This is a genomic window from Aeromonas sp. 604282 (assembly GCF_049170575.1).
Classification (GTDB): Bacteria; Pseudomonadota; Gammaproteobacteria; order Enterobacterales; family Aeromonadaceae; genus Aeromonas; species Aeromonas veronii_A.
Window position 1 is genome coordinate 57,672 of sequence record NZ_JAAKMV010000004.1, and the last position, 227,413, is coordinate 285,084.

A 227,413-nucleotide genomic window follows, 5' to 3' on the forward strand; every position below is an offset into this window, starting at 1 on the left:
GACAACGTCGCCCTGCGGGATCGGGAGAAGAACTACAACAAGCGCCCCGCCAGCGAACTGGCACGGCTCGCCCCCCACCTCGACTGGCAGGCCTATCTGAACGCCGCGGGCATTGCTGGTCAGCCGGATCTCATCATCGGCCAACCGACCTATCTGAGCGCGCTGGATCAGGTGATCGCCCAGACTCCCATCGCCGACTGGCAGGCCTACCTCAAGTGGCAACTGCTGACCGACTACGCCCCCTATCTCGACAGCGAGACCGACCGCGCCAACTTCGCCTTCTACGGCACCACATTGAGCGGCACGCCCAAGCAGCGCGCCAGCTGGGAGCGGGCGCTCGGGGTTCTGAACGATCATCTGGGTGAAGCGGTCGGCCAGCTCTATGTAGCCCGCTACTTCCCGCCTGCGGCCAAGGAGCGGATGGAGCAGCTGGTGGAGAACCTGCGCACCGCCTACGGCCAGAGCATCAAAGAGCTCGACTGGATGTCGCCCGAGACCAAGGCGCAGGCCCTCGAGAAGCTGGCCAAGTTCCGCCCCAAGATCGGCTACCCCGACAAGTGGAAGGATTACAGCGCCATCACCATCAAACCGGATGATCTGGTGGGCAACCTGCAACGCTCGCAAGCCTTTGAATACGCAGACAGTCTGGCGCGCCTCGGCAAGCCGGTCGACCGGGACGAGTGGCACATGTCGCCGCAAACGGTGAACGCCTACTACAACCCGAGCAACAACGAGATCGTCTTCCCGGCGGCCATTTTGCAGCCCCCCTTCTTCGACATGACGGCGGATGATGCGGTCAACTACGGCGCCATCGGCGGGGTCATTGGTCACGAGATGGGCCACGGTTTTGATGATCAGGGGGCCAAATCCGATGGTGACGGCATGATGCGCGACTGGTGGACACCGCAGGATCTCAAGGAGTTTCGCTTTCGCACCAGCCGGCTGGTGGCCCAGTACAACCGCTTCGAGCCCATCAACGGTCAGTTCGTCAACGGCCAGTTCACCCTGGGGGAGAACATCGGCGATCTGGGCGGCCTCACCATAGCCCACAAGGCCTACGAGCTGTCGCTGGATGGCAAGGAGGCGCCAGTGCTGGATGGCTTTACCGGCGAGCAGCGCTTCTTCCTCGGCTGGGCGCAGGTGTGGAAAGGGATGTATCGTCCCGAGCTGATGCAGATGCTGCTGCGCTCCGACCCCCACTCGCCGCCCGAGTACCGGGTCAACGGCGTGGTGCCGAACATTCCCGCCTTCTACGAGGCATTCAACATCCAGCCGGGGGACAAGCTCTATCTGCCACCCCAAAAACGGGTGAAGATCTGGTAATGCACGCCTCTTGTGAGGCATAACAGAGGGGCAGATGCCATGTGTCGGCACCGCCCCATCTCCATACGTTGACGTCAGTGAACGGCCATGCCGCTCACCGCAGTAACAAGAGTAACGCCTATGAAAACCTTGCTGATGACACTCGGTCTGCTCACTCTGCCCTTGACCGGCCAGGCAGCGGAGAGCTTCTTCAAACAGCTGACACTCCCCTCCGGTCAGGTGATCACGGTGGCCGAAGGACGCGGTGAACCCGCCTCCATCGGCAGCTACGATGTGCGCCTCTACTCCGGCGCCAATCCCCAGTTCCCGCTGGATCAGTTCATCGACGGCAAGGTGCTGCCGCGCGATGGCTCCATCAAGGAGCTGAAATTGCTGGATCTCAACGGTGACAAGCAGCCCGAGCTGGTGGTCATCATGGAGAGCGCCGGCAGCGGCAGCTACCTGAGCGCCGACGCTTTTACCATCAGTGCGCAGGAGGGACTCGACACCTTCAACCATGTCGAGGGACTCGGGCCCAAGGAGGATGTGATCGGGGCGCTCAAGGATCCCAAGGATTAAGGCGCAACTGCCCCACATCCTTCAGAAATAGAAAAAGCCCTGACCTGCAGGGCTTTTTTGTATCCAGAATCGGCGACGCCTCTACTCAAGGCGAGTGGCCTTTGTGCGCACCAGCGGCAGCGCCATCTCGTGCTGGGCCGCCACCAGTTGCAGCTCGTAGGCCCCCGCCAGCCAGGTCCGAGCCAATACCGCATCGACGCTGGCATTGGTGCGCTCGAACGCCGCCTCCGGGGTACAACCGGCCAGCAGATGGGCCAGCATGGTGGCGCTCAGCAGATCCCCCACCCCGATGGGGTGGCGGGCAAACGGGTAGAGCGGGCGGGAGAGGTGAAAGGTCCCCTCCTCACACACCAGCAGCATTTCGAAGCGGTCCATGGCAAAGCCGGCCTTGCCCAGATGCTTGACCATCACCAGCTTGACCCCTTGCGCGCGCAGCTGCTGGCACGCCTCGATGGCCTCCGGCACATTGCGGATATCGCGGCCGGTGAGCTGTTCCAGCTCCAGCAGATTGGGGGCCAGCATATCGGCGCAGGCCAGTGCCCGGTGTTTCAGAAAATCGGCGACGCCGGGTGCCACTATGCACCCCTTGTCGGGGTGACCCATCACGGGATCACAAAAGTAGAGGGCGGCCGGATTGAGCGCCTTGAGCCGGGCCACCGCCGCCAGGATCTCCTCCCCCTGTTCGGCCGAGCCGAGGTAGCCGCTCAAGATCGCATCGCACTCGGCCAGCACACCGATCTCCGCCAGGCCGTTTACCAGCTGACGGATATGACCGCCGGGCATCACCATCCCCTGCCACCCCTCACTGTACTGGGTGTGGTTGGAGAACTGCACCGTATTCATCGGCCACACCTCGATGCCGAGGCGACGCATGGGAAAGACGGCGGCACTGTTGCCGGCACAGCCAAAGACCACATGGGATTGAATGGAGAGCACTCGCTTCATGGTTGGCGACTCACGCAAGAAAAGAGAAATTCCGGAGGGAAAAACGGGCCTTGCGGCCCGTTGTTGTCACTTTCGACGGTTGTCACTGTCGATTAACGCAGCACCTTGACGGTGTAGCTGCCATCGGCCTGACGATAGAGGCCGTGGATGTCGGTCTCGAAGCCCGGGTAGTGGGCCCCGATCTCGCACAGCATCTCGAGGAACTCGAGCACCGGCAGAGAATCCTGGGTCACCATCTCGCCCGGCAGAACCAGCGGTACTCCCGGCGGGTACGGCAGGATCATGTTGGCACTGATGCGGTCAACCATGTCACGCAGCGGCACTTCCACCACGTTGCCGGCCAGCTCTTGCTGCCACGCGGCGTGCGGAGTCATCTTCATCTCCGGCAGTACGTCGAACGCCTTGAACATCAGCTCCGGCAGACGGTACTTGCTGGTCAGCTCGTGAATACGCTGCGCCAGCTCCTGAATGCGCATCCCTTCGTAGAAGCTCGGATCTTCACGATAGAGGCTCGGCAGTATGTTCTTGATGGTCAGGTTCAGGTCATAACCACGTTTGAACTCGGTCAGGGCGCGCAACAGCTGCATCGCCTTGGACTGATCGATACCGATGGAGAAGAGGAACAGCATGTTGTAAGGGCCGGTCTTCTCGACCACGATGCCGCGCTCGTCCAGGAACTTGGAGACCAGAGAGGCAGGGATGCCCTTCTCCAGCAGCTGGCCGTCACGACCCATACCCGGAGTCAGCAGAGTGACCTTGATCGGATCCAGGTACATGTGGTTGTCATCGATGTCCTTGAAGCCGTGCCAGTCATCTTTCGGATCCAGCTTCCAGCACTCGACGGTGTCGATGTTGTCCGGCTGCCATACGTCGAAGAACCAGCCTTCGCTCTGATCACGCAGACGCTTGATCTCTTTGCGGAAGGAGATGGCGCGATCGATGGAGTCCTTGATCAGACGCTTGCCGGTGTTGCCACGCATCATGGCAGCAGAGATCTCGGTAGAGGCCACGATGCCGTACTGCGGCGAGGTGGAGGTGTGCATCATGAAGGCTTCGTTGAAGGTCTCTTCCTCCACGTCACCCTTGATGTGGATCATCGAGGCCTGGGAGAAGGCCGCCAGCAGCTTGTGGGTGGACTGGGTTTCATAGAACACCTTGCCCGGCATCGCTTCGCCGCTCATGCCGCACTTGCCTTCATAGATCGGGCTGAAGTTGGTGTAAGGCACCCAGGCACTGTCGAAATGGATGTACGGAGTATCCAGCGCTTCCTTGATGAAGCCGGTGTTGTAGAGCAGGCCATCATAGGTGGAGTTGGTGACGACGGCGTAACGGGGAGCCTGGGCACCCGGTGTCGCGGCAACCTTGGCAGCGATGGTGTCGCGGCTGAATTCGCTCTGCGGGATACCGCCCAGAATGCCGTAGGCGTTGCGGGTCGGGCGGAAGTAGATCGGCGTCACGTCGTTCATCATCATCAGGTGAGTGAGCGACTTGTGGCAGTTGCGGTCAACCAGCACTGTGCTGCCGGCCGGCGCGGAGTACATGCCGACGATCTTGTTGGCAGTGGAGGTGCCGTTGGTAACGATATAGGAGCGATCGGCGTTGAAGGTACGGGCGATGTACTCTTCGGCTTCCTTGTGCGGACCTGAGTGATCCAGCAGGGAGCCCAGCTCCGGCATGGAGATGGAGACGTCAGCCTTGAACGCGTTCGGGCCGTAGAAGTCATAGAAGATGCTGCCGGCCGGGCTCATCTGGAAGGCGGTACCGCCCATGTGACCCGGAGTACAGAAGGTGTATTTACCCTCTTCCACGTACTTGAACAGTGCCTTGGTGAACGGCGGCAGGATGGCGTCCTGATACTCCTGAGTGGCCTGACCCATCTTGAGGGCGATGTCGTCAGCCATGCCGAGACGGTACTCGAAGAAGTGCACGTTCAGACGCAGGTCGGTCAGGTGAATGTCCAGAGTGGACTGGTCGTTGGCAAAGGCGAAGATCGGCAGCTTCTCGTTGCGATCGTGGATCTCCTTGCACAGACCCAGGGAGTATTTGTCCCAGTCGAAGATGGCGCCGCAAACGCGGGGGTTCTTCTCAATCAGTTTCAGCAGGTCAGCGACGTCGACCGGATAAACAACCTCGAAACCCTTGCGCTCGAGGGAGGCTTGCAGCTGGCGAATGGGTTCTTCTTTAAAGAAAACGCCGAGGTGGTTGAGGATGGCAATGATATTCATCGTAATGCTCCACACGTAAAGGGGCGCTCTCCATCAGGGATGGTGAGTGAAGAGCGCTCGGAAGATAAAAGGGGAAATCAGTTGCTGGGTTGTTCGTTCAGCAGGGCGTCGTGCTGACGCAGACCCTGTTTTTTGGCGTAGAACATCAGGATGATGAGCGACACCACGAAGGTAGCGGTAAGGTTGGAACCCTTGGCACCCATCAGGGCCACCAGACAGAAGACACAGGCCACACCGGAGAAGATCATGGCGCCGATGCTGCGGGAGGTCATGCCCTCGAATCGGATCAGGTTAATGCTGGAGTAGAAGTAGGGCAGCATGGTCAGCAGCACCGCATCTGTGGTCAGCACGTTGAAGAGATCGGCAGCGTGAGCGGACTGGGAAGTGAAGGCGGTCAGGCCAACCATCAGGGCAGTCATCTTGAGGGAGCCCAGGATCAGACCCTTCTTGGCTACGCCGTTCTTGTCCACTTCGCCGTAGATTTTCGGGAAGTTGCCGTCGTTGGCGGCACGCTTGCCCGCCTCGCCCACCAGCATCATCCAGGAGCCCAGCGAGGTGAAGCAGGCCAGGGCGGTGAAGGCAGAGACGAACGGCGCAGACCAGCTACCGAAGATGGCGGAAGAGGCCATGGCAAACGGGGCGCCGGAGGCAGCCACTTCACCGGCCGGGAACATGCCGCTGATCACCTGGGTAGAGAGGATGTAGATAACACCCGCGATACCGGTACCCAGCATGGTGGCGAGCGGTACGGTACGCTTGGGATTCTTCACCATGCCGGAAGAGACGGCGGCAGATTCAACACCGACGAAGGACCAGAGGCAGATCAGCACGGCGCTGATGACCGCATGCAGGTCGCTGCCGCTGGTGGTGTTCCAGTTCTGGCTGTAGACGGTGGCATCAAAATGACCCCAGCCCATCATCGCAGTACCGACAACCGGCAGCAGGATCAGCACCAGACCCAGGGTACAGAGTCGGCTCACCCAGCTACCGCCAAGCAGGTTGACGAAGGTGAAGATCCAGACGGCGGCGATGGTGGCTGCGGCGGCCGGAATTGGGCTGTTGAGAATGGGGAAGAAGACCGAGAGGTAGGAGACGCCGGTAATGGCGATGGCCAGGTTACCGATCCAGTTGGCGTGGTAATAAAGCACACCGGTCTGGAAACCGAACACCGGAGAGATCTCGCCAGCGTAAGCAATGGGGCCACCCTCTTGCGGGTTCTTGGTAGCAAGGCGGGCGAAGACAAAGGCGAGGCCCATGGCGCCTACCAGGCAGATTGCCCAGCTAAAGACAGAGATGGAGCCGATGGTGGCCAGTGCCGAAGGCAGCAGCGCGATGCCACTTCCCATCATGTTGCCGGCCACCACACCTGTACAGGCGATAAGGCCAATCTTCTTGCTCGTATCTAGGGACATAAGATCTCCGGTTCTATAAAAGGTCGGGTCGTCACATACACATTTGGCGGAACGCCCCGCCAAAGAATGGGCACAGACTAGGCCTCTCATCCCCGGAAAACATAAAGACCTGCTAACGGATAAAAATATGAGGCAACTTTTTTCGCCGCCTCATCGTTTTTGATAAAAACCATTTAAAAACAGCGAATTGGCATCAAGTCATACAGCTATCTTGATAAAACCTTGATATCCAGACATCCCATTTTGCCCCTTGATAACCCCCTTATCTCGCCGCCTTGATATTTTTTGCCAGATAAACACGGGATAAAGCAGCTCCCATTGCGCCCCCCTGCCCTTGCGGCCATTTGGAAGCCCTGCGGATCATCACCCTGAGTGGCCGCTCACCTCCTGTTCAGCCCTCCGCTCGGCTCATCACAATCCAGGTTCAGAGGTAAAGCGCAACGGCGATAACCGGTAAACAATGAAAAATGAGTAGTGACGGGCAGCTTATCCCGCCACCAACAATGAGCAGATGTCACAAGCTGCGCGCGGCGCAAAGCCGGGCAAACCCGAGTGCAGCGAATGCCGCGTGCAAGTCAAAAGCAAGTGGGGAGCTTCGGGGGATAAATCATGATTCACCAGAGCGACTATCCCCAATAGCAGGCAGCAGGATTGCAACAAGCAGAAACCGCACAGGCCGCCCGAAGGCAGCCTGTGGATAGGGTCGGCAACCGCGCCGGCCGAAGGAAAACCCAAACTGCGGTGTTAGAAGAGCTTCACCTTGCTCTGACCCAGCGCCTTGAACAGAGCCGGGGTGAGGCTCTCCATATTGCTGTAGAAACCGAGCTGCTGGCAGAGCAGATAGGTCTGCTCGGTCGCCTCCATCAGGAAGGCCTGACTGTAGGCATCCCCCGCCGCCTCGGGGCGACCGTCCAGCTCCGCCAGCTTGCCCAGCAGTATGTAATAGAGCACGGAGCGGCCGCGACTCGCCGCCTTCTCCAGCAGATAGTTGGCCTGCTGTTGCTGGCCGTTGAGGATCGCCTGCAGGGTCAACGCCTCCCACACCCGGGCTGGCAGGGCGCCGCTGTTTTGCACCACGCTGGCGAGATGGGTGCCAATCCCCTGCAGCCGTTCACTCTCGGATTTGCCCGCCAGGGTGGCCAGCGCCTCGCCAGCCAGATAGCGCTCCGCCAGCAGCAGCGGCTGATCCGGATGGGCAATCAGCGCCTGCTCCAGCAGATCGATACCCCGCTTGAGGGCGACCGGATCCCGGCTGTTGATGTAGTACTGCGCCTCCATCATCGCCATCAGGGAGGCATCATCGGTGGGCCAGCCCATTCCCGGCTCGGCATCGGGTTGGTCGAGGGCACGTAGCAGATCCTGGCTGCTGGCCTGCAACACGCCGTGCACACTGTGGCGACTGAGCTGGTACTGATGGCTGAACAGCACCCGGTTGGTGTTGATATTGCGATACTCCAGATCGAGATAGGTGCCACGGGGCTGGCGGGTGACCCGCACACTCAGCTCCTTGCCGGGCATGATGCCTCCCATCAGAGTGGTGGCGCCGTACTGCACCCGCAGCGGCGTAGCCACGGCCACTTCCCCCATCAGGGCGCGGGTAATGCCATCGGCGAGGCGCACGTTCTCGTTGTTGTCATCCATGCCGGAGTGAAAGCGGAACACCAGCAGGTTGGGATCCAGCATGGCGTGTACCTGGGGGCTGGTGTGCTGGTAGCTGAGCATGCTGACAATGGCGATCAGCACGATGGCAACGAAGATATCGAAACTCACCATCTTCCAGCGGCTGCGGGCATCCTTGGCATGGGTGGAGATGGCGCGGGTCAGGGGCCCGGCGGGAAAAGGGGCGACATTGGGCTGTTCATCATCATCCTGCTCAGCCGCAGGCGGGCTCAGATCGGATAAAGTCGGGTTGTCGGAGAGAGCGGTATTGACCGCGGGCTGCTCGTCCGCCATCACCACGGAAACCACCTGCAGCGGCCGCACCGGTGCCACCAGCTTGTAGCCGCGCTTGGGTACGGTGACGATATAGTCGGTCGCATCGGTGCGACCATCTTTGAGGATCTTGCGTAGTTCGAAGATGGACTGGGTCACCACCTGATCGGTCACCTCGGCGCCATCCCACACCTCATTGATCAGGGCATCGCGGCCAAACACGGTGCCGGCATTGTGGGCCAGAAACCGCAACAGATTGACCAGTCTGGGTTCGAGGTAGACCTCGCGGTCGGGGCGACACAACATGTTGTCGTCAACGCTCAGGGTCCAGTCGTGGATCTCAAAAACCGATTCGCTCATGATTCACTCGCTGCAGATGGAGACAATGCACGATGAGAGAGACGCAAAACCCGGACTGACTGAACGGAACAGGATGCTGTCACGAGGTGACAGATGAAAGAGAACCGAAGCAATAAAATCTCTGTGAGCCAGTCTGGCCAGGCCATCCTGCTAGCGTCTGAAGGGCATCCTTGCGGGCATTCCGACTAACGGGATCGGAAAAAGCACTTTAAGCAAAACGGGAGCTGGATCCCACTTTTTTTGGCTATAAATCGCCGTTGAGTTGATCCGACCCCGCATTTTTCAGCAAATAGCGTGCCAATTGGTGCTCATATGAACACCGCATATATCTGAATCAAAAAAGCCCTGAACATCAGGGCTTTCTCATTTTCCGGCTATCGGGGAGACCTCATTTCGCCACCGGGATCGCATCCTGCTGACGGCTACGGCGCAGATGACGCCGCCACAACGAGAAACAGCCGTAGCCAAGACTCAGTACCACCGCATAGAGCACCTGAGAGGCGAGCGCCACCAGCACCAGAGCGCAGAGCAGCACGCTCACTCCCGCCAGCCCCTTGCCCACCCCGCCAAGCAGGCGCCAGCCCGCCGCCATGCAGAGCAGGTAGACCAGCACAAAGTTGCCGTTGGCGTAGCGGATCAGCTCATCGAGGGGCAGTCGCAGCCAGATGATCAGGGTGATGCAGACCAGACAGATGGCGAGCACCAGAGTGAGCGCCCGCAGCGGCGCGCCGCGGGCGGTGAGGCGGGCCAGCGAGACCGGCAGCTTGCCTTCCCGCGCCATGCTCCAGATAAGCCTCGCAAACCCCTGCAGGTAGATATTGATGCTGGCAAAGCAGGAGAGGTAGCCGAGCACCGCCACCAACCACTTGGCAGTGGGGCCGAACAGCAGCGCCAGCAGAGAGGGGATGGCGGTGGCATTTTTCGCCTCATCACCGTAGAGGCCGTACTTGAGCACCACCAGCGAGTGTACCCAGTAGATAAGCCCCGCCAGCAGCACACCGCCGAGCAGGGCGATGGGGTAGTCCCGCTCCGGCCGCTTGAACTCCTCCCCCATATGGGCGAAGGCTTCCAGCCCGACGAAACACCAGAACATCACCGCCAGCGCGGTGGCCATGGCGGGCCACTCGTCCGCGCTCGGCAAGGGCCGCGCTGCATCGCGCCAGCTCACCTCCCCCTTGAACCAGATAAGCAGGGTGAGCCCCAAAATGGCGAGCGCAATCAGCAACTGCAGATTGCCGGAGGATCGCGCCCCGCGCAGCCCCAGCAGAAAGACCCCGAGCAGGGTCAGCAGCTGGATGGCCCAGAGGGTCCACTCCCCCATCTCGAACAGGGCGTGCCAGAAACCGGCGGCAATCATCAGAGCGGCGGGCAGGCCCACGGGTAACACAGCCAGAAAGAGGAAGGCAGAGAAGCGCTCGGCGCCGTTGCCAAAGGCGAGGCCAATCAGGTGCGGCGCACCGCCCGCATGGGGATAGCGACGGCCGAGGCGAGCGAAGGTAAAGGCGATGGGCAGCACCAGCGCAATCAGCAGCAACCAGGCCCAGAGCGAGGCCCCACCCGCCAGCGAGGCAGCGGTCGCCGGTACCACGAAGATCCCGGTGCCGAGCAGCGAGGTAGCGAGCAACCCCATCCCCTGCCAGAGCCCGAGATCCTTTTTCAACCCAGACATATCCTTTTGTCCTGACTAAAAAAACATCCCGCCATGTTAGGCCTGCCCCGCCCTTTTGTTAAGTACGATGGTTAAGCACTGTGGCGAGAATATGCAGCCTTTTATTCAGGCTCGCTCTCAGCTTGCAGGGATTCGGCCAGAAAATCCCCCAGCAGGGTGATCTTGAGCACCTGCCGCCGCGCTGCCGGATAGATGAAGTAGAGGGTCTTGGCCGGGCTCTGATAGTGGCCAAGCAGCGGCAGCAGACGCCCCGCAGCGATATGGTTACGCACCTGTTCGGCTGGTTGCAAGGTGATGCCGGCCCCCGCCAGTGCCGCCGTCAGTAGCGCTGGCCAGTGGTTGATGCGCAGGCGCGAGGCGACCCGCACCTCCTCACTCTGGCCATCCTCGCTAACAAATTGCCAGCGCTCGTGCTCCCCCCAGTTGCCGTGCAGGCACTGGTGGTGGGCGAGATCGGCCGGATGACGGGGCACACCGTGACGATTGAGGTAGTCGGGGGCCGCGCAGAGGCGGTAGTGCTGGGTCAGCAGCGGACGGGCGATCAGCGCCTCATCCTGCGGGCGCAGGGTGCGGATGGCGGCGTCGAACCCCTCCTCCACCAGATCGACCCAGCGGGGGGTAAGCTGCAGATCCACCTCCAGCTTGGGGTAGCGGTCGAGAAAAGCCGGCAGCAGCGGCACCAGTCGGTGGTGGCCAAAACTTAAGGGGGCGGCGATACGCAGCCGCCCGGCCGGCTCGGCCAGCAGGTTCTGGGTGAGCGACTCGGTCAGTGCCAGCTCCTCCAGCACCCGCTGACAACGGGCCAGAAAGAGCTGGCCCAGCTCGGTCAGGGTCTGCTGGCGAGTGGTCTTGTGAAACAGCTTGCCCCCCAGCCACTGCTCCAGCCCCAGCACATGCTTGCCCACCATCTGGGCGCTGATCCCCTCTTCGCTCGCCACCGCGCTGTAGGAGCCGAGATCCACTACCCGGGTGAAGATACGCATGCTGGTCAATCGGTCCACAACCCCTCCTTTTTGCCCGTTTCAAGGCCGTTTTGCCCACCACAAGGGCCCAGATTCACAACCAAGAGTTTAGTAATAAATTATTTTTAGCCAATTTATCGCACTTTTGGTTACCAATATAGTGGCCAGCAACGTCATCAAACAGGACATATCCCCATGAAAAGCACCTATCTGGCCGCCCTGCTGGTCGGTCTGCTGGCCACCGGCGTCAGCCAGGCTGCCGAGAGCAGCTTTATCAACACCCAGCAGAATGCCCCCGTCACCGCAACCCAGACCGCGACTCAAGCCCGGCCCGATATCTTTCGGGTCAGCCTGCTCGGCACCGGCACTCCGGTGCCCCAGATCAGCCGGGGCGGCTACAGCACCCTGGTCGAAGCGGGCAACCAGAAGCTGGTGTTCGATTTTGGCCGCAACTCCGCCACTCGCCTGTGGCAGTTGCATATCCCCATCGGCCGGGTCAACGCCTTCTTCCTCACCCACTTTCACTCAGACCACACCAACGGGCTGGCGGATCTCTGGCTGACCGGCTGGCTGCAACCGGCCTATGGCCAGCGCCACGCGCCGATGGAACTCTACGGCCCCAAAGGCACCACAGCTCTCGCCCGTGGCTTGCAGCAGGCCTACGCCACCGACATCGCCACCCGGGTCAAGGATGAGGGAACGCCGCTGGACGGGGTGGAGATCAACAGCCACGAGGTCACCGCCGGGGTGGTCTACAGCCATGACGGGGTCAAGGTGACTGCCTTTGACAACGACCACGGGGTCAACATCAAGCCGTCATTCGGCTATCGCATCGACTACCACGGCCACAGCGTGGTGCTCTCCGGCGATACCCGCTACAGCACGCAGGTGGTGAAAGAGGCCAAAGGGGCGGATCTGCTGGTGCACTGCGTCTCCATGACCTCGGCCGAGCAGATGAAGGCCAACCCGGGCTACAAGGCGATCGCCGGTCACCTCGCCTCCCCCGAGCAGGCCGCCCGCGTTCTCAACGAAGCCAGACCTGCCCTGACCGTGTTCAGCCACATCGGGCTCAACGGCAAGATCACGGTGAAAGATCTGGCGCAGGATCTGCGTGCCCGTTACACAGGCCCCTTCGTCATCGGCAATGACCTGATGCAGATTGACCTGCCCACCAAACCGTCCGGCAAGGGCTACGCCCTCTGGCAGGCGGAGAATATCGACAATGCCCAATCCTGAATCCCGGCCATAAAAAAGCCGCCTCTTGCGAGGCGGCTTCTTCATTCAACTTGGTAACCGGCGTTATCAGGCAATCAGCTTGTAGATGATACCGGACATGGCGATCAGGCCGATGATGGTCACGAAGCCGTTGCTGATGTTGCCAGCGTATTTGCGCATGGCCGGAACCTTGGTGATGGCGTACATCGGCATCAGGAACAGCAGCATTGCGATGATCGGGCCGCCCAGGTCTTCAATCATGCCGAGAATGCTCGGGTTGATGGTAGCGATGGCCCAGGTGGTCAGGATCATGAACACGGCAGTGACTTTGTTCAGTTGCTTGGTGTCAACGTTCTTGCCCTTCTCGCGCAGCGCCTTGGCCATCAGACCGTTCATGCCCTCTTGCGCACCCAGGTAGTGACCCAGGAAGGATTTGCTGATGGCAACCATGGCGATCAGCGGAGCCACAGTACCGATAACCGGGTTATCGAAGTGGTTGGCCAGGTAGGACAGGATGGAGATGTTCTGTTCTTTGGCTGCAGCCAGGTCAGCTGGGGAGAGGCTCAGTACGCAGCTGAATACGAAGAACATAACGGTCATCACCATCATGACGTGGGCGCCCAGCAGGATGTTGCTGCACTTCTTCTCGGCACCTTCACCGTAACGACCTTTGTTGTCCACCGCGAAGGAGGAGATGATCGGGGAGTGGTTGAAGGAGAACACCATTACCGGGATAGCCAGCCACAGGGTCTTGATGAAGTCACCGTTGAAGGCGTCGGACAGGGCCGGAGCTTCAGTGATGATGGCACCGTTCCAGTGCGGGATCAGGTAGAACGCCAGACCCATCAGGGTAAGCACGAACGGGAATACCAGCACGCTCATCGCTTTGACGATAACCTGGCCGCCCAGACGAACAACCGCCATCAGACCGAGGATCAGAGCCAGTGACAGAACGGCACGGGGAGGTGCAGACATGCCCAGCTGGTGAACAATCACGCTCTCGACGGTGTTGGTGATGGCGACTGAATACATCAGTACGATCGGGTAGATGGCAAAGAAGTAGAGCAGGGTGATGAATTTGCCTGCGGTCTTGCCGAAGTGCTCTTCTACTACTTCAGTGATGTCGCCATCACGGGTAGAGCCGGACAGCACGAAGCGGGTCAGACCACGGTGAGCAAAGAAAGTCAGCGGCAGCGCCAGGATCAACATGGCAACCAGCGGCCACAGGCCACCTACACCGGCGTTGATTGGCAGGAAGAGCACACCGGCACCGATCGCGGTACCGTACAGACCCAGCATCCAGACCACATCGGCTTTGTTGATGCCGCGGGAAGAGTTGCTGGCTAAACGACCATCAGCTGCAATATTCATGTCAGACATACGTTGTTCCTGTCATCAAGGAAAAATGGGATTCTTGTTCATTCGGGCCTTGGCCCGGTTCCATCTCCCTGGAACGCCTGCTGTCCGTCCTTGATATTAACCTCTCGCCCTCCGGCAACCAGGCCATCACTCCTTGTGACAACAAGATTGCAACAAACAACAGTGCGAGATTTTGACCCTGAGGGTCGGCGCCCGTCTCACTTAACAACCGATTAACGTGCACCACTTTTGATGGGCTGACTTTAATTAAATACCCCTATTAATCACAGCGTTTTTTTGAATTAATCAACCAAAGTTTGATTCCAGTCGCCTTTCGGACGACCAAGATCACACTAACAACGCCTTATTGTGAGTTTTTTTTAACAATTCAATTTAGTTTCACTGGAATCAATGGGCTACAGGATGATACAACTTTGCAACAACTCACCTATTTAGTGCGGATTGTGTGCAGCACGGCCTTGGCGTACCCTTGTGACTCACGCCTTTTTGTTGATTGATGATGACCATTACTCGTACCGATCTCGCCGAACTGGCGGTATTTGCCGCCGTTGCTCGTCACCGCAGTTTCAGCAAGGCCGCCCTCGAACTCGGGGTCTCCGCCTCCGCCCTCAGCCACAGTCTGAAGGGGCTGGAAGCCCGTCTGGGGGTGCGGCTGCTCAACCGCAGTACCCGCGCCGTGGTGCCGACCGAAGCGGGCCAGCGGCTGCTCAAGCAGCTGCTCCCCACCCTCAATACCCTGGAAGAGGCGCTTTGCGAGCTGGCCCGCAACAGCGACGAGCCGGTAGGGCGACTCAAGCTCTGCGCTCCGCGCGGCGCCATCGACAGCCTGCTGGCACCTGTGCTGATCGACTATCTGGCCCGCTATCCGCGGATGCAGGTGGAGGTGGTGGAGCAGGAGCTGATGCCCCGGCTGATTGAAGATGGTTACGATGCCGCGCTCTTTTATGGCGATCTGCTGCCCAAGGAGATGATCGGCATCCCCCTCGGCCCGCCCCAGCGTTATCTGGTGGTGGGCTCCCCGGCCTATCTGGCGGAGCACGGTACACCGGAGCACCCGAGCGAGCTGAGCCGCCACGCCTGCATCGGCTATCGCCTCACCCCGCACCATCACTATCGCTGGGCCTTTGCCGCCGATGGCACCATGCTGGAGATCGAAGTGACCGGGCCGCTCACCACCAGCACCCCGGCCCTCTATCTCGGTGCGGCCGAAGCTGGGCTGGGGCTCGCCTACTGTCTGGAAGAGGAGGTGAGCCAGAAGGTCGCGGAGGGGAAACTGCTCACCGTGCTGGAGCCCTGGTGCCCCACCTTTGCCGGCTTCTACCTCTTCTATCCCAGTCGGCATCAACTGGGCAGCGGGCTGCGTATCCTGATCGACATGCTCAAGGCGCACTACCAAAACCCCGGATTAGTGAGTAATACTCAGCAATTCATCAAGTGAAACCCTGATTATCACCAAATAAGTATTAATCTAGACTAGCTGTTCGATAATCGAACTCCCCGAGAGAACAGATATGTCTGCCTATTTAACACTGCGGCAACGGGCCATGACCCGTCGCTTCTGGGCTTACGCCCTCCCCTCCATTCTTGCCATGCTGGTCTCGGGGGCCTACTACCTCATCGACGGCATCTTCGTCGGCCACTATGTCGGCGCCGCTGGCCTCGCCGGGATCAACCTGGTCTATCCGGTCATCATGGTGCTGATCGGCCTGGCCGCCATGATCAGCATGGGGGCGGCCACCGCAATCTCCTTCCAGCAAGGGGCGAAAAACGACAAGCTGGCCCGTCAGGCGCTGGTCAACGCCCTCTGGCTGCTGGCCGGTCTCGGGGTAGTTGCGCCGATGCTGCTCTATTACACCCACACCGATATCCTGCTGGGACTGGGGATTGAACAGGGCACCGAGACCTGGAAACAGGCGAGCGACTACCTCACCTGGATTGGCAGCGGTACCCTGCTGCTGGCCAGCAATCTGGCGGTCCCCTATCTGCTGCGCAACGATGGTCGCCCGAAACTGGCCATGGTGCTGGTGAGCAGCGGCGCCGTGCTCAATATCATCCTCAACTACATCATGGTGGGTCTGCTGGGACTGGGATTAATCGGTACCGCGCAAGCCACCCTGATGGCAGAGGGTGCGGTGAGCCTGATCGGCCTTGGCTACTTCTTTACCCCCTGGGCGCGGCTGCGCCTCAGCTGGCGGGATCTGGTGCCCAACCTCCCCGCCATGCCGCACCTGCTCTTTACTGGTCTGCCAAGCCTGATTGCCCAGTTCAACCTCGGGCTGCTGTTGATGCTGCACAACAGCCAGCTGATGGTGTACGGCAATGTGAAGGATCTGGCGGGCTTTACCGTGGCCGGTTACACCGAAGCGGTCTTTATCGTCATTCTGCAGGGGCTCGCCTTCGGCATTCAGCCGCTTATCAGCAAGGCGGCGGGGGCCAAGCGCCATCGCAACCTTAAGTACCTGATGGAGATGGGGCTCAAGTTCACCTTTATCTACGGCATGCTGGTGTGGCTCACCATCCAGCTGCTGCCGGGACAGGTCGCCATGCTCTATACCGGCGACAAGGATCCCGAACTGCTGGCCGCCGCCATCAGCAGCCTGACCCTCAACCTCGGCGCCATTCCGCTGGAGGGGATCATCATGTTCGGCATAGTGCTGCTGCAATCCATGGCGCGTACCCGTCAGGCGCTGGTCATCTCCATCGCCAAAACCGTGTTGCTGCTGCCGCTCATCTTCCTGCTGCCGAAACTGTGGGGTCGTGATGGGGTGCTGATGGCCCAGCCCGCCACCGTGCTGCTGCTCACCCTGCCGCTCTGCTGGCTGCTGTGGCGCGAGTGGCTGCGCCTGAAGATGGCCTGCGCGCCAAAAAACAAGCGTCGCCCGCAACCGACCCGCGCACGCGCCGCCGTCCAGCTGGCCCGTTAAGGCCACCCATCCCGCGTAGCAATAAAAAACCGGCATCCATTGATGCCGGTTTTTGCTATATGGGCGGGTCTGCCTGCCCTTACACGAGGATTCAGGCCAGCACTGCTGCCCACACTATGCCAATACTTCTGGCCTGAGCTGGGCCATCAGCCCCGGGTTGTCGGAGTAATCCACCGGGATCGCCACCACAGCAGGCCCCTCCACCGCCAGTGCGGCCCGCAGGGTGGCGCGTAGCTCGTCGGCCGAGCGCACCGCAAACCCGGCCGCCCCGAACGATTCGGCATAGCGTTTGAAATCGATGGGGCCAAAAGAGACGCCGGAGGTGCGGCAATACTTCTGCTGCTCCTGCATCGCGACCATGTTGTAGCCGTTATCGACCCAGATGATGTGAACGATATTGCTCTTGAGCCGCACCGCCGTCTCCAGCTCCATGCTTGACTGCATAAAGCTGCCATCCCCCGATACCGAGATCACCTTCTCACCCGGCCGTACCAGCGCCGCGCCGATGGCCCACGGCAGTGCCACCCCCATGGTCTGCTGACCGTTGGAGATCAACACCTGACGGGCACGGAAGCTGTAGAGGTAGCGGGCAATCCAGATATGGAAGCTGCCCATGTCTACGCAGAGGGTCATGTCATCGCGCACCAGATCCTGCAGCTCGCGCACGATACGCAAGGGGTGAACCGGATTGCCGTGCAGATCGTCGGCCCGCATTGCCAGTCGCAGCCGCTGCTGGCGCACCCCTTGCAGCAGCCGATCCACCTCGGGGGGACGGATTTTCGGATTGCCCATGATGCGGGTCAGCTGCAACAGGTTGGCGCGGATCGACCCCACCAGCTCGGCGGTCGGGCAGTAGCTGCTGTCGATATCGGCAGGCAGCACATCGATATGGAGGATGCGCCGCTCCCGATCGCCATTCCACAGCACGGGGTCGTACTCGATGGGGCTGTAGCCGATGCAGATCACCAGATCGGCCCCTGCCAGCAGCTGATCCCCCGGCTGGTTGTTAAAGAGCCCCACCCGTCCGGCAAAGTCATCGAAGTGGCAGCTGTCCACCACCCCGGCGGCCTGATAGGTACCGGTCACCGGCAGCCGCGCCTTGTCGAGGAAGGCACGCACTGCCTCGGCATTTTCCGGCCGGCTCGCCATCAGGCCGAGCAGTACCACCGGATTCTCGGCGTTGCGCAGCAGGGTCAATGCCTGCTCCATATTCTGCTCATCGGCGCAGCCCGGCTCCGGCACTTCCCGAGGCACCAGCACATTGCCCTGCACCGGCTTGTTGATGATGTCCATCGGCAGGCTGACAAACGCCGCCCCCGGCCGTCCCAGCTCGGCGGCGCGAAAGGCGTTGGCCATCACTTCCGAGATCGCCGCCCCGCTGTTGACCTGGGCGCTGAACTTGGTGACCGGACGGCAGAGGTTGACCGTATCCATGCTCTGATGAGTGAGCTTGAGGCCATCGGCACGGCGCACCGCACCGCCCAGCGCCACCATGGGGTCCCCCTCCGAGGTGGCAGTCGCCAACCCGGTAATAAGGTTGGAGCAGCCGGGGCCCGAGGTGACCAGCGCCACCCCCGCCTTGCCGGTGAGACGCCCCACGGCGGCAGCCATAAAGGCGGCGTTCGCCTCGTGGCGCACCACTATGGTCTCGATGGGGGAGTCCTCCAGCGCATCGAACACCCGATCAATCTTGGCACCGGGAATACCGAACACCTGCTTGACCCCTTGCGCCTCCAGATGACGAACCACCAACTCGGCACCGCACTTCCACTGTCTGTTTTCCATGATATTGCTCCTTGTCTATCAGCCTTCGGCGGCCTGAATGGCGCGATCGAGATCGGCGGGGTTGAGGTCGGCCTGCCGGAAAGCGGGATCCGATGGCAGGGCCAGATTGAGGTGACGCACCACAGAAAGCCGCAGGGTACCGTGGGCCATGGTGTAGTCGAGCAGATGGCCACCCCCCTTCCGATCGGCGGTGATCATGTGCTCGTGAAAGCCCGCTACATTAACTCCCTGCACGAACGGCGGGCAGCGAAAGCCCACCAGGGTTCCCGCCACCGCGGCAAAGCGGAACAGCGGCTGCTGTTCGATTGCTTCCAGCATGGGGCGATAAGGGGGCTCCTGACGCGGCACGGTTCGTACCTTGGCTGTTTCAAACTGGCCGTCGAGGCGCAGGGCGACGAAGACGTTGTCGGAGCCCACCAGCCGATCCACCCACTGGTGGATCTCGTCACGGCTCAGGGGGTGAGCGAAGCGACGCTCCAGACAGGGACGAAAATGGGTCATCACCGCGAAGGGGGTCTTCTGATCGGCGCGGGCGGGCCGGGCCGAGCCATCGGAGCGCAACTGGTGGATCTGGCGCTCGAAGGCGATCAGCTCGCCATCTAGGTGATTGAAGGTACCGAGGCCAAAGTCGCCGTGGCGCAGCAGCTCGCTCATGGTGGTCTCCCCTTCGTAGACCCCCGCCAGCAGGGCGCTCATCAGGGAACTCTGGTAGATCTCGCCACCGTCATGCTGCCTGCGCCAGCGGGAAAACTGCTGGCTCACTTCGAGGGCACAGCTGCACCCGGCACTGTCAGATGTTGCAATATGTTCCATTCGGGTTTCACCTCCACCGTGAATCCTGTTAGCGTTCGGATCCAATGGTGACTTGGTTCACATTTCAACACCAATACGCTGATCCCATGACTTTGAGACTCAATCGATATGGAACTTCGTACGCTCCGCTACTTCATGGCCGTTGTTGAAAAGCAGAATTTCACCCGCGCAGCCGAATCACTCAACATGGCCCAACCGCCGCTGAGCCAGCAGATCCGCAAGCTGGAGGAGACCCTGGGCACCCCGCTGCTGCGCCGTTTGACCCGCAGTGTCGAGCTGACCGAAGCGGGCGAGAGCCTCTATCGGGATGCGGCGCAGATCCTGGCGCTGGCCGATGCGGCAAAACTGAAGGTAAAGCGGATTGCCCGGGGCGAGCAGGGGGCACTGCGGATCGGCTTTGCCGGTTCCACCGTGCTCCACCCCGCAGTGCTGACCCTGCTGCACGACTATCGGGAGCGCTACCCCGAGGTAGCCCTCAGCCCTCAGGAGGGCACCATGCCGGCACTGGTGGAGGCGCTGCGCAACGATCGGCTGGATGCCGCCATCTTGCGGCTCCCCTGCCGCGGTAGCGAGGGCTTTGCCCATCACCTTATCGAGCAGGAGCCGCTGCTGATCGCCCTGCCGACCAGCCATCCCAAGGCCAAGCCGGGCCCCTTGTCACTGGCCAGCCTGAAGGATGAGAGTTTTATTCTGTTTCCCCACGCCATCGGGCCCGGGCTCTATGACGGCATCGTGGGCCTCTGTCGGGAGGCGGGCTTCGAGCCGATACTGGGGCCCGAATGTCCGCAGGTGATCTCCACCGTCGGCATGGTGCAGGCGGGCTTTGGCGTGACCCTGGTGCCCAGCTCGGTGGCGGCGCTGCGCCCGCTCGGGGTCAGTTATCACCCCATTGAGGGCAATGGCATGATGACCAGCATCAGTCTGGCGACACGGCCACACCCAAGCAGTGCCGTGCTGCGGCACTTTATCGCCCAGATCCGTGCCGCCCAGATACGACAAGGCCTCCCGAAGGAGGCCCTGTTGAACAAGCTTGAACCGGTTTGATGACCAGCTTGCCTGATGCGACTGCTTATTTGACGGTACTGCTTATTTGACAGTCACGCGGGCAAACTTGCGCTTGCCGACCTGATAGACGGCGGTACCGGCACCGATGAGTGCCTTGCCATCTTCCAGCTTCTCGCCATCCACCTTGACCGCGCCCTGCTTGATCATCCGCAGCGCTTCGGAGGTGGTGGCCACCAGATCGGCCTCTTTCAGCAGGTTGGCAATGGCCAGACCTTCGCCTTCCAGAGCCAGCTCGACTTCCGGCATTTCGTCCGGAATGGCGTTCTTGGAGAAGCGCTGGGTGAAATCTTCGTGGGCCGCTTCGGCCGCCGCTTCGTCGTGATAACGGGCGATGATCTCTTTGGCCAGCCAGATCTTCACGTCGCGAGGGTTGAGAGTGCCGGCAGCGATGCCCGCCTTGAACTCTTCAATTTCAGCCAGCGGACGGAAGGAGAGCAGCTCGTAGTAGTTCCACATCAGATCGTCGGTGATGGACATGATCTTGCCGAACATCTCGCCCGGAGCGTCATGGACGCCGATGTAGTTGCCTGCGGACTTGGACATCTTCTTGACGCCGTCCAGACCTACCAAGAGCGGCATCATCAGCACGCACTGGGTCGCCATGCCGGCATCTTTTTGCAGCTCGCGGCCCATCAGCAGGTTGAACTTCTGGTCGGTACCGCCCAACTCAACGTCCGCCTTCAGCGCGACCGAGTCATAGCCTTGCAGCAGCGGATAGAGGAATTCGTGAATCGCGATGGACTGGCCGCCGGTGTAGCGCTTTTTGAAGTCGTCGCGCTCCATCATGCGGGCCACGGTCTGCTTGGCCGCCAGCTTGATCATGCCGGTCGCACCCAGCTCGCTCAGCCAGGTCGAGTTGTACTCGATGCGGGTCTTGGCCGGGTCGAGGATCTTGAACGCCTGCTCCGCATAGGTGAGGGCGTTGTGCTTGATGGCCTCTTCGGAGAGCGGCGGACGGGTGGCATTCTTGCCGGAGGGGTCACCCACCATGGCAGTGAAGTCACCGATCAGCAGGATCACTTCATGGCCCAGATCCTGGAAGGTCTTCAGCTTGTTGAGGATCACGGTATGACCCAGGTGAATGTCGGGGGCGGTCGGGTCCATGCCCAACTTGATGCGCAGCGGGCGCCCTTCCTTCAACTTGGCGACAAGTTCTTCTTCAACCAGAATTTCTTCCGCTCCGCGCTTGATCTCGGCTAGCGCCACCTCGAGCTGGGACATTTTTTGACTCTCCATCACGATTCCACAGGGCCAAACATATTACTGGAATGGCGGGCCAATTGGAAAGGCTGTAAAATCCGTCCATTCTGCCCGACTTCATCTGCTTCTCATGGTTATTTGGCACGCCTTCAACGCACTCCCCCACTGGCACCGCAAGATGGTGCTGATCTTGAGCATCATGATCATGATGCTGGCTGCCTGGCCAAGCGAACAGGCGGTGGCAACACGGGTCGATGAAAACGGCAACGAAATTGCCCTGCGGGAACCGGCTAACGACAACGCGCTGAACGACGAGCTGAACGACGAGCTGACGGCCGAAGCCGCCCAGCCCGTTACCCCGCCCAAGCCGCGCTACATCACCAAGCAGGTGAAAGTACGCCGTGGCGACAACATGGGAGTCATCTTCCAGCGCATTGGCCTGAGCACCACGGATCTGCACCTGATCGATCAGCTCGAGGGCAGCGATCCCCTGCGGATGCTGCAACCGGGGCAGGAGCTCACCTTCAAGCTCACCGAGAACGGCGAGCTGCACAGCCTCTATTACCCCCACAGTCTGGAGCAGGCGCTCAAGGTGAGCCGCAAGGAGGAGACCTTTGTCGCCCGCAACGTCAAGATCGCCCTCGACACCCGCGAACAGGTGAGCAAAGGGGAGATCCGCTCCAGCTTCTGGGGCGCCGCGGTGGATGCGGGGATGACCGAAGATCAGATCATGGACTTGGCTGCCATCTTCGGCTGGGACATCGACTTTGCCCAGGACTTGCAGCCGGGGGACAGCTTCCGGGTGGTCTATGAAGACAAGTTCCGCGACGACGAGCGGGTCGCCTCCGGCGATATTCTGGCGGCGGAGTTCGTCAACCAGGGCACTGCCTACCGCGCCGTGCTCAATGAAGATGGCAACTACTACACCCCGGAAGGCAAAGCGATGCGCAAGAGCTTCCTGCGCGCGCCGGTCAACTTCAAATACATCAGCTCCAACTTCAACCCGCGCCGCCTCCATCCGGTGACCGGCAAGATCCGCCCCCACAACGGCATCGACTATGTGGCGCCGGTGGGCACCCCCATCATGGCGGCGGGCTCAGGCAGCGTGGTGGCTGCCGGTTACAACCAGTTCAACGGCAACTACGTCTTTATCAAGCATGCCGGCAACTATGTGACCAAGTACCTGCACCTCTCCAAGCGCACCGTCAACAAGGGGCAGCGGGTGAAGCAGGGACAGACCATCGGCACTCTGGGTGGCACCGGCCGCGTCACCGGCCCGCACCTGCACTACGAATTCGTGGTGGGCGGCATTCACAAGAACCCGCGCACCCTCACCCTGCCGCAGGCAGAGACCCTGAGCGGACGCGAGCTGGCCAACTTCAAAAAGCTGGCGATGCCGCAACTGGCCAAGCTCGACAGCCCCGAGCTGCAGCTGGCCCAGAACAAGCGGGATAGCCGCGGCAACTAAGCCATCAGGGCTGGCGGGGTAGCAGCCCCGCCAGCCCTTTTTATTTTGCCTGCGCATGGCTCGGCGCCATGCTGCATCGGTGTCGGGAAGCGGACTATCCCGACCAGCGAGTGAGGAGAGCCAATGGCTGAACGCTATATCGGACTGATGTCAGGCACCAGCATGGACGGTATTGACGCCGTGCTGGTGGTGATCGACGGGGATCAACTGCGGGTCGAGGCGGCGCTTTGTCACCCCTGGCCGCAAGAGACCGCCCGCACGCTGCATGCCCTCTGCACCCCGGGCGACAACGAAATCGACCGCATGGGGGTGGCCGATAATCTGGTGGCGCGAGAGTTTGCCGCCGCCACCCACGCGCTGCTGGCCAAGGCGAAGCTTGAGCCCAAAGATATTCGCGCCATCGGCAGCCACGGCCAAACCATCCGCCACCGTCCCCAGCTCGGCTTTACCATGCAGATCGGCAATGCCGCCCTGCTGGCCGCCCAGACAGGCATCGACGTTATCGCCGATTTTCGCACCATGGATATGGCCCTCGGCGGTCAGGGGGCGCCGCTGGTGCCCGCCTTCCATCAGGCGCTGTTTGCCAAACCCGGCGCCCTGCGAGTGGTACTGAACCTCGGCGGCATCGCCAATATCTCGGTGCTGCCGGGCAATCCGGGCGGGGTATATGGTTTTGATACCGGCCCGGCCAACACCCTGCTCGATGGCTGGTATCGCCGCCATCACCCCAAGGGGGCCGGTTACGATGCCGGCGGCCAGTGGGCGGCCAGCGGCAAGCCAATCCCGGCCCTGCTGGAGAAGCTGCTGGCTCACCCCTATTTCGCCGCCCCCGCCCCCAAGAGCACCGGGCGGGAGATGTTCACCCTAGCGTGGCTCGATGGCGAGCTGGCTGGCCAACCCTATGCCGCGGCGGATGTGCAGCGCACTCTGCAGGCGCTCACCTGCCACAGCATCGCCCGCCAGCTGCCTGCCCCGAATGAGGCGCAAACCCGTCCCGAGCTGTTTGTCTGCGGCGGCGGCGCCCATAACGCCCCGCTGCTGAGCGAATTGGCCGGCCTGCTGCCCGGCTGGCGCATCGCCAGCACTGCCGAACTGGGCATTGCGCCCGACTGGATGGAAGGCGCAGCCTTTGCCTGGCTGGCGGAGCGCTTTATCAAGCACAAACCCGGCAACCTGCCCGCCGTCACCGGCGCCAGCCGTCCGGCTGTGTTGGGTGCTCTCTACCCCGCACCCTAGATATCCCCCAGATATGCAAATGACGACAGCACCGATATGGGGCTGTCGTCATGTCACATCATGAACAGTGGCACTTTGGCCAACACCCGTTGTTACATGGCATTGGTGGACTCAAAAATTTTGTCGGCGGACGCTTCGACAAAGCCCGGATAGAGCACGCCATCTGGCTGCGGGTAGCGCAGGGCGAACTCGTAGAAGCAGCTCGGGATGGTACGCACCCCATCGCTGAACGGCACCTCTGCTTTGTCAGCCATGGTGGAGGATTGCTCCAGCATCACCTGCGGATCCCCTTTCACCTCGCCACCCACGCTGTTGAGCACAAAACCCGCCGCCTTCAGCGCCGCATTGACCTGATGGATGGTGTCGAAATCCTTCAACTTGTTGATATTGACCGTGAAGTGGTTGGCACGATAACCCCAGGCTGCCATCCAGGCCGCATACTCGCTCTCCGCCAGCAGAGTCTGATAATCGGCATAGGAGACCTGCCAGGGGGCGCCGGTGTAGAGAAATGCCGGGGTATCGGTCAGATGATCAGGCACCTGATCGGCCAGCTTGTGGATGATGGCCTGGGCAGCCGAAGAGAGCTCTTCCACCTTCAGCTCACTGATAAACACCTTGGGAGCGTCCGGATCCTGATGCTCGAAGTGCTTGGCGTAGAGCTTCTTGGCCTTGAAGACGTACTCGCCCTTCTGCTCGTAACCGAGCGCGAGAAAGTGGGCGGCCAGCTTCTCCAGCCCCAGCTTGGGCAGGTTGTAGGTACGAAACGCCACGTGATCGTTGACGATGGGCTCGCCGCCACCCAGCAGGGTGTGCACCTTGAGGGCGCTCGGGGTCACCTTGATGTAGTTGTCCCACAGATGGCTGAACAGGGTGTCGATATCCTTTTGCATCTCTCTTTCCTTTGATTGCGGGTACAGATGGGGGCACCGCTGGATGCCCCGTGTCGTTATTAGAAGCGCAGGCCGGGCGACAGTTGATCCGGCATCGCGGCTTTGCTGTCTTCGACAGAGGCAACCGGATACGCACAGTAGTCAGCAGCGTAGTAGGCGCTTGCTCTGTGGTTGCCGGAGGCGCCGATGCCACCAAACGGCGCGGCACTGGAGGCGCCGGTGATGGGCTTGTTCCAGTTGACGATACCGGCGCGGATCCGCTTGAAGAAGTGGTGCCAGTCCGCCTCCTTGTCCCCCAGCAGACCGGCCGAGAGACCGTAGCGGGTGGCGTTGCCCTGATCGATGGCAGCATCGAAATCATCGTAACGAATGAGTTGCAGCAGCGGGCCGAAGTACTCTTCGTCAGGCAGCTCGCTGACTGAGGTCACGTCGATAATACCCGGGGAGACAAAGCCTGTGCCCGCTTCCAGGTGCTTGAGGGTAAGCAGGCTCTCGCCACCGAGGCGCTGCAGGTTGGCTTGCGCCTCGACCATGCCCAGTGCTGCCTTCTCGCTAATCATCGAGCCCATGAACGGCTGCTCGGCAGCGTCGTAGAGGCCGACCTTGATCTGGCTGACCACCTCGATCAGTCGATTGACCAGGGCATCGCCCCGCTCACCGCGCTCGACAAACAGACGGCGGGAACAGGTGCAACGTTGACCCGAGGTGATAAATGCCGACTGGACGATGGCATGGACGGCGCCGTCGATGTCGCTCACATCTTTCACGATCAGCGGGTTGTTACCGCCCATCTCCAGCGCCAGAATTTTGCCCGGCTGGCCGGCAAACTGTTGATGGAGGAAATGGCCGGTGCGGGAGGAGCCGGTAAAGAAGAGGCCGTCGATATCGGGATTGCCCGCCAGCGCCTTGCCGGTCTCGACCTCCCCTTGCACCAGATTGAGCACCCCCTTGGGCAATCCGGCCTGCTGCCACACCTTGACCATGGCCTCGGCCACCATGGGGGTCAGCTCGGAGGGTTTGAACACCACGGCGTTACCCGCGATCAGGGCCGGGACTATATGGCCGTTGGGCAGATGGCCCGGGAAGTTGTAGGGGCCGAACACAGCCACCACGCCGTGGGGCTTGTGACGGACAAACGCTTTGGCGCCTGGCATGGCATTTTCAACGGTGCCGGTGCGCTCGTCGTGGGCACGAATGGAGATGGCAATCTTGCCCTGCATGGCGGCTACTTCAGTGCGGGTCTCCCACAACGGTTTGCCGGTTTCGCGGGCGATGGTCAGGGCCAGCGCCTCTTTCTGCTCGCCGAGCAGGTCGGCATAACGGCGCACTATGGCCAGACGATCTTCAAGGCTCATATCCGCCCAGTGGTAGAAGGCGGCACGGGCGGCCTTGACGGCAGCATCCACTTGCGCCGCACTGGCGGCAGCCCCCTGCCAGATCACCTCGTTCTTGGCCGGATCGGTTGACTCGAACGGCTTGCCTTCACCGGCAAGCCACTGACCGTCGATAAATTGCACTAACTGGCTCATCCATTCACTCCCTGTCGCTGGCAGGCAGCCTCGGCTGCCTGCCTGATAATCGGTTTGCTTGTCCTGTTTGTCTCAGTCGAGGTCGACCACCCGCACCATGTCGCCATCCTGTACCTTGAGTGCCGCCGCCATCTTGGGCGGGATGATGGCTTCGTGCTTGTCGAGATCGACCCGGATATTGCCGTAGCAGGCGCGGTAATGCTCAAAACGGCTGTTGCAGATAAGGTGGGTCTTGCCACCGATGGGCTCGCCCACCAGCACCCGCAGTTTCTTGCTGCGACGCACGCTGCGGATATTCTTCACGTCGCACTCGACGGTGGGGCCCGCATCGAAAATATCGACGTAGCCACGGTTCACGAAGCCCTCGTCCTGCAGCATCTTGATGGCCGGGCGAGTCTTCTCGTGGGTCTGACCGATAACGGCCCGCGCCTCTTTGCTCAGCAAATTGACGTAGATGGGGTACTTGGGCATCAGTTCGGCGATAAAACGCTTCTTGCCGATGCCGGTCAGATAGTCGACGGTGGGAAAATCCATCGAGAAGAAGTGGGTTTGCAGCCACTCGTAGAAGGGGCTGTGACCGTTGGCATCGGAGACGCCGCGCATTTCGGCGAAGACGGTCTCGTCAAACAGCTCGGGGTGCTCGGCCATAAACAGAAAGCGGTGCTTGGAGAGCAGGCGGCCGTTGAGCCCTTCGCGGGCACATTCGCGCAAGAACAGGGTGCAGAGCTCGGAGTTGCCGGTGTAGTCGTTGGAGAGAGTCAGGGTTTCAACGACGTTGTAGATGCCGAGCTTGGGAGAAGAGTGCACCACTTTGCCGATGTGGTAGTTGTAAAACGGCTGGGAGAGGCCAACCGCGGCATCGATGGCACAGGTGCCGACCATCTCGCCGGTCTCCAGATCCTCAGCCACGAAGAAGTAGAGGCAGTCCCCCTTGCCGGCGGGCTTGTCGGAAAAAGTCTGGGTAGAAGCATCGATCTTGCGCTGCAGCAACTCATCGTTGACGGGCAACGAGGTCATGCCGGTGCCGGACTCGATGGCGCAGGTCTTGAGCCCGGCAAAATCTTTTTGCTCGATGGGACGGATAACCAACATAAATGACAACTCCCTTTCATTGACGACAGGTGGGGGCCCGGCTCCTGCCGGGAGAGCTCCCCACCTCAATTTGGAATCAGGCGTTGACCACCTGGGCAACCGCCTTCTCGAAGCGGGCCAACCCTTCCTTGATGTCCGCTTCCGGGATCACCAGTGAAGGGGCAAAACGAACCACGTTGGTACCGGCAACCAGTGCCATCAGCCCCTGATCGATAGAGGCCAGCAGGAAGTCGCGGGAACGCCCCTTGAAGTCCTCGCTCAGAGCGGCACCCAGCAGCAGCCCCTTGCCACGCACTTCGCTAAAGCAGTGGTATTTGGCGTTGATGGCTTCAAGCCCATCACGGAACAGCTGCTCGCGTTGCTTGATACCCGCCAACACCTCCGGGGTGTTGATCACATCGATCACTGCTTCCGCCACCGCACAGGCCAGCGGGTTGCCACCGTAAGTAGAGCCGTGAGTGCCCACTTTCAGGTAAGAGGCGATTTCGCTGGTAGTCAGCATGGCGCCGATGGGGAAACCGCCCCCCAGCGCCTTGGCGCTGGTGAGGATGTCCGGCGTGACGCCGAGCCCCATATAGGCATAGAGATCACCGGTCCGGCCGACCCCTGACTGCACTTCGTCATACACCAGCAGGGCATTGTGTTTGTCGCACAGCTCGCGCACCCCTTTGGCAAACTCGTCGGTAGGACGAATGATGCCACCCTCCCCTTGCAGCGGCTCCATCACCACGGCGCAGGTGTTGTCGGAGATCACCTCGGCTAGTGCCGCCAGATCGTTGTAGGGAACATGGGTAATGTCACCGGGCTTGGGACCGAAGCCATCGGAGTAGGCAGCCTGGCCACCGACGCTGACGGTAAAGAAGGTACGACCGTGGAAGCCCTGATTGAAGGCGATGATCTGGGTCTTCTGCTCGCCAAACTTCTCGATGGCGTAGCGGCGAGCCAACTTGAGGGCAGCTTCATTCGCTTCGGCGCCGGAGTTGCAAAAGTAGACCTTGTCGGCAAAGGTGGCCGCGACCAGCTTCTTGGCCAGACGCAGGGCCGGTTCGTTGGTCATTACGTTGGAGAGGTGCCACAACTTCTCGCCCTGGGTTTTCAGAGCCTCGACCAGCTTGGGATGACAGTGACCCAGGCCGTTAACGGCGATACCACCGGCGAAGTCGACATACTCGCGCCCCTCCTGATCCCAGACACGTGACCCTTCACCACGCACCGGGATGATCTTGGCTGGCGCATAGTTGGGAACCATCACTTCATCAAACACTTCACGTGTCACTGCCAACAACTCTGACATATAGCTCTCCTTCAGATTCGGCGACAGAATAATCCACCGCCTAAAAGTTAAATCCGTGTAAACGTGACGGGATTATCACAGAAATAAAGTAAAAAGTCTGTAACAAGACGACCTATGAGGAACAATGTTCGATTGACCTTGAGATTTTAGGCAACCGCATTGCATAACGACTCAGGGGGGCTTGGCAAGAGATAATTTGGGCTGGAAGGGGGCTGAATAAAGTGTCAGAGAAATATTTTTTACCTTCTTTCAAACTTGAGAAGGTGATCACAAATTTTTATGAACAGGACAGAAAATTGGCCAGCAGCAAATGGCCCTGTTCGCTCAAAATACTCTCCGGATGGAACTGAACACCCTCGACAGGAAGTGTCTTATGGCGTAATCCCATGATTTCGTCAAACGAGCCATCGGCATGCTCGCTCCAGGCGGTGACCTCGAAGCAGTCGGGCAGCGTGTCGCGCTCCACCACCAGTGAGTGATAACGGGTCACCCGCAAGGGATCCTTTAGACCGTAGAATACCCCTTCGCCGCGATGGCGAATCAGGGAGGTCTTGCCATGCATCACCTGACGCGCGCGAACCACGCGGGCACCAAACGCCTGCGCCAGCGACTGGTGGCCAAGGCAGACGCCAAGAATGGGTAGCTTGCCGGCGAAGTGGCTGATGGCATCGAGAGAGATCCCCGCCTCATTGGGTGTACAAGGACCGGGAGAGATCACCAGAAAACGGGGGGAGAGCTGCGCTATGGCATCAAGCGTCAGTTCATCATTGCGCTTGACCACAACCTCTTGTCCCAGGGCGCCGAAATATTGCACCAGATTCCAGGTAAAAGAGTCGTAGTTATCGATCAACAACAGCATGAGATAACCAACAGTGGAGAATTAACGATCGAGATAACGACCCTGTTCCATTTCCCGTTCACGCTGACACTCGGCCAGATAGATGGCTGCAGCGATGGCAGCAGTCTTGTGATGTTTATCGATGGCATTGGAGACCATCAATTGCAGGGTATTGAGGTTTTTCGCCTTGCGGAACTTGCGCAGCCAGTGACCTTTATCACTCAGCTCTTCAATCGAAATATTTGGTTGAACAGACATGCGTACTCTTGGGGATATAACCCGGGTTGAAATAAAGAATTAAACAAAATACAACGTGGGAAAATAAAGAAAGCCAGGCAAATACCCAGCTCTCTTCTACTACACCTTCCCAGTATGTCAGGCTCGAGGAACGAAGCCGACTACATCATATACGCTGGTCAGGGTTTTTTCAGCTCTTTCACGCGCCTTTTGTGCCCCTTCGGCAAGAATCGCAATCAGATGGGCCTCATCCTGACGCAACTCGTGGAAACGAGCCTGGATCGGTTCCAGCAGCGCAACCACGGCTTCGGCGGTCTCGGTCTTGAGGTGACCATACATCTTGCCTTCGAAGTGCTGCTCCAACTCGGGGATGGAGCGGCCGGTCACACCGGACATCAGGGTCAGCAGGTTGGAGACACCCGGTTTGTTTTCCGGGTCGAAACGCACCACCGCCGGCTCGTCGGAGTCGGTCACCGCACGCTTGATCTTCTTGACGATCTGCTTGGGATCTTCCAGCAGGCCGATGAAGTTGGCCTCGTTGTCATCAGACTTGGACATCTTCTTGGTCGGATCCTGCAGGCTCATCACCCGTGCCCCTTCGGTCGGAATGAAGGGTTCCGGCATGGTGAACACGTCACCATAGAGGTTGTTGAAACGGGTGCAGATGTCGCGGGTCAGCTCCAGATGCTGCTTCTGGTCGTTGCCGACCGGCACCTGATTGGCCTGATAGAGCAGAATATCAGCGGCCATCAGCACCGGATAACCGAACAGGCCGACGTTGACGTTGTTCTCGAAACGGGCTGACTTGTCCTTGAACTGGGTCATGCGCGACAGCTCACCCATCTGGGTATAGCAATTGAGGATCCAGCCCAGCTCGGCGTGCTGCGGCACGTGAGACTGGATGAAGACAGTGCTCTTCTTGGGATCGATACCGACCGCTAGATAGAGGGCAGCCGCGTCCAGACAAGCTTTGCGCAGGGCTGCCGGGTCCTGACGAGTGGTGATGGCATGCAGGTCGACGATGCAGTAGAGGCAGTCGAACTCATCCTGCATGTTGACCCACTGACGCAGGGCCCCCATGTAGTTGCCGATGGTCAGTTGACCGGAGGGTTGCGCTCCGCTCAATACGATTGGTTTAGTCATGAGAGTGTTAATCCTTGTTATTCAGCCAGCCCAGCTGCGCTATTAGACCAAAAGTGCATCGAGCTGGGCAAACTGCTCGAATACCCAGTCTGGATGGGAGTCGGCAATGGGGCGGCCATAGTTGTAACCGTAGGTCAGGCCCACCACCTTCATGCCGGCCGCCTTGGCCGCCAGCACGTCATTTTCGGAGTCGCCCACCATTAGAGTGCGAGCCGGGCTCACCCCCAACTCCTGGCAAGCGTGCAGCAATGGCTCCGGGCTCGGCTTCTTGACTGGCACGCAGTTGCCGCCAAGCCAAAGTTCGAAACAATCGCTGATGCCAAGGGCATCGAGGATGGGTGCCACGAAATCACTCGGCTTGTTGGTGACGATCGCCTGCTTGTAACCCAGGGTTTGCAGGCGACGCAGACTCTGTGCCACCCCTTCATACATCGCCAGCCCTTGCAGCAGGCAGGCGTTGTAGTGCTGGAAAAAGATCGGTCTGGCCTTGGCAAACAGCTCGGGGTCAGCCTCGCGATAGGCGAGCGCCCGCTGGATCAGCTTGTCGGCACCGTTGCCGACCCAGGTACGGATCACCGCTTCATCGGCCTGCGCCAAACCGAGGTCTGCCAGAGTCAGATTGACTGCCAGCGCCAACTGGGCGGCGCTGTCGATCAGGGTGCCGTCCAGATCGAACAGCACCAAATCAAATGCGCGCTCAGCGTGTGACATGAGCCAGCTCCGCACGCATCTTGTCGATCACCGCTTTGTAGTCAGGCTGACTGAAAATGGCAGAGCCGGCGACAAACATGTCGGCGCCCGCTTCGGCGATCTCGCGAATGTTGTCGACCTTCACCCCGCCATCAATCTCGAGGCGGATATCGCGACCGCTCTCGTCGATCAGACGACGCACCTGACGCAGCTTGTCGAGGGTACCGGGGATGAAGCTCTGACCACCGAAGCCCGGGTTGACCGACATCAGCAGGATCACGTCCAGCTTGTCCATCACATATTCGAGGCAGGAGAGCGAGGTAGCAGGATTCAGCACCAGACCCGCCTGGCAGCCCATCTCCTTGATGAGGCCCAAAGAGCGATCAACGTGATCGGACGCTTCCGGATGGAAGGTGATGAGGGAAGCACCGGCCTTGGCAAAATCGGGAATGATGCGATCCACCGGCTTGACCATCAGGTGCACGTCGATGGGGGCCTCGATACCGTAGTCACGCAGCGCCTGACAGACCATGGGGCCAATGGTCAGGTTGGGGACATAGTGGTTGTCCATCACGTCGAAGTGAACCACGTCGGCACCGGCAGCCAGTACCTTGGCTACATCGTCACCCAGACGGGCAAAATCGGCAGAGAGGATCGAGGGGGCAATCAGAAAGTCTTTCATCAGCATCATCCATTGGCAGCCAGGGAGAAAAAGCGGCGCAATTTTAACGTAAAAGGCGGGCGAAAACGACTCGAATGCGGGGTAAATGGGGCAATCGCCTCCCCTCCCCCAGCCACCCGGGTTTTGCGGCATCGGCACGGGCGCGGACTTGCCCATAAAAAACGGCGCCCCTGGGCGCCGCATGTTCTATTACGTCAGTGGCAGCAGTTCGCTGTCGCTGGGATAGTAGCCCTGCTCCGGTTCGATTCCTGGGGGATAGAGCGCCAACAATTCGGCCACCTTGTTGCGGGTGCCGCCGTTGCGACTGATGGTGCGCTTGACCAGGATTTCGTCGAGGCGGGCACCGCGATAAAGCTCACGAGTCAGCTCGATATCGTGGTTGCTGATCAGCACCGGCACCCCTTTGTGAGCGGCGGTGTGGCGGGCCAGTCGCGCCAGGATCGCCTGATCATCCAGGGTAAAACCGCCGGAGGCATAGGTGGTGAAGCTCGCCGTAGTGGAGAGCGGCGCATAGGGTGGATCACAATAGATAACCCAATCCTCTTCGGCACGCTTGATGGCATCGGCGTAGCTCTCGCAGATAAAGGTCGCCTTCTGCGCCTTTTCGGCAAAAGCCCACAGCTCTTTTTCCGGGAAATAGGGTTTCTTGTAGGAGCCGAACGGCACATTGAAGCCGCCCTTCTTGTTGTAGCGGCACAGTCCGTTGAAACCGTGACGGTTGAGAAACAGGAACAAGAGTGCCCGCTCGAAGGTGGTCTCGGTCTGATTGAACTGGGTACGCAGCCGGTAATAGGCCGCCTTGTGGTTGTGCTCTGCCACAAACAGCTTGCGTGCCTCGGCAATGAAACTGTCCGGCGTCAGCTTGAGGTGGTTGTACAGGCAGATCAGATCCGGATTGATGTCGTTGAGCACATACGCGTCGTAGTCGGTGTTGAGAAACACAGACCCGGCCCCGACGAAGGGCTCCAGCAACACACGCCCGGCCGGCAGGCGCTCGGCAATCTCTTCAACCAGGGAGTATTTTCCCCCGGCCCATTTTAAAAAAGCGCGTGTTTTTTTCATGGAAATCCGGTGTGTAAGAAGGCAAGACCCAAAAAGGGGGACGATTCTACCCCCTTATCCGGTATCAAGGCTATTGCTTCAGCTCTTTTTGTACCTGTGCAAACGACTTGGGCCAGGGCTGGCCTTTCAGCAAGGCTGGCGGAAGCTTGCGAATGGCACTCTTGGCCTGGGTCAGACCGGCATAATCCCCTTGCAGCACAACGTACCAGGGGCTGCCACGGAATTTGGTTTGATAGACCCATACCTTGCCCGCCAGACCATGCTCGGCGACAAACTGATCCACCGCCTTGGTGTTGCTAGCCCCCATCAGCTGAACGCTGTAGTGGTTGCGCGGCTTCTTGTTCAAGGTGGCGACCGGTGTCAGGGCCACCTTGGGTGCTGGCGCGGCAACCGGCTCGTTGCTGGCGGTTTTGGTGGTGGCCACAGGCGTTGCGGTTGTCACAGGATTCTGTGCCTTGGCGGTACTGGCCGGAGCTGTGGTTGCGATTGCACCACTGGGGGCTGTACCACTCGGGTTCTTGCCGGTCAGCTCGTCCACCACGTCAGTAGGCAGAGCGCCGCTCACCTTGGGTTCGGTCATCAGCTTTTGCACGACCTCGTCAGAGATCACCACCCGACGCCCTTCGTAATTGGTTGATTCGGTGGTCACAGTTTCGCTCTCCACCGATTTGGGCAGCACTTTCGCCTCCGGCTGCCAATCCTTCACTACCCCGTTGGGATTGCTGGCTGCATCGCTGTTTTGCGCGCCTTGTGAAGCGGTATCGGTATTCGAACCGCCTGCGGTGAGGGGATCGCCTCCCGTTACCGGGATCGGCAATGCCGTGTTCTGCGCAGGATCCTGCAGTGCCGGTTTGCTTTCATTGTCAAACAGCGCTGGCAGCAGGTAACTCAATGCCAGCAGGCCGCCAGCGACCAGCGCGATGGCGGTGGCAATCTTCTTGACAGGCAACTCCGCCTGACGCTTCTTGGGCCTTCTGTCGGTCATGATATCCTCCAGTAACTGCATGATGGTGGACGGATGTCCGTTCGCCGTTTTCAGGATCTCCTCCACTTGCGGCTTGGGCAAGAGGGTCGCCGGGATCTTGAGCTCTTTGGCTTTCTCATACAAGAAGATGCGCTGCTCGGGCGGGCTCAGTGGCGGCACTTCCAGCTCAAGGGCTGGCATGGCACGCCCTTTGAGCTGCGGCCGTTGGGTACGACACCAGACGTCACTGCCCGAGACGATAATGGCCAGCTGATGGGGCGCCGCCAGGGTATCGTTATGACGGATGATCGCCCACAACTCTCCCAGCAATTCGGCTGGCAACTGGTCGGCCCGCTCTATCAGCAGCAACAGGGTGGCTGGCTTGCTCCCCTCCAGCATGCGAAAGAAGCTCTCCGCCAGTGCATCCTGTGGATTGAACAGCGGGCGCGCCACCACCTGTGGCAGCAACAGCTGGCGCACATCCACCATCTTCATGGCAGGTGTACCAATCAGGCTTACCACCCGCACTTTTTCCGGCAACACGCCGAGCAGGGATTCGCACAGGGTACCGCGACCACAACCGGGTTTACCGGAGAGAAAAATGAAAGGGTGATTGAATTCAATCAGATGCAGCAGCCGGTCAACCAGCTGCCGCTGGGAAGGAAGTTTTAGCAGTTTATTCGTCACGACCAGACTCGATCACCGCCAGCAACTCGGCATCGGACACATCCCCCACCACCTGCGCATGGCCGATGCCAACCGGCAACACCAGACGCAGCTTGCCTTCCAGCACCTTCTTGTCACGGCGCATATGGCGAATAAAGGCGGCGAAATCCATCTCGGCAGGCGCATGAATGGGCAAATTGGCGGCCAGCAGCAGAGCGCGCACTCGCGCGACGTCCTCTTCGCTCATATCGCCACGGGCCTGCGCAGTCCAGGCTGCCAGCATGGTGCCGGCGGATACTGCTTCACCGTGCAGCCAGTTGCCATACCCCTGCTCGGCCTCGATAGCATGACCAAAGGTGTGACCCAGATTGAGCAGCGCACGGACGCCGTGCTCGGTCTCATCCTGACCGACCACATCGGCTTTGATCTCGCAGCAACGTTTGATGGCGTAGACCAGCGCGGCAGATTCCAGCTGTTGCAGACGCACCATGTTCTGCTCCAGCCAGCTGAAGAAATCAGCATCCCAAATGATGCCGTACTTGATCACCTCGGCCATCCCCGCGGCAAATTCGCGGGCTGGCAAGGTACTCAGACATTCGGTATCGATAACAACTTGTTTGGGCTGATAAAAAGCCCCAATCATGTTCTTGCCGAGGGGGTGGTTGACAGCGGTTTTACCGCCGACAGAGGAGTCAACCTGGGAGAGCAGGGTGGTCGGGATCTGGATAAAAGGAATGCCACGTTGATAGCTTGCTGCCGCAAAGCCCACCACATCCCCGATCACACCGCCCCCCAGAGCGATGAGGGTGGTATCACGCCCATGGTTGGTTTCAAGCAGAGCAGACATGATCCGCTCAAAGGTCGCCAGGTTCTTGTATGCCTCACCGTCAGGCAGGATCAGGGATTCAACCTGAAAACCGGACAGCAGTGCCATTACCCGTTCAAGATAGAGCGGGGCAACGACCGTGTTGGTCACTATCACCACCCGCCTGCCTTTGATGGTCGATCCCAGCGCCTCGGGGCGCTGCAACAACCCGGCAGCTATCTCGATAGCATAGCTGCGCTCACCCAGTTCAACCTTCAACCGTTCCATGGACGTCCTCTTGATTACATACCGATCAGCTTCACAATCTGATTGGCAACGATCTTTGCGCTTTGATCATCTGTCTGGATAACAAAGTCAGCCACTTCTTCATAAAGGGCGTTGCGCTCTTGTGCCAAACGCTCAAGCACCTCACGCGGCGGCTCTTCGGTCTGTAGCAGAGGACGGCGTTTGTCTCGCTGTGTGCGCGCCAACTGCTTTTCAATGGTGGTTTCGAGGTAGACCACGATGCCACGAGCAGACAACTTGTTGCGGGTTTCCCGGCTCTTGATGGCACCACCACCGGTTGCCAGCACGATACCCTGCTGCTCAGACAATTCGCTGATCACCTTCTCTTCGCGAATACGGAAACCCTCTTCGCCTTCAACATCAAACACCCAGCCGATATCGGCACCACTGCGGCGCTCAATCTCATGATCTGAGTCGAAAAACTCCATATGCAGTTGTTCTGCCAGATGTCTACCTATGGTGCTCTTGCCCGCACCCATGGGACCTATCAGGAAAATATTGCGTTTCTCAGCCATGTTTTTTCGTTAGTAATTACAAACTGTACGACCCCGATGAATACTGGATCGGGGTACCTATGAACCTTATCTTGCGATGGATCAGGAGGGGGATTATCTCAATAGATATCGGGACTGGCAACCGCAGCCCTTACGCCCCAACCTCATTGGGGCGTAAGGTTATATGTGTTTTACCTTCACATGTAAAGCCTTCAGAAGGCGTCGGTGACTATCTTGGGGGTCACGAAAATCAGCAATTCCCGCTTTTTGTTCTCGCTGGTGGTCTTGCGAAACAGGGCCCCCAATCCGGGTATATCGCCCAGCAAAGGCACCTTGGTCACATCACTTTTGATAGTCTGCTGATAGATGCCGCCGAGTACCAGAGTCTCACCATTGTTCACCAGCACCTGTGTCGTGATGGACTGAGCATTGATGGAAACCGCATCACCGGTACCGGTCGGTACGGTTTCGCCCTTGGTATCCTGGGTGACGGTCAGGTCGAGAATCACACGATTGTCAGGGGTGATCTGCGGTGTAACCTTCAGGCTCAGCACAGCCTTCTTGAAGGTGACCGAGGTTGCACCACTGGAAGAGGACTCCACATAGGGGATCTCGGTACCCTGTTCAATCAATGCCGGTTTCTGATTAGCCGTGGTCACCCTCGGACTGGCGATAATCTCTGCCTTGCTCTCTTTTTCCAGCGCCGACAACTCGAGATCCAGCAAGGTGCCATCAGCCAGACGGGCAACCTGGAATGCCAAAGTACCAGCAGCATTGGTCACCGGCAGGTTGACGTTCAACCGATCGTCAGCTGATGGCCGGGGATTGATAGCCGAACCGCCGTTGTTATTACCTGAGCCATCATTCCCCTCAATAGAGCCGGACGTGCTATTACCATGTCCATCATTCTTGGTCACCCCCCAACGCACGCCAAGCGCCTCATCAAAACCGTCGTCGATAGTCACCATGCGTGCTTCAATGACGACCTGCTTGACCGGAATATCCAGAATATCGAGCATCCGCTTGATGCTGCTGATCACTTCAGCCGTATCTTTGACCACCAACACGTTGGTGCGCTCATCCACACTCACCGCGCCACGTGGCGACAGCAACTTGGTACTCTCGGATGAGAGCAGAGCAGCTACTTCGGATGCTTTCGCATAGTTAATCTGCAAGTATTCGGTATATAACTGGGCCAAATCGGCCACCTGATTACGGCTCTCTAACTGCTGTTTCTCCCGTGCCGCAATCTCTTCAGCCGGAGCAACCAGCAGGATGTTGTTATCAAGCCGCTTATCCAGACCACGTACTTTCAAAATGATGTCGAGCGCCTGCTCCCAGGGCACACCATCCAGTCGTAATGTCAGATTGCCGGCTACAGAGTCGGTGGTCACCAGATTGAGGTTGTTGAAATCTGCGATAAGCTGCAGCACAGTACGGACTGGAATATCCTGGAAGTTCAATGAGATAGGCTTTCCTTGGTACTGCCTTGAGGACGCCGATGCCGCCTGACGTTTTTTCACCTCGATAATGAAAAGTTTATCGGCCTGATCGTAACGGTAATCAAATTGACCATTAACCGACAGTTCAAATAGAGTGTCACTGCCTTGTCGAGACACCTCAACCTGAGAGACCGGCGTTGCAAAATCCTGCACGTTGATCAGATTAAGCAAACCATCGGGCACCCTAGTGCCATGAAACTTGGCTAGTACGGTCTGGCCGCGGCTGCTCACATCGACGGCAGCCGAGCTGTTGTCCAGCGTGACCAGAAACTCCCCCTGGCCATCCTTGCCACGACGAAAATCCACCCCAGTCACCGAGTTGAAATAGGCTCCACTCCCACCGTTCTGATAGTTGCTGAGCAATGGTTTACTGGCGGTAGGAGTAGCAACAGGGGAGCTGACAGGTGTCACAGGTAGTGACTTGGCAACTACCTGAGAATTGAGTAGTGCCGAGGGTGCTGGTGTGGCCAGCATTGCAGAGGACGCTGTTACAGCAGGAGCAATCAGAGCACTATCACCATTATTCAGGGCAGATGAGGTCCCATCCCCCAGGGAAACCAGCAACTTGTTACCCTGCTGCTGAACCTGATAGGGAGCCAGCTGATCGAGCGCAATTTTGATGTCAAGGCCAGCCCCCTTCCCTTCCACCTTAATATTGTCTACCCCCTGACGCTGAATAGGCAGCGGATTTACCTTGAGCGCCCCCACGGCTCCAGGCACATGCAGCAGAAGCTGATTAGGTTGATAAGAGAGGCGATCGGTAAAGCCACTCACAGGCTCGCTGAAGCTGAGCTCCAATTGCAACTGATCTGCCAACAATGGATTAACTTTTATCTCTTGCAAGGTTGCCACTGCCCACGCCTGGCTGAAGGCACTGGCGCAAAACAGCAAAGCCACTTTTGTTAGACTGTCTATGGTTGTTCTCATTGCTGTTCGTCCCTGATTATTGTTTTTCTTGCATATTGGCCATCGCCAACTGGGTTTCTCTTGTTACCCAGCACCCCTTTCCATCCGGAATGGTTTCCAGCAAATCCACAGCCGTAGGAGTAATCTTGATGACTCGCCCCTGATCGAGCCCCATATACTGGTTGAGCCCGACCCGTATGGATTTTCCATCGGGTGTGCTGATCAGGGCCCACAACTGCCCGGCCTTGCCCAAAGAGCCATGCATTGACAAGCTGGCGAGGGAGTAGTTTTCCAGCACCTCTTTTTCTCTGTCCATCATAACCTGCGCGCAATCAGGTTTCACTTGGGAGGCATTCGCTCGTCCGACACTTGCTTCTGGTTGAGGCATCATGAAAGGGCTACGCAGGTCACGTTGTTGATAGTGCATGGGGGAAAACGGCTTCAACTGGGGTAACGGTTCAATCGGCACAGGAGGTCTTGCCTTGATTTGGGCAATATAGGAATCCATCTCCTCCTGACCACCACACGCCGCCAGCAAGAGAGCAGGTAACAAGCAGCAGATGCGTCTCATTGTTTCTGCTCCACTGTTTTACCATTGTACTTATATGTTTTGGCAAGCATCGACATAGAAATCAGGTCTCCTGGATCCTTGCTCTGACTCAAGGTAAAGGAGTCGAGAATAACGATACGAGGCAAGGCCGCCATATCTGCTGTAAATTTGCCTATCTGATGATAATCACCCACTACCTCGATCCTCATAGGCAGTTCGGTAGAAAATTCGTGCTTGACTTCTGGTTCCCAGTTGATGCGATTCAGTTTCAAGCCATTATCGGTGGCAATAAAGCTGATATCGTCAAGCAAGCCGGCAACCTCATGGGTATTTGGGAGTTGTTTAAGCTGAGTATCGACCAACTGCTCGAGCTGGATCATTTGTGCCTTGTAGGCTCCCAGGTTAGCTGCCAGCATCGCCTTGCTTTCAAACTGACTTTTCAGCTCTGTCTCTCTGGCACTCTCGTTAGTCAGATTGCCCAATGAATTGGCTATCACATAGTAATAAATAGCACCACCAGTCAATACACAGCACAGCAGGATAAAGACCGCTTTAGCCCATTTTGGCCAGCTCGCGATGTCATTCAGATCAAGCTCGTTGAGTTGCTGAAGATTCATTTGCTCTCCTTGGCCATATCCCCGGCAGCCGCGGCGTTACTGGCAATCAGGAACATCATCGAGAATTGGCTCAACGATACCGGTGCGACCTCTGACGCAAAAATTGTGCTGATTTTTGACTGCCCCAACCAACCGGAGCCATCGATTCGACGCATCATGCTGGCCACTCGGCCATAAGCTTCTGTCTTGCCATTGACATCGATAATGTTGTTTTGCAATGAGAGGGTATTAAGATAAACCCCATTGGGTACCAGAGAGGGGAGCTGGTTAAAGAGGCGAACAGGCACATTCCTCCGCATCTGCAGATGTTCGATAAGCTGCATCCTATCGATCAGCTCTTTGCGACGCTCCTTGAGCAAACGAATCTCACCTAATTGCGCATCGAGGATGGTCATCTCCTGAACCAACCGCTGATTGCGCTGCTGCTGGGCGGTAATCTGGCGCTCGACCAGCCAGTTGGCAAAGAGACTCAGTGCGACAGTGACCAACACGAAAAGCCCAAGCAGGGCTCCGAACTGTTTCTTTTGACGCTGAGCCCGGGCCTCGCGCCAAGGGAGAAGGTTTATATTTGACATGGTGTAAAACTCCTCAGAGCCAACCCGAATGCCGTCATATATTTAGCTCCATGTACCAGGTCTGCGTTCCCTTTCGGTTTTCCAAACAGGGTGAACAAATCCGGATGAAGTACCTCGCAATTGGCTTCTTCTTTTATTTGCACCAACAAGCCAGGTAGTAAACTACCACCCCCGGTCAGCACCAACTTGGCAATATCGCGGTAGCCTGACGAGCTGCAAAACAGCTGGATATTACGCCGCACCTGTTGTAGGAGCGAGTTGATATGTGGCATCAGCACGTCCAGCTCATGGTCAACAGGTAAAGTACCTTTGGTCTTGGCTTGTTCAGCCTCATCAAGGGTCATGCCATAAAAGGATGAGATGGCCTGGCTATATTGATCACCGCCGAAATTCTGCAATCGAGAGTAGATCACCTCCCCCTTAACCAAGGCGGCGAAAGTCATGGCACTGGCACCAATGTCGATCACTCCGATCGGTCGCTCACTCTCCTGCAACTCGGGCAAACAGGCCACTACGGCTCGTCCAAGTGCATGTGCCCCCACATCTACTACCTTGACGGCAATGCCTGCCTCAGCGAGGGCACTGACACGACCATTGACACTCTCTGTTCGAGCGGCACTCAGCAGAACATCCTGACGATCTTCACTGGCATTGGTGCCCAGCACCTCAAAATCGAGACTGACTTCATCAAGGGGGAAGGGAATGATCTGCTCGGCCTCCAGCTGCACCTGGCTCTCCAACTCCTTGTCACCGAGACGGGCATCAATCTGAATTACCTTGGTGATCACGTTGGAACCAGTCACTGCAGTCGCTGCATAATCGCTATGGCCAGAGATAAGACGCTTGAGGTTTTTCAAAGATGGGCTGACCCGCTCGATATCCTGCAGCTGGTAGTCAACCAGTGTTCCTTTCGGGGTGACAACCTCGGCTACAGATTCAATATGCAGCTTGCCGGGACGGCCACTGAGCGTAACGGCCTTGATGGTCTGGCTACCGAAATCAATGCCCGCCAGGGGGAGGAGGGATCCCTTATTAAATAGCCCAAACATATACACATCCATGCGTTATTGGGTTTTATACCTGAATTGAGTGTAGGACACTCTATCATATGAGAGCTTGACCCATCCTAAATGCTCTAACTATCAATGTCATAAAGTTTATACCGAAAAGTGACCCACCTCGCTTTCTTGAGATGAAGGCGGCACCTTGGTTATTGCTCAGCGTAGTGCTAACCTCTCGCATCCTGTCGATGGGTGACTTGCCACAGGAAAACCTCGAATTCCAGATGGCAAAAGGGCTATACTCTGCGCCCGTTGGCTAAATTTAAGACGATTGGTAGTTCTTCCATGCTGAAATGGCTCGTTCGCCTGTTTATTGTCATGATGCTGGGTGCTGTGCTGGGTGTTGCCAGCCTCATCGGTATCTACTTCTATATCAAACCCCAACTGCCCGATGTCACCGCACTGCGTGATGTCAAACTGGCAACCCCGATGAGGGTCTACAGCCGAGATGGGGAGTTGATCGCCCAATATGGCGAAATCCGTCGCATTCCGTTGCGCCTGGATGAAATCCCCCAACCAATGATCGATGCCGTACTGGCAACCGAAGATGCCCGCTTCTACGAGCACCCCGGCATTGACCCCATCGGCATCATTCGCGCCGCCTCCGTCTGGGCCGTATCAGGTCATGCCCGTCAGGGTGCCAGCACCATTACCCAGCAGGTTGCCCGCAACTTCTTCCTGAGCAATGAGAAAACCATCATCCGCAAGATCAAGGAGGTCTTCCTGGCCTGGCGGATCGAGCAGAATCTCTCAAAAGACGAGATCCTCGAACTGTACCTCAACAAGATTCCTCTCGGTTATCGCTCCTTCGGGATCGGTGCTGCGGCTCAGGTTTATTTTGGTAAAGAGGTCAAGGATCTGGGGCTGGACGAGATCGCCATCATTGCCGGTCTGCCCAAAGCCCCCTCCATGCTCAACCCCATCCGCTCCCCCGAACGCGCCTTTGCTCGCCGCAACGTTGTGCTGGGCCGGATGCTGGAGACCGGCAAGATCACCCAGGCCCAATTTGACGAAGCCTCCAAAATGCCGATCAAGGCCCGTTTTCACGGCGCCGAAGTGACCCTGCACGCCCCCTATCTGGGGGAAATGGTTCGCCAGAAGATGGTCGAGCAGTTCGGTGAAGATGCCTACACCATGGGCCTGCACGTCTACACAACCGTCTCTGCCGAACGCCAGCGGGCGGCCAGACAGGCGCTGCTGGATGGCGTCTTTGCCTACGATATGCGTCACGGCTATCGTGGCCCGACGGCTCAGTTGTGGAAGGCTGGTGAGTCAGCCTGGGATTACGAGCAGATCGTGGCCCACCTTGGCAAGCAGCCCACTTATGATCCGCTGATGGCGGCCGTAGTTACCAAGCTCGGTGACCGGAGCGCAACGCTGGTACTGAAAAATGGCAAGGAAGCAGAGCTCGGCTGGAACGGCATTAAATGGGCCCGCTCCTTTATTACCGACGACCGTCAGAGCTATGCCCCGAAATCGGCGCGCGATGTACTGAAAGTCGGCGCCCAGATCTGGGTGCGGGAAGAGGGCGAAGAGTTGCTGCTGTCCCAAATCCCGGACGTCAACGCCGCGCTGGTTGCCATGAACCCGAAAAATGGGGCACTGGAAGCACTGGTCGGGGGGTTCAGCTTTGAGCTCTCCAAATTCAACCGGGTCGATCAAGCTCGTCGCCAGATTGGTTCCAATATCAAGCCTTTCCTTTATGCGACCGCGCTGGAGCACGGCTATACCTTGGCGTCGCTCATCAACGATGCGCCGATCAACCAGTGGGATCCGTCAAAAGGGCCCATGTGGCAGCCCAAGAACTCCCCGGCCGTTTATGATGGTCCCACCCCGCTGCGTCTGGGTCTGGCCAAGTCCAAGAACGTGATGTCGGTTCGACTGATGCGCGCCATCGGTCTGGATACCTATATAGATGGTCTGACCCGCTTTGGCTTCCCTCGCGACTTCATCTCTCCCCATGAGTCGCTGGCACTGGGCGCTGCCGAATTCACCCCCCTCGAGGTGGTACGTGGTTACTCGGTACTGGCCAACGGTGGCTTCCTGGTGACACCATATTTCATCGACAAAGTGACCGACAGCCTGGAGAACACCCTCTATCAGGCCAATCCCGCCATCGCCTGCAGCAATTGCGAACAGCAGACGGCGTCCGAACAGAGCACACAGTCACAGCCAACTGTTGATGGCACAGCACAAGATGGCTCTCAGACTCCTCTCGCACCGCTCATAGCCCCGCATACCATAAGTGCCCAGAGCGCATTTCTGATCACCGACACCCTGAGCACAGCCATCTGGGGTGGCAACGGCTGGCGTGGTACCGGCTGGCGTGCAGCCCGCGACCTGAAGCGTCACGACATCTCCGGTAAAACCGGTACCACCAACGAATCGCGGGATGCCTGGTTCTCCGGCTACACCCCGGACATAGTCGCTACTTCCTGGATCGGTTTTGACAACCACCAACGTGGCCTTGGTCGTGCCGAATTTGGTGGTGGCGCCGCACAGCCTATCTGGATCGACTTCATGAAAGTCGCTCTCAAAAAGCTACCGGAGCACAAGATGCCGGTTCCCGAGGGGATCATGACGGTGAAGATTGACAGCGAAACAGGCCTGCTGGCGACCAGTGGTGGCACCGACGAATACTTCAAGGAAGGTACTGAGCCGACCCGTTACGCTGCGCCCAGCTCGGACGGCAATCAGGTCTACGGCGGCGACAACCCCGATATGGAAGGGCCTGTCTCTACCGACGATATCTTCTAGGTCGCTCTTGCGGCAGAAGCAGAACCGGCAGCCTTGGCTGCCGGTTTTTTATTGGGCCAACTGCTTGCGCATCAATGTAGCGATCGTGGCCGCCAACTCGTTGAAACAAGGGCGACGCACCGAGTAGTGGCGATAGAGCAGCGAGATAGTCCGCCCTGGCACCGGGTCGACCACGGGTCGATAACTGACTCCTCCCTCATCATGATCGGCAGGTACGGCCAGCTTTGGTACCAGAGTCATGCCGCTACCGGCAGCTACCATGTTGCGCAGGGTCTCGAGACTGGTACCCTTGAAGCGCGGATCTTCACCTATCCCACCAGCAAAACAGAATCCCATCGCCTGATCCCGCAAACAGTGGCCATCGGCCAGCATCAGCAATTTCTTGCCCCTGAGATTGCCGAGCGGCACCTGTCTGGCCTGTGCTTCGGGGTGATGGCAAGGCACCGCCAACCACATCGGCTCGTGGTAGAGCTGGATTGAACCAAACCCCTCCATCCCCGGCATCTCGGCCAGAATGACGCAATCCAGCTCCCCCTCTTCCAGCCGCTTGAGCAGGGTCTGGGTTTGCTCCTCATAGAGGTAGAACTCCAGCTGGGGGAAACGCTCACGCAGGGCCTGGATAATGCGGGGCAACAGATAAGGGCCCACAGTCGGAATAAAGCCGATATGGATCTCCCCGGACATCGGCTCGGAAAAATGCTGGCCGATGCTCTTGAGCTCACGCACCTCCTTGAGCACCCGACGCGCCTGATGAGCCATGGCATCGCCAGCAGGGGTAAACAGCACCTTGCGCGAGGTACGTTCGATCAGAATGACACCGAGTTCATCCTCCAGCTTGCGCAGCTGACCACTCAGGGTAGGTTGACTGACAAAGCAGCGTTCGGCGGCTTTGCGAAAATGTTTTTCCTCATCCAGCGCCACCAGATATTCGAGATCGCGAAGATTCATACAGCAAGAGTCCTGCCTGGAAAATGGGCCATCAGCATGCACAATATCACCCAGCGGAACAAGTCATCGGCTCGCTCTGGCCCTCGGAAATAACAAAGCCCGATCACCTCGCGGCAATCGGGCTGTTTGACTCGACAAGGGATTACACCCTGAAACGGCGCACCATATCCTGCAACTGGCTGGCCAAATGGTTCAACTCGTTGCAAGCTTGAGCCATCTGGGTGGCACCGGCCGCCACCTCTTCGGAGGCGTGGCTGATATTGACCACGTTGCGGTTGAGCTCCTCACTCACCGCCCCCTGCTCTTCGGTGGCTGTCGCAATCTGGATATTCATGTGGGAGATGCTGCTGACCGAGCCACTGATCTGGGAAATGGACTCTCCCGCCTCCCGAGCGGTAGCTACAGTGGTGTTCATCAGCTCCTGACTCTGTTGCATGGTACTGCCCGCCTGTTCGGCACGCTGCTGCAACTCGGCAATGATGGTATTGATCTGGGAGGTGGAGTCCTGAGTGCGCTTGGCCAGCGTACGCACCTCATCAGCCACCACCGCAAACCCCCGTCCCTGCTCACCGGCACGGGCCGCTTCAATGGCCGCGTTCAATGCCAGTAGGTTGGTCTGTTCGGCAATGCCGCGGATCACCTCCAGCACCATGCCGATATTGCGGCTATCATCGCCCAGTTGCCGGATCACCACTGCAGTGCTCTCGATGGCCCCTGCCACCCGCTCGATGCGCAAAATAGAGTCATTAACAGTCTTGGCACCAATCTCTGCGGTTTCGCTGGCCGAGGTGGCGGCACTGGCGGCATCGCTGGTGTTGCGAGAAACCTCCTGCACCGTGGCCTGCATCTCGTTCATCGCGGTTGCCAGCTGATTAAGTTCATGCTGCTGGGCACTCATGTTGGCCGCTGACTGCCTTGCTACCGAGCTCATCTCTTCGGTGGCCGAACTCAGTTGCACCACTGAGCCCGACACTTCACTGACCAGGGTGCGCAAATTGGTCTGCATCTCGCCAAACCCTTTGGCAAGGGTGCCCAGTTCATCATTGTTGAACTGCTGCATATCGATGCGGGATGTAAGATCGCCGGAGGAGACACGGCGGGTCTGCTCCAGAAGGGCCATCACCGGATTGCGGATCTGGGCGGTCAACAGCCAGGCAATCACCACCACAAAACCCAGCGTCACCAGGCTGACAATAATGCTCATGGTTCTGGCATTGCTATACATGGCCGCAATGTCTTTCACCATCTCATCGGCAATCTCGTTATTGATCTCCCGCAAACGATAAGACTTGGCACCAACCTCTTCCAATGCGGCACGAGTCTCGTTTTTGCGCAGACTTCTGACTTTATCCAGATCGCCAGCAGCAAAGGCATTTAGCAGCTGGTCATGCACCGAAAAATACTTGGCCCCCGCCGCAACCACCTGCTCATAAACCTGCTTCTCTTCACCAGTAGTGAAAGGTAAAGCACCATATTTTTGGGCTGCTTGCTCAAATTCCTGCTTAGCCTTATTGAAGGTCAGGGTGCGATCGCTTACCTCTTGCTCATCTTTGTTCAGGCCACCGATGACCTGGGCCAACTCTGAACGACGCGCATCCAGCACGGCGACATGCATCTGGCTCGCCAGACGAGTAGAAGGCAGCAAATTACCTGTTATGGTTTCGGTATCACCATAGAGCTTTGCCAGCTGGCTGATTGAAAACCAGGCCAAGCCCAGTACCAACAAGGCCAGGATGGCAAATCCGGCACTCAGTTTCTGGCCGATGGACATGTTTTTGAACATATAAGGGCTTCCTTGAAATGAGTCTTCACTCCCGCAACATCCACCGGGAATGGTCATATAGAGCATAGCCTGCACCCAGAAAGTAGAAGGATTTCATACCGTTTCTGTGCTTGTTTGCCTATCGGCCCTGGACTCCTTTCCTGAAGCGAACCAGTGTTCAAATAACAGCCATCATGTGATTAGCGCCAGCAGATGCGTGCGCAGAGCATCCGGCTCCCCCAGAAAATCGGCAACCCGTACAGGCGTGACCCGCCCCTTGTGCATCAGCCCAAGGGTGGGATAACCCTGACCCCCCAGCCGCTTCATCCAGCCCTGGCTATCTGCCAGATGTTGCAGCAAGGGGGCCTGCAGATAAGCTTGCTGGAATGCCTCGGCTGCAATCCCCTGCTCTACCGCCAGAGTGGCAAGAAACGCCAGCTCGCCAGTCCAGATCCCGTCTCGATAGTGGGATTGCTGGATCCGGTGCAACATGGCCAACCCATCGCCCCCCAATGCCGTGACAGCCAAGATCGCGCGGATCGGCGGCTCGGAGTCCAGCAGAGCCCCTTCCCGCAACAGCAGTTCGTTGAAATAGCGCTCGCCAAAATGCTGGCCGGTCAGCGCTTCGATCCGCTGATCATGGGGGCGCACATAATCACGCAATGCCTCGCCCATCGGCTGACGGCGGCTGCCCAGCCAGAGGCCACCCGCATGCAGCTCGATCTTGAGCCCGTCAAGGGTGGCTGCCGCCTGCAACAGGGGCGCGGCACCGTAGCACCAGCCACAGAGCGGGTCATAGACATAATGGAGGGTAGTTTGTTGTTCGCTCATCTTCATTCTCACTTCAATCTTGGATAAAAAACCGGGCCCTGAGGCCCGGTAAAAAAACACAGGGAAAGCAGGCTCAGTGGCTTACCACTTCATCTCGCCGGTATTGACCTTGGCACCGATGGCCAGACCATCGTCAACCGGCAGCGCCGGGTAGGCCTTCTTCAGAGCCTCGATCAGCTCGCCGGAATTTTTTGCCTTGGCCAGCTCCTGCTCGAAACGCTCTACATAGTCACGGGTAAAGGTCACAGCCGCAGTGCCTTTGGGAGCAGTCCCCAGGAAGTGGCCCGGAACCACGCGCTCGGGTTTCAGGGCCAGCAGGTTGTCCAGCGCCTTGACCCAGTTGCTGCGGGCTGCTTTGGTCTGGCTGTCTGCCATCCAGACATGCACCCCGTGATAAACCGGCACACCACCAAAAGCAGTCTTGATGGAAGGGGCCCAGAGGTAGGCATTCGGGGTATTCATCTCTTTGATCTCAATCTTCTCGCCATCCAATGTCAGGTGGCTGGCAGTCATCACTTGCGGCACGGTCAGGCTCTTCGGTGCGCCCTTGCCGAGGATCGGGCTCCAGTAACTCAGCTTGGCATCCTTGGTCTGGTTGATATGGTCAACCACATGCTGGTCAGCCAGCACTTTGACATCCGGGAACGCAGCCATGACGGGCTCCAGACCGAAGTAGAAGTCGGGGTCACCGGCACTGATATACACAGTGGTCAGCTTCTTGCCGCTCTTCTTGATCATGTCGACCAGCGCCTGACCACTTTGCACGTCGAACTGGGCATCGATCAGGATGGCCTCTTTGTCACCGGTCACCAGTGAGGAGGAGACCGGGAAGATCGCCTTCTCGCCAGGGTTGTAGACGGTCACGCTCAGAGGGGCGGCCAGTGCGGCGCCACTCAGCAGGGTGGTAGCCAGAGTCAGGTTGCGGATCAGGGTGTTGTTCATCATCTATTCCTCATTAAGTATTCGGGGGGTCATTTGATGGACACAGTGTATTAGATCGCATAAGGTGCAAATACAGCATAAAAAGCGCATCACTGTTGCACATATCGAACATATAGAGAGCCATACATGGATCGACTGACCGCATTGCAGGTCTTCGTCAGCGTAGTCGAACAAGGGAGCCTGAGCGGCGCAGGAGAGAAGCTGGATATGTCGCGCGCCATGGTGTCGCGCTATCTTGCCGAGCTGGAGAGCTGGATGGGCGCCCGCCTGCTGCACCGCACCACCCGTCGTCTGAGCCTGACCGGGCCGGGAGAGGAGGCACTGAACCGGGCCCGCGCCATGCTGGCGCTCGGCGAAGAGATGGAGCAGATCGCCGTGAAGGGGGATGACGCCCCCAAGGGACAACTGCGGATCACCAGCAGCTACTCTCTGTCAGAAGCGCTGCTGGTCGGTGCTGCCAACGACTATCTGGCGCAATACCCTGGGACGGCCATCGACATCCTGCTGCTCGACAGAACCGTCAATCTGGTAGAGGAGCGGATCGATCTGGCAGTGCGCATCACCAACGACCTCGACCCCAATCTGGTGGCACGCCGTCTCGGCACCTGCCACTCGGTGGTCTGTGCCAGCCCGGCCTATCTGGCCCGTCATCCGATGCCACACAAGGTGCAGGATTTGGCGCTGCACAACTGCCTCACCTACACCTACTTCGGCAAGAGCCTGTGGGAGTTCAATGGACCGGATGGCCCCGAGTCAGTGCCGGTCAGCGGTAACCTGAGCGCCAACATCTCCAACCTGCTGCTGGAAGCAACGCTGGAAGGCGCCGGGATCAGCCTGCAGCCCCGCTACTCGGCCCAACCCTATCTGGAGCGAGGAGAACTGGTCCCCCTGCTGACCGCCTGGCAGCCCAAGCGCCTCGGGGTCTACGGGGTGTATGCCACCCGTAAACAGATGTCGCCGCTGCTGCGCAGCTTCCTCGATTTTCTGCTGGCCCGCATGGCGGCTGATCCCATCTGGCAGGAGTAAGCACTCCTCACACCCAAGCAGCACGAACATAACGAAGGGGCCGCTGCAGGCCCCTTCTTCATTCTGATCCCTTGATCAGGCTTCAAATCCGAATGGTTCTGAGTGCGGCGCTTCCGGCTGCGCACTCTCGTCGAGGAAAATATCCCGATAAGCCACATAGATGGAGTAGTTGAGCGCCGGGATCACCACCAGCAGACCTACCAGCAACAACATAGCGCCAAACAGCAACAACATAGCTGAGAGCAGTCCCCACCAGAAGAAGGGCCACATATTGCGCCAGCAGCCGAAGAAGCTCAGACGCACCGCCTGGATGATGCCGATATCGTGGAAATAGATGAGCGCCGGGGCAAAGGTGACCCCCATCAGCACGGGAACAATGAGCAACATCCCCACTAGCAATACCAGCAGCAGTTGCTGCAACTGGCTCGCAGAGACCACCATGCTCTCGGGAGCCTGCGTCAGCAGCGGGAGCAGCCCCCACACGGAGAGCAGACCGAGACAGACGAGTCCAACCAGGCTGAACAGCAGCAACACCAGTAGACCACCGAGCATCAGCGGGGTCAGCTTGTGGCGAAAACCGGCGAAGAGATCGGCAAACTGCAGCTGCTCGCCCCGATAGCCCCGTGCGGCGACCGCCACCCAACCCGCACCCCACACCATGTAAAGCAGTTGGGAGATGAAGCCACCCGCCGGCAGTTGTTCCAGCAGCATCCCCACCAGAAACCAGACCAGCACCATGGCCACGCTGATCCCCATCCCCTTGTTGAAGATATCGAACCCGCTGCGAACCCAAAGCCAGCCACGACCTGTTGTGTACCGGGCCGGTGTGGTACGCAAAGGGGGTAATCCGTTCATATCGTCTCCTCGGAGTGTCGGTGGCATCAGTGCCGGAAGCCGATTCTAGAGCCAGGGCGGGGGCGACTCAATGGCGAAGCAACCCGAGCACGACATAAAACCTGACGCAGCGATGCACAAAAGGGGCATCAGCCACGCCCCGCCACTGGCTGCCCCGACCATAACGAGGCACAATCTGCCCCCTTCCCCAGCCGCGCCTGTCGTGGCCTACGTGTCGTGATCACCCTTTAGTGATCGATGAATACCGGACAGGGGGTTGTCATCCCGCCATCCCGGGCGCTTTAACATCGAGTGGTATCGTCATGAGAGTTGTGTGTTGTCTGTTGTTACTGGCCAGCCAGTCAGCCCTGGCCGAGGGTTTTATCAGTCGCCTGCTCAACCATCCGGTGCCGGGTGGCGTTGCGGTGATTCCTCTTGGCGCGTCACCCACTGCCCCCACGGCCCGCTATCACGATAACCCCGTGCTGGTGGTGCGCGAAGATAACCAGTGGATCGCCATCGTCGGCATCTCTCTCAAAAACCCGCTTGGGGCCCAGCAACTGACCACTGGTGATGGCCGCACTCTCGGCTTCACCGTCACCCCCAAGCACTACCGCGAGCAGCATATCAAGCTCAAAAACAGCCGTCAGGTCAATCCGCTTGCCGAGGATATGACCCGTATCAACCGCGAGCTGGCGGAGCAGACCCGGGCTTACCAGACCTTCAGCCCCAACCAGCCGAGCAACCTGCTGTTCGACAAGCCGGTCAACGGCCCCCTCTCCAGCCCGTTTGGCCTGCGTCGCTTCTTCAATGGCGAGGAGCGCAACCTCCACTCCGGCCTCGACTTCGCCGTGGGCGCCGGCACCCCGATCAAGTCCCCCGCCGCAGGCAAGGTGATCCTGATCGGCAACTACTTCTTCAATGGCAATACCGTCTTTGTCGACCACGGTCAGGGGCTCATCAGCATGTTCTGCCACATGTCGAAGATCGATGTGAAGCTCGGCCAGAGCCTGCCGCGTGGCGGCATCGTCGGGCGAGTCGGCTCGACCGGCCGCGCAACCGGCCCCCATATGCACTGGAACGTCAGCCTCAACGACACCCGGGTCGATCCCGCCATCTTTATCGGCGCCTTCAAGCCTTGACCTGATTACAAGAGAGGCAACCCATGGCTGCCTCTCTACTATCTGCACGTCGTACCTGATTGCCTATCCGGCCTGCGTGTGAGCACCGGATTCCCGATGCATTGCCCGCCACATCACCAGCACCAGCAACAAGCTGCAGCTAGGCAATGCCAGCCATACCCCGGGCACGCCCCACAGGGTCGAGAATCCCCACAAGAAACCGCCGATCAGCACCAGCTTGCCACCGGTGAGCAGGGAGGCGATGCGGGCCCGATTGATGGCCTGGAAATAGGTGGCCCCCACCAGCAGCAAGCCCTCCATCGGCAGCCCCCAGAAGTAGAGCCAGATCCCGAGGCTCGCCACCGGCAAGAGAGCCGCGTTGTCGCCGGCAAACAGATAAACAGCCGCCTCCGGCCAGAGGTAGAGCGGTACCATACCGCACAGCGCGATGGCCACCGTCACGGTCAGTGCCAGATTGCGTACCCGCAACACCCGCAGCCAGTTGCCTGCTCCCGCATTGAAGCTGGCGATAGGCTGAATGCCCATGGCGATCCCCTCAAAGATAAGATAGAAGAACGCCTCGGTATAACTGATCACCCCGTAGGCAGCCACATGCAGGGAGGTGCCTACGGCCAGCAGTGCCTTGTTGTGTAGTGCCAGCACCACCGAGAGGTACAGGTACATCAGAAAGCTCGACACTCCGAGACGCAGCGTCTCCCCCATCAGCCGCCAGTTTGGCATCAGGGTATCCCAACCAATCCGCAGCTTGCTGCGCAGGGTAAAGAAGTGCCACAGACAGAGCCCGCCGGTCACCGCCTGGGAGAGCATGGTTGCGATGGCGGCACCTGCCAGTCCCCACGGAATAACAGCCATCAGCAGATAGTCAAGCAGCACATTGAGCAGGCCGCCGCCGACCAGGATCCAGGTAGTGAGCCCCGGGCGCCCGTCATTGCGCAGCAGGGCGGTAAAGGCCATGGAGAGAATGGCAAAACCGCCGAGCCAGGCATACCAGTGCAGATAGGCCAGACCGGCGCTGAAAATCTCTCCTTCGGCCCCCATCCAGGCCAGCATGGTGTCGCCATGACGGATCCCGACGTAGGCAAGCAGCACCGCGGCCAGCAGCACCATCACCAGTGCATTGCCGACAATATGGCGGGCCTTCTGCTGCTCGCCGCGTCCCAGATGAAAGGAGACCAGGGCCGATGCGCCCATGCCTATCAGGGCGCCGACTGCATAGAGCACGGCACAAATCGGGTAAGCGAGCATCAGACCGGCCAGCCCGTCCTGACCCAGAATATGACCGACGAAGATGCCGTCTATGGTGACATAGATGCCGGTGACCAGCATGGCGGCCACAGTCGGCGTAACGTAACGCCAGAAAAGGCGAGATAGCGGGGCAGTGCCCAGATCAACGGCTGACATATGTGGCCCAGTGCAGAAAAAGCGCTAGGGATAATAGCGAAAGGACAGCATGACTTCCTGTTATTTGTGTTACGAATCATTAATATAGACTGCTTTACCCAGCGCCTGGCCCTGCTTTAGGCTAGGACCACCCTTTCTGAACGGAAACGAGCCTCATGTTGCAACGCCTGCTCACCTTTCTGCTGCTCTCTCTGCTCTTGCTTCCCGCGGCACAAGCTGATGATGCCATTGCCCAGACCGAAGCCTTGCTGCAGAGCGTGCCCAAAAGCGATACCCCGGAAAACCAGAAGCTGCGGGAGAGCTACCAGCAGGCGCTGCAATATGCCAGAGAAGCGCTACGTTACCGGGAACAGAGCAAAGCCTATCAGCAGATCCTTATCGACTACCCCAAGGAGTCGGCACGGCTCAAGGAGAGCCTGCACAACTATCAGCCCCTCTCTCGTCCACCGCTCGCCACACTCAAGGAGGAGGCCCTACGCCAGGCAATTGGCCTGAGCAGCAACCGTCAACTCAATCTGCGCAAAGAGCGACAGGGGGTGATGGATAGCCTCAATCAGCTGGAAAGCACAGGTCAGGAGTATCACCTGCGGGTAGATGATCTGCGCAAACAGCTGCAGCTGACCCGCAGCCAGCTGGAACGACTGAGCTTCAGCAGCGAATCGGATCGGTTGCAGGAGTCCCAGCAACTGGTGACCAGAATGAAGGAGCAAAGTCTCTCAGACCGGATCCAGATGCTGGAGCTGGAGCAGCTTTCCGCCCAGCAGCGCAACGATCTTGGCAAGCTGAAACTGCAACAGCTCAATCTGGCCATCGCCGATGAGGATGAGTGGCAAGCCAGCTTGCTGGCCCAGCAGAACCAGCTGCGACGGGAGAAAACCGAGCTGGCACTCAAAGAGAGCGAGCGGCTGCGCAAGCAACTGACCACAGACATGCCGCTGCTGCTGGAGCAGCAGCAAAAAAACCAGGCGCTCTCGATCCAGCTCGGCACGCTGGAGGATCAGATTGAGCGGGTGCAGGACGAACAGCGCACCATCGACAAGAATCTGTTTGAGCTAAACGATCTGGTCAACTCGGTACGAGAACAGCTGGAGTGGCTGCAGATCAGTACGGCTTATGGTGAAAACCTTCGCAGCAAACTTTCCGACCTGCCAGCCTATTTCCCCCTCGACAAACTGGAGTCGGAGATCGTCAATGCCCGCATGGCCAAGTACCAGTACGAGAGCGAGCAGGATGGACTGAAGGACACCAACCTGTTGCGCGAGAAGTTGCTGTCCGGGGAGGAAGTGACACTGGATCGCCCACAATTGTCGGTGCTCGACAACCTGCTCAAGGCCCGTCGTCAACTGCTGACCCGACTAAACGATGCATCAGACACCCTGATCCAGGAACAGACCAGGCTCAAACTGCTCTATAGTCGCCAAAACAGCAAGATCGACGAAATCCGCGAACTCAGCGCCAGCCACCTGTTCTGGCTGCCGGATGTGCGCCCCTTTACGCCGCAGGTGATGCTCGGTATTCCTGCCGCGCTGGCCCTGGCCTTTAACCCGAACAACTGGCTGCAACTGCCCTATGCCATCGCCGAGAACAGTCCTATCACTCTCACCCTGGCAAGCCTTGGTCTACTGGTGCTGACCTGGAGCTGGATCAAACTGGCCCGCCATTTGAGCCAGTTCTGCGACTACATAGCACCGCGTATCGGCAAGGTGACCCAGGATAAATTCAGTCTCACCAGCCGCCTGCTGCTGCGCTCCCTGATTGCATCTTTGCCGCTGCCCGCAATGGTATTGATGGTTCGCGGCCTGCTCGAAGGGGCCTGGCAATACCCGTTCGCCGTTGCGATCGGGCGTGGACTTGGGGAAATATGGTTTCTGCTGCTGGCACTGGTGATGGCCCGTCACCTGACGCTCGAGCGGGGGATCCTGATCCTTCACTTCCGCTGGCCAAAAGAGCGGGTCCAGCAGGTATGGAACCAGTTTCGAACCCTGCTGCTGGTGCTGATCCCTAGCTTCTTCGTGCAGGGGATGGCCAACAGCTATCAGGAGCACGCCTTCTACGACTCCCTCGGCCGGATGGCCTTCATGATCGGCGCGCTCTGGCTGCTGCTTTTCTTTGCCCGCCTCAACCGGGAGCGACTACCGCTCACCTGGGGCCAGAGTGACATGACCAAGCCCCACCTGCTGCATCATTTCATCTGGAACAGCCTGATGCTGGCACCATTGCTGGCGGTGATTGGCTCCCTGTTTGGCTACTTCTATACCTCGCGTACCCTGCTGCGCCAGCTGGAGCTGAGCCTGCTGATGGGGCTGGGCTGCCTGCTCATCTACTATCTGGCCAGACGCTGGATGCTGATCCAGCGCCGCCGCCTTGCCTTCGAGCGTGCCAAGAGCAAGCGGGCCGAGATGCTGGCCCAGCGCGGCCGTGACGACAATCAGGAGGAGCTAAGTTCGGAGATCCCCGATGTGGTGGAAGAGACTGAGCTGGACCTCGACACCATCAGCGCCCAGTCGCTGGGGCTGGTGCGCACCCTGCTGATGCTCGGCTTCACCATGCTGGTGGTAGTGCAATGGTCGGATCTCAACTCGGCGTTCAGCTTCCTCAGCAATATCGAGGTATGGCAGGTGAGCAGCAAGATTGGTGGCATCGAGCAGCTCTCCGCCATCACCCTGCAGGATCTGATGCTGACCGCCTTCGTCTTCATCCTGACCGTAGTGACCTCCCGCAACCTGCCGGGGCTGATGGAGCTGACCCTGCTTCAGCACCTCAGCCTCTCTCCCGGAACCGGCTTTGCACTCACCACGATCAGCAAGTATCTGGTGATCCTCGTTGGCGCCCTCACCGGTTTCTCCATGCTCGGTATCGACTGGTCGAAGACCCAGTGGCTGGTAGCCGCCCTCTCGGTAGGGCTGGGTTTCGGCCTGCAGGAGATCTTCGCCAACTTTGTTTCCGGCCTCATCATCCTGTTCGAGAAACCAATCCGGCTCGGTGACACTGTTACTATTCGCGATCTCACCGGCACCGTCACCAAGATCAAAACCCGGGCGACCACCATAGTGGATTGGGATCGCAAGGAGATCATCGTGCCCAACAAGGCCTTTATCACCGAGCAGTTCATCAACTGGTCGCTCTCCGATGCGATAACCCGGGTCAAACTGCGTATCCGGATCGGTCTGACCCGTGATCCGAAACTGGTGCAACGTATTCTTGAGGAGGCGATCCATGCCTCTACTTTGGTACTGGAGACCCCCAGTCCGGAAGTATTCCTGATCGAATTCACCGACTCGGCGCTGATCTACGAGATCCGCCTCTACGTCAACAACATGGATCACCGGATGCCCATCACTCACGAGGTTCACTCGCTGGTGCTGGAGAAGATGCAACAGCAGGGACTTACCCTGCCCCATCAACAGATCGACATTCACCTGAGCCGCGGCTGATCCGCGAGTTGAAAGGAGCAGAACATGCAGATTATTGCCCACCGTGGCGCCAGCGGCCTGGCCCCCGAAAACACTCTCAAGGCGATGGCCAAAGCGCTGGAGCTGGGAGCATCAGCCATCGAGATCGACGTGCAGACGGCCGATGGCGAGTTGTGGGTCTTCCACGACCGGCGGCTGGAGCGCTGCACCAATGGCAAGGGGGTGCTGACCGAGCAATCCCGCTCCTATCTGGAGCAGCTCGATGCCGGTGAGGGAGAGGTGCTCCCGACCCTGTGGCAGGTGATGGAGATCATCGCCGGACGCTGCGAGCTGCATATCGAGCTCAAGGGGGCCCATAGCGCCGATGCGGTGGCAGACCTGACCCGACGGGCAGAGGCCGAGCTGGGCTTTACTCCCGGCCAGTGGGTGGTCTCCTCCTTCCATCACCCGGAGCTGGCCCGATTTGCCGCCTTGCGGCCCGATATCCGGCTCGGTGCTCTGACCGCCAGCCTGCCGCTCAACCTGGCGCAGTTTGCCGACGAGCTGGGGGCCTGGTCCATCAATTGCGATGTTGATTTCATCGACGCCGCGCTGGTCGATGATGCACATCGCCGGGGGCTCAAAGTTCTGGTTTATACCGTTGATTATCCAGAAGATTATGAAACGCTCTCTAGCATGGGGATCGATGGAATCTTCACCAATCGACCAGATCGTTTTCTGACGCAGTGAGGGGGCGATACGCACATGGATAACCACTGATTTAGGCACTAACTTTAAATAGCTGACCGGGATACAAAGAGTTCAACTTCAGCCGATAAACAGAGGCTCATAACAATAACTAGATTCCACACACACTTCAGACTGACGCTCACAAGGATGTAACTATGAACTTATCCATTAAAAACAAGCTTGTCCTGGCTATCGGGGTCATCATTCTGGTGATCACTTGCCTGCAGGTCTGGTACAACACCTCGCAACTGCGCAGCGAGACCCAGCGACTGGTCTGGAACATCATCGACGAAAGCTCCATGGCCAACGTCAAGGGGATCTCCCGCTGGGTCGACTCCCGGATCAGCATGGTCAGCACCACCAAGGAAGCATTCGCCAAAGAAGACGAGCCCATCAGTCATCTGGCCCAGTCCATGAATGCCGGTGGCTTCGACCTGGTCTATGCCGGTACCGCAGACGGCAAGATGATCCAGAGCAAACCAACCGACTTGCCCGCCGGTTATGACCCACGTCAACGCCCCTGGTACAAGGACGCGGCCGCCGCAGGCAAGCTGGTCATTACAGCCCCCTATGCCGACATCTCCACCGGCCAGCTGATTGTCACCATTGCCGAGCCGTTCCAGCGCGGCAATACCCAGGGGGTCATCGCCGGTGACGTCTCCATCAGCTCACTGATCTCGGATATTCTGGCGGTCACCACCGAGGGTACCTACGCCATGCTGGTGGACAGCAATGGCACCATCATCGCGCACCCAGATGCCTCCCTGAGCCTGAAACCCGCCACTGCGTTAGCCCCTGAGTTGACCGCATCTTACATCAACCAGATAGCTCATGACGGTACGATCAACGAGCTGGTGATCAGCGGCAAGAAAGAGGTCTTTGACTTTAACGCCATCCCCAATACCAACTGGTATTACGGTATGATGGTGGATGAGGAAACCGCCTACCAGTCAGTCCGCAGCATGGTCACCTCTTCCCTTATCCAGGGGCTTATCACCATACTGATCGTGGCTGGTTTCTCCTATGTCGCCATCAACGGCTCGCTGGCGCCCCTGAAAACGCTGGGCGAAGCGATTGCCGATCTCTCACGCGGTAACGGCGACTTGACCCGTCGCATCAAGATTGAGCGTGAGGATGAGGTAGGCGCGGTTGCCAAACACGTCAACACCTTCATCGATCGGATCCATGTAATGGTGCAGGATATCTCCAACTCTTCCGGCCAACTCAACCAGCAAGCCAAGTCCTCCCACAGCATGGCGGAGAAGGCGAATCAGGGGCTGGCACGCCAGCAAAACGAGATCTCCCAGATCGCCACGGCTGTCCATGAGATGTCCGCCACTGCCGTTGAAGTGGCCAGCAACGCCGAACAGACCGCCGAAGCTGCCCGATCCTCTAGCAGCAGCTGCGAGCATGGCAAACTGGTGATTGCCCGCAACCAGCGCTCCATTACCGATCTGGCAACCCAGGTTGCCCAGGCATCGGACATTATTCAGGAGCTCGAGAAGAATGCTCAGGAGATCAACACCATTCTCTCCACCATTCAGGGCATCGCTGAACAGACCAACCTGCTGGCACTCAACGCAGCTATCGAAGCAGCCCGCGCTGGCGAACAGGGCCGGGGTTTCGCTGTGGTGGCTGACGAAGTGCGGGTGCTGTCACAGCGTACCCATAGCTCTACCGTCGAGATCCGCAATATGATCGAGACCCTGCAGCGCAATACCCAGGGTGCAGTCAGCACAATGCATGAAGGCCAGCTGCTTGCCCAGAACAGCGTGGATGACGCCAACAACGCCACCCAGGCGCTGGAACAGATTACCTCCTCCATCAATCAGATCTCCGACATGGCGACCCAGATCTCCAGCGCGGCGGAAGAGCAACGAGCGGTGACCGACGAGGTCAGCCGCAACATTCAGGCGGTGAAAGATGTCTCGGATGAACTGGCGGTAGATGCTGACAGCTCACGCCATCTCTCTGAACAACTTAAAAATATTTCGGGTGAATTGAGTAACCAGGTCGGTATGTTCCGCATTTGACGATGATAAGAAAGGGGCCGTACAGGCCCCTTTACTTTTTTAAATATCGCTTAATTATCAGTGAGTAATCTAACACCAGCGTCGTCTCCTCACCTTCCTGTTGCCCCCCGCAATGCAGTAGCTCCCATCGGATACACTACACTTTTTCAGTCGATAAAAGGATTAGTAATTTTTATGCATGCATTTAAATGCCAATAATTATCATTAAAAATTTTTAATAAAAAACTTAAAATTTTTTTCTGAAGTACCTAAAAAGAGAGGTGATTCGCATTTTGGTGAAAGAAAACTACGTACAATCCGGATGTTAAAGTATCTGTAGCATGGTGTTTGACTGCTCAGTAACACCGAAAAATGGCGATAATTACGACATTTTCGTCCAGGGAATTGGGTGTTTTACAAAAAAATCACTAATAAAAAGGGAATAAAACCTGGCAGTTTGACTTGCATCAAGCCTGAATTTTTTTCATAGAGCAAAATCGTGCCCAGCAAATCTATCCCTAAGGAGGCAGATGTGGATATTATCAAGACCGATGTGGCCATCATCGGTGCTGGCGGTACCGGCTTACGCGCCGCTATCGCTATAGCCGAATCACAGCCAGACCTGGACATCGCCCTGATTTCCAAGGTTTACCCGATGCGCAGCCACACGGTAGCTGCCGAAGGCGGCGCTGCCGGTGTCGTCCGTGATGACGACTCCCTCGAAAACCACTTCAACGACACCGTCTCCGGTGGTGACTGGCTGTGTGAGCAGGACGTTGTCGATTACTTCGTCAACAATGCGACCAAAGAGATGATCCAGCTGGAGCACTGGGGTTGCCCCTGGAGCCGCAAGCCGGATGGCAAAGCCAACGTGCGTCCTTTTGGTGGCATGAAGGTACCCCGTACCTGGTTCGCTGCTGACAAATCCGGTTTCCACATTCTGCACACCCTGTTCCAGACCTCCGTCAAATACCCGAGCATCAAGCGCTTCGACGAGCACTTCTGCCTCGATCTGATCGTGGAAGATGGTCGTGTTCAGGGCGTTCTGACCTTTGACATCCAGAACGGCATCACCCGCTTCATCCAGGCCAAATCCGTGATTCTGGCAACTGGTGGTGCTGGTCGTGTGTACCGTTACAACACCAACGGCGGCATCGTGACCGGTGACGGCATGGCGCTGGCCTATCGTCACGGCGTACCGCTGCGTGACATGGAATTCGTTCAGTATCACCCGACCGGTCTGCCGGGTACCGGCATCCTGATGACCGAAGGTTGTCGTGGTGAGGGTGGCGTCCTGCTCAACAAGGATGGCTACCGCTACCTGCAAGACTACGGCTTGGGCCCGGAAACTCCGATCGGCCAGCCGAAGAGCAAATACATGGAACTGGGTCCGCGCGACCGCGTTTCCCAGGCATTCTGGCAAGAGCAGCAGAAAGGCCGCGTGATCCAGGGCCCGATGGGCGATGTGGTTCACCTCGACCTGCGTCACCTCGGCGAGAAGTATCTGAAAGAGCGTCTGCCGTTCATCTGCGAACTGGCCAAAGCCTACGTCAACGTGGATCCGGCCAAAGAGCCCATCCCGGTACGTCCGACTGCCCACTACACCATGGGTGGTATCGAGACCGACAACAAGTGTGCCACCCGTCTGGCCGGCCTCTACGCCGCTGGCGAATGCGCCTCTGTTGGTTTGCACGGCGCCAACCGTCTGGGTTCCAACTCCCTGTCCGAGATCGTGGTATTCGGCAAGCTGGCTGGTGAACAGGCCGGTGAATTTGCCAAAACCCAGAAGCATGGCAACACCGAAGCACTGGCTGCCAAGGCTGAGGCGCTCATCAAGCAGCACCTCTCCCTGCTCGACATCGATGGCACCGAGAACCCGGCCGATATTCGCAACGAGTTGGGCATGTCCATGGAAGCCGGTGTCGGTATCTACCGTACCGAAGAGCTGATGCAGGGCACCATCGACAAGATCAACGAGCTGAAAGCCCGTTACAAAAAGGTCAAGATCAACGACAAGTCCTCTGTCTTCAACACCGACCTGCTGTACGCCATCGAACTGGGTTACATGCTGGACGTGGCAGAAGCCATGGCGCACTCCGCCATCAATCGTAAAGAGTCCCGCGGTTCCCACCAGCGTCTGGATGGTTACGAAGAGCGTGATGACGTGAACTTCCTCAAGCACACGCTCTCGTTCTACCAAAATGGCGAAACGCCCTCCATCGATTACTCCGATGTGAAGATCACTAAGTCCCAGCCGGCAAAACGCGTGTACGGCTCCGAGGGTGAGAAACAAGACGAGGCTAAGAAGAATGGCTGAGATGATTGAAATTGAAATCCTGCGCTATCGTCCTGAGCAGGATAACGAGCCCTGGATGCAGACCTTCCAGGTGCCCTACCAGAGAGAGATGTCTCTGCTGGATGCGCTGCAGTACATCAAGGATCACCTGGACTCTACCCTGAGCTTCCGCTGGTCCTGCCGGATGGCGATCTGCGGCTCCTGCGGCATGATGGTCAACGGTGTTCCCAAGCTGGGTTGCAAGGCATTCCTGCGCGACTATCTGCCGGGCAAGATGACCATCGAGCCGCTCAACAACTTCCCGATCGAGCGTGACCTGGTGGTCGACATGTCCGATTTCATCGAGAAGCTGGAGAGCATCAAGCCGTACATCATCCCGAGCGAGCCGCGCAACCTGTGCGATGGCGAGTACATCCAGACTCCGGCAGAGATGGCGAAGTACAAGCAGTTCTCCCAGTGCATCAACTGTGGTCTCTGCTACGCGGCCTGCCCGCAGTACGGCATCAACAAGAAGTTCACCGGTCCGGCGGCACTGGCTCTGGCCTATCGCTACAACGTCGACAACCGTGATGCCGGCGCCAAAGAGCGTATGCGCATCATCAGCCAGGACGAAGGCGTCTGGGGCTGTACCTTCGTGGGCTACTGCTCCGAAGTGTGCCCGAAGGGCGTCGATCCGGCAGCGGCCATCCAGCTTGGCAAGGTAGAGAGTGCCAAGGACTACATGATCGCCATGTTCAAGCCAGATTGAGAGCAGGATTGAGACCATGAACAACACTGAAAGCAAACGTAAACCTTACGTCCGCGAAATGAAGAAAGACTGGTGGCTGAAGAACGCCTTCTACACCGGTTACATGATCCGCGAAGGCACCAGTATCTTCGTCTCCATCTACGCTGTTGTGCTGATGTGGGGTCTGATGCGTCTGGTACAGGGTCAGGAAGCGTTCAACGGCTGGCTGGAATCCCTGCAAAGCCCGATCGCCATCCTGTTCCACGTGATTGCGCTGGCAGCCTGCCTGTTCCATGCCAAGACCTGGTTCGCTCTGGCTCCAAAAGCCATGCGTATCTTCCGTGGTGAAGACCTGGTGCCGGAGAAACCGATCGTCATCGCCCAGTATGTGGCGCTGGCTGTGGTATCCCTGCTTGTCCTGATCATCGTGGCCTGAGGAGAAAACAATGAGACGTTCTGACGAGCCAATTTACTGGGGTCTGTTTGGTGCGGGTGGCATGGTCGTTGCCATGCTGCTGCCGGTCATTGTCCTCATCACCGGTCTGCTGGTACCCATGGGTATCATGGACGTAGAGACCATGAGCTATGACCGCGTTCTGGCATTCGCCAGCTCCTGGTGGGGTGCCTGCATCCTGCTGGTGATCATCGCTCTGCCGATCTGGCACGGTATGCACCGTATCTACCACGGTCTGCATGATCTGGGGATCCACACCACCAAGCTGCACCACTATGTGTTCTATGGCTTTGCCTTCCTGGTATCTGCCATTACCGTCGGCCTGCTGATGGTACTGGTACTCCAGTAATCACATCTGACTGATAGACCAAACCGGGCACTCTGCCCGGTTTTTTTATCCTCCTGAACAGCTGAAAAGGGCCAGCAAGATTGCTCAGGCTGGCCCTTTTCAGCTGCATTTCCTGATGAGCACCTACTCCATCGGCGGCAAGAAACGGCGCATCACCTCGTCGGCATGCCCTCCTTCCTGAAACGCCACCAGAGCCTGATTGAGGTTGTTCACCAGCTCGTGAGCGCGGGGGGAGCCCTTGCTGACCAGCAGGTAAAACTGCTTTCGGCTGGGCAAGACGAGGTTGAGCAATCCACTCTCGCTCTGGTAAATCCCGAGACTGATGCCACTCACCAGTGGTTCAATTTCGCTTGGCAGAAAATCGCAGCGATCCCGCTCCAGCATATCGAGCGCCTGCTGTAACTGCCTCACCCTGCGTGGCTCCTGTGCCAAACCGTAGGGGGTGTAGTTATAGCCAATCACCCCGCACACACGTGAGCGATTGACCATCTGTAAATCTGGTGCGTCGGGGAAGCGACGCTTGAGATAGAAAAAGCCGAGGCGGGTGTAATAGAGAGGAACGCTGTAGAAAGCAAACTCGGCCCGCTCCGGTTTGTAACTGGCATCCCAGGTCAACTCACACAGACCATTCTGGCGATAGTCTGCCAGCTCCTGCTGGACCCGCGCCCAGGGAAGATAGCGGATCTGATATGACAATCCGCTCTTTTCCAATGCATCGAGCACGAGTGTGGTCGCCGAACCGGTCAGACGGCTGGTATCGGGCACCCCGTCCTTGCGCTCCCAGTAGGTAAAGGGAGCCCACTCGTTGCCCTCCCCCAAACAGATCCGTACCACAGGTCCTTGTGCCCATAGCACGGGGGAGAGGCTAGCCAGCACAAGCCCAGTCAACCATGTCACCGCTCGTTTCATCTCCCGCTCCCGAACTGTTTTCTCCTCTTGCAGCTTAGTCCAGAAGGGATAGCGCTCATTCGTTAATAACACTTTCATACCATAACGCCAGCAAATTGGCCGGAATGGCACCATAACGAAGCTGCGGGGTCTGGTGCCAATCAGCCAGCTTGTGCAGGGCTTTCACCAGATCCTGTGCAAGCGTGCGAGTCACTCTCACCCCGACTTCCAGATAGAGACTCTTGATCTCGAAGATCCCCTGCTGGCGATGGGCCTTGGCATCCATTCTGCCCACCAGCTTGCCGCGATGGAGCAAGGGCAACACAAAGTAGCCATACTGGCGCTTGGGGGCCGGGGTATAGCACTCGATGCGATAGTCGAAGTTGAACAGTTCACTGGCCCGTTTGCGATCCCACACCAGCGGGTCGAACGGCGACAAGGCCGTGGTATGGGTTGCCTTGAGACGGCCCTCCTTGACCTGCATCAGCTCATCGGCCAGAGATACGTGCACAAAGGCATCGTGCTGCCACCCCTCCACCCGAACCGGCAGCAGCTCACCTTCATCCGCCAGCAGATGGAGCAGGACATCATATTTGCCGCGCCGCAGCCGATAGTAGTCCGCAACCCAGCCGGTTTTGACCAGCCCCAGCGCACGGCAACTGGCACGTACCATATCCCGCTGCGCCTCTGCAACACTCGGCAGATGCAGCTGGTCGCTCCATTCGGGAATGACCCGCTCTGCCAAGTCATAGACCCGCTGAAAATTGCGCCGCTCCCGCACCATCAACTGACCGGTGGTAAACAACACCTCCAGATGGCGTTTCTCCGGCTTCCAGTCCCACCAGCCGCTCCCCTTGCCAGTTGTGTGCTCAAAGTCGATCGCCCGCACCGGACCATGGTCACGAATGCGCTCGATAAGCTGGTCAATCTCCTGCTGATGGGTTGCAAGCCAGTTGGCCGAAAACTTCCAGCCCATGGCCGCGGGGTCGAGCATCCGGTGGCGCAACAGCCGGTAATCCTCGCGGGGTACAAAACAGGCCTCGTGAGCCCAATATTCGAAGATCTCGCCGTCGGCCAGCAACTGCTCCAGCCAGTTCGGTTCGTACTGGCCAAGCCGGCTAAAGAGCACCAGATAGGGGCTGCGGGCAACCACCGAGATGGTATCAATCTGCAGCAACGCCATTCGGCGAATGGTGGCCAGCAGATTGGCCGGGGTCGCCTTGCTGCGACGGGGGACGAGCAGCCCCTGCGCCGCCAGCTGCAGATGACGGGCATCTTGCAGTGAGATGTGGGGTATGGACATGAAAACAGGGCATCCGTTCCAGAAGTCAGGCGATCAGCATGCCCAATCCATGATCAAATGAATACACCCAGTTCAAGGTTTGGTGATAACCGCCACATCGGTGTGGGGGAAGCTGAGCTCGGCCTGCCAGCTGGCGGCCTGCACCTGAAATGATGCCTCGGAAAAGAAGACGATGTGGGTCGGGTCGTGGCGATAGCGCCAGTTTTTAAACCGCTCGTCACCGAGTACCCGCTGGGTCTGAAGCACCAGCACACCGCCCGGCTTGAGGCAATCCCACAGTTTGTTCAGCACGGCACGCGGCTCGGCGATATGCTCGATCACCTCGGTACTGGTGATGAAGTCGTACTGGCGCGTCAGCAACTCGGGAAAATCGGCGTAGAACTTGTCATACCCCGCCATCTGGTAACCCGCCTCGCGCCCCATCGCCACCAGCGCTGGGCCTGGGCCACAGCCAAAATCGAGGCCGCAGGCAGGAGTCGGCACCCGGCTCAACACCTCGCCAAATGCCCGCATCAGAAAGGTGCGATAACGGGGATCATCCACCCGGTTGTCGTGACTGTCATAAACCGCCTTCTCGGCAGTCTCATCCAGATGATCCGCCTCATCCAGCCAGACCAGCTCGCACGCGAGGCAGCGATGATAGCGCTTGCCTGCCACCGGCAGGGGATAACTGCGATGACTGGCACACAGGGGGCAGCAGACGTTGGATGACATGACGGTTCCTCTTGGGTGCTTCCTGTTGGATAACAGCGGCGCAGATTGCCTGCCCGCTGCCTCGCTGACAACTTTTTTTGCTCCTTAAGGGTTTCTTAAGTTTGCCCTTTTACTCTCAAACCATCGCAAGAGAAGGAGTCACCCATGACCATTGAGATCCAAGCACCCTACCGGTTGATCCTGGCCGAGTCCCCGCAGCAGGTCATGGCGCTGCAAACCTATATCCAGGCCGCCTACACCCGTGAGTTCAATGCCCGTATTCCCCATTTTCTCCCCTGCCTGCTGGGTCTCTATCGGGCAGACGGGACGCTGGTCGGTGCCTGTGGTCTCAATCATGCCAGTGAGGGGACTCTCTATCTGGAACAGTATCTGGAGCAACCCATCGAGGCGGCCATCAACACCTGCCTCGGGGTCTATCCGGCACGCCACCGCATTATCGAAGTGGGCAATCTGGCCTGCAGCGAACCGGGCAATGCCCGCCTGATGTTTGCGGCCCTGTGTCGTCTGCTATGTGAAAACGCCCTCGACTACGTGGTCTTTACCGGCACCGCCAAGCTGCGCAACAGCTTTGCCCGCCTGCAACTCAACCCGGTGGAGCTGGCCCCCGCCCAGGCCCATCAGGTGGGGGCCGACGCCGATGCCTGGGGTGAGTACTACCGTTGCCAACCCAAGGTGATGGTGGGCGACATCAATCAGGGGCGCGAGGTGCTGGCCCAGAGCAGCCTGCTGCTCAATCTGCTGGCCCCCATGCCGACCCTGTTTGACGATACCAGCAAGAGTAATGACAACCTGACCAATCAAAAAAGGTGCGCCCAATGAGCCTGTTCGACGCCATCGCCAAACATGCCCACGAGGATCCTCAGTCGCCTGCACTAGTGAGCAGCCAGCAGCGTCTCGATTATCAGACCCTGTGGCAACAGATCCAGCGTCTGGCCAGCCAACTGCAACAGCTCGACATCAATCGTCTGGCTCTGCAGCTGGACAACGGCCTGCCCTGGGCGCTGCTGGATCTCGCCTGCACCCGTGCCGGTATCGTGGTCATCCCGGTGCCCCACTTCTTCAGTCAGGCCCAGCAGGCCTGGTTGCTGGAGAGCAGCGGCGCCGATGCGCTGGTGGGCCCACATCATCAGGGGTGGCATGCCGCCGAGCCGCTCTCGCTGATCACCGGAGAGCTGCCGCTCTGGCGCCACACACCAGCCAATCGACCGGCGCTGCCCAAAGGCACCGCCAAGATCACCTACACCTCCGGCACTACGGGCCAGCCCAAGGGCGTCTGCCTGTCACTGAGCCAGATGATGGCGGTGAGCCATGCGCTGGCTGAGCGGGTCGCGCTAGCCAAGGTGGAAAAACACCTGACCCTGCTGCCGCTGGCGACCCTGCTTGAGAACATCACCGGCCTCTATGTGCCGCTGCTGACCGGCGCTTGCAGTCGCATTCCGTCCCTCGGCGAACTCGGCTTCACCGGCTCCAGCTCGCTCAATCCAGCCATGCTGGGGGAGGCCCTGCTGCGCTGGCCGACCCACAGTCTGGTGCTGGTGCCCGAACTGCTGCGCTTGCTGCTGGCGCTCTGCACCAGCACCCCAGTGCTGGCCCAGCAGCTCAAGAGTCTGCGCTTTATTGCCGTCGGTGGCGGCAAGGTGGCTCCCGACCTGATCAAACACGCCCGCCAGCTCGGCCTGCCGGTGTATGAGGGATATGGCCTCTCGGAGTGCGGCTCCGTGGTGGCACTCAACAGTCCGGATGCTGACAAGCCCGGCAGCGTGGGGCGTCCACTGCCCCACTGTCAGGTCTCCATTGCCACCGATGGCGAAATTATGGTGAGCGGCAGCGCCATGCTGGGCTATCTCGGCAGCAACGAACTGACTCCCGAACAGATTGCCACTGGCGAACCTTCTGCCATGCAGATCGCCACAGGCGATCTGGGTCATCTGGATGATGAGGGCTACCTCCATATCACCGGGCGCAAGAAGAATGTCCAGATCACCGCCTTTGGCCGCAACTTCTCGCCAGAGTGGGTGGAAGCCGAGGCCCAGCTCTGCCCCGCCATCGCACGCATCGTGGTGTTTGGCGATGGTCAGCCTGCCAACGTGGCGCTAATCCAGCCCCTGCCGGGCAAAGAGGCGGATCTGCCACGCCAGATCGCCGGTCTGAACCAGCGGCTGCCCGATTATGCCCGGCTGCACCACTGGTTGCCGGTGGCACTCGACCAGCATCCCGGCCTGCTGACCGCCAACGGGCGCCCACGTCGCAACGAGATTTACCAACACTTTTCCCGGCAAATCAGCCAATGCCTTACAGGAGAATCGTCATGAGCTTCTATCAGACTCTGCAACAAGCAACTGCAAGTGAGCGTGAGCATCTGTTCAACGCCCCCATTATCGAAGCCTGCCGCCGTGGCGACATCAGCCGTGACACCTATCTCGCCTTTCTGGCGCAGGCCTACTACCACGTGCGCCACACGGTCCCGCTGCTGATGGCAACCGGCGGCAAGCTGGGTCAGGAGTACGAGTGGGTGCGCGGCGCCATTGCCGAATACATCGACGAGGAGTATGGCCATCAGGAGTGGATCCTCAATGACATCCGCGCCTGTGGCGGTGATGCCGAGGCAGTGCGCCACGGCCAACCGGGGCTGCCCATCGAGCTGATGGTGGCCTTTCTCTACGACCAGATCCAGCGCGGCAACCCCATGGGTTTCTTCGGCATGGTACAGGTGCTGGAAGGCACCAGCGTGGCCATCGCCCTCACCGTCGCCGACCAGCTGAAAAAGGGCCTCGGCCTGCCACCCCAGGCGATGAGCTACCTGAGCTCCCACGGCGCCCTGGATCAGGAGCACCTCAAGTTCTTTGAATCCCTGATGGATCGGGTCGAGAGCCCGGCGGATCAAGCCGCCATCATTCACGGGGCCAAGGTGGTTTATCGTCTCTATGGCGAGATGCTCTACAACCTCACCGCCACTGTATAAGTTGGCAGCAGACAGCAAAAAGGGAACCCACACCATGAACCTTGAAGGGAAACTCGTGCTGCTCACCGGCGCCAGCGGTGGCATAGGTGAAGAGCTCGCGCAGGAGTTGGCGGCCCAGGGGGCCCACCTGCTGCTGCATGGTCGCCGTGCTCCTGTGCTGGAACGGCTGTGCAAGTCACTGCCGCATCCCGAGCGCCATCAGGTGGTGCTCGCCGACCTCGGCTCTGCACAGGAGCGAGCCAAGCTGCTGCAACACCCGGCGCTGGAGAATGGACTCGACATCCTGATCAACAACGCTGGCTGCAACCAGTTTGCCTGGCTGGAAGATCAGAGCTTTGAGCAGGTGGAGCGCCAGCTGCTGCTCAATATCGAGGCGCCAATCCAGCTCACCCGCGCCCTGCTGCCCAGATTGCGCAAGCCGGGGATCATCATGAACATGGGGTCGAGCCTGGGCAGCATTGGCTACCCCGGTTACAGCGTCTACTGCGCCAGCAAATTTGCCCTGCGCGGCTTTAGCGAGGCGCTGGGACGGGAGCTGGAGGGGAGCGGCGTCAAGGTGCTGCACTTTGCTCCGCGCGCCACCCGCACCAAGCTCAATTCCGAGGCCGCCTACGAGATGAATGCAGCGCTCGGCACCCAGACTGACAGCCCGCAAGAGGTAGCCGAAGAGGCCATCATCGCCCTGTGCAACGAGACCCGCCGCAGCTGGCTCGGCTGGCCGGAAAAACTGTTCGTACGACTCAATGCCCTGCTGCCCGGCATCGTCGACAAGGCGTTGGCCAGACAGCTGCCGATCATCAAGCGTTATGCCCGACATCTTCAGCCAGGGACGACTGATGTATGCGCCAACAGTGCGCCGCAACCAGACTTTTCTCGCCCGATCCCGACCAAGAAGGAGCATTAATATGAACTTTGTCCGTCAATCAGTGACCGCTTGTGCCATCGCCATCCTGCTGGGCTCCACCTCGGTCATGGCCGCGGATGATGCTCTCGCGCCCATCCAGCAGCAGTGGGCAGTTTGCCAGTATCAACAGACCGGCAAAGCGAAAGAGAGTTGCCTCGAGACCCTGAGCACCCGGGCCGAAACGGCCAGCGCCAAGGAGCCTTTTCGCGCCGATCTGCTGATCTGGTCTGCCATCGTCAAGAGCACCTGGGCGGGGGCCAAAGGGGGGCTGGGGGCACTGGGACTGGTGAAAGAGGCCAAAGCCAAACTGGAGCTGGCGCTCAAGCAAGACCCCAAGGCGCTGGACGGCTCTGCCTACACCAGTCTGGGCTCTCTCTACTATCAGGTACCCGGCTGGCCGGTCGGCTTCGGTGATGACGAGAAGGCGGAACAACTGCTCAAGCAGGCGCTGGCCATCAATCCGGATGGCATCGACCCCAACTTCTTCTATGGCGACTTCCTGCTGGATCAGGGGCGCAAGGCCGAGGCCAAAACCTACCTCGACAAGGCGCTGGCCGCCCCGGCCCGCCCGGGCCGGGAAGTGGCCGACGAAGGGCGCAGAATGGAGATCCGTGAACGGCTGGCAAAGCTATAAACCCCTGATGGATCAAAGATCTATTTAAACTCTGCCCACCAGCTTGCATACTGGTGGGCAGCGTTCTTTATGCCACGGTCAACCTTGGCGACTGAACCACATCGCCACAGCCGACAAAAAAGGGAGAAAAGAATGCGGATCCTGCTGGTAGAAGATGATGTGATGCTGGGTGACGGTATGCAGGATGCCCTGCGCCATAGCGGCTACACGGTGGATTGGCTGCAACAGGGCTTGCCCGCTCTGGCTGCCCTCAAAAGTGACGAGTTCGCCGCCCTGATCCTCGATCTCAACCTGCCCGACATCGACGGCCTCAGCCTGCTGCGCAAACTGCGCCGGGAAGGCCACCAGCTGCCGGTGCTGATCCTCACCGCCCGCGATGCGCTGGATGATAGGGTGATCGGCCTTGATGCCGGCTCCGACGACTACATGGTCAAACCCTTCGCCCTGCAGGAACTCAACGCCCGTCTGCGCGCCCTGGTACGCCGAAGCAAGGGGCAGGCCCAGGCAGTACTGGAGTATGGCGATATTCTCATCTATCCCGAATCCCAGCAGGTCACCTATCAGGGGGAGGCGGTCAAACTCACCCCCCACGAATACAAGCTGCTGCAGGAGCTGATCAGCCAGAGCGGCCGGGTACTTAGTCGAGATCAGCTGCAACAGAGCCTCTATGGCTGGGATGAAGGTGCCGAGAGCAACGCGGTGGAGGTGCATATCCACCATCTGCGCAAGAAGTTCTACAGCGACCTCATCCGCAATATTCGTGGAGTCGGCTACATCATTCCCCAGCTCGAACAACCAAGCCGGACATCAGCACGATGAAACGTCCCCGCTCCATTCGCCGCTTTCTGCTCACCGGCATCCTGACGCTGGTGAGCCTGAGTCTCACCATCAGTGCCTTTATCGGCTACATGGAGGCGAGCCACGAGATGGAGGAGCTGTTTGATGCCCGCCTCGCCCAGTCAGCCCGTATCACCAACCAGCTGCTGGTCCGCTACCTGGCACAGCAGGGGCAACTGCCCGCCAACGGCACCGTCTATCAGGAGTGGGAGGCGCAAAATCCCGACGAGTGGCAAAAAGATCCCGGCCTCAACCTGACCGGCGAAGATCGGGAACTCACTCCCTACGGCCACGAGTTCGAACGTAACCTCTACTTCCAGCTCCTCGATGGAAAGGGCGGCCTGCTGCTGCGTGCCCCCAGCGCTCCGGCCCAGCCACTGGTTGAGCTGGCTCTCGGGTTCAACACGGTAGAGAAGGATGGACATCAGTGGCGCACCTTCACCCTCTACAACGAGCAGAAGCAGACCTGGCTGGTGGTGGCCGAGCGGGACGACGAGCGCAGCGAACTGGCCAGCAAGATGGCCACCCTTACCATGCTGCCGCTGCTGATCACCCTGCCGTTCCTGCTAGCCCTGCTCTGGTGGCTCATCACCCGCGGGCTGGCACCACTGCGCCAACTGGCACAGGCCATTAGCGAACGCCACCCCGCCAACCTGAGCCCACTCAGCCTCAAGATAAGCGCTCAGGAGTTGACCCCCCTCACCAACGAGATCAACCGCCTGATGCAGGCGCTGGCAGAGACCATAGAGCGGGAGAAGCAGTTCACCAACGAGGCGGCACACGAGCTACGCACCCCGCTGGCGGTGCTGCGGATCCACAGTGAAAATGCCCTGGCTGCCGAAGATGAAGAGAGCCGCCAGCAATCCTTGCACAAAATGCTGCAGGCACTCGACCGCAGCGATCGGCTGATCCGCCAACTGCTGACCCAGGCCCGTATCGACAACCAGCAGGGACTGGTACTGACCGAACTGGAGGTGGGACACCTGCTGCAAGGCACCCTCGCGACCCTGGCACCCATCGCTCTCAAGAAGGATCAGCAGCTGTCGCTGGAGTGTGAAGTGCCGCAGCTGGTGATGGGGCAGGCCACCCTGCTCGAGCTGCTGTTCAGCAACCTGATCGACAATGCGCTGCGCTATACCCAGCCGGAGGGCGAGATCAGGGTGCGAGTTCAGCGAGAGGGTAACCGGGTGAGGGTGGATGTAAGCGACAACGGCCCCGGCATCCCCACCAACGCCTTGAGCCGGCTGTGTGAACGCTTCTTTCGAGTCAATCCCCAGCAGGGGGATGGCGTGGGTCTCGGCATGGCCATCGTTTCACGTATCGCCCAGTTGCACGGCGCCGACCTCGATGTCCACAACCGACCGGAAGGAGGGCTGGAGGTGAGCGTGCTGCTCCCGCTGCCGCCGGCAAGATAAGCGATAAGTAAAGAGCCCGCGATGCGGGCTCTTTACTTTCAATGACAATCTGGCTGCACGGTAAAGGTTCGACTGGAGTCCACCGGGCCCAGCTCCGCCAGCAGACGTCGGCCCAGCAGCACCGGATAGATCATCTTGCTGCGATCCCGCAGGGTGAACCACTCCTCATACACCTTGTCCCCCAGACAGATGGACATGGTCACCGTTGGCCGCTGCTCCATGCCGCCCGCCCCACGCACCGTCACGCTGCGCTCGACCCGCCGTTCGAACTGTTGTTTGACCAGTTTGCCGCTGTCGGCATCGGTCACCACCAACATGAAGCGCACCCAGGGCTTGCCATCCCGTTTGAATCTGGTGATAGAGCGTGCATCGAGGGAAGAGGTGAGCGCCCCGGTGTCGAGTTTCATCTTCACCGCCACGCCGGTGGGCAAAATAAGTCCCTTCTCGATCCAGCCATAGCTGGTCGGGGTCTCTGCCAGCGCACTGCCACACAGTGCCAGCATCAGGGTGATCCCCACCATCATCTTGCCCATTTTACTGCCCTGCCTTGTCAATCCTGCGCCCAGATCTACCACAGTCCCATTGTGGGTCAATCCGATTTATTTCAGCTACTTGGATAATATCTGGCGGGTCAGGAGAGAGACGACAAAGAGTGGCCGAATGGCGGCCCAAGCGGGCGGGAATATCGTAGGAGAGCAAGGCACCGAACGGTGCTGGATGAAACTGGTGGTTAACCTCAGGTTGTGACGCCAAAGGCTACCACAACAATGAGCGAATTATCAGTCTTGTTCTGAAGGGATTTTTGCCTACACTGTTGTAAACCGGAGGGCCTGAAAACCACCGGTTTTTTTGCGCCTGCCGAAAATTTGCCACTGCAAAAGTGACTTTCAACAAGGCTCAATAAGGAATTTGTAATGCGTATCGAAGAAGACTTGAAGCTCGGTTTCAAGGATGTCCTGTTCCGCCCCAAGCGCTCTACTCTCAAGAGCCGTTCCCAAGTAAGCCTGACCCGTCAGTTCACCTTCAAACACACTCAGACCCAATGGCAAGGCGTACCCGTTATCGCCGCCAACATGGATACCGTCGGCAGCTTCGCCATGGCGCGCACGCTGGCCGGTTTCGAGATGATGACCGCGGTACACAAGCACTACAGCCTTGAGCAGTGGCAAGCTTTCGTCAACGAGACCGATCCGGCACTGCTGAGCCACGTGATGGTCTCCACCGGCACCTCGGCGGAAGATTTCGCCAAGACCCGCCAAATCCTCGCCATGTCCGAAGCGCTGCGCTTCATCTGTGTCGATGTGGCCAACGGCTACTCCGAACACTTCGTCGAATTCGTGCGCAAAATCCGTGAAGCCTGCCCCAACCACGTCATTCTAGCGGGCAACGTGGTGACCGGCGAGATGGTCGAAGAGCTGATCCTCTCTGGCGCCGACATCGTCAAGGTCGGCATCGGCCCGGGCTCCGTCTGCACCACTCGCGTCAAGACCGGTGTCGGTTACCCGCAGCTATCCGCCATCATCGAGTGTGCCGATGCGGCCCACGGCCTCGGCGGCCAGATCGTCGGTGACGGCGGCTGCACCTGCCCAGGCGACGTCGCCAAAGCGTTCGGCGGCGGCGCCGACTTCGTGATGCTGGGAGGCATGCTGGCAGCCCACGAGGAGTGCGGTGGCGAGATCGTCGATGTAGACGGCGAACCCTTCATGAAGTTCTACGGCATGAGCTCCTCCAGCGCCATGGACAAGCACGCCGGCGGCGTCGCGGAATACCGCGCCTCCGAGGGTAAAACCGTGCTGCTGCCCTACCGCGGCCCGGTCGAGAATGCCGTGCGCGACATTCTGGGTGGCGTGCGCTCCACCTGTACCTACGTGGGCGCCAGCCAGCTGAAAGAGCTCACCAAGCGCACCACCTTTATCCGGGTGCGTGAGCAAGAGAACAACGTCTACGGCAAGGAGTAACCTGCCACAGACCGCCGTCACACGCTGACGGTTAGAAGCCAGTCAACCGGTGTGCTACCCTGCGCACCGGTTTTTTTGCATCTGGGATCCCAAGCCATGACCACTCCCCTGCCCCCGTTTGACTGGGACATCTTCTGTTGCGTCGTCGACAACTTCGGTGACATCGGCGTCACCTGGCGACTTGCCCGCCAGTTAAAGCGGGAGGGGAATATTGCGGCACATGGCAATGAGGTTCAGGTGCGGCTTTGGGTGGACGATCTGGAAAGTTTCGCCCGCATCTGCCCCAAGCTCGACCCAGCGCAGGATGGCCAGTGGGTCGATGGCATCTATATCCAGCACTGGCATGAGACCCTGCCGACCGACATGACCCCGGCCAGAGTGGTGATCGAGGCTTTTGCCTGCGAGCTGCCCAACCTCTTCATAGAGCTGATGGCGAGCCAACCCAGCCCCCCATGCTGGATCAATCTGGAGTACCTCTCGGCGGAGAGCTGGGTAGAGGATTGCCACGGCCTCGCCTCGCCCCAGCGGGTTGGCAATAAAAGCCTCAACAAATACTTCTTCTTCCCAGGCTTTACCGCTAAAACCGGCGGCCTTTTGTGCGAGCACGACCTCATCGCCGAACAGGAGCGGTGGCAGCAAGATGATGCGGGACTTACCGCCTACTGGGCCAGCCTCGGTTTGCCGCCCAGACAAGAGAACGAGCTGCGGGTCAGCCTCTTTACCTACGAGAGCGATGCACTGCAAAGCCTGGTCGAGAGCTGGTGCCAGAGCACCACGCCCGTCACCCTGCTGCTGCCGCTGGGGCGCTCGCTGCAAGATGTGCTGCGCGGCGCGAGCCTTGAAGATACCATCACCACCGCCAGGGCGGGGGATCTGCTCCACTCGGGCAACCTCACCATCAAGCTGCTGCCGATGACCGATCAGGCCGGTTACGATCGACTGCTGTGGAGCTGCGATCTCAATCTGGTGCGCGGGGAGGACTCCTTCGTGCGGGCCCAGTGGGCAGCACGTCCTTTCCTCTGGCACATCTACCAACAGGAGGAGGAGGCCCATCTGGTCAAGCTGGAGCAGTTCCTTGACCACTACTTATCCGATCTACCCGCCGAGTGCGGCCAATGGCTACGCCGCTTTAATCTGGCTCTCAACCGTGGTGAAGATTGCCGCGAACTTTGGACCCAATGGCCACGATATAGCGCCATTTGGCAGCAACATGGGCGAAGCTGGTCACAGAAGTTGCTCCGGGATGGGGATCTCGTCACACGGTTGGTGAAATTTTTAGAAAGCCGTATATAATCTGGCAGTTTTTATCCGTCCGTTTCACGAACAGGAATTTTTTACATGAAAACCGCACAGGAAATCCGCGCTGGTAACGTAGTCATGATCGGCACCGAGCCGATGGTGGTTCAAAAGGCTGAATTCAACAAATCCGGCCGTAACTCCGCCGTGGTCAAAATGAAGCTGAAGGGCCTGCTGAACGGCAGCGCTACCGAGACCGTCTTCAAGGCCGACGACAAGCTGGACGTTGTTCAGCTGGAACGTAAAGAGTGCACCTACTCCTACTTCTCCGACCCCCTGTATGTCTTTATGGACACCGAGTACAACCAGTACGACGTAGAGAAAGACAACCTGGGTGACGTGCTGAACTACCTGGTAGACGGCATGGAAGACATCTGCGAAGTGACTTTCTACAACGAGAAAGCCATCTCCGTAGAACTGCCGACCACCATCGTGCGTGAAGTTGAGTACACCGAGCCGGCTGCCCGTGGCGACACCTCCGGTAAAGTGACCAAGCCTGCCCGTCTGAAAGGCACTACCTACGAGCTGGCTGTTGCCGCTTTCGTAGAGATCGGTGACAAGATCGAAATCGATACCCGCACCGGCGAATTCAAGCGTCGCGTCAACTAATTGACCGCTTTGAATTGATTACAAAAAAGCGAGCCACCGGCTCGCTTTTTTATTGCCTCCGAGTTGCCATCACACCGCCCGCCTTCAGAAAATCCCGCCGCCGCCGCTAACCCAGATAACCGGGGGAGCACACTATGGCCAGATTATCCTTATCACTGCTGTTATTGACCTTGCTGGCTGGCCATGGGGCAGAGGCGAGCGAGGTCGCCCCCCCCGTTGCCGAACCTATGCCCCTCGACCACTGGCAAGCCAGCGACTGGAAAGGGTTGCCCGATGCTACCCAGATCGACAAGCAGACGGTGCTGTTCGCCAAACACGACAGTGAAAACTATCTGGGGCTCGCCATTTTACTGCCCGACTGGCAGCGCAGCGGCCAACTCTGGCAACTGACTCGCGCCCTCAGCCGACTGGGCTTTGATACCCTGCTGCTGCTGCCCTCCCCCCAGCAGACCGAACTGGACCCAGCCGCCGAGAAAAAAGCGAAAAACAGCGATGAGTTTCGCAAGCAGTTTGCCGAGCGGATCAGCAAGCTGGCCGATGCCAAGCTGCAGGAGGGGGGCTTCAAGCTGATCCTGGCGCAAGGTACCGGCGCCGCCTGGACTGCCAACCTCATCGCCAGCGAACAGTTGCCCGCCCCCGACGCGCTGGTGCTGCTCGATGGCTTCTTCCCCAATCAGCAGAGCAACCAGACCCTGGCCAAACAGGTGGCTCAGGCGGCCATCCCCACCCTGGACCTCTATCAGGAGGATGGCGGCCGCTGGCCACTGCTGGCCGCCGAGGCCCGCAAAAGCGAGAGCCGGCGCAGCAACAAGCTCAACTATCGCCCCTACGCCCTGATGGAGCTGGAGGAGACCCCCACCCGCATTCAGGGCTGGCTCAACCATCTGGGCTGGCTCTAAACCGGCCGCTAGCGTGGCGCAATAAAGCGCGCAAGCTCACATCTGCCGGATAAAGCCCAGCCATGACACAGCGGCGAGCTGGCAATGACTGTATCCTGTTTGGCATCATGATCCCTCGACACCGGAAAAATGGCAGGAAGGACCATGCAGCAAATCGTATTTCTCGACAGCGATACCCTGGATGCGGGCATCACCCTGCGTCATCCCGACTTCCCCCACCACTGGCAGAGTTATCCCAGCACGGCCCCGGAACAGGTAGTCGAGCGGCTGAAAGATGCCAGTATTGCCATCATCAACAAAGTACGGATCGGCGCCGCCGAGCTGGCCCAGCTACCGGAGCTCAAACTCATAGCGCTCGCCGCCACCGGCAGCGACAACGTGGATCTGGAGGCGTGCCGCGCCGCCAACGTCGGGGTGTGCAATATCCGCAACTACTCGGGCCCCTCGGTGCCGGAACACGCCATGGCGCTGATGCTGGCCCTGTCGCGCAACCTCTTCTGCTGGCGCCAGTCGTTGCTGGAGGGGCGCTGGCAACAGAGCGGTCAGTTCTGCTTCTTCGACCACAACATCATGGATCTGCACGGCAAGCAGCTTGGCATCATCGGCAAGGGAACCCTCGGTCAGGCGCTCGGCGAGCGGGCCAAGGGAATGGGGATGACGGTGCGTTATGCACAGAGCCAGATCGGTGGCAGCCACGACGAAGATCGCCTGCCGCTCGACGAGCTGCTGCAAAGCTCGGATGTGATCAGCCTGCACTGCCCGCTCACCCCTTACACCCGCAACCTGATTGGCGAGCGGGAGCTGGGCTTGATGAAACCGGGCGCCCTGCTGATCAACGTCGGCCGTGGCGGTCTGGTGGATGAGGAGGCGCTGCTGCGGGCGCTGGCCAACGGCCGCCTCGGCGGTGCCGGTTTCGATGTGGCAAGCGTCGAACCGCCGCCCCCCGACCATCCCCTGATGAAGGCGCTGCAATACCCTCACTTCATTCTGACCCCCCATGTGGCCTGGGCCAGCGAAGAGTCGATGCAGCGACTGGCCGACCAGCTGATCGACAACATCAACGCCTTTGCCGCCGGTCGCCGCCAGCACCGGCTGGTGTGACTGCACGATCGAGTCACCACACAATGCACAACGGGGCCAACAGGCCCCGTTTTGCATCTTCCGCACTCACTCACTGCACACGCATCAATCGTCGTCATGCCATCTGTGCTTCTTATGCTTTTTGTACTTCTTGTGGTGCTTGTGATGGTGATGATCATCGTCATCATCGTAATAACGATCCTGGCTCTTGTGGCCATCGCCGGTCTTGGCACCGATGGCTGAACCGCTCGCCCCGCCGACCCCGGCGCCGATCAGCTGACCGGTATCGCCACCGACACTCTTGCCGATGGCAGCACCGCCCAGCGCCCCCACCGCGCCGCCAAGGGCCGCTTCATTCTTGTTGCCCTTGTTGGCCGTCGCCGCACCACCAGCTGCGCCGCCAATGGCCGCACCAACCAGCGCACCGGTATCGCCCCCCAACTCCTTGCCGATCATGGTGCCCGCCACCCCGCCTGCGCCGCCACCGAGAATGGTATTGAGGGTCTCGGAGGCGTGCACGGTCGTACTGCCAGCGAGCAAGGCGCCCAACAGGGCCAGTGCGCGAAGCGCGCGCGAATTCATCTCCATGGGTACTCCTGTCAAACCTGATTAATATTCAGCGGCACTATACAAAGCGCCACGGGGTTCGCCAGCCAGCAGAAATGAGGGATGCGACAGTCAATGGCCGCACGGCTACTGCCAAAAATGGAAGAGTAAAATCAAGCGATTGAATTTAAAGATTAAAATCACCAAAAAGCCAAACTATTACGGCTGGGTGACCCACAATCTGGTTGTCGTGTCCCGGCACAGGCCCGCCGCGCTGGGACAAAAGCTGTCAGTCAGCAGCCTCATCCGCCAAATGCCAGCAGTTCCGGCCAGCCTCCTTGCTGCGGTAGAGGGCAGCATCAGCCCGCTCGAAGATAGGGCCAGCGGCAGGAGAATGGCAGGCGCCGCCGGCACTCAGGGTGATCGGCCCATGGTGTTCACGCCACTGTTGCTGACGCACCAGTTCAAGCAGACAACCGAGTTTCTCCGCCAACTCATCCTGTGGCTGTTGCAGCAGAGCGGCAAATTCATCCCCACCTATCCGGTAAACCGTACTCACCCCCAGCACATCAGCAAGACAGTTGGCCACCCGACACAGCACCTGATCGCCGAAGGCATGGCCCTGGCTGTCGTTGACCCCCTTGAAGTGATCGACATCAAACAGCAGCAGCCAGAAGCACGCCCCCCTCTGCTCCAGTGCCGCCTTGTGCTGCTCGAAGGCTCGTCGGTTCATGATACCGGTCAGGGGATCCCGCAACAGCGCATCCTGCCCCTTGAGAAAACTGACCCTGACCTGATCGATCTCGTTCAGGCTGCGCCGCACGAACCAGGTCTTGGGCTCACTGACAGGCGCTGAACGCTCCAGATCGCGCACGATGCCGGTCAATGAGCCCGACACCAGCTCCTGCTCCTGGCGGAAGATCCGCACCAGCAGACTCAGGCTGCAACACCAGATGGCAAACAGAGAGAGCAGTGGAAAAACCACCATCTGCAACGCATCGTAGAGGCTGTCACGAAACAGTACTGGCGGCAGATAGATGTTGAGATCCCAACCAATATCCGCCAGCTCACGCTTGATATAAGTCCCATGCCACAGCACATCCAGGCCGAGCCACTGCTGACTCTGATGCTGCTTGATGGTGTTGGTCGCCAGCAGATCCATATTGCTGCCCACTACCAGCTGCTCAGTGTCACGCAAGGTCAGATAGAGTGCCGCCTGATTACTACCGACCGTGCGCTGCAGCGCCTGCTGCAGCGAGTCGAATGACATGTCAACCATCAGCAGACCCAGCAACTGCCCCTGCTCGTCCCTCACCCGTTTGATCAGGCTGAGAATCAGCTCCTGAGTATTGTATTCAGGGTAGGGGCCAAACCAGACGGGCTCGTCGCCCGGCATGGCGGTCACCTGATACCAGGGGCGCAGCGCTGCCTTATAACCTGGGGGCGCGAGCCACTCCGGGTAACTGTCGATGCGATCCGCTTTCAGGTTGTAAAAGTAGATATAGTGGTTGCCGGGCTTGATCTGATGGGCAATAGCCCAGATGGGAGAGTCGGCCGGCTCGCCGCGGGCTATCTTCTCCTTGTCTAGGGAGCCCTCCAGCACTGCCAGTTGCCGCTCATTGACCTTCACCATCTCGTGGATCAAGGACGCCTCAACGGAGGAAGCCATGTGACCGAAGCCGGATACCGTCATGTCGATATCCCGCAGATAGCTGGCAATGGCCATGATGATCGTCACGATCAGGATCAACAAGCCAAGCAGTGCGGAGAGGGGGGCCAGCACATAGTAACGCTTGTTGAGATACGAGCGGCTCACATGACATCCGAACAGGGGAAAACAGAGCGGGATTGTGCGAGAGAAAGGAGAGTGAATCATTGATTAATATCACTTCAACGCCCCTTTAATGACATTTCCAATACTAACAAAACATCAAGGTTCGCAAACGAATATCAACTGACAGGAAAAACGCTAGTTACCCCGGGTTAACCCCGCTCTGCATTGCGGGTGTTATAGTCTATACCTGACGCGGCCGGCGCTGGACACACCGTCCATCACCGGCTGCAACGCCAAGCAGAACAAGGAGATGTTATGAGCAGTCCGTTTATCGAACAGATCAAAGCACGTCGTACCATCTATGCCCTGGGCGACCAGGTGTCCCATACACCGGAGCAGCTGACAGCCCTGATCCAGGATGCCATCAGGCACAGCCCCTCCTCCTTCAACTCCCAGAGCTCCCGTGCCGTCATCCTGTTTGGCGCCCAGCATCACAAGCTGTGGGATATCGTCAAAGCCGAGCTGAAAAAGATTGTGCCGCCGGAAGCCTACGCCCAGAGTGAAGCCAAGGTAGATGGCAGCTTCCGCGCAGGCTTTGGTACCGTGCTGTTCTTCGAAGACACCGACGTCATCAAGGATCTGCAGCAAAAATTCACCCTCTACGCCGACAACTTCCCCATCTGGTCGGAACATGCCACCGGCATCGCCCAGTTTGCGGTCTGGACGACGCTGGCGCAGGAAAAAGTCGGCGCCTCCCTGCAGCACTACAACCCCCTCATCGACGAGGCGGTACGCAAGGAGTGGAACCTGCCCGCCAGCTGGCTGCTGCGTGCCCAGATGCCCTTTGGCAGTATCAAGCAACCGGCCGGCGACAAGACCTTTATCGACGACGCTACCCGTTTCCGCGTTTTCAAATAACGGTCAGATGGCAAAACGCCCCCGCAGATCGGGGGCGTTTTTATTGCGGCAGGCTGTGGCTGCAATGTGCTCTCTCCATCGCTCAAGCAGGCAACGTCACCAGCAGAGATGTCTCTCCGATCTCCACCTTCACCTCGCGCCAGTCGCGGATCACCGCCACCACCGCCGGATTGAGTGGCGCATCGCCCCCCACCTGTACCACGGCGCAGCCTGCGTTCAGGGCGCTCTCGATACCGGCCGAGGCATCCTCGAACACCAGACAACGAGCGGGTGAGACACCAAGCCGTTCAGCCCCCAGCAGATAGGGCTCGGGATCGGGTTTGCCATGGACCACAGCTTCGGCCCCCACCAGCAGGTTGGGCAGCGGCAAACCGGCACAATGCAGGCGGTGACGGGCAACCCGCTCACTGGCGGAGGTCACGATGGCCCAGCGCAGTGGTGGCAAGCGGCGCAGCAACTCGCCACATCCGGCGATGGCATCGCCGCCAGTGTGCAGCATCTCCAGCTCGTCGAGGCGCGCCGCCTCCCGCTCCACATCCAGTTGCGGGGCCAGCGCCCGGATCACCTCCCGCGAGCGCATGCCGTGGCACATCGCCAGCACCGGCTCGGGATCGAGCTGATGCTCACGACACCAGATCCGCCATACCAGCTCCACATCGTCGGTCGAGCAGACCAGAGTGCCATCCATATCGAGCAGCAGGGCGGCGACCGCCACGGTTTTTGTGGCGCCTGTACAAACGGCCGGTTCGCGACTCATGCCGGTAATCATGCCGATACTCCCGCAAGCTCAGGCTCAGCTCCCTGCAACGCATCGGCAAAAGCCTGCTGCTGGGCGGCACGTTCATAACAGGCGAGCGCCTGTTCGGCGCTGCCAGCCCACACCTGCAGCGGGCCGACCACAAACCCCTGTTGCAGCAGGCTGGCGAGCAGCTCCCCCGTTTCTGGCGCGGCCAGCGGTTGGGCCAGCACCAGGGTGCCTTTCATCAAAAAGAGATAGCGTTGGGTAGACATGATATGACTCCTTGTTCCAGACCGGAGGGGACTCGACTCCCCCTTTCAGCGCCATTAGAACAGGGCATTTAGATAATTTATAATGAGTAAATGACCACTTTCGATAATCAAACGGAATGAAATTCGACCTCAAACAACTGCAGGCGTTCGTGATGCTGGCCGAGACCGCCAACTACCGGGAAGCGGCCAATCGCCTCTTCATTACCCAGCCCGCCCTCACCAAGCAGATCCAGGGATTGGAGCAGACCCTCGGCAGCACCCTGTTCAATCGCGGTCGCCACGGCGCAGAACTGACCGCCGTCGGCGCCCAACTGTTGACCCAGGCAAGTGCGCTGGTCGAACACGGGCGGGAGTTCGAGAGCCATGCGCTGGCGGTGGCGAGCGGGGTAGCCGGTCGGCTCAAGATTGGTTTTGGTCTGTCGAGCTTTGCACTGGCCCCCTCGCTGGTCGCCCGCTTTAAACAGCAGGTGCCCGATGTGATGGTGCATCTGCAGGATATGCCCTCCGCCATCCAGCAGGAGCAACTGCTCTCCGGTCAACTCCAGCTTGGCTTTATGCGCCGCCCGCATCTGCCGCAGTTGCGCGAACACAGGTTGCTGATTGATCGGCTGGTGCTGGCGGTGCCAACCCGGATGACCCAGCCAGATCCGGCTGCGTTTGATCTCCAGCAGGCATTGACCAGCCAGCCGCTGCTGCAGATGGTGGGCCACCGCTGCCCCGGCCTCAGCCAGCAGATCGCCAGCTTTCTCGGCGCCAACCGGCTGACCGGGATGATCCAGGAGGCCGAAGATATCCAGACGCTGGTAGCGCTGGTCGCCGCCGGGATCGGCAACGCCATCCTGCCGCGCAGCGTCAGCTTTATCGCCGGCCCTGACGTTACCCTCTATCCTCTCTCTGGCCCCAATTCCGAGTGGGAGGTCAGTCTGGTATGGAATCCCCTCTTTGCCGACCCCATCCGCGACAGCTTCGTCAAGCTGGTGATCGCCGCGCACCCCACGCCGATCTCGGCCACGCCCGAGCGCTGATGGCTGCGACTATGGGTTGTTCAATACCCAACCAAAACAGTGCGCCCCCGGAAGGGGGCGCATGCAAAACCAGAGCGGCAATTCGGATCAACAGTTGACACAGTGGCTGCGGTTTTTGCCCGCCCCCTTGGCGCTATAGAGCGCCGCATCGGCGGCGGCCAGCAGATCCCCTTCACTGGCGAGCGGCAGATCGCTGTTGCGTGTGGCAATGCCAATGCTGGCGCTAAGGCGGATCTCCTCCTTCACCACTATGCCGAGCTCATTGATGGCCTCGCGGATCATCTCCCCCAGTGTCAGCGCAGCCTCTCTGTTGGTATTACCCAGGATCAGAGCAAACTCGTCACCACCAAAGCGACAGGGCAAATCCGCCGGGCGCTGGCAGAAGGCTTGCAGCAGACGGGAAATCAGCAGCAGGGAGCAGTCCCCTTGCTGATGGCCAAGGTAGTCATTGCACGCCTTGAAGTTATCGAGATCGAGCATGATGAGGGAGAGCGGGGTATGTTCGCGCACGCTGCGGCGCCACTCGTTGTGCAGGAAGCTGTTGAACAACCGCCGGTTGGCCAGTCCGGTCAGGGGATCATGCTGGGAGAGGTTGGCGACTTCCAGTTCAAGCCGTTTGCGCTCAGTGATATTGATATGAGCAATGGCATAAAATTCGTCATCGACGCCGATAACTGGCGCCACCCTCATCATAAACCAGCGCTGGGTATCAGGGCTGTGGCAAGGGTACTCCAGATAGAACTTCTCCTGAACACGACGCAGCACCCGGCGGATCCCCTCCACTGCGCTGCGCGCCAGCGGCTCGTCAGAGCTGTCACACACCCCGATGTAGTTAACCCCGAGCCAGTCATACCCTTGGGGCATGCCGTTTTGCTCGGCAAACAGATCCCAAGCGAGATTGGTGTAATGAATCACGCCATCCCGGTCTATCACCGATATCTGGTCTTCCAGCGAATCCAGCAGCGCAGCCAGATAATGAGCTCGCTCGGCGAAGTGACTTCGCGGCCTCTGTATATCATCCACCATGATGGCCATCCTGTGGCAAAAGTGGCGTATCGCCATCTATTAACTATTAAGTCAGCAGATAGAGTAAAGCACCCAATTTCCACTTGGCCAACTGAGACCAAATTTCATCATGCACACCATCCGGCAAGGTTTCAGGCCAATAACCCCGAACCAGATAGCAAAAGCACGTTATGAATGTATTTGACTGATAAGTAACATTTAATGCCCACACCACTGATCTTCACAGGGGATGCCATCGCCCTCTCCGTCCATTTTGGTGTTCGGGCAATGTTGCAAAAACCAGGTCGCCTCCTCGCAGGATGTCATCTGGGAACAATGCTGCCGGCCATCACACTGACGAATAAATGTGGTTGCCTGTGGCCTGCTGACCGTGGTGCTGGCCTCCTCCTGATTGAAAGAGGAGACCGGCAAGGGCGCAATCGACTCGGCCGAGAAGCGTGAGTAGATAGAAAAAAGGCCAGCGAGCACCAGCAGGGGAATAAGTTTGCCGCGCCAACTGCTCTTGCGGCGCCGATAGGGGTTACGTCGCTCTCTGGTCACGGTGGGTCGTGGCGGCTGACTTGCCGCCCGCCATGATGGAGTTGCCGATGGTGTTGCTGACCTTGCTGCTGATGATGCAGAAAATGACGCGGCCACTGGCCCGGCATCCGCCAACGTGAGCGGACGATCGGGGAAAAAAACCTGCAGCGCCCGCAGCTTGCCATCCTGGCCACTACCGATCAGATAGGTGACGCGCTCCCCCGGCTCGGGGGCAGGGCCATCTGATTGCAGCGCCGTGATATGCACAAAGAGCCCACCACGCACGCCATGAGATGCCTGCTCATCGCCATTTTGTTCCGGCGTAATAAATCCAAAGCCGCGCGCCTCGTTCCAGCTCGCGATCCGTCCCTGATAACGCATCTGTTCATCCCTGTTGTTATCCATGTGAGCACTCTCTTGCCCAATCATCATGTTGCCCAAAAGCACTGCGGCCCGACAGGGAGCAGCAAATTAAATCTCAAAACGGTGATCGGGCGCAGCCTGCGGTGGGCTTCAGGCCAGTTGGGCAACCTTGATGATCTCGGCGATGCGACCCAGCATCCGCAGCGAGGAGTGGTGTTCGGTGGCATCGGCGGCGGCGCAGGCATCCTCCAGAATGGTGATGGCGTAGTCCCTGTCATGGCCATCCCGTGCCGCCGCCTGAATGGCCCAGCTGGTGCTCACCCCGCATAGATAGAGGTGATTGATGTGGTTGGCCCGCAGCGCAGGCTCCAGCGCCGTGCCATAGAAGGGGCTCACTCTGGGCTTGACCAGTACCAGATCGCCGGGCTGCACATCCAGCTCCGGGTGAAAATCGGTGCCACTGTCAGCCAGGGAGAGCGCCCCCAGCTGGTTAGCTCGACCAAACATGGGAGACCCCTTGGGTTGCAGCTGATAGCCGCCGTCGAAGCCCACCTTGATCAGCACCACCAGCCAACCGTGGGCACGGGCATGGGCCAGCGCCTGATTGGCGTGGCCAATGGCATCCTGCTCCAGCACATGGGCCGCCGAGGCGGCGATGCGCCCGTCGGGATGGGCAATATCGTTGATAAAATCGATCACCAGCAGTGCCTTGTTCATCACCTTTGCTCCTTCGCAAATTCAGCCCGTGATATCTGGTTCCAACCGGTCAAACCAGCCCCAGCGCATAGCGTAGCGCCATCTCCTTGAGCGGGCCTGCCTTGTCCGCCAGATTGAGGGCCAGATTGCGGGCCAGCTTGAGAGGGCCAATCTCGTTGCTGAACACCCCATAGAAGAGATCCATCCCCGACTGCATCAACAGGTTGTCGGGACGACGGCGCCGCTCGTAACGCTCGGCCAGCGCCAGCTGATGCCAGTCAGCGCCAGCCCCTTGCAGCAGCTCGACCCAGCAGGCTACATCCTTGAAGCCGAGGTTGACCCCCTGCCCCGCCAGCGGGTTGATGGTGTGGGCGGCATCGCCGAGCAGCACCACCCGACCGGCGTGATAGTCGTTGGCGTGACGGCGCACCAGCGGGAAGCTCCCCTTGCCGGTGACGGTAAACCCGCCGAGCCGGCTCGGGAAGTGGCGGCACACCTCGGCGGCAAGCCCTTCGTTGCTCATGGCAACCAGCGCCCGGATACGGGCCGGGCTGTCATACCACACCAGAGAGCCGTGCTGGCCGGGCAGCGGCAGGAAGGCACGCGGACCACTCGGGGTGAACTGCTGCCAGGTGATATCTTCCTGCGCGAAGTCGGTGTCGATATTGATCAGCATGCAGTGCTGGCGATACTCGAAGCGCGATACGCCAATACCCGCCAGCTTGCGGGTATGGGATTCGGCACCGTCGCAAGCCAGCACCCAGCGGGCGGCCAGCTCGGTGCCATCATCCAGAGTCAACACAGCTTCATCCGCACCCTGGCGCAGGCTGGTCACCGCCGCCGGAGTGTGGGTCTGGATGGTGGGAAAATCCTCCATCCGCTTGAGCAGGGCGAGCTGTACCAGCCGGTTTTCGATGATGTAGCCAAGCTGGGGCAGGCCAAGGTCGGCGGAATTGAAGCGGGTGGCAAAACCGTCCAGCTCCCAGGTCTCCAGCCGGCGATAGGGGCAGAGCCGCATCTGCTGCAGATGGTGCCAGGCGCCAGCCTGCTCCAGCAGCGCCACCGAAGCCTGACTGATGGCGGAAACCCGCAGATCCAGCGGCTGCTCTGGCGCGTATTGCTCTGGCAGTTGCGTCTCGATGACCCGCACAGAGAGGCCTTGGGCCGCCAGCAGGCTGGCGGTAGCTGCGCCCACCATACCGGCGCCGACGATGGCGATATCACACTGTTCCATAGATTGATTCCTGAAAGGGTGCGTCCGGCGACAGCGCCCGGACGTGAACCGGATGGCTGCATGATAGCGCAAGGGAGCGGGATAAACAGTGAAGGGATTTGAGAATTGCTGCGTCAAATCAAGGAGAAAGCCGATTTTCCCCGCATGCAATCACCCCTCTGGGAAAAGGGGGCAAATTGGATATTCGCTAGGCAGTCTCACGATTGCGGAGTAAAATGCGCGGTCCTTTGACCATGCCGCATTCAAAACAAGTCAAGAGAAGCAATGAGCAAAAAACTTCACATTAAAACCTGGGGTTGCCAGATGAACGAGTACGACTCGTCCAAAATGGCCGACCTGTTGGATGCCAGCAATGGCTACACGCTTACCGAAGAGCCCGAAGAGGCAGACGTTTTGCTGCTCAATACCTGCTCCATCCGCGAAAAAGCGCAGGAGAAGGTGTTTCACCAGCTGGGTCGCTGGAAAAAGCTCAAGGCAAACAAACCCGGTCTGGTGATCGGCGTGGGCGGCTGCGTCGCCTCCCAGGAGGGGGACAACATCCGCACTCGTGCCCCCTATGTGGACATCGTGTTCGGCCCGCAAACCCTGCATCGCCTGCCCACCATGATCAAGCAGGTACAGGAAGGGCGCGGCGCCCAGGTTGACGTCGCCTTCCCCGAAATCGAGAAGTTTGACAGCCTGCCCGAGCCGCGCGCCGAAGGGGCGACCGCCTTCGTTTCCATCATGGAAGGCTGTTCCAAATACTGCTCCTTCTGCGTGGTGCCCTACACCCGCGGCGAGGAGGTAAGCCGACCGCTGGACGACGTGCTCTATGAGATCGCCCAGCTCGCCCAACAGGGCGTACGCGAAGTAAACCTGCTCGGCCAGAACGTCAACGCCTACCGGGGCTCGACCTTCGACGGTGGCATCTGCACCTTCGCCGAGCTTCTGCGGCTGGTGGCCGCCATCGACGGCATCGATCGCATTCGCTACACCACCAGTCACCCCATCGAGTTCACCGACGACATCATCGAGGTCTACAAGGACACCCCGGAAGTGGTCAGCTTCCTTCACCTGCCGGTGCAGAGCGGCTCCGACCGCATTCTTACCATGATGAAGCGCCCGCACACCGTGCTGGAGTACAAGTCCAAGATCCGTCGCCTGCGCGCCGCCCGTCCCGACATCACCATCAGTTCGGACTTCATCGTCGGCTTCCCGAACGAGACGGATGAGGATTTCGAGGCAACCATGAAACTCATCGAAGAGATCAACTTCGACATGAGCTTCAGCTTCATCTATAGCCCACGCCCCGGAACCCCTGCCGCCGACCTGCCCGATGACGTCGACATGGAGGTGAAGAAAGCCCGTCTGAGCCGCCTGCAGCACGTCATCAACAACCAGGCGATGCAGATTGGCCGCGCTATGCTGGGCACTACCCAGCGTATTCTGGTGGAAGGGCCCTCCAAGCTCGACCCGATGCAGTTGTGCGGCCGCACCGAGAACAACCGGGTGGTCAACTTCGAAGGTCCGCACACCCTGATCGGCGGCTTTGCCGACGTGGAGATCACCGAAGTACGTCCCAACTCCCTGCGCGGCAAATTCATCCGCGGCGAGAACGAGATGAACCTGCGCATCGCCACCGCCCCGAGCGAGATCCTGGCCCGTCGCCCAGACAATGTGCCGGACGAGCTGGGTGTAGCTGCCTTCACTCCCCATTAATTTTCCCTCCCTATCCGCTTGGCGGATGGGGAGCGCCCCGATACGAGGATATTGTGAGCCGACACATCTCGACCCTGAATCTGCATCTGGATCCTGCCGACAACCAGCGTCTCGCCAGTCTGTGCGGTCCGTTCGATGACAACATCAAGCAGCTGGAGCGCCGCCTCGGCGTCGAGATCAGCTACCGTGACAACCACTTCCAGCTGGTGGGCAAACCAGCCCAACTGGATGCCGCTGCCGTTATCCTCAAGCACCTCTATGTGGAAACCCAGCCCCTCAAAGGCGGCAAGGTGACCGACATCACCCCCGACATGGTCCATCTGGCCATTCAGGAGTCTCGGGTGCTGGAACAGGATGAGGAACCGGCGCCGAGCATCCCCTATGGCAAAGAGGTGACAGTCAAGACCAAGCGCGGTCTCATCAAGCCACGCAGCCCCAATCAGGCCCAGTACATCGCCAACATCGTGCGCCACGATATCTGTTTCGGCATAGGCCCTGCAGGAACAGGCAAGACCTATCTGGCGGTGGCGGCGGCAGTGGATGCACTGGAGCGTCAGGAAATTCGCCGCATTCTGCTGACCCGTCCAGCGGTGGAAGCGGGCGAGAAGCTTGGTTTCCTGCCCGGCGATCTCTCCCAAAAGGTCGACCCTTACCTGCGCCCGCTATACGACGCCCTGTTTGAAATGCTGGGCTTTGAGCGGGTCGAGAAACTGATGGAGCGCAACATCATCGAAGTGGCACCGCTCGCCTATATGCGCGGAAGAACCCTCAATGACGCCTTTATCATTCTCGATGAGGCCCAGAACACCACCACCGAGCAGATGAAGATGTTCCTCACCCGCATCGGCTTCAACTCCAAGGCGGTGGTCACCGGTGACATCACCCAGGTAGACCTGCCGCGCAATGCCAAATCCGGCCTGCGCCATGCGCTGGAAGTACTGCCAGGGGTCGATGGTCTGTCGTTCAACTTCTTCGAGTCCAAAGACGTGGTTCGCCACCCGGTGGTGGCCCGTATCGTGCAGGCTTACGAGGCATTCGATGCCAAACAGGCAGCGGAAAAAGCAGCCCCCATTTTTGGGAAAGAGAGCATCGGCAAAGAGAGCGAGCAATGAGCGTAACCCTGGATCTGCAACTGGCCAGTGCCAGCACCGAAGGCCTGCCAAGCGAGGCCCAGCTGCAAGGCTGGCTCGACGGCACCATTCTCGGCTTCCAGCAAGAGGCTGAAGTGACGGTGCGCATCGTCGACGAGGCGGAGAGCAACGAGCTCAACCTCACCTATCGCGGCAAGGACAAGCCCACCAACGTGCTCTCCTTCCCGTTCGAGGCGCCACCCGGTCTGGAGCTGCCGCTGCTGGGCGATCTGGTGATCTGCCGTCAGGTGGTGGAGCGTGAGGCCCAAGAGCAGGGCAAGCCCGTCATGGCCCACTGGGCCCACATGGTTGTGCACGGCAGTCTGCATCTGCTAGGTTATGACCATATCGAGGATGAGGAAGCCGAAGAGATGGAAGCGCTTGAGCGCGACATCATGCAGGAGCTCGGTTTTGCCGATCCCTATCTGAACGACGAAGAGTAAAACGCCGGATGGTCATCGACTTGAAACAGCAGATGGCCATCCTTATATAACCCGAACAATTTCAAGTGTGTTTAAGCGAGTAACCAAGAGAGAAAATGACCGACGATCACCCTAGTACCGGCTCGCCGAAGAAAACCTGGCTCGACAAACTCAGCCAACTCTTCCAGGGCGAGCCAAAAGACCGCAACGATTTGGTAGACGTGATAGCCGATGCCGAGGAGCGCGACCTCATCGATCAGGACACCAAGGACATGATCGAGGGGGTGCTGGAGATCGCCGATCTTCGCGTGCGAGACATCATGATCCCCCGCTCCCAGATGGTGACCATCGAGAAGTCCCAACCGGTGGATGCGATTCTGCCGGTGATCATCGAGTCCGGTCACTCCCGCTTCCCGGTGATCAACGAAGACAAGGATCATGTGGAGGGCATTCTGCTCGCCAAGGATCTGCTTCCCTTCGGGTTTGGCGGCCATCACGCCAGCGAGCCGCTGCAGCTCGAGAAAATCTTGCGCCCCACGGTGATCGTGCCCGAGAGCAAACGGGTTGACCGTCTGCTCAAGGAGTTCCGTGAAGAGCGCTACCACATGGCCATCGTGGTCGACGAATTTGGTGGCGTCTCCGGTCTGGTGACCATTGAAGACATTCTCGAGCTTATCGTCGGCGAGATAGATGACGAATTCGATGACATCGAGGATGAGCCGGACGAGATCCGCCGCATCAGCAAACGGGTCTTCTCGGTCAGTGCCCTTACCGAGATCGAGGATTTCAACGACTTCTTCGGCACCCAGTTCAGCGATGAAGAGGTGGATACTGTGGGTGGTCTGGTGATGCACGCCTTCAGTCATCTGCCCAAAAAGGGCGAGGAGATTGAGCTGGATGGCTACCTGTTCAAGGTGATGCATGCCGACCGGCGTCGTCTGCAGCAGTTGCAGGTGAAGATCCCGGAGAACCATGTCGTGGCACAATCTGAACCCCAGTAAACTGCCAGCGATCTTTTGACAACGCCCCGCCTGCGGGGCGTTGTGCTATCCGGATGGCGCGAGGCTCGCCGTTAACCGCCGTACGGGGTAAGATACCGGCCATTCGACCCCAGTTGCACACCAAGACGAGCACCATCGCCCGTGAGATTATCCCCTGTTACTTCCAAAATTCTGTTAAGCCTCAGTGCATTGGCCTCTGGCGCCATCGCCGTGCTGGCCTTCTCCCCCTTCGGCTACTGGCCGCTGGTGCTCCCCTCCCTGCTTGGCCTCTATGCCCTGCTGGACAAAGCCACGCCAAAGCAGGCCGCCTGGCGCGGTTTTGGCTATGCCATGGGGCTCTTTTTACCAGGCCTGTGGTGGATCCACGTCAGCATGACCGAATTTGGCGGCATCCCGCTGCCGGTCGCTTTTATACTGCTGGCCGGTCTATCCGCCTATCTGGCGCTCTACCCGACGCTCGCCTGCTGGGTTTTCGCCCGCTTCTTTGGCAGCCGTCACTGGAGCCGCTGGCTGCTCGCCTTTCCGGCACTCTGGCTGCTGGCGGACTGGCTGCGTGGCTGGGTGATGACAGGCTTCCCCTGGCTCTGGTTTGGCTACAGCCAGATCGACGGCCCGCTCAGGGGCTTTGCTCCCATTTTCGGGGTGCAGGGCATCACCCTCGCCCTGTTGCTCTCTGCCTCCGCCATCTGGCTGGTGTGGAAATCCCGCTCCCCGCTCTGGCTGGCAGTGCCCGCTCTGCTGGTAGCCGGTGCCCACGGTCTGATGCAGCTCAGTTGGGTCACCCGTGGCGAGCCGGTCAAGGTAGCACTGGTGCAAGGCAATATCGCCCAGTCCCTCAAGTGGGATCCGGAGGCGCTGGTGCCGACGGTGCGCAAATATCAGGATCTCAGCCGCGAGAATCAGGATGCCGATATCATCGTCTGGCCGGAGTCGGCCATCCCGGCCATCGAGAAGGAGATGGGCCCCTATCTGGAGAGCCTCGACAAAGCGATGAAGGTGAACAACACCGGTCTGCTGGCGGGGATCATTCACTATGATTTCGAGCAACGACGCTTCTTCAATACCGTGCTCGGCATGGGGGTACAGGATGCGGATGGCAAGGAGTCCTACTTCTACGGGCACCCCAACCGTTACAACAAGTACCACCTGCTGCCCATCGGCGAGTTCGTGCCGTTTGAAGATCTGCTGCGTCCCATCGCCCCCTTCTTCAATCTGCCGATGTCCTCTTTCAGCCGGGGCGATGAAGTGCAGCCAAATCTGATCGCCAAGGGGCTCAAGTTCGCCGCCGCCATCTGCTACGAGATCATCTTCCCGGAGGAGGTGCGCCGCAACGTCAATGCCGATACTGACTTCCTGCTGACCGTCTCCAACGATGCCTGGTTCGGCACCAGCATCGGCCCCTGGCAACATATGGAGATCGCCCGGATGCGCGCGCTGGAGCTGGCTCGTCCGCTGCTGCGCGACACCAACACCGGCATCACTATTGTTACCGAGATTGACGGCAGCATCATCGGCCAGATCCCGCAGTTTGAAGCGGGTGTGCTGCGCAGCGAGGTGCGTCCCGCCCACGGCGAGACTCCCTACATGCGCTTTGGCACCTGGCCCCTCTACGGCCTGACCGTGCTGCTGCTGGGTCTGGCGCTGGCGCTGCGCCCCAAGGCACACCCCTGGGCCCGCGAGCTGTAACGACCACCCGCAATCTCCGATAAACAGCGAGGCGCCCACAGGCGCCTCGTTTTTTCATCTCCTCATCAGATCGATATGCCGGAGAAGGACATAAAGCCAAGGGACATCAGCCCCGCCACGATAAAAGTGATACCAATGCCCCGCAGCCCCTCGGGCACATCGGCGTACTTCAGCTTCTGGCGCAGCCCGGCCATGGCGACAATGGCCAGCAGCCAGCCAAGTCCGGAGCCTGCGCTGTAGACTAGCGACTCGATGAAACCATAATCCCGCTGCGCCATAAACATCACCCCTCCGAAGATGGCACAGTGCACCGTCAACAGCGGCAGATAGATGCCGAGCGCCTGATAGAGCGCCGGAACGTACTTGTCGAGCACCATTTCCATCACCTGCACCAGCGCCGCCAGCACCCCGATGTAAATGATGTAATCGAGAAAGCCCAGATCGAATTCACCGAAAAAGGTACTGCCTGCCCGCAAGATATGGCGGTAAATCAAGTTATTGAGGGGAATGGCGATAACCATCACCACCAGGATCGTCATGCCAAGGCCAAAGGCGGTGTTGATGTTCTTCGAGACGGCCAGAAAGGTACACATCCCCAGAAAGAAGGCCAGGGCGAGGTTTTCGACAAAGATTGAGTGAATAAACAGGTTGAGGTAGTAGTCCATAGGTGTGCTCACCAGGTGTTTGCGCAAAGAGAAAGTCTGCCTCTGGCCAATGGCCAGCAGCATGGACGAAGCAACAGGAAGCGCGGACGCAACACCGGACGATATAGCGCAGGCAACAGGTGCAAGCCTGCCCGTCAGTCAATCAGGAGCGTTACAAACCGAGTGAAAAGGTGGATGGGCGCCCGCCAGCAGGGTGAGCTAGTCGCCGTGACAGAAACGATATTGCAGGTGGCGACAGCGCAGTAGCCGTCGGTGCAGATAACCGAAGTAGCCGGGGAGCTGCCTGACATAGAGAAGAGGGAGAACCAGTAGCAGACCGCAGAGCAGGCCGAGGATATCGTGCTGGAACCAGGCCAGCACCATCTGATAGCGCTCGGGATGAGTGGCCCCTTCGAGCCGCCGCCCCAGCTCGAAGCCGAGTCGCCATTGGGAGGTTGGGGGGAGGCCGACACTGTTGACCAATCCCGGATCGGATTGCTCATGCAACTGCATCGAGACCTTCTGCCTGACCGACGCCTGATGAGGTGTTGCAGTGACCCCTACCGCAGCGAAAGCGGCAAACCACAGCAGGCTGGCGATAGCGAGGGCAATCGTCCAGGTCGACAGTCGACCAGAAGGCAGCAAAGAGTCAGTCCCGTTCAAACAACAAAATGATGCAGGGATGAATGTATCACAACACCTCTTTTTCTTGAATTTTTAACCGCATTGAATGACGTAAAGCGATACAAAAAAACCATCTCACTCAGAAAGCCAGCAATTAAATACCAACATAACAAAGCGGTAGAGTCCCCCTGGCCCACAGTAAAACGGCCACCCGAGGGTGGCCGTTGTCAGCGATGTCAGCGACAAAGCAGCAATGCTCCCGGCTCAGAGGCCGACCGCCTCCAGATGCTCCACCAGCAGCTGCACGCTGCGGTTGCCGCGCCACTCGTTGACATCGAGCCGGTAGACCAGCCGCACCCGCTTGACCGAGGCATCGGGCCAGCGCTTGAGATCGACGCCAAAGGCGATGGCATCCACCGCATGGCCAGAATCGGTAGTCAGCATCATCTTGAGGTGCTTCTCCCCCACCAGCCGCTGCTGCACCAGCACGAATTCGCCGTCAAACAGTGGCTCGGGGAAGGCCTGCCCCCAGGGACCGGAGGCACGAATCAACTCCGCCAGCTCGAGGTTTAGCTCGTCCGGCAGCAGCTCGCCGTCGGTGAGCAGCACCCCGGTCAAGAGCTCGGGGGTAACCAGCTCGCCGATGACCGCCTCAAAGGCGCGGCTAAAAGCCTCGATATTGGCCTTGGGCAGGGTCAGCCCCGCCGCCATGGCGTGGCCGCCAAACTTGCCCATCAGGCCCGGATGGCGGGTATCGAGCAGTTCCAGCGCATCGCGCAGGTGCACCCCGGGAATGGAGCGGCCGGAGCCCTTCAGTTCGGTCTCGCTGCTCTCGGCAAAGGCGATGACCGGGCGGTAGTACTTCTCCTTCACCTTGGAGGCCACCAGCCCCACCACCCCCTGATGCCACTCGTCCCGGTGCAGCACTATGCCAGAGGGCACCTCGCCATCGCGAAACCGGATCTGCTCCAGGGTGGCAAGCGCCTCCTGCTGCATCCCCTGCTCGATCTCCTTGCGCTCCTGATTGAGGCTATCCATCTCGGCCGCAAGCTGGCGCGCCAGATTGAGATCATCGCAGAGCAGACAGGCGACCCCGAGGGACATGTCATCGAGGCGTCCCACCGCGTTGAGGCGCGGCCCCAGCGCAAAACCGAGGTCGGCGGCGGTGAGGCGGCGACCATCGCGGCCCGACACATCCACCAGCGCCTGAATGCCGGGGCGACAGCGCCCAGCCCGGATCCGCTGCAAGCCCTGATGGACCAGAATGCGGTTGTTGCCATCGAGCGCCACCACATCGGCGACCGTGCCGAGGGCCACCAGATCGAGGTAATCCGCCACATTGGGGGCGCGTAACCCTTGCCGTTCGTACCAGCCGAGCTGACGCAGATGGGTATTGAGGGCCGCCATCAGGTAGAAGGCCACCCCCACCCCGGCCAGCGACTTGGAGGGAAAATCGCAACCGCGCTGGTTAGGGTTGACGATGGCATCGGCATCAGGCAGCTCCTGACCCGGCAAATGGTGATCGGTAACCAGTACCTGCATACCAACCGCCTTGGCAGCCGCCACCCCGGCGATGCTGGAGATGCCGTTATCCACCGTGATCAGGAACTCGGCGCCGCGGGCCACCGCCAGCTCGACAATCTCGGGGGTGAGGCCGTAGCCAAACTCGAAGCGGTTGGGCACCAGAAAATCGATGTGGCGACCGCCCATGGCGCGCAGGGCCAGCACACACAGGGCCGAACTGGTGGCACCATCGCAGTCGAAGTCGCCGACAATCAGGATCCGTTTCTGGGCGGTCAGGGCATCCGCCAGCAGCGGCACCGCCTGCTCCATGCCATAGAGGCGCTGGGGCGGCAACAGCTGGCTGGCGCTGCGCTCAAGCAAGGCGGGATCCTCTACGCCACGGCTGGCGAAGATTTGGCGAAGCAGGGGATGCAGGGTGGCAGGCAGATGGGAATCATCAACTCGCGGACGACGACGGATTTGCAGGGACATCAATATGATCCAGTATCTTGAGCAGTTGTTCGGGGCTCTGGTAGCCACGTACCAGATCTCCATCAGAGGAGACCCAGGCAGGCAGTACCTTGACCCCCAACCACTGGCTCAGGCCAATATTCTCGATAAGGGTCTCACTACATTCCTTTTGAGGCAAATAGGCTTTGAAGGGATCATTCTGCAGCAGGGGATCCTTGCACCAGTGGGAAGCCTGTCCGGCATGTTCAATCACAGGGTAGAGCTCGACGCTCACACCGGATGTTTGCAGATGTTGCAACGTGCCAGACAGTTGACGACGAGCGGCATCCTGTTCACCGAAAAAGAGCGCAACCCGATGGCGCTCATTCCTGGCCTTGAGCACGACAGGTGGATGGGTCACCTGGGACAAGCCCAACCGACGCTGCTCGCGCATACCCGAGACGGTAAGGTTCTTCATGTTATGAGTCATATCCAGCATGACCCCCTGCACAACATAGTTCCCCTTGGCATCGCTGTAGAGCACTCCTTGCGAAGTGCCCAACATATAGAGCCCGGGAATGGGGGTCTGTTCCACCAGATAAACAGAGACCCCAAGACGGGCGGTAATGGTCTGTTTCAAGACTTTGGGATCCATCCCTGCTCTGGCAGAAAATGTGCATATAAGCATCACAACCAGTAGTAAATACTTCATTTTATTGCTCATGCGGCATGAATGAATGGATTCAAGACGGTACAGCAGCCAAGTTCATTACTCAACTCGCTATTTACAACAAAATCAATATCAGTGAAGAGGAGGAGAAAAAATGTCTCCCCCGATTGCCAAGGGGGCATAACCCCAGCAAGCTAGTCAGGACGACAGGAATAACGCGGCTTAGCCTCTGTTTTTCCTGACAAGAGTTCGCCCTTTGGCAAGGGTTATCAACGCGCTATCTTGTTTAATTTCGGAGGAAATAATGAGTCTGATTCAAGAGTTCAAAGCCTTTGCCGCCCGCGGCAACGTCATCGACATGGCCGTCGGTATCATCATCGGTGCCGCCTTCGGCAAAATTGTCTCCTCCTTCGTCGGTGACGTGATCATGCCGCCTATCGGCCTGATCCTGGGCGGCGTGGACTTCAGCGACCTGGCGGTCACCCTGAAGGCTGCAGAAGGGACAACACCCGCCGTGGTCATCGCCTATGGCAAGTTCATCCAGACCATCATCGACTTTCTGATCATCTCTTTTGCCATCTTCATGGGACTGAAGGCCATCAACACCCTCAAGAAGAAACAAGAAGAGGAAGCCGCCGCCCCGGCAGGCCCGACCAAGGATCAGGAGCTGCTGACCGAGATCCGTGATCTGCTGAAATCCCAGCAAGGGAAATAAGCGCCATCTCCTGTCGTGTAGAGATAAAAAAACCGCCTGCTGGCGGTTTTTTGTTTTTGGGAGGACAGCACTCAGGCTCTGGGGTGGTGCTCACCGTGCAGCGCCTTGAGCCGCTCGTTGGCCACATGGGTGTAGATCTGGGTAGTGGAGAGATCCGCGTGGCCCAGCAGCATCTGCACCACCCGCAGGTCGGCGCCGTGGTTGAGCAGATGGGTGGCAAAAGCGTGGCGCAAGGTATGGGGGGAGAGCTCGCCCTGAATGCTGGCACGCTGGGCATAGAGCTTGATGCGATGCCAGAAGGTCTGGCGGGTCATCATGCGCGCCTGCTTGGAGGGAAAGACCACGTCCGAGCTGGTGCCCCCCAGCAGCAGGGTACGGGCCTCGCGGTAGTAACGCTCCAGCCAGTGCATCGCCTCCTCGCCCATTGGCACCAACCGCTCCTTGTTGCCCTTGCCCACCACCCGCACCAAGCCCTGACGCAGGCTGACATGCTCGGCGGTGAGCCCCACCAGCTCGGAAACCCGCAGCCCGGTGGCGTAGAGCAGCTCCAGCATCGCCTTGTCCCGCAACTCCAGCGGGTCATCCACCAGCGGCGCACTCAGCAACGCATCCACCTCCGTTTCGCTTAAATCGGAGGGAAGTTTTTTCGGCAGCTTGGGCCCCTCCAGCAGCACGGTCGGATCATCGCTGCGCAGCTTCTCGCGGTTGAGATACTGATAAAAGCGACGCAGGGCCGACAGAAAGCGGGCGGTGCTGCTGGCCGCAAACTGGTGATCAACCCGCCAGGCGAGGTAGTGCTGGATCTCGTCCATCCCCGCCAGCAGCAGCGAGCTCCCCTGCTCGTCGAGCCAGAGGGAGAACTTCTCCAGATCGCTGCGATAGGAGCTGACCGTGTTGTCAGACAATCCCCGCTCCAGCCAGAGGGCGTCCAGAAAGGGTTCAATCAGGGGGTGGGGGTCGGGTTTGCTCATGGTGCGCTGCAATCAGGGGATCGATGGCCCATTGTAACGCGCCAACTCCTTGGAAAGACAAGGCACTTTCATTGGAAAGATAAGGCTCGTTTGCCACGCCCTTGCCGGGCGGTGAAGGTCGAATGGCAATCTGCTAGACTGGCGCCCTCCCCTTACGTTACCCATCGTGTTGCCAACATGGCGCAGCCCACACGAGCATGCGAGAACGCGCCAAAAGCAAGCGAGAAAGCGCCAACAGAGAGAAGAGCGATGAAGATTGGTCTGTTTTACGGTTCCACCACCTGCTACACCGAGATGGCTGCCGAGAAGATCCGCGCCCTCATCGGCCCCGAGCTGGTGGATATTCACAATATCAAGGATGTCTCCCTGCGCCGGATGGAGGATTACGAGATCCTGATCCTCGGCATCTCCACCTGGGATTTTGGCGAACTGCAGGAGGACTGGGAGTCCCGCTGGGAAGATATCTCCGATCTCCACCTGGAGGGACGCATCGTTGCCCTGTTTGGCCTCGGCGATCAGCTCGGTTATGGCGAATGGTTCCAGGACGCCCTCGGTATGCTGCACGATCAGCTGGTGCCAAAAGGGGTCAAGCTGGTGGGCTACTGGCCCAACGAAGGGTACGAATTCGATGCCTCCAAGGCGCTGATCGACGATGGTCGTCACTTCGTCGGGCTGGCCCTCGATGATGCCAACCAATATGACCAGACCGATCCGCGCATCGAGCAGTGGGTCGAACAGATCCTGAGCGAAATCCACGCCCTGCTCTGATCTTTCCTACGTTTTGGCAAAACGACCCTGAGCGCCTGGCCCTGGCCGCCGGGCGCAGTTATCGCACCGATTTTCTCAATCGGTATCATCGCATGACGCTATAGCGACTTTTTTGTGCTGGTCTGCAACAATGGACTCGACATCCCATAACAATCAGAACCGGATGTCGGAAGCAAACGGACAGACCAGAAAAGGATATTCTATGACTCCATTCTCCCTGTTGGCCCCCGCCATTGCCCGTGACGTGCTCGATCACGCGCTGGCGCTGGGTGCCGATTTTGCCGAGCTGTTTGTCGAGCGAAAGCGCCGCAGCCAGCTCAGCCTGCTCTCCAGCCAGATAGAGAACATCAGCGGCGGCCTCGATTTCGGTATCGGCGTGCGCCTCTGTTACGGCCACAAGGTGCTCTACGGCTACACCAATCTGGCCAGCCGCGACGAACTGCTGCGCATCGTCACCCTGCTGGCGGCCAAAGACCGCCGCGACCCGGTGGTGACCGCCACCGCCTTCGATTTCACCCGCCTGACCGACCGCAACCCGGTCGCTCTGCCCCTGTCGGCAGACAAGCTGCTGGAGCAGAAGATCGCCTATCTGCACGCCATGGATGCGGTGGCCCGTGCCGAGAGCAGCAAGGTGAGCCAGTTCTCCGGCAACGTGCTGGGCTGGGAGCAGGAGGTGGAGATCTTCAACAGCGAAGGAGTGCAAGTGGCCGATCGCCGCCACTACAACCGCATCATGGCCCAGACCATCGCCATGGAAGGGAGCGAGCAGAGCGTCGGTTACGAGGCCCCCGGCGCCCTGATGGGCTGGGAGCATGCCGATCGCATCGATCCGCGCGAGCTGGCCCTCACCGCCACCCGTCAGGCACTGGTGAAACTGGGCGCGGCTCCCTGCCCGAGCGGCACCCTGCCGGTCATCATGGAGAACGGCTTTGGCGGCGTCATCTTCCACGAGGCGTGCGGCCACCTGCTGGAGACCACCTCGGTAGCCAAGAAGGCCTCTGTATTCCATGACAAGATGGGCCAGCTCATCGCCAATCCGGCAGTCAGCGCTGTGGATGAAGGCTTGCAGAGCAACGCCTGGGGCTCCATCAACGTCGATGACGAGGGGATGGCGACCCAGCACACCCAGCTCATCAAGGACGGCGTACTGACCGGTTTTCTGGTGGACAGAATGGGCGCCCTCAAGACGGGCTACGCCCGCACCGGCTCGGGTCGGCGCGAATCGTACAAGTACGCCCCCACCTCGCGTATGCGCAACACCTATATCGAACCGGGCAACCACAGCCTCGACGATATGCTGGCCACGGTGGAGCACGGCATCTACGCCAAGAAGATGGGGGGCGGCTCGGTACAGCCCGGCACCGGCGAGTTCAACTTCAATGTGCAGGAGGCATACCTCATCGAGCACGGCAAAATCACCAAGCCGCTCAAGTCGGCCACCCTTATCGGCACCGGCCCGCAGGTGCTGAAAGAGATCTCCATGGTGGGCAGCAATCTGGCACTGGCCGCCGGCATGTGCGGCTCGATCTCGGGCTCGGTTCCCACCTCGGTGGGCCAGCCGGCGCTGAAAGTGGACAATATTCTGGTGGGAGGGAACGCCTGATGAGCCAGCTCGACATGAACCAACTGCTCACCCGCCTGCTAGGCAAGGTGGCCGACCTCGGCGCCGAGGCAGACATCATCGCCAATCAGGAGAAGGCCTTCTCCCTCAAGGCAGACAAGGGCGAGCTGGGTGAATACAAGGTCACCAGCAGCCAGCAGCTCGGCATTCGCCTGATCAAAGAGGGTCGGGTCGGCATCGCCTACTCGGAATCCCTCGATGAGTCAGCGCTGGATGCCATGCTGCAAGATGCCCTCGATGCCAGTCGCTTTGCCAAGGTGGATGCGGATCAGCGCATCTCGGTGGCCAATAGCCGGATCACCACAGATTGCGCCGAGATCAACCAGCCCGATACCACGCCGGTTGAGGAGAAGATCGCCCTGGCCCTGCGCCTCGAATCTGACATGCTGGCCATGCCCGATGTGAGCGGCGCCCCCTACAACAGCTTCTTTGAAGGGGAGAGCCAGCTCTGGCTCGCCAACAGTCAGGGTACCCTCTGCCAGCACGGCGAGTTCAGCGTCGGCTGCTACACCTCGGCACTGGTCGAGCGGGATGGCCGCCAGTCGATGCACTCGCAGGGGCAGTATGGCCGTCGCTTTGACGAGCTGGATAGCCAGCGGCTCATCGAGCAGATCTACGCCATCGCCGATGGCCTGCTGCCCGGTGAAGCGGTGCCGAGTGGTCGCTACAGCGTCATCTTCAGCACCAACTGCTTCGCCAGCCTGTTTGGCTGCTTTCAGGGCGTGCTGTCGGGCAAGTGGGCCCAGCAGGGGATCAACCCCTGGCGCAGCAAGGTCGGCCAAAGCGTGGCGTCACGCTGGCTCACTCTGGAGAGCCGGGTCTACATGCCGGGAGGCATGAACATCAAGGCATTTGATGGCGAGGGGGCGGCCAGCTCGGATCTGCTGCTGATTGGCGAAGGGGAGCTGAAAACACTGCTCCACAACAGCGCCACCGCCCGCCACTTTGGCGTCGCCAGCAACGGCTCGGCCGCTCGTGGAGCACGCAGTGCCCTTGATGTGACCGCTCGCCATCTGGTGTTTGGCGCAGGCCCCCATAGCGAAGCGGAGGTGCAGAGCGGCGACTATCTGGAGCTGGTCAAGCTGGATGGCCTGCATTCGGGTGCCGATGCGGTGAGCGGCGACTTCTCCTTTGGCGCATCAGGATTCCTCTGCCGCGACGGGGTTCGCCTGCAGCCGGTACGCGGCATCACGGTGGCGGGCAACTTCTACCGCCTGCTGGGTGAGCTGGAGGCGGTCGGCGATATCTTGCACCACAACGATGGCAAGGGCTTCTACGCTCCGCTGATCCGTTTTGGTGGACTCTCCGTCGCGGGCAAGTAATCAAGCCCATCAATAGAGAGAGGCGCCTGAGGGCGCCTCTCTTATTGGCAAGCTGGGTATGGATACCTCTGGCCAAATGGACGATTACGCTTCGCTAATCGTCCCTACAGGTCGGTACATGAAAATGATAATACGTCGATTCAGGGCGAAAGCGGCTCGCGATGATACTCGGCGCAGCCGCATTCGGGGCAGGTATCGAGCTGCTCGGGATGAAGCACCGTATGGCGCCAACCACACTGGTCGCACACCATAACTCCGAGCCCCACCCAGTCGCCCGCCTCATAGACACCTTTGTGCTCCAGCTCGTCGGCCAGCTCCCGCCACTCCACCTGGGCGCGGTCGGTCACATCCGCCAGCCAGGACCAGGCGGTGTCTTTCAGGGCCAGCATAAAGGCAGACTCTTCCACCTGCGCACTATCGTCATGGCGCCCCTCGTCATAGTTGCCCAGATCCCGCTTCACGTACTCGGCGATGAGCGCCAGTTCGTCCTGAGTCAGGTCACTGGCAGCCTCCAGATAGGCCTGCACCTTGGCAATCATCCGGTTGAGGCGCTCCCCCTGGAACTCTTCAGTCTCTTGCCACTGTTTTTGCAACTCAGCAATGAAGGCTTCGTACCCTTTTTGACGTTTGTCCATGGCTCTAACTCCTCTACTAAACCCTGATCTGGCCCGGCTTAAGGCCCAAGGGACGCTGGCGGTTGTTGCCGCCGCAGGATATGGGTATTCTATTGCGATTTCCCAGCTGATTTATCTATTCATTTCACAGATCCGGATGTCACCAATGCAAGAGCAATACGTTCCCCAATCAATCGAACCAGCAGTGCAAAAGCACTGGGATGCCAAGAAAACCTTCAAGGCCGTGGAGAAGGTAGACAAGGAGAAGTTCTACTGCCTGTCCATGTTCCCCTATCCGTCTGGTCGACTACACATGGGGCACGTTCGTAACTACACCATAGGTGATGTGATCTCCCGTTATCAACGCCTCAATGGCAAGAACGTGCTGCAACCCATAGGTTGGGATGCATTCGGTCTGCCGGCCGAGAACGCCGCGATCAAAAACAATACCGCACCGGCGCCCTGGACCTACGAAAACATCGAATACATGAAGAACCAGCTGAAGATGCTGGGTCTGGGTTATGACTGGGATCGTGAAGTCGCCACCTGCAAGCCGGATTACTACCGCTGGGAGCAGTGGTTCTTCACCAAGCTCTACGAGAAGGGTCTGGTCTACAAGAAGACCTCCTCCGTCAACTGGTGCCCGAACGACATGACCGTCCTGGCCAACGAGCAGGTGGTCGACAACTGCTGCTGGCGCTGTGACACCCCGGTGGAGCAGAAAGAGATCCCCCAGTGGTTCATCAAGATCACCGACTACGCCGAAGAGCTGCTCAACGACATCGACAATCTGGAAGGCTGGCCAGAGATGGTCAAGACCATGCAGCGCAACTGGATTGGCCGTTCCGAAGGGGTCAACATCAGCTTCAATATCGAGGGTCAGGCTGAGCAGCTGGAGGTCTACACCACCCGTCCGGACACCTTCATGGGCGTGACTTATGTCGGTATCGCTGCCGGTCACCCGCTGGCGCTGCAAGCAGCCCAGAACAATCCGGAGCTGGCCGCCTTTATCGAAGAGTGCAAGAACACCAAGGTAGCCGAAGCAGAACTGGCCACCATGGAGAAGAAGGGCATGGCCACCGGCCTCTATGCCATTCACCCACTGGATGGCCGCAAGGTGCCGGTCTGGGTCGCCAACTTCGTGCTGATGAACTACGGCACCGGCGCCGTCATGGCAGTACCAGCCCACGATCAGCGTGACTTCGAATTCGCCACCAAATATGGCCTCGACATCAAGGCGGTGATCAAGCCAGTTGATGGCGACGTCGACGTGAGCGAAGCCGCTTATACCGAGAAGGGCGTGCTGTTCAACTCCGGCGAGTTTGACGGTCTCGACTTCCAGGGCGCCTTCGATGCCATCGCCAGCAAGCTGGAAGGGCTCGGCAAGGGCAAGCGCACCGTCAACTACCGTCTGCGTGACTGGGGTGTCTCCCGTCAGCGTTACTGGGGCGCCCCCATCCCGATGCTGACCCTGGCTGACGGTACCGTAGTGCCGACACCGGAAGATCAGCTGCCGGTACTGTTGCCGGAAGATGTAGTGATGGATGGTATCCAGAGCCCGATCAAGGCCGACGCCGAGTGGGCCAAGACCACTTACAACGGTCAGGAAGCGTTCCGCGAGACCGATACCTTCGACACCTTTATGGAGTCCTCCTGGTACTACGCGCGCTACTGCTCCCCGGACTACGACAAGGGCATGCTGGATCCGGCTGCTGCCAACCACTGGCTGCCGGTGGATCAGTACATCGGCGGTATCGAACACGCCTGTATGCACCTGCTCTACGCCCGCTTCTTCCACAAGCTGCTGCGTGACGCGGGTCTGGTCAACAGCGACGAGCCGTTCAAGCGCCTGCTCTGCCAGGGCATGGTGCTGGCTGACGCCTTCTACTACAAAGACGAGAAGGGCGGCAACGTCTGGGTCAGCCCGACCGACGTCAAGGTAGAGCGTGACGAGAAGGGTCGCATCACCAAGGCCATCGACAACGAAGGCCGTGAGGTAATGCACTCCGGTATGACCAAGATGTCCAAGTCCAAGAACAACGGCATCGACCCGCAGCTGATGGTCGAGCGTTACGGCGCCGATACCGTCCGTCTGTTCATGATGTTCGCCTCTCCGGCCGAGATGACCCTGGAGTGGTCCGACTCCGGCGTAGAGGGAGCCCAGCGCTTCCTGCGTCGCCTGTGGCGCGTCACCTTCGAACACGTCTCCGGTGGCACCGTTGCCGCACTGGATGTAGCGGCTCTCACCAACGAGCAGAAAGCGGTACGCCGTGAACTGCACAAGACCATCGCCAAGGTAAGCGATGACGTGGGTCGCCGTCAGACCTTCAACACCGCCATCGCCGCCATCATGGAACTGATGAACAATCTCTCCAAGCTGGGCAACGACGAGCAGGACCGCGCCCTGATGCAGGAAGCGCTGGAAGCTGTGGTAGTCATGCTCTACCCCATCACTCCGCACATCGGCTTCGAGCTGTGGAAGATGCTGGGCAAGGGCGACGACATCGATCACGCAGCCTGGCCGGTGGCCGATGAAGCGGCCATGGTCGAGACCGAGAAGCTGGTGGTGGTACAGATCAACGGCAAGATGCGCGGCAAGCTGACCGTGCCGGCCGAGATCAGCCAGGCCGACGTCGAGAAGCTGGCAATGGCCGATGCCTCCGTACAGAAGTTCACCGACGGGCTGACCGTGCGCAAGGTGATCTATGTACCTGGCAAGCTGCTCAACATTGTCGCTAACTAATTGGCTGCCAGCTGATCATTGTCAATCTGTGACAGCAAACGGATGATAACGGCGGGCCCTGCGCCCGCCGCTTTCCCTTAATGCAAAGAGGATTTTCTATGGGCACCATCTTCACCCGCTGGATGGCCATCGTGCTGGCGGGTCTGCTGATGCAAGGCTGCGGCTTTCACATGCGCGGCACCGGCATCCCGGCCGAGCTGATGACCATGAAGGTCGTGGGCGACAACAAGAGCGACTTCTACCGGCTGGTGACCACCCGCCTGAAGGCCTCTGGCGTAACCCTGGCTGACAAGGAGGGCATTCCCGTGCTCACTCTGGGCATCATTCGCAGCTCCAGCCAGGTCGCCTCGGTCAACGCGCTGGGGACGGACACCGAATATGTGCTGGGCTTCACGACCCAGTTCACCATCTCGGCCCCGGGCAAGCCGACCCAGGTCTTCCCCATCAACTTCAACCGCAGCTTCCTCAACAAGCCGGATGCAGCTCTCGCCTCCTCTCGTGAACAGGAGCAGCTCAATCGCGAGATGCAGGAGCAGGCGGCCAATCAGGTGATCCGGCAGTTGAGCCAGGTCAGCTTCTGATGCGAGTATTTTGATGAGAGTCTACCCGGAACAATTTGGTGACCACCTCAAAGCAGGGCTTCGGCCCTGCTATCTCGTTTTTGGCGACGAGCCTCTGTTACGGCTGGAAGCCATCGACGCCATCCGTCAGATCGCCCGCAAACAGGGATTCGATGAGCGCCACACCTTTGTGGTCGAAGCCGGTCTGGACTGGAATCAGGTCTATGACGCCTGTCAGGCCATGAGCCTCTTCTCAGCCCGCCAGATCATCGAGCTGGAGCTGCCCGCCAAGGTCGACAAGGATCTGGCCGCCCGTATCAGCGAAATCGGCAAGCAGCTCCATCCAGACCTGCTGCTGGTGCTGAGCGGCGGTCGCCTCAACCAGACCCAGATGAAGGCAGCCTGGTTCGATAAGCTCTACCAGATTGGCACCTATGTGCCGGTCAACCATCCGGAACCCAAATTCTTCCCGCGCTGGATGAGCGCCCGTTTTGCGCGTTTTGGCCTCAAGGCGCTGCCGGATGCCATCAACTTCATGTGCCACTCCTACGAGGGCAACCTGCTGGCGGCGAGTCAGGAGATCGAGAAGCTGACCCTGCTCTCGCCGCCACAGCCCATCAGCGTTACCTATCTGCAGGAAACCATCATCCGTCACGCCCACTTCACCCCGTTCCAGCTGGTCGATACCCTGCTGGAGGGGAAGGTGAACCGGGCCCAGCGGATCCTGGCCGCCCTGCGGGCAGAAGGCACCGAGCCGGGGATGCTGGCATGGACCCTCTGCCGCGAGCTGGAGCAGCTGACAGAACTGTCGCTGGCGATGCGCAACGGCCAGCCGCTGGGGGAGCACTTCAGCCGCTTGCGCATCTGGCAAAGCCGCCAGCAACTCATTCAACAGGCGCTGACTCGCCTCCCCTTCGCCAAGCTGCAGCAACTGTGGCTGCTGATGGCCCAGCTGGATGACGCCCAGCGCCGCTTTGATACCGAGCAAGCCTGGCTGATGCTGCAGACCATCGCCCTTGGCTTTCGTGATGGCACCCCACTGCCGCTGGTCATGGAGAGCAGCCCATGCTGAAGCGTTCTGGCAGCTCGCTGCAGGCACCTGTCGGCTTGCTTGGCGGTACCTTCGACCCCGTTCATATCGGCCATCTGCGCCCCGCCATCGAGGCCCGCGATGCCATTGGTCTGGCCGAAGTGCGGCTGATCCCGAACCATATCCCGCCCCACCGCGCCAACCCGTTCTGCTCCAGCGAACAGCGCCTCGCCATGGTCAAACTGGCGGCGGCGGAGAACCACCACTTTGTGGTGGATGAGCGGGAGCTGCGACGGGACAAGCCCTCTTACACCATCGATACCCTGATCGAGCTGCGTCAGGAGCTGCCCGATACGCCGCTATGTTTTCTGATGGGGATGGATTCCCTGCTGAGCCTGCCAGGCTGGCACCGCTGGCAGGAGCTGCTCGACTATGCCCATCTGGTGGTGAGCACCCGCCCCGGCTGGCAACCCGATTATCCGGCCGAGGTGGCGCAGCTGCTAGCCAGTCATCAGGTCAAAGAGGTCGAAGCCCTGCGTCGGCAACGGGCTGGCTATATCTGGCTGGCCAGCAACCAGCCCATTGAATTGTCTGCCACCTGGCTGCGCCAACTGCTGGCGGCGGGAGAAGATCCCCGCTACCTCTTGCCCGAGCCGGTTGCGCACTATATTGATCAACAGGGGCTCTACCGCGCCATTTGCCGGTAAGACTTCCCGGCGGCTCCGTTCCGATAGGAAACGGGAGTGACCATGATATAATCCGCCGCCCTGACGCAAACGCTGCGCGCCGGAATACAGGAGAGACTCATTGCAAGGCCAAGAATTGCATGCCTTTATCATCGACAAGATCGATGACATGAAAGGCCGCGACATCATCACCCTCGATGTACGCGGCAAATCCAGCATTACTGACACCATGATCATCTGTTCCGGCAACTCCAGTCGTCACGTCAGCGCCATTGCCCACCATCTGGCCAGCGAGGCCCGCCACGCGGGTCTGGATCTACTGAGCGTGGAAGGGCAACTGAGCGGTGAATGGGTGCTGGTAGATATGGGCTCGGTGATCGTGCATGTGATGCAGGATGAACACCGTGACTTCTACCAACTGGAAAAGCTGTGGAGCGGTGCCGCTCAAATGAATACGCAATAAGAGCACAAGTGTAACGACCATGAAGATCCAGTTGATTGCGGTGGGCACCAAGATGCCCGCCTGGGTAGAGCATGGCTTCGAAGAGTATCGTCGCCGCTTCCCCAAAGATATGCCGTTCGAGCTGGTGGAGATTGGCGCCGGCAAACGGGGCAAAAATGCCGATATTCCCCGCATTCTGCAAAAAGAGGGGGAGGCCATGCTGACGGCAGCGGGGCGCTCGCGCATCGTCACTCTCGATATTCCGGGCAAGCCCTGGACCACGGAGCAGTTGGCTACCCAGCTGGAGGCGTGGAAACTCGATGGCCGCGATGTCGCGCTGCTGGTAGGCGGGCCGGAAGGCTTGTCCCCCGAGTGCAAGGCTGCAGCCGAACAGAGCTGGTCACTGTCACCGCTCACCCTGCCCCATCCGCTGGTGCGGGTGCTGGTGGCAGAGAGCCTCTACCGTGCCTGGAGCATAACGACCAATCACCCTTATCACAGAGAGTGAACCATGCCGCTCCTGCTGTTATTGCCCCCCACAAACCCGAGGTAAAGGCATGCTGAAACAACGCATCGAGATGCGCGATCACAGTGCCGAGGGCAATCTGTTCTTCCGGCGCACCCTGGTAGCCTACATCGGCATCGTCGTGCTGATGCTGGTGCTGCTGGGCAATCTCTATTATCTGCAGGTCGAGTCCTACGACACCTACCAGACGCGTTCCAACTCCAACCGCATCCGGGTAGTGCCGGTGGCGCCACCCCGGGGTCTCATCTACGACACCAACGGCGTGCTGCTGGCGGAGAACCGCCCTGTCTACAGTCTGGAAATCGTCCCGGAAGAGACCAGGGATCTTGAAAAAACTGCCGACCAGCTGATCGCCCTGCTGGGGCTGCCGGAAGGCACCAAAGAGAAGTTTCTGACCGAAGTAAAACGCCAGCGTCGCTTCAAGCCGGTCCCTCTCTACGAAAAGCTGACCGAATATCAGGTGGCGCTCTTCTCGGTCAACCAGCACAACTATCCGGGTGCCAGCATCGAGGCCTACCTCAAGCGCTACTACCCGTTTGGCGACACCCTGACCCATGCGCTGGGTTATGTGGCCAAGATCAATACCCGCGACGTGGAACGTCTCGAAAAAGAGGACAAACTCGCCAACTATGCCGCCACCAAGGATATCGGCAAGCAGGGGGTGGAGAAGTATTACGAGGATGAGCTGCACGGGGTGGCGGGTTATCAGGAGGTCGAGGTCAACAACCGCGGCCGGATTGTCCGCACCCTCAAGTTCCAGCCTCCGGTTCCGGGCAAGGATATCTACCTCAATATCGACGTCCGGATGCAGCTCAAGGCCCAGCAACTGCTGGCTGGCCAGCGCGGTGCCATCGTGATGATGGACCCGAAAACCGGCGCCATCCTGGCCCTGGAGTCGAGCCCCAGCTACGACCCCAACCTGTTCGTGACAGGCATATCCAGCGCCAACTACTCGGCACTGCTCAACGATCCGGCACGGCCGCTGGTGAACCGTACCACTCAGGGGATCTATGCCCCCGCCTCCACCGTCAAACCCATGATGTCCATCATGGGTCTCAACGAGGGGGCCATCACCCCGGGCTACCGCTATTTCGGCGGCCCGAGCTTCTCCATTCCCGGTACCACCAAGAAGTTTCGCGACTGGCGCCGCTGGGGTCATGGCTGGCTCGATGTCTATCGCGCCATCGAGGTCTCGGCAGATACCTACTTCTACGATCTCGCCTATCGGGTCGGCATCGACAAGATCCACAGCTACATGACCAAGTTTGGCTTCGGTCAGTACACCGGGGTCGATCTCTATGAAGAGACCAAGGGCGTCATGCCGTCCCGTGACTGGAAGATGGCCCGCTGGCGCCAGCCCTGGTATCAGGGTGACACCATCTCTGTCGGTATCGGTCAGGGCTACTGGAGCGCGACACCGCTCCAGCTGGCCAAGGCGATCAGTATCCTGACCCAAAACGGCCACGACGTCACCCCGCACCTGCTCAAGAGCACCGCTTCCCAGGCGGGGGTGGTCGATGCCCCTATCAACCCCAATATCGCCCTCAAGCTCAAGAACGACAGCTTCTGGAAAGTGGCGCAGGATGGGATGTGGCGAGTCAACCATGGCAGTGAAGGCAGTGGCCGTCACTCGTTTGCCAAGGCGCCTTACTCCTCAGGCGGTAAATCGGGCACAGCCCAGGTAGTCGGTTTGAAGGAAAATCAGGTTTACAACATCAAGACTGTCAAGGCGGAGCATCGCGATAACGCTTTGTTCGTTGCTTATGCCCCCTTCGAGGCACCCAAAGCGGTGGTAGCTCTGGTACTGGAAAACTCCATCGGAGGTGGCGGTGGTCGAGCTGCATCGCCCATTGCACGCCAGATGCTGGATGCCTATCTGCTGCCCCCTGATCCGCAACTGCCACCGGCACCGGAAAAGCCGTCCCAACCGAGTGAGGTCGCTCCCAATGAGTAATTCTGCCCGCCAGCAGAGCATCTGGTACAAGCTGCATATCGACTTGCCCCTGCTGCTCGGTCTGCTGGCCGTGATGACCCTCTCCATGGTGGTGCTCTACTCCGCCTCCGGTCAGGATATGGACTCCATCGTGCGCCAGCTGGTGCGCGGCGGCCTCGCCTTTGCCCTGATGATCGGCCTGGCCCAGCTGCCCCCCTCCCTCTACGCCCGCTGGTCGGTGCCGCTGTTCGCCGTGGTGGTGCTGATGCTGATTGCTGTGGACGTGTTCGGCCACATCGGCAAGGGGGCCCAGCGCTGGCTCGATCTGGGCTTTATGAAGTTCCAGCCCTCCGAGGTGATGAAGCTCTCCATGCCGATCATGGTGGCTGCTTGGCTCAGTCGCCACTCGCTGCCACCCAAGTTCAGCCATGTGGTGATCGCCCTCATCATGGTGCTGCTGCCCACCCTGCTGATCGCCGCCCAGCCTGACCTTGGCACCTCCATTCTGGTGGCCGCCTCCGGCTTCTTCGTCATCTTCCTGGCGGGGCTCAGCTGGTGGCTGATCGGCTTGGCGGTCCTGCTGATGCTGGCCTTTATGCCGGTGCTCTGGTTCTTCCTGATGCACGACTACCAGCGCCAGCGGGTGCTGATGCTGCTCGACCCGGAGAAAGACCCGCTCGGCCGAGGCTACCACATCATCCAGTCCAAGATTGCTATCGGCTCCGGCGGCGTCTTTGGCAAGGGGTGGCTGCAAGGGACCCAGTCCCAGCTGGAGTTCCTGCCCGAGCGCCATACCGACTTCATCTTCGCAGTATTCAGCGAGGAGTTCGGTCTGGTAGGGGTTGCCCTGCTGCTGGTGCTCTACCTCTACGTCATCAGCCGCTGCCTGTTTATCTCGATGCAGGCCCAGAACAGCTTCGAGCGACTGCTGGGCGGCGCCATCACCCTCACCTTCTTCGTCTATGTGTTCGTCAACATGGGCATGGTGAGTGGCATCCTGCCGGTGGTGGGGGTTCCCCTGCCGCTGGTGAGCTATGGCGGCACCTCCATGGTGACCCTGATGGCCGGCTTTGGCATACTGATGTCCATCCAGACTCATAGAAGGCTGCTGGCATGATGAGATGGATCTATTTGCCGGCGGTGGGTGTTCCCCTGCTGCTGAAGATCGATGGCTGCACCTCCATGGTGACCTTGATGGCCGGATTCGGTATCCTGATGTCAATTCAGACTCATAGAGGGCTGCTTGCCTGATGAAACGGGTTGGATTGTTGCTCTCTCTCGCCGCCTCGATGGCAACCGCTGCCGTGGCGCCGGATCGCTTGGCCCTGCTCGCCGAACAGCAGCAAGTGCCGCTGGCGGAGCTGCAGGCTGCCGTCGCCCGCGCTCAGTTACGGCAGGAGGTGCTCGACACCATCAGCAAGCCGTGGGAGGCCAAACCCTGGCATCGCTACCGGCCGCTGTTTGTTACCCCGGATCGCATCCGTGACGGCCAGCAGTTCTGGCAGCAACATGCCGAGACGCTGGCCCGCGCGGAACAGCTCTATCGGGTGCCGGCCTCGCTCATCGTGGCCATCATAGGGATCGAGACCTTCTACGGTCGCCAGATGGGCCGTCATCCGGTGCTCGATAGCCTCTACACCCTGGGGTTCCACTACCCGGAGCGCAGCGACTTCTTTGCCAAGGAGTTTGCCCAGCTGGTGTTGCTGGCAAGGGAAGAGGGGTGGTCGCTGGAGCACCTCAAGGGCTCCTATGCTGGCGCCATGGGGATGGGGCAGTTCATGCCCTCCAGCTACCGCCACTACGCCGTCGATTTTGACGGGGATGGCAAGCGGGATCTGTTTGCCAACCCGGTCGATGCCATCGGCAGCGTGGCCAACTATTTAGCCAGCCACCAGTGGCGCTGGGGCGAATCCGTGGTGGAACCTGCCCAGATCGGGCTGATGGCGGTCGAACCTTTGCTGAGATCTGAGCCCGAGCTCACACAACAGTGGTCAGAACTGGCGGCGGCAGGGATTGAGCTCGCCACGCCGCTGGCCCCGCAGACGCCGGTCAAGTTGCTGGCGCTTGCCCAAGCCGATGGACCGGAATACTGGGTCGCACGGCATAACTTTTACGTGATCACCCGCTACAATCGCAGCCCACTCTACGCGATGGCGGTGTATCAACTTAGCCAAGCCATTCAGGAAGCGTATGCATCTTCGTCACAAACTCCTCCCGCTCAGTCTGAGCTTGTTGCTGGCCGCCTGTAGCAGCCAGCCGGAACAGAGCGCCCCTGTCGAGCCGCCTGCACCGGTCAGCAAGCCACCCGTTATCGAGATCCCGCAAGCCACCGGCGCCATCCCACGCCCGGAGCCCCTGAGCGCGAGCGGCAACCGGGACTACTGGATTGGCAAACAGAAAAACGAGGTGTGGCGCGATATCAAGCACTATAGCGAAGAGGGCTCCGCCAGCTGGCTGTCACCGGATCTGGATGGCCAGAAGACCGCCAACGGCGATGTGCTGGACAGCAAGCTGTTCAGCGCCGCCCATCGCAACCTGCCCATCCCGAGCTATGTGCGGGTCACCAATCTGGACAACGGGCTGGAGACCATAGTGCGGGTCAACGATCGCGGCCCTTTCAACAGCCCTCACCTGATCGACCTCTCCTATGCGGCAGCCAAGCAGCTGGAGATGGTCGATAGCGGCACAGCTCGCGTTCGACTGGAGCTGATCAACGACACCCCGGACCAGATGGTGATCATGGAACCGATGAAGCCCATCGAGATGACCCCGACCACCCCGCCAGCAACGGCATCCAACACAGTGGCGCAAGATGGCTTCCTGGGTGAACCGACCGCACTGGCGATGGCCACTCCCGCTGCTGCCCCTGCTCCCGTCAAGGCGCCAGCGGCCAAGCCTGCCAAAGCGGCACCTGTCAAGCAGGCTCCGGCCAAGGCTGCAGCGCCCGCCAGCAGCGGTGATGGCAAGATGATCCAGGTACTGGCCAGCGGCTCCCGGGATCGGGCCGAGGCGATGGGCAAGGTGATGACCCAGCGCCATGGTGTGCCCTACCGGATTGAAGCCCATGGCGCCATCTTCCGGGTCTTGATCGGCCCGGTGGAGGCGGATAAACAAGCCGCACTGCTGGAAAAAGTACGGCAAGGGGGACTGGAACAGGCCTTTATCGTGCCCTGATCCCTCCTCTGACAGCGGCGGTGACCAATCTCCTGGCCCCGCCATCACGTCGCTTTATGGCGTGATGGCAGGGATTGATGGATAAAAAACCAGTCATGATCGCCATGTCGGACTATAACCTGCGGGCGCATCTGGTATAGTTAGGCCCGCATTTTATCCCCATCTGGCTCGCAGGAATTTCAAGATGTCCAAATTTGCCCGTTCAGTTCTTCTGGCCTCACTGATCAGCGTAACCGCTCAGGCCAATACGCCGGTGCCGACACCCACGCCGAACGCCAACCCAGTGGTGGTTCCCGCCGCGCCGGAGATCTCCGCCAAGGCCCATATCCTGATCGACTACTACTCCGGTCAGGTGCTGGCCGAGCAGAACGCCGACGAGCGTCTGCCCCCTGCCAGCCTGACCAAGATGATGACCTCCTACATCGTTGGCGACGAGCTGCACAAGGGGAACATCAAGGGCACCGACATGGTGACCATCAGCCAGAACGCCTGGTCCAAGAACTACTCAGACTCCTCCAAGATGTTTATCGAGGTGGGCAAGCAGGTCTCTGTCGATGACCTGAACAAGGGCATCATCATCCAGTCCGGCAACGATGCCTGCGTCGCCATGGCCGAACATCTGGCCGGCAGTACCGACTCCTTCGCCAGCCTGATGAATGCCTGGGCCGCCAAGCTCGGCATGAAGGACACCCAGTTCAAGAACCCCCACGGTCTGGATGAAGAGGGTCACTACAGTACAGCCCGTGATATGGCCCGCCTGGGTCAGGCACTGATCCATGATCAGCCGGAGGAGTACAAGATCTACTCCCAGAAATCCTTCGTCTTCAACGGTATCACCCAGCACAACCGCAACCGCCTGCTGTGGGATCAATCCCTGCAAGTGGATGGCATCAAGACCGGCCACGTCAGCCAGGTCGGCTATAACCTGGTCTCCTCTGCCACCAACAACGAAGGCATGCGCCTGATCGCCGTGGTACTGGGCGCCAGCAGCGAAGCCTCCCGCGCCGCCGAGAGCAAGAAACTGCTCACCTACGGCTTCCGCTTCTTCCAGAGCCTGACTCCATACAAGGCAGGCACCGAGCTGGTCACCCAGAAGATCTGGATGGGCGACAAGTCTGAAGTGAAACTGGGCGTCGACAAAGATGTCTCCGTGCTGGTCACTCGCGGTCAGGGCAACAACCTCAAGGCAGACTTCCAGCTCGACAGCGAGCTGAAAGCCCCGTTGGCCAAGGGTCAGCGCGTTGGTACCGTGTTCCTGAAGCAGGGTGACAAAGAGATCAAGCAGGTACCACTGGTCGCCCTGGAAGAGGTGCAAGAAGGTGGCTTGATGAGCCGTCTGTGGGACTACCTGGTACTGCTGGTCACCAGCTGGTTCAAGTAATCCGACGCACAATCCTCACCGAACAGCGGCGCCAACAGGCGCCGCTGCTGTCTGCGCCGGGCAAAGGCAGTGAATAACCCTGTAAACTGCAGGTTCCGCCTTACCCTGATTTGTGGTAAAAAGCAGCACTTCCATCCTTGTCTGACCGCTCCCGGCCTTGATCCCGGAGTGTACGGCGCCCATATAGGGTTTAGCCGCACCCATGCAGACTTGAAATGGCGGCCTCCACGGGCCATCGGCCACTAGCCATCCAAGATGAAGTCATCATGCTGATGACGAAAAAGGTGAGTAAATGAATACCAAGTTTGATGAACTGCTGGAGTTTCCCTGCAAATTCCCGTTCAAGGTACTCGGCATCGCGGATCCTGCGTTGCCGGATATGGTGGTTGAAGTGCTGCAGCAGCACGCCCCCGGCACCTACAGCCCGACCGTCCAGCCCAGCTCCAAGGGCAACTATCACTCGGTTCGCGTGACCGTGACTGCCCAGAGCAAAGAGCACATCGAAGCGATGTACACTGCGCTGGGCAAGATCGAGCTGGTGAAATACGTACTGTAATTTCTCTCTCGCCCCGTTCTGCGGGGCGACTGTTTTTGGCCGCAGCACGCCACGAGGACACCATGTCATCCCAGATCCCCGCTCAGCACAGCCTGATAGTCAGGCAGCTGGGTCGCCGCCCCTACCAGCCGGTATGGGACGCCATGAAAGCCTTCACCGACAACCGCACCAGCGACACCCCGGACGAGTTCTGGGTGGTCGAACATGACCCCGTCTACACCCAGGGCCAGGCCGGCAAGGCCGAACACCTGCTCAATCCGGGCAATATCCCGGTGGTGCAGAGCGATCGCGGCGGTCAGGTGACCTATCACGGCCCGGGCCAGCTGGTGCTCTACGTACTGGTGGATGTGCGCCGCTGCAAATTCTCGGTGCGCGAGCTGGTGACCGCGCTGGAGACAGCCATCATAAACACCCTCGCCAAAAGCGATATCCAGGCTTATGCCAAGGCCGATGCTCCCGGGGTCTATGTGAAAAATGACCTTGGCATGGAGGCAAAACTGGCCTCGCTGGGTCTGCGCATCCGCAAGGGGTGCTCGTTCCACGGGCTGGCCCTCAATATCAACATGGACATGACCCCTTTCCTGCACATCAATCCGTGCGGCTATGCGGGCATGGCCATGACCCAGACCAGCGCCCTGGGCGGCCCGCAAAGCGTGGCCGAGGCGCAATCCATTCTGGTGGCCGAACTGGCCCGCCTGATTGGCTATCAAACAATAACAAACACCGAGAGTGAATCATGAGCAAACCCGTTCGTATGGAGCCGGGCGTCAAGCTGCGCGATGGCGACAAGATGGCCCTGATCCCGGTGAAATTCATGCCGGATCCCAACGAAGAACTCCTTCGCAAGCCGGACTGGATGCGGATCAAGCTGCCCCCCTCCAGCCAGAAGATCGAACACATCAAGAGCACCTTGCGCAAGAACAAGCTGCACTCGGTGTGTGAAGAGGCCTCCTGCCCCAACCTGGCGGAGTGTTTCAACCACGGCACCGCCACCTTCATGATCATGGGCGCCATCTGCACCCGTCGCTGCCCCTTCTGCGACGTGGCCCACGGCCGCCCGCTGGCGCTCGATCCGGAAGAGCCGAAGAAGCTGGCGCTGACCATCAAGGAGATGAACCTCAAGTATGTGGTGATCACCTCGGTGGACCGCGACGATCTGCGCGACGGCGGTGCCCAGCACTTCGCCGACTGCATCCGCGAGATCCGCGAGCACAGCCCGCAGACCCGCATCGAGATCCTGACTCCGGATTTCCGTGGCCGGATGGAGCAGGCGCTGGAGGTGTTCCGCGAGACCCCGCCAGACGTCTTCAACCACAACCTGGAAACCGCGCCGCGCATGTATCGCGTCGCCCGCCCGGGCGCCGACTACAAGTGGTCGCTGGAGCTGCTGCGCCGCATCAAGGAGATGCACCCTCACGTGCCGACCAAGTCCGGCCTGATGATGGGCCTTGGCGAGACCAACGAAGAGATCGTCGAGGTGCTCAAGGATCTGCGCGCCCACGGCGTCAACATGCTGACCTTGGGTCAGTATCTGCAGCCGAGCCGCCACCACCTGCCGGTCAAGCGCTACGTGCCGCCAGCAGAGTTTGACGAGCTGAAAGATGTCGCCATGGAGCTGGGCTTTACCCACGCCGCCTGCGGTCCTTTCGTGCGCTCCTCCTATCACGCGGATCTGCAAGCCAAGGGCGAAGAGGTCAAGTAACCTCGCACGATAGAGCGGCCAGTAACCGCCACCCTCGCAATGAAAAAGAGCGCCTATTGGCGCTCTTTTTGTTGGTATCACTGACCGTCGCGGCTTGATCTACTTCAGTAGCCGTGGTCGAAGATCCCCTGTTGATGCCAGCGTTGCAGCTGGGCCAGCACCCGGGTCTCTCGCGCCGTCCACTGGGGACAGGGCCCCGCCAGCTGGGTCTTGTTGGTCTGCAGCGCTTCGTCGAGGCCAAACCAGCCGGGCACGAAGCCAAGGCGGATCTCGTAGGGCTGTGGCTGTGGCTCCACCAGTTGATCACCAATCCGGCACAAGTAGTAGAGCGAGCGGATGCAGTAGGCATCGAACCCCGGCTCGCGGGCGGCGCGGTATTCCCGGGTCTCGCCAAGCAGGGTCCCTACTTCCAGCAACTCGGCACCGCACTCCTCCTTCAGCTCGCGGGCCAGCGCCACATGGTGGTTTTCCCCCGCTTCAACGCCGCCGCCAGGAAACATCAGATCACCGTTGACCCGGGAGTGGACCAGCAGCAACTCGTCGCCACGGAGTACTACGGCACGTACCGTAAGGCGTTCCAGGGTATGGCCATCGGTGATCACCTCGCCATGGACAAACGAGAGGGAAAAAGGTGCGGGCCAGCAGCTGGCCGGGGAGAACATCGTCATCACTGCCTCAGGGCCGGTAGTTGCCATGCTTGAGCTGCTCGACAATTTCGGCAGCCCGCACATCGTAGCCATCCTGATCTGTTTTGCTCAGGGTGTGATAAATACCAAAACGCCTGGCAGAGACCTCTGGCGCATCCTGAAAAGACTCACTCACCTTGCCCCACAGATAGGCCAGCCCGTACTGCTTCTGGCCCATATAGAGGGTGCTGAGGGAGGTGAGCAGGCGGCTGTTTATCTTGTCACCTTCCCGATAGAGGGAGAGACCGTGATGCATGATGGAAATAGCTTTCTCGGGGTCGCTCTTGGCGTAGGCTCCGCCAAGGGCCAGCTGAAGTTCCGGTTCGTCGAGCACCTTGTTACCTTCCAGCGCCATAAACTGCTGACGGGCCAGCTCGTTGGTGTTGTTGGTCCAGTGCCAGAGCAGCAAGTAGGGATCCTGCGAGTTGCGGGTGGCCACATCGAGCTGGGCCAGCTGTTCGCCAGCCGCCAGCATCCCCTCCACCCGTGGGCTCTTCTGCTCACGGGCATTCTTATACTCGATGTTGGTAGAGCGCTCGGCACACTTAAGATAGCGCTCAAGGTTGCGCATCAGCTCGTACTTGCGCCGATCCGTTCCCTCCTCCTTGAGATAGAAGCGGCTGCGGATCACATCGGTACGCTCGTAGCGACACCAGCCATCGTCCACCAGATCCTGACAGAGCTCGGCATGGTTGCTGCAGATATTGTGGATCCGATCGTCATTGCAGCCAGCTACGGCAAGGCCGACTGAAAGCATGATGAAGGTCTGTCGCAGGGGGAAATTGGCCATGATTCACATCTTGTTGGTAACGCGGGTTGGTAACAACTGAAGCCTCTGTCGGCCACCACCGGCTAGCAAACCGGTTACATATCCATTACAATGCGCGCGCCATATAAGGCCGCGATTGCAGAATAATATAACGAAATATAGACCCCTACACTGATCTGCATTCGACGAATTTTCTATTTACACCAACAACGTGAAATAAAGGATCTGGTCAATGACCCACGAGCACTACTTGCAAGCGTGGCAGGAGAGCCAGGAGCTCGCCGAAGCCATGCAACCCTTGATTGGTCGCCTCTACCGACAACAAGGGGTCGAGATCACCCTCTACGGCCGCCCGCTGCAAAACGCCTCCACCATCGATATCCTAAAGGCCCACCGGGTCGTCCGCCGCCACCAGGGCGCTCCCCTTCCAATCCAGCAAAGCTTCCCCCTGCTTCAGGCCATCGTTGCCCTCAAACCCACCGCTGCCGAGGTAGACCTTGGCAAGCTGGCAGTCGGCTACTGGCAGGATCATCAGGATGAGGCGGGGATCGAGGACTATCTGCAAGCGCGACTGGCACCTGCCCTTGGCCGCAGCCAGATGCCGCAGCCGACCGACGTGGTGCTCTACGGCTTTGGCCGTATCGGTCGCCTGCTGGCCCGCCTGCTGATCGAGCGTACCGGCGCCGCCAATCCGCTGCGCCTGCGCGCCATCGTGGTGCGTGGCGGTCGCGACGGGGATCTGGAGAAACGTGCCAGCCTGCTGCGCCGCGACTCGGTGCACGGTCCCTTCAACGGCTCCATCGAGGTGGATGTGGAGCGCAGCGCCATCATCGCCAACGGCACCTTCATTCAGGTGATCTACGCCAATAGCCCGGCCGACATCGACTACACCGCCTACGGCATTCACGATGCGCTGATCGTCGACAACACCGGCGTCTGGCGTGACGAAGCAGGCCTCTCCGAGCACCTGAAAGCGCGCGGTGCCGGCAAGGTGCTGCTGACAGCTCCCGGCAAGGGGGAGATGAAAAACGTGGTGTTCGGGGTCAACCATGAGGTGATAGGCCCGGGTGACAGGATCATCTCCTCCGCCTCCTGCACCACCAACGCTATCACCCCGGTGCTCAAGGTGATGCAGGACAAGTACGGCATCCGCCACGGCCACGTGGAGACGGTCCACTCCTACACCAACGATCAGAACCTCATCGACAACTACCACAAAGGCGAGCGCCGCGGTCGCAGCGCGGCCCTCAATATGGTGATGACCAGCACCGGCGCCGCCAAGGCGGTGGCCAAGGCGCTGCCCGAACTCAAGGGCAAGCTGACCGGCAACGCCATCCGGGTACCGACTCCCAACGTGTCGCTGGCCATCATCAATCTGTCGCTGGAGCAAGCCACCGATCGGGAGAGCCTCAACGCTTATCTGCAGCAGATGGCGCTAAGCTCGGCCCTCCATCGCCAGATCGACTTCAGTGCCAGCACCGAGCTGGTCTCCTCCGACATGGTGGGTTCCCGTTATGCGGGCATCGTCGACTCCCAGGCGACCATCGCCGAGGGGGATCACTGCGTGCTCTACGTATGGTATGACAACGAGTTCGGGTACAGTTGTCAGGTAGTGCGGGTGATGGAACAGATGGCTGGCGTAGTCCGCCAGGATCTGCCTGCATAGCCCGTCAGGATCTGCCCGTCAGATCCCGCAGCTTATAGCTCAATAGTTCAAGGAGAGGCCGGATGTCGTTTCAACAGGGTGAGTTTTTGCAAGCAATCAGGCAGATGCCACAAGAGGTGTACGAGCGGCTCAAAACCGCAGTCGAGCTGGGCAAGTGGCCCGATGGCAAGCCCCTCACCGACGAGCAGAAGGCCACCTCCCTGCAAGCCGTGATAGCCTGGCAGGCGATGCATCTCGACAATCCGGAGCACATGAATATCGGTCGTGATGGCGAGATCGTGATGAAGAGCAAGAGCGAGCTCAAGCGTCAGTATCGCGATGAGGAAGAGATAGTGCGGGTCGACCTTAACCATTGAACCTGACCCGGTAGGCCGCTCGCAGCGGCCACAACAGAGAGGGGAGCCATAATGGCTCCCCTCTTTTTCCACTCTCCCCATGGTGGGGAGGTCAGAAGCTGTTCACGACCTGTAGCGAGAAGACGTCAGCAAGGTGAAGAGCAGCGCAGGAAGCGGAGCGTATAGATATACGTGAGCCTCTGGTTCACAAACACGCGAGCAGCACATGAGCCTTGATCGCGGCTTCGCAGTAAGATCGTGGACAGTTTCTCAGGGAGTCAGCTCCCCACGCAGGGACTGCTGCATCAACTCGCGAATGCGGTGGGAAGGCAAGTTCTGGCTCAGCAGGAAGTGCAGCTTGGTGAGCGCCGCTTCGGCGGTCATATCAAAGCCCGAGATAACCCCGGCCCGCGACAGGGCGTTGCCGGTAGCATACCCCCCCATATTGACCTTGCCGTGCAGGCACTGGCTCAAGTTGACGATGATGACGCCGCGGGCCGAGGCCTCGGAGAGCAGTGCCAGCATGGCCGGATTCTGCGGCGCATTGCCCACTCCGAACGACAGCAGGATCAGCGCCTTCACCGGCTGTTGCAGGATATTGGCGATCACCTCGCTGGAGATCCCCGGATAGAGGGTCACCACACCAATGGGCTGAGGGGTGATGTCGTGCAGTACCAGCGGCCGCTCGGACGGCACACCCAGTTCGCCCGCCTCCAGCGAGATGGCGATCCCGGCATTGAGCAGCGGCGGATAGTTGGGGGAGTCGAAGGCGTGGAAGCCGTCGGCGTGCACCTTCTTGCTGCGGTTGCCGCGATAGAGCTGGTTGTTAAAGAACAGCGTCACCTCGTGGATCGGGTAGTTGGCCGCAATATAGAGGGCGTTGAGCAGGTTCTGCTGACCGTCGGATCGCAGCTCGGCGAGCGGGATCTGGGAGCCGGTAATGATGACCGGTTTGTGCAGATCTTCGAGCATGAAGGAGAGCGCCGAGGCGGTGAACGACATGGTGTCGGTGCCGTGCAGGATCACAAAGCCATCGTACTTGTCGTAGTTGTCGCGAATATCTTCAGCGATACGCTGCCAGTCCGCCGGGGTCATGTCGGAAGAGTCAATGAGGGGCGCATATTCGTGGATATGGTAATCCGGCATCTCGGGGCGGTGGAACTCGGGCATCCGCGCCAGACAGTCTTCCATAAAGCCAGCCATCGGCACGTAGCCGTGCTCGGAACGCTGCATCCCAATGGTGCCGCCTGTGTAGGCGATATAGATGGACTTCTTCTTCACACCCTCTCCTCTTGATGAAGTGAACACCGCCGGCACAGGAGCCATATCGGGGTGAACCACAATGTCAACACCCGCCAGCTCCTCTGCGCGCAGCGGAAACCGGCGAATTATAGAGACTGACACCCTAAATGACAGCCGTTCCCTACCCTCTTTTTGGCTTTTTCACTCACTACCACTATGGTATTAAATTTCACAATAAGGCACCCAGGCGAACATTAATACGACAAAGTTGGCACCAAACGACGTTTTTTGCTACTATTCGCCCGATTTTTCGTAAATATCATCTGGATGCCTGAATATTTCAGGCCCGCACTGGCCCTATTTTCATGGGGCGGGGAGCACTCTCCCCTTCTTAAAGTTGGCCTATAAGCCACACTGTTTTTATCCCGGCTGAATCTGTGAGTCTTCACCAACAGAAGGCACAGCCAATCAACATGGGAGTACTGAATGATACAACTTGATTCCTACGCAACACTGGTCGCTGCCACTCTGGTATTACTGCTTGGCCGAGTGCTAGTCACTCGTGTCGGGCTGCTGCGAACCTTCAACATCCCTAAACCGGTTGCCGGTGGTCTGGTGGTCGCGCTGGTGCTACTGCTGCTACGCTCCACCCTGCAGATGGAGCTGCAATTCGATACCAGCCTGCAGACACCGCTGATGCTGGCGTTTTTTGCCTCCATTGGTCTCTCTGCCGATCTCGCCAGCCTCAAGCGCGGCGGCAAAGCGGTACTCACCTTTCTGCTGGTAGTTACCGGTCTGCTGCTGGTACAGAACAGCCTGGGCGTGGGTCTGGCGACTCTGCTTGGCCTGGATCCCCACATGGGGCTGCTGGCCGGTTCCATCACCCTCTCCGGCGGTCACGGTACCGGGGCGGCCTGGGGCGCCACCTTCACCGAGAAGTACGGTGTGCAATCCGCCGCCGAACTGGCCATCGCCTGTGCCACCTTCGGCCTGGTACTGGGGGGGTTGATCGGCGGCCCGGTGGCCCGCTATCTGGTGAAAAAGGTGCAGGTGCCCGGTGAGGAGCACAACCGGGATGGCGCACCTCAAGGCTTCGAGATGCCGGACATGGAGCGGCCCCTCACCACCTTCAGCGTCATCGAGACGCTGGCGCTGATTGCCATCAGTCTCAAGGGAGGCGAGATACTCTCCGCCTACCTGAAAGGTGGCGCTTTCGAACTACCAGTGTTCGTCTGCGTGCTGTTCGTCGGCGTACTGCTGCGCAATGTGCTGACCCTGCTGAACTGGCACGAGGTGAGCGACCGCGAGGTCTCCCTGCTCGGCAACGTCAGCCTGTCACTATTCCTCGCCATGGCCTTGATGAGTCTGCGATTGTGGGATCTGGCCAACCTGGCGCTCCCCATCTTTATCCTGCTGGCCGCCCAGACCGTAGCGATGGCACTCTACGCCATCTTCGTTACGTTCAGGGTGATGGGCAGCAACTATGATGCGGCCGTACTGGCAGCGGGCCACTGCGGCTTCGGTCTGGGAGCAACCCCGACAGCCATTGCCAATATGCAGGCCATCACCCAGCGCTTTGGTCCCTCCCATCTGGCGTTTCTGGTGGTGCCCATGGTGGGCGCCTTCTTTATCGACATCATTAACGCCATGGTGATCAAGCTATTCCTGGCACTGCCCTTCTTGTAATTCCCTGTAGTCAGACGTAAATACAAATGCGCCCACCAATCGGTGGGCGCTTTTTGTTTACTGGACTCGTCATCTTGTTTACTGGCTAAGTCTTCCGTCTGTGGCCTCTTTGCTGGGCAATGGCACCACACAGGCATGAAGGTACCAACCAAACCAACCAAACCAACCAAACCAACCAAACCAACCAAACCAACCAAACCAACCATACAGACAGGCTCCATCATATTCCGGGTAACAACAAGCCCCGCACTCGGCCGAGTGCGGGGCTTGTTGATGACTGCCTAAAACCGGACTTTACAGAATAAAGGTCGACACCTGCTGGTTCAGGTCAGTAGCTCGCCCCTTGAGGCTCTGGGCCTGATCCAGATCACGCATGGCGGCGGCGGTGATCTCGTCACTCACATCCTTGATGGCGGTGGTGTTCTGGGTGATCTCTCCGGTCACCTGGGTCTGCTCCTCAGCCGCCGTAGCGATCTGGCCTGCCATGTCGGAGATGAGCGACACTGCCTGGGTGATCTCCTCCAGCGCGGCAGCGGCGGCATCGGCATCCTGCACACTGTTATCTGCCAAACTCTGACTAGTCTGCATCAGGCTCACCGCACGGGCGGTGGTCTGCTGCAGGGTCTCGATGGTGGACTGGATCTGCTGGGTGGAGTCCTGGGTACGGCGCGACAGCACCCGCACCTCGTCAGCCACCACCGCAAAACCACGGCCCTGCTCACCGGCACGAGCCGCTTCGATGGCCGCGTTCAGTGCCAGCAGGTTGGTCTGCTCGGCAATCCCCTGAATGGTGGAGAGGATGCTGGTGATGGCCTGCGCGTGGCGGCTCAGCTCGCCGATCACTTCGGTCGCCTGTCCCACTTCTTCAGCCAGACCATTGATGGACTGGCGGGTCTTGTTGACCAGCATCTTGCCCTGTTCACTGCTCTGGGCAGATTGCTGGGCAGCGGCGGCGGTATTCTCGGCATTGCCAGCGATCTCCATGGTGGCGCTCGCCATCTCGGTGACCGCAGTGGCGACCATGGTCACCTCCTGCTGCTGACGCTGCAGCTCGTCCACGGCGGCCTGGTTGGTCACCAGACTGCGCTCGGCATCAGCGTTCAACTCGTTGGCCAGCTGGCGGATATTGGCGATCAGCTGGTGCTGGCTGCCGACGAAGCGGTTGAAGCTGTTGGCCAGCTGGCCCACTTCGTCGTTGGCATCGATCTTGATGCGCTGGGTCAGATCGCCGTTACCATCGGCTATGCGGGCCAGGGCCTGGGAGACCTTGCTGAGCGGGCCAAGCAGCATGCTGACCAACCAGGAGATGGCGAGAATACTGCCCACCAGCACCAGCAGCGCCATCCCCAGCTGGGTCATCAGCAAGGAGGAGAGCGGCGCTTCCAGTGCGGCCTTGTCCAGCACCAGCACCAGTTCCCAATCCGTGTCGGGGATATCGGCCGCCCACAGCAGCTTGTCACGCCCTTCGCTGTCGAAGTAGGCCGGAACCAGCTCCTTGCTCGACTTGCTCTGCTCGATCAGCGTGTTGGTCAGATCGTTGTCGATCTCGATCGCCGGTTTCATCGCCTTGGCCGCATCCTTGTAGGCGATGATGGTGCCATCCTTGTGCATCATGATGGCAAAACCGTCGGCAGGCAGTTGCATCTTGGTCACGTCTTCCACCAGCGAGGCGATGGAGAGGTCACCACCTACTACCCCGCCGGATACCGGCTGGGCCAGAGTGACCACCATGATGTTGTAGGCCACATCGAGATAGGGCTTGGTGACAATCAGGCCGCCCTTGCCCATCGCTTCCTGATACCAGCCACGGGAGCGCGGGTCGTAGCCATCGCGGTTGATGGAGGGATCGGAGTCATTCATCTTGCCGCTGCTCTCACCGAAATAGGTAAGCTGGAAACGGCCGGAAACTTGTGCCTGTTGCAAGGCATTGAGGGGGTCGGCACCTGCCTTGTTGCCGAGCGCCTGAATGACGTCGCGACGGGCTGCGAGCCAGTCGCTGACACGCTCGGCCTGCTGGGTGCCTAACCGCTGCAACTGCTCCTGACTGCCTTGCAGCAACAGACTCTTCTGGCTGCTATAGCTCTGCCAGGAGAGCAACGAGATCACCAGCGAAAGGGCGATCACCACTGACAACAGTATCTTCTGCTTGAGTGACAGGTTTTTCATCATGCGTTCTTCTTATTGAGGTGAGGAGCGGGTTTTTCCCTAAAAGTGCACAACACTACGTAGTCATTAGCGGCCCGAATGGCCAAAACTGAAGCCGAAAATGGGTCGGCAGGCGATATTTTCTGCCGAGGTGGAGAAAAGTACACCAGAAATTGACGGCATGAGCCGCACAAGCCAAGGCAACCCTGTTTATTCCTTCCACAATTGGCTAGAATATCCCATTTTTAAATCACATCGACCCTGAGAGTTTTCACGATGTTCGAAGTTAATCCCGTATTAAATAAACTTAAGGAGCTGTCTGAGCGGACCGAGCTTCTTAGGGGGTACCTTTGACTATGACGCCAAGAAAGAGCGTCTAGAAGAGGTCAACGCCGAGCTGGAACAGCCGGACGTATGGAATGAACCCGAGCGCGCACAGGCGCTGGGCAAAGAGCGCGTAGCGCTGGAAAACGTGGTCGGCACCATCGACACCCTGACCCAGGGCGTGGATGACGTCGAGATGCTGGTGAGCCTGGCCGTGGAAGGGGAAGACGAAGAGACCTTCAACGAAGCCATCGCCGAATCCGAACAGCTGGAAGCCAAGCTGGTGGATCTCGAGTTCCGCCGCATGTTCTCCGGTCAGCACGACGGCTCTGACTGCTATATCGATATTCAATCCGGCTCCGGTGGTACCGAAGCACAGGATTGGGCCAACATGGTACTGCGCATGTACCTGCGCTGGGGCGATGCCCACGGCTACAAGCCCGAGCTGATTGAATGCTCCGAAGGCGACGTGGCCGGTATCAAATCCGCCACCATCAAGTTCACCGGCGAATATGCGTTCGGCTGGCTGCGTACCGAAACCGGCGTTCACCGTCTGGTTCGCAAGTCCCCGTTCGATTCCGGTGGCCGCCGTCACACCTCCTTCTGTTCTGTGTTCGTCTACCCCGAGATCGACGACGATATCGATATCGAAATCAACCCGGCGGATCTGCGGATCGACGTCTACCGCGCCTCCGGTGCCGGTGGTCAGCACGTTAACCGAACCGAATCCGCGGTGCGTATTACCCACGTTCCGACCGGTGTCGTGGTACAGTGCCAGAACGACCGTTCCCAGCACAAAAACAAAGACCAGTGTATGAAGCAGCTGAAAGCCAAGCTCTACGAGCTGGAAATTCAGAAGCAGAACGCTGAGAAACAAGCCCTGGAAGAGACCAAGTCTGATATCGGTTGGGGCAGCCAGATCCGTTCCTATGTGCTGGATGACTCCCGTATCAAGGATCTGCGCACCGGCGTCGAAACCCGTAATACCCAATCGGTGCTCGACGGTGACTTGGACAAGTTTATCGAAGCCAGCCTGAAATCAGGTCTGTAAACAAGCAGGAATCACCATGTCTGAACAAACCATCACTCCGGAAGTCGACCACACTCTCGAACTCAACAACGAGATGACCGAGCGTCGTTCCAAGCTGGCCGCCCTGCGTGCCCAGGGTAATCCTTTCCCCAACGACTTCCGTCGCGACAGCCTCTCTGGCGATCTGCACGCAGAGTTCGACGACAAGAGCGCCGAGGAGCTGACGAGCCTGGGTAAACGGGTGAAGATTGCCGGTCGCATCATGACCCGCCGGATCATGGGCAAGGCTTCTTTCGCCACCCTGCAGGACATGGCCGGCAAGATCCAGGTCTACGTCACCCGTGACGACCTGCCGGAAGGTTTCTACAACGAGCAGTTCAAGAAGTGGGATCTGGGCGACATCGTGGGTGTCGAAGGGACCCTGTTCAAGACCCAGACCGGTGAGCTCTCCGTTCACGTTTCCGATATCCGCCTGCTGACCAAGGCGCTGCGTCCGCTGCCCGAGAAGCACAAAGGCCTGACCGACCAGGAAGCCCGCTGCCGCCAGCGCTACCTGGATCTGATCGCCAACGAAGAGTCCCGCAAGACCTTCATGATCCGCACCCAGGTGGTTGCCGGTATCCGTAAATTCTTCAATGAAAAGCGCTTCATGGAAGTGGAAACCCCGATGATGCAAGTCATCCCGGGTGGTGCTTCCGCGCGTCCGTTCGTCACTCACCACAATGCGCTGGACATCGACATGTACCTGCGTATCGCTCCGGAGCTCTACCTGAAGCGTCTGGTGGTTGGTGGCTTCGAGCGTGTCTACGAGATCAACCGCAACTTCCGTAACGAAGGTATCTCGGTTCGTCACAACCCCGAGTTCACCATGATCGAGTTCTACATGGCCTACGCCGACTACATCGATCTGATGGACCTGACCGAAGAGCTGCTGCGCACTCTGGCGCAGGACATTCTGGGCGACACCAAGATCCGTTACGCCAAAGAGGGCGAAGAGGGTCTGACCATCGATTTCGGTCAGCCGTTCCAGCGTCTCACCATGGTCGAGTCCATCCTGAAGTTCAACCCGGATGTAACTCTGGACGATCTGGCGACCCTCGAGAGCGCCAAGGCCGTTGCCAAGCGTCTGCACATCGAGCTGATGAAGGGCTGGGAGCTGGGCCACGTGATCACCGCGATCTTCGAAGAGACCGTGGAGCACATGCTGCTGCAACCGACCTTCATCACCGAGTACCCGGCAGCCGTTTCTCCGCTGGCTCGCCGCAACGACGTGAACCCGGATGTAACCGACCGCTTCGAATTCTTCATCGGTGGCCGCGAGCTGGCCAACGGCTTCTCCGAGCTGAACGATGCTGAAGATCAGGCCAAGCGCTTTCAGGATCAGGTTGATCAGAAAGAAGCTGGCGACGACGAAGCCATGTTCTACGACGCCGACTTCGTCACCGCGCTGGAACACGGCCTGCCGCCGACTGCCGGTCAGGGTATCGGTATCGACCGTCTGGTCATGCTGTTTACCAACAGCCACACCATCCGTGACGTCATTCTGTTCCCGGCCCTGCGTCCGCAGAAGTAAGGTTCATGCCCGCCGGGATCCATCCCGAGCGCGATAGCTTGAAAACGCCCCGCAACAGCGGGGCGTTTTTCTATCTCCTTTACCGCAAAATCACTTTCAAAATTCAATAATGGAATAAAGAAGATATTTTTATTCTTTGTTGTTAGCCAACACGCCCTTTAATCTGGCCAAAAATCAGACCATGGAAGACGCGTGTGATGCAATTGAAGGATTCCCCATTCAACCTCTCCCCCCTCTCTGACGAGCAGCAACGTCAGCTGGGTCAGGTACTCTCGACCCTCAATACCCAGCAACTGGCCTGGGTGAGCGGATATCTCTACGGCCTCTCCCAGGTGGGCATCCAGCCCGTTGCGACCGCAGGCGCAGAAGTCGTGGCTCCCAGCGGTAGCCTAACTATTCTCTACGGCTCCCAGACCGGCAACGCCAAAGGTGTCGCTACTGCCATCAAGGCGCAGGCCGAAGCCCGTGGTCTACCGGCCACCCTCGCGTCGATGGCCGACTACAAACCCAAGCAGCTCAAGAAAGAGAGCCATCTGCTGGTGGTAGTGAGCACTTACGGGGAGGGTGAACCGCCGGAGAGCGCCGTCGATCTGTTCGAGCAGCTTAAAAAAGGCAAGATCGGCAAGCTGGACGGCCTCAAGTTCGCGGTGCTGGGGCTGGGTGACAGCTCCTACGAATTTTTCTGCCAGACCGGCAAAGATTTTGACAACTTCCTCGCCAGCGCAGGGGCCGAGCGCATTTATGAACTCGCCAGCCTCGATGTGGATTATCAGGATGCCGCCAAGGCGTGGGGCGAACAGGCACTCAACGCCATTGCCGCGACCCTCTCTACCGGAGCGGCCAGCAGCAGCGTAGCCAGCGCGGTGCAGCAGGCGGTTGGCCACAGCCAGTACAGCAAGGAGAACCCCTTCCCTGCCCGCCTGTCGGTCAATCAGAAGATCACCGGCCGGGATTCCACCAAGGATATCCGCCATATCGAGATCAATCTGGCCGACTCCGGCATCACCTATCAACCGGGTGATGCCCTCGGCGTCTGGTTCGACAACGACGCCGACCTGGTGGGGGAAGTGCTGGCCCTGACCGGCCTCTCTGGCGATGAAGCCACGGCCCACGGCACCTTGCGCGCCGCCCTGACCGGTCACTTCGAACTGACCCGGCTGCACGGCGGCTTTATCACAGGGCTCGCTGATATATCGGACAACGCGGCGCTGAAAGACTTGGCCGGTGACAAGGCCCAGGTAAATACACTGGTCGCCTCCGCTCAGGTGGTGGATGTGCTGAAACGCTTCCCGACCGCGCTCACGGCCGAGCAGCTGGTTGGCCTGCTGCGCCCCCTCACCCCGCGCCTCTACTCAATCGCCTCCGCACAGAGCGAAGTCGAAGAGGAGGTGCACCTGACCGTCGGCGTGGTGCGCTACCCGCAGGAAGATGGCACAGTGCGCTCTGGCGCCGCCTCCTCCTATCTGGCGGATCGGCTGATTGAGGATGGCGAGGTGCGGGTATTCATCGAGCACAACGACAACTTCCGCCTGCCCGCCAATCCCGACACACCCGTCATCATGGTGGGCCCGGGCACCGGCATCGCCCCGTTCCGCGCCTTTATGCAGGAGCGGGAAGCTCAGGGCGCGGAAGGCAAGAACTGGCTCTTCTTCGGCAACCCCCACTTTACCCAGGATTTCCTCTATCAGGTGGAGTGGCAGCGTTATGTGAAATCGGGGTTGCTGTCGAAGATCTCCCTGGCCTTCAGCCGGGATCAGGCCAACAAGATCTATGTGCAGGACCGTCTGCGCGAGGCAGGGCTTGAGCTCTACCAGTGGCTGGAAGCAGGCGCTCACTTCTATGTGTGTGGCGACGCCAACAAGATGGCCAAGGATGTACAGGAGACCCTGCTGGATGTAATTGCCGAACACGGTCACAAGAGCCGTGAGGAAGCAGAAGAGTATTTGAGCGAATTGCGTCGTGCCAAACGTTATCAAAGGGATGTCTATTGATGAGCAAACAACCTCTTTCTCACCCAAAAGCGGGACCGGTCGAAGGGCCGCTGGCCGACAACGAGCGCCTCAAGCGCGAGAGCAACTTTCTGCGCGGCACCATAGAGCAAGATCTGCAGGACCCGCTCACCGGCGGCTTCAACGGCGACAACTTCCAGCTGATCCGCTTTCACGGCATGTACCAGCAGGATGACCGCGACATCCGCCCGGAGCGCGCCGCCCAGAAGCTGGAGCCGCTGCACAACGTCATGCTGCGTGCCCGCCTGCCGGGTGGGATCATCACCCCGGCCCAGTGGCAGATCATCGACAAGTTCGCCGAAGAGCACAGCCTCTACGGCAGCATCCGCCTTACCACCCGACAGACCTTCCAGTTCCACGGGGTATTGAAGCGCGACATCAAGCTGATGCACCAGACCCTCAACAGCACCGGCATCGATTCCATCGCCACCGCCGGCGACGTGAACCGCAACGTGCTCTGCACCAGCAACCCGGTGGAGTCCGAACTGCATCAGGAGGCCTACGAGTGGGCCAAGAAGATCTCCGAGCATCTGCTGCCCAAGACACGCGCCTACGTGGAGATCTGGCTGGACGGCGAGAAGCTGGGGGGTGACGAAGAGCCGATCCTGGGTTCCAACTACCTGCCGCGCAAATTCAAGACCACTGTGGTGATCCCGCCCCACAACGACGTGGATATCCACGCCAACGATCTCAACTTCGTGGCGATCGCCGAGCATGGCAAGCTGGTGGGCTTCAACGTGCTGGTGGGCGGTGGCCTCGCCATGACCCACGGCGACACCAGCACCTACCCGCGCAAGGCGAGCGACTTTGGCTTTATTCCGCTCTCTCACGTGCTGGAGGTGGCGGCCGCCGTGGTCAGCACCCAGCGCGACTGGGGCAACCGGGTCAACCGCAAGAACGCCAAGACTAAGTACACCCTTGAGCGCGTCGGCGTCGAAGCATTCAAGGCCGAGGTGGAGAGCCGCGCTGGCATCCAGTTCGGGCCAGTTCGCCCCTATGAGTTCACCAGCCGTGGCGATCGCTTCGGTTGGGTCGAGGGGATCGACGGCAAGCATCACCTCACCCTGTTTATCGAGAATGGCCGCCTGCTGGACTTCCCGGGCAAGCCGCTCAAAACCGGCATGCTGGAGATCGCCAAGGTGCATCAGGGGGATTTTCGCCTGACAGCCAACCAGAACCTGATCATCGCAGGGGTGCCTGCCAGCGAGAAAGCCCGCATCGAAGGGCTGGCGCGCCAGTACGGCCTGCTGGATGACGGCGTGAGCGAGCAGCGCAAGCAGTCCATGGCTTGTGTGGCACTGCCTACCTGCCCGCTAGCGATGGCCGAGGCGGAGCGCATGCTGCCAGCGTTTGTCACCGACATCGAGGGCTTGCTCACCAAACATGGGCTGACGGATGACGCCATCATCTTCCGGGTCACCGGTTGCCCCAACGGCTGCGGCCGCGCCATGCTGGCGGAAGTGGGTCTGGTGGGCAAGGCGCCGGGCCGCTACAACCTGCATCTGGGGGGCAACCTGGAAGGCACCCGCATTCCGCGCCTCTATCAGGAGAACATCACCGAACCGCAGATTTTGGCCGAACTCGACGCGTTGATCGGCCGCTGGGCCACCGAGCGAAATCAGGGTGAGTGCTTCGGCGACTTCGTGATCCGGGTTGGGGTGATTGCCCCCGTTATCGACTCTGCGAGGGACTTTTATGCCGCTTAATCTGCCGCTTAATGTCACCGAAGATGGCCGCCTTGACCTGCAGGCACTGCTGGCCCTCGGCCGTGAAGAGCAGACCGAGGCGCTGGCGCCCCTCAACCGCGAGCTGGATACCATGAGCGCCCCAGAACGGGTGCGCTGGGCCCTGGCCAATCTGCCGGGGGAGCATGTGCTCTCATCCAGTTTCGGCATTCAGGCGGCGCTGATGCTCCATCTGGTAAGCGGCGAGCAGGCCGATGTGCCGGTGGTGCTGACCGATACCGGTTATCTCTTCCCCGAGACCTACCGCTTCATCGACGAGCTGACCGAGCGGCTCGCCCTCAACCTCAAAATCTACCGGGCCGAGCTCAGTCCGGCCTGGCAGGAGGCCCGCTTCGGCCTTCTGTGGGAACAGGGAGTAGAGGGGATCACCCGCTACAACCAGCTCAACAAGGTAGAGCCGATGGACCGCGCCCTGAACGAGCTGGATGCCCGCACCTGGTTCTCCGGCCTGCGCCGGGAGCAGTCCGGCAGCCGGGGCAAGCTGCCGGTGCTGGCCATCCAGCGCGGCCGCTTCAAGTTCCTGCCGGTGATCGACTGGAGCAACAAGGACGTCTTCTACTACTTCAAGGAGTTCGACCTGCCCTACCACCCGCTGTGGGAGCAGGGCTACCTGTCGGTGGGCGACGTGCACACCACCACCAAGTGGGAGCCCGGTATGAGCGAGGAGCAGACCCGCTTCTTCGGCCTCAAGCGCGAATGCGGCCTGCACGAGGAGAACGGCGAGAACGACGGCTCCGGCATCTGAGGCAGAGGGCCCGCCCGCACGGCCTCCATAAAAAACGCCCGGCAAGCAACTGCCGGGCGTTTTTATTTGCGCAAAGAGCGAGCTACCGCCCCTCATTACTTGGCGACGGCGCGTGCCTGGGTCAGCCAGTCGTTCACCAGCGCCTCGTGGCCCTTGAGCCAGGCGTCGGCGTGATGCTCCACGTCCGCCGGCTTGTTCTGCCCCTTGTTCATCAGGCCGTTCTGCACGTTGATGTCATTAAGCGGCAGCTTGACGATGGAGAACAGCCTAGCGGCTGCCGGGTTGGCCTCGGCGAACTGCTTGTTGGCGACGATGTGCATGGTGTTGACCGGGAAGCCATAGTTCTTGCCGTTCGGCAGCCGGGTCTTGGCCGCATCAGGGCCATCGGCGGGCACCTCCAGCCACACCACGTCCTTGCCCGGCACCAGCTCGCTGCTGAGCCAGTAGGGGGTCCAGGTGTAGTAGAGCACCGGCTTGCCGGCCTGGTAACGGGCACGGGTATCGGCGATCAGCGCCGCGTAATTGCCCTGCTTGTGGGTGACGGTCGGGGTCAGGCCAAAGCCGGCCAGATGACGGTTGATCGCCTCTTCGCAGCCCCAGCCCGGGTTGCAGCCCACCAGATCGGCCTTGCCGTCGCCATCGCCGTCAAACAGCGCCGCCAGCTTGGGATCCTTGAGCTGACCCAGGTTAGTGATGCCGTACTGGGTCGCGGTCTGCTTGTCGATGAGATAGCCCTGGGCGGCCCCGGCCACATAGGTGCCCTCACGGAAGAACACCTTGTCACCTCCCGCCTGCTCATACTTGTTGTTTTGCAGCGGTATCCAGTTGAAGGCGAGGAAGGTGCCATCCCCCTGCGCCACCGAGGCGTAGGCCACGTTGTAATCCACCTCCTGAGCCGGCTGGACGTCATAGCCGAGGCGCGCCATCAGCTTGCTCACCAGCAGGGTCTGAAAGCTCTCCTCCGGCAACGAGCTCTGCAGGGGCTGGACGCGCACGCCCTCCCCCGGCAGCTCGGTGCTGGCCATGGCGAGCGGACCGAGCAGTTGGGAGCTCAACAGCAGGGAACCCAGGGTCAGCGTCTTGGTGATGAGTCTCATGCATTTACTCCTTTGTAATCGATTGACTTGTCGCGGCCGAGCAGGCGCAGCAGCAGGGCGGCGGGGCCGCGCTGATACCAGCGGCCGCTACGGCTGCGATCCGGCTGTCCCATCGCCTGGGTCAGGCGGTCGAGCACGATGGCCAGCAGCACGATGCCGAGGCCGCCGATGGAGGCGAGCCCCATGTCGAGCCGGCCGATGCCGCGCAGCACCATCTGGCCTAGGCCCCCCACCGCGATCATGGAGGCGATCACCACCATGGAGAGTGCCAGCATCAGGGTCTGGTTGACCCCGGCCATGATGGTGGGCATGGCGAGCGGCAGTTGTACCTTGAACAGCAGCTGGGAGGGGCTGGCACCGAACGAGTGGGCCGCCTCCACCAGATCCGCAGGCACCTGGCGAATGCCCAGCATGGTCAGCCGGATCATCGGCGGCAGCGCGAAGATGACGGTCACCACCACCCCGGGCACGTTGCCGATGCCAAACAGCATGACGATGGGGATGAGGTAGACGAAGGCCGGGGTAGTCTGCATCGCATCCAGCAGCGGCCGGGTCCAGCGCGACAGCCGCTCGCTCCTCGCCAGCAGGATGCCGACCGGCAGCCCGATCAGCACGCAGAAGAACAGCGAGGTCAGCACCAGCGACAGGGTCACCATGGCATCGGACCAGGCGCCGATCAGCCCCACCACCACCAGTGAGAACAGGGTTCCCAGCGCCATGCGACCGTTCACCAGTTGCCAGGCGATCAGGGTCAGCAGGCCGATCATCAGGGTGGAGGGCATCGTCTGCAGCAGATGGGTCATGCCGCCCAGCGCCAGCTCCACCGGCGCGCGGATCAGCTGAAACACGGGACGCAGGTTGTCCACCAGCCAGCCGATACCGCCCTCGACCCAGCTATCCAGCGGCACCAGCGCCTGCTGGAAGGGATCCAGCCAGTCAACGGCGGCAGCGGTATCGACCGCCTCGATCTGGTTCTGCCAGTCGGTAGCCTCAGTGTCGGTACTGCCCCAGGGATCGGCCACCTCGGTAGCCGCCGCACTGGCCCCCCAGGGGTCGACTGCCGCCTCGTCGGCACGCAGGGAGGGGCTCGCCAGCAGTACCAGGGCCAGCAGCCCGCTCAGTAAAAAATGGGGATTCATCCGCTTCATGCCGGGGTACTCCTGTCCAGGGTGTTCAGCAGGTTGGCCTTGGAGATGAGGCCCAGATAAGTGCCATCCTCCTCGACCACGGGCACCTGACAGGGGGCGGCCGCCACCTGGCTGATCAGTTCGTTGAGGGCGGTGTCCGCCAGAATGGGCTGGATGTCCGCCAGCAGCGCCTGCTCCAGGCTGCCTTTGGCCCTGACCGCCTGACCGAGCGACTCCACCGATACGACCCCTATGAAGCGACGCCGGCGATCCACCACGTAACCGAACTCCCGCTCCTGCTCCTTGAGCTGGCGCAGGGCGTTGCCTAGCCCGTCGGTGGTGTGCTTCTTGATGAGCGGCATCTGCTTGCGGCTGGCCACGTCGCGGGCGCTGAACACGTTGGCCAGATCCACCCCGCGAAAGAAGGCGCGCACATAGTCGTTGGCGGGCTGGTTGAGGATCTCGTCCGGGGTGCCGACCTGCACCAGCTGGCCGTCCTGCATGATGGCGATGCGATCGCCGATGCGCATCGCCTCGTCCAGATCGTGGGAGATGAAGACGATGGTGCGCTGCTGGCTGGCCTGCAGCTTGAGCAGCTCATCCTGCATCTCGGTGCGGATCAGCGGATCCAGCGCGGAGAAAGCCTCGTCCATCAGCAGGATGTCGGGGTCGTTGGCGAGTGCGCGGGCCAGGCCGACCCGCTGCTTCATGCCGCCGGAGAGGGCATCGGGGAAGGCATCAGTCCACTGACCCAAACCCACCTGATGGAGCGCCTGACGGGCGCTCTGCTGGCGCTCCGCCAGCGGTACTCCGGCCAGCTCCAGCCCGAAGGCGGTGTTTTCCAGCACGCTCAGGTGCGGCATCAGGGCGAAGGACTGGAATACCATGCTGATCTTCTTGCGTCGCACCTGACGCAGCTCGCTGTCGGAAATGGCGGCGATGTCCTCGCCATCGATCAACACCTGACCGCGGGTCGGCTCGATCAGCCGGTTGAAGAGACGCACCAGGGTAGATTTGCCCGAGCCGGAGAGGCCCATCACCACGAAGATCTCCCCTTCGTCGATGGCCAGATTGACATCCTGGACCCCCAGGGTCTGCCCGGTTTTTTGCAGGATGCTGGCGCGGTCATGCCCTTTCGCCAGCAATTTGAACGCTTTTTCCGGCTGATCGCCGAAGATTTTGTAGAGTGATTTAACCTCGAGTTTGACTGTCATATTGTCCTTTTTTCATGGTCGACATCTTGGTGATTAACCTGCCGAACGCGAACCAATTGTTTTTACACTAAGCAATTAACAACCAAAAAAAAGAACCAATAGAGTCCCCAAAAACAAACCACAAAATAAACCACAAAATAAACCACAAAATAAACCACAAAATAAACCATTGATTTTAAAAAGTTATTTTTATCAATAAAAACCGAACAAAGCCTGGCTTTATCCATAAAATTTTCCATATAAAACGAAGATGTACTGGGAGAAGTCATTCAAAAACAATCAAAAAAGCGCAATAAAATGCAGGTTAATGACGGTAACTGTGTAACGCGCCATCCAGATAATCGACAACGACCAAATGATTACATATCTAACTATTTATTGATCGCAATGAGGACAGATTGGGGGACAAGAAAAGGAGCTGAGGAGGGAGGCTAAAGGAGAATTCACCCGCCACGATGAGATCGCCGCAGCCACCTCTGGACTATCGGCCTGCTGGCACGGAACTTCTGGCAAATAGCCCGTGCGAAAAAAGCCCCTTGTGCAACACAAGGGGCTTTTTCGTGGCTATCGGTTAGCACATGCCATGATTCAGCGGCGCTGCCAGGTCTCGAATCGGTAGGGGTGCGGGTTCTTTTCATCGGCAGGGTGGCTCTCACAATCAACGCGTTGCCACTGACCATCGTCAAAAGCAGGGAAGCGGGTATCCCCCTCCACCGCCAGATCGATTTGCGTCAGATAGAGGCAATCCGCGCTCGGCAACATCTCGGCATAGAGATGACCGCCACCAATCACCATCAACTCCTCCACCGAGCTGCCTGCCAACAGCGCTAGCGCCGCCTCGACGGAGCCCACCACCTCAATGCCCTCGGCCTGATAACCGGGATTGCGGCTGATCACCAGATTGCGCCGTCCGGGCAGCGGCCGACCAATGGATTCGAAGGTTTTGCGCCCCATCAATACCGGTTTACCGAGGGTGACACGCTTGAAGTGAGCCAGATCGGCAGGCAGATGCCAGGGCATCTGGTTGTCCTTGCCGATCACCCTGTCGTGGGCCATGGCGGCAATCATGGAAATCTTCATTGGGCCTCTCACCGTCTGTCAGATTATGGGGCGGTTACGGTACACGACCAGAGAGGGGATCGCCAAACCGAAACTGAGGGCACCGACGATAAAGAGCGCCTTGAGGCCGTTCTCCACCGCACTCTGGATTAACTCCATGGTCACGCCGTTGATGTTGAGCTCTACCACCGCAATCATGGTTTTGAACGCATAACTGCCCGGGATCATCGGAATAATCGAGGCAACGCTGAACACCGGACGCGGCGCCAGCAGACGGCGAGACCAGTAGACGCAGACAAAGCCGACCGTGGTCGCCGCCGCCAGCGTCGCCCACTCAATGGGCATGCCGTAGTGGATCAGCAGGGTACGCAAGCTGTGGGCCAGCGCGCCGCCCATGGCGCAATACTTCAGCATCCGTGGCGGCACGTTGAACAGCATGGCAAACCCCACCGCCGGAATGGAGGACCAGAAGGCATCCTTGGCCAGTAGCCAGAGCAAATCCATCATACTTTCCACCCCCAGATCCCCGTGACCGACATGGCCAAAATGATACCTATGGCGGCGCTGATGGTCAGCAGGGTCGCAGTCCCCCAGCGGGCCAAGCCCATGTTGAAGTAGCCCTTCACCATGTCGGAGACCGCATTGATCAGCGGAAAGCCCGGCACCAGCAGCAGCACGCTGGCCGCCATGGCGAGATAGGGCTGGTCACCCCAGTTAAAAAAGGTGGCGCTGGAGGAGAGCAAGGTGGCAATAAAGCCGGTGGCGGCAAAGTTGATGAGCGGGCTATGGTGATGGCGGGCCATCAGTTGGCGCACCCGCATCGCCACGGCAGACGAGAAACAGGTCACCAGGAAAATGGGCCAGTCACCGCCAAACAGCAGGCTAAAGGCACCACAGGAGAGCCCCACCATGGGGACCACCAGCCAAGGGTGATAGTGAAAGGGGACGATGGCCTCGAGGCGCTGGCGCACTTCACGGGCACCGATCAGCTCTTTCTCCGCCATGATGCAGATCCGCTGGATCTCGCACACCACCTGCATATTGATGCCATGTTCGCGCACCCGCCGGGTAGTAGTAACACAGCCCCCCTGATAGAGACTGGTGAGCACGATGGCACTGGAAGAGATGGCCATTTCGACGCTCTCCAGCCCCAGCGCCATCCCCAGCCGCACCGTGGTCTGCTCGATGATCCGGCTCTCCGCCCCGAACTGGGCCAACATCTGACCCACCTTGACGATAATGCGGGTGATCTCTGTCTGTTGCTCCCGCGACAACACCCGTCTTGGTGTGATACTTCTCATAATCCCTTCGAGTCGTAGCAATAAAAATTTCGGCCATATTAGCCTAACTTTTACCGTTATTCATCCACCCCTATCACAACCTGACTAATTAGTTATTACAAGAAAGAGAAAAGAAATTACATCACAAATACATTACGACTAACATTAAAAACCATAACAATCAGGTCGCCAGCAATTCCCTTTATCATGGCTTCACCGATTTGGCTGAAATATCAACCAAGGGGGGTTATTGCAGATTATTTGCGACGTCGATAGTCCGCCAGATGGATTATTTTACCACTGCCATCGCTTTCAGGCGGAGGGTCCCCCTCTTCCCTGAACTGGCTCATTTCGCTGCGCATCAAATAAAAAGATTCCCGCATCATGTTGGTAATCCGGATACAGCTATCAAGATTGTTTTTCGCCAGCCGGCGCTGACCATCAATCTTGAACTGCAACCCGCGCAGACGGCGCTGCTGATCGGGGCTCGCACGGGCCATCAACTGGTCGATCTGCTGCTCCAGAATCGCATCCAGCCGGGAGGGCTCACTCGCAGCCAACTCCTTCAGGGTGTCAAAATCAGGCAACTCCATATGCCCTCCTTGGCGACTATTGCTGGCAACACACTGCGGTACCACACCATCACGTCCCAGCCATATAAATCTGTATATACGACGCGGCTAAAAAGGGTTCAATCCATCCACTGGCGACTAAACCGGACAATGGTCACTACGAGGGTGTCTATCTATTTTAATTGTGTTTGGAAACAAGCGATTGTTTTTAATTCATGCGAGATAAAACACTTATACATTTTAGGTTGTGATTTTCTGTTTTTTATTGCAAATAAAAATCCAGGTGGCCTTATTTTTGCTTCATTCGACACTTTATTCTTTCCTCACCGACCCGCGTCATCTCCTGACGGTTTAACATATCTCACTGATTATGTTATTTTAATTGCCACTTTTATCGGACATTCAAGAGCAGACCATGAGCAAGGCAAAAATCGGTATCGTCACCGTCAGCGATCGCGCCAGCGCGGGCATCTATGAAGACCTCTCCGGCAAGGCCATCATCGACACCCTGAACGCCTATCTGACCTCGGAGTGGGAACCTGTCTATCAGGTGATCCCCGATGAGCAGGAGCAGATTGAAGCGACCCTGATCCGGCTGGCGGATGAGGAACAGTGTTGCCTCATCGTCACCACAGGCGGCACCGGCCCGGCCAAGCGGGATGTCACGCCGGAAGCGACCGAAGCGGTATGTGATCGCATGATGCCGGGCTTTGGCGAGCTGATGCGGGCCGAATCCCTCAAGTTTGTGCCGACCGCCATTCTGTCACGCCAGACTGCCGGACTGCGCGACGATACCCTGATCGTCAATCTGCCGGGCAAACCCAAATCAATCCGCGAATGTCTGGATGCCGTCTTTCCCGCCATCCCCTACTGCATCGATTTGATGGAAGGACCGTATCTCGAGTGCGATGAAACCGTCATCAAGCCATTTCGGCCGAAAAAATAGCAAACCCGACCATAAAAAATAATGGCGAGCCACGGCTCGCCATTATTTTTAACTCATCTGTTTGCGCAGAAAAACCGCATCACTTATTTGCGGCCGAATACTTTTACGCCCGCTTTGCTGCGCTCTGAATTACCGTACACTTCGATTTTTTTCACACAACGGCGCGAGCCCAGTGATTTCCACTCGGTCTCTTTATCACTGCTCATTTCCCGATCGAAACGAATGGTCTTGGTACGATCACCACCATAGGTCACCACCACCCGATCCAGGGTCAAATCACGCTCCGCCTTCACCTTGATATATTTGGTCTGACGGCAAACCACCAAAGGAATTGTCGCACCATGATCACCGGCTCCCAGTAAAATAGTCCGCCCCAGCGTGAACTGATCGTCACCGGCATGGCTGGCTGACGCCACCACCAGCAAGGCACCACCCAGCAAGCTGCGTGCAGAAAAACGGGAATTCCAGCTAGACATCAAGGACATAACACCTCCAATAAAAAATGGAATGTGATGATAAGGGTTAAACCATAACGGAAGCTGTATCACGGCTGAATTTGCTGCGAATGTGCGGGGATAAACAGAGAAAACAGCGCGACTTTTCGGCAAAAAGAGAAGAGCCGCAGACAGCGGCCCTTGCGGCAAGAGAGCGCTTAGCGCTCCATGATTTGGGTCACGTCATCTTTCTTGATCATTACCTCGCGCCCTTCATGATCGTAATAGCGATACATGCCGGTACTCTCATCCAGCTTGGGTTTGCTCTCTGTGGTGATCATCTTGCCATCCTTGGTGCTCATGATGTATTGGGAGCTGCATGCCACCAGCCCCAGGGCGCACACCAGGATCATCATCAGTTTTTTCATTGCGGCCTCTTCTGCGATCATCCTCACCACGAGGATGTTTCTTGAAGCCTAGTTCAATCGCACGGCACGGGATGGCAGGATGAGCAAAGCGGGATCGCCGTCAATAATCAGCGACTTAGCCTCGCTATCTGGCCGGGTGGCGAGCGCAATGAAAAAGGCCGGACATCTCTGTCCGGCCTCTTCTTTCAAGCGCAATAACGCAATCATGACTTGGCAGGCTGACGCTCACCGGTCACGGTCGGGTTCTTGGGATCGGAACTCCACTCGTACCAACCGCCGTCGTAGACGCTGATCTGTTTCCAGTCCATCAGCCAAGCGTAGAAGAAAGCCTCGGAGGCGCGCCAGCCGGTACCGCAGTAGAACGCGGCCTGCTGAGTTGGCTCGATGTTCCACTGCTCCCACATGGCGAGGATCTCGCGGGCCGGCTTCATGGTGCCGTCCGGGTTGTGGAAGTCGCTCATGCTGTTGGCATCCACCCCGCCGTGACCCCACTTGGCCCCCGGGATATCACCCTTCGGCTTGATGTAGCTGTAACCTGAGGTGTTGCCGACAAACTCGTCCCAGGTACGCACGCTGACCAGTGCGCTATCGGGCTGCTTGAGCAACTCTTTCGCCTGACTTAACGTGGTGTAGTACTCAGGGTGAGCGGGAATGGCCACGCCAAACTCCTTCACCGGCTCATATTTGTTGGGCAGACCCGTTTCGGTACGCAGGTGCTGGATAAACCAGGCATCCAGACCACCGTCCAGCAGGCGTACATCTTTCACCCCCGCATACATCATCAGGTGCGCGGCACGGGCAGCCGCCATGGTGTTGCGACCATAGAGGATGACGGTGGTGTCGTGACGGATGCCGTTATCCAGCAGCAGCTTCTTGAGCGCTTCGTCAGAGACCTTGTTCCACAGCGGCTCCTCTTCGAGGCTGTTGGTATCGATATATCCGGCCCCCGGGATGTGGCTGATGAGGTAGGCCTTGGGTGAACCCCAATCCACTTCAAACAGCTTCCAGTCACCCTTGGGCGCAGCGGCAACCGGCTTGCCCTCTTGCAGATCCGCCAACCAGCGCGGATAGACCAGCTGCTGCCAGCGTGCCAGCGACTCGCGCGGTGCGGCTTGCCACCCTTGCAGCTCAAACAGCTGCTTGATCCCCTGCTTGCGCAGCAGACGGGCCACCTCGGCCACTTCGCGGGACGCGCCGTAGAGGGCAACCGGACGATCGGCCTTCAGCCCCTTGATCTCGAGCGCCTTTGGCCACTCTTCATCGCTGTATTTCCACTCGGCAGAGAGGTTCTCGGCGCCCGCCACATGGCCGCCCTGCTTCTCCCCTTCCATCGGCCACCCCTGATAGAAGTAGCTGGCGCGGGTATCCAGGATGACAGCCTGTTTGGCCTTGGCATCGGCCAGCGAGAGCGGTGGCAACTCCCCTGCCACGGCGGGCAGGGCACACCAGAGCAGTAAGGTCGCCAGCGCGGCCTGCAGGAAGCGAAGATGTCGTTTCATGGTGATTTCTCGATTCATAGTGAACAAGGTTAAAAAATGGAGCGACCCAGCCGCTCGGCCAGCAGCTCCAGCGCCGCCGTGCCCGCCAGCGAGTTACCGGCTTTGTTGAGCTCCGGCGACCAGACACAGACGCAGAGCTCGCCCGGGATCAGGGCGATGATACCGCCGCCGACACCCGATTTGCCCGGCATGCCGACACGATAGGCAAAATCGCCCGCCTCATCATAGAGACCGCAGGTGGCGAGCAAGGCGTTGACCTGTTTGGTGGTGCGGGCGGGCAGCAGCGGCACGCTCTCACCCAGTGGCACACCACGGTTGGCCAGATAGATGAATGCCCGCGCCAGATCGACGCAGCTCATGCGAATGGCACAGGCATTGAAGTAGCTTTGCAGCACCTTGTCCACTTCGTTTTCGAAGTTGCCATAGGCCTTCATCAGATAGGCGATGGCGGCGTTGCGGGCAGAGTGCTGATATTCGGAGCGGGCGACCACCTGATCCGCCATGATGGCCGGATTGCCGGAAAGACGGCGCACCAGCTCGAGGGTACGCTGACGCGGCGCAGTGAGGCGGGTCTCCAGCAGATCGCTCACCACCAGCGCCCCGGCATTGATAAAGGGGTTGCGGGGGATCCCCTGCTCGAACTCGAGCTGCACCAGCGAGTTGAAGGGCTGGCCGGAGGGCTCCTTGCCAACCCGGGCCCAGATCTCCTCCTCCTGATAGAGAGTGAGTGCCAGGGTCAGGCTCAGGGCCTTGGAGATACTCTGGATGGAGAAGGGTTCAAAAGCGTCACCGGCGGTGAACAGCTCCCCCTCGACGGTACAGACTGCGATACCAAGCCGATCGGCCGGTACCTGAGCCAGTGCCGGAATGTAGTCGGCCACCTTGCCTTGTCCCAGCAACGGGCGCACCTCTTCGAGGATGCTGGCCAGTAATTCGGATGACAACACCATAAGCAATAAGCGATTCCATGACTAAAACAGCGGTGGAGATCCCATCCCCACTGACAAAAATCCCGCCAGCGGCGGGATTTTTCAGTTACCCACAACAAGGCGCCAGATGCGGCAGCCTTGTATCAGGCCGGTTCACCGTACCAGAGGTCGAACAGCTCGGTAACGACCACAGCTTCCATCCCCTTGCCTTCCAGCCAGGATTTGACGGCAGCGCGGTCTTCTTCGGTACACTTGCCCAGTTGCTGGGTGCAGATCATCCCTTCCCAGGCCAGGTGACCGGAGCCGGCAAAAGCCAGTTTACGGGGTTCAACAACCTCATCGATCATCGCATCGACTACCGCATCGATGGTCTCTTCGGCAGTGCCGACCGGGAAGTTGAAACTGATGTCGAAACCCATTTCCTGGAAATCATCGACGCGCAGTTTCTTGCGCAGGCGGCGGCTACGATTGGCCATGATAGCTCCTCAAGTTAGTTGATACGCTAGGTGTGTTGACGTGCCAGCTTAGCTGACACGCTTGAAAATCAGATCCCAAACCCCGTGGCCGAGACGGTGGCCACGTTGTTCAAATTTGGTCAGCGGACGCCAGTCAGGGCGCGGCACCCAGTTACCGGAGGCAGAGGTGTTCTCGTAACCCTCGGCGGCGCTCATCACTTCCAGCATGTGCTCTGCATAGTTTTCCCAGTCGGTCGCCATGTGGAACACGCCACCGATGGCCAGCTTCTGGCGAATATCCTGGGCAAACGCAGGCTGTACGATGCGACGCTTGTGGTGACGGCTCTTGTGCCAGGGATCCGGGAAGAAGAGCTGCAGGCAGGAGAGTGAACCGTTCGGGATCATGTGCTCCAGCACTTCGACTGCGTCGTGACAAATGACCTTGAGATTGGTGACGCCCGCTTCCTGCGCGCTGCCCAGACAGGCCCCCACGCCCGGGGTGTGCACTTCAATACCGATGAAGTTCTTCTCGGGGGCATTCCTGGCCATCTCGACCAAAGAGGCGCCCATGCCAAAACCGATCTCCAGCACCACAGGAGCTTCACGGCCAAACAGCGCGACCAGATCGAGCTGCTTTGGCTCGAAATCGATGCCCATGACCGGCCAGAGCTCTTCCAGGGCCTTCTCCTGCCCTTTGGTCAGGCGGCCTTCGCGACGGACAAAGCTGCGGATCTTGCGCATGAACTTGCCGTCTTCGTTAAATACATCTTGGGTCACAGGCATAATGGTCTCGTTATTTCATCAATCCGGGTAATACATCTTGTGTCCGATCCCGAGCGGGACCGCTCGCGGCTCGGCATTTCATCGACCCGCGAAAACAGGGGAGCGAATTATCCCAAGATAGGCCCAAGGCGCAAGTGTTTCACGAAACAAATCCCTCATCTCTCACCAATTCATCTATAACGGTTGACAAATGCCGACCCGTTCACAGAATCGGTCACGCGTCGAGTGCATGCTGCCTGCGCAAATAAAACCATACACAACAAAGGATTGCAGTATGAAATACACAGCATTGGCGTTTGCCATCACCGCTTTGCTTGCGGGGTGCAACACATCAACAAATGACTCGCAAGCTCCTGCCGCCGCCGAGCAAGCCTATGAGTATCTGGTGCAGTTGAGTTCAACCGCAGAAGGGATTGGCGCACGCCCCACGGGGACAGAGGCAGAAACTCGTGCCGCGGCCTGGATCCAGGACCATCTGACCGGTTGGGGCTACGATGTGCAACGCCAGCCCTTCACCTACACCAAAAATGGCGCCAGTAAAAACTCCCAAAACCTGATCGCAGAGCTCAAGGGTAAGAGTGACAAGGTGATCCTGATCGGCGCCCACTACGACAGCACAGGTGACAAGAAAGGCTCTGAAGGGGCCACCGACAACGGCGCTGGCGTCGCGGCCCTGCTGGCAGTGGCGGAGGAGCTTAAAGGACAAACCTTGCCCTACACGGTTCGCTTTGCATTCTTCGGCGCGGAGGAGAACGGTCTCAACGGTTCCAAAGCCTATGCCGCCAGCCTCGACAGCACCGCCGTCGCCAAGCTGCTGGCGATGGTGAACTACGACACCATCGCCGGGGGCGACATCGTCTACGTCCACTCAGCCCACTCGGACGTCGCCGAATACAACTGCGCCGATCCGAGCCGCTACAGCTTCGATCCCAAGGTGCGGGATCGCCTCCTCACCCTCTCCAAACAGACAGCGACCCCATTTGCCATTCATCCCAGCTACAGCGGTTATCCGGAAGGGGAGACCGGCAGCTGGTCAGATCACGCCCCCTTTGCCTGCCTGGGGGTGCCGATCGCCTACGTTGAAGCGACCAACTTCACCATCAACGGTGCAGATGGCTACGACGGCTACTCCCAAAGTACCAATCCCGCACTATGGGATTGCTACGACGATGCCACCAAGAGCGCCTGCGATCGTGACAGCGAAACCCAGTGGGGAAAAATCTGGCACACCCAGTATGACCGCCTCGACAAGATGGCGGAACTATTCCCAGGCAGAGTAGAAAGCCAACTTGGCGCCAACACCGACCTGATGATCCGCTTCCTCAAGGAACCGGGTTTGTAAGGTCAGTTGCTTTTCAACAAAACAAGATCGCCCCAACTCAATGCATTGTCGCCACACAGACAGGTAAAATTCGGGCAGGTGCCAAACCTGCCCTTTTTGGGCGATTTTTGTGACAATCATTGCCTCATTTCTGAAATCTGATACAAACGGATAACCTGGCGGTCGAATGGAGCGACCGCCCACATGCCGAGAGAATTGTCTATGCAGCCGTTTTTTGCCCAGCGCTTCGAGAAAGTCGAACCTTCCTTTATCCGTGAAATCCTCAAAGTTGCCGCCAATCCGGAGATCATCTCCTTCGCCGGTGGCCTGCCCAACCCCCATCTGTTTCCGGTCAAGGCGATCGATCAGGCCTGTCAGGATGTACTGCGCGAGCAAGGGGCTGCCGCCCTGCAATATGCGGCGACAGAGGGCTTCGCTCCACTGCGCCAGTATATTGCCGACCGCTATCTGGCCCGCCACGGCATGCAGGTCAATCCGGACAACATCCTCATTACCAGCGGATCCCAGCAGGCGCTGGATCTGCTGGGCAAGGTACTGATCGACGAGGGACAGGATCTCATTATTGAAGAGCCGGGTTACCTTGGCGCCATCCAGGCCTTCTCTGTCTACCAACCCACCTTCAAGCCAATTACCCTCGGCGAAGCTGGACTGGATCTGGCGGCGCTGGATGCGTTGCTGGCAAACGGCTCAAATGCCAAGCTGCTCTACGGCGTGCCCAATTTCCAGAACCCGAGCGGCGTCTCCTACAGCCGTGCCAATCGCGAGGCGCTAGCCGAACGACTGGTCAACCACGAGCTGTTGATGGTGGAAGATGACCCCTACGGCGAGCTGCGTTTCGAAGGGGAACATCTGCCCCCGATTGCCAAGCTGGCGCCACACAATACCGTGCTGCTCGGCTCCTTCTCGAAAACCGTGGTGCCCGCCTTCCGTCTGGGCTGGATGCTGGTGCCGGAGTGGCTGCGCAAGAAGGTGACTATCGCCAAACAGGCCACCGACCTGCACAGCAACGCCTTCAGCCAGCAGGTGCTGCACCGCTTCCTGACCGACAATTCACTGGATGCCCATCTGGAGAAGATCAAGGAGGTCTATGGTCGCCAGCGTGCCGCCATGGAAGCCGCGCTTGCCCGTCACTGCCCGCCCGGCGTCAGCTACACCAGACCCGAAGGGGGCATGTTCCTCTGGCTGACCCTGCCTGACCACATCAGTGCCATGGCGCTGTTTGACGAGGCGATCAAGGAGAAGGTGGCCTTCGTACCCGGCGCCCCCTTCTACGTGCGCCCAGAGATCAAGAACACCTTGCGTCTGAGCTTCTCCTGCGTCGCTGAAGCGACCATCGAGGAGGGGGTCAAACGCTTGGCCCGCGCCCTCCAGCGCATGCTCTGATCGCCCAAGCCAAACCGTATCAACAAAAAACCAGCGATCATCGCTGGTTTTTTTATGTCCTCAACGCAACCCATCAGCCAAACAGGGTCTTGCAAAACTGCTTCATCGGGATGGGACGGCCATAGAGATACCCTTGCAAATAATCAACATGGCGAGTCCGCAGGTAGTCCGACTGCACCTCAGTCTCCACCCCTTCCGCAACCAGCTTCAAACCCAGCCGGGTTGCAAGATCGATCACATTCTCGACGATATGGCTGGAAAGGGCATCAGACCCGATCATTCCGACAAAGCTCTGATCGATCTTGAGCGCATCTACCTGGAACTGCTGCAGATAAGTCAGGCTGGAGTGGCCGGTACCAAAGTCATCGATGGCGATCATGACTCCCAACTGACGCAATTCAGCAAACAGCTTGTCGGTCGTCTCGTCCGCAACAATCAGCTCCCGTTCGGTCAGCTCCAGCACCAACTTGACGGGGTTATCCTTGAAGGCGTTGATAAAATCCCTGCAGTCGGTCACCAAGCTCAAATCCTTGCAGTGACTGGCACAAATGTTGAAACCGAAATGAAATCCGGCTGGCAACTTGCGGGCATCAGGGGAGAAATAGTCGCGCACCTGAGTCATCAGCAGGCTGGTCATGGGCACGATCAACCCGCTATCTTCCGCCAGCGGAATAAAGCGATCCGGCGAGATCATCCCCTGCTTGGGATGTTGCCAGCGCATCAGCACCTCACAGCCATGCCATCGCTCATCCTCACCGGAAACCACCGGCTGCAGGTAGGGGATAAACTCCTCCTCGATCAACGCCCGCTTGAGCTCCTCTGATGGTGAGCGGCTACGCCCCATCAGCCTGAAGGAACCGATCCCGACCAGCAAGGCCAGCAGAGGATAGAGCACGATACTGCCTGCGGAGTGGCGCCAAGCGTGGATCAGATAATCATGGTTAGTGACCTGAGTGGCTACCTGGTAAGGGAAACTGGCTGACCGATAGGATAGATACCCCTCTTCCGTAGCAGAAGGGGCGGGCCCCATCTGGCCCGAACCAAACAGCGCCGTATTTCCCACCACCAGGGCAATCCGTGAATTCTTGCTGGAGATATCCAGGGTATTGCGCAGGTAGTACCCATCTACCACGATCAATACACTCCCCTTGTCTGTCTGGTGACGCAGCACGATCAACGGACGATCCGGTGTGACCTCATTACCCGGTAGCAGTTGTAGCCTGCCTTCCACATAGATGTCCGGATTGAAGAGACCATCGTAGTCACCATAGAGCGAGGTGCAGTAGATGTGGCTACCAATAGCCAGATTGGCGGAACGCACATCGGGTACCGTAGTCACCTGCTCGCGCAACCGCTGTGCCGCCTCCTGGCAGGGGTGACCCAGCATCCCCTCCAAATTGATGGCTGCTTGCCGAGCATGATTGAAGGTCCTGTCGAACATCTCCATAGCCCGCTGCAAACGAGACTCCGCATCCCGCTCTATCTCCGAAACAGTTTGCCAGATGATGGCAGCCCCCCCCAGCAGCAGGATCCCCACCCCAATCAACAGCGACACCAGAAGCCGCTTGTAGAGCTGACGAAGTTTCAATCGACGAAATGGCATACGGCCTCTTTATTGTGCAAGTCGGGGGACAGCCCGGATGGAAGGCGACAAGGATCGCAATGACTTCGATGGAGCAAAATAACCACCCGACAGAAATCAATCAGTTAACGCTATTATTCCACACCTGGCGGCAAATCAGCGGCACGGTTAACACAGTTGAGTTGCTCATCACATACTCTGCGACCCTGCTTGTTGATCCAGAATCAGCCAATTAGAGTAGAGCAAAAGGGAGCAGGAGTGTGCAGCATGAAAATTCTGATTACCGGCGGAACAGGCTTTATCGGCCGCAAGCTGGTTGCCCATCTCAAGGTCAATCACGAGGTCGTGGTATTGAGCAGGCAGGGGAGCCGCGCATACTCCCTGCTGGGTCACGATATCAAGGTATTGGATAACCTAGACCGACTCGATGACCTCAATGACGTGGACGCCGTGATCAATCTGGCGGGTGAACCCATTGCCGCCGGGCGCTGGAGCGAGTCGCGCAAACAACTGCTCTGCGATAGCCGCTGGCTGCTGACCGAGCAGCTGGTGGATCTCATCAAACTCTCCAGCACACCGCCCAAGGTGCTGATCAACGCCTCCGCCATCGGCTGGTATGGCAAACAGGGTACCGAAACCCTCGACGAGCAGTGCAGCTCTCCCCACGACGAGTTTACCCACCAGCTCTGCCAGCAATGGGAAACCCTGGCGCAGGAGGCCCAGAGCAGCCAGACCCGAGTCTGTATCGTACGAATCGGACTGGTACTCGGCATGGAGGGAGGCGCGCTACCCAAAATGCTCCCCCCCTACCGACTCGGCCTCGGCGGCCCCATGGGCTCGGGCAAACAGATAATGAGCTGGATCCATGTGCAGGATCTGGTACGCGCCATGCTGTTCTTGCTGGAGCACGAAGAGTGCGGCGGCATCTTCAACGGAACGGCGCCCCATCCGGTCAGCAATCGGGAGTTCAGCGAGACGCTGGCCGCTACCCTGCACCGACCGCACCTCTTCTTCGTTCCCGCCCCCCTGTTGCGACTGGCCATGGGCGAAGCGGCAGACCTGCTGCTGACCGGGCAAAAAGTGCTACCAGCCCGGCTGCAACAGGCCGGTTTTCACTTCAGCTATCCCGAACTGCCTAGTGCCCTCGCCAATCTGCTGCGCGAGCCCCGTTAACCGATGCCAGCTCTCTGATCCTGTTCATCAATACCTCGCATAGCAAGCAGCCCGACCAATGGCCGGGCTGCTTGCTTATTGTTTGCACCTTGTGTGCATCGGCTCACGCTGGCGGGATTACAACAATCCCTGACCCAGACCCCGCAGCCGATCGCTCAGGGTGCCAGCCAGCAGCTGGCGCTGCATTCCCTGCCCCGCCAGCGTCACCAGCAGCGCCCCCAGCGTCGGCAGACCAAGCCAGATGGCCCAGTGGAACTGCCACTGCCCCTCGAACCACCACCACTGCAGGCCAAAGGAGCAGAGCTCCACCACCATGGCGGCACAGAGCCCCGCCAGCGCACCACTGGCCACCAGCTCCCAGCGCAGCATCTTCCTGAGCAGATCGCTGCTGGCACCCAGAGTGCGCATCAGCAACAGCTCGCGCCGACGCTGAGCCATGCTGGCCTGTGTCTGGGTCAGCAGCACCAGCAGAGCCGCCACCGTCACCAGCCCCAGCATCAACGCCAGTGCCCGGCTCACCTGCTCAGATACCTGCGTAAGCCGCGCAATCAGGTCATCCACATCGATAAGGCTCACCGTGGGGTGGCGGCGAATAAGCTCCACCTCGGCAGTACGCCCAGCCTCGGGCAACCGGTAGCTGCCAAGCCAGGTGCGGGAGAAGGGTGCCAGCAGATCCCCGGAGAAGATCATGTAGAAGTTGGGGCGCATATTGTCCCACTTGATGCTGCGCAGACTGGTAACCCTGGCGCCGAAACTGCGACCCTCGATGGTAAAGGCGAGCATGTCCCCCAGCTTGATATCGAGTCGCTTGGCCAACTCGCTATCCACCGACACCTCGCCGGGCCCGGCGAGCCATTTCCCGGCCACTAGCTTGTTGTCGATTGGCAGGGTGGCGGTGGTAGTGAAGTTGAGCTCCCGATCGACCCCCTCGCGGCCACTGCTGGCCCCCTCGCCCACCGCCTCACCGGCGATATGGGTCAGCCTGCCGCGCACCATGGGGTAGAAGTCGGAGGTGGTGACCCCGGCTGCCGCCAGCTCGCTCAGGATCCCCTCCCGCTCATTCTCGGCCACATTGACCAGAAAACGGTTGGGTGCATCGACGGGAAGACGAGCCGAAAACTCATCCAGCAGATCGACCTTTGCCGCCCAGAGCAAGCCAAACAGCATCAATGCCAGCGCAAAGCCCGCCAGCTGGAACAGGCCGCTGCTGCGCTCGCGCGACAGGTGGGCCAGCGCCAACCGCAAGGCATGAGGCCCGTTCACGTTTGCTCCCAGCCGCAACATCAGCGCCGCCAGCAGGGCCAGCAGCCCCATCAGCAAGCCCATGCCACCCACCAGACCCAGCGCCAGCCGCACATCGGCGGTAAAGCCCCAAACCAGCGCAAACAGCCCGAGCAACCCGACCGGCAGGGCCAGCCAGGGGGGAATGCCCGCCTCCAGCTCCCGACGCAATACCCGCAGCGGCGGCACTTTCAGCAGCCGCAAGAAGGGCACAAAAGCGAGCAGCAGGGTGATAAAGAGCGCCACCGCTACTCCCAGGGCAAAGGGGCGCCAAGAGGGAGGCGGCAGATCCGGCGGCAGCAGGTCCCCCAGCAGTTGCAAGGTGATCCACTGCATGGCCGTACCCGCGACCAGACCCAGCAACGCGCCGATCAGCGTCAACGACAGCAGCAGGGTTCCCATCAGTTGCCAGAGCGAGCGACGGGATGCCCCCAGGGTTTTGAGCAGCGCCACCATATTGGTCTGGCGCTCGGCAAAGTGGCGCACCGCGATCCCCATCGCCAACGCCCCCAGCAATACCCCGCTTAGGGAAGCAAGCCGGAAGAAACGCTCGGCATTGGCCAGCGAGCGGCCCACTTGGGATTCGCTGTCATCCGGTTTGATCCACTTCTGTCCGGCCTGCAATTGTGGCAACAACCATTGCTCGTAACGGGCCAGCGATTCCCGCGGCCCCTTGAACAGATAGCGCCACTGCTGGCGGCTGCCGGGTAGCAGGGCACCGGTCGCCTCGATATCGGCACTGTGGATCAGCGCCCGCGGCGCCAGCAGGAAGGGGCTGAAGCCCTGATCCGGCTCCTCGCCAAGCAGGCCTGCCACCTTGAGCACCGTATTGCCCACCTCCAGCTCATCCCCCGTTTTGGCCTTAAGCAGCTGCATCACCCGGGCGGAGAGCCAGATCTCGCCGGGGGCCGGGGCACGGGCCGGTTCCAGCTCCAGCTTGCCGTAAAAGGGGAAACCGTCGGGCACCGCCCGAATGGAGGCGAGCTGCAACACATCACCGTGAAACAGCATGCTGTTGAAGCTGACGGTGGTCTGCACCATCAGACCATCCTGTTTCGCCCGTTCCAGCCAACCATCCGGCAGAGCAGCGGCAGTACGCAACACCCGATCCGCCCCGATAAAGTCGCGGCCCGATGCCTTGAGTCCGGCATCGAGCCGATCCGCTACCAGCGCCACACTCAAGACGCACGCCACGCTCAGGGCCAGCGCCAGCACAAACCAGCGCAGCTCGCCGCTGAAACCTTCCCGGCGAAGCAGCCGCCATCCCAATCGCCACTGCATCATCCCTTGCATCTCCCGCCTGATCCGCAGCTCAACCCGTTACACCACATCATGGGCCACCTCACGATCCAGTCTGCCCGCCGTCATGACCAGTTGCCGCTGGCAACGCTCGGCCAGCTGATGATCATGGGTCACTACCACCAAGGTGGTGCCGTGCTTGCGATTGAGTTCAAACAGCAGCTCGATCACCTTCTCGCCGGTCTTGCTGTCGAGGTTGCCGGTCGGCTCATCCGCCAGCAGCAGGCTGGGACGGGTCATAAAGGCGCGAGCGATGGCCACCCGCTGCTGCTCGCCGCCGGAGAGCCGTGGCGGCAGATGGTGCAACCGCTCGCCAAGCCCGACTGCAGCCAACAGCTCGCGGGCCCTCGGCTCGCAGTGGCGTTCGCCACGCAGCTCGGCAGGCAGCATCACATTCTCCAGCGCCGTCATGGTCGGGAGCAGCAGGAACGACTGGAACACAAACCCGATCTGTTCGGCGCGCAATCGGGCCCGCCCCTCCTCATCCAGCTCACCAAGGGATTTGCCGAGGATTTCGATACTCCCCTGACTCGGCAGATCGAGCCCGGCCAGCAGCCCCAGCAGGGTCGACTTGCCGGAGCCGGAGGCGCCAACCAGCGCCACCGTCTCGCCGCTATTGACTTGCAGATCGATCCCTTCAAGGATGGTGAGGCTTTCCTGGCCGAGGCGAACCGATTTGCCGAGGCCCTTGACGACAATAATGGGGGTTGAACTCATGCTCTGTATCCTTTGTTCCAATCCCTTGATGACAATCCATAGCGGGAGTTGAATTGATGGTGCGTATTCTGTTTGCCTTGTTCGTTGGCCTCGGCAGCCTGCTCTCGTCGGCTCAGGCCCAGACCCTGCTGGTACTGGGAGACAGCCTGAGCGCCGGCTATCAGATGCAGGTTGAGCAGAGCTGGCCCGCCCTGCTCAACCAGAAATGGCAGGCAGAGGGGGGCAAACACACCCTGCTCAATGCCAGCATCAGCGGTGAAACGACACAAGGGGCTCTGGCCCGTCTGCCCGCCCTGCTGAAGGAGCACAAGCCGGACTGGCTGCTGATCGAACTGGGGGGCAACGATGGCCTGCGCGGCTTCGCACCGACCATTACCCGCCAGAATCTGGCCAGTATGATCGCGCTCGCCAAGGAACAGCAGACCCGTGTGGTGTTGACCCAAATCCAGCTTCCCCGCAACTACGGTGCCCGCTATCTGCGCCAGTTTGAACAGATCTTTCCCGAGTTGGCCCAGGCTAACGATCTGCCCCTGCTGCCCTTCTTCATGGATGATATTGCGCTGCGCCCTGAACTTATGATGAACGATGGTATTCATCCCACCCCGGCGGCCCAGCCCAAAATCCGCGACAAGGTAGCCGCTTTTATTGAGCTTCTTATGGAGCCATAAGCAACATCCCCCTGTTTACCTCAGCAGCAGGCTGTTCATCAGGGCCCGCAGTTTGAGCGGTTTGACCGGCTTGCTGATGTAGCCATACCCTCGCTCACGGATCTGCACCTGCAACTCGCTCTTGCGATCGGCGCTGATGACGATGCCCCCCAACTCGTCACCACACACCTGTTGCAGCGCAGCCAGCGCCTCCAGCCCGGTCTTGCCATCGTCGAGGTGATAGTCGGAGAGCACCAATCTCGGCACAAACCCGTCTGCCACCAGCGCTTCGGCTTCGGCCAGATCGACGGCGCAACGCACCTCGCAGCCCCAACGGCTGAGCAAAGTGCTCATGGCGGTCAGAATATCCCGCTCATTGTCGATGCAGAGCACAGCTACGCCTTCCAGCTGGCTATCGCGTACTACAGGCGCCACCAACTGTTGAGGGACAACCGGTCGGGTGGCCAGATTGAGGGTCACCGCAAAGACCGATCCCTTGCCCGGCCAGCTTTGCAGGGTGAGCTGATGGCCAAGCACCTGCGAGATGCCGCGGGCGATGGCGAGCCCCAGACCCAGCCCCTGCTCCTTGGCGGTACGGGAGTGATCGAGACGGGAGAACTCGTCAAAAATAGCCTCCTGCTTGTCCTGCGGGATACCGGGGCCGTTGTCCCACACCTCGATGCGGATCTTGCTTCCTGACCTGCGACAACCGAGCAGCACCCGCCCCCCCGGATTGTAGCGAAACGCATTGGTCAGGAAATTCTGCAACACCCGGCGCAGCAGCCGCACATCGCTATGCACCGCATGCTTGCTCTCCACCACCGAGAAGTGGATCCCCCCCGCCTGTGCCAATACCCCAAATTCCGCCTTGAGGTTGTCGAACAAGTCATGCAGGGCGAAGTCGAGTTTCCTGGCTTTGAATTTGCCCGCTTCAAGCCGCGAGATATCGAGCAGATCGCTAATGAGATCCTCGGTCGCCCCCAGCGCATCGTCGATATGGTGGGCGATACGTGCCGGTTCCCCCTCGGCGGGCAACATCTCCAGCAGGGAGGAGGTAAACAGCTTGGCCGCATTGAGGGGCTGGGTCAGATCGTGGCTGACCGCCGCCAGAAAGCGACTCTTGGAGTGGTTGGCCCGCTCCACCTGCTGGTTCACCAGCAATAGTTGACGGTTGAGCTCGGAGAGCTCACGGGTGCGCTCGGCCACCCGTGCCTCCAGATGTTCGTTCGCTTCGCGCAGCACCCGTTCGGCATCGCGAAACGGGGTGATGTCAGTAAAGGTCATGACAAAACCACCGGCGGGCATGGGGTTGCCCTGCATCTCGATCACCCGCCCGTCCGGGCGCTCCCGCGCCGAGATATGGGCGCTGCCGCGTTTCATAAAGGCGACGCGCCGCGCCACGTGATCCTCGATATCGCCGGGGCCGCAAAGCCCCTGCTGCGCGTTGTAGCGGATGATCTCTTCAATGGGGCGCCCAGCCTGAATAAGCCCCGGCGGATAGTGGAACAGCTCGATGTAGCGGCGGTTCCAGGCCACCAGCCGAAGCTCCCTATCCACCACCGAGATCCCCTGCCCGATATGCTCGATCGCCCCCTGCAACAAGCCTCTGTTGAAGCGAAACACGTCGGAGGCCTCATCGACTATGGTGGCGATCTCCTCGAGCTGCATGTTGCGCCCCTGCAGGGCAGAGGCAAGCACCAGCCGTGCCGACGAGGTGCCAAACACCCCCGCCAGCAGCCGTTCGGTGTGGGCAATCAGCTCGGCCGAGGCCTGCATCTGGGGCGCCAGGGTGCCGCCCCGCTCACCGGCGAAGCGACCAAAAGCGCGCTTGACCCGGCTTGAGCCGACAAAACGAGCCGCCAGCATCTCCAGCTCCTTGACCGAGACCCGCGCCTGATAGAGGGCGGCGGTATCGCGGCTCGGCTTGCCGACAAAGTTGGCCGCCTGCAGCCGCTCGCTCACCGCAGGGCGCGACAGAAGCGAGCCTGCCACATAGCCGAGCAGGTTGAAGAGCAGGCTCAGGAAGATGCACCAGGCCCCGAGACTCAGCTCGCGAAACGCGGGCCAGTCCGGCGGTGCCAGCAGTTCGGCCAGCGGTGAACCGGCCAGCAGCCCGCTCTCCACCAGCAGGGTGACGAACCAGAGGCTCACCCCGAGGCTCAACCCAAGATAGACCCCCTTGCGATTGCCGTGACGCCAGTAGAGACCGAGCAGCAGGGCTGGCGCAAACTGGGCCACCGCGCCAAAAGAGAGATAGCCGATGCGCGACAAGCTGGTGAGATCGCCGAGCCAAAGGTAGAGCCCCCAGGCCGCCAGCAAGATCAGCAGGATGGCGCCACGGCGCACCTGCAACAGCAGCCGTACCAGCCGCTCGTCACGCCCCTGCCGCCAGAAGCGGCGCAGCAGCACCGGCAGCACCAGATCATTGCTCACCATGATCGCCAACGCGATGGTGCAGACGATCACCATGCCGGTGGCCGCCGAGGTGCCGCCGAGAAACGCCAGCATCGCCATGCCATCGAACCCGAGTGCCATCGGCAAACTGATCACATAGGTGTCGGAGGCCATGTCGGCACCCACCCACTGCTTGCCCGCCAGCGCCAGCGGCCAGATAAAGAGCCCCATCACGAACAGGTAGAGCGGGAAGATCCAGCGCGCCCAGTGCAGATCCTGCCCCTGATTGTTCTCCACCACAGTCACATGAAACTGGCGCGGCAGGCAGATGACGGCGCACATCGCCAGCACCGTATAGATGGCGAGCTCCAGCAGGTTGCCGGGGCTCACCGCCATCACCTGCGCAAAGAAGTCGCGGGTCACCTGTTCGTGAGCCTCGCCCGGTTTGCTCAGGATCAGCCAGAGGGCGAAGCCCCCCACCGCGATAAAGGCCAGCAATTTGACCACCGACTCGAAGGCGATGGCCACCACCATCCCCCTGTGGTGCTCGGTGGCATCGAGATGGCGAGTACCGAACAGGATGCTGAACAGCGCCAGCAGCAGAGTGACCCCGAGCGCCAACTCGCTGGTATTGCTGGTCGGGCTGATGCCGCCGCTGTTGACCATCAGCAGATCCAGCCCGGTGACGATGGCTTTGAGCTGCAACACCAGATAGGGGAGGATCCCCATGATGGCGATGAGGGCGATCACCATGGCGAGCCGCTGGGATTTGCCGTAACGAGCGGCGATAAAGTCGGCGATGGAAGTGATGTGTTCCCGTTTGGCTACCAGAATAAGGCGGGCCAGCAGCCGCCAGCCAAACAGAAAGACCAGCATGGGGCCAAGGTAGATGGGCACCGGCGACCAGGGCGATTCACTCGCCTGCCCCACGGTGCCGAAGAAGGTCCAGGAGGTGCAGTAGACCGCCAGCGACAGGCTGTAGAGCAGCGGTTGTCCCTTGAGACGGTGCCGTTTGTGCTTGTCTGCCACGAAGGCGATCAGAAACAGCAGCCCCAGATAGGTGAGCGACAATCCGATCAGCAGCCATCCCTGGTGCATCGATAACTCCTTGTCCATGTTGAGTTTTTGTATACAACCTCGCCAGTCTAGAGAGGCTGCAGCCAAAAGTCATCCCCTTCGGACAGATTGAAATTATCGTTTTTCAATAAGTTTAGCCTTGACTCTATATCGCAAAACGATAAACACTAGCGTCTGTTTATTGATAAACAATAATTTCATGCGCGCACGCTCCATCTTTTTTCTCTTTCAAGCAAGAGGTGAAACGATGAAACACCATACGCTCGGACACATCAGCGACCTTATCGAATGGTGCCTGCTGCTGACCCTGCTGGCAGCACCGTTCATGGCCCTAATCTTTCTGTCACATTCCATCTGGAGATAAACGATGAAACACAACAAGCTCGAACGAATGAGCGGCCTAATCGAGTGGGTTCTGCTATTTGCACTGGTGGCCACCCCACTTATGACCGTCATGGGAGCCTGGTCACACCTGTTGGGTGGCAACGACTATCTGCATCAGGAGCTGGTCGATGCCCTGGCAGTGAATGACGGTTCCACACTCAGTAATGTCCCACTGAACATGCCCTCACCAGTAGTGACCACTACGGCCCCCTCGATTGCCGACTACCCCCTCAATATGGGTACCCGCCTGCTGGCGACCTTGGTCATACTGCTGCCTGATGTAGTTTTCATGCTCATCCTGTGGCAACTGCTCCAGCTGTTTCGTGGCTATCGATGCGCCATGCTGTTCACCTTCGACCAGATCCGTCGTTACAAAATGATCGGACTGCTGCTGTGTGCCAGTTTCATCGCCGAGATCATCACCACGCCACTGCTGGATATAGCGCTCACTCTGCAAGGCCCTGAACTGCACGGCACCATCAATATCAGCTCCTCAAACTTTCAGTTGCTGCTGGCCGGATTGATCGTCTCGGCGCTGGCACTGGTCATGCGCGAGGCCAAACTGCTGGCCGATGAACAGCAACTGACGGTGTGAGGATCCTATGCCCATTATCATCCGCCTCGATGCCCTGCTGGCCGAGCGCAAAATGACCGCCCGCGAGCTGGCCCAGCGCATCGACATCACCGAGGCCAACCTCTCGATCCTCAAGAATGGCCACGCCAAGGCGGTGCGCTTCTCCACTCTGGAGGCCATCTGCCGTGAACTCAATTGCCAGCCCGGCGATCTGCTGGGCTACGAGCAGGAGCACTAACCCCTTATGAGTCGTCATATCACCCTGTTTGCCCTGTGGCTGCTGCCGCTGTGGGCCTGCGCTGGCAATGACGCGAGCGGCCCCCGCTATCTTATCGAGCGGGGCGCCAGCGCCAATGTGCTGCAAGTGCGCCTCACCATGCAGGGCAAGCCCCCTTTTACCCTGCTCCCCGCTCGTCAGTTGCCGGGCAGTGCCACGCCGGTTTCCCCCGCGCTGGCCTGCCTTGCAGACAACCAGCCGGTTGCCCTCAACCAGCCCTTCTCCTGCAAAGAGGTTGGCTGGCAGATCACGCTCACACCGGCTCCGGCAGAGGGTGCTGATGCCTCGGCCCAACAGTCGCTGCTGTTTGCCCCTGACCAGTGGCTATTGACCGAGTGGGGTAACTTTGTGCGCCAGATGGGGAGTCGCCAAGGAAAGGTTTGTCTGCCGGATGGCAGCTGCCAACCACTGCCGGATGTCAACCAGCCGCCGCTGATCCTGCCATTTGGTCTGGACACTGTGCCCGTCACCAAGCCGGATCCGCGGCTGGTGCTGAGCCATGACGAGACCGCCAACCAGCTCGATCTGCCAGCCTTGCAGCAGCAACTGAATGAGATCATCGACTATCTGGCCTTCCAGCTCGATGTGGATCCACCCACTCATCCATGGCAACTGGTGTGGCTGGGGCGGGATGTGGCGACCCGCTCCCTTGGCGGCGCCGCCGGGGATCAGGTGTTTGTCGCCAACTACCCCACCGAGGCTGGCAAACCGACGCCACAGGCCCCCTTGCGCCTGCTGCGCACCTCGGCCCACGAGGCGGTGCATATCCTCAGCGCTCGCCACTCTGCTCCACAACCCACCTGGGTCAACGAGAGCCTCGCCGAGTACCTCGCCATCAAGGCGCTGCGCCGCTTTCGGCTGCATCAAGTCACGGCGGTCAACGAGCTGGCCGAGCGGGGCAAACTGCTACCCCATAGCGAGAGCGGCCTCTATCGGGCAGCTCGCGAGGTGCTGGCGGGCGATCGCTCCTACTACCCGCTCTTTTACGTCAAGGGGAGCGCCTTCTGGGAAGCGCTGGAGCGGGAGTTGCAACACAATGACGTGACGCTGGCGCAACTGCTGCCCCAACTGGGCTGGCTGCCGGATGGCCGCTTTGATGCTGCATCCAATGAGCTGCTTGCCGGCACCATCGGCTCGGACACCTGGCGCCGCCTCAGCCGCCTCTATCTTGGCGAGCAACAGTAACGCCGCAAACCACAGCAACAAAAAAGGGAGAGCCGTGGCTCTCCCTTTTGTTAGGTGATGATTCAAATAGACAAATATCAGGCTGGAGCACTCTCCTGCCCAGACGGCGCAAAGGGGCGCAGCCGCAGGAAGAACACCGGCAAGACCACCAGCACCATCAGGAAGAAGATGCCGCCGCCGAGAGGCTCGAACAGCACGCCGCAAAGTGCCATCAGGGCCGCCACCGTCATGCCGAGGCCAAAGGCCGCATAGAGCGCCTGAGTCGGGATCAACTGCTCGGCCGGTAGCTGACGGGTCATAAAGCGCACCGCCCCCAGATGGCTCATACCGAACGTCACCGAGTGGAGCAATTGCCCCAGCACCAGCACCCACAACTCGGTCGAAGCCCCCAGCAATACCCAGCGCACCACACAACCGATGGCACCGGCGATAAAGAGACTCTGGGCGCCAAAGCGCTGCAAGAAACGCTTGTCGGCGGCAAACATACAGATCTCCGCCACCACCCCGAGCGCCCACAGATAGCCGATGATGGTGCCGCTATATCCTTGCTCCTTCCAGTAGATGGCGCTGAAACCGTAATAAGCGGCGTGGCTCCCCTGCAGCAGAGCGGTCAGCAGCAGGAAACGGCGCACCGGTGCGCTGCGCAGGGTTGCCAGCAAGGACGCCTTGGCGCGCTCGTCCTGACTATCCTGTGGCGCCGGATAGAGCGGCAGCCAGCTGAGCAGCAGCATCAGCACCAGCCCCGCCACCATGGTGTGCAAAATCCAGTCACTACCGAAGTTGCCCACCAGCGCCCCTACCAGGGTAGAGGCGACGATAAAGGCAAAAGAGCCGCACAGCCGCACCTTGCCGTAGTCGATATGCGCCTGCACCACCATGCGGGTTGCCAGCGCCTCACCTACCGGCATCAGGGTCGGGTAGATAAAGTTGGCAATCAGAGTGAGACCGACCAACCACCAGAGGTGATGGCTGAGATAGAAGCCAAGGAAGGCGAACAGACTGAGCAGAGATAACAATCGGGTAACCGGCAGCAGATGACCCGCCCCCTTGATCTGCCCCATCACCATCAGGTTGCCGGCAAAGCGGATCGCCATCCCCGCCCCCAGCAGGAGACCAATCATCTCGGCGCTGACGCCCACCCCCTCCAGCCAGAGCGACCAGAACGGCAAGTAAGCGCCGTAGACAAAATAGAAGGCGCCGAAAAAGAGCGCTAACCAGGAGAACGCGGGCATAGATCCTCTGCAACCAGATGACGGGAGCAGAATGATAACTCATCCGCCCCCACAGATCCCGATGGAAACCCCGCTAAGAAAACGGAAAAACTTCAACAAAATTGAACTATTACCGAAGGTACAGGGTCTACTTGGTAACACCTCCTCCTGGTTAGTGTTGCAATCCTTCCACCCGCCTATGGCGGGTTTCTTTTTTGTCCCCTAATCACTTTGCTTCATCATCAGGATCTGCATCTCGGATTCAAATTTAAATCCATCCTCACAACGAAAAATCATCTGGATACAACAAATCTTCGAGCTATCCTGCACCAAAACTATTTGTAGCGATAAAAAAACACCGGCGTTAAGCCGGTGTCAGGTGATAACTAGATCTGAACATATTGTCCCGGCTTAGTAAAACAATGAATTTAAAAACTTAACTCTCTCATTTGTTTTTTTTAATAGACAACTCTTATATATAGTGGCGTAGCCAGAGCCAGTCATTGACTCGTATGTTTCCAAATCACAGTCAGTATCTCGCATTTTTATCCATGCCTGCTGATTTTTCTTAAGAAAAAATGACACGGGTTTGATGTCTACACCCTCACCATGAATATTTATGGAGTCTAATTCCACCATCTTCTTTTTGTAAACAGAGTTTAATTCCGCATCTGATTTTTCATAAAGCGCAGAGATACACTGATACATTTCAGTCTCTGTTTTTTTGTCAGAGCATTCTTGAGAAAAAGCAGAAAATGAAATGCCTATTGATAATAAAAAAATTAATTTACCCATGATGACCTCGCATTGAATCTTTCTCGGGGGACTCTAAACACATCAATCCAAACACTTCTGTCACTCATCAAATATTTAAAAGCACTATAGTCACCAGACTCTAACCCCTCAACCAAAGTTGGAATAATAGAGTCTCTTGATTTCGAATGGTTATCACCTCTAAATGTTAAATCCACTAAGACTTCCTTTACATCTGTAGGTAATTGATCCCATATGATTTTACCTGGTGGTGCAAGAACATGACGAGAGCCTCGAGCCGCCTCTATTGTACGTTTTGTTGTACTTTCACGATCACCATATACAGATAAAAATAAAAAGTGTTGTTGCTTCCTGGTTAGTATTTGCTCATCCATAGGAACAGAATCATTAATCAAAGCAAGGTGATCTTTAGCAAGATCGCGTTTTTTACCGGAGCCAACAATTAGCCAAGAAGACATTTTATCAGATAATGGCCTTGCATTTTCACTGATCGCCGACAACAAGTTTGAAACAAACGGTTGTGTTTGCTGACCAATATCTAAACCTCGTCCATAAGTGATTCCTGATTGACCAATGACAGTACCATCTCTTTGCATTGGTATATGTGGCTTTCTCGAGAAGTATATGCTCGTGTCAACATCGTTTCCTTCAGCATCAAATGTGAGCTGCCCTTTGGGTACTGTGAGCCATTTTTCATCCATCTCATCATCAGAGATAGGCTCAGCCACCAACCCCATCATCCCTGCCGGATGAATAAACCAAGGCTTGGTATCACCTAATATCGCGCTGGCATCTTCCATCCACGCCATATTGTTGTGTACCTGCATCGCATACTCATAGAGCTTCGGCTGCTCGGCTAACTCCTGCTTTAGACGCGGCCAATCGCCAGGCTTTACCCATTCGCTTTTGTGCTTGATAAACAACATGCGCAACTTGCCCGCCAACTCCTCATCGGCCAGCGCGGCCTTGATATCATCGCCGCTCAGGGTGCCATCGTTGTCCCTGTCTGTCACCAGCTTGTCATAGAGGGTACTGAAAAATTTGCTCGCCTCTTTCTGTTGCGGATCTTCACTCTCGGTATCAGCCTTGTCCAAAAATCCATCGTCATCGCTGCTGCCATCGACCAGCTTGACGCCCAGCTTGTGCCAGTCGTGCTGACTGATGACTTCAACATCACCGCCCTGCAATATGAACTCGCCAGCCAACTCCCCGTCCGCAGCAGTCCGCTCACGTACCTTCACAAAGTTGTTGGCACCGTGAGTGACAATATCAGACTCTTTCACCGCCAACGGTAAGACCAGCGGCCCAAAATTGGCAACCTCGTGAAAACCATGCTTGCTATCGCTGGTGAGACGATAGGTAGTGACCTTTTTCTTTACCAGCAGGTAGCCTTGGCCACCGGTGACCCGCGCCTTGTTATTGATGCAATCTTCAAGCACCTGTTTGTCGCTTTCTGCCACAAACACCTCAAAGTGCACGGCTTTGCTGTCTGCGTCTTTCTCGAAACCGCTGGCTCCGGCAGTGGCTAGCTCATGCTCACCCCAATGACCGATGATCTCTCCGGCCTGCACCGGTATCGGGTTTGCGCTGCGGTCAACGACCGCATCGTCTTTGAATTCGACAGGGATACTCGGTTCTGCGGTTAGTCCGGCCCCCATCTTGCTTTTTGCCAGCCAGCCAACGGCACCTTTGCTGGCATTGGTCATCACCTGATTGGCACTGTCTTTGACAGTGCCGCTGCCCACCTTGAAAACCTGTACTTTACGAAACTCAGTCGTGCCGCCATTGATGCTTATCATTTGTGCCGGCTCACCAGATATCACGACCTCACTACCTGCAGGCAAGCCCAAGCTCTCAGCTGTGGTGTCAGCGCTTTTACGTAGCCATGTATTACCAGGGATCTTACAGCGAGCTGGTTTGCCTTCTGGTGGTGTCATCCACTTCGGCTTTTGTGGAAACTCCTGCTGTAATTGGCTTGCCGCAATATGGAACAGGCTGTCCGGGTCATTAACGTAGTGCACCAGATAGTAATCGTGGGGCTCATCTTTGTGGTTAAGCAGGCTCTTCACTTCCTGGCCGACCAACTTCACTTCAGCCCCCCTTTTCGCATAGACAGGTTTATCGCCAGACAGCCGACGTGTCAGCTTGGGAGGATGTCCCTCGACCACCGGTTCATAGGTGGACACACCTGTCCCCTTGACCATTACTCGCGCAGCCTCGGAACTGTTGTAGCTGTTCTCACAGGCGATGTGCATGTAGAGGCTGTAGAAAGTCAGACGATTCTTGTTCTGCTCACCGGCTTCGTAGCGATGACGTACCAGACAAAACGAAGGGGAGGTATACAAGTCAATCTTTCCCTCTGGCTTGCCCTCTTCGGTGCTACGGGTCGCCTTGGCTGGTTTGGTCGCCAGTCGGTAGGCCACAATCTCCCCGTCAGCAATCGCGCGCACTGCGCCGCTCGGGTGCCAGCCTCCGCTTTTACTGAAGTGGATACCACCGTGCCAGATACGGTTGCGGCCTATCGGGAAGGTACCGCTCTTGAGGCCGTTGATCTTCTTGATAAATTCATCGAGAGATGCAATCTCGCTGGAGCCGTTCTCACCCGCCAGTTGCATGGGATAGACGATTTTCATCTTTGTCATTCAATCCTAAGTTGTTCGTCGAACATCAAGCGGAGGGCTGATAATCGCTATCGGGCTCCAGCGCCTTGAGCAACGCCTCCATCGCCTTCTCGGTGGCAATCGCCTTGACCAGTTCAACCAGTTCCGGAGCTTTGACCACCTCAACCCCTTTGGGAATAACGGGAGCCTGACCAGCCCAGCCAGAGCCAGCTCCCGGGCTGCCTCCGGCATTGAGTTTGATGGCGGGGCCGACCAGCTTGATGCCGCTCGGGTCAACTTTGACAAAGCTGCCACCCCCCTTGAGGGTGATCTCTGAGCCCGCCTCCAGCACCAACTTGTCACCCACCTTGATATGCACCTCTTCACCCGCTTCCACCAACAGGGATTGACCCAGTTTCTGGTGCAGGGAGGTATCCACCGTCAGCGAATAGTCCGCCTTGATCTGTTCACGCTTTTCACCCTCCACCGTCAGGTGGTCGTTGGCCTTGATGCGAGTCACCCGATCAAAGTCGATGTCGGTGTGTTGGTCATGCTTGATGTGCCAGGCGGCATCGTTCTCTATCAGCACGTTCAGGTCTTTCTGACCGTGGATATAAATCTCTTCCTGTCCCGCCTGGTCTTCAAAGCGCAGCTCGTTAAAGCCCTCGCCCTTGTGAGTTTCGGTGCGCAGCACGGTGCGAGTCTTGTTGGCAGGCAGCTCATACGGCGGCCGGTTGGTGGCGTGGTAGGTGCGCCCCGTCACGATGGGCTGGTCGGGGTCGCCCTCTAGGAAGCTAACAATGACCTCGTGGCCGATACGCGGGATGGCCATCATGCCATATTGACCACCGGCCCAGCCTTGGCTCACTCGCACCCAGCAGGAGCTCTGGTCGTTGGAGCTGCCGTAGCGGTCCCACGGGAATTGCAGTTTGACCCGGCCATGTTCGTCGCAGTAAATCTCTTCCCCTTCAGGGCCCACCACCATGGCGATTTGCGGGCCATCCACCATCGGCTTATGGGGTGCCTCGGGGCTGCCGATACGGGCGCGCCAGGTGGTGCTCGCCTTCACTACGCCAAATTCGTTGTGGTAGACGGTCGGGCCACTGCCGCCCTCTTCCTCCAGCGCCTGCGGTTGCTCACCGGTGTGGCAAATATGGACGATTTGCCAGTCGGTGTTAAGGCTGCCATTGGGGTGTTCGGTGAGTGAGAAGTGCTGGCCCGGCAGCAACGCGGCGCTGTTGGATTTGCCGCTGCCTGCTACCGCGTCATTGCGCAGCGCATCGAGCCGGTGCTGGGCAAACGCCTTGCCGCTCGGGTCCTGCTTGTAGCGGCCCGGGTAGTCGAAGTGCTGATAAGTATCCCGTTGATGCTCAAGCTCTGCTCCCTGCTTTTTGTGGGAGAGGCCATAGGCCGGCGTCTTGAAGCTGTAGTCTTTCAGCTCCACATCCGAGGGGCGCACCGCCTCGCGGTAGTGGAACTGGCGCACATAGGGCCCTTGTTCCAGCGAGCGGTTGCCGAGGTTGAAGAAAAGCTCGGGGCCTTGAGTCAATGCCGCCGCGTCGTCGGCAAACACAATGCGGTGCTTGCCCGCTTCAAATTCGTGGAAGTAGAACAAGCCCTCTTCGGCAGCAAGGCGATTCACGAAATCGAGGTCGGTCTCCCGATACTGCACACAGTATTCCCGCTGGGCGTGCTCGTTCTTGAGCGCAAAGGCGTAATCGGTGATGCCATGTTCTTGCAGCAGGATACTGAGGATTTCATCGGGCTTTTGCGCCTGGAAGATGCGGGAGTTCTGGCGCAGCCCCAGCCGCCACAGGGCGGGTTTGACCTCAAGGCTATAGCGGGTACGGCGAAAGCCGCTGTCCCCTTGGGCAAACTCGCTCACTACCCCGCACACCTGGCGTTGCAGCTCGCCGTTGTACCACACCATGAGCTCGCAGGGTTGGTCCAGCACGGCGCCAAAGTCGACATCGGGCTGGCTGCTGGCCAGCTCAAGGCGCAGGTTGAACGGCCGATTCAGTCCCTCGTCCAGCTGGAAACTCGCCACCACGAAGGTGCTCTCGGGCAGCGCCCCCACCTTGACGGTAAATTGCAATCCGGTTTGATTAGCCATGGCTCTCCCCTCTTGTCACGGCCACGCGATGTCTGCGCCCCTCTTCAAGACCCCAACCGCCAAACCACGCTACCGCCCTCTCCTGTGCCACAACGGGCAACCAAGATAGCGGCGAACACGGGTTACGGGCGGATTGGGTCTGCATCACAGGACACCCTTTAGTGCTTTGCCATCCCTCCGCGCTCACTCGCAGGGCATCAAACCCCGGCTGGGGGATGGCAAAACAGAAAAGCTCCAGCCAACCCGTTGGCCAGGCTGGAGAAAATGCACAGTACAAGAAGCCGGTTGAACAACCGGCTCAAAGACACATTACTACTTACAAGGAATACCAAAGTACCGAAGCAAGGCTTACGCCTCGATGGGGGCGCGCCAGTCGTCCGCACCGGAAGTGCCGGCAACGGTGTGCTCCCAGTCAATCTTGCGGTAAGCCATGGAGACCTGGATAAGCTGGGTAAAGTCAGACTTCGCCGGGTCCTGGCAGTGGGGCATCTGGCAGTCGATGTCAACGATAGTGGCATCGGTCAGCACGGTAGAGAAGAAGTGCTCCTGCTTGCCCTCAACGGAGGTGCGATACCACTTCAGGGTCACTTTCGGCAGCATTTCGCCGGAAGCCAGCGCGTTGTACATCAGCGGCACGGCTTTGTTCAGGGCGACGGTGAACTTGAACGGCTTGTGGACACGCTGACCGGCAGGCTGACCGGATTGCGGGTCGGTCGGGACGGTGACAACGTGCTGGAACTCTTGTACCAGCATCTCGTCTTCGTGGCCTTGCACGAAGATGTTGCCGACTGAGTCAGAGGTGAAGGCCCCGGCGGTGATATTGCCCTGGGTTTTACCTTCGATGCTGATATAACATGGAGTTGGCATGTGTATGCTCCTAAATAAGTTGGTTAAACGAGATAGCACTCGACCAACCTTTAGCAGCGACCATGCCACTTTTTTATTCTTTATTTATCAGTCAATTACCTTCCATCTGTTCTCTCTCTACGCGCATAGATGCAATAACTTGCGCAATATCATCACACCCACTGGCAAAACTGACATTTTTAGTAATTTAATCTACGTAATGAGCAATTTTTTGCGTTAGGCAGCATCATGCACTGTCATCATCCACATTTTCAATCTGTGCCGTGTCAATGTTCAGTCTGACAATACCCTGCATCAGCGCCCATGATATCGCCTGATTTTTGCAGCTCGCACCCAGCTTCTCCGCTATCCGTTCAAGATGGAAAGTGACGGTTCTGGGCTTGATCCCCAGGATCTGGGCAATATCACTCACTTGCTTGCCTTCGGCAGCCCACTGGCACACTTCCTGCTCCCGTAACGTCAGCTCTTCCTGAGGCTGCCTCACACAGAGACAAACACGGGCTACCGCTTCAAAGACATGCACAGCCAGCCAGCTTAAAAAAGGAGTGGCACTCAACCATTGATGCTCGGTTCGTGGGGCGCGAGTGATCAATGACAGCAAGCCAACATGGCCATTAGCCCCATGCCAGGGAATTGTGATCCCGTCGCGCAGCCCCATCTCATATGCCTGCCGCATCACCTCCAGCCCCACCATATCTTGCCGCTCACAACACTCGGTGATCAGGCTGCCCCAGAGGATGGGGGTGCTCTGCTTCATCCCTTTTCTCACAACGGGATCCACCGTAAAGAAACGTTGTTTGTCGTAGCTCTGCACCCACTCGGCAGGGCATCCGTTAAAAATCCTCACATCAGGACGCTGAATCGAACTGGGAAAGATGAATCCCAGCCGGAAGTGGTCAAAACCCATCTGCTGGCTAAGGGTACGCAGCAGGGCCACTATGGTCTGCTCGTCAGAGGCCTCATTGAAGCGGGTAATCAGCTCAAGAGCGTCGGCGGTGTCGAGGAAAAAGTTCGATGTCGAAGTCAAAAGCTAGGCACACCCATTGTAAAGAATTACTAAATATCATTAACAATGAATCAAATAGCATAATATCTCGCCAACACAAAGAAAAAGGCGAAGCCAATGAATAACATGGTGTGAGCGGGTCACCTCACACCTGGCTACATGTATAAAAAATCCCCGCCTGTCAGGGCGGGGATCCGGTGCGGGCAACAGCCCTCGATCACTGCGTGTGTTGTCTTTTTAGAATACGTATTTGACCCGTGCACTCAGGTTGCGGCCCGGTTCGGTCATCATGCTGTTATCGGAGCCCTGGGCACGACCGGCGATGCGCTCGTAGCTGGTGTACTCCTTGTCAAACAGGTTGAAGACCCCGACGTTGAGCTGCAGATCGGTCATCGGGTTGAACTGGGCGTACATATCCACAACACCCCAACCGGCGCTCTTCACGTAATCCTTGCCTTTGCTGTCTTTACGGACTTTGTCCATGTCGTCCGCAAAGCGCAGCGCGGTGTTGAAGTTCCATTGGGACTGTTCCAGACGCACACCGACCGAGCCGTTGAGCGGGCTCAGGCTGTTGATGTAGTTGCCATCCCCATCCTTGCCTTCGATGTAGGCGAGGTTGCCCCAGACATTGACGATATTGTTGAGCCAGTAATCCGCCTTGGCTTCGACCCCTTTGGTGGTCGCCTTGCTCAGGTTCTGGTACTGGTAGACGGCGGTGCGTCCCTGCTGACCCACTTCCACCATCTCGATGAAATCGTCGAACTTGTTGTAGAAGCTGGCCAATTCATAGCTAAAGCCGTGGCTGTTGCCACGCACGCCGAGATCGATGCCGTCGCTGCTCTCCGGATTGAGGTTCGGGTTGGGCTCGATGCGATAGCCGTACGCCTGATGGTTCAGGGTGGAGAAGGCGCTGTCATACATGGGGGCCTTGAAACCGTGGCTGTACTGGGCGAACAGGTTGGCCGCCTCGTGGGCCTTGAACACCAGACCCAGCTTGGGTGACAACTCCCCTTCCGAGAACTTGTGCAGCTTGTCGCCTGTGTAGGCCGGATCGTTGTCCGGAGTCATCCGGTAGTAGTCATAACGGGCACCCGGGGTCAGCACCCAGCGCTCGCCAAACTTGATCTCGTCAAAGGCCCACAGGGCGCTGCGCTCGCTGGTGGTAGCCGGGAAACTCAGCTCGTTGTAGCCGACAAAATCACCGGGGGTCGTCGGCCCCTTGTAACGGGTACGTTCGTTGTCGGTATGCTCGTATTCAGCCCCCCAGGCCAGGCGGTGGTTGGCGACCGCCTTGTGGAACTGCAGCTGGGCGCCGATGTTCTTCTGATCGAACACGTTGTGATCCAGCGAGTTTTTGGTCACATAGGGGTTGCCGGGGCTGACCGGATACTTGGATGAGGCGTATTGATCCAGCGTCTGCTTGGTGCGGGCGAAGTAGACCTTGCTATCCATCCGATCGGCCCAACCTTGATTCAGCGCGATGCCGTGATCCAGCACCACAGAGAGGTTGTCGGTCTGCTTGTCGGTGATGGGCTGATCGAACACGCGGGCGGTGCCGGTACCGACCTTGTTGAGCTTGACCGCATCCGGCTCCTCGCCATCGGTCAGGTAGTCGACGGTCAGCTTGAGGAACTGTTCATCGGAGAGATTCCACTTGCTCTTGAGCAGCAGGGCGTGGGTACCGATATCGAAGTCGTTCTTGGTGGAGTCGAAATTCTGGGTCACACCGCCATCGCGCCAGGTGTAGCGCAGCAGGTTCTCCACTTCGCCGGTGCGCAAGGCGCCGGTAAAGCCCGCCATCTTCTGGTGGCTGCTGGAGGCGTAACCGCTGGTCACATCCAGATAACTATCCTTGCCCTTGAGGAAGTCGCTGGCATCCTTGGTGGTGATGGCAATCACGCCACCCAGCGCATCGGAGCCGTAGGCGGCAGACGCCGGCCCTTTTGCCACTTCTACCTGCTTGATCATGTCGGTATCGAAGTAGCTCTGGCCAACACCGCCCTTGCTGTAGGCATCGTTCTGGCGCACACCGTCGCGCACCACCTTGACCCGGTTTTCTCCCATGCCGCGGATGATGAAGGTCTGCGCATCACCCTGACCGCCGAGCACGGTCACACCGGGTTCGTAGCGGAACAGGTCGGCGACGTTGGTGACGACCTGCTCTTCAATCTGCTTGGCGGTGATCACCGAGATGGGGCCGGAGACATCTTCCAGTTTTTGCTCCATCCGTGAGCCGCTGACGACCACGACTTCATCCGCCTTCTGGGTGGCAGCAAAGACCTGGGAGGAGAGACCGGCAGCCACGGCGAGGGCAACCAGAGAGAGTGCGTTATGATGGGTCACAGCGAATCCTTATTGAGAACTGTTATCAAACAGGCCGCATATTACCCGGCTCTCGACAAAGATCAACAAGAAACGAAATCATTCTCATTTGTTTTGAACCAAATTGGTTTTACACTGTCGCCCTGTGTTGCCCTTATTCTCTATTAGCCCCCCGAGATGCACCGGCATCCGGGCATATCAGCCGTGAGATCCCATGATTAGACGACTTCCCCTGCTCGCCCTGCCGCTGCTACTGGCAGCCTGTGCCACCCCAACCCAGCCAACCGTGTCATCACAGTTGCAGACGCTCTATGACTACCGGCTAAGTAGCGAGGGAGATGCAGACCTGACGCTGGAGCAGGCAATCGCGCGAATTGCCGACGCCGACATCATTCTGGTGGGCGAGCTGCACAGCCATCCCGCCGTGCATCTGTTGCAATCGAGCCTGCTGAGCGGGCTCTACACCGCAGGTCAGCAGCACGGTCGGCCATTGGTCCTCTCCATGGAGCAGTTCAGCCGCGCCGATCAGAAGACGCTGGATGCCTATCTGGCGAACCAGATTGGTGAAGCGGCCTTGATCCGCGAAGGCAACGCCTGGCCCAACTATCCGAGCGACTATCGCCCGCTGGTGGAGTTTGCCAAAGCGCACCAGATGCCGGTGATCGCCGCCAACGCCCCCAAGCCGCTGGTGAGCTGTGTCGGTCAGGAGGGGGCTGAGTGGCTCGACAAACTGCCCGCCACACGTCGCAGCCAGCTGGCCCGCCAGCTGACGCTGGGGGATGATCCCTATCGCCAGAAATTTATGGCCTCCATGCACCACGGCGATGCCGACAGCAACGCCCGCCGCTTCGCCGCCCAGACCAGTTGGGATGACACCATGGCCGAGAGCATGGTGGATTATCTCGCCAAGCACCCGGGCCAGCAGATCATGCATATCGCCGGCAATTTCCACGTCGAGGGGGGGCTTGGGCTCGCCAGTCGCATCGCCAGCCGCAATCCGGCCCTCAAGGTAGCGCTGGTCGTCCCCCGTACAGATGAGACCTCTGTTGCAGATCCCGCAGCCGATGTGCAGGTAACCATCATGCCGCTGCCTAAGCGCTGGCAAAACAGTGACGAGATGAAGCAAGATATGGGCTCGCTGCATCAATCCCGCAGTCGTGACTGCAGCCAGTGGCTGCAACCCTAATCTTCAAGGAAACGGCGGGTAAAATATGGATGTGTTACTGATCATCGATGTGCAGCAAGGCTTGTTCAACGAGCCCCGTTACCGCCAGGAGCAGGTGCTGGCCAATATCAATCGGGCTGCGGCCCATGTCAGGCAGCAACAGGGACGGGTCATCTATATCCAGCATGACTCGCCCCCCGGTACCGAACTGGAACCGGGCACCCTGGGTTGGCAGTTGCACAGTGCGCTGCAACCGGCCAAAGGAGATAGCCGGGTGCGCAAGACAGCCTGTGACAGCTTTCTCGATACCGAGCTTGCCTTCCTGCTGGCCGAGCAGCCGGTCGATCGACTCATTCTCTGTGGCTGTGCCACCGATTTTTGCGTCGATACCACGGTGCGCAGTGCCGCCTCCCATGGGTACGAGGTGCTGGTGTTGAGCGATGGTCACACCACCGCCGATCGCCCCCACCTGAGCGCGGCCCAGATCACCGAGCACCATCACTGGATGTGGCGCCACCTCAGCCTGCCGGAGGGGCGCAGTGTGACCCTGCTCACCACCGACGAGCTGCTGGCAGTAACACCCGCCCTGCAGCCGTGCTAATCTGCGAGCCTCGCCTCGTTTCTCACTGGAGTCTGTCGTGCGCCTGTTGTCTGCCACCCTGTTGTTGATTGTTCCCCTGCTGTCGGCCTGCTCCAGCTTGCCCGGCCAGAAGTATGACGGGCCGGACCCCCTGTTTCTGACCCACATCAACGAGGAGGGGAGCAAGCGGTTCACCTTTGAAGCCGCACCCAACGACACCTTGCCGCGCGGCCTCTCGGCGGCCCAGAGTCAACGGCTGCTGGAACAGCGGGAAGCCTTGCAGGAGAACCTGCTGACCGAGACCCTGGCGACCAAGCAGTATTGCCGCCAGGGCTACATAGTGCTGAGCCAGACCTACTGGAAGGTACGGGGCGAGTGCAACGAAACGGCCACCGACGCCGATCGTCGCGCTTTTCCCAACAAGGCCAGCTGGCAGGATTGAACAGGCCGGATGAGATAACGCAATAAAAACGGGCAGCCCAGTGGCTGCCCGTTTTGTTATGACGGCTGTCGTGGTCGACAGGGATCGTCAGACCGGCGCATCGGCCGGGCTGGTGAGCTCGGCACCGTTGTCGATGCGCTTGTGCCCTTCCACCAGATGGACGAAATCCACCAGCTCGTCACCGGAGACCGCGAACGCCTGGCCGAAGCCCTTGACGAACAGCCCCTGTTCCGGCTTGAGGCGGAACAGTTTGAAATCCTTGAGGTTGGAGAGACCCTTGATGATCTCGCCAAAACGACCTTCCAGCGCTGCGACCGCCTTGCTCCAGCGGGCGTCGTCACGGGCCACCACTTCAGCAACCGCATCGAAGGTCAAGCGCTTGCGGGCAAACAGCTCGCGGGCACCGCTCTCATCCTCGATCAGCATCAGGGATACCCGCGGCACCTGTTGCAGGTTGCGGGCGTGGCGGGCGATCTCGGAGATCAGCACATAGTAGCCATCTTCCTGCAGCACAAACGGGGCATAGCTGGCGTTGGGATTGCCTTCGCCATCGACGGTGGCGAGCTGCAGGGTACGGCAGCTGTCGCGAAACTCGCGGATCTCCGGTTGCAGGCGGTTCTGCAGACGCTCCTGACGTTCACTCATGCTTTGACTTCCTCTTGAGAGTTGTGGCGCAGCGCCATAAAACGGGTGACCTGATCGGCCAGCAGCTGGCGTTTCTCGTCGCGACCCAGATAGACCTTGAAAATGCAGCGGCCGGAGTGACCGAAGAACTGGAAGGAGTGCCCCTCCTTGCCCATGAACAGCTTGCTGACCAGCGCAATCCCCGCCACGTTGTCGAGCTTGAGGTGACCATGCAGCTCACCGTCGCGGCCCATCAGGTTGTAGTAACCGCGTGCGTCCTTGCCTTTCGGGAAGGAGGCTTTTACCTCGAAGATGGAACCTTCTGATTCGACGATGGTGGTCACCGGGCCCCAGTCGGCCAGATCTTCCAGCAGACCTTGGGCGCGATCGGCGGGCAGCAGGGTCACCAGCTCGGCGGGCAGATGGCGAACCACCTCCCATTCGCTGATGGCGAGCTGGGCCGCCAGGGTGGACGGATGAGCGCCGGGATCCTGCTCCAGCAGCGCGTGAATGCGTTGTGCAATGCTCATGTTTTCTCCCTTTGCGGGACCAGATCGTCCCGCTGTTTATCATGGCGGCTACTCTAATAAAGCACCGGAATCAATGCAATTGATAATTGCTATCATTATCAGTGCATTTTTTCCAAAGCCTTGATATTCTCGGCGGCACACCCGTTTTATTCACCCCTTCGGAGGTTAGCATGGGCCGTCGTCTTGCCCTCGCCATCACCCTGCTCTGCAGTTTACTGTCCCCCTTCTCTGCCGTTGCCGCCGACGGACAGAAAGAGCGTATCGTCAGTATCGGCCCCGCCACCACAGAACTCATTCTGGCCCTTGGCGGTGAATCGAGCCTGATCGCCACCGATGTCAGCAGCCCCTTGCCAAAAGGGTTGCCCAAGGTGGGTTATCACCGGGCGCTGGCCGCCGAAGGGATCCTGAGCCTCTCCCCCACCCGACTGGTGGGCAGCGACGAGATGGGCCCGGCCCCGACCCTGGATCAGCTGCGTCGTGCCGGGGTCAAGGTGGAGGTGCTGGATACCGCGCCGACCCTCGCCAACCTTAACCAGCGTATCGACACCCTCGCCAACCTGCTGGGCGATAAAGCAGCTGGCGATCGCCTGAAGGCAGAGATCCAGGCCCAGACCGATCAGCTGGCGGCGCAAGCCAAACAGAACAAACCGCTCAAGGTCGCCTTCCTGCTGCTGCACAAGGGGCAACCCACTAGCATCGCCGGGGGGGACACCACCGCCAGCGCGCTGATTTCGCTGGCAGGCGGCATCAATCCGGTCGCCGAGTTGCGCAACTACAAGCCGGTATCCGCCGAATCCCTCATCGAGATGCAGCCCGATCTGGTGCTGGTCAGCGGTCGTGACTGGCAGCAATATGCCGACCCGGCCAAGGTGCTGGCAGAAGTGCCCGCCCTGGCCGCCACCCCGGCTGGCAAGCGCAACGCCATTCACGCCATCGACGGCCACGCCCTGCAAGGGGGCCTGAGCCTCAACTCCCTGCAACAGGCGAACCAGATCGCCCAGTGGATCAAGCAGGGGTCATGATGCGGTTACCCCTCTCCTGGCTGCTGGCCTTCACCACGGCCGCACTGGCGCTGTTGCTGCTCGGTTCGCTGGCAACCGGCCCCATGACCCTCACCCTGGGCGAGAGTCTGCGGGCGCTGTTTGCCGGACAGGAGAGCGGGATAGAGTCGCACAAGCTGCTGATCGTGCAGGAAATTCGCCTGCCTCGTACCCTGCTCTGCATCGCAGTGGGGGGGATTCTCGGGCTCTGTGGCGCCGTGATGCAGGGGCTGTTTCGCAACCCTCTGGCTGACCCCGGCATCATAGGTGTCTCCGGCGGTGCGGCGCTCGGCGCGGCGCTCGCCATCGTGCTGCTGGCCCCCCTCGGCCAGCAGCTGCAAGCCACCATCGGGGTTGGTCTGCTGCCGCTGCTCGCCTTTCTCGGCGGCGCGCTCACCACCACCCTGGTCTATCTGCTCGGCACCCGTGAGGGGGGCACCTCGGTCACCGTCATGCTGCTGGCCGGGGTCGCCATCACGGCGCTCTCCGGTGCAGTGATCGGCCTGCTCACCTATCTGGCGGACGATCAGATGCTGCGCAACCTGAGCCTGTGGCAGATGGGGACGCTGGCGGCAGGCAAACCGGCCGATGTGGCGCTGGCCCTGCTCACCCTGGCGGCCCTGCTGTGGCTCTTTATGCGCGATGCCAATCCCCTCAACGCCCTGCTGCTGGGTGAAGGAGAGGCCCGTCATCTTGGGGTCAATGTGCAATCCCTCAAGCGTCGCCTGATTCTGCTCACCGCGGCAGGCGTCGGGGTGGCGGTAGCGGTATCGGGGATGATCGGCTTCGTCGGGCTGGTGGTGCCCCATCTGGTGCGCCTGCTGGCAGGCCCCAACCATGTCAGGTTGCTGCCGCTCTCGGCCCTGCTTGGCGCCGCCCTGCTGCTGGCAGCCGATATGCTGGCACGCACCCTGCTGGCCCCGGCCGAGCTGCCGGTTGGCATCATCACCGCCCTGCTCGGCGCCCCCTTCTTCATCTGGCTGCTGGTAAAAGGCCGCCGCGCCCTGTGATACGGACTGTTATGCAACCACTCTCATCCTCACTCTCCGCCCCCCTGTTAAACTGCACCCGACTCAGCCTGCGCCGTGGCCAGCGCCAGATCCTGGATGGGCTCGATCTTAGTCTCGAGAGAGGTACCCTCACCGCGCTGCTCGGCCCCAACGGGGCGGGCAAGAGCTCGCTGCTCAAGTGCCTGACCGGCGAGCTGGAATATGAGGGTTCCATCACCCTGTTTGGCGCAGATCGCCAACAGTGGGACAGCAGCCAGCTGGCCCACCGACTCGGGGTATTGCCGCAAAGCTCCTCCCTCAACTTCCCCTTTCTCTGCGAGGAAGTGGTCGCCATGGGGCGCTTGCCCCACAGTGAACCGGCGGTGCGGCGTGACGAGATTGTGGCGGCGGCCATGACCCATGCCGGGGTCGAGCATCTGGCCAAACGGCTCTATCCCGGGCTCTCTGGCGGCGAGCGGCAGCGGGTGCAGTTTGCCCGGGTGCTGGCGCAGATTTGGCAGGCCCCCTCCCCGACCGAGCAAGCCGAGCAACCCCGCCTGCTGCTGCTCGACGAACCCACCTCGGCGCTGGATCTGAAATACCAGCACCAGCTGCTCACCATGGCGCGCGCCCTGGCCAACCGCAATACTGCAGTGCTGGTGGTGCTGCACGACCTCAATCTGGCGGCGCGCTATGCCGATCGGCTGGTGATGCTGGAGCGGGGCAAGCTGATGGCCGATGGCACGCCTGCCGAGGTGCTGACCCCTGAGCTCATCGCCCGTCTCTATGACTATCCGGCACAGGTGATCCACCACCCCGAGAGCGGCCTGCCGATGGTGGTGTGACAAATTCAGAGTGCGGTAACGGCAGGAAGTGCGCCATTCATCCCGGAAACTGCAGCGTATAAACCGGTTTTTCACACCCCATATCGCCCTGCTAACATTCATCATCGCCAGCTATGTGGTGTGAATATCCTCACACTTTGCTCAGGCAAAATCCCCGCAGCATCGCCGTCTACTTATAATGGCGCCGCCTCACAGAAGGCATAACTCATTGATGCTACGGAATAATTACAATGAAAAATATCAACAAGACCCTACTGGCTGCAGCCATTTCCCTCGGGATGCTGGCTGGCTGCAACAGCGACAACGACTCAAAGGCAGCTGATCCCATGGTTCGTTTTGCCACCTTCAACCTCTCTTTTGATCGCACTGCCGCCGGTATGCTGACCGGTGAGCTGGCGCTGACCCGCACCGAGCAGGATGCCCTGCTGGCCCGCCTCGCCGAAGGGAGCCTGAGCGGCGCCACGGAAACCAAAGCCAAGAACGTGCAGCAGATCCGCAACGTGGCGGAGATCATCCAGCGCACCCGCCCGGATGTGTTCCTGCTCAACGAGTTCGACAACGACGGCAAAGGCGAGAGCACCGCCGATCTGAAAGCCTTCAACGACAACTATCTGGCCCACGCCCAGCACGCCGAAGTGACCGCCATCAGCTATCCGGTGATGCAGAATTTCGCCACCAACACCGGCCTGATGAGCGGTTATGACCTCAATCTGGATGGCAAAGTCAACAGCGGCCCCGACGATGCCTGGGGCTTTGGCAACTACCACGGCCAGTATGCCTTTGCGGTGATGTCCAAATACCCCATCGACACCAAGCAGATCCGCACCTTCCAGAACTTCAAGTGGAAGGATATGCCGGGCGAGCAGAACCCCATCATCGATGACTGCAACAATCCCAAGGTCAAGATCCCGGCCAGCCGCCAGTGTGGTGATGCCTGGTATTCAGACGCAGCCTGGCAGCAGTACCCGCTCTCCTCCAAGAACCACGCCGATGTGCCGGTACGCATCAAGACCGAGAAGGGTGAAGAGGTGATCCACTTCCTGATCTCCCACCCGACTCCGCCAATCTTTGCCAATGCGGCACGCCACACCGTCAAGCACAACCGCGCCGAGATCGCCTTCTGGAACGACTACGTCAAGGGTCTCAACTACATGACCGATGACAAGGGCACCAAGGGTGGGCTGGCCAAAAACGCCAAGTTTGTCATCGCCGGGGATCTCAACGCCGATCCGCTCACCGGTGACGGCGACCTGACCGCCATTCAGGATCTCCTTAACAACCCGCTGATGAATCAGGCCATCACCAATGGCACCCTGATCCCGGTCAGCGAAGGGGGTCCGGAGTGTGTCAGCAAAGGGGCCGACTGCAAACGTAACCTCAATCGCCCCAACCCGGAACGGATCACCAACTCCAGCGTGCTACAGCTGGATCACGTCATCCCCTCCGCCAACCTCAACGCGGTCAAGAGCGGCGTCTTCTGGCCGGCCAGCTTCGAGGCCGGTTATCACCTGGTCTATGATGCGAAACTCGGCATCGCCAAGGGAGTCAGTTCGGATCACCGCATGGTGTGGGTCGATCTCAAACTCGACTAACTCTGCCATGACCCCGCTGCGGCGGGGTCTTTTATTGGCGATGGCAGCGAGCGGAGCGCTGCTTATTAATCCACCAGCTGGCATTGAGTTATCCATCCATAACTCCTCCATAGCCGTTGAATGGGCCTCGCGATCACAGAACCGCCGCGCCAATGGTGGTAGCATGCCTCCTCTTGCCATCCGGCCGCACGGCGGCTCCGGTGGCCCTCCCTCCTCCGCTTTCACTTTTTGAGGACATATCTGATGGAACTGCTTCTGCTAAGCAACGGTAAAGCCAACGAATTTCCGGGTCTGCTCGGCTGGGCCCGAGATCGGGTTCAAAGCCTGCTGGCTCGCAAACAGGTCAAGCGCATTCTGCTCATCCCCTATGCGGTGATCCGCAGCGACTGGGATGCCCGTGCCAACGAACTTACCGAGAGCCTCGGGATCGAGACCATCAGCATTCACCACTTTGATGATCCGGTCGCGACCGTCAATCAGGCCGACGCCATCTTTATCAGTGGCGGCAACACCTGGCGCCTCAACCAGATGCTGCATGAAAACGGCCTGATCGTACCGATCCAGCGTGCCGTGCGCGAACGAGGCATCCCCTATGTGGGCTGGAGCGCCGGTTGCAACGTGGCGACTCCGAGCATCCGCACCACCAACGACATGCCGGTTTGCAACGCCGCCGTGCTGCCCGCGCTGGGCCTGTTCCCGCTGCAAATCAACCCGCACTATCTGGATGCCAGCATCAGCGGACACATGGGCGAGACCCGCGACGAGCGTCTGGCTGAGTTCTGCGCCATCAACCCGAGCGAATATGTGGTGGCCCTGCGTGAAGCGAGTCTGCTGCAAATCACCGGAGAAAACGGCAGCGAGCGTCTGGAGTACTGGAGCGCCCGCGAGCAGGACTTCAAGATCTTCAAACACGGCCAGGAGCCGCAAGCCTTTATGGACGCCGCCCCGCTGGCCGAGCTGACCCCCTTCAAGGTCGGCTGAGCCACGCAGAGCGCTTCACTACTGGCAAGCAGATAGCTCGCGAAATCGTAAAAACAAAAGAGGGATGGCTCGGCGCCATCCCTCTTTTTTATCGTCATCTTTCAGCTGGTTGCAGCCTGATTACTCACCCTGCAGGGTCACCAGCACCTTGCGGGCACCGCCATCGACGCGATGTTCGCCAAGCCAGATCCCCTGCCAGGTGCCAAGTGCCAGCTGACCGTCACGGATCGGCAGTAGCAGGCTCACCCCGAGCAGGGAGGATTTGATATGGGCGGGCATGTCATCCGGCCCCTCATAAGTGTGACGATAGTAGGGGGCATCTTCCGGCGCCAGCCGGTGCAGATGAGCCTCCATATCGCTGCGCACGCTGGGGTCGCAGTTCTCATTGAGAGTGAGCGAGGCGGAGGTATGTTGCAGCAGCAGGTGCGCCATGCCGATCCGGTAATCCGCCAGCATCGGCAGTTTGGCCACCAGCTCGTCCGTCACCAGATGAAAGCCCCGCGAACGGGGCTTCAACGTCAGCAGGCACTGCTGCCACATCAGACGTACTCCATAAAGACGCGGGAGGTGAGCTTGGTGATGAGCTCGTAGGGGATGGTGCCAATCTCGTCGGCCACCCGCTCTACCGGTAGCCCCTCGCCCCACAGCACCGCCTCGTCCCCGGCCTTGTCGGTGGCGCCGGGCCCAAGATCCACCGTGCTCATATCCATGGAGACACGCCCCACCAGCGGCACGATGCGGCCGTTGATCAGCACGGATGTGCCATTGGGCGCCATGCGCGGATAACCGTCACCGTAGCCGATGGCGATCACCCCGAGCCGGGTATCGCGATCTGACACCCAGTTGGCGCCATAGCCCACCGGCTCGCCCGCCTTGTGATCCCGCACCGCAATCAGCTGGGTCTTCAAGGTCATCACCGGCTGCAGGCCATAATCGGCCGCTACCGTGTTGGGGAAGGGCGACACGCCATAGAGGATGACACCGGGGCGAACCCAGTCGCAGTGGGAGTCTGGCCAGGCCAGAATGCCCGCCGAGTTGGCCATGGCCCGCTCGCCCGCCAACGGTGCGGTCAACTTGCTGAACAAGTCGATCTGCTCGCGGGTAGTGGGCTGCTCCAGCTCATCGGAACGGCTGAAGTGGGTCATGATGTTGAACGGCTGCACCACGTTCTTGCACTTGCCGAGTCGTTCGATAAAAGCGGGCATCTCGTCGGCCCGCACCCCGAGGCGATGCATGCCGGTGTCGAGCTTGAGCCAGGCCACCACGGGGGCTGGCAGCTCGGCCTGCTCCAGCGCTTCGAGCTGCTCCCAGGTGTGAACCGCCGTCTGCAGATTGTTGGCCGCCAGCACCGGCAGGTCGTCGGCGGAGAAGAAGCCCTCCAGCAGCACGATGGGCTTGACCACGGCGCAGGAGCGCAGCATCAGCGCCTCTTCGATACGGGCCACCGCATAGGCATCCGCATCCACCAGGGTGCGGGCGACCGGCAGCAGTCCGTGGCCATAGGCGTTGGCCTTGACCACAGCGATGATCTTGCAAGCGGGAGCGTGGCGCTTGACCACGGCGAGGTTGTGGCGCAAGGCCGCAGTGTTGATTTGGGCAGTAGCCGCTTTCATGGTTTTCCCTTACGAGGGCACAAATGGTCTCCCCCTCATCGGGCAGAAGACCGCCACTCACTTATCGTCGTCGAAGGCCGGACCGGCATAATTGTCGAACCGGGAAAACAGGCCCTGAGCGGCAGCCAATAACTGGCTATCGGTCAGGGTAGTTGTGGTAATGGCAAAACCACCATCACCTTGGGTTTACATCAATAATCGTCATCAAACGCCGGGCCGGCGTAGTTGTCGAACCGGGAGAACTGCCCCTGGAAGGTGAGACGCACCCGGCCGATGGGGCCGTTACGCTGCTTGCCGATAATGATCTCGGCAATCCCCTTGTCCGGGCTGTCATCGTGATAAACCTCATCACGATAGATAAACATGATCAAATCCGCATCCTGCTCGATGGAGCCCGATTCACGAAGGTCCGAGTTGACCGGGCGCTTGTCGGCCCGCTGTTCCAGGCTTCGGTTCAGCTGGGAGAGCGCCACCACCGGGCACTGCAGCTCTTTCGCCAGCGCCTTGAGGGAGCGGGATATCTCGCCGATCTCCAGGGTACGGTTATCGGAGAGCGCCGGCACCCGCATCAGCTGCAGGTAATCCACCATGATCATGGATAGGCCACCGTGCTCGCGTGCCACCCGACGGGCACGGGAGCGCACATCGGTCGGAGTGAGGCCGGAGGCGTCATCGATATACATCTTGCCCTTCTCCAGCAGCAATCCCATGGTGGAGGAGAGGCGCGCCCAATCCTCGTCATCGAGCTGACCGGTACGTACCTTGGTCTGATCGATGCGACCGACCGAGGCGAGCATACGCATGATGATCTGCTCGGAGGGCATCTCCAGCGAGAAGATAAGCACCGGCTTGTCGGCAGTGAGGGCCGCATGCTCGCACAGATTCATGGCAAAGGTGGTCTTGCCCATGGAGGGACGGGCCGCCACGATGATCAAGTCCGAACGCTGCAAACCGGCGGTCATCTTGTCGAGATCGTTGTAACCGCTCGATACCCCGGTCACCCCGTTGTGGGGGGTCTTGAACAGCTCTTCAATCTTGTCGACAGTCTGCTCGAGGATCAGCTTCAGGGGCTGAGGCCCCTCGTTGGCGCTGGTGCGCTGCTCGGCAATTTTGAATACCTTGCTCTCGGCCAGGTCGAGCAGATCGCCGGAGGTGCGGCCCTGTGGCTCATAGCCCGCTTCGACTATCTCGTTGGCGACCGAGATCATCTCCCGCACCACCGCCCGCTCGCGCACGATTTCGGCGTAGGCGTTGATGTTGGCGGCACTCGGGGTGTTCTTGGCGATCTCCACCAGATAGGCGAAGCCACCCGCCTCTTCCAACTGTTCGGAGCGTTCCAGCTCCTCCTGCAGGGTGATGAGGTCAATGGGGTTGCCCGCGTTGGAGAGGCGGGTCATGGCCTGGAAGATCAACCGGTGCGGACGGCTGTAGAAATCCTGATCGATCACCCGTTCGGCAACCCGATCCCAGGCATCGTTATCCAGCATCAGGCCGCCCAGTACGGACTGTTCGGCCTCAAAAGAGTGGGGAGGAACTTTCAGCTGTTGTGTCTTGGCGTCTTTTTTCGCCGTCACTTGCTCTGCCATGCACATAAAAACCGCAGCGGGAAGGGGACGGGAATTTTACAAAAGAAAGCCAACTACGGCGAGCCCTATCTGGCGGCTCATACCATCATAAAGGGCCAAACCAGAGTCTGCTCTACCTTGACCATTTTGATTTTGCTTCGCATTTTGCGCTCCTTGCGACTCAATCTTCTGCTTTTCATCCGGTTTACTCCTCTTGTTTGACGCCGCATCGCGACAACCTCGTTCATGAATAATTCATGCCAGAGGTGATATTGATGAATACAAGCTGCGACACAATTAGGGACAGGCAGCCTGCCATGCGCCTTGCTGAGCTTGCCAAAGCGGAGCATGCCCCACCCACAGACGAGAGTGAAAAGAGTCAAAATGAAAAAGATGCTGACCCTGTTTGCCGTGATCCTGGCCATTGGCCTGGGGGCACCTCACGCCGAAGCCAAGAAGTTTGGCGGCGGCAAATCCTTTGGTAAAAGTTACAAAACTGCGCCGGCCCAGCCTGCGGCCAAACCGGTCGACAACAAGAATCCGACACTGAATGCCCAGACTCCGCCGAAAAAGAGCGGCATGATGGGCGGCCTGCTGGGCGGCCTGCTGGCCGGTGGCCTGTTTGCCTACCTGCTGGGCAGCGGTGCCTTTGAAGGTCTGCAAGGAATGGACTTCCTGCTGATCGCCCTGCTGGCGCTGGGTGCCGTCTTCCTGATCCGTACCCTGCGCAAGGGCAAGGTCGCGACGCCACAGCCACAACAGGCGGCCTATGCGGGCTATCAGCCGCCGCAATCTGCTGCCCCGCAGCAGTTTGAGCAGAGCAACAGCGCACCGCAAGCCACCGGCTTTGCCGACAGCGACGTGCCGTTCCGCCTGCCGCCGGGCTTTGACATGAACAGCTTCCTGGCCGGTGCCCGCGATCACTATCGCACCCTGCAAGAGGCGTGGAACAAGAACGATCTGGAAAAGGTGCGCGAGTACGTCAGCCCCGAGCTGTTTGAGCAGCTCAAAGCCGAGCGCGCCGAACTGACTGGCGACCAGCACACAGAAGTGATGTACGTCGATACCCAGCTGGTACGTGCTGACTATGGCAGCGACTGGGCCCAGGTGAGCGTGCGCTTCAGCGGCCGCTACATGGACCGTCAGGAGCAGGTCGAAGAAGACATCAAAGAGGTGTGGCACCTCGAACGCGATCTGGCCAAGAACAATGCCCCTTGGCATATCGTCGGGATCGAGCAGCTGTAAGGTTTAGATTGTCACTACGCAAGAGGCGGCCCACGGGCTGCCTCTTTTCATTTCATCCCCTCACCTGACCTCATACAGGCGGTGGCTATCGTCATTGATGATTGAAGAGTTGTAACCGCCACCCAAACAACGACAAAGGGCAGCCACCGGCTGCCCTTTCGGATCACATCTGGGGCTATGCGCCCCGCTGACGAATCAGTTACACCCTTCGGTAGACGTTGAGTTCAGATAGCTCACCTCATTGCCTGGCTGATAATCGGCCACGTTGATGGTCTTCTTGATTTCGATGAACTCTTTCAGCACGGCAGCATCGACCAACCCGGCATTGATGGTATCGATCTTCGGATAGCCGTCACCACCGGAGGCGCTGAAGCTCGGGATCGCGAAGCTGTAGGTTGCTGCCGGATCAAACGCCTTGCCACCGATACTGGTGATATTGACGCTCTTGGCTTGGCAATCCACCGCCATGTTGATACCGCCAAACTGGGCATAACCACCGGTATTGCGGGTCTTGGTTGCCACCTGGCCCAGATAGGTCGCCAGATCACTCCCCTTCATGGCCGCCTTGTTGACCGTGTTGCCAAACGGGTGCACCAGCAGCACGCTGCGGTAGGTGATATCACCGGCCGGGATGCTGTCACGCACACCACCTGAATTGACGATACCAAAGTCGACCCCCAGCTTGCTGCTGGTCGCCGTGGTGATGAGACGACCCAGGTTGGTCTGCTTGTTGCGAACCGAGTTGCGATCACCAACCAGCAAGCCATCTGCCGAGCCAATGACGACATTCAGCTCTTGCTGACCTTTCTCCTGATAACCCAGCAGGGTGTTATACAGCTCGGGGTCCTTGGTGATCTCATCCTGGATCAACACCATGTTGGCCGGGTCCTTGGTCACGGCACCGTTGGCATCGATCGCCTCGCCCTTGGCGTTGCGCTTGATCAGGTTGACCGGGATCAGGTCATAGCTGGTCAGGGTCAGCTTGCCATTCTGGTAGTCAAACTGGGCGCGGCCCACATACTTGCCCCACTCGTGAGCCTGCATGATCCAGGTACCGTTTTGCTGATCTGGCTGGCAGTTATCACCCGGTTTGAAATTGGCGTACTTGTTGGTGGTGCCCGGTTCCATACAGACCGGATTCTGGGAGTGGCCACCAATGATGGCATCCAGAGTCCCTGCCGGCAGCGCACGAGCCATCTCTACATCGCCCGGCGCGTTGCTACCGTGCTGACCATCGGCATAGTGGCCCATGTGGGTGATGGCAAAGACCAGATTGGCCTCCTTGTTGTCACGGATCTGTTTGCCCAGCTTGGCCGCCTCGCTGGTCGGATCACGGAACTCCAGGGTCTGCACGTTGTTGGGATCCACCAGCTGGGCGGTATCCTCGGTAGTCAGGCCCAGCACGGCGACCTTGAGGCCGCTCTCCAGCTTGAACACCTTGTAGGGGTCAAAGTAGTGTTTACCGCTGGCCTTGTCATAGATGTTGGCCGAGAGCATGGGGAACTGAGCCCACTTACGCTGCTTTTCCAGCACGCTGAGGGGGTTGTCGAATTCATGGTTGCCCACCGCCATCGCATCGTAGCGAATGCTGTTCATGCCGACGAAGTCAGGCTCGGCATCCTGCAGATCGGACTCCGGCACCCCGGTATTCACGTCACCACCGGAGAGCACCAACACCTCGCTGCCAGCAGCCTTGGCCTCGCTACGCAGCTGCTCGACCAGAGTCTTCTGGGCAGCCATACCATACTCATTTTCGGCGTTGTGCCAGAAACGGCCGTGGGTATCGTTGGTGTGCAGGATGGTCAGTTTGCAGACATTTTCGGTGCAGGGTGCAACGGTGTCATTGCTCGAGGTATTACAGCCAGTCAGTGCAGCAAGCACGGCCAGTGCCACGCCGCCTTTGATGAAGTTATTATTCATATCCATATCACCTTGATTGTTTTGTTATTTAATGACCTTATCCAGCCGGTCGGGCGCCAATATAACAAACAACAGATGACCGTTTTTCATCGATGACTCACAAATTCCGTTAATTGTGATCTTCACCCCAACATAGAGCTTCTTATTGATTTCTAGAGTTTTTCGTTGAGATGTCACTCACTTGCAACGCCTTGTTATCAAGGTGGCGCCACGTATACGCCCCTTTATGGCATACTCCCCAGCCAACCATGCCCGAGGAGAGAGTTGATGGCCAAGTACGACAAGATTTCCCCCGAGACCCAGCAGGAGGCGATGAAAATTGCCCGTGCCAACCAGAAGCCGGGGCAGACCAAAGAGCAGACCCAGCTTATTGCGCAAGGGATCCAGAAAGGCATCGACGAATACAAGAAGCAGATGAAGGCGCGGGCCCGCGAAGCGAGCCGCCAGAAAAAAATGCAGGCCAAAGCCAGGCAACCACAGGACGCGCCACAAACCGAAGAGCAAGACGATCAGCTTGAACTGGTTGAAGTAAGCCATCAGCATCCCCTTCCCTGGATCTTGCTGGTGCTGAGCTGGTTGGGATTTGCAGCAGCCTGGTTCTGGTTGCACTAAGACGTGCTAGCAAACCTTTATCCGGGATCCTCTTCACAGCCCGGGCCCGGGCTGCTGGTGATTACCTGCGAAGAGTGGTTAAATCCCGCGCCTCTTGCACCGGACAACCGGTTTTTTGACGATCAGTTTTCAGGAAAGATGTTATGAACCCCGCTCCGCTCTATCTGCTGGCCCCTTTTGTTCTGTTTCTTGTGACCATGCTGCTCTATCGCATTTCGCCGCTGCGGGCGGTCGCCGCCGGTGGGGTACGCTGGTTTATCCTGCCGGCCTTCACCCTGTTTATTTTGCTGATCATCATCAATGGAGCCGCCGATCCCGCCCTGCGCGATCCGGCATTCCACTGGTTGATGCCGGGCCTTGGCTTTGCCCTGAGCCTGTTTCCGGCCCTGCCCAAGGCGCTGGTGCCACGGCTCGCCATCAAGGAGGGGGCCTTTGCCGCCCTCGGTCTGATGCTGATGAGCCTGGCCATGGTCTACTGACCAACTGGCCACAGCCGTTAACATGACTCAAGGGGCGCTCTGTGACGGGCGCCCCTTGTACAAATAATGGCCGGCAGGCATCTTGGTGACAGGATAACCAGCAAGGAGGCCAGATGGACAATCCGCCCGATTTCATGGCGCTGTGGGATTATCAGGATCCCGCCGCCAGCGCCCTGCGTTTTCATACCCTTCTTCCCGAAGCGCGCGCCGCCGCCGACCTGCAACTCGAACTGGAGTTGCTGACCCAAATTGCCCGTACCCATTCGCTGCAGCGCCAGTTTGCCGAAGCCCACCAGCAACTCGACGAGATAGAGCCTCGCCTCACCGATCAAACCCCCAGAGCACGGATCCGGGCCCTGCTGGAGCGAGGCCGCACCTTTAACTCGGCGGGCGACAAAGCCAGTGCCAAACCGCTGTTTGAACAAGCTTGGCAATGGGGGCTCAAGGAGAAGGAGACCTATCTTGCTATCGACGCCGCCCACATGATCGCCATCGCCGCACCGCTGGAAGAGCAGAGCCGCTGGCATCAACTGGCGATGGAGCTGGCGGAACGCAGCAGTGACGAGAAGGTGCGCGGCTGGCTGGCCCCCCTTTACAACAATCAGGGCTGGACCCTGTTCGAACTGGGCCGCTTCGAGGAGGCGAAAATCCAGCAACAGAAGTGCCTGGCCTGGCATCTGCAACATAACCAGCCGGCCAAGGTGTTTATCGCCCGCTGGAGTCTGGCTCGCCTGACTCGGGCCCAGGGTCAGCACCAGCAGGCGCTGGCAGAGCTGCACCAGCTCAAGGCCGATATGGCCGAGGCTGGCGAACCTGAGGATGGTTATCTGTTCGAGGAGCTGGGGGAGAATGCCTTGGTGCTGGACGATCCGCTGGCCGCGGAATACTTCTCCCGCGCCTGGTTTCTGCTGTCACAGGACCGCTGGTTCAGCGCCAACGAGGGGGAGCGACTGGCCCGCCTCAAGCGCCTCGCCAAACTCTGATCCCCAAAATAGCAAGGGCGGCACGCTAGCCGCCCTTTCTGCTGGCAAGATGGTTCAGGCCCGATTGGACTCCTCCCACCCCTGCTTTTTACGGTAAATGGTAGAGGGGCTGATCTCGAGCAGGGCCGCCGCCTTGGGAATGTTGCCGTCACAGCTGGCGATGGCCTGTTCGATCACCTCTTTCTCCACCAACCAGAGCGGACGAATTGGCCCGTTGGCCACGCCGGTGGCTGCCGGAGCCGATGCCACCGCTGCCGCAATCGCAGCCGGTAGTTGGGGGCGCACCCCATTGAGCGGTGGCGGCAGAATATCCGGGCTCACCAGCTCCTTGTCATTGAGCACCACGATATTGCGCACCACGTTTTGCAGCTCGCGTACGTTGCCAGGCCAGGGGTAGTCAAGCAGCACTCGCGCCGCCTCGACATCGAAATCCTTGAAGCGTTTGTTCTCCTCCTTGGCGTAGCTTTGCAGCAGGGTGCGCGCCAGCAGCAGGATATCCTCACCCCGCTCCCGCAGTGGCGGCAGGGTAAGCGGAATTACGTGGAGCCGATAGTAGAGATCCTCGCGAAAACGACCCGCTTTCACCTCCACCAGCGGATCCCGGTTGGTGGCGCAGATAAAGCGCACATCCACCGTCTCGAGCTTGCCGCTGCCGACCCGCTGCACTGTGCCGGTCTGGATGAAGCGCAGCAACTTGCTCTGCAGATCCAGGTCCATCTCGCAGATCTCGTCGAGAAACAGGGTACCGCCATCAGCCAGACTGGCTGCCCCCTTGCGATCCCCCTGGGCGCCGGTAAAAGAGCCCTTCACATGACCGAAGATCTCGCTCTCCATCAAATCGTGGGGAATGGCGGCGCAGTTGAGGGCAATAAAGGGCTGCTCGCTGCGGGGACTGCACTGGTGAATCGCCTCGGCACACACCTCTTTGCCGGTGCCGCTCTCGCCAGTGATAAAGACGGTCGCCTTGCTGGGCGCCGCGCTCTCGATGATGCGATAGACCGCCTGCATCGCCATGGAGGCACCGATAAAACCGAAGAAGGAGCTGCGCTCGAAGTTCTCCCGATAGTGGGCAACCAGCGAGCTCAACTGCTGGTGTTTCAGGGCATTGCGGACGGTGGCGCAGAGCCGCTTGCTGTCAAACGGCTTGGTCAGAAAATCGAAGGCACCGAGGCGCATCGCCTCCACCGCCACATCCACCGAGCCGTGGGCGGTGATCACCACCACCGAGCAGGGCAATTGCTGTTCGGTGATCATTTGCAGAATATCCATACCGGACATATCCGGCAGCTCCAGATCCAGCAGCACCACGGGGGGAGGACTTGCCAGCAACTGCGCCAACGCTTGTTGACCACAATCGGCCAGCACCACCTCATACCCCTCCTGGCGCAGGTACTGTTCATAGACCACCGCCAGACTACGGGTATCTTCCACCAGTAGGACACGCGATTTATTTTCAGCCACTGGACTCATCCTTGTATTTGATTCTGCGATCTATTTTGCCTTATTTTCGCGCGCAAACCCAACGCCAAGACAACTCTGTTATCCCGCGATTGCAGGGAATACACAAGTAAAAACGGCTCCTTAAGGAGCCGTTTTTAACTACAAGAAGGGATTACTTCTTGGCGTCATCAGCAGTCGGCTTCTCGATAGCCAGCAGCTCAACGTCAAACACCAGCACGGCGTTCGCCGGGATGGAGCCTGCACCGTGCTCGCCATAGGCCAGCTTGGACGGCAGGAAGAACTTGAACTTGGAGCCAACCGGCATCAGCTGTACGCCTTCAGTCCAACCCGGGATAACCTGGTTGAGCGGGAAGGTAGCCGGCTCGCCGCGATCGACGGAGCTGTCGAACTTGGTGCCGTCGGTCAGGGTACCGGTGTAGTGCACCTTGACGATGTCGGTAGATTTCGGCTTGGCACCAGTGCCCATCTTCTCGACCACGTATTGCAGGCCGGATTCAGTGCTCTTCACACCCTCTTTCTTGGCGTTTGCAGCCAGGAACTCTTCACCCTTCTTCAGATTCTCAACGGCGTCTTTCTCGGCCTTGGCCTTGGTCAGCTCGTTGATCTTGGCATCGTAATCCTGCAGTACCTTCTGGATCTCTTCATCAGTCATCTTGGCTTCTTTGCCCAGACCGTCGGTCACCCCTTTCAGGATCACGGCGTTGTCCAGTTTGATGCCCAGTTCCTGCTGACGCTCCAGGGTATTGGCGATGTAACGACCCATGGAGAGGCCAATTGCGTAGCCAGATTGCTCTTCAAAGCTCTTGGCTTCGGCCTTGGTCGCCTCTGCCGGCTTGCTGGCTTCTGCCTTCACTTCGGCGGTATTGGCCGCAGCAGGCTTCTCGTCTTTTTGGCAAGCAGTCAGACCGACGGCAACCGCCGCCGCCAACAGGGACACCTTCAGAAATTTGTTCATCAGTTTCTCCAAACTCCAAATACCGCTCTCGGTTCCATCGTGAAATGAGAGGTTTATCGTGATAAGCGCCTTATACTAACGCCGTGATCGCAGGTAACAAAAGCGTGAGACCGCAAAAATGATAAAAAGTGCCATTTATCTGGTGAGCCTCTGTTTAATGCTCACCGGTTGCGAGCAGAGCTCCCAACCCAACCAGCAAATGACCCTCGCCAGCACGGGTCTGCTGACCGCAGATCTCTCCAGTGATGGCAAGCAGGCCATCGTCTCCAGCATCAGCCAGGGCATCATCGTCTGGGATCTGGAACAGAACCGTCAACGCTGGCGCTGGAAGCAATCCGACTCGGCGGATGATCTGGTATTCATTACCCGTTTTTCCGAAGGCAACAGCCATGCCGTCACCGCCACCCCCGATACCTTTGCAACCTGGCGGCTGAGCGACGGGCAATCACAAGGCTACTACTCACTTCCTGAATCCAGGCTGAGGGACATCGCGCTCTCTGCCGACGGTCGTTATGTGCTGATCGGGCGGGAAGATGGCAAAGCTGAGTGGCTCGATACCCGAAGCGGTCGTCGCCTGCAGTTTCTGGGACACACCGAGCAGGTCAATACGGTGGATCTCTCCGCTAACGGTCGCTATGCCCTGACCGGCGGCAACGACTATAGCGCCTATCTGTGGGATACCCGTAGCGGGCAGGTGATCTGGCGCTTCAACCATGGTGGCCGGGTGATCATGGCCAGACTGGAGCCGAGCGGCCGCTACGCCTTCACCGCCGACAGCAGCCGGGCCAGCATCTGGGATCTGAAAACCGGCAAGGAGGTGAGTCAGCTGCAATATGATCACCGCTTCGAGGTTTACACCAGCGCCCGCTTTGCCAACGATGGCAAGTGGCTCATTACCGGCGCCCCTTCCCGTCAGCTCTCCCTGTGGCAAGTGAGCGATGGTGCCCTGCTGCAGAGCTGGCGCGTCTCGCCGCAACCCAAGGTGAAACCGCCCAGCGCAGTAGTCTACGGCGTCGCTTTGCGCGACAATAGCCACCTTGTCAGTGCCAGCTCCAGTGGTCTGGCCGAAATCTGGACAATCAAGTAAGGACCCGAAGGCCCATGAGTCAGCAACTTAACGATCGCATCGAAACCCTGGAAACCCGTCTCGCCTATGCGGAGTACACCATAGAGCAGCTCAACGACGAGGTAACCACCCAGGGCCGTGAACTCGATCGACTCAAATACCAGATCCAGCTGCTGATCGACAAACTGCAAAGCGTACAACCCAGCCAGATTGCCAGCATGGCCGAAGAGACCCCTCCGCCGCACTACTGAACCGGCGCTATCTCTGGTCTGGCGACATGGCTTGGCACCACTGTCAGCCAATAAAAAACCCGCGATTATCGCGGGTTTTTTATCATCGGCCTGGCCGTGATCAGTGGTGATGACCCTTGCCACCACAACCGCCACCACCGCAGCAACCGCCGTGACCATGGTCATCACCGTGGTCGTGGCCATGATCGTGACCGTGGCCAGCACCGCCGCAGCAACCGCCCTGGCCGTGATCCTCATCATGGTCGTGACCATGACCACCACAGCAGCCGCCGTGATCGTGGTCATGACCGTGATCGTGACCGCAACCACCGGCACCGTGAACGTGGCCGTGAGCCAGCTCTTCGGCAGTGGCAGCACGCACGTCCTTGATCTCGACCTTGAAGCCCAGAGTCACACCAGCCAGCGGATGGTTGCCATCCACTTTGACGAACTCTTCGGACACTTCAACCACGGTCACCGGACGGTGGCCATCGTCGGTTTCAGCCACAAAAGTATCCCCTTCGGAGACTTCCATGCCATCGAACAGCTCGCCCGGTACTTCTTGTACCAGTGTCTCGTCATATTCGCCGTAGGCCTGGCTCGGTGCCAGAGTCACTTCGAAGGCTTCACCTACCGCGCGACCTTCCAGCTCGGCTTCCAGGCCTGAGACCAGGTAACGGGTGCCGTGCAGATAGACCAGCGGCTCTTTGCCGACAGTGCTGTCGATGACTTCACCGTGCTCGTCGGTGACTGTGTATTCCAGCGTAACCACGCTCAGAGGAGCTACTTTCATGTCAGGATCCTGCGGATAGAAAAAAACGGGCTCAGAATACCCTAAAAAGCGGGCCGCGCATATGCCGTGCGGCGCCACTGAGTGACGAAAAAAACGGCAACAGCGTCAGCAAGGAGACCCTCATTCCACCCGCCGTTCCCTTATCAGGGGCGAAACACCCCGATCACCTCTTCCGCCTCGCGAGTCTGCTTGTCGACCTCGGCAGGCGTTTGTACCTGGGTATCGCCACAGGCGACGCAGGTCACCTTCTCGACTCCATGCTCCAGATACAGCATCATGTTGTCCAACTTGCCGCACGCCGGGCAGACTGCACCGGCAATGAAGCGTTTTTTACGTCTGGTTTCCATATTTGTTACCTCCAGGCAGCATCATATCAGGGTTTTTACATGCATCACGCCATCGAGTATCACCATTTTTCCTGCCAGGGCCTGCACGCCGGCAACCGCAAACGAACTCCGGTCGGGCAGCTGTTGCGGATCACCCGGGGCGCCGCGCTGCTGAGACTGGGCCAACATGAGCTATTGCTGCCGGCAGGCAGCAGCTTCTGGCTCTGCGCCGATGCCCTCGCCGCCTTCAGCCCCCTCAGCGGTTGCGAGTACGATCAGCTGAATGTCTCTTTGCGCGTGGCTCAGCCGCAGCAGGCAGGCTGGCTGCAGACGACCCCGCTGCTCGATGCCCTGCTCGACTCGCTAGCCCGGTGGCAACGTCCGAAAGAGTGGCAAGGGGCCTACGGTCAGCGACTGCAGGTGATCCTGGATGAGCTGCAACAGTGCGCCATCAGCCAGCAGGGTTATGGTGAGCTGCAAGCTTGCTGGCAAGCGCTGGCCAATGGCCAGCCGGAGTCTCTGCAACAGTGGGCACAACAAGCCGATGCGCCGATGGAAGGGAGTAAATTGCAACAACAGTGGCAACTTCTACAGGCGCTCAGATTGCTCAAGGGCGGCAGCAAACCCGCGCAGGTGGCCAGCAAGCTGGGTTATGCCGATGAGGCCTCATTGCAAGCAGCCTGCCAGCAGTGGGGAGTTGGCGAAGATGGTGATCAATAACCGGATGCCGGTGTGAATGCGCCAACTAAATTGGCTGAACGAGTCCAGTTTTTTGCCAGATGGTCGTTAACAAGGAAGGGCCATCCCCACCGTAATCCTTTATGCTAGAGACCTGAAGTGACTGCCAACGTTTCGACCAACAGGACATCTGCCATGACGAGCAAAGCCAATCAATCCCAAGGCATGTTGCTGTTTCACCTTTCGGCCCAGCAATCCTTTGCCATCGGTACTCTCAAGGTGAAGGAGATAGTCCCTTACACCCAGCTGACCGCCATGCCACACTCGCATCCGACCGTGTTGGGGGCCGCCAACATGCGCGGTTCCACCATTCCGGTGATCGACATGGCAATGGCGGTGGGTTATCGCCCCATCAGCAAGGAGGAGATGCCCCATTGCTTCATCATCATCACCGACTGCCGCCGTACCCTGGTGGGCTTTCTGGTACGGGGTATCGACAAGATCACCGAGTGCAACTGGCGCGATATCGAATCACCTCCCGCCGCCCTCGGCCACAATGTCTTCGTAACCGGTGTAACCCGGGTCAATGACCAGCTGATCCAGTTGCTGGACGTGGAGCTGATCCTCTCCCGGGTCTATCCGGACGATCCGAGCCACCTCTATCCGGTACTGACCGATGTGCAGCGGGAGCGGATCAAGCCGATGCGGATCCTGCTGGTTGATGACTCCTCGGTTGCCCGCCGTCAGCTGATGGCAGCGCTGGACTACATCAATATTCCTTATGAGGTCTGTACCAATGGCAAGGATGCACTGACCCTGATGCAGCAACGGGCCAGCCAGAAGACCCCTATCGACATTCTGGTGAGCGATATCGAGATGCCGGGGCTTGATGGCTACGAGCTGGCATTCGAGGTACAGAGCGACAGCAAACTGGCGGGAGCCTACATCATCCTCCACACCTCGCTCTCCAGCGAGATCAGTGTGGAGCGTGCCCATCAGGTGGGGGCTCATGAGGCGCTGACCAAGTTCGAGGCCAACGAGCTGATCCAGGCCATGCTGCGCGGCGCCGAACATCACGATCGCCTGCTGAAATAAACCAATGACTGGCGGGAGGTCACTCCTCCCGTCCTCCTTATCTTCGACACTGACCGGCTGACCCCATGCTGACCGAGAGCCACTTCCACGCCCCCTGGTGGGCCCGCAATCCTCATCTGCAGACCATATTGCCCAAATGGCTGCGCCGCCCCCCTGCCCGTTTTGTGGCGGAGCGTTTTGAACTGCAGGACGGGGACTTTGTCGACCTCGCCTGGAGCGGGGAAGTCAGCCTTGATGAACGGCCGCTGGTAGTGGTGTTTCACGGGCTGGAGGGGAGCATTCACTCCCACTATGCCAAGGGATTGTTCGCCCACCTGCAGCAAGAAGGCAGAGAGGCTGTGCTGATGCACTTTCGCGGTTGCAGTGGCGAGCCCAATCGCCACCTGCAAGCCTATCACTCCGGCGCCATCGGTGATGCGCAGGAGCTGATTGCCGAGCTGAGCCAGCGCTTCCCGGGCAAACCGCTGATCGCCATCGGCTTTTCACTGGGTGGCAATATGCTGGTCAATCTGCTGGCACGGGCCTGTCCTGCGGCATTGAAAGCGGCGGTGGTGGTCTCGGCCCCGCTGCAACTGGCGAGCTGCGCCGAGCGGGTCAATCAGGGCTTCTCGAAGGTCTACCAGAACTATCTGCTGCGTACCATGCGCCGCAATCTGCTCAACAAAATCAGCCAGCAGCAGAAAGCGAGTGAACGCTGGCAACCCCGGCAAGTGGAGCAGATTGCCACCCTGCGTGATTTTGACGAGCTGGTCACCGCGCCACTGCACGGCTTTCACAGTGCAACCCACTACTACCAGAGCTGCTCCGGCCTTCCCCTGCTGCGCCAGATCCCGATCCCGACCCTGGTCATCCACGCCGCCGACGACCCTTTTATGTCACACGCAGTCATTCCACGGCCGGAGCAACTCTCGCCCGCGGTGCGCTATGAGCTGAGCCAGCGCGGCGGCCATGTCGGCTTTCTGCACGGCACGCCCTGGCGGCCACGGTTTTGGCTGGATGAGCGGATCAGCCGCTGGATTGCCGAACAGAGTCACTCTGCAACACAGAACTGATTGCGTCCCAACTCCTTGGCCCGATAGAGCGCCTGATCGGCCCGCTCCAGTAGCTGCTCGCCACTCTCCCCGTTTCCCAGTGCTGCGATCCCCTGACTGATAGTCACCTGACCGGCGACGTCGGATGCCAGATGCTCAAGCTGCACTTCAGCCAGCCCATCCTGCAACCGCTGCGCTACCTTAGCTGCGCCCTGACTATCGGCATCGGGTAGCAGCAACACAAACTCCTCACCGCCGTAACGGGCAGCCAGCTCCGCCTCACTGCGCACCACACGCATCATCAACTGCGCCACTTCCCGCAGGCAGACATCTCCCGCCTGATGGCCATAGTGATCGTTAAAGCGCTTGAAGTAGTCCACATCAATGAGGATAAGGGCAAGCGGAGTGCCGCTCGACTGACTATGGGCTCTGCAACGTTCGAGTTCCTGACTGAAGTGGCGCCGGTTGGCAAGACCGGTCAGTGGATCCTGCTTGGCCAGTGCATCGAGGCGCCGCAACAGAGCCAGATTGTCATGCTCGCGAATTACGGCCAACTCAAACCAGCGATGCAGCATCCGGCGGCCAACCTCCAGCGCCATGATGGTACATACCACTTCAAGCAGATAAAGCTGGGGAAAATCCACCTCCAGCCACCACAAGCGCGCAACGCCAAATAGCAACGGTACACTGAGATAGGCATATAGCACGCGTCGGTCGGGATAGAACGCGATCAGCGCGGCCAGTAAATTGAGGCGCATGATCCCGTTGGCATAGCTTGCACCTCCCCGCAGCTCAACTTCACCAATGGTGAAGATATGCAGCGTCCAGACGCCCCCCCAGACCAACATTACGACCAGTGCGCACCATAGCCAGACTCGATCCTGCATATGGTTGCAGAGCAGGGCTGCAACCGGCAGTAGCAGTAGCACTACCATGACAAAACCCAACTCACTCTGAAAACGCCATGGTAGAGCACCATCACTGGCCAGGCCCGCCTGACTGTAGACCTGGTAGCGTATCGCAAGAAACAGCACCACCAGCCAGTTCAACAGCCAGAACCAGACCATGCCGCGACTGATAGCCTGCCGGCGAGCAAGATCCATGTGAGCCGACATCGTTGAGGGGGCCCGGCGTTGCTCTTCAGACAACATGTCTCACACTCCACGAAACGCGTAAAAAGAGGTTGCACTCATTTTATTGCGCACAACAATAGCTGACAGTTATACCCTTTTGCATCGAGATCCCTTCATGATAATCCCCTGGCAAGCATTGGATGCCGATACCCTGACCAACCTGATCGAGCACTTTGTGCTGCAGGAAGGCACCGAATATGGCGAGCATGATGTGCCGCTTGAGGCTAAGGTCGCTATGGTAAGGACTCAATTACAGCAAGGCATCGCCGTGATCGTCTATAGCGAGTTGCATGAATCGGTCAATATTGTGCCGCGTGATCGTTTCAACGAGCCGTCTTGACCATCTCGGGTTCACGCCCGTATAACGAAACTCCCAAGGAAGAGAGCATTCTATGTCGGCCAAGCATCCCATTATCGCCGTCACCGGGTCGTCCGGTGCCGGTACGTCTACCTCCACCATTGCCTTTAGATCTATGTTCCACCAGCTGGGTTATCAGGCGGCCGTGGTAGAAGGTGACAGTTTTCACCGCTATACCCGCCCCGAGATGGACGTGGCAATCCGCAAGGCGCGCGAGCAGGGACGCCACATCAGCTATTTTGGCCCCGAGGCCAATGACTTCGGCTTGCTGGAGAGCTTCTTCCAGGGCTATGGCCAGGATGGCACCGGTCAATATCGCCGCTATCTGCACAGCTTTGACGAGGCGGTCCCCTTCAACCAGATGCCCGGCACCTTTACCCCCTGGCAGCATTTGCCGAACGATACCGACCTGTTGTTCTACGAAGGGTTACACGGCGGTGTGGTCACCGAGGATCACAATGTGGCCCGCCACGTTGACTTTCTCATCGGCGTGGTACCCATCGTCAACCTGGAATGGATCCAGAAGCTCATTCGCGATACCTCGGAGCGTGGCCACTCCCGTGAGGCAGTGACCGACTCCATCGTCCGTTCCATGGATGATTACATCAACTTCATTACCCCGCAGTTCTCCCGTACCCATATAAACTTTCAGCGAGTACCGACGGTGGATACCTCCAACCCCTTCAGCGCCAAGGTGATCCCGAGTCTGGACGAGAGTATGCTGGTGATCCGGTTTCGTGGCATAAAACAGGTTGATTTTCCCTACCTGTTGTCAATGATCGATGGATCATTCATGTCGCGGATCAATACCATCGTCGTGCCGGGCGGCAAGATGGGGTTTGCCATGGAGCTGATCCTCAAGCCACTGATCCAGCAACTGCTCGAAACGGGCAAAATCACCTGATACAAAGGAGCTTATGATGCGCTTTGCCTCTCTCTCTGTGGTGCTACTTGCCCTGCTGGGTGGCTGCAGTAGCGGGCCGTCAGCACCAACGTTTGAGCCCGGAACCATGGTGGCTCGCTCGCTCGGTGACTGGACCTTCGGCGCCACTCCGCGCTACGCACTGGCTGAACAATATCAGTTTGCCGGCGATCAGGCCGAAGGATGGCTGGAACCCATCCAGAATGCGGTCAGTAAAGAACTCAATGGCAAGGGGTGGCAGAGCGTTCCTCTTGATGAAGCGGATCTCTGGGTCGCTATCGGTGTAGCGGGTAACAAGGATATCAGCGATGGACAGATTTTTTCCCGCCTTGGCATGACGCCCGGGGTGCAGGCCACACCGGATCAGCGCAAGGGCACCCTGGCCATCGTGCTACTCGACCGCAAAACCCAGAAAGCCGTCTGGAGTAGCGCCATCTCGCTGGCCAGCGATGTCGCCATTGCCGATAACCAGCGCCAGGCTCTCAGCCAACAGCTCGCGGCCAAACTGCTGGCACCAGTACCAACCCACTGACGTCCTCATCATTTTTGTTGATGCTTTTAATAAGAAGAGCGGCTTGTCGAATGACAAGCCGCTCTTCTTGCGGGAACACACCGGGATTACTTCAGCGTACAGGTCAGCAGCGTCACCCCTTTCTGGGTAAGGAGAGCTTGTTTTTCCTGATTCCAGAAGGTGGTCAGGCCGTCAGAATATTTGGCGCCAGACTCTGACTCCACACGCGCCAGCTTGTGGTAAACACCGGCATAGGGGAACTGCACCATATCAGCCTGGGCATCATAGGTAACGGCCAGCATCTCTTCGCCACACTGGTATTGGCTGTATTGATACTGGGTAGGTTGCGGGCTGCTGCACGCCGCCAGGCCCAAAAGGGGAAGCAGAGCGATCAATTTTTTCATTGCACTTTCCTTATGTAATGGCTTTATGTCATGGCCTTGTGCAGTGGCCTTACGTAACGGCCTTATGCCAGGGTACCAACGAAACTATCGTTATCAAGCTTCAACAATTTGATAACTATGGGTAATTTGTACCGCTTTTTCCAACATCAGGGAAACAGAACAGTATTTTTCCATCGACAGATCGACCGCTCTGGCCACCTGTTTCTCTGCCAATCCCTTGCCTGTCACCACGAAGTGCAGATTAATCTTCTCGAAAACCCGGGGCACGCTATCGACCCGTTCGCCACTGACATCAACATGACATGCGCTCACCGACTGGCGCGCTTTTTCGAGGATGGAGACCACATCAATGGAGCTGCAGCCACCGACCGCCAGCAGGATCATCTCCATCGGGCTGGCCCCCTCACCGGGGTTGGCACCATCCAGGATCACCTTGTGACCGGATTCACTCTCACCCACAAACTTCATCCCTTCCACCCAGCTGACCTTGGCTTTCATCTCGCACTCTCTCCTGTTAATCATGATGATGGATCCCTAGCATAACCCAGTCGCTTATCTCTGCCGAACAGGGGGAGTTGGGATGGAAATAGATCAAAATCAACATCTCCGACCTCTATCTTCCCTAGAATGGCCGAAGCGGCGCAGCAGGCATTACTCAAAGGGCTCTGTCAAAAGCCCGCAAAGCCTTGTCAGCACAGGCAAAGGCTCTTATCCTACTGCGACCAATACAAGGAATGGCAAGATTGGCAGCTTGCCCGGACGCACAAGTCCATAAAAAGACACTACAGAGGAATTCTCATGGTCATTGGCAAACCGCAAAGCGATCCCACCCTGGAATGGTTCTTGTCGCACTGCCACATTCATAAGTATCCCGCCAAGAGCACCCTGATCCATGCGGGTGAAAAAGCGGAGACCCTCTACTACATCGTCAAGGGCACTGTGGCCGTCTTGATCAAGGACGATGAGGGCAAAGAGATGATCCTCTCCTATCTGAACCAGGGCGATTTCCTGGGCGAGATGGGGATGTTCGAGGAGAACGAGAATCCCGAGCGCTCCGCCTGGGTTCGCGCCAAAGGCTCTTGCGAAGTGGCAGAGATCTCCTACAAGAAGTTCCGCCAGCTGATCCAGGTCAACCCGGACATTCTGATGCGTCTCTCTGGCCAGATGGCCAAGCGCCTGCAACACACCAGCCAGAAAGTGGGTAACCTCGCCTTCCTGGATGTGACTGGCCGGATCGCCCAGACCCTGCTCAACCTGGCCAAACAGCCGGATGCCATGACCCACCCGGATGGCATGCAGATCAAGATCACCCGTCAGGAGATCGGCCAGATCGTCGGCTGCTCCCGTGAAACCGTGGGCCGCATCCTGAAGATGCTGGAAGAGCAGGAGCTCATCTCTGCTCACGGCAAGACCATTGTGGTATTTGGCACTCGCTGATGACCCGTCCGCAGGCCTGGCTGAGGCCTTGGGATAAAAAAGGCTGCTACGGCAGCCTTTTTCGATCCTCTCCCCTATAATCCCGAACGCCTTTCACTGTTCCGGCATTCGCCCAGAGAGTTACTATGCACCTTCAATGTCCCCGTTGCCGCAGCCCGCTCCATCTTCATGAAGCCTCCCAGGGGCGCTATTGCGGCAACAAACATCACTTCGATCCGGCACCGGAAGGTTATCTGGATCTCATTCCCGGCAAGAAAAACCCCAAAGACAGCGACAGCCGCGCCCTGATGCGCGCCAAGCACCATTTCCTGGAAGCCGGACACCAACTGCCGCTGGTTGAAGCAATGGCCTCCCTGCTCTCTCCGCTGGCCCCGCAAGAGTTGATCCATCTCGGGTGCGGTGAAGGCTACTACTGCCGTGCTCTGGCAGAGCGCCTGCCCGGCTGGCAGTTTGCCGGGATTGATATCGCCAAAAACACCATCTTTGCTGCAAAAAAAGCGCAGCCGGACGGTCAATTTGTCATTGCCGATCCCGCCCGTGCGCCGCTGCAACCAGGCTCGGTTCAGGTGTTGCTGGTCAACGATCTCAAGGTCAAGACCGAACAACTGGTCAGCTGGCTGGCCCCCGGCGGCTATCTGCTCTATCTGCAGCCTGGCCCGCGTCATCAGTGGCAACTGCGGGTCAGCCTCAATCCGGTGAGTATGGAACACCCCCTCAGCTGGCCAACCCTCGACGGCCTCAATTTGATGACTCAACAGCGCTGCCAGTTCAGCTTCACCATGGATCAGGCCATGCGCAGCTTTATTCTGGAGACCAGCCGTCTCGGCTGGCGGGCAACCGGTGAGCAGCGTCACGCTTTCGCTCAACAGGGTCCGGATGAACTGGAACAGGATCTGCTGCTGACCCTGTGGCAAAAAGCAAGTTGACTACCTGGCAAGACACTCAAAGGGGCTGGGTTTCCAGGATAGCGTCGTCATCAGTGCGGGTACACAGGGAGGTGTAACAAACTGAAGCGCTGTCACGCACCCCTGGCGTTGGCTTATTTTGGCGCAATTCCTCACTGTTGCAGCAGATATAAACAAGGTATTGTTCATCAGATAACGTGCAATGTTTCCAGTATTACAGCCTGAATATGGCTGACCTTATACATGGAGCACCGATGGGACGAGGAGTGAGACTCACCGATTTTTAAACTGCCCTTTATCGGATAGAGCAAAACTGGTGAGTTGATATGCTGGCAGACGCCGACGCGTTATGGCTGTCAGGGTAAACTAGCCCATTCTTATATGGTTACGTGCAGGAAACACGGGATGGACCTGCTAGCTCCTTGACAGCAAGTACCTTAAGCAATCTGCGGAGTACTAGGTGGGTATACGTGCTGTATCCAAAACTGGGTATCGCAAGCCAGACTACCTACAGCATCAGCGCTGGGCATATCACATAGGCAACCACCATTCTCACCACTTCAACCGCCCTTTCAACCAGCTCAAGAGTGGCACGAGCAGGTCATGTTAGTGAACTCATCAGCACTCCGGATCTCCAATCTAACTATTTGTCAGCAAAAAACGGATGGAGAACCTGAGCATTATGGCGCAATACATGCTCATGCAAGATAGCAGACAACCAGGTTCACAAAGTGCTACAGGTTGTGTGCCGTCTGCTATCCAGAAAAGCGTTGGCACTATCAGCTGTGACACAGCTCACAACTTGCTTTATCGGCTTGGTTGATGAGGAATGTCGAAATACATAAAAATTAAAATGATAATAACACATTGAATTTAATTGCTTTTCACCTACTTCAAAAATGTCTTTTCTGATATTTCCAGCCCCCTTCCCCGCTCAATTAAACGGCGACAGATTCAGGCCCAGTCAAGGTTCAGGCGCCTACCGTGTGGTTATCGGACCCTTTCCGATTTCCATAGAGCCGATCACAGGTTCGGAAGTGTTTACATCAGAGGAAACATGGATATGAAAAAATCTGCACTGACTATGGCCATCACCAGCTTAGTACTGGCCAGCGGCGCTCAAGCAGCCACTGTTATTAATCAAAATGGTACTAAGCTGGATATTGGTGGCCGAGTAAACGGTGAATATTATGCCTCCGGTAACAAAGATCTCCGTGGTGATTCAAGCTATTTTCGCCTGCATGTTAACGGTGAAACGGCTATCAATAATGAGCTAAATGCTTTTGGTTTCGCTGAGTATAACTTGCCAACCTCTGGCTCTGACAACGATGAACTGCGTTATGCCTATGCAGGTATGAAGCATGATACTTTCGGAACGTTAGTCTATGGTCGTCAAGATGGTTTGTTCGATAAAGCAGTAAAGAACACCACTGATATCATGCCAGAATTTGGTGGTGATGGCCTTGGTAAAGTAAACGATCTATTTGGTACTGGACGTAGCAACGGTCTGCTTCAGTACATCTATACATACGATGGCCTCTCCTTGGGTGCTCAGTTTACCGGTGAAGGTAAAGCTCAAAATAATGACCGTTTTACCAATTCTGGTAATCATTTGATGGGGACTGGTAACGGTTTCGCCACATCAGCTACTTACAACTTTGATAATGGTCTCGGTTTGGGTGTTGCTTATAACCAAGCCAAGAAAACTAACGATCAAAGAAACTATTCATCGTTTGGTGGCGACCATGATGCCAAACTTGTTGGTGGCGCAATTAGCTATACCAATAGCGGTTTCTACATGGCAGTCAACTACTCTCATGGTGAATATCAGTCTATCGTAAACAATGGTTTTGCTGCAGAGAGCAATGGTTATGAAGCCGTAGCAAAATATCGTGCTGGCGACTTTGAACCCATCGCAGCTTACATTAGAGAAGATGTAAAAGACACCTCTAACAATATTAGCGGCCGCCTTAACGAATATGTTGACCTGTCCGTAAGATATTACTTCACCGAGAATTTCACTACCTTTGTAGATTATAAAATGAATCTGCTGGATGATGGTTCCATGAGTGGCTATAGCAAATATGGTCAGCCGACAGATGATATCGTAGCTATCTCCATGGAATATAACTTCTAATTACAGATAGCATTAAAATAAAAAATGCCGGTCATCCGGCATTTTTTTTTGCTTTTTCTTTTTGTCTTTAAAAACAATCATCAATTAATTGCTGACACAATTTGCTACAGATAAACACATTCATAACACATATCTTGGTTACACTTTAATAATTAATGAGCATACTTGATTTTGTAAATTAATACAGAATATATCTATCAAGTATTAAATATCGCCAAGGATGATTTCTGCTGTTCACTTACAGTCATAAGGTTATATCTTCTTGCCACCCATATTTTTATCAGCCAGGTAATAAATGCATGTATAGAAAACATACTCTATTGTTATCCTTTGTTATTTTTAGCTGCTCAGCACTACTCAGTGGATGCAATAGAAATACTAACACGCCATCTATAAGTACCTTACCTACTGAGGTTAGTTATATTAACTTAGTTAATGAAAACATCCCTGTCATTACAAGTTTAGTTGGTAGAGTTGAAGCAGAGCGTGTCTCTGAAGTAAGGCCCAGAGTTGATGGAATAATTTTAAAGCGTTTCTTTGAAGAAGGTGCTGATATAAAAAAAGGACAAATACTGTATCAGATTGATCCAACACCATATGAGGCAACAGTCAAAAAACTCAAAGCTGAATTAGCAAAAGAACAGGCTAATGAAGAGATGCTGAGACTGCAAGATGAACGATTTAAATATATTTTAAGCAAACATCTTATAAGTAAACAAGATTATGATAAGAATCACTCAGCTTGGCAACAGGCAAAAGCTGCCGTCATGGCTGCTAAAGCAGCACTAGATGAAGCTGAAATAAATCTTGGTTATACAAATGTACGAGCCCCTATCAGCGGAAAAATCGGTCGCTCGAATATCACTGAGGGCGCGCTGGTCACCGCCAACCAAACGGCAGCGCTTGCATCTATACAACAACTTGATCATGTCTATATTAACGTGAATCAGTCATCTACTGACCTCATCAATCTAGAAAACGCCGTAAGCAAAGGAAAAATCACTAACCTTAGCTCAACAGGAAATAATGTAAAAATATCATTAATGAATGATACCGATTACCCTCATCTTGGCAGTATAAAATTTTCTGACATTAGTGTTGACCAAGATACAGGTATGGTATTGGTTCGTGTAACAGTGCCGAATCCGGAACACAAATTACTACCGGGCATGTTTGTCAAAGCTTCAATAAAAGAGGGTTCATTAAAGGACAGCTTTTTAATACCCCAGAAAGCAATACAGAGGGCTCCTCGCGGAGAAGCATTTGTAATGACACTAACCAAAGATAATCATGTTGCAATAAAAAATGTGTCGCTAGGTAAAATGACTGGTTCTAATTGGACTGTTACATCTGGTTTGTCAAGCATTGATAAAGTTATTGTTGAAGGGATTCAAAAAATCAATCCTGGTGATTTAGTAAAACCATACCTTTATAACTAAGGCCGGAGTATCTATCACATGGCTCGTTTTTTTATAGATCGCCCTATTTTTGCTTGGGTTTTAGCCATAATAATAATGCTCTCAGGCATATTATCCATTATCTTTATGCCTATAGAGCAATACCCTGATATCGCCCCCCCAGTAGTTCGAATTACTACAAGTTACCCCGGTGCGTCAGCTGAAACTGTAGAGAATACAGTAACTCAGAATATTGAGCGGAAAATGCTTGGTATCGATAATCTGATGTATATAAAGTCAACGAGTGATTCGAATGGTAATGGTGTCACTCAACTAACCTTTGAACCAGGAACCGATCCTGATATTGCTCAGGTGCAGGTACAAAATCAGTTAAAAACTGTTGAGGCTCATTTACCTGATGCAGTAAGACAACAGGGTGTCATGGTTAAAAAAACATCCGACTCTTTTTTAATGATTGCATCAATTACCTCCAGCAATCCAAAAGTCAGCCGGGCAGACCTTTCAGACTACTTATTAAATAATATTTATGAACCACTAGGCCGGGTCAACGGTGTTGGAGAGCTACAAGTATTCGGTAGCCAATATGCCATGCGTATCTGGCTTGATCCTAATAAATTGGCACAGCTTAACTTATCTGTTGCTGATATTAAAAAAGCTATTAAATCCCAAAATTCTCAAGTATCCTTTGGTCAGCTCGGTGGAGCACCAGCCACATCAGCTCAAGACTTCAGTGCAACGATTGTTGGTCGCGGTCGTTTGAATACCAGCGAGCAATTTGAGAACATTGTAGTTTTGGCAAAAACTGATGGTAAAAATGTAAAATTGAAAGATATTGCAAGAGTAGAATTAAATAGCGAATCTTTTGACACATCTTCATTATTAAACGGCCAAGCTACGGCAGCAGTAGGTATAAAACTGGCATCTGGTGCGAACGAGATGCTTACATCAAAGCTGGTACGTGAAAAACTGGATGAATTGTCTCAACAATTCCCAATGGATTATAAATTGGAGTATCCTAACGACACGACGCCATTTGTAAAGTTATCAATTGAAGAGGTTGTAGAAACACTATTTGAAGCTGTCATCCTTGTGTTTTTTATCATGTATCTGTTTTTGCAAAATTTTCGTGCAACCTTGATTCCAACCCTCACAGTTCCAGTAGTACTATTAGGTACATTCGGGATTATGTCGGTTATGGGGTTCAGTATTAACACCCTTAGCATGTTTGGATTAGTACTGGCTATCGGTTTGCTGGTCGATGATGCAATTGTCGTCGTAGAAAATGTCGAGCGTTTAATGACGGAGGAGTCACTTTCTCCTATTGAGGCGACTCGCAAATCCATGGATCAAATCACAGGTGCACTAGTTGGTATCTCACTAGTATTAAGCGCTGTCTTTATTCCTATGGCTTTCTTTGGTGGTTCAACTGGTGTTATATATCGTCAATTTTCACTTACTATCGTTGCAGCCATGGGGCTATCTGTAATTACATCTATGGTTTTTACGCCAGCCCTCTGTGCAACCTTATTAAAAACGACACATAACAGCTCGACAAGAAATAAATTTTTTGAGACTTTCAACATATATTTTGAGAGAATGACAATCAACTACGAAACTGGCCTGGTACAAATACTTAAAAGAGGAGGAACGTTTACTCTCATCTATGTTTTACTGCTATGCGTAATGCTTGGTTTATTTAAGGTACTACCATCATCGTTCTTGCCTACGGAAGACCAGGGTTCATTTTTTGTATCGATTCAGCTTCCTGATGGAGCCAATCTAAAACAGACTCAGGCTACCTTGGAAAAAGTAAACCATTACTTTTCCAGCGAAGAAAAAAATAATGTACAGATGATGCTGGCTGTACATGGATTTAACTTCTCTGGTCGCGGGCAGAATATGGGAATGGCATTTATAAAACTACAACCATGGGACCTTCGTAAAAATGAAGACGATCAGGTTGACAGCATAATAAAACGAGCCAACAAATATTTCTCCTCAATAAAGGAAGCCAATGTAATGGCTTTCAATCAACCAGCTATTCGTGGCTTGGGAACATCTTCTGGTTTTGACTTCTTTTTGCAAGATCGTGCAAATCTGGGGCACAATGAACTAATGAATCTAGAAAAAACATTTCTGGATAATGCCAACAAGGATCCTCGACTAGCAAATGTAAGAGCTAATGGGATGAAAGATAGCCCTCAGTTTATTATCGATATTGATTATGAAAAAGCAATCGCACAAGGTGTCAGTATTGATGATATTAATGAAACTCTATCAACAGGTTGGGGTAGTAGTTATATCGATGATTTCATTGACCGTGGCCGCCAAAAACAAGTAATTATGCAAGCGGAGCCAAATTATCGAATGACTCCCGATGATCTTAACCTATGGTATATTCGTAACAGTAAAGGAGATATGGTGCCTTTCTCTTCCTTTGCGTCCACCCGTTGGAAGGTGGCATCGCCGAGGTTAGAACGTTATGATGGCTACTCTGCAGTCGAAATCGTTGGTGAGGCAGCCCCTGGCTATAGTACCGGTGACGCCATGAAGGCCGTTGAAGAAATAGCCGAAAAATTGCCCAATGGTATTACCGTCTCTTGGACAGGATTGTCCCTGGAAGAGCAAAAGTCGGGATCACAAGCACCGTATCTTTATGCTATTTCCATACTCTTTGTTTTTCTGTGCCTTGCAGCACTTTATGAAAGTTGGACAATTCCTACTTCTGTTATATTAGTAGTACCATTAGGCGTGATTGGTGCATTAGTTGCAACATATATGCGCGGGCTTGAAAATGATGTCTATTTTCAAGTTGGTCTATTAACGACAATTGGCCTGTCAGCTAAGAACGCAATCTTAATAGTTGAGTTTGCAAAAGACCTTTATGCACAAGGTGCTAATTTACAATCAGCAGTTATTGAAGCTGCTCGACAGCGTCTACGGCCAATTCTCATGACATCTTTGGCTTTCTTGCTGGGTGTTTTGCCATTAGCAATCAGTTCAGGTGCTGGAGCCAACAGTCGCCATGCTATTGGTACAGGTGTCATCGGTGGCATGATCACAGCAACTATTCTAGCTATTTTTTTCGTGCCTCTGTTCTTTGATATAGTAATGAAAAAGTTTCCACCAAAAATGTCGGAACAACTATCGGTCATACCAGAAAGTGGGAACTAGAAGAATATCGATGCTGGTTACGCCGAGTACGTATCTACCGCTGTATGATTCGGCTTAAGCTCGGATTGAAAACTGAACCAGCTCGATTCAGTTGGTGGCTATGCCACCAACTATCTGAGCAATAACAGCGATAACACTGTTGCTGCTGTTGCTCTGCACTACAGCTTCCAAGTGATTGGAAGTCAGTTATACCCTGTAATATCTATGTCTACTATTTTATTTTCTTCCGGCCGCTCTGCGGCCGTTTTTTTATTGCGCGTTTTCATGGTCTTGCATATAACTATCGAGCGGATAGCTGTAATTTCAGCCCGTTTGACAGGCAAGGATGCGCAAAGAGGGGATCAAGGATGACAGAGTTACTCGGAAAACGGTGGAGGCCACTATGGTCAGTGTTACTGTTGCTGGTGAGCATTGGCTGGAGCGGGAATAGCGCCGCCAGTAGTGAGCGCCATCTCTACCAGCAGCTTGGGCTTGCCGGTAAACTCGACAGACAAACCTTTCAAAAAGCCCTTGTCAGCTATCAAAGCGTACGCAGCAAGCAAAAAACCATCCTGACCATCATTGATTACAGCAAGCCTTCGACTCAACGCAGGCTGTTCGTCATCGACATGAAACGCCACAAACTGCTTTATCACACCTGGGTCAGTCATGGCCGAAACTCCGGCGAACTGGCCGCGGAACGCTTCTCCAATCAGCTCAACTCCCGGCAAAGCTCTCTCGGAGTATACCGCACAGCAGAGACCTATCTAGGCAAACATGGCTATTCACTTCGACTTGATGGCTTGTCACCAGGCAAAAATTGCAATGCCCGCAAACGCGCAATCGTAGTACACGGCGCCGCCTATGCCAGCCCAAACCATCTGCGTAAACATGACAGACTGGGCCGCAGCTGGGGCTGCCCAGCCCTGCCAAAGGAGCAGGCCAGGGCCATCATAGATACCATAAAAGGGGGAAGTGTCATCTACGCTCACGGCTAGCAGTAACACAATAAAAAACAAGGCCAGCAAGAGCTGGCCTTGTTTTTTATTGTGTTGCTATACAGTGAATCATTGGCGCACCACCAGTACCGGACACGGAGCATGACGCACCACGGACTCGGCAACGCTGCCTACCAGCAGATGACTGATACCGGAACGACCGTGGCTGCCCATGACGATAAGTTCAACCTCGTCTTCCTTGGCCTGAATAATGATTTCATCCGCCGCTCGGCCAAAACGAATGTCAAACGTAGCCGGGATAGGGAGGGTTGCAATCAGTTCCTTGAGTTGGGTTCTGGCCTGACGCTCCATTTCGTGAGTGATCTCAACAGCGGTCATATGAAGAATTTTGTAACTGTCAAAGCCGTGTAGTTGGTCAACGACATGGATCAGCTTGAGCTGGGCCTGATGGCTCTGCGCCATGAATACGGCATAGTCGAGTACAGTCCGGGACATTTGGGAAAAATCGACAGGACAAAGCAGAGTTTTGATCGATGGCATAACGCAGTCTCCTCTACTGATTGGGGTGCTATTGAATCTTGAGACCATCATAACCATCAGATTGAAAATAACCCTCGACCCTGTCGCAAAATGAACATCATGGATTTTTTCTGTACGCCGTCACCATCAATGCCATGGTATAAAGTAGGTCATGAGTGTTTTTCCTCTACCCCAGTGAGGCCAGCTCTGACCATGCTACGCATCTGTCTGTTGCTCTGTTGTCTGTGTACTGCGGTTAATTGCCGGGCAGAGTCTATTGACGTTTATTGCGATGATTGGCCCGGTTTTTGTCAAAAGGATGGCAAAGGCCTTTATCTTGATCTGGTGCGAGCCATCTACCAGCCTCACGGTTACCAGGTCATCCCCCATATTGTGCCCTATAAACGTGCCCTCGCGATTATTGCTAAAAAAGGAGGAGATATCGCCATGGGGGTATATCGCGATGAAGTCTCCGGCGTACAACAGCCTCGCTATGCGGCATCAGCCGATGACCTGACCGTATTCATGCTCAAAAAATGGCAGCCCCAGTGGCAGGGAGAGCAAAGTCTGGAAGGGCAAACCGTGATATGGCGACGAGGCTGGACATTCGACAAATACATTACGGTCAACATGCTGTGGCATGAAATTGATAGCGATGAGCTGGCTCTGCAACTGCTCGGTAAAGAGCGTTATCGTTATTACCTGACTGCCGGCGTGCTCTATGTGGATGAGGCTATCCCTCCCGAGCTGCATCGTGTCTTCCTGCGCTGGATCCCGACCTATCCCATCTTTGCCAATACCCAGCAAGGCAACCGGATGTTGCAGCTCTGGGATAAGGAGATGGTTCAGTTGATCCGCAGCGGGGCTTTGGCAGAGATCTATAAGCACTATCAGCTCTATGACTACTATCAGGGTTTTATCAAAGAGCTGGAGCAGAAAGTGGCGACCAGCCCTGCAACTGAGTGATAGCGTTGCGCTAATTACTCTCCCCTCATTCCCTTGGCCAACCGATCATAGAGGATCACATTGACCGAGGCAGCCAGATTCATGCAACCCCGGGTCGGCACATAAACCACATCTTTCACCGCCCCGTAGAGTGCGGGATCGAGTGTGCCATCCTCCGGTCCGAAGATATAGAAGGCACGCTCCGGATGAACGTAGTCCGGGAGCGGCGTGGCTCCGTCGATCAGATCGACCACCACGGGCACACAACCTTGCGGGATAAACGCCATCAGGTCATCCACCCCGAGCAGCGGGATCTTCTCCACCATCTGCTTGGTATCAGTGGCAAAGCGGCGTGCCAGCTCAAATCGGTTGCCGGTGTAGTAGACCTCATCCACTCCGTAGCAACCCGCAGCCCGCATCACCGAGCCGACATTTTCCGGGGACTTGGGATTGACCAGCCCCACACAGCAGAATGCACTCTTTTCCATTATCTCTCCTCATCTTGCTGCGGCCATTATAAGCCGCAATGGAACGTCAACCCGGTGAAAAATACTTCGGCCGGCTTACCCGTTCACCAACCAACCCACATGACGTTTTTTTGTGCGCGAACCGACAAATTTTGTATAACCCGATAGCTAGAAAACGTTTATCAGCAATAATAGACAAACGTTTTTAAATGGATATTTGTCTATGACCGAGCGTGAACAAGAGATCCTCGCCCTGTTGCGTCAGGATCCCATGATTGCCCAGCAGGATCTGGCCGACAACCTCGGCATTAGCCGCTCTGCGCTGGCCAGCCATATCTCCAGCCTGATCCGGCAGGGATATGTGCAGGGCAGAGGCTATGTACTGCGAGAGGGGCCCTATGTAGTCGTGATCGGCGGTGCCAATATGGATATATGCGGTACCAGCCACGACAACCTGCTGCTCGGTGACTCCAACCCGGGCAAAGTGCGCACTTCAGCCGGTGGTGTCGGCCGCAATATCGCCGAGAATCTGGCGCGATTAGGGAGCGATACCCGGTTGCTGACTGCCGTCGGCAACGACCAGTATGGTCACCATCTGCTAGAGGTGAGTCAACGAGCCGGCGTCGATGTACGCCAGACCCTGGTGCTCGATGGTCACGCGACCTCCTGCTACCTCAGCATTCACGATGGGAGCGGTGAAATGAGCTGCGCCATTAACGACATGGCTATCATAGAGCAGCTCACCCCTGCCCGCCTGACCCCCCTTGGCGGCTTTCTCGGGGGTGCCAAGCTCTGGGTGCTCGACACCAATCTGGCCATCCACACCCTCGACTGGCTGTTCGAACGACAGGGGGATCACGCCATCTTTGTCGATACCGTCTCGGTGGCCAAGGTGGAGAAGATCCGCCCCTGGCTCGGCAAGATCCACACCCTCAAACCCAATCGCAGCGAAGCCGAACAGTTGTGTGGCATGACCATCGCCGGGCCAGACTCTTGGCCCATGGTAGCCGCCTGGTTCCACCGCGCCGGAGTCAAGCGATTGTTCCTCAGTCTGGGTGAGCAGGGGATCTTCTATAGCGACGGCGAGCAGCAGGGCCACCTGCCGATACTGGGCAGCCCGGTGCTCAACGTCACCGGTGGCGGGGATGCCTTTATGGCCGGCCTCGCCCACGCCTGGCTGCAAGATCTCGATATCACACAGACCACCCGTTTTGCCCTGGGCTGTGCCGCCCTCACCGTCAATTGTTCCGATACCGTTTTTTCCGGTCTCTGCAAAACCGCCGTTGACCGCATACTGGAGGAGTACCCATGCTGAATACTTACCTCGATATTCAACCGGAAGTTGCTGCCGCGCTGGCCGCTGGCAAACCAGTCGTTGCCCTCGAATCCACCATTATCTCCCACGGCATGCCCTATCCGCAGAACGTGGAGACGGCCCGTCAGGTAGAGCAAGTGGTACGCGATAACGGCGCTATTCCAGCCACTATCGCCATCCTCGACGGCCGCCTCAAGGTGGGTCTCGATGCGGGGGCGCTGGAAGCGCTGGGCCGGGCAGGCCACGACGTAACCAAGTGCAGCCGCCGGGATATTCCGTTCGTGCTGGCACGCAAGGGAATGGGCGCTACTACCGTCGCATCCACCATGATCATCGCCGCCATGGCGGGGATCCGGGTCTTTGCCACCGGCGGTATTGGCGGGGTACATCGCGGTGCGCAGGAGACCTTCGATATCTCAGCCGACCTGCAGGAGCTGGCACAAACGCCGGTGGCTGTGGTCTGCGCCGGTGCCAAGTCGATCCTCGATATCGGCCTGACGCTGGAGTATCTGGAGACCCAGGGCGTGCCGGTGATCGGCTATCAAACGGGCGAGCTGCCCGCCTTCTACACCCGCGAGAGCGGCTTCAAGGTTGACTATCGCCTCGATACCCCGGCAGCCATCGCCGAGGCGCTGCGCCTCAAGTGGGAGCTGGGACTGGCGGGCGGCGCCGTAGTGGCCAACCCCATCCCGACCGCACACGCCATGCCGAAAGCCGATATCGACGCGGCCATCGCCCGAGCGCTCCATGAAGCGGACGAGCAGGGGATCAAGGGCAAGGCGTCAACCCCCTTCCTGCTGGCCCGCGTCTGCGAACTGACCGGCGGCAACTCGCTGGCAGCCAACATCCAGCTGGTACTGAACAACGCGGCCCTCGGCGCCCGCATCGCTGCTAGCCTGTAATCGCACACCGATACCTCGCCATGTAAAAGAGGGCCTGACGGCCCTCTTGTTGTTTTTGCTATCTACTGTGCTATTGCAACGCTGTGTTATTGCAGGACCACGCGCCCATTGAGCGGTTGAACCGGCCGGTTGTTGGGGTGGTGCATCACCGCCTTGAAGGCGTCGGTCTGGGCCTGACTAACCTCAACCGGCTGCTTCATCACCAGCCAGCGCACTCCTTCCGAGCAGGGAGGCGTCGTAAGGGAGCCGCTGAAGCGATAGTAGTCACGATTCTCGGGCAGTAGTTGCTCAGCAGAGAGCGGTGCCTTGAGGGTGTGGATCTCCCCCACCTTGGCCGGTAGTTCACCCCAGGCTGACGCCAGTGCCGGATTGGCCTTACCAGCCTCGAACATCACCGCCACCACGGCGATCTCTCCCTTGTCACTGACGTGTACCAAATGCCCTTCCAGCGGATAGGATTTGCCCTCGATGAGGTTCTCACTCGGGGCGTGGAAGTGGAACTGCTTTAGTTCAAACGTGGTGCCATCGAGTTGCAAGGTGCTGCCCGGGGCATAACCGACCTGCACGGTATGACCGTTGTTGACCACTGTGTTGCCACCCGCCTGATAGTGGAGTACCAGCGGGGCCAGTTTGGCCTCGACCAATCCGCTCAGGTCAACCGGCGACTGATTGCTGCCCGCACACTGACCAAACTCAGGGGTCAGCTTGGCCCAGTGGGCAGGCCCCGCCTCACCGCTATATTCCCAATGGGGGGCGGCAGCAAACACGACAGGGCACAGCAACAGGGAGCAGGCCAACAGAGACTTTCTCATCATACATCCTTATCTTGATTGAAAAGCACAACCATCCCATCCCCCTGATAGTGGGGCATGCAGAGATGGCATATCTGATACGCGGGATACAGAGCGGTAGAGCGACTTTCTAATGGTAACGAGCAAGGGCTGGTCAATCGATTTGACTGCCGCTCAATTCAGAGTCGTTTGGCAAGTATATGGTGAGGGATCGGCAGATACAGTGAAAGAGGGGGAAATTAATCAGCCAGCAATCCACTCATCGTCTGGCGGATACGAGTCAAGGTTCAGGGAGTCACGCTTTCATAACAACCATCCATCACAACCATCGCGGGAGTCCGGGCTCCCGCGATGGTTGCCGATAACGGCAATTAACGGTCGCGATTCAACGCGATCAGGCGATCAAGAATCGCCTCACCATCGGCACGCAAACCGTTGTGCTCATACTCATTGGTGATCCAGGCGCGACTGTTGCCAAGACCACGCAGAGTTTCGCGACTGTAGTCAAACTCCACATACATATCCTCGGCATAAACGGCGCATGCTACCGGCACCTTGTTGCGGGCCAGTTGGGCCGGATTATAGAGCGCCCCCCAGTCCGCCTTGTTGGCCAGCAGATGAGCCGCCTCTTTCAGGGGCTGCAACTCGCGGAACTGCTCGAACATCCAGGGGTAAACCATCTCTCCGGTGAAGGTGAAATCCTTGCCGGGCACCCAGTTCACCGCAGGAAACTCCCCTCTGACCCGGTCCGCCGCCCAGCGAGTCGCCTCCCCCTCGGCGTAGATAGCCTCGTGCAGGATGGCAAACAGCGGGTTGGTATTGAATGGCTGCATGCTCTGCACCTGATAGAGAAAGGCCGGGCTCAGCTTGTCGCCGATAAAGGCCTCTTCCAGCAGGTAATAAAGCTCCTCAAAGGCACCAGTAGCACCGAGATCCAGCCCTTGCTGCTGGAACTGCTCCACCGTCAGGCGCTGACCGTTGGGCAGCCGCACATCATGCTGGTGCAGATGGTTGGCCAACCGGTTGGCAATCCCCTGAACGTGGGGGAAACGGGCGAAGAAGGCACGGTTCTTGTCAGCCACCCTCTGGTAGGTGGCGCGGTAAACCTCCTCGGCGCTGCGGCCAATCGGCGCGATGCCGCCGGTGATATAGACCTCCCGCAGGCTATCGGGGAAGAGCGAGAGATAGGTCAGGCAGCAAAAACCGCCAAAACTTTGCCCCAGCAGGCTCCAGCGATGCTTGGGGCTGAGCTCCTGCCGGATGAACTCGGCATCTTGCACTATGCTGTCGGCGCGAAAATGGCCGAGATACTCCGCCTGCTCGGTCGGTGTCATTTTGGCCAGAATATGCCCATGGATGGGGCTCGACATCCCGGTGCCACGCTGATCCAGCAGCAGCACTCTGAACTCCTGCAACGCCCGCTTGAGCCAACCACTGTTAGCCGTCGGGCGCGGCGCCCCGAATCCCGGCCCCCCTTGCAAAAACAGCAGCCAGGGCAACTTCTCATCGAGCTTGTCTTTACGGCAGAGGGTACGGGCAAACAGGGTAATGCTATCACCATCCGGCTCATCATGATCGAGGGGAACGTTAAAAAAGTGCGGCTCGCAGTGGATGCCGTCCAGTACATAGCTCAAGGGGCTGTTCATCTGGGATCTCTCCGTCAGGATGGGAACATCATTGATCTCATCATATCCCCGCCCTGCACCAGGGTCACTCCGGTTTTCCAAAATGTTTACAATGGCTTAAAGGTCGAAACATCTCCAGAGAATACACGGTTCAACTGTGCTGAATTAATTGTTTTGCGAGGGAGATTGACGCCATCGCGCCATTCAACAAAGATGGCGAGCCTGCACAGGAGTGCGACAAAATGGATAAGGAAACGTGATGAAACCGAAGTGGATCAGGGCCAGAAAAAGAGAAAAGAAGCCCTGCCCTGGCAACATGCTGCAGACCGGAATGCTGTTGTTCAGTGCCACCTGTGGTGCGACGCTCTTTTTGGCGGCATGCAACAGCAACTAGAAATGAAAAAGCCCGCTCGATTGAGCGGGCTTTTCGAATTTGGCTCCTCCTACTGGACTTGAACCAGTGACATACGGATTAACAGTCCGCCGTTCTACCGACTGAACTAAGGAGGAATTGTGGTGCCCAGAGACGGAATCGAACCGCCGACACGGGGATTTTCAATCCCCTGCTCTACCGACTGAGCTATCTGGGCAACGGCGCGCATTAAACCCTTTCCTGCGCAGAGTGTCAACCATGATGGCACGATAAAAAGCGCGTTCGCTCAACAACTGAACGCCATGGCCATATATCACCCATTTCAGTCCCTTTTCCCACACTTGCTGGCCCCTGCATGCCTACAGGCAGCGTCAATATGATAGAAATTAGAGGGTCAGCAGGTCAGCCACATTGAGCCGAATCCACTCTGCGAGTATGCTTTGCCGCAATGATACCGCCTGGAGGCAACATGAGTCTGAATATGCAAGAGTGGCGTGATGAGACCACCGAGATCGTCAACGAACTGCTGGCCGATGGCAGCAATCCCGATGCGGATTACGACATCGAGCACCACTTCGCCTGCCAGGATTTCGACCGTTTGGAAAAAGCAGCGGTTGACCTGTTCAAGGCCGGATTTGAAGTGACCGATGCCGAAGAGATGGAGCTGGATGACGGCGCCACCATCTTCTGCTTCGATGCCACCATCGAGTGCAAACTGGATGTCGAAGCCATCGTTGCCGATATCGAAAAGATGCTGCCCATCCTGGAAAAATACGGGGTGGACTACGATGGCTGGGGCACCTACTTTCAGGATTGATCCCTGCCACAAACAGAGAGGCCACCTGTGGGTGGCCTCTCTGTTATTGCAGACTGTCACAAATAACTGGCGGCAAACTGGTCGGGCGGCAACGGGGGGCTGAACAGATAGCCCTGTAGCCGATCACAACCCGCCTGGGTCAGCCACAACTGCTGCTCGACGGTTTCCACCCCTTCTGCAGTAATGCGGATCCCCAGCTCATGGCCAAGTCCGATGACCGATCGCACGATGGCGGTGGTGGCACTGTTGCTGACCAACCCCTGGGTGAAGCTGCGATCCAGCTTGAGCGTGGCGACCTTGAGCCTTGGCAGATAGGCCAGCGAGCAATACCCGGTACCGAAATCATCGATGGCCAGTTGAAAACCGGCGGCGATCAGGTTATCTAGGTTGGTCTCAATCTCATCGGCATTCTCCATCAAGACTCCTTCAGTGATCTCCAGCTCCAGCTGGCCTGCATTCAGACCATGACGGGCAATGCAGCCCTGCACCAGCTTGCAGAGCGCCGGATCACGAAACTGCAACGGCGAAAGGTTGATGGAGAGCACCATATCCGACCGAGCGGTTTGCCACTGGGCCAACTGAGCACACCCCAACTCCAGCATCAGCTGACCAAGTTGGCCGATGATCCCCATCTCTTCCGCCAGTGGAATGAACTCTTCCGGCGAGATCATGCCAAGTTCAGGATGCGGCCAGCGGCAAAGTAATTCTGCGCCACAAAGCTGATGGGTTGTGCTGCTGATAATGGGTTGATAGACGGCAATCAGCTGGGATGACTTGATGGCGAGCGGCAACTGGGCGGCGATCAGCTGGCGCCGCTTAAGTCTCGCCTGCAGATAAGGATCAAACAGGGTGCAGTACTGCTGCTGCCGCTTGCCCTGCGCCAACGCTGCTTCGGCGTGGCTAAGCAACCGCTCGGCATCGTTTGCCCGCCCCTGAGCCAACCCCAGAAACACCGGGATCTGGATACGATGCTCTTCCACCTGATAGAACTCCATCAACTGCTGCTGCAGATGCTGGTTCCACTCCAGCAAAGGCTCGTTGAACTCGGGAAGTAGCAGACAAAAGTCATCGGCAGCCACACGGCAAAGCAGGGTTCGCGGCGGAACCAACTGCTGTAGTCGCTTGGCCACCTGGCTCAGCAGGCGATCGGCAATCCGGATCCCGAAACGATCGTTAACCTCACGAAAGTGGTGCAGATCGACCAGCACCAGCGTGGCGCTGCGGCCCCCCAAATGGCGGCTGGTCTGCAAGAAACGGGAGAGTTTGAGCAGCCCGGTGAGGCTGTCGTAGTGCTGCTCCTGCTGCAACTGCGCCTGGGTGGTCCGCAAGCCGGTGATATCGCGTCCCAGCGTCAGGATCCCGAGGGAGTGACCATCACCATCGGGGACATCGACCCGGGTGATCTCCATGTGCCGCCCCTGCCCGCTGGCATCCAGCAGGCAACATTCGCCGCGGCCCATCCCTTGGGGGGCCGCCAACCGATATGGTATCTGCTGACCCAGCACCTCATCCGCCCCCTGACCAATAAAGTCGAGAAATGCCTGGTTACACTCCAGCAACACCCCGTTGTGATCATCGAAACGGATCAGGTCAGGGATGGCATCGAGCAGAAAACGCTGCAACAACTGCTGTTTTTTGACCGTCTGTTCCAGGTGCTTGCGCTGGGCAATCTCGTTGACCATTCCGAATACGGCATATGGCTCACCCTGAGCCGTGTAAAGCGGGATCTTGTGCACCTCCATCCAGCAGGTCTCACCGCCCCGGTTGCAGTGCAACTGTTGATGAAGCAAGGGACCCCCCCCCGTCAGCAACTGCGCATCCTCAATGCGAAATACATCACCCCATGGCATCTCTGCATCACTCTTGCCGACCACCTCGGCGGGTGAACCCAGCCTGGCCTCAATGGCAAATTCACGATTGGCAAACAGGTAGCGACCATGCCTATCACGACAAAAGATACTCATTGGCAACTGGTCGATGATCTGCTGCAGCAGATCCGGGGTAAGCATGTTGGTCACAGAGGCGCTTATGGAGGAATTTCGAGCAAATCTATGATAGCAAACCAATTTTGTAAAGCACCCCCGGTAACCCCTTCTTTCACACCGATGCAGCACGCATGCTGACAGAGGTTGTCGCTCAGGTGATAATAGGCACCGGTTGGCCAATGGCCTGATAAATGGACGAGAGAAGCAAGATGAAAAAGATGATGGGGTGCGCATTGGCGCTGTTGCTGGCGGGTTGTGCTGGTGACAATAACGGTGGTGAGGAGTATCGCTACAATCCGCCGGTCGCCAAAGCGACCAACAATACCCAGGAGATGGCGATCCCGGTGGATCTGGTATGGGCTCGCGCCGAGAAATGGTTCACCGATCACGGCCTCACCATCGAAAACAGTCAGCGCGGTGCCGGCCTGATGACCGCCAATGTCAACCAATCAGCCGACGGACTGGAGTGGCTGGACTGCGGTACCATTGGTTCAAAAGTAGCACTGGGCAACCCAAACCTGCAGATCAACCTGATCATCACCCAGAGCGGCAACAGCAGCGTGGCCACTGTCAACGTCAAGGGCAACACCGAGCTGTTCTTTGTTGAATCCTCAGGCGAGCGCGTACCAGCCCCGTCCATCAAGCCGGTCTGTGTCTCCCGCGGCTCTCTGGAGCAGAGCCTGTTCGCCACCCTCGGCAACTGATTTCACTTACCTGCAAAGATAAAAAAAGCGGCAGATTACTCTGCCGCTTTTTTATTGCCCCGAGTTGGGCTTACTTGTCGATATCGAGCATGTTGTTAGTCAACATGTAATCGATCACCTGGTTGGCAGTGGTACCGGCCCCCCCCGTCAGACTATCGAAGGTATGGTTCATCAGTACAATCTCCTGAGTCACCGGCGCAGTACTGCTCTCCTTGACCTGTAGATGTACCCCCTCATTGTCCTGGAACACCGACAGCAGGCTCTTCAGATCGTTCTGGTTACGAGAACCATCGTGATCCAGCAGGTCGCTCAGATCCAGCTTGTCACCTTCCGCCTTGGAGAAGTCGACCACGTAATCCTTGGCAACGCTGCCTGCGGCTGTGTCGCCCTGCAGCCAGGTGAAGGTATCGGCACCGCCATCCCCCTTGAGGATGTCATTGCCAAGCCCGCCGACCAGGATGTCATTGCCCAGACCGCCGATCAGGTTATCGTCGCCGATTCCACCAAACAGGGTATCGTTGCCACTGCCACCGTACAGGGTATCGTTGCCGCTCTCGCCATACAGGGTGTCGTTGCCGGCACCACCGAACAGGATGTCGTTGCCGGCACCACCGAACAGGAAGTCATCGCCACCCTGACCGAACAGGATGTCGTTGCCATCCCCACCAATTAGCACGTCCGCCTTGTCATTGCTGGAGGACTGATCGAACTCGCTGGCATGGTCCGTGATGTAGTCATGGACCTGGGCATCGGTCACCGAGCCTGCGCCCAGCTTGCCGGCCACATACTGCTTGATGGCCGCGTAGCCTTCACCATTGATACCGGCGAAGTGGATGGCATCCCCGAACAGGATATCGTCGCCAGCACCGCCGTCGATCCGGTCACTGCCCGGCAGGTTGTTCACCGACGTGCCCAGAATAGCGTTGGCCAAATCGCTGGCGTTGACGCCGGTCATGATGACGCCGTCAGAGTCGTAGGACTTGAGATCGTTGTAGGAGATGTTGGCCCCCAGTCCGATCGCTTCTACCGTAACCCCCATCCCTGTAAGCAGCCCAAAACCTGCTACCGAGTTATTGATAGTTGAGCTGGAGGTAGTGCCGCCATCACCATCCAGTGTTGAGTAGGTATATCCCCCTCTACCATCCGGACGCATAAAACCAATCGGGTTGCTGTATCTACCATCGGCATACACTCGGCCAGCGCTATCGATGATGGTGTAGCCATTGGAGCTATATACCCGACCCGGAATATAGGTGCCACCAAGCAGACTGTTGAGATAGACGTCATAGTTGCTACCTGAGAAATTCAATACCCTCGGGTTGGAACCTTCGTTACCGAGGTAATAAGTCGGCTGCCCATCGGTAATGAAATAGGTCAGATTCTTGGCATTACTGTTACTTTGAGCCGTAGAACTACTGAACCAGTTGGCAACCGTCTTGAACACATCTTCATAGTTGGTACCCCCTCCGCTACTCATGGAATCGATTACAGCCTGCAGCTGATTCAAGGCATTGCTGTCTTTCAGGTTCACACTAATACTGGCATTCGACAGAGCATCAAAGTCAACCAGCATGATGTTGACTGTACCAGCCCCTTCGCTACCTGCGCTCGCCTTGAGGCTGGCGAAGATCTGTGCCAGCTGGCTCTTGATGGTGTTCATGGCGCTGGTGCCGATACTGCCCGAGCTGTCGATCATAAAGGCGATGTTGTAGTTCTGGCCCGGCAGCACCACGCTGCCATCCAGATCCCCGACCACGATATTGTGTTCGCTGCCATAGGTGCGGTTCTGATCGCCCGGCTCCCCTTCGGTAGAAAGGAAGTAGCTCATGCGGATCGAGTCCTGATCCGATGCGCTGCTGGTCTGATCGGTCGCCACTTCCTTGGCGATGGCTTCAACCTTGAGGTCGAACTGGCCGGCACTGCTGCCCGGCACCCGCAGGGTCAGACCGGTCAGTTTGATGTCCAGTGCACTCTGGTTCCACAGACCGCTCAGCGTCAGCGTGCCATTGGCCCCCACGGTACCGAGCGCGGTGGAGCCCTGATAGAGGGTCGACCCCGTCGGCATGCCGGTCAGCACCAGGCTGTCGAACTGCTCGCTACCATCCCGGTCGGTCAGGGAAGCAGTGATCTCGAGCGGGTAATCCACCACGCTCGGCTGTACCGCCGTCAGGGTGCCGTCGGTCTGGTTGAACTGGTAGATACCGTCATCAAACTGCACCAGCTCGATGTCGTAGAGCGACTTGCTGATGGTGACGCCGTTCTCCTTCACCAGGAAGTTGAAGCCGCCATCACTTCTGCGCTCGATGACATAGTTGGCACGCGAGCCCATCAGTACGGCCAGATCGGTACCGGCACCGCCAAACAGGGTATCGCCACCCAGCCCGGCCACCAGGATATCGTTGCCGGTACCGCCGTCGAGGGTGTCACCTGAGGTGGAGTTACCACCGACCAGCACGTCATTGCCAGCACCGCCGACGAAGTAATCGCCGCCACCCTTAACGCTGACGATGTAGTCATTGCCGTTGCCACCCACCACTTGATCCTGACTGGTGGTGCTGTCGGTCAGACTATTGGTGATGCCAAAGTTGCCCTTGTTGAAGTTGCCGCTCTGGAACGCCCCGGTGGAGATGCCGGACGACGGGTACTGGGTATAAAGCGGGACGCCGTTGCCCGTCAGGCTGATGTCGACCACCGGCTTGTCCGCGAGCGCCGTGATATCGATCACCAGCTTGCCTGAGTTACTCAGGTTGGCACCATCGCTGATCTGGTAACCCAGATTGGCGTAGTCCCCTTGCTGGTTGCCCGTCGTCGTACCGCCACCATTGAGGGCATTGCTGCTGGATTCATTGAGGCTAGGCACAAAGCGCAGATGGCCGCTGTCGATATCGGCGTAGGAGACAAGATCCCCCACCTTCACCGCAATCCACTGGCCAGCAGCGTTCAGGTATTCCAGCTTGCCGCTCAGCGGCAGGGTGTTGATCTGCACGCTCAGGTCAGAAGCGGCCTGATCATCGCTGGCACCAAACTGGGCCCACTTCAGCACCAGTGGCGTGTCCTCCTTGCCGGCACTGTAGCCACCCGTGGTCACCGGCGCCCGATCGTTGTCCACTATGGTGCCGGTCCCGCTCTGCCCACCGATGGTCACCGAGAGGGTCTCGTTCGTTTCGATCAAGCGATCGTTCACCGTCGGGATGGTCACAGTGAAGTCCGACACGCCGGCTGGTACTGTGATCTTGCCGGTAGTGCTGTTATAGGTCACACCATTGCTGAACTGGGCATTGCCCCAATCCTGGTTGGAAGCGGGGTTGTTGCCCGAACCACGAATGGCGAAATCGTATTCAGTCGCTTCCTGGGTCGCATCTGACAGGGTGACTTTGTGCAGCAGATTGCCCCCTTCGGTTACGCTCTCGCTGGAAACTCCCTGAACCAGCGGCGTGAAGAGAGGCTTGGTTGCAAAGGAGCCAATGCTGGCGTCGCCGTCACCATCCACCACCCGGATCTGGAAGTCGATGTCACCATCACCCAGAGGTTTGGACATACGCTGATACTGGAAGAACTCCCACTTGCCTGTGGCCGGCGTAAACTCCAGCTTGAAGACGAGGTTGCCGTCCGCATCCTTCCCGACCAGGGTATTGGCGCCGCTGGCGGTGATGGCGATGGCAGAACCGGAAGCCGTTCGCAGACCATTTTCGAAGGTTGCCGGGTCCATTACCAGCCCGATGGAGCCCTTGCCGTCCGCCCCCCACTGCGGGGTCACGGTGCCGGAACCATAGGCGATTGCCTGCACCGTGTTGGAACCGAGGAACTCGATGCTCTGTACGGTGAAGTCGCTGTTGTCGGAGGTATTGGTGTTGCCGTTGTTGGTCGCCTTAATCACCATGGTATCAAAGCCACCCTGCTGCACCTGGAAGTTCTGGTTGAACTCCCCACCCGATGCGTTGGAGTTGAATACCAGGGTACTGATCAGTACACCACCGCGATAGAACTCCACGACCCCGCTCTCGAGCTCGCCGCCAAACATCTTGCTGAACTTGATGTTGGCGCCGTAGGCAACCTTGCCTGCATCCAGCCTGACGATCAACTGCTCGGAGGCGGACGATCCGTCAGCAAAGTGACGGAAGTCAATCTCGTTGGCGAGGTTGTGGTAAGGCGCAGCTCCGCTGGCCACCCCCAGCCCCGAGCTGGAACCGTTGACCACCGCCGTTACCAGTGAGGAGTCTGTTGCCGACTTGAAGCCCAGGGCGCTGATAGTAAAGCCCGCCATGTTCAGAGTGCTCTGGTTGCCACTGTACTTGGTCAGGTCAAAGAGCCCGGTCAGCACGTTCGGAATATCGGTCTTCACCACGGAAACGGCATCGCTGTTGTCGGCAATTGGGGAGTCGTCCTCAACGCTGACATCCAGCTTGTCCTTGGTGACGCCGCTGCCATCGGAGACCTCCACATCCAGCTGGAACGACAACTTGTCTTCCGAGGTCGTATCCCCGTGGTCGAGGGGACCCTTGAGGGTCACGTCATAGGTCCACTCTCCCTTTCCACTGGCATTGGGTGCCGTCAGCTTGACCTCGACCACCGCCTTGTAATCGGCGCCGCCAATCACTCCTGTGTAGCCAACCAGCGTCTTGCTGCCCGCATCCCAGCTCCACTGGACCTTGGCCCCACCGGACGTCAGCCCGGCCGGTCCATTCAGGGAAATGTTGAGTGTGCTGCTGTCGATGTCGCCCACCGAGAGGGTACCCGACGCCTTGATGGCATTGGTGGTATCCGGGTTGCCGACCGTGTCGGCAATGCCGTTTGCCAACCCCTCTTCAGAGACGACAACCCCGTTGGAGATGGTCAGCGTCGGCAGATCGTTGACCGCATCCACCTTGATGGTCACGGTTGCGGGACTCGCATCCACGGCGCCGTCGTTGTCTACCGCCGCATAGTTGAAGCTGGTGTTGCCGTTCCAATTCGCATTCGGAGTGAAGGTGAGCTTGCCGGCGTCCGCCACCGCAATGCTCTGATCCACGGTCACCGCAACCCCGTTCAGATAGAGGATGCCGTTGGCAGGCAGGCTCTTGATGGTGAAACTCACCACGTTGCCATCAATGTCGCTGCCACTGAGGGTCGGAATGGCGATGCTGGCGGCATCTTCCTGACCGTTTGCCTGTTTATTCACAGTCTCCGGCGCTTCATTCAGGATCTGCGCGTTGTCGCTGCCCGGCAGTGAGACGTTGCCCGCCTTGTCGGTCTGGGTTGCCGTCACCGTCAACGACTTGCCGTTGGCCGGGGTCGCCTCCGTCCAGCTGATGGTGCCGTTCTGATAGCCGTAGCTCTTGCCATTGCTTGCCAGCAGGGTGCCATCGGCCTTGAGCGTCAATTGGACAGTACTGTTCACCCCACCATTGTTGATGGTCAGCGTCACCTTGCCGCCCGCAACCAGGTCTGTGTGATTGATCCCGGCACGTACCTGGATCTGATCATTGCCAATCTCGGCCTTGGTCAGCATTTGGTCATTATTGGTGTCATCGACGATGGTAACCACTGGAGCCGACGCTGCGGTGGTGTCACCCATGGTGGCGCTATCGCTGCCCGGCAGGGAGACGTTGCCCGCCGCGTCGACGATGGTGGCCGTCACGGTGAGCTG

Annotated in this window: 203 protein-coding genes and 2 tRNA genes (1 of these 205 running past the window's edge); 104 read left to right on the top strand and 101 right to left on the bottom strand. The window is 58.5% G+C overall.

Going from position 1 to position 227,413, the window contains the following annotated elements; genetic code table 11:
* On the top strand, nt 1–1,323 hold the 3' portion of the coding sequence (locus G5367_RS06885; RefSeq protein WP_338454173.1) for a M13 family metallopeptidase. The gene continues 711 nt to the left of window position 1, outside the view; the window shows 1,323 of its 2,034 coding nt (coding positions 712–2,034); its start codon lies beyond the left edge, outside the window; the stop codon is at nt 1,321–1,323.
* A gap of 120 nt (nt 1,324–1,443) precedes the next feature.
* Nucleotides 1,444–1,881, top strand: coding sequence for a PliI family lysozyme inhibitor of I-type lysozyme (locus tag G5367_RS06890; RefSeq protein WP_421244221.1), 438 nt, complete (start codon nt 1,444–1,446; stop codon nt 1,879–1,881).
* Nucleotides 1,882–1,962: 81 nt separating this feature from the next.
* On the opposite strand, the gene pdxY is transcribed toward G5367_RS06890, so the two are convergent.
* The 6 genes from pdxY to G5367_RS06920 form a co-directional block, all read right to left on the bottom strand.
* Nucleotides 1,963–2,826 carry a pyridoxal kinase PdxY gene (gene pdxY, locus G5367_RS06895; protein WP_421244220.1) on the bottom strand — a complete coding sequence of 288 codons (864 nt, stop codon included), beginning with the start codon at nt 2,824–2,826 and terminating at the stop codon, nt 1,963–1,965.
* A 92-nt stretch (nt 2,827–2,918) separates the two neighbouring features.
* Complete coding sequence (locus G5367_RS06900) at nt 2,919–5,051, bottom strand: lysine decarboxylase CadA (RefSeq protein WP_042055201.1); 2,133 nt, start codon at nt 5,049–5,051, stop codon at nt 2,919–2,921.
* A gap of 77 nt (nt 5,052–5,128) precedes the next feature.
* Nucleotides 5,129–6,463, bottom strand: a complete 1,335-nt coding sequence (cadB, locus tag G5367_RS06905; RefSeq protein ID WP_421244219.1) for a cadaverine/lysine antiporter — start codon at nt 6,461–6,463, stop codon at nt 5,129–5,131.
* 744 nt (nt 6,464–7,207) lie between these two features.
* Nucleotides 7,208–8,755 (bottom strand): lysine decarboxylation/transport transcriptional activator CadC, encoded by a 1,548-nt coding sequence (gene cadC, locus G5367_RS06910; protein ID WP_421244218.1) that lies wholly within the window; start codon nt 8,753–8,755, stop codon nt 7,208–7,210.
* A gap of 388 nt (nt 8,756–9,143) precedes the next feature.
* Complete coding sequence (gene yjeH / locus G5367_RS06915) at nt 9,144–10,424, bottom strand: L-methionine/branched-chain amino acid transporter (RefSeq protein ID WP_421244217.1); 1,281 nt, start codon at nt 10,422–10,424, stop codon at nt 9,144–9,146.
* Nucleotides 10,425–10,525: 101 nt separating this feature from the next.
* Entirely contained in the window at nt 10,526–11,425 is a 900-nt protein-coding gene (locus G5367_RS06920) for a LysR family transcriptional regulator (protein ID WP_421244216.1), read from the bottom strand.
* A 156-nt stretch (nt 11,426–11,581) separates the two neighbouring features.
* On the opposite strand from G5367_RS06920, the gene G5367_RS06925 reads away from it, so the two are divergent.
* A complete protein-coding gene (locus G5367_RS06925) occupies nt 11,582–12,622 on the top strand; it encodes an MBL fold metallo-hydrolase (RefSeq protein WP_421222937.1) in 1,041 nt (346 codons plus the stop codon).
* A gap of 66 nt (nt 12,623–12,688) precedes the next feature.
* Here the strand turns inward: G5367_RS06925 and G5367_RS06930 are convergent, their stop codons facing one another.
* Nucleotides 12,689–13,981, bottom strand: coding sequence for an HAAAP family serine/threonine permease (locus tag G5367_RS06930; protein WP_421222936.1), 1,293 nt, complete (start codon nt 13,979–13,981; stop codon nt 12,689–12,691).
* A 499-nt stretch (nt 13,982–14,480) separates the two neighbouring features.
* On the opposite strand from G5367_RS06930, the gene G5367_RS06935 reads away from it, so the two are divergent.
* Entirely contained in the window at nt 14,481–15,419 is a 939-nt protein-coding gene (locus G5367_RS06935) for a LysR family transcriptional regulator (protein WP_042055187.1), read from the top strand.
* A 73-nt stretch (nt 15,420–15,492) separates the two neighbouring features.
* Nucleotides 15,493–16,905 carry an MATE family efflux transporter gene (locus G5367_RS06940; protein ID WP_421244215.1) on the top strand — a complete coding sequence of 471 codons (1,413 nt, stop codon included), beginning with the start codon at nt 15,493–15,495 and terminating at the stop codon, nt 16,903–16,905.
* Between the two features lie 114 nt (nt 16,906–17,019).
* Here the strand turns inward: G5367_RS06940 and alsS are convergent, their stop codons facing one another.
* Both alsS and budA read right to left on the bottom strand, forming a co-directional pair.
* A complete protein-coding gene (alsS, locus tag G5367_RS06945; protein ID WP_042081073.1) occupies nt 17,020–18,690 on the bottom strand; it encodes an acetolactate synthase AlsS in 1,671 nt (556 codons plus the stop codon).
* 18 nt (nt 18,691–18,708) lie between these two features.
* Nucleotides 18,709–19,503 (bottom strand): acetolactate decarboxylase, encoded by a 795-nt coding sequence (gene budA / locus G5367_RS06950; protein WP_335816712.1) that lies wholly within the window; start codon nt 19,501–19,503, stop codon nt 18,709–18,711.
* Between the two features lie 108 nt (nt 19,504–19,611).
* Between budA and G5367_RS06955 the strand changes: the two genes are divergently transcribed.
* Nucleotides 19,612–20,547, top strand: a complete 936-nt coding sequence (locus G5367_RS06955; protein ID WP_005358751.1) for a LysR family transcriptional regulator — start codon at nt 19,612–19,614, stop codon at nt 20,545–20,547.
* A 42-nt stretch (nt 20,548–20,589) separates the two neighbouring features.
* On the opposite strand, the gene tyrS is transcribed toward G5367_RS06955, so the two are convergent.
* Nucleotides 20,590–21,789: a tyrosine--tRNA ligase gene (tyrS, locus tag G5367_RS06960; RefSeq protein WP_019445249.1), complete on the bottom strand. Its 1,200-nt coding sequence runs from the start codon at nt 21,787–21,789 to the stop codon at nt 20,590–20,592.
* 109 nt (nt 21,790–21,898) lie between these two features.
* On the opposite strand from tyrS, the gene G5367_RS06965 reads away from it, so the two are divergent.
* Together G5367_RS06965 and G5367_RS06970 are read left to right on the top strand one after the other, a co-directional pair.
* Nucleotides 21,899–23,236 carry a peptidoglycan DD-metalloendopeptidase family protein gene (locus G5367_RS06965; protein WP_421244214.1) on the top strand — a complete coding sequence of 446 codons (1,338 nt, stop codon included), beginning with the start codon at nt 21,899–21,901 and terminating at the stop codon, nt 23,234–23,236.
* 123 nt (nt 23,237–23,359) lie between these two features.
* The gene (locus tag G5367_RS06970) at nt 23,360–24,472 is read left to right on the top strand and encodes an anhydro-N-acetylmuramic acid kinase (protein ID WP_421244213.1); all 1,113 of its coding nucleotides are present in this window, start codon (nt 23,360–23,362) and stop codon (nt 24,470–24,472) included.
* A gap of 92 nt (nt 24,473–24,564) precedes the next feature.
* Here G5367_RS06970 and G5367_RS06975 read toward each other — a convergent pair whose 3' ends face one another.
* From G5367_RS06975 to tapM, 18 genes are all read right to left on the bottom strand, one after another.
* Nucleotides 24,565–25,362, bottom strand: coding sequence for a DUF1338 domain-containing protein (locus G5367_RS06975; protein WP_421208783.1), 798 nt, complete (start codon nt 25,360–25,362; stop codon nt 24,565–24,567).
* A gap of 59 nt (nt 25,363–25,421) precedes the next feature.
* Nucleotides 25,422–26,891: a succinylglutamate-semialdehyde dehydrogenase gene (gene astD, locus G5367_RS06980; RefSeq protein WP_421244212.1), complete on the bottom strand. Its 1,470-nt coding sequence runs from the start codon at nt 26,889–26,891 to the stop codon at nt 25,422–25,424.
* A 72-nt stretch (nt 26,892–26,963) separates the two neighbouring features.
* Nucleotides 26,964–27,983, bottom strand: coding sequence for an arginine N-succinyltransferase (gene astA, locus G5367_RS06985; protein ID WP_005334994.1), 1,020 nt, complete (start codon nt 27,981–27,983; stop codon nt 26,964–26,966).
* A gap of 76 nt (nt 27,984–28,059) precedes the next feature.
* On the bottom strand, nt 28,060–29,277 hold the full coding sequence (locus G5367_RS06990) for an aspartate aminotransferase family protein (RefSeq protein WP_421244211.1): 1,218 nt from the start codon (nt 29,275–29,277) through the stop codon (nt 28,060–28,062).
* A gap of 277 nt (nt 29,278–29,554) precedes the next feature.
* The gene (locus tag G5367_RS06995; RefSeq protein WP_216953065.1) at nt 29,555–30,136 is read right to left on the bottom strand and encodes an aminodeoxychorismate synthase component II; all 582 of its coding nucleotides are present in this window, start codon (nt 30,134–30,136) and stop codon (nt 29,555–29,557) included.
* Between the two features lie 21 nt (nt 30,137–30,157).
* Nucleotides 30,158–30,373, bottom strand: coding sequence for a hypothetical protein (locus G5367_RS07000; RefSeq protein ID WP_216953064.1), 216 nt, complete (start codon nt 30,371–30,373; stop codon nt 30,158–30,160).
* Between the two features lie 117 nt (nt 30,374–30,490).
* Nucleotides 30,491–31,495, bottom strand: a complete 1,005-nt coding sequence (gene trpS, locus G5367_RS07005; RefSeq protein WP_005334999.1) for a tryptophan--tRNA ligase — start codon at nt 31,493–31,495, stop codon at nt 30,491–30,493.
* Nucleotides 31,496–31,537: 42 nt separating this feature from the next.
* On the bottom strand, nt 31,538–32,206 hold the full coding sequence (locus tag G5367_RS07010) for a phosphoglycolate phosphatase (protein ID WP_216953063.1): 669 nt from the start codon (nt 32,204–32,206) through the stop codon (nt 31,538–31,540).
* Nucleotides 32,193–32,867, bottom strand: coding sequence for a ribulose-phosphate 3-epimerase (gene rpe / locus G5367_RS07015; RefSeq protein ID WP_005335006.1), 675 nt, complete (start codon nt 32,865–32,867; stop codon nt 32,193–32,195). The genes G5367_RS07010 and rpe overlap by 14 nt, the downstream gene beginning before the upstream one ends.
* A gap of 189 nt (nt 32,868–33,056) precedes the next feature.
* Entirely contained in the window at nt 33,057–33,929 is an 873-nt protein-coding gene (locus G5367_RS07020; protein WP_005335008.1) for a Dam family site-specific DNA-(adenine-N6)-methyltransferase, read from the bottom strand.
* A gap of 70 nt (nt 33,930–33,999) precedes the next feature.
* Nucleotides 34,000–35,580, bottom strand: coding sequence for an SPOR domain-containing protein (locus G5367_RS07025; protein ID WP_368225865.1), 1,581 nt, complete (start codon nt 35,578–35,580; stop codon nt 34,000–34,002).
* Nucleotides 35,570–36,652, bottom strand: a complete 1,083-nt coding sequence (gene aroB / locus G5367_RS07030; protein WP_368225863.1) for a 3-dehydroquinate synthase — start codon at nt 36,650–36,652, stop codon at nt 35,570–35,572. The genes G5367_RS07025 and aroB overlap by 11 nt, the downstream gene beginning before the upstream one ends.
* Nucleotides 36,653–36,666: 14 nt before the next feature.
* Nucleotides 36,667–37,185 carry a shikimate kinase AroK gene (gene aroK, locus G5367_RS07035; protein ID WP_005347909.1) on the bottom strand — a complete coding sequence of 173 codons (519 nt, stop codon included), beginning with the start codon at nt 37,183–37,185 and terminating at the stop codon, nt 36,667–36,669.
* 191 nt (nt 37,186–37,376) lie between these two features.
* Nucleotides 37,377–39,593 (bottom strand): type IV pilus secretin PilQ, encoded by a 2,217-nt coding sequence (locus G5367_RS07040; protein ID WP_005347911.1) that lies wholly within the window; start codon nt 39,591–39,593, stop codon nt 37,377–37,379.
* 16 nt (nt 39,594–39,609) lie between these two features.
* Complete coding sequence (locus G5367_RS07045) at nt 39,610–40,143, bottom strand: pilus assembly protein PilP (protein WP_288728481.1); 534 nt, start codon at nt 40,141–40,143, stop codon at nt 39,610–39,612.
* Nucleotides 40,140–40,739, bottom strand: a complete 600-nt coding sequence (tapO, locus tag G5367_RS07050; RefSeq protein ID WP_005347920.1) for a PilO family type IV pilus biogenesis protein TapO — start codon at nt 40,737–40,739, stop codon at nt 40,140–40,142. Before tapO ends, G5367_RS07045 begins: the two co-directional genes overlap by 4 nt.
* Nucleotides 40,736–41,314 carry a PilN family type IV pilus biogenesis protein TapN gene (tapN, locus tag G5367_RS07055; protein WP_288728479.1) on the bottom strand — a complete coding sequence of 193 codons (579 nt, stop codon included), beginning with the start codon at nt 41,312–41,314 and terminating at the stop codon, nt 40,736–40,738. The genes tapO and tapN overlap by 4 nt, the downstream gene beginning before the upstream one ends.
* Complete coding sequence (gene tapM / locus G5367_RS07060) at nt 41,302–42,363, bottom strand: PilM family type IVa pilus assembly protein TapM (protein ID WP_421212294.1); 1,062 nt, start codon at nt 42,361–42,363, stop codon at nt 41,302–41,304. The genes tapN and tapM overlap by 13 nt, the downstream gene beginning before the upstream one ends.
* A gap of 297 nt (nt 42,364–42,660) precedes the next feature.
* Here tapM and G5367_RS07065 point away from each other — a divergent pair, with 297 nt between their 5' ends.
* Nucleotides 42,661–45,132, top strand: coding sequence for a penicillin-binding protein 1A (locus G5367_RS07065; protein ID WP_005347929.1), 2,472 nt, complete (start codon nt 42,661–42,663; stop codon nt 45,130–45,132).
* A gap of 48 nt (nt 45,133–45,180) precedes the next feature.
* Here the strand turns inward: G5367_RS07065 and oxyR are convergent, their stop codons facing one another.
* The 4 genes from oxyR to G5367_RS07085 all read right to left on the bottom strand — a co-directional run bounded on the left by oxyR (nt 45,181) and on the right by G5367_RS07085 (nt 49,615).
* Nucleotides 45,181–46,080, bottom strand: a complete 900-nt coding sequence (gene oxyR / locus G5367_RS07070) for a DNA-binding transcriptional regulator OxyR (RefSeq protein WP_421244209.1) — start codon at nt 46,078–46,080, stop codon at nt 45,181–45,183.
* 142 nt (nt 46,081–46,222) lie between these two features.
* Nucleotides 46,223–47,863, bottom strand: coding sequence for a methyl-accepting chemotaxis protein (locus G5367_RS07075; RefSeq protein ID WP_337072439.1), 1,641 nt, complete (start codon nt 47,861–47,863; stop codon nt 46,223–46,225).
* Nucleotides 47,864–48,034: 171 nt separating this feature from the next.
* The gene (locus G5367_RS07080) at nt 48,035–48,679 is read right to left on the bottom strand and encodes a DsbA family protein (RefSeq protein ID WP_421244208.1); all 645 of its coding nucleotides are present in this window, start codon (nt 48,677–48,679) and stop codon (nt 48,035–48,037) included.
* Nucleotides 48,680–48,754: 75 nt separating this feature from the next.
* The gene (locus G5367_RS07085; protein WP_421244242.1) at nt 48,755–49,615 is read right to left on the bottom strand and encodes a Vmh family MBL fold metallo-hydrolase; all 861 of its coding nucleotides are present in this window, start codon (nt 49,613–49,615) and stop codon (nt 48,755–48,757) included.
* A gap of 126 nt (nt 49,616–49,741) precedes the next feature.
* On the opposite strand from G5367_RS07085, the gene G5367_RS07090 reads away from it, so the two are divergent.
* Nucleotides 49,742–50,641 carry a LysR family transcriptional regulator gene (locus G5367_RS07090; RefSeq protein WP_421244207.1) on the top strand — a complete coding sequence of 300 codons (900 nt, stop codon included), beginning with the start codon at nt 49,742–49,744 and terminating at the stop codon, nt 50,639–50,641.
* A gap of 75 nt (nt 50,642–50,716) precedes the next feature.
* Here the strand turns inward: G5367_RS07090 and G5367_RS07095 are convergent, their stop codons facing one another.
* Nucleotides 50,717–51,496 carry a BPSS1780 family membrane protein gene (locus G5367_RS07095; protein ID WP_421244206.1) on the bottom strand — a complete coding sequence of 260 codons (780 nt, stop codon included), beginning with the start codon at nt 51,494–51,496 and terminating at the stop codon, nt 50,717–50,719.
* A gap of 302 nt (nt 51,497–51,798) precedes the next feature.
* Here G5367_RS07095 and G5367_RS07100 point away from each other — a divergent pair, with 302 nt between their 5' ends.
* On the top strand, nt 51,799–52,617 hold the full coding sequence (locus tag G5367_RS07100; RefSeq protein WP_421244205.1) for a peptidoglycan DD-metalloendopeptidase family protein: 819 nt from the start codon (nt 51,799–51,801) through the stop codon (nt 52,615–52,617).
* Between the two features lie 63 nt (nt 52,618–52,680).
* On the opposite strand, the gene G5367_RS07105 is transcribed toward G5367_RS07100, so the two are convergent.
* Nucleotides 52,681–54,018, bottom strand: a complete 1,338-nt coding sequence (locus tag G5367_RS07105) for an MATE family efflux transporter (protein ID WP_421244204.1) — start codon at nt 54,016–54,018, stop codon at nt 52,681–52,683.
* A 155-nt stretch (nt 54,019–54,173) separates the two neighbouring features.
* Between G5367_RS07105 and mscM the strand changes: the two genes are divergently transcribed.
* From mscM to frdD, 7 genes are all read left to right on the top strand, one after another.
* Nucleotides 54,174–57,452, top strand: a complete 3,279-nt coding sequence (mscM, locus tag G5367_RS07110; RefSeq protein WP_421244203.1) for a miniconductance mechanosensitive channel MscM — start codon at nt 54,174–54,176, stop codon at nt 57,450–57,452.
* Nucleotides 57,453–57,476: 24 nt separating this feature from the next.
* Entirely contained in the window at nt 57,477–58,160 is a 684-nt protein-coding gene (locus G5367_RS07115; RefSeq protein ID WP_421244202.1) for a glycerophosphodiester phosphodiesterase, read from the top strand.
* A 155-nt stretch (nt 58,161–58,315) separates the two neighbouring features.
* Complete coding sequence (locus G5367_RS07120; RefSeq protein WP_421244201.1) at nt 58,316–60,193, top strand: methyl-accepting chemotaxis protein; 1,878 nt, start codon at nt 58,316–58,318, stop codon at nt 60,191–60,193.
* 511 nt (nt 60,194–60,704) lie between these two features.
* Complete coding sequence (gene frdA, locus G5367_RS07125) at nt 60,705–62,489, top strand: fumarate reductase (quinol) flavoprotein subunit (RefSeq protein ID WP_005347964.1); 1,785 nt, start codon at nt 60,705–60,707, stop codon at nt 62,487–62,489.
* Complete coding sequence (locus G5367_RS07130) at nt 62,482–63,216, top strand: succinate dehydrogenase/fumarate reductase iron-sulfur subunit (RefSeq protein WP_005347973.1); 735 nt, start codon at nt 62,482–62,484, stop codon at nt 63,214–63,216. The genes frdA and G5367_RS07130 overlap by 8 nt, the downstream gene beginning before the upstream one ends.
* A gap of 16 nt (nt 63,217–63,232) precedes the next feature.
* Nucleotides 63,233–63,631: a fumarate reductase gene (locus G5367_RS07135; protein ID WP_033112664.1), complete on the top strand. Its 399-nt coding sequence runs from the start codon at nt 63,233–63,235 to the stop codon at nt 63,629–63,631.
* 10 nt (nt 63,632–63,641) lie between these two features.
* Nucleotides 63,642–63,998 (top strand): fumarate reductase subunit FrdD, encoded by a 357-nt coding sequence (frdD, locus tag G5367_RS07140; RefSeq protein ID WP_033112665.1) that lies wholly within the window; start codon nt 63,642–63,644, stop codon nt 63,996–63,998.
* A 123-nt stretch (nt 63,999–64,121) separates the two neighbouring features.
* On the opposite strand, the gene G5367_RS07145 is transcribed toward frdD, so the two are convergent.
* The 3 genes from G5367_RS07145 to G5367_RS07155 form a co-directional block, all read right to left on the bottom strand.
* Nucleotides 64,122–64,907: a substrate-binding periplasmic protein gene (locus G5367_RS07145; RefSeq protein ID WP_041234336.1), complete on the bottom strand. Its 786-nt coding sequence runs from the start codon at nt 64,905–64,907 to the stop codon at nt 64,122–64,124.
* A 55-nt stretch (nt 64,908–64,962) separates the two neighbouring features.
* The gene (locus G5367_RS07150) at nt 64,963–66,189 is read right to left on the bottom strand and encodes a winged helix-turn-helix domain-containing protein (RefSeq protein ID WP_421294055.1); all 1,227 of its coding nucleotides are present in this window, start codon (nt 66,187–66,189) and stop codon (nt 64,963–64,965) included.
* A gap of 72 nt (nt 66,190–66,261) precedes the next feature.
* Nucleotides 66,262–66,903, bottom strand: a complete 642-nt coding sequence (locus tag G5367_RS07155) for a class I SAM-dependent methyltransferase (protein ID WP_201946281.1) — start codon at nt 66,901–66,903, stop codon at nt 66,262–66,264.
* Between the two features lie 144 nt (nt 66,904–67,047).
* Between G5367_RS07155 and G5367_RS07160 the strand changes: the two genes are divergently transcribed.
* From G5367_RS07160 to G5367_RS07190, 7 genes are all read left to right on the top strand, one after another.
* Nucleotides 67,048–67,722 (top strand): thermostable hemolysin, encoded by a 675-nt coding sequence (locus G5367_RS07160; RefSeq protein WP_421244198.1) that lies wholly within the window; start codon nt 67,048–67,050, stop codon nt 67,720–67,722.
* Entirely contained in the window at nt 67,719–69,215 is a 1,497-nt protein-coding gene (locus G5367_RS07165) for an AMP-dependent synthetase/ligase (protein ID WP_421244197.1), read from the top strand. The genes G5367_RS07160 and G5367_RS07165 overlap by 4 nt, the downstream gene beginning before the upstream one ends.
* Nucleotides 69,212–69,865, top strand: coding sequence for a TenA family transcriptional regulator (locus G5367_RS07170; RefSeq protein WP_202001792.1), 654 nt, complete (start codon nt 69,212–69,214; stop codon nt 69,863–69,865). Before G5367_RS07165 ends, G5367_RS07170 begins: the two co-directional genes overlap by 4 nt.
* Before the next feature lie 34 nt (nt 69,866–69,899).
* Nucleotides 69,900–70,769: an SDR family oxidoreductase gene (locus G5367_RS07175; RefSeq protein WP_216978197.1), complete on the top strand. Its 870-nt coding sequence runs from the start codon at nt 69,900–69,902 to the stop codon at nt 70,767–70,769.
* A 1-nt stretch (nt 70,770) separates the two neighbouring features.
* A complete protein-coding gene (locus G5367_RS07180) occupies nt 70,771–71,403 on the top strand; it encodes a tetratricopeptide repeat protein (RefSeq protein WP_337072446.1) in 633 nt (210 codons plus the stop codon).
* 132 nt (nt 71,404–71,535) lie between these two features.
* Nucleotides 71,536–72,222, top strand: coding sequence for a response regulator (locus tag G5367_RS07185; protein WP_005348007.1), 687 nt, complete (start codon nt 71,536–71,538; stop codon nt 72,220–72,222).
* The gene (locus tag G5367_RS07190) at nt 72,219–73,655 is read left to right on the top strand and encodes an ATP-binding protein (protein ID WP_216978195.1); all 1,437 of its coding nucleotides are present in this window, start codon (nt 72,219–72,221) and stop codon (nt 73,653–73,655) included. The genes G5367_RS07185 and G5367_RS07190 overlap by 4 nt, the downstream gene beginning before the upstream one ends.
* Nucleotides 73,656–73,693: 38 nt before the next feature.
* On the opposite strand, the gene G5367_RS07195 is transcribed toward G5367_RS07190, so the two are convergent.
* Entirely contained in the window at nt 73,694–74,188 is a 495-nt protein-coding gene (locus G5367_RS07195) for an ATP-dependent zinc protease (RefSeq protein ID WP_081990717.1), read from the bottom strand.
* Nucleotides 74,189–74,569: 381 nt separating this feature from the next.
* Here G5367_RS07195 and G5367_RS07200 point away from each other — a divergent pair, with 381 nt between their 5' ends.
* The 5 genes from G5367_RS07200 (at nt 74,570) to G5367_RS07220 (ending at nt 79,518) form a co-directional block, all read left to right on the top strand.
* Nucleotides 74,570–75,613 carry a GMP reductase gene (locus G5367_RS07200; RefSeq protein WP_201961079.1) on the top strand — a complete coding sequence of 348 codons (1,044 nt, stop codon included), beginning with the start codon at nt 74,570–74,572 and terminating at the stop codon, nt 75,611–75,613.
* Between the two features lie 96 nt (nt 75,614–75,709).
* The gene (gene earP, locus G5367_RS07205; protein WP_216961267.1) at nt 75,710–76,906 is read left to right on the top strand and encodes an elongation factor P maturation arginine rhamnosyltransferase EarP; all 1,197 of its coding nucleotides are present in this window, start codon (nt 75,710–75,712) and stop codon (nt 76,904–76,906) included.
* Between the two features lie 45 nt (nt 76,907–76,951).
* A complete protein-coding gene (efp, locus tag G5367_RS07210) occupies nt 76,952–77,518 on the top strand; it encodes an elongation factor P (protein WP_005362323.1) in 567 nt (188 codons plus the stop codon).
* A gap of 134 nt (nt 77,519–77,652) precedes the next feature.
* The gene (locus tag G5367_RS07215; RefSeq protein ID WP_164536241.1) at nt 77,653–78,417 is read left to right on the top strand and encodes a DUF3530 family protein; all 765 of its coding nucleotides are present in this window, start codon (nt 77,653–77,655) and stop codon (nt 78,415–78,417) included.
* 144 nt (nt 78,418–78,561) lie between these two features.
* Nucleotides 78,562–79,518 carry a D-2-hydroxyacid dehydrogenase gene (locus G5367_RS07220; protein ID WP_421212304.1) on the top strand — a complete coding sequence of 319 codons (957 nt, stop codon included), beginning with the start codon at nt 78,562–78,564 and terminating at the stop codon, nt 79,516–79,518.
* Between the two features lie 84 nt (nt 79,519–79,602).
* On the opposite strand, the gene G5367_RS07225 is transcribed toward G5367_RS07220, so the two are convergent.
* Together G5367_RS07225 and G5367_RS07230 are read right to left on the bottom strand one after the other, a co-directional pair.
* Entirely contained in the window at nt 79,603–80,085 is a 483-nt protein-coding gene (locus tag G5367_RS07225; protein WP_100645283.1) for a YMGG-like glycine zipper-containing protein, read from the bottom strand.
* Between the two features lie 247 nt (nt 80,086–80,332).
* The gene (locus G5367_RS07230) at nt 80,333–81,859 is read right to left on the bottom strand and encodes a sensor domain-containing diguanylate cyclase (protein WP_194495483.1); all 1,527 of its coding nucleotides are present in this window, start codon (nt 81,857–81,859) and stop codon (nt 80,333–80,335) included.
* A gap of 273 nt (nt 81,860–82,132) precedes the next feature.
* Here G5367_RS07230 and G5367_RS07235 point away from each other — a divergent pair, with 273 nt between their 5' ends.
* Nucleotides 82,133–82,735, top strand: a complete 603-nt coding sequence (locus G5367_RS07235; protein WP_416244647.1) for a nitroreductase family protein — start codon at nt 82,133–82,135, stop codon at nt 82,733–82,735.
* 82 nt (nt 82,736–82,817) lie between these two features.
* Here G5367_RS07235 and G5367_RS07240 read toward each other — a convergent pair whose 3' ends face one another.
* Nucleotides 82,818–83,504 (bottom strand): HAD-IA family hydrolase, encoded by a 687-nt coding sequence (locus G5367_RS07240; RefSeq protein ID WP_421244196.1) that lies wholly within the window; start codon nt 83,502–83,504, stop codon nt 82,818–82,820.
* Nucleotides 83,501–83,746 carry a hypothetical protein gene (locus tag G5367_RS07245; protein WP_005348031.1) on the bottom strand — a complete coding sequence of 82 codons (246 nt, stop codon included), beginning with the start codon at nt 83,744–83,746 and terminating at the stop codon, nt 83,501–83,503. The genes G5367_RS07240 and G5367_RS07245 overlap by 4 nt, the downstream gene beginning before the upstream one ends.
* A gap of 116 nt (nt 83,747–83,862) precedes the next feature.
* On the opposite strand from G5367_RS07245, the gene G5367_RS07250 reads away from it, so the two are divergent.
* Nucleotides 83,863–84,771 carry a LysR family transcriptional regulator gene (locus G5367_RS07250; RefSeq protein WP_421244195.1) on the top strand — a complete coding sequence of 303 codons (909 nt, stop codon included), beginning with the start codon at nt 83,863–83,865 and terminating at the stop codon, nt 84,769–84,771.
* An 87-nt stretch (nt 84,772–84,858) separates the two neighbouring features.
* Here G5367_RS07250 and G5367_RS07255 read toward each other — a convergent pair whose 3' ends face one another.
* From G5367_RS07255 to G5367_RS07270, 4 genes are all read right to left on the bottom strand, one after another.
* Nucleotides 84,859–85,797: a diguanylate cyclase gene (locus G5367_RS07255; protein ID WP_421244194.1), complete on the bottom strand. Its 939-nt coding sequence runs from the start codon at nt 85,795–85,797 to the stop codon at nt 84,859–84,861.
* Nucleotides 85,798–85,995: 198 nt separating this feature from the next.
* Nucleotides 85,996–86,697 (bottom strand): excalibur calcium-binding domain-containing protein, encoded by a 702-nt coding sequence (locus tag G5367_RS07260; protein WP_421244193.1) that lies wholly within the window; start codon nt 86,695–86,697, stop codon nt 85,996–85,998.
* Between the two features lie 132 nt (nt 86,698–86,829).
* The gene (locus G5367_RS07265) at nt 86,830–87,396 is read right to left on the bottom strand and encodes a cysteine hydrolase family protein (protein ID WP_005348040.1); all 567 of its coding nucleotides are present in this window, start codon (nt 87,394–87,396) and stop codon (nt 86,830–86,832) included.
* Between the two features lie 49 nt (nt 87,397–87,445).
* Complete coding sequence (locus tag G5367_RS07270) at nt 87,446–88,609, bottom strand: FAD-dependent monooxygenase (protein WP_421244192.1); 1,164 nt, start codon at nt 88,607–88,609, stop codon at nt 87,446–87,448.
* Between the two features lie 264 nt (nt 88,610–88,873).
* On the opposite strand from G5367_RS07270, the gene miaB reads away from it, so the two are divergent.
* The 5 genes from miaB (at nt 88,874) to lnt (ending at nt 94,546) form a co-directional block, all read left to right on the top strand.
* Nucleotides 88,874–90,307, top strand: coding sequence for a tRNA (N6-isopentenyl adenosine(37)-C2)-methylthiotransferase MiaB (gene miaB, locus G5367_RS07275; protein WP_005348044.1), 1,434 nt, complete (start codon nt 88,874–88,876; stop codon nt 90,305–90,307).
* Nucleotides 90,308–90,360: 53 nt separating this feature from the next.
* Nucleotides 90,361–91,419 carry a PhoH family protein gene (locus G5367_RS07280; RefSeq protein WP_216978184.1) on the top strand — a complete coding sequence of 353 codons (1,059 nt, stop codon included), beginning with the start codon at nt 90,361–90,363 and terminating at the stop codon, nt 91,417–91,419.
* Nucleotides 91,416–91,880, top strand: a complete 465-nt coding sequence (gene ybeY, locus G5367_RS07285) for an rRNA maturation RNase YbeY (protein WP_216978183.1) — start codon at nt 91,416–91,418, stop codon at nt 91,878–91,880. Before G5367_RS07280 ends, ybeY begins: the two co-directional genes overlap by 4 nt.
* A gap of 95 nt (nt 91,881–91,975) precedes the next feature.
* A complete protein-coding gene (corC, locus tag G5367_RS07290) occupies nt 91,976–92,860 on the top strand; it encodes a CNNM family magnesium/cobalt transport protein CorC (RefSeq protein WP_421212316.1) in 885 nt (294 codons plus the stop codon).
* Between the two features lie 141 nt (nt 92,861–93,001).
* Entirely contained in the window at nt 93,002–94,546 is a 1,545-nt protein-coding gene (gene lnt, locus G5367_RS07295) for an apolipoprotein N-acyltransferase (protein ID WP_421212317.1), read from the top strand.
* Between the two features lie 65 nt (nt 94,547–94,611).
* On the opposite strand, the gene nqrE is transcribed toward lnt, so the two are convergent.
* The 4 genes from nqrE to G5367_RS07315 all read right to left on the bottom strand — a co-directional run bounded on the left by nqrE (nt 94,612) and on the right by G5367_RS07315 (nt 98,422).
* Nucleotides 94,612–95,211, bottom strand: a complete 600-nt coding sequence (gene nqrE / locus G5367_RS07300; protein WP_421244191.1) for an NADH:ubiquinone reductase (Na(+)-transporting) subunit E — start codon at nt 95,209–95,211, stop codon at nt 94,612–94,614.
* Nucleotides 95,212–95,409: 198 nt separating this feature from the next.
* Nucleotides 95,410–95,835 (bottom strand): hypothetical protein, encoded by a 426-nt coding sequence (locus G5367_RS07305; RefSeq protein WP_236348389.1) that lies wholly within the window; start codon nt 95,833–95,835, stop codon nt 95,410–95,412.
* A gap of 243 nt (nt 95,836–96,078) precedes the next feature.
* Nucleotides 96,079–97,809 (bottom strand): single-stranded-DNA-specific exonuclease RecJ, encoded by a 1,731-nt coding sequence (gene recJ, locus G5367_RS07310; RefSeq protein ID WP_421244190.1) that lies wholly within the window; start codon nt 97,807–97,809, stop codon nt 96,079–96,081.
* Entirely contained in the window at nt 97,775–98,422 is a 648-nt protein-coding gene (locus tag G5367_RS07315) for a disulfide isomerase DsbC N-terminal domain-containing protein (RefSeq protein WP_421244189.1), read from the bottom strand. The genes recJ and G5367_RS07315 overlap by 35 nt, the downstream gene beginning before the upstream one ends.
* 319 nt (nt 98,423–98,741) lie before the next feature.
* On the opposite strand from G5367_RS07315, the gene mscL reads away from it, so the two are divergent.
* On the top strand, nt 98,742–99,152 hold the full coding sequence (gene mscL, locus G5367_RS07320) for a large-conductance mechanosensitive channel protein MscL (protein WP_042054731.1): 411 nt from the start codon (nt 98,742–98,744) through the stop codon (nt 99,150–99,152).
* Between the two features lie 71 nt (nt 99,153–99,223).
* On the opposite strand, the gene xerD is transcribed toward mscL, so the two are convergent.
* Entirely contained in the window at nt 99,224–100,123 is a 900-nt protein-coding gene (xerD, locus tag G5367_RS07325) for a site-specific tyrosine recombinase XerD (protein ID WP_421244188.1), read from the bottom strand.
* Between the two features lie 249 nt (nt 100,124–100,372).
* On the opposite strand from xerD, the gene fldB reads away from it, so the two are divergent.
* The 3 genes from fldB (at nt 100,373) to G5367_RS07340 (ending at nt 103,834) form a co-directional block, all read left to right on the top strand.
* Nucleotides 100,373–100,891 carry a flavodoxin FldB gene (fldB, locus tag G5367_RS07330; RefSeq protein WP_139710032.1) on the top strand — a complete coding sequence of 173 codons (519 nt, stop codon included), beginning with the start codon at nt 100,373–100,375 and terminating at the stop codon, nt 100,889–100,891.
* A gap of 202 nt (nt 100,892–101,093) precedes the next feature.
* Entirely contained in the window at nt 101,094–102,494 is a 1,401-nt protein-coding gene (locus G5367_RS07335) for a TldD/PmbA family protein (protein WP_421244187.1), read from the top strand.
* Nucleotides 102,494–103,834, top strand: coding sequence for a TldD/PmbA family protein (locus G5367_RS07340; RefSeq protein ID WP_421244186.1), 1,341 nt, complete (start codon nt 102,494–102,496; stop codon nt 103,832–103,834). The genes G5367_RS07335 and G5367_RS07340 overlap by 1 nt, the downstream gene beginning before the upstream one ends.
* 140 nt (nt 103,835–103,974) lie before the next feature.
* On the opposite strand, the gene G5367_RS07345 is transcribed toward G5367_RS07340, so the two are convergent.
* A complete protein-coding gene (locus tag G5367_RS07345) occupies nt 103,975–104,469 on the bottom strand; it encodes a zinc ribbon-containing protein (RefSeq protein ID WP_005348075.1) in 495 nt (164 codons plus the stop codon).
* A 145-nt stretch (nt 104,470–104,614) separates the two neighbouring features.
* Between G5367_RS07345 and leuS the strand changes: the two genes are divergently transcribed.
* The 15 genes from leuS to lipA all read left to right on the top strand — a co-directional run bounded on the left by leuS (nt 104,615) and on the right by lipA (nt 119,181).
* Nucleotides 104,615–107,191 (top strand): leucine--tRNA ligase, encoded by a 2,577-nt coding sequence (leuS, locus tag G5367_RS07350; RefSeq protein WP_421244185.1) that lies wholly within the window; start codon nt 104,615–104,617, stop codon nt 107,189–107,191.
* Nucleotides 107,192–107,289: 98 nt separating this feature from the next.
* Nucleotides 107,290–107,772: an LPS assembly lipoprotein LptE gene (gene lptE, locus G5367_RS07355; protein ID WP_005348079.1), complete on the top strand. Its 483-nt coding sequence runs from the start codon at nt 107,290–107,292 to the stop codon at nt 107,770–107,772.
* Nucleotides 107,773–107,785: 13 nt separating this feature from the next.
* Nucleotides 107,786–108,823, top strand: a complete 1,038-nt coding sequence (holA, locus tag G5367_RS07360) for a DNA polymerase III subunit delta (RefSeq protein WP_216978175.1) — start codon at nt 107,786–107,788, stop codon at nt 108,821–108,823.
* On the top strand, nt 108,817–109,488 hold the full coding sequence (nadD, locus tag G5367_RS07365; RefSeq protein ID WP_421244184.1) for a nicotinate-nucleotide adenylyltransferase: 672 nt from the start codon (nt 108,817–108,819) through the stop codon (nt 109,486–109,488). Before holA ends, nadD begins: the two co-directional genes overlap by 7 nt.
* Nucleotides 109,489–109,588: 100 nt before the next feature.
* Nucleotides 109,589–109,930, top strand: coding sequence for a ribosome silencing factor (rsfS, locus tag G5367_RS07370; RefSeq protein WP_005335165.1), 342 nt, complete (start codon nt 109,589–109,591; stop codon nt 109,928–109,930).
* Nucleotides 109,931–109,949: 19 nt separating this feature from the next.
* Entirely contained in the window at nt 109,950–110,417 is a 468-nt protein-coding gene (gene rlmH / locus G5367_RS07375; protein WP_076493650.1) for a 23S rRNA (pseudouridine(1915)-N(3))-methyltransferase RlmH, read from the top strand.
* 49 nt (nt 110,418–110,466) lie between these two features.
* Nucleotides 110,467–112,389 carry a penicillin-binding protein 2 gene (mrdA, locus tag G5367_RS07380; RefSeq protein WP_421235954.1) on the top strand — a complete coding sequence of 641 codons (1,923 nt, stop codon included), beginning with the start codon at nt 110,467–110,469 and terminating at the stop codon, nt 112,387–112,389.
* Nucleotides 112,382–113,485: a rod shape-determining protein RodA gene (rodA, locus tag G5367_RS07385; RefSeq protein ID WP_005335170.1), complete on the top strand. Its 1,104-nt coding sequence runs from the start codon at nt 112,382–112,384 to the stop codon at nt 113,483–113,485. Before mrdA ends, rodA begins: the two co-directional genes overlap by 8 nt.
* Nucleotides 113,482–113,619: a hypothetical protein gene (locus G5367_RS07390; RefSeq protein ID WP_421244183.1), complete on the top strand. Its 138-nt coding sequence runs from the start codon at nt 113,482–113,484 to the stop codon at nt 113,617–113,619. Before rodA ends, G5367_RS07390 begins: the two co-directional genes overlap by 4 nt.
* Nucleotides 113,619–114,617, top strand: a complete 999-nt coding sequence (gene mltB / locus G5367_RS07395) for a lytic murein transglycosylase B (RefSeq protein ID WP_216978170.1) — start codon at nt 113,619–113,621, stop codon at nt 114,615–114,617. Before G5367_RS07390 ends, mltB begins: the two co-directional genes overlap by 1 nt.
* A complete protein-coding gene (locus G5367_RS07400) occupies nt 114,559–115,542 on the top strand; it encodes a septal ring lytic transglycosylase RlpA family protein (protein WP_216978169.1) in 984 nt (327 codons plus the stop codon). The genes mltB and G5367_RS07400 overlap by 59 nt, the downstream gene beginning before the upstream one ends.
* Before the next feature lie 184 nt (nt 115,543–115,726).
* Nucleotides 115,727–116,923 (top strand): D-alanyl-D-alanine carboxypeptidase family protein, encoded by a 1,197-nt coding sequence (locus G5367_RS07405; RefSeq protein ID WP_216953014.1) that lies wholly within the window; start codon nt 115,727–115,729, stop codon nt 116,921–116,923.
* 292 nt (nt 116,924–117,215) lie between these two features.
* Nucleotides 117,216–117,479, top strand: coding sequence for a DUF493 family protein YbeD (gene ybeD / locus G5367_RS07410; protein ID WP_005348100.1), 264 nt, complete (start codon nt 117,216–117,218; stop codon nt 117,477–117,479).
* A gap of 62 nt (nt 117,480–117,541) precedes the next feature.
* A complete protein-coding gene (gene lipB / locus G5367_RS07415) occupies nt 117,542–118,219 on the top strand; it encodes a lipoyl(octanoyl) transferase LipB (protein ID WP_204383938.1) in 678 nt (225 codons plus the stop codon).
* A complete protein-coding gene (gene lipA, locus G5367_RS07420) occupies nt 118,216–119,181 on the top strand; it encodes a lipoyl synthase (protein ID WP_005335190.1) in 966 nt (321 codons plus the stop codon). The genes lipB and lipA overlap by 4 nt, the downstream gene beginning before the upstream one ends.
* A gap of 104 nt (nt 119,182–119,285) precedes the next feature.
* On the opposite strand, the gene G5367_RS07425 is transcribed toward lipA, so the two are convergent.
* Nucleotides 119,286–119,849, bottom strand: a complete 564-nt coding sequence (locus tag G5367_RS07425; RefSeq protein WP_421244182.1) for an NUDIX hydrolase — start codon at nt 119,847–119,849, stop codon at nt 119,286–119,288.
* Nucleotides 119,850–119,856: 7 nt separating this feature from the next.
* Nucleotides 119,857–120,657 carry a DUF2989 domain-containing protein gene (locus G5367_RS07430; RefSeq protein ID WP_421244181.1) on the bottom strand — a complete coding sequence of 267 codons (801 nt, stop codon included), beginning with the start codon at nt 120,655–120,657 and terminating at the stop codon, nt 119,857–119,859.
* A gap of 211 nt (nt 120,658–120,868) precedes the next feature.
* Here G5367_RS07430 and G5367_RS07435 point away from each other — a divergent pair, with 211 nt between their 5' ends.
* Nucleotides 120,869–122,302 carry a glyceraldehyde-3-phosphate dehydrogenase gene (locus G5367_RS07435; protein ID WP_216978166.1) on the top strand — a complete coding sequence of 478 codons (1,434 nt, stop codon included), beginning with the start codon at nt 120,869–120,871 and terminating at the stop codon, nt 122,300–122,302.
* A gap of 62 nt (nt 122,303–122,364) precedes the next feature.
* The gene (locus G5367_RS07440) at nt 122,365–122,658 is read left to right on the top strand and encodes a YeaC family protein (protein WP_421244180.1); all 294 of its coding nucleotides are present in this window, start codon (nt 122,365–122,367) and stop codon (nt 122,656–122,658) included.
* Nucleotides 122,659–122,907: 249 nt separating this feature from the next.
* Here G5367_RS07440 and ansA read toward each other — a convergent pair whose 3' ends face one another.
* Nucleotides 122,908–123,963, bottom strand: a complete 1,056-nt coding sequence (gene ansA / locus G5367_RS07445) for an asparaginase (protein WP_216980274.1) — start codon at nt 123,961–123,963, stop codon at nt 122,908–122,910.
* Between the two features lie 402 nt (nt 123,964–124,365).
* On the opposite strand from ansA, the gene gltS reads away from it, so the two are divergent.
* Entirely contained in the window at nt 124,366–125,565 is a 1,200-nt protein-coding gene (gltS, locus tag G5367_RS07450) for a sodium/glutamate symporter (RefSeq protein ID WP_216978165.1), read from the top strand.
* Nucleotides 125,566–125,859: 294 nt separating this feature from the next.
* Here the strand turns inward: gltS and G5367_RS07455 are convergent, their stop codons facing one another.
* Nucleotides 125,860–127,731, bottom strand: a complete 1,872-nt coding sequence (locus G5367_RS07455) for a methyl-accepting chemotaxis protein (protein WP_421244241.1) — start codon at nt 127,729–127,731, stop codon at nt 125,860–125,862.
* Nucleotides 127,732–127,986: 255 nt separating this feature from the next.
* Here G5367_RS07455 and prfB point away from each other — a divergent pair.
* From prfB to G5367_RS07480, 5 genes are all read left to right on the top strand, one after another.
* Nucleotides 127,987–129,085 (top strand): peptide chain release factor 2 gene (gene prfB / locus G5367_RS07460; protein ID WP_100645262.1). Its coding sequence is split into 2 segments (ribosomal slippage): nt 127,987–128,061 and nt 128,063–129,085, totalling 1,098 coding nucleotides; the frame shifts between segments, so codons are not numbered across the junction.
* A 16-nt stretch (nt 129,086–129,101) separates the two neighbouring features.
* Nucleotides 129,102–130,637 carry a lysine--tRNA ligase gene (lysS, locus tag G5367_RS07465; protein WP_216975654.1) on the top strand — a complete coding sequence of 512 codons (1,536 nt, stop codon included), beginning with the start codon at nt 129,102–129,104 and terminating at the stop codon, nt 130,635–130,637.
* Nucleotides 130,638–130,834: 197 nt separating this feature from the next.
* Complete coding sequence (locus tag G5367_RS07470; RefSeq protein WP_270817717.1) at nt 130,835–132,628, top strand: assimilatory sulfite reductase (NADPH) flavoprotein subunit; 1,794 nt, start codon at nt 130,835–130,837, stop codon at nt 132,626–132,628.
* The gene (gene cysI, locus G5367_RS07475) at nt 132,628–134,352 is read left to right on the top strand and encodes an assimilatory sulfite reductase (NADPH) hemoprotein subunit (RefSeq protein WP_201987386.1); all 1,725 of its coding nucleotides are present in this window, start codon (nt 132,628–132,630) and stop codon (nt 134,350–134,352) included. Before G5367_RS07470 ends, cysI begins: the two co-directional genes overlap by 1 nt.
* On the top strand, nt 134,342–135,136 hold the full coding sequence (locus tag G5367_RS07480) for a phosphoadenylyl-sulfate reductase (RefSeq protein WP_421294071.1): 795 nt from the start codon (nt 134,342–134,344) through the stop codon (nt 135,134–135,136). Before cysI ends, G5367_RS07480 begins: the two co-directional genes overlap by 11 nt.
* 95 nt (nt 135,137–135,231) lie before the next feature.
* Here G5367_RS07480 and proX read toward each other — a convergent pair whose 3' ends face one another.
* The 7 genes from proX to G5367_RS07515 form a co-directional block, all read right to left on the bottom strand.
* The gene (gene proX, locus G5367_RS07485; protein ID WP_421244177.1) at nt 135,232–136,233 is read right to left on the bottom strand and encodes a glycine betaine/L-proline ABC transporter substrate-binding protein ProX; all 1,002 of its coding nucleotides are present in this window, start codon (nt 136,231–136,233) and stop codon (nt 135,232–135,234) included.
* Entirely contained in the window at nt 136,230–137,381 is a 1,152-nt protein-coding gene (gene proW / locus G5367_RS07490; RefSeq protein ID WP_421244176.1) for a glycine betaine/L-proline ABC transporter permease ProW, read from the bottom strand. The genes proX and proW overlap by 4 nt, the downstream gene beginning before the upstream one ends.
* Nucleotides 137,378–138,574, bottom strand: a complete 1,197-nt coding sequence (gene proV, locus G5367_RS07495; protein ID WP_421244175.1) for a glycine betaine/L-proline ABC transporter ATP-binding protein ProV — start codon at nt 138,572–138,574, stop codon at nt 137,378–137,380. The genes proW and proV overlap by 4 nt, the downstream gene beginning before the upstream one ends.
* Before the next feature lie 588 nt (nt 138,575–139,162).
* Entirely contained in the window at nt 139,163–139,654 is a 492-nt protein-coding gene (gene folA, locus G5367_RS07500; protein ID WP_337072472.1) for a type 3 dihydrofolate reductase, read from the bottom strand.
* Between the two features lie 18 nt (nt 139,655–139,672).
* Nucleotides 139,673–140,140 carry a threonine/serine exporter family protein gene (locus G5367_RS07505; protein ID WP_026035076.1) on the bottom strand — a complete coding sequence of 156 codons (468 nt, stop codon included), beginning with the start codon at nt 140,138–140,140 and terminating at the stop codon, nt 139,673–139,675.
* Entirely contained in the window at nt 140,137–140,934 is a 798-nt protein-coding gene (locus G5367_RS07510; protein WP_005348133.1) for a threonine/serine exporter family protein, read from the bottom strand. The genes G5367_RS07505 and G5367_RS07510 overlap by 4 nt, the downstream gene beginning before the upstream one ends.
* Nucleotides 140,935–141,170: 236 nt before the next feature.
* Nucleotides 141,171–141,506 (bottom strand): DUF3135 domain-containing protein, encoded by a 336-nt coding sequence (locus G5367_RS07515; RefSeq protein ID WP_021229719.1) that lies wholly within the window; start codon nt 141,504–141,506, stop codon nt 141,171–141,173.
* Nucleotides 141,507–141,900: 394 nt separating this feature from the next.
* Here G5367_RS07515 and mog point away from each other — a divergent pair, with 394 nt between their 5' ends.
* Nucleotides 141,901–142,431 (top strand): molybdopterin adenylyltransferase, encoded by a 531-nt coding sequence (mog, locus tag G5367_RS07520; RefSeq protein WP_005348144.1) that lies wholly within the window; start codon nt 141,901–141,903, stop codon nt 142,429–142,431.
* Between the two features lie 83 nt (nt 142,432–142,514).
* On the opposite strand, the gene G5367_RS07525 is transcribed toward mog, so the two are convergent.
* From G5367_RS07525 to trmB, 6 genes are all read right to left on the bottom strand, one after another.
* A complete protein-coding gene (locus tag G5367_RS07525; protein WP_346198201.1) occupies nt 142,515–142,916 on the bottom strand; it encodes a DUF2541 domain-containing protein in 402 nt (133 codons plus the stop codon).
* Between the two features lie 167 nt (nt 142,917–143,083).
* On the bottom strand, nt 143,084–143,293 hold the full coding sequence (locus tag G5367_RS07530; protein ID WP_005335219.1) for a YgdI/YgdR family lipoprotein: 210 nt from the start codon (nt 143,291–143,293) through the stop codon (nt 143,084–143,086).
* A 203-nt stretch (nt 143,294–143,496) separates the two neighbouring features.
* Nucleotides 143,497–144,792 carry a sulfurtransferase gene (locus G5367_RS07535; RefSeq protein ID WP_005362453.1) on the bottom strand — a complete coding sequence of 432 codons (1,296 nt, stop codon included), beginning with the start codon at nt 144,790–144,792 and terminating at the stop codon, nt 143,497–143,499.
* Nucleotides 144,793–144,821: 29 nt separating this feature from the next.
* The gene (gene glsB / locus G5367_RS07540; protein ID WP_005348151.1) at nt 144,822–145,742 is read right to left on the bottom strand and encodes a glutaminase B; all 921 of its coding nucleotides are present in this window, start codon (nt 145,740–145,742) and stop codon (nt 144,822–144,824) included.
* A gap of 122 nt (nt 145,743–145,864) precedes the next feature.
* Entirely contained in the window at nt 145,865–146,197 is a 333-nt protein-coding gene (locus tag G5367_RS07545) for a YggL family protein (RefSeq protein ID WP_421245164.1), read from the bottom strand.
* Nucleotides 146,198–146,245: 48 nt separating this feature from the next.
* Nucleotides 146,246–146,959, bottom strand: a complete 714-nt coding sequence (trmB, locus tag G5367_RS07550; protein ID WP_421213130.1) for a tRNA (guanosine(46)-N7)-methyltransferase TrmB — start codon at nt 146,957–146,959, stop codon at nt 146,246–146,248.
* Between the two features lie 274 nt (nt 146,960–147,233).
* On the opposite strand from trmB, the gene G5367_RS07555 reads away from it, so the two are divergent.
* Together G5367_RS07555 and G5367_RS07560 are read left to right on the top strand one after the other, a co-directional pair.
* Nucleotides 147,234–148,301: a M28 family metallopeptidase gene (locus G5367_RS07555; RefSeq protein WP_216978152.1), complete on the top strand. Its 1,068-nt coding sequence runs from the start codon at nt 147,234–147,236 to the stop codon at nt 148,299–148,301.
* A gap of 201 nt (nt 148,302–148,502) precedes the next feature.
* A complete protein-coding gene (locus tag G5367_RS07560; RefSeq protein WP_421245163.1) occupies nt 148,503–149,684 on the top strand; it encodes a PLP-dependent aminotransferase family protein in 1,182 nt (393 codons plus the stop codon).
* Nucleotides 149,685–149,757: 73 nt separating this feature from the next.
* Here G5367_RS07560 and G5367_RS07565 read toward each other — a convergent pair whose 3' ends face one another.
* Nucleotides 149,758–151,287: an EAL domain-containing protein gene (locus G5367_RS07565; protein WP_216978150.1), complete on the bottom strand. Its 1,530-nt coding sequence runs from the start codon at nt 151,285–151,287 to the stop codon at nt 149,758–149,760.
* A gap of 246 nt (nt 151,288–151,533) precedes the next feature.
* Here G5367_RS07565 and G5367_RS07570 point away from each other — a divergent pair, with 246 nt between their 5' ends.
* Nucleotides 151,534–152,439, top strand: a complete 906-nt coding sequence (locus tag G5367_RS07570) for a TIGR01777 family oxidoreductase (RefSeq protein WP_421245162.1) — start codon at nt 151,534–151,536, stop codon at nt 152,437–152,439.
* Nucleotides 152,440–152,556: 117 nt separating this feature from the next.
* On the opposite strand, the gene G5367_RS07575 is transcribed toward G5367_RS07570, so the two are convergent.
* Together G5367_RS07575 and G5367_RS07580 are read right to left on the bottom strand one after the other, a co-directional pair.
* Nucleotides 152,557–155,004, bottom strand: coding sequence for an ABC transporter permease (locus G5367_RS07575; RefSeq protein ID WP_421245161.1), 2,448 nt, complete (start codon nt 155,002–155,004; stop codon nt 152,557–152,559).
* A gap of 36 nt (nt 155,005–155,040) precedes the next feature.
* Nucleotides 155,041–155,736: an ABC transporter ATP-binding protein gene (locus G5367_RS07580; protein WP_421245160.1), complete on the bottom strand. Its 696-nt coding sequence runs from the start codon at nt 155,734–155,736 to the stop codon at nt 155,041–155,043.
* A 56-nt stretch (nt 155,737–155,792) separates the two neighbouring features.
* On the opposite strand from G5367_RS07580, the gene G5367_RS07585 reads away from it, so the two are divergent.
* Nucleotides 155,793–156,404 carry an arylesterase gene (locus tag G5367_RS07585; RefSeq protein ID WP_421245159.1) on the top strand — a complete coding sequence of 204 codons (612 nt, stop codon included), beginning with the start codon at nt 155,793–155,795 and terminating at the stop codon, nt 156,402–156,404.
* A 15-nt stretch (nt 156,405–156,419) separates the two neighbouring features.
* Here G5367_RS07585 and G5367_RS07590 read toward each other — a convergent pair whose 3' ends face one another.
* Nucleotides 156,420–159,875 carry a NahK/ErcS family hybrid sensor histidine kinase/response regulator gene (locus tag G5367_RS07590; RefSeq protein WP_421245158.1) on the bottom strand — a complete coding sequence of 1,152 codons (3,456 nt, stop codon included), beginning with the start codon at nt 159,873–159,875 and terminating at the stop codon, nt 156,420–156,422.
* Nucleotides 159,876–160,221: 346 nt separating this feature from the next.
* On the opposite strand from G5367_RS07590, the gene G5367_RS07595 reads away from it, so the two are divergent.
* The 3 genes from G5367_RS07595 to G5367_RS07605 are packed head-to-tail and all read left to right on the top strand — an operon-like array spanning nt 160,222 to nt 162,274.
* Entirely contained in the window at nt 160,222–160,833 is a 612-nt protein-coding gene (locus G5367_RS07595; RefSeq protein WP_421245157.1) for a DUF2975 domain-containing protein, read from the top strand.
* A gap of 7 nt (nt 160,834–160,840) precedes the next feature.
* Nucleotides 160,841–161,050 (top strand): helix-turn-helix domain-containing protein, encoded by a 210-nt coding sequence (locus tag G5367_RS07600; protein ID WP_201949611.1) that lies wholly within the window; start codon nt 160,841–160,843, stop codon nt 161,048–161,050.
* A gap of 6 nt (nt 161,051–161,056) precedes the next feature.
* Nucleotides 161,057–162,274: a hypothetical protein gene (locus G5367_RS07605; protein WP_421245156.1), complete on the top strand. Its 1,218-nt coding sequence runs from the start codon at nt 161,057–161,059 to the stop codon at nt 162,272–162,274.
* Between the two features lie 77 nt (nt 162,275–162,351).
* Here G5367_RS07605 and G5367_RS07610 read toward each other — a convergent pair whose 3' ends face one another.
* The 7 genes from G5367_RS07610 to G5367_RS07640 form a co-directional block, all read right to left on the bottom strand.
* On the bottom strand, nt 162,352–163,506 hold the full coding sequence (locus tag G5367_RS07610) for a 3-phenylpropionate MFS transporter (RefSeq protein WP_421294079.1): 1,155 nt from the start codon (nt 163,504–163,506) through the stop codon (nt 162,352–162,354).
* Nucleotides 163,507–163,896: 390 nt separating this feature from the next.
* Nucleotides 163,897–164,280 carry a lysozyme inhibitor LprI family protein gene (locus G5367_RS07615; RefSeq protein ID WP_005348187.1) on the bottom strand — a complete coding sequence of 128 codons (384 nt, stop codon included), beginning with the start codon at nt 164,278–164,280 and terminating at the stop codon, nt 163,897–163,899.
* The gene (locus G5367_RS07620) at nt 164,268–166,892 is read right to left on the bottom strand and encodes a hypothetical protein (protein ID WP_421294081.1); all 2,625 of its coding nucleotides are present in this window, start codon (nt 166,890–166,892) and stop codon (nt 164,268–164,270) included. The genes G5367_RS07615 and G5367_RS07620 overlap by 13 nt, the downstream gene beginning before the upstream one ends.
* A gap of 34 nt (nt 166,893–166,926) precedes the next feature.
* On the bottom strand, nt 166,927–168,972 hold the full coding sequence (gene tssI, locus G5367_RS07625) for a type VI secretion system tip protein TssI/VgrG (RefSeq protein WP_421294083.1): 2,046 nt from the start codon (nt 168,970–168,972) through the stop codon (nt 166,927–166,929).
* 348 nt (nt 168,973–169,320) lie between these two features.
* Nucleotides 169,321–169,839: a type VI secretion system effector Hcp1 gene (gene hcp1 / locus G5367_RS07630; RefSeq protein WP_010634242.1), complete on the bottom strand. Its 519-nt coding sequence runs from the start codon at nt 169,837–169,839 to the stop codon at nt 169,321–169,323.
* Nucleotides 169,840–170,065: 226 nt separating this feature from the next.
* Nucleotides 170,066–170,776, bottom strand: coding sequence for a LuxR family transcriptional regulator (locus tag G5367_RS07635; protein ID WP_337072483.1), 711 nt, complete (start codon nt 170,774–170,776; stop codon nt 170,066–170,068).
* 306 nt (nt 170,777–171,082) lie between these two features.
* Nucleotides 171,083–173,188: a TonB-dependent hemoglobin/transferrin/lactoferrin family receptor gene (locus G5367_RS07640; RefSeq protein ID WP_216978137.1), complete on the bottom strand. Its 2,106-nt coding sequence runs from the start codon at nt 173,186–173,188 to the stop codon at nt 171,083–171,085.
* A 193-nt stretch (nt 173,189–173,381) separates the two neighbouring features.
* On the opposite strand from G5367_RS07640, the gene G5367_RS07645 reads away from it, so the two are divergent.
* Genes G5367_RS07645 through G5367_RS07655 form a run of 3 tightly spaced genes read left to right on the top strand, consistent with a single transcriptional unit; the run spans nt 173,382 to nt 175,354 of the window.
* Nucleotides 173,382–174,353 (top strand): ChaN family lipoprotein, encoded by a 972-nt coding sequence (locus G5367_RS07645; protein WP_421245004.1) that lies wholly within the window; start codon nt 173,382–173,384, stop codon nt 174,351–174,353.
* Between the two features lie 25 nt (nt 174,354–174,378).
* A complete protein-coding gene (locus G5367_RS07650) occupies nt 174,379–174,933 on the top strand; it encodes a cysteine hydrolase family protein (RefSeq protein WP_421245003.1) in 555 nt (184 codons plus the stop codon).
* A gap of 37 nt (nt 174,934–174,970) precedes the next feature.
* Complete coding sequence (locus G5367_RS07655; protein WP_421245002.1) at nt 174,971–175,354, top strand: hypothetical protein; 384 nt, start codon at nt 174,971–174,973, stop codon at nt 175,352–175,354.
* Between the two features lie 87 nt (nt 175,355–175,441).
* Here the strand turns inward: G5367_RS07655 and hutZ are convergent, their stop codons facing one another.
* Together hutZ and hutX are read right to left on the bottom strand one after the other, a co-directional pair.
* The gene (gene hutZ, locus G5367_RS07660) at nt 175,442–175,999 is read right to left on the bottom strand and encodes a heme utilization protein HutZ (RefSeq protein ID WP_005335257.1); all 558 of its coding nucleotides are present in this window, start codon (nt 175,997–175,999) and stop codon (nt 175,442–175,444) included.
* Entirely contained in the window at nt 175,996–176,508 is a 513-nt protein-coding gene (hutX, locus tag G5367_RS07665) for a heme utilization cystosolic carrier protein HutX (RefSeq protein ID WP_421245001.1), read from the bottom strand. The genes hutZ and hutX overlap by 4 nt, the downstream gene beginning before the upstream one ends.
* A gap of 170 nt (nt 176,509–176,678) precedes the next feature.
* Between hutX and G5367_RS07670 the strand changes: the two genes are divergently transcribed.
* The 5 genes from G5367_RS07670 (at nt 176,679) to pepE (ending at nt 181,955) form a co-directional block, all read left to right on the top strand.
* The gene (locus G5367_RS07670; protein WP_421245000.1) at nt 176,679–177,530 is read left to right on the top strand and encodes a heme/hemin ABC transporter substrate-binding protein; all 852 of its coding nucleotides are present in this window, start codon (nt 176,679–176,681) and stop codon (nt 177,528–177,530) included.
* Nucleotides 177,527–178,558: a FecCD family ABC transporter permease gene (locus G5367_RS07675; RefSeq protein ID WP_005335261.1), complete on the top strand. Its 1,032-nt coding sequence runs from the start codon at nt 177,527–177,529 to the stop codon at nt 178,556–178,558. Before G5367_RS07670 ends, G5367_RS07675 begins: the two co-directional genes overlap by 4 nt.
* Before the next feature lie 11 nt (nt 178,559–178,569).
* Nucleotides 178,570–179,382 (top strand): heme ABC transporter ATP-binding protein, encoded by an 813-nt coding sequence (locus G5367_RS07680; protein ID WP_421244999.1) that lies wholly within the window; start codon nt 178,570–178,572, stop codon nt 179,380–179,382.
* Between the two features lie 230 nt (nt 179,383–179,612).
* Entirely contained in the window at nt 179,613–180,974 is a 1,362-nt protein-coding gene (locus G5367_RS07685; RefSeq protein ID WP_005362524.1) for an endonuclease/exonuclease/phosphatase family protein, read from the top strand.
* 243 nt (nt 180,975–181,217) lie between these two features.
* On the top strand, nt 181,218–181,955 hold the full coding sequence (pepE, locus tag G5367_RS07690; RefSeq protein ID WP_236767675.1) for a dipeptidase PepE: 738 nt from the start codon (nt 181,218–181,220) through the stop codon (nt 181,953–181,955).
* 120 nt (nt 181,956–182,075) lie between these two features.
* Here the strand turns inward: pepE and G5367_RS07695 are convergent, their stop codons facing one another.
* From G5367_RS07695 to dnaB, 3 genes are all read right to left on the bottom strand, one after another.
* The gene (locus tag G5367_RS07695) at nt 182,076–182,495 is read right to left on the bottom strand and encodes a secondary thiamine-phosphate synthase enzyme YjbQ (protein ID WP_005362528.1); all 420 of its coding nucleotides are present in this window, start codon (nt 182,493–182,495) and stop codon (nt 182,076–182,078) included.
* Nucleotides 182,495–183,568, bottom strand: a complete 1,074-nt coding sequence (alr, locus tag G5367_RS07700) for an alanine racemase (protein ID WP_270905333.1) — start codon at nt 183,566–183,568, stop codon at nt 182,495–182,497. The genes G5367_RS07695 and alr overlap by 1 nt, the downstream gene beginning before the upstream one ends.
* 191 nt (nt 183,569–183,759) lie before the next feature.
* Complete coding sequence (gene dnaB / locus G5367_RS07705) at nt 183,760–185,154, bottom strand: replicative DNA helicase (RefSeq protein WP_026035132.1); 1,395 nt, start codon at nt 185,152–185,154, stop codon at nt 183,760–183,762.
* Between the two features lie 363 nt (nt 185,155–185,517).
* Between dnaB and G5367_RS07710 the strand changes: the two genes are divergently transcribed.
* Nucleotides 185,518–186,378 carry a Tim44 domain-containing protein gene (locus tag G5367_RS07710; RefSeq protein ID WP_005335275.1) on the top strand — a complete coding sequence of 287 codons (861 nt, stop codon included), beginning with the start codon at nt 185,518–185,520 and terminating at the stop codon, nt 186,376–186,378.
* Nucleotides 186,379–186,573: 195 nt separating this feature from the next.
* Here G5367_RS07710 and ushA read toward each other — a convergent pair whose 3' ends face one another.
* Complete coding sequence (gene ushA / locus G5367_RS07715; RefSeq protein WP_158114150.1) at nt 186,574–188,298, bottom strand: bifunctional UDP-sugar hydrolase/5'-nucleotidase UshA; 1,725 nt, start codon at nt 188,296–188,298, stop codon at nt 186,574–186,576.
* Between the two features lie 267 nt (nt 188,299–188,565).
* Here ushA and G5367_RS07720 point away from each other — a divergent pair, with 267 nt between their 5' ends.
* The 3 genes from G5367_RS07720 (at nt 188,566) to G5367_RS07730 (ending at nt 190,372) form a co-directional block, all read left to right on the top strand.
* Complete coding sequence (locus G5367_RS07720) at nt 188,566–188,910, top strand: DUF2956 domain-containing protein (protein WP_167556727.1); 345 nt, start codon at nt 188,566–188,568, stop codon at nt 188,908–188,910.
* 143 nt (nt 188,911–189,053) lie between these two features.
* Nucleotides 189,054–189,389 carry a hypothetical protein gene (locus G5367_RS07725; RefSeq protein WP_005358483.1) on the top strand — a complete coding sequence of 112 codons (336 nt, stop codon included), beginning with the start codon at nt 189,054–189,056 and terminating at the stop codon, nt 189,387–189,389.
* A gap of 113 nt (nt 189,390–189,502) precedes the next feature.
* Nucleotides 189,503–190,372: a hypothetical protein gene (locus tag G5367_RS07730; protein ID WP_181269973.1), complete on the top strand. Its 870-nt coding sequence runs from the start codon at nt 189,503–189,505 to the stop codon at nt 190,370–190,372.
* A 54-nt stretch (nt 190,373–190,426) separates the two neighbouring features.
* Here G5367_RS07730 and G5367_RS07735 read toward each other — a convergent pair whose 3' ends face one another.
* Entirely contained in the window at nt 190,427–191,833 is a 1,407-nt protein-coding gene (locus G5367_RS07735) for a sigma-54-dependent transcriptional regulator (protein WP_076494970.1), read from the bottom strand.
* Between the two features lie 151 nt (nt 191,834–191,984).
* On the bottom strand, nt 191,985–192,788 hold the full coding sequence (fkpA, locus tag G5367_RS07740) for an FKBP-type peptidyl-prolyl cis-trans isomerase (protein ID WP_005335283.1): 804 nt from the start codon (nt 192,786–192,788) through the stop codon (nt 191,985–191,987).
* A 118-nt stretch (nt 192,789–192,906) separates the two neighbouring features.
* On the opposite strand from fkpA, the gene G5367_RS07745 reads away from it, so the two are divergent.
* Both G5367_RS07745 and G5367_RS07750 read left to right on the top strand, forming a co-directional pair.
* Nucleotides 192,907–193,875, top strand: coding sequence for a vegetatible incompatibility protein HET-E-1 (locus G5367_RS07745; RefSeq protein WP_043820853.1), 969 nt, complete (start codon nt 192,907–192,909; stop codon nt 193,873–193,875).
* A 14-nt stretch (nt 193,876–193,889) separates the two neighbouring features.
* A complete protein-coding gene (locus tag G5367_RS07750) occupies nt 193,890–194,105 on the top strand; it encodes a SlyX family protein (protein WP_005335285.1) in 216 nt (71 codons plus the stop codon).
* 100 nt (nt 194,106–194,205) lie between these two features.
* Here G5367_RS07750 and slyD read toward each other — a convergent pair whose 3' ends face one another.
* Complete coding sequence (gene slyD / locus G5367_RS07755) at nt 194,206–194,877, bottom strand: peptidylprolyl isomerase (protein WP_005348264.1); 672 nt, start codon at nt 194,875–194,877, stop codon at nt 194,206–194,208.
* Nucleotides 194,878–195,020: 143 nt separating this feature from the next.
* Nucleotides 195,021–195,224: a YheV family putative zinc ribbon protein gene (locus G5367_RS07760; protein WP_005335287.1), complete on the bottom strand. Its 204-nt coding sequence runs from the start codon at nt 195,222–195,224 to the stop codon at nt 195,021–195,023.
* 39 nt (nt 195,225–195,263) lie between these two features.
* Between G5367_RS07760 and G5367_RS07765 the strand changes: the two genes are divergently transcribed.
* The 3 genes from G5367_RS07765 to G5367_RS07775 all read left to right on the top strand — a co-directional run bounded on the left by G5367_RS07765 (nt 195,264) and on the right by G5367_RS07775 (nt 198,028).
* On the top strand, nt 195,264–195,923 hold the full coding sequence (locus tag G5367_RS07765) for a hypothetical protein (RefSeq protein WP_421213097.1): 660 nt from the start codon (nt 195,264–195,266) through the stop codon (nt 195,921–195,923).
* A 153-nt stretch (nt 195,924–196,076) separates the two neighbouring features.
* The gene (locus tag G5367_RS07770) at nt 196,077–196,976 is read left to right on the top strand and encodes a chemotaxis protein (RefSeq protein WP_371178290.1); all 900 of its coding nucleotides are present in this window, start codon (nt 196,077–196,079) and stop codon (nt 196,974–196,976) included.
* A 65-nt stretch (nt 196,977–197,041) separates the two neighbouring features.
* The gene (locus G5367_RS07775; protein WP_042052794.1) at nt 197,042–198,028 is read left to right on the top strand and encodes a hydrolase; all 987 of its coding nucleotides are present in this window, start codon (nt 197,042–197,044) and stop codon (nt 198,026–198,028) included.
* Here the strand turns inward: G5367_RS07775 and G5367_RS07780 are convergent.
* Nucleotides 198,007–199,110: a membrane-associated sensor domain-containing protein gene (locus G5367_RS07780; RefSeq protein WP_421244998.1), complete on the bottom strand. Its 1,104-nt coding sequence runs from the start codon at nt 199,108–199,110 to the stop codon at nt 198,007–198,009. The genes G5367_RS07775 and G5367_RS07780 overlap by 22 nt on opposite strands.
* A gap of 145 nt (nt 199,111–199,255) precedes the next feature.
* On the opposite strand from G5367_RS07780, the gene G5367_RS07785 reads away from it, so the two are divergent.
* Genes G5367_RS07785 through G5367_RS07795 form a run of 3 tightly spaced genes read left to right on the top strand, consistent with a single transcriptional unit; the run spans nt 199,256 to nt 200,952 of the window.
* Nucleotides 199,256–199,480, top strand: coding sequence for a YheU family protein (locus G5367_RS07785; RefSeq protein ID WP_005348275.1), 225 nt, complete (start codon nt 199,256–199,258; stop codon nt 199,478–199,480).
* A gap of 52 nt (nt 199,481–199,532) precedes the next feature.
* The gene (locus G5367_RS07790) at nt 199,533–200,402 is read left to right on the top strand and encodes a phosphoribulokinase (RefSeq protein WP_421213090.1); all 870 of its coding nucleotides are present in this window, start codon (nt 199,533–199,535) and stop codon (nt 200,400–200,402) included.
* Between the two features lie 16 nt (nt 200,403–200,418).
* Nucleotides 200,419–200,952 (top strand): DUF4136 domain-containing protein, encoded by a 534-nt coding sequence (locus G5367_RS07795; protein ID WP_005348282.1) that lies wholly within the window; start codon nt 200,419–200,421, stop codon nt 200,950–200,952.
* Between the two features lie 86 nt (nt 200,953–201,038).
* On the opposite strand, the gene G5367_RS07800 is transcribed toward G5367_RS07795, so the two are convergent.
* On the bottom strand, nt 201,039–201,335 hold the full coding sequence (locus G5367_RS07800) for an MliC family protein (RefSeq protein WP_005348285.1): 297 nt from the start codon (nt 201,333–201,335) through the stop codon (nt 201,039–201,041).
* Between the two features lie 93 nt (nt 201,336–201,428).
* Nucleotides 201,429–201,833, bottom strand: coding sequence for an OsmC family protein (locus tag G5367_RS07805; protein ID WP_421245008.1), 405 nt, complete (start codon nt 201,831–201,833; stop codon nt 201,429–201,431).
* Between the two features lie 300 nt (nt 201,834–202,133).
* Here G5367_RS07805 and crp point away from each other — a divergent pair, with 300 nt between their 5' ends.
* The 6 genes from crp (at nt 202,134) to G5367_RS07835 (ending at nt 211,383) form a co-directional block, all read left to right on the top strand.
* Nucleotides 202,134–202,772, top strand: coding sequence for a cAMP-activated global transcriptional regulator CRP (gene crp, locus G5367_RS07810; protein WP_005335304.1), 639 nt, complete (start codon nt 202,134–202,136; stop codon nt 202,770–202,772).
* 125 nt (nt 202,773–202,897) lie between these two features.
* Nucleotides 202,898–203,698: a putative RNA methyltransferase gene (locus G5367_RS07815; RefSeq protein ID WP_421244997.1), complete on the top strand. Its 801-nt coding sequence runs from the start codon at nt 202,898–202,900 to the stop codon at nt 203,696–203,698.
* Nucleotides 203,699–204,740: 1,042 nt separating this feature from the next.
* On the top strand, nt 204,741–205,814 hold the full coding sequence (locus G5367_RS07820) for a porin (RefSeq protein WP_216980222.1): 1,074 nt from the start codon (nt 204,741–204,743) through the stop codon (nt 205,812–205,814).
* A 299-nt stretch (nt 205,815–206,113) separates the two neighbouring features.
* Nucleotides 206,114–207,253: an efflux RND transporter periplasmic adaptor subunit gene (locus tag G5367_RS07825; RefSeq protein ID WP_421294092.1), complete on the top strand. Its 1,140-nt coding sequence runs from the start codon at nt 206,114–206,116 to the stop codon at nt 207,251–207,253.
* A gap of 18 nt (nt 207,254–207,271) precedes the next feature.
* Nucleotides 207,272–210,406 (top strand): efflux RND transporter permease subunit, encoded by a 3,135-nt coding sequence (locus G5367_RS07830; RefSeq protein ID WP_421244996.1) that lies wholly within the window; start codon nt 207,272–207,274, stop codon nt 210,404–210,406.
* A 347-nt stretch (nt 210,407–210,753) separates the two neighbouring features.
* Nucleotides 210,754–211,383 carry a murein L,D-transpeptidase catalytic domain family protein gene (locus tag G5367_RS07835; protein WP_337072495.1) on the top strand — a complete coding sequence of 210 codons (630 nt, stop codon included), beginning with the start codon at nt 210,754–210,756 and terminating at the stop codon, nt 211,381–211,383.
* Between the two features lie 69 nt (nt 211,384–211,452).
* Here the strand turns inward: G5367_RS07835 and G5367_RS07840 are convergent, their stop codons facing one another.
* The gene (locus G5367_RS07840) at nt 211,453–211,884 is read right to left on the bottom strand and encodes a universal stress protein (RefSeq protein WP_005348306.1); all 432 of its coding nucleotides are present in this window, start codon (nt 211,882–211,884) and stop codon (nt 211,453–211,455) included.
* 192 nt (nt 211,885–212,076) lie between these two features.
* Between G5367_RS07840 and G5367_RS07845 the strand changes: the two genes are divergently transcribed.
* Nucleotides 212,077–212,829, top strand: a complete 753-nt coding sequence (locus G5367_RS07845; protein WP_421245007.1) for a hypothetical protein — start codon at nt 212,077–212,079, stop codon at nt 212,827–212,829.
* A 14-nt stretch (nt 212,830–212,843) separates the two neighbouring features.
* Here G5367_RS07845 and G5367_RS07850 read toward each other — a convergent pair whose 3' ends face one another.
* Entirely contained in the window at nt 212,844–213,296 is a 453-nt protein-coding gene (locus tag G5367_RS07850; protein WP_005348310.1) for an RNA methyltransferase, read from the bottom strand.
* A 202-nt stretch (nt 213,297–213,498) separates the two neighbouring features.
* On the opposite strand from G5367_RS07850, the gene G5367_RS07855 reads away from it, so the two are divergent.
* Both G5367_RS07855 and G5367_RS07860 read left to right on the top strand, forming a co-directional pair.
* Nucleotides 213,499–214,590 carry a PfkB family carbohydrate kinase gene (locus G5367_RS07855; protein WP_236348681.1) on the top strand — a complete coding sequence of 364 codons (1,092 nt, stop codon included), beginning with the start codon at nt 213,499–213,501 and terminating at the stop codon, nt 214,588–214,590.
* Complete coding sequence (locus tag G5367_RS07860; RefSeq protein ID WP_005348314.1) at nt 214,584–215,492, top strand: pseudouridine-5'-phosphate glycosidase; 909 nt, start codon at nt 214,584–214,586, stop codon at nt 215,490–215,492. Before G5367_RS07855 ends, G5367_RS07860 begins: the two co-directional genes overlap by 7 nt.
* An 86-nt stretch (nt 215,493–215,578) precedes the next feature.
* Here G5367_RS07860 and G5367_RS07865 read toward each other — a convergent pair whose 3' ends face one another.
* Together G5367_RS07865 and G5367_RS07870 are read right to left on the bottom strand one after the other, a co-directional pair.
* Complete coding sequence (locus G5367_RS07865; RefSeq protein WP_421245006.1) at nt 215,579–216,304, bottom strand: carbonic anhydrase; 726 nt, start codon at nt 216,302–216,304, stop codon at nt 215,579–215,581.
* A 350-nt stretch (nt 216,305–216,654) separates the two neighbouring features.
* A complete protein-coding gene (locus G5367_RS07870) occupies nt 216,655–217,929 on the bottom strand; it encodes an alpha/beta fold hydrolase (protein ID WP_421244995.1) in 1,275 nt (424 codons plus the stop codon).
* A 192-nt stretch (nt 217,930–218,121) separates the two neighbouring features.
* Between G5367_RS07870 and G5367_RS07875 the strand changes: the two genes are divergently transcribed.
* A complete protein-coding gene (locus G5367_RS07875; RefSeq protein ID WP_421213085.1) occupies nt 218,122–218,364 on the top strand; it encodes a hypothetical protein in 243 nt (80 codons plus the stop codon).
* On the opposite strand, the gene G5367_RS07880 is transcribed toward G5367_RS07875, so the two are convergent.
* Both G5367_RS07880 and G5367_RS07885 read right to left on the bottom strand, forming a co-directional pair.
* Nucleotides 218,343–218,418: transfer RNA gene (locus G5367_RS07880), tRNA-Asn, on the bottom strand. The two genes, G5367_RS07875 and G5367_RS07880, sit on opposite strands and share 22 nt — an antisense overlap.
* A 4-nt stretch (nt 218,419–218,422) precedes the next feature.
* A tRNA-Phe gene (locus tag G5367_RS07885) sits at nt 218,423–218,498 on the bottom strand.
* Between the two features lie 264 nt (nt 218,499–218,762).
* On the opposite strand from G5367_RS07885, the gene rraB reads away from it, so the two are divergent.
* Entirely contained in the window at nt 218,763–219,098 is a 336-nt protein-coding gene (gene rraB / locus G5367_RS07890) for a ribonuclease E inhibitor RraB (RefSeq protein ID WP_041234500.1), read from the top strand.
* 56 nt (nt 219,099–219,154) lie between these two features.
* Here the strand turns inward: rraB and G5367_RS07895 are convergent, their stop codons facing one another.
* Nucleotides 219,155–221,107: an EAL and GGDEF domain-containing protein gene (locus G5367_RS07895; RefSeq protein ID WP_419772926.1), complete on the bottom strand. Its 1,953-nt coding sequence runs from the start codon at nt 221,105–221,107 to the stop codon at nt 219,155–219,157.
* A 185-nt stretch (nt 221,108–221,292) separates the two neighbouring features.
* On the opposite strand from G5367_RS07895, the gene G5367_RS07900 reads away from it, so the two are divergent.
* Nucleotides 221,293–221,787, top strand: coding sequence for a hypothetical protein (locus G5367_RS07900; RefSeq protein WP_421244994.1), 495 nt, complete (start codon nt 221,293–221,295; stop codon nt 221,785–221,787).
* Nucleotides 221,788–221,857: 70 nt separating this feature from the next.
* On the opposite strand, the gene G5367_RS07905 is transcribed toward G5367_RS07900, so the two are convergent.
* Nucleotides 221,858–227,413: type I secretion C-terminal target domain-containing protein (locus G5367_RS07905; protein ID WP_421244993.1), on the bottom strand; the 5,556-nt coding region annotated here is incomplete at its 5' end.

Bases quoted from the DNA above. Each gene is read 5' to 3' on its own strand.
- G5367_RS06890 (WP_421244221.1), top strand. From the start codon at position 1,444: ATGAAAACCTTGCTGATGACACTCGGTCTGCTCACTCTGCCCTTGACC.
- pdxY (WP_421244220.1), bottom strand. From the start codon at position 2,826: ATGAAGCGAGTGCTCTCCATTCAATCCCATGTGGTCTTTGGCTGTGCC.
- G5367_RS06900 (WP_042055201.1), bottom strand. From the start codon at position 5,051: ATGAATATCATTGCCATCCTCAACCACCTCGGCGTTTTCTTTAAAGAA.
- cadB (WP_421244219.1), bottom strand. From the start codon at position 6,463: ATGTCCCTAGATACGAGCAAGAAGATTGGCCTTATCGCCTGTACAGGT.
- cadC (WP_421244218.1), bottom strand. From the start codon at position 8,755: ATGAGCGAATCGGTTTTTGAGATCCACGACTGGACCCTGAGCGTTGAC.
- yjeH (WP_421244217.1), bottom strand. From the start codon at position 10,424: ATGTCTGGGTTGAAAAAGGATCTCGGGCTCTGGCAGGGGATGGGGTTG.
- G5367_RS06925 (WP_421222937.1), top strand. From the start codon at position 11,582: ATGAAAAGCACCTATCTGGCCGCCCTGCTGGTCGGTCTGCTGGCCACC.
- G5367_RS06930 (WP_421222936.1), bottom strand. From the start codon at position 13,981: ATGTCTGACATGAATATTGCAGCTGATGGTCGTTTAGCCAGCAACTCT.
- G5367_RS06935 (WP_042055187.1), top strand. From the start codon at position 14,481: ATGACCATTACTCGTACCGATCTCGCCGAACTGGCGGTATTTGCCGCC.
- G5367_RS06940 (WP_421244215.1), top strand. From the start codon at position 15,493: ATGTCTGCCTATTTAACACTGCGGCAACGGGCCATGACCCGTCGCTTC.
- alsS (WP_042081073.1), bottom strand. From the start codon at position 18,690: ATGGAAAACAGACAGTGGAAGTGCGGTGCCGAGTTGGTGGTTCGTCAT.
- budA (WP_335816712.1), bottom strand. From the start codon at position 19,503: ATGGAACATATTGCAACATCTGACAGTGCCGGGTGCAGCTGTGCCCTC.
- G5367_RS06955 (WP_005358751.1), top strand. From the start codon at position 19,612: ATGGAACTTCGTACGCTCCGCTACTTCATGGCCGTTGTTGAAAAGCAG.
- tyrS (WP_019445249.1), bottom strand. From the start codon at position 21,789: ATGTCCCAGCTCGAGGTGGCGCTAGCCGAGATCAAGCGCGGAGCGGAA.
- G5367_RS06965 (WP_421244214.1), top strand. From the start codon at position 21,899: ATGGTTATTTGGCACGCCTTCAACGCACTCCCCCACTGGCACCGCAAG.
- G5367_RS06970 (WP_421244213.1), top strand. From the start codon at position 23,360: ATGGCTGAACGCTATATCGGACTGATGTCAGGCACCAGCATGGACGGT.
- G5367_RS06975 (WP_421208783.1), bottom strand. From the start codon at position 25,362: ATGCAAAAGGATATCGACACCCTGTTCAGCCATCTGTGGGACAACTAC.
- astD (WP_421244212.1), bottom strand. From the start codon at position 26,891: ATGAGCCAGTTAGTGCAATTTATCGACGGTCAGTGGCTTGCCGGTGAA.
- astA (WP_005334994.1), bottom strand. From the start codon at position 27,983: ATGTTGGTTATCCGTCCCATCGAGCAAAAAGATTTTGCCGGGCTCAAG.
- G5367_RS06990 (WP_421244211.1), bottom strand. From the start codon at position 29,277: ATGTCAGAGTTGTTGGCAGTGACACGTGAAGTGTTTGATGAAGTGATG.
- G5367_RS06995 (WP_216953065.1), bottom strand. From the start codon at position 30,136: ATGCTGTTGTTGATCGATAACTACGACTCTTTTACCTGGAATCTGGTG.
- G5367_RS07000 (WP_216953064.1), bottom strand. From the start codon at position 30,373: ATGTCTGTTCAACCAAATATTTCGATTGAAGAGCTGAGTGATAAAGGT.
- trpS (WP_005334999.1), bottom strand. From the start codon at position 31,495: ATGACTAAACCAATCGTATTGAGCGGAGCGCAACCCTCCGGTCAACTG.
- G5367_RS07010 (WP_216953063.1), bottom strand. From the start codon at position 32,206: ATGTCACACGCTGAGCGCGCATTTGATTTGGTGCTGTTCGATCTGGAC.
- rpe (WP_005335006.1), bottom strand. From the start codon at position 32,867: ATGAAAGACTTTCTGATTGCCCCCTCGATCCTCTCTGCCGATTTTGCC.
- G5367_RS07020 (WP_005335008.1), bottom strand. From the start codon at position 33,929: ATGAAAAAAACACGCGCTTTTTTAAAATGGGCCGGGGGAAAATACTCC.
- aroB (WP_368225863.1), bottom strand. From the start codon at position 36,652: ATGGAACGGTTGAAGGTTGAACTGGGTGAGCGCAGCTATGCTATCGAG.
- aroK (WP_005347909.1), bottom strand. From the start codon at position 37,185: ATGGCTGAGAAACGCAATATTTTCCTGATAGGTCCCATGGGTGCGGGC.
- G5367_RS07040 (WP_005347911.1), bottom strand. From the start codon at position 39,593: ATGAGAACAACCATAGACAGTCTAACAAAAGTGGCTTTGCTGTTTTGC.
- G5367_RS07045 (WP_288728481.1), bottom strand. From the start codon at position 40,143: ATGAGACGCATCTGCTGCTTGTTACCTGCTCTCTTGCTGGCGGCGTGT.
- tapO (WP_005347920.1), bottom strand. From the start codon at position 40,739: ATGAATCTTCAGCAACTCAACGAGCTTGATCTGAATGACATCGCGAGC.
- tapN (WP_288728479.1), bottom strand. From the start codon at position 41,314: ATGTCAAATATAAACCTTCTCCCTTGGCGCGAGGCCCGGGCTCAGCGT.
- tapM (WP_421212294.1), bottom strand. From the start codon at position 42,363: ATGTTTGGGCTATTTAATAAGGGATCCCTCCTCCCCCTGGCGGGCATT.
- G5367_RS07065 (WP_005347929.1), top strand. From the start codon at position 42,661: ATGCTGAAATGGCTCGTTCGCCTGTTTATTGTCATGATGCTGGGTGCT.
- oxyR (WP_421244209.1), bottom strand. From the start codon at position 46,080: ATGAATCTTCGCGATCTCGAATATCTGGTGGCGCTGGATGAGGAAAAA.
- G5367_RS07075 (WP_337072439.1), bottom strand. From the start codon at position 47,863: ATGTTCAAAAACATGTCCATCGGCCAGAAACTGAGTGCCGGATTTGCC.
- G5367_RS07080 (WP_421244208.1), bottom strand. From the start codon at position 48,679: ATGAAGATGAGCGAACAACAAACTACCCTCCATTATGTCTATGACCCG.
- G5367_RS07085 (WP_421244242.1), bottom strand. From the start codon at position 49,615: ATGAACAACACCCTGATCCGCAACCTGACTCTGGCTACCACCCTGCTG.
- G5367_RS07090 (WP_421244207.1), top strand. From the start codon at position 49,742: ATGGATCGACTGACCGCATTGCAGGTCTTCGTCAGCGTAGTCGAACAA.
- G5367_RS07095 (WP_421244206.1), bottom strand. From the start codon at position 51,496: ATGAACGGATTACCCCCTTTGCGTACCACACCGGCCCGGTACACAACA.
- G5367_RS07100 (WP_421244205.1), top strand. From the start codon at position 51,799: ATGAGAGTTGTGTGTTGTCTGTTGTTACTGGCCAGCCAGTCAGCCCTG.
- G5367_RS07105 (WP_421244204.1), bottom strand. From the start codon at position 54,018: ATGTCAGCCGTTGATCTGGGCACTGCCCCGCTATCTCGCCTTTTCTGG.
- mscM (WP_421244203.1), top strand. From the start codon at position 54,174: ATGTTGCAACGCCTGCTCACCTTTCTGCTGCTCTCTCTGCTCTTGCTT.
- G5367_RS07115 (WP_421244202.1), top strand. From the start codon at position 57,477: ATGCAGATTATTGCCCACCGTGGCGCCAGCGGCCTGGCCCCCGAAAAC.
- G5367_RS07120 (WP_421244201.1), top strand. From the start codon at position 58,316: ATGAACTTATCCATTAAAAACAAGCTTGTCCTGGCTATCGGGGTCATC.
- G5367_RS07130 (WP_005347973.1), top strand. From the start codon at position 62,482: ATGGCTGAGATGATTGAAATTGAAATCCTGCGCTATCGTCCTGAGCAG.
- G5367_RS07135 (WP_033112664.1), top strand. From the start codon at position 63,233: ATGAACAACACTGAAAGCAAACGTAAACCTTACGTCCGCGAAATGAAG.
- frdD (WP_033112665.1), top strand. From the start codon at position 63,642: ATGAGACGTTCTGACGAGCCAATTTACTGGGGTCTGTTTGGTGCGGGT.
- G5367_RS07145 (WP_041234336.1), bottom strand. From the start codon at position 64,907: ATGAAACGAGCGGTGACATGGTTGACTGGGCTTGTGCTGGCTAGCCTC.
- G5367_RS07150 (WP_421294055.1), bottom strand. From the start codon at position 66,189: ATGTCCATACCCCACATCTCACTGCAAGATGCCCGTCATCTGCAGCTG.
- G5367_RS07155 (WP_201946281.1), bottom strand. From the start codon at position 66,903: ATGTCATCCAACGTCTGCTGCCCCCTGTGTGCCAGTCATCGCAGTTAT.
- G5367_RS07160 (WP_421244198.1), top strand. From the start codon at position 67,048: ATGACCATTGAGATCCAAGCACCCTACCGGTTGATCCTGGCCGAGTCC.
- G5367_RS07165 (WP_421244197.1), top strand. From the start codon at position 67,719: ATGAGCCTGTTCGACGCCATCGCCAAACATGCCCACGAGGATCCTCAG.
- G5367_RS07170 (WP_202001792.1), top strand. From the start codon at position 69,212: ATGAGCTTCTATCAGACTCTGCAACAAGCAACTGCAAGTGAGCGTGAG.
- G5367_RS07175 (WP_216978197.1), top strand. From the start codon at position 69,900: ATGAACCTTGAAGGGAAACTCGTGCTGCTCACCGGCGCCAGCGGTGGC.
- G5367_RS07180 (WP_337072446.1), top strand. From the start codon at position 70,771: ATGAACTTTGTCCGTCAATCAGTGACCGCTTGTGCCATCGCCATCCTG.
- G5367_RS07185 (WP_005348007.1), top strand. From the start codon at position 71,536: ATGCGGATCCTGCTGGTAGAAGATGATGTGATGCTGGGTGACGGTATG.
- G5367_RS07190 (WP_216978195.1), top strand. From the start codon at position 72,219: ATGAAACGTCCCCGCTCCATTCGCCGCTTTCTGCTCACCGGCATCCTG.
- G5367_RS07195 (WP_081990717.1), bottom strand. From the start codon at position 74,188: ATGGGCAAGATGATGGTGGGGATCACCCTGATGCTGGCACTGTGTGGC.
- G5367_RS07200 (WP_201961079.1), top strand. From the start codon at position 74,570: ATGCGTATCGAAGAAGACTTGAAGCTCGGTTTCAAGGATGTCCTGTTC.
- earP (WP_216961267.1), top strand. From the start codon at position 75,710: ATGACCACTCCCCTGCCCCCGTTTGACTGGGACATCTTCTGTTGCGTC.
- efp (WP_005362323.1), top strand. From the start codon at position 76,952: ATGAAAACCGCACAGGAAATCCGCGCTGGTAACGTAGTCATGATCGGC.
- G5367_RS07215 (WP_164536241.1), top strand. From the start codon at position 77,653: ATGGCCAGATTATCCTTATCACTGCTGTTATTGACCTTGCTGGCTGGC.
- G5367_RS07220 (WP_421212304.1), top strand. From the start codon at position 78,562: ATGCAGCAAATCGTATTTCTCGACAGCGATACCCTGGATGCGGGCATC.
- G5367_RS07225 (WP_100645283.1), bottom strand. From the start codon at position 80,085: ATGGAGATGAATTCGCGCGCGCTTCGCGCACTGGCCCTGTTGGGCGCC.
- G5367_RS07235 (WP_416244647.1), top strand. From the start codon at position 82,133: ATGAGCAGTCCGTTTATCGAACAGATCAAAGCACGTCGTACCATCTAT.
- G5367_RS07240 (WP_421244196.1), bottom strand. From the start codon at position 83,504: ATGATTACCGGCATGAGTCGCGAACCGGCCGTTTGTACAGGCGCCACA.
- G5367_RS07245 (WP_005348031.1), bottom strand. From the start codon at position 83,746: ATGTCTACCCAACGCTATCTCTTTTTGATGAAAGGCACCCTGGTGCTG.
- G5367_RS07250 (WP_421244195.1), top strand. From the start codon at position 83,863: ATGAAATTCGACCTCAAACAACTGCAGGCGTTCGTGATGCTGGCCGAG.
- G5367_RS07255 (WP_421244194.1), bottom strand. From the start codon at position 85,797: ATGGTGGATGATATACAGAGGCCGCGAAGTCACTTCGCCGAGCGAGCT.
- G5367_RS07260 (WP_421244193.1), bottom strand. From the start codon at position 86,697: ATGCGTTATCAGGGACGGATCGCGAGCTGGAACGAGGCGCGCGGCTTT.
- G5367_RS07265 (WP_005348040.1), bottom strand. From the start codon at position 87,396: ATGAACAAGGCACTGCTGGTGATCGATTTTATCAACGATATTGCCCAT.
- G5367_RS07270 (WP_421244192.1), bottom strand. From the start codon at position 88,609: ATGGAACAGTGTGATATCGCCATCGTCGGCGCCGGTATGGTGGGCGCA.
- miaB (WP_005348044.1), top strand. From the start codon at position 88,874: ATGAGCAAAAAACTTCACATTAAAACCTGGGGTTGCCAGATGAACGAG.
- ybeY (WP_216978183.1), top strand. From the start codon at position 91,416: ATGAGCGTAACCCTGGATCTGCAACTGGCCAGTGCCAGCACCGAAGGC.
- corC (WP_421212316.1), top strand. From the start codon at position 91,976: ATGACCGACGATCACCCTAGTACCGGCTCGCCGAAGAAAACCTGGCTC.
- nqrE (WP_421244191.1), bottom strand. From the start codon at position 95,211: ATGGACTACTACCTCAACCTGTTTATTCACTCAATCTTTGTCGAAAAC.
- recJ (WP_421244190.1), bottom strand. From the start codon at position 97,809: ATGTCCCTGCAAATCCGTCGTCGTCCGCGAGTTGATGATTCCCATCTG.
- G5367_RS07315 (WP_421244189.1), bottom strand. From the start codon at position 98,422: ATGGATCCCAAAGTCTTGAAACAGACCATTACCGCCCGTCTTGGGGTC.
- mscL (WP_042054731.1), top strand. From the start codon at position 98,742: ATGAGTCTGATTCAAGAGTTCAAAGCCTTTGCCGCCCGCGGCAACGTC.
- xerD (WP_421244188.1), bottom strand. From the start codon at position 100,123: ATGAGCAAACCCGACCCCCACCCCCTGATTGAACCCTTTCTGGACGCC.
- fldB (WP_139710032.1), top strand. From the start codon at position 100,373: ATGAAGATTGGTCTGTTTTACGGTTCCACCACCTGCTACACCGAGATG.
- G5367_RS07335 (WP_421244187.1), top strand. From the start codon at position 101,094: ATGACTCCATTCTCCCTGTTGGCCCCCGCCATTGCCCGTGACGTGCTC.
- G5367_RS07340 (WP_421244186.1), top strand. From the start codon at position 102,494: ATGAGCCAGCTCGACATGAACCAACTGCTCACCCGCCTGCTAGGCAAG.
- G5367_RS07345 (WP_005348075.1), bottom strand. From the start codon at position 104,469: ATGGACAAACGTCAAAAAGGGTACGAAGCCTTCATTGCTGAGTTGCAA.
- leuS (WP_421244185.1), top strand. From the start codon at position 104,615: ATGCAAGAGCAATACGTTCCCCAATCAATCGAACCAGCAGTGCAAAAG.
- lptE (WP_005348079.1), top strand. From the start codon at position 107,290: ATGGGCACCATCTTCACCCGCTGGATGGCCATCGTGCTGGCGGGTCTG.
- holA (WP_216978175.1), top strand. From the start codon at position 107,786: ATGAGAGTCTACCCGGAACAATTTGGTGACCACCTCAAAGCAGGGCTT.
- nadD (WP_421244184.1), top strand. From the start codon at position 108,817: ATGCTGAAGCGTTCTGGCAGCTCGCTGCAGGCACCTGTCGGCTTGCTT.
- rlmH (WP_076493650.1), top strand. From the start codon at position 109,950: ATGAAGATCCAGTTGATTGCGGTGGGCACCAAGATGCCCGCCTGGGTA.
- mrdA (WP_421235954.1), top strand. From the start codon at position 110,467: ATGCTGAAACAACGCATCGAGATGCGCGATCACAGTGCCGAGGGCAAT.
- rodA (WP_005335170.1), top strand. From the start codon at position 112,382: ATGAGTAATTCTGCCCGCCAGCAGAGCATCTGGTACAAGCTGCATATC.
- G5367_RS07390 (WP_421244183.1), top strand. From the start codon at position 113,482: ATGATGAGATGGATCTATTTGCCGGCGGTGGGTGTTCCCCTGCTGCTG.
- mltB (WP_216978170.1), top strand. From the start codon at position 113,619: ATGAAACGGGTTGGATTGTTGCTCTCTCTCGCCGCCTCGATGGCAACC.
- G5367_RS07400 (WP_216978169.1), top strand. From the start codon at position 114,559: ATGCATCTTCGTCACAAACTCCTCCCGCTCAGTCTGAGCTTGTTGCTG.
- G5367_RS07405 (WP_216953014.1), top strand. From the start codon at position 115,727: ATGTCCAAATTTGCCCGTTCAGTTCTTCTGGCCTCACTGATCAGCGTA.
- ybeD (WP_005348100.1), top strand. From the start codon at position 117,216: ATGAATACCAAGTTTGATGAACTGCTGGAGTTTCCCTGCAAATTCCCG.
- lipB (WP_204383938.1), top strand. From the start codon at position 117,542: ATGTCATCCCAGATCCCCGCTCAGCACAGCCTGATAGTCAGGCAGCTG.
- lipA (WP_005335190.1), top strand. From the start codon at position 118,216: ATGAGCAAACCCGTTCGTATGGAGCCGGGCGTCAAGCTGCGCGATGGC.
- G5367_RS07425 (WP_421244182.1), bottom strand. From the start codon at position 119,849: ATGACGATGTTCTCCCCGGCCAGCTGCTGGCCCGCACCTTTTTCCCTC.
- G5367_RS07430 (WP_421244181.1), bottom strand. From the start codon at position 120,657: ATGGCCAATTTCCCCCTGCGACAGACCTTCATCATGCTTTCAGTCGGC.
- G5367_RS07435 (WP_216978166.1), top strand. From the start codon at position 120,869: ATGACCCACGAGCACTACTTGCAAGCGTGGCAGGAGAGCCAGGAGCTC.
- G5367_RS07440 (WP_421244180.1), top strand. From the start codon at position 122,365: ATGTCGTTTCAACAGGGTGAGTTTTTGCAAGCAATCAGGCAGATGCCA.
- ansA (WP_216980274.1), bottom strand. From the start codon at position 123,963: ATGGCTCCTGTGCCGGCGGTGTTCACTTCATCAAGAGGAGAGGGTGTG.
- gltS (WP_216978165.1), top strand. From the start codon at position 124,366: ATGATACAACTTGATTCCTACGCAACACTGGTCGCTGCCACTCTGGTA.
- G5367_RS07455 (WP_421244241.1), bottom strand. From the start codon at position 127,731: ATGAAAAACCTGTCACTCAAGCAGAAGATACTGTTGTCAGTGGTGATC.
- lysS (WP_216975654.1), top strand. From the start codon at position 129,102: ATGTCTGAACAAACCATCACTCCGGAAGTCGACCACACTCTCGAACTC.
- G5367_RS07470 (WP_270817717.1), top strand. From the start codon at position 130,835: ATGCAATTGAAGGATTCCCCATTCAACCTCTCCCCCCTCTCTGACGAG.
- cysI (WP_201987386.1), top strand. From the start codon at position 132,628: ATGAGCAAACAACCTCTTTCTCACCCAAAAGCGGGACCGGTCGAAGGG.
- G5367_RS07480 (WP_421294071.1), top strand. From the start codon at position 134,342: ATGCCGCTTAATCTGCCGCTTAATGTCACCGAAGATGGCCGCCTTGAC.
- proX (WP_421244177.1), bottom strand. From the start codon at position 136,233: ATGAGACTCATCACCAAGACGCTGACCCTGGGTTCCCTGCTGTTGAGC.
- proW (WP_421244176.1), bottom strand. From the start codon at position 137,381: ATGAAGCGGATGAATCCCCATTTTTTACTGAGCGGGCTGCTGGCCCTG.
- proV (WP_421244175.1), bottom strand. From the start codon at position 138,574: ATGACAGTCAAACTCGAGGTTAAATCACTCTACAAAATCTTCGGCGAT.
- folA (WP_337072472.1), bottom strand. From the start codon at position 139,654: ATGAAGATTTCCATGATTGCCGCCATGGCCCACGACAGGGTGATCGGC.
- G5367_RS07505 (WP_026035076.1), bottom strand. From the start codon at position 140,140: ATGATGGATTTGCTCTGGCTACTGGCCAAGGATGCCTTCTGGTCCTCC.
- G5367_RS07510 (WP_005348133.1), bottom strand. From the start codon at position 140,934: ATGAGAAGTATCACACCAAGACGGGTGTTGTCGCGGGAGCAACAGACA.
- G5367_RS07515 (WP_021229719.1), bottom strand. From the start codon at position 141,506: ATGGAGTTGCCTGATTTTGACACCCTGAAGGAGTTGGCTGCGAGTGAG.
- mog (WP_005348144.1), top strand. From the start codon at position 141,901: ATGAGCAAGGCAAAAATCGGTATCGTCACCGTCAGCGATCGCGCCAGC.
- G5367_RS07525 (WP_346198201.1), bottom strand. From the start codon at position 142,916: ATGTCCTTGATGTCTAGCTGGAATTCCCGTTTTTCTGCACGCAGCTTG.
- G5367_RS07530 (WP_005335219.1), bottom strand. From the start codon at position 143,293: ATGAAAAAACTGATGATGATCCTGGTGTGCGCCCTGGGGCTGGTGGCA.
- G5367_RS07535 (WP_005362453.1), bottom strand. From the start codon at position 144,792: ATGAAACGACATCTTCGCTTCCTGCAGGCCGCGCTGGCGACCTTACTG.
- glsB (WP_005348151.1), bottom strand. From the start codon at position 145,742: ATGGTGTTGTCATCCGAATTACTGGCCAGCATCCTCGAAGAGGTGCGC.
- G5367_RS07545 (WP_421245164.1), bottom strand. From the start codon at position 146,197: ATGGCCAATCGTAGCCGCCGCCTGCGCAAGAAACTGCGCGTCGATGAT.
- trmB (WP_421213130.1), bottom strand. From the start codon at position 146,959: ATGCCTGTGACCCAAGATGTATTTAACGAAGACGGCAAGTTCATGCGC.
- G5367_RS07555 (WP_216978152.1), top strand. From the start codon at position 147,234: ATGAAATACACAGCATTGGCGTTTGCCATCACCGCTTTGCTTGCGGGG.
- G5367_RS07560 (WP_421245163.1), top strand. From the start codon at position 148,503: ATGCAGCCGTTTTTTGCCCAGCGCTTCGAGAAAGTCGAACCTTCCTTT.
- G5367_RS07565 (WP_216978150.1), bottom strand. From the start codon at position 151,287: ATGCCATTTCGTCGATTGAAACTTCGTCAGCTCTACAAGCGGCTTCTG.
- G5367_RS07570 (WP_421245162.1), top strand. From the start codon at position 151,534: ATGAAAATTCTGATTACCGGCGGAACAGGCTTTATCGGCCGCAAGCTG.
- G5367_RS07575 (WP_421245161.1), bottom strand. From the start codon at position 155,004: ATGATGCAGTGGCGATTGGGATGGCGGCTGCTTCGCCGGGAAGGTTTC.
- G5367_RS07580 (WP_421245160.1), bottom strand. From the start codon at position 155,736: ATGAGTTCAACCCCCATTATTGTCGTCAAGGGCCTCGGCAAATCGGTT.
- G5367_RS07585 (WP_421245159.1), top strand. From the start codon at position 155,793: ATGGTGCGTATTCTGTTTGCCTTGTTCGTTGGCCTCGGCAGCCTGCTC.
- G5367_RS07590 (WP_421245158.1), bottom strand. From the start codon at position 159,875: ATGCACCAGGGATGGCTGCTGATCGGATTGTCGCTCACCTATCTGGGG.
- G5367_RS07595 (WP_421245157.1), top strand. From the start codon at position 160,222: ATGAAACACAACAAGCTCGAACGAATGAGCGGCCTAATCGAGTGGGTT.
- G5367_RS07600 (WP_201949611.1), top strand. From the start codon at position 160,841: ATGCCCATTATCATCCGCCTCGATGCCCTGCTGGCCGAGCGCAAAATG.
- G5367_RS07605 (WP_421245156.1), top strand. From the start codon at position 161,057: ATGAGTCGTCATATCACCCTGTTTGCCCTGTGGCTGCTGCCGCTGTGG.
- G5367_RS07610 (WP_421294079.1), bottom strand. From the start codon at position 163,506: ATGCCCGCGTTCTCCTGGTTAGCGCTCTTTTTCGGCGCCTTCTATTTT.
- G5367_RS07615 (WP_005348187.1), bottom strand. From the start codon at position 164,280: ATGGGTAAATTAATTTTTTTATTATCAATAGGCATTTCATTTTCTGCT.
- G5367_RS07620 (WP_421294081.1), bottom strand. From the start codon at position 166,892: ATGAAAATCGTCTATCCCATGCAACTGGCGGGTGAGAACGGCTCCAGC.
- tssI (WP_421294083.1), bottom strand. From the start codon at position 168,972: ATGGCTAATCAAACCGGATTGCAATTTACCGTCAAGGTGGGGGCGCTG.
- hcp1 (WP_010634242.1), bottom strand. From the start codon at position 169,839: ATGCCAACTCCATGTTATATCAGCATCGAAGGTAAAACCCAGGGCAAT.
- G5367_RS07645 (WP_421245004.1), top strand. From the start codon at position 173,382: ATGATTAGACGACTTCCCCTGCTCGCCCTGCCGCTGCTACTGGCAGCC.
- G5367_RS07650 (WP_421245003.1), top strand. From the start codon at position 174,379: ATGGATGTGTTACTGATCATCGATGTGCAGCAAGGCTTGTTCAACGAG.
- hutZ (WP_005335257.1), bottom strand. From the start codon at position 175,999: ATGAGTGAACGTCAGGAGCGTCTGCAGAACCGCCTGCAACCGGAGATC.
- hutX (WP_421245001.1), bottom strand. From the start codon at position 176,508: ATGAGCATTGCACAACGCATTCACGCGCTGCTGGAGCAGGATCCCGGC.
- G5367_RS07670 (WP_421245000.1), top strand. From the start codon at position 176,679: ATGGGCCGTCGTCTTGCCCTCGCCATCACCCTGCTCTGCAGTTTACTG.
- G5367_RS07675 (WP_005335261.1), top strand. From the start codon at position 177,527: ATGATGCGGTTACCCCTCTCCTGGCTGCTGGCCTTCACCACGGCCGCA.
- G5367_RS07680 (WP_421244999.1), top strand. From the start codon at position 178,570: ATGCAACCACTCTCATCCTCACTCTCCGCCCCCCTGTTAAACTGCACC.
- G5367_RS07685 (WP_005362524.1), top strand. From the start codon at position 179,613: ATGAAAAATATCAACAAGACCCTACTGGCTGCAGCCATTTCCCTCGGG.
- pepE (WP_236767675.1), top strand. From the start codon at position 181,218: ATGGAACTGCTTCTGCTAAGCAACGGTAAAGCCAACGAATTTCCGGGT.
- G5367_RS07695 (WP_005362528.1), bottom strand. From the start codon at position 182,495: ATGTGGCAGCAGTGCCTGCTGACGTTGAAGCCCCGTTCGCGGGGCTTT.
- alr (WP_270905333.1), bottom strand. From the start codon at position 183,568: ATGAAAGCGGCTACTGCCCAAATCAACACTGCGGCCTTGCGCCACAAC.
- dnaB (WP_026035132.1), bottom strand. From the start codon at position 185,154: ATGGCAGAGCAAGTGACGGCGAAAAAAGACGCCAAGACACAACAGCTG.
- G5367_RS07710 (WP_005335275.1), top strand. From the start codon at position 185,518: ATGAAAAAGATGCTGACCCTGTTTGCCGTGATCCTGGCCATTGGCCTG.
- ushA (WP_158114150.1), bottom strand. From the start codon at position 188,298: ATGAATAATAACTTCATCAAAGGCGGCGTGGCACTGGCCGTGCTTGCT.
- G5367_RS07720 (WP_167556727.1), top strand. From the start codon at position 188,566: ATGGCCAAGTACGACAAGATTTCCCCCGAGACCCAGCAGGAGGCGATG.
- G5367_RS07725 (WP_005358483.1), top strand. From the start codon at position 189,054: ATGAACCCCGCTCCGCTCTATCTGCTGGCCCCTTTTGTTCTGTTTCTT.
- G5367_RS07730 (WP_181269973.1), top strand. From the start codon at position 189,503: ATGGACAATCCGCCCGATTTCATGGCGCTGTGGGATTATCAGGATCCC.
- fkpA (WP_005335283.1), bottom strand. From the start codon at position 192,788: ATGAACAAATTTCTGAAGGTGTCCCTGTTGGCGGCGGCGGTTGCCGTC.
- G5367_RS07745 (WP_043820853.1), top strand. From the start codon at position 192,907: ATGATAAAAAGTGCCATTTATCTGGTGAGCCTCTGTTTAATGCTCACC.
- G5367_RS07750 (WP_005335285.1), top strand. From the start codon at position 193,890: ATGAGTCAGCAACTTAACGATCGCATCGAAACCCTGGAAACCCGTCTC.
- slyD (WP_005348264.1), bottom strand. From the start codon at position 194,877: ATGAAAGTAGCTCCTCTGAGCGTGGTTACGCTGGAATACACAGTCACC.
- G5367_RS07760 (WP_005335287.1), bottom strand. From the start codon at position 195,224: ATGGAAACCAGACGTAAAAAACGCTTCATTGCCGGTGCAGTCTGCCCG.
- G5367_RS07765 (WP_421213097.1), top strand. From the start codon at position 195,264: ATGCATCACGCCATCGAGTATCACCATTTTTCCTGCCAGGGCCTGCAC.
- G5367_RS07770 (WP_371178290.1), top strand. From the start codon at position 196,077: ATGACGAGCAAAGCCAATCAATCCCAAGGCATGTTGCTGTTTCACCTT.
- G5367_RS07775 (WP_042052794.1), top strand. From the start codon at position 197,042: ATGCTGACCGAGAGCCACTTCCACGCCCCCTGGTGGGCCCGCAATCCT.
- G5367_RS07780 (WP_421244998.1), bottom strand. From the start codon at position 199,110: ATGGATCTTGCTCGCCGGCAGGCTATCAGTCGCGGCATGGTCTGGTTC.
- G5367_RS07785 (WP_005348275.1), top strand. From the start codon at position 199,256: ATGATAATCCCCTGGCAAGCATTGGATGCCGATACCCTGACCAACCTG.
- G5367_RS07790 (WP_421213090.1), top strand. From the start codon at position 199,533: ATGTCGGCCAAGCATCCCATTATCGCCGTCACCGGGTCGTCCGGTGCC.
- G5367_RS07795 (WP_005348282.1), top strand. From the start codon at position 200,419: ATGCGCTTTGCCTCTCTCTCTGTGGTGCTACTTGCCCTGCTGGGTGGC.
- G5367_RS07800 (WP_005348285.1), bottom strand. From the start codon at position 201,335: ATGAAAAAATTGATCGCTCTGCTTCCCCTTTTGGGCCTGGCGGCGTGC.
- G5367_RS07805 (WP_421245008.1), bottom strand. From the start codon at position 201,833: ATGAAAGCCAAGGTCAGCTGGGTGGAAGGGATGAAGTTTGTGGGTGAG.
- crp (WP_005335304.1), top strand. From the start codon at position 202,134: ATGGTCATTGGCAAACCGCAAAGCGATCCCACCCTGGAATGGTTCTTG.
- G5367_RS07815 (WP_421244997.1), top strand. From the start codon at position 202,898: ATGCACCTTCAATGTCCCCGTTGCCGCAGCCCGCTCCATCTTCATGAA.
- G5367_RS07820 (WP_216980222.1), top strand. From the start codon at position 204,741: ATGAAAAAATCTGCACTGACTATGGCCATCACCAGCTTAGTACTGGCC.
- G5367_RS07825 (WP_421294092.1), top strand. From the start codon at position 206,114: ATGTATAGAAAACATACTCTATTGTTATCCTTTGTTATTTTTAGCTGC.
- G5367_RS07830 (WP_421244996.1), top strand. From the start codon at position 207,272: ATGGCTCGTTTTTTTATAGATCGCCCTATTTTTGCTTGGGTTTTAGCC.
- G5367_RS07835 (WP_337072495.1), top strand. From the start codon at position 210,754: ATGACAGAGTTACTCGGAAAACGGTGGAGGCCACTATGGTCAGTGTTA.
- G5367_RS07840 (WP_005348306.1), bottom strand. From the start codon at position 211,884: ATGCCATCGATCAAAACTCTGCTTTGTCCTGTCGATTTTTCCCAAATG.
- G5367_RS07845 (WP_421245007.1), top strand. From the start codon at position 212,077: ATGCTACGCATCTGTCTGTTGCTCTGTTGTCTGTGTACTGCGGTTAAT.
- G5367_RS07850 (WP_005348310.1), bottom strand. From the start codon at position 213,296: ATGGAAAAGAGTGCATTCTGCTGTGTGGGGCTGGTCAATCCCAAGTCC.
- G5367_RS07855 (WP_236348681.1), top strand. From the start codon at position 213,499: ATGACCGAGCGTGAACAAGAGATCCTCGCCCTGTTGCGTCAGGATCCC.
- G5367_RS07860 (WP_005348314.1), top strand. From the start codon at position 214,584: ATGCTGAATACTTACCTCGATATTCAACCGGAAGTTGCTGCCGCGCTG.
- G5367_RS07865 (WP_421245006.1), bottom strand. From the start codon at position 216,304: ATGAGAAAGTCTCTGTTGGCCTGCTCCCTGTTGCTGTGCCCTGTCGTG.
- G5367_RS07870 (WP_421244995.1), bottom strand. From the start codon at position 217,929: ATGAACAGCCCCTTGAGCTATGTACTGGACGGCATCCACTGCGAGCCG.
- G5367_RS07875 (WP_421213085.1), top strand. From the start codon at position 218,122: ATGGCGAGCCTGCACAGGAGTGCGACAAAATGGATAAGGAAACGTGAT.
- rraB (WP_041234500.1), top strand. From the start codon at position 218,763: ATGCAAGAGTGGCGTGATGAGACCACCGAGATCGTCAACGAACTGCTG.
- G5367_RS07895 (WP_419772926.1), bottom strand. From the start codon at position 221,107: ATGCTTACCCCGGATCTGCTGCAGCAGATCATCGACCAGTTGCCAATG.
- G5367_RS07900 (WP_421244994.1), top strand. From the start codon at position 221,293: ATGAAAAAGATGATGGGGTGCGCATTGGCGCTGTTGCTGGCGGGTTGT.